Annotated in this window: 198 protein-coding genes, 9 tRNA genes, 6 rRNA genes, 1 pseudogene and 1 riboswitch (2 of these 215 only partly in view); of the genes and pseudogenes, 81 read left to right on the top strand and 133 right to left on the bottom strand. The window is 56.4% G+C overall.

Going from position 1 to position 230,686, the window contains the following annotated elements; genetic code table 11:
• The 5 genes from greB to feoC form a co-directional block, all read left to right on the top strand.
• Nucleotides 1-213: the final stretch of a transcription elongation factor GreB gene (gene greB / locus C3F35_RS13535; protein ID WP_032614824.1), read on the top strand. 261 nt of this gene lie to the left of the window's left edge; 213 of the gene's 474 nt are visible here — the last part of the coding sequence; its start codon lies off the left edge, out of view; the stop codon is at nucleotides 211-213.
• A 101-nt stretch (nucleotides 214-314) separates the two neighbouring features.
• Nucleotides 315-2,639: a Tex family protein gene (locus C3F35_RS13530; protein WP_059307046.1), complete on the top strand. Its 2,325-nt coding sequence runs from the start codon at nucleotides 315-317 to the stop codon at nucleotides 2,637-2,639.
• Nucleotides 2,640-2,925: 286 nt separating this feature from the next.
• Complete coding sequence (gene feoA, locus C3F35_RS13525; protein WP_032614828.1) at nucleotides 2,926-3,153, top strand: ferrous iron transporter A; 228 nt, start codon at nucleotides 2,926-2,928, stop codon at nucleotides 3,151-3,153.
• A gap of 30 nt (nucleotides 3,154-3,183) precedes the next feature.
• Nucleotides 3,184-5,502 (top strand): Fe(2+) transporter permease subunit FeoB, encoded by a 2,319-nt coding sequence (gene feoB, locus C3F35_RS13520; RefSeq protein WP_103793253.1) that lies wholly within the window; start codon nucleotides 3,184-3,186, stop codon nucleotides 5,500-5,502.
• An 8-nt stretch (nucleotides 5,503-5,510) separates the two neighbouring features.
• Nucleotides 5,511-5,747, top strand: coding sequence for a [Fe-S]-dependent transcriptional repressor FeoC (feoC, locus tag C3F35_RS13515; protein WP_059307044.1), 237 nt, complete (start codon nucleotides 5,511-5,513; stop codon nucleotides 5,745-5,747).
• 40 nt (nucleotides 5,748-5,787) lie between these two features.
• Here feoC and C3F35_RS13510 read toward each other — a convergent pair whose 3' ends face one another.
• Both C3F35_RS13510 and bioH read right to left on the bottom strand, forming a co-directional pair.
• A complete protein-coding gene (locus tag C3F35_RS13510) occupies nucleotides 5,788-6,057 on the bottom strand; it encodes a YdgH/BhsA/McbA-like domain containing protein (RefSeq protein ID WP_032614834.1) in 270 nt (89 codons plus the stop codon).
• A 112-nt stretch (nucleotides 6,058-6,169) separates the two neighbouring features.
• Nucleotides 6,170-6,943 carry a pimeloyl-ACP methyl ester esterase BioH gene (bioH, locus tag C3F35_RS13505; RefSeq protein ID WP_077226853.1) on the bottom strand — a complete coding sequence of 258 codons (774 nt, stop codon included), beginning with the start codon at nucleotides 6,941-6,943 and terminating at the stop codon, nucleotides 6,170-6,172.
• A 36-nt stretch (nucleotides 6,944-6,979) separates the two neighbouring features.
• Between bioH and gntX the strand changes: the two genes are divergently transcribed.
• The 3 genes from gntX to gntT all read left to right on the top strand — a co-directional run bounded on the left by gntX (nucleotide 6,980) and on the right by gntT (nucleotide 9,914).
• Nucleotides 6,980-7,663, top strand: coding sequence for a DNA utilization protein GntX (gene gntX, locus C3F35_RS13500; protein ID WP_077226852.1), 684 nt, complete (start codon nucleotides 6,980-6,982; stop codon nucleotides 7,661-7,663).
• Between the two features lie 58 nt (nucleotides 7,664-7,721).
• Complete coding sequence (gene nfuA / locus C3F35_RS13495; protein WP_032614840.1) at nucleotides 7,722-8,297, top strand: Fe-S biogenesis protein NfuA; 576 nt, start codon at nucleotides 7,722-7,724, stop codon at nucleotides 8,295-8,297.
• A gap of 300 nt (nucleotides 8,298-8,597) precedes the next feature.
• Nucleotides 8,598-9,914 carry a gluconate transporter gene (gntT, locus tag C3F35_RS13490; protein ID WP_032614841.1) on the top strand — a complete coding sequence of 439 codons (1,317 nt, stop codon included), beginning with the start codon at nucleotides 8,598-8,600 and terminating at the stop codon, nucleotides 9,912-9,914.
• Nucleotides 9,915-9,984: 70 nt separating this feature from the next.
• Here gntT and malQ read toward each other — a convergent pair whose 3' ends face one another.
• Nucleotides 9,985-12,069 carry a 4-alpha-glucanotransferase gene (malQ, locus tag C3F35_RS13485; RefSeq protein WP_059307041.1) on the bottom strand — a complete coding sequence of 695 codons (2,085 nt, stop codon included), beginning with the start codon at nucleotides 12,067-12,069 and terminating at the stop codon, nucleotides 9,985-9,987.
• Nucleotides 12,070-12,078: 9 nt separating this feature from the next.
• Entirely contained in the window at nucleotides 12,079-14,472 is a 2,394-nt protein-coding gene (gene malP / locus C3F35_RS13480) for a maltodextrin phosphorylase (RefSeq protein WP_032614855.1), read from the bottom strand.
• Nucleotides 14,473-15,053: 581 nt separating this feature from the next.
• Between malP and malT the strand changes: the two genes are divergently transcribed.
• Nucleotides 15,054-17,759 (top strand): HTH-type transcriptional regulator MalT, encoded by a 2,706-nt coding sequence (gene malT, locus C3F35_RS13475; RefSeq protein ID WP_032614857.1) that lies wholly within the window; start codon nucleotides 15,054-15,056, stop codon nucleotides 17,757-17,759.
• Between the two features lie 729 nt (nucleotides 17,760-18,488).
• On the opposite strand, the gene C3F35_RS13470 is transcribed toward malT, so the two are convergent.
• From C3F35_RS13470 to glpE, 3 genes are read right to left on the bottom strand one after another with little or no spacing between them, the layout of a single operon-like run.
• Entirely contained in the window at nucleotides 18,489-19,247 is a 759-nt protein-coding gene (locus C3F35_RS13470) for a DeoR/GlpR family transcriptional regulator (RefSeq protein WP_032614859.1), read from the bottom strand.
• A gap of 18 nt (nucleotides 19,248-19,265) precedes the next feature.
• On the bottom strand, nucleotides 19,266-20,096 hold the full coding sequence (glpG, locus tag C3F35_RS13465; protein WP_077227707.1) for a rhomboid family intramembrane serine protease GlpG: 831 nt from the start codon (nucleotides 20,094-20,096) through the stop codon (nucleotides 19,266-19,268).
• Nucleotides 20,097-20,140: 44 nt separating this feature from the next.
• Nucleotides 20,141-20,470: a thiosulfate sulfurtransferase GlpE gene (gene glpE, locus C3F35_RS13460; RefSeq protein WP_032614862.1), complete on the bottom strand. Its 330-nt coding sequence runs from the start codon at nucleotides 20,468-20,470 to the stop codon at nucleotides 20,141-20,143.
• 243 nt (nucleotides 20,471-20,713) lie between these two features.
• Here glpE and glpD point away from each other — a divergent pair, with 243 nt between their 5' ends.
• Nucleotides 20,714-22,222 carry a glycerol-3-phosphate dehydrogenase gene (gene glpD, locus C3F35_RS13455; RefSeq protein ID WP_103793254.1) on the top strand — a complete coding sequence of 503 codons (1,509 nt, stop codon included), beginning with the start codon at nucleotides 20,714-20,716 and terminating at the stop codon, nucleotides 22,220-22,222.
• Nucleotides 22,223-22,308: 86 nt separating this feature from the next.
• Here glpD and glgP read toward each other — a convergent pair whose 3' ends face one another.
• From glgP to asd, 6 genes are all read right to left on the bottom strand, one after another.
• A complete protein-coding gene (glgP, locus tag C3F35_RS13450; RefSeq protein WP_032614866.1) occupies nucleotides 22,309-24,756 on the bottom strand; it encodes a glycogen phosphorylase in 2,448 nt (815 codons plus the stop codon).
• A 19-nt stretch (nucleotides 24,757-24,775) separates the two neighbouring features.
• The gene (gene glgA / locus C3F35_RS13445; protein ID WP_032614868.1) at nucleotides 24,776-26,209 is read right to left on the bottom strand and encodes a glycogen synthase GlgA; all 1,434 of its coding nucleotides are present in this window, start codon (nucleotides 26,207-26,209) and stop codon (nucleotides 24,776-24,778) included.
• Nucleotides 26,209-27,504, bottom strand: a complete 1,296-nt coding sequence (gene glgC / locus C3F35_RS13440; RefSeq protein WP_103793255.1) for a glucose-1-phosphate adenylyltransferase — start codon at nucleotides 27,502-27,504, stop codon at nucleotides 26,209-26,211. The genes glgA and glgC overlap by 1 nt, the downstream gene beginning before the upstream one ends.
• 18 nt (nucleotides 27,505-27,522) lie before the next feature.
• Nucleotides 27,523-29,499 (bottom strand): glycogen debranching protein GlgX, encoded by a 1,977-nt coding sequence (glgX, locus tag C3F35_RS13435; RefSeq protein WP_103793256.1) that lies wholly within the window; start codon nucleotides 29,497-29,499, stop codon nucleotides 27,523-27,525.
• Complete coding sequence (glgB, locus tag C3F35_RS13430) at nucleotides 29,496-31,682, bottom strand: 1,4-alpha-glucan branching enzyme (RefSeq protein ID WP_059307036.1); 2,187 nt, start codon at nucleotides 31,680-31,682, stop codon at nucleotides 29,496-29,498. Before glgB ends, glgX begins: the two co-directional genes overlap by 4 nt.
• Nucleotides 31,683-31,931: 249 nt before the next feature.
• Entirely contained in the window at nucleotides 31,932-33,035 is a 1,104-nt protein-coding gene (gene asd, locus C3F35_RS13425) for an aspartate-semialdehyde dehydrogenase (protein WP_103793257.1), read from the bottom strand.
• Nucleotides 33,036-33,212: 177 nt separating this feature from the next.
• On the opposite strand from asd, the gene C3F35_RS13420 reads away from it, so the two are divergent.
• Nucleotides 33,213-33,806, top strand: coding sequence for a YhgN family NAAT transporter (locus C3F35_RS13420; RefSeq protein ID WP_032614883.1), 594 nt, complete (start codon nucleotides 33,213-33,215; stop codon nucleotides 33,804-33,806).
• A gap of 131 nt (nucleotides 33,807-33,937) precedes the next feature.
• On the opposite strand, the gene gntU is transcribed toward C3F35_RS13420, so the two are convergent.
• From gntU to C3F35_RS13395, 5 genes are all read right to left on the bottom strand, one after another.
• Nucleotides 33,938-35,278, bottom strand: coding sequence for a gluconate transporter (gene gntU, locus C3F35_RS13415; protein ID WP_103793258.1), 1,341 nt, complete (start codon nucleotides 35,276-35,278; stop codon nucleotides 33,938-33,940).
• Between the two features lie 3 nt (nucleotides 35,279-35,281).
• Nucleotides 35,282-35,809, bottom strand: a complete 528-nt coding sequence (gene gntK, locus C3F35_RS13410) for a gluconokinase (protein ID WP_032614887.1) — start codon at nucleotides 35,807-35,809, stop codon at nucleotides 35,282-35,284.
• 126 nt (nucleotides 35,810-35,935) lie between these two features.
• Complete coding sequence (gene gntR / locus C3F35_RS13405) at nucleotides 35,936-36,931, bottom strand: gluconate operon transcriptional repressor GntR (RefSeq protein WP_032614889.1); 996 nt, start codon at nucleotides 36,929-36,931, stop codon at nucleotides 35,936-35,938.
• A 100-nt stretch (nucleotides 36,932-37,031) separates the two neighbouring features.
• Entirely contained in the window at nucleotides 37,032-37,727 is a 696-nt protein-coding gene (locus C3F35_RS13400; RefSeq protein ID WP_032614891.1) for a pirin family protein, read from the bottom strand.
• A 123-nt stretch (nucleotides 37,728-37,850) separates the two neighbouring features.
• On the bottom strand, nucleotides 37,851-38,888 hold the full coding sequence (locus tag C3F35_RS13395; protein ID WP_103793259.1) for an oxidoreductase: 1,038 nt from the start codon (nucleotides 38,886-38,888) through the stop codon (nucleotides 37,851-37,853).
• 392 nt (nucleotides 38,889-39,280) lie between these two features.
• Here C3F35_RS13395 and yhhY point away from each other — a divergent pair, with 392 nt between their 5' ends.
• Nucleotides 39,281-39,790, top strand: coding sequence for an N-acetyltransferase (gene yhhY / locus C3F35_RS13385; protein ID WP_103793260.1), 510 nt, complete (start codon nucleotides 39,281-39,283; stop codon nucleotides 39,788-39,790).
• 398 nt (nucleotides 39,791-40,188) lie between these two features.
• Here the strand turns inward: yhhY and ggt are convergent, their stop codons facing one another.
• Complete coding sequence (ggt, locus tag C3F35_RS13380; RefSeq protein WP_072250908.1) at nucleotides 40,189-41,934, bottom strand: gamma-glutamyltransferase; 1,746 nt, start codon at nucleotides 41,932-41,934, stop codon at nucleotides 40,189-40,191.
• A gap of 122 nt (nucleotides 41,935-42,056) precedes the next feature.
• Here ggt and C3F35_RS13375 point away from each other — a divergent pair, with 122 nt between their 5' ends.
• Complete coding sequence (locus tag C3F35_RS13375) at nucleotides 42,057-42,434, top strand: DUF2756 family protein (RefSeq protein WP_103793261.1); 378 nt, start codon at nucleotides 42,057-42,059, stop codon at nucleotides 42,432-42,434.
• Here C3F35_RS13375 and ugpQ read toward each other — a convergent pair.
• The 10 genes from ugpQ to livK form a co-directional block, all read right to left on the bottom strand.
• On the bottom strand, nucleotides 42,431-43,171 hold the full coding sequence (gene ugpQ / locus C3F35_RS13370) for a glycerophosphodiester phosphodiesterase (RefSeq protein WP_032614900.1): 741 nt from the start codon (nucleotides 43,169-43,171) through the stop codon (nucleotides 42,431-42,433). The two genes, C3F35_RS13375 and ugpQ, sit on opposite strands and share 4 nt — an antisense overlap.
• Nucleotides 43,168-44,238 (bottom strand): sn-glycerol-3-phosphate import ATP-binding protein UgpC, encoded by a 1,071-nt coding sequence (locus tag C3F35_RS13365; protein WP_103793262.1) that lies wholly within the window; start codon nucleotides 44,236-44,238, stop codon nucleotides 43,168-43,170. The genes ugpQ and C3F35_RS13365 overlap by 4 nt, the downstream gene beginning before the upstream one ends.
• Nucleotide 44,239: 1 nt before the next feature.
• Nucleotides 44,240-45,085 carry a sn-glycerol-3-phosphate ABC transporter permease UgpE gene (gene ugpE / locus C3F35_RS13360; RefSeq protein WP_059307032.1) on the bottom strand — a complete coding sequence of 282 codons (846 nt, stop codon included), beginning with the start codon at nucleotides 45,083-45,085 and terminating at the stop codon, nucleotides 44,240-44,242.
• On the bottom strand, nucleotides 45,082-45,969 hold the full coding sequence (gene ugpA, locus C3F35_RS13355; RefSeq protein ID WP_032614907.1) for a sn-glycerol-3-phosphate ABC transporter permease UgpA: 888 nt from the start codon (nucleotides 45,967-45,969) through the stop codon (nucleotides 45,082-45,084). The genes ugpE and ugpA overlap by 4 nt, the downstream gene beginning before the upstream one ends.
• Before the next feature lie 582 nt (nucleotides 45,970-46,551).
• Entirely contained in the window at nucleotides 46,552-47,868 is a 1,317-nt protein-coding gene (ugpB, locus tag C3F35_RS13345) for a sn-glycerol-3-phosphate ABC transporter substrate-binding protein UgpB (RefSeq protein ID WP_059307031.1), read from the bottom strand.
• Nucleotides 47,869-48,294: 426 nt separating this feature from the next.
• Nucleotides 48,295-49,008, bottom strand: coding sequence for a high-affinity branched-chain amino acid ABC transporter ATP-binding protein LivF (livF, locus tag C3F35_RS13340; RefSeq protein WP_072250910.1), 714 nt, complete (start codon nucleotides 49,006-49,008; stop codon nucleotides 48,295-48,297).
• Nucleotide 49,009: 1 nt separating this feature from the next.
• Nucleotides 49,010-49,777: a high-affinity branched-chain amino acid ABC transporter ATP-binding protein LivG gene (gene livG, locus C3F35_RS13335; protein WP_032614920.1), complete on the bottom strand. Its 768-nt coding sequence runs from the start codon at nucleotides 49,775-49,777 to the stop codon at nucleotides 49,010-49,012.
• Nucleotides 49,774-51,051 (bottom strand): high-affinity branched-chain amino acid ABC transporter permease LivM, encoded by a 1,278-nt coding sequence (locus C3F35_RS13330; RefSeq protein ID WP_032614922.1) that lies wholly within the window; start codon nucleotides 51,049-51,051, stop codon nucleotides 49,774-49,776. The genes livG and C3F35_RS13330 overlap by 4 nt, the downstream gene beginning before the upstream one ends.
• Complete coding sequence (gene livH, locus C3F35_RS13325; RefSeq protein WP_032614924.1) at nucleotides 51,048-51,974, bottom strand: high-affinity branched-chain amino acid ABC transporter permease LivH; 927 nt, start codon at nucleotides 51,972-51,974, stop codon at nucleotides 51,048-51,050. Before livH ends, C3F35_RS13330 begins: the two co-directional genes overlap by 4 nt.
• A gap of 50 nt (nucleotides 51,975-52,024) precedes the next feature.
• Nucleotides 52,025-53,134, bottom strand: coding sequence for a high-affinity branched-chain amino acid ABC transporter substrate-binding protein LivK (gene livK / locus C3F35_RS13320; RefSeq protein WP_103793264.1), 1,110 nt, complete (start codon nucleotides 53,132-53,134; stop codon nucleotides 52,025-52,027).
• 424 nt (nucleotides 53,135-53,558) lie between these two features.
• Here livK and panM point away from each other — a divergent pair, with 424 nt between their 5' ends.
• The 3 genes from panM to C3F35_RS13300 all read left to right on the top strand — a co-directional run bounded on the left by panM (nucleotide 53,559) and on the right by C3F35_RS13300 (nucleotide 56,593).
• A complete protein-coding gene (panM, locus tag C3F35_RS13310; RefSeq protein WP_032614930.1) occupies nucleotides 53,559-53,942 on the top strand; it encodes an aspartate 1-decarboxylase autocleavage activator PanM in 384 nt (127 codons plus the stop codon).
• 88 nt (nucleotides 53,943-54,030) lie between these two features.
• Nucleotides 54,031-54,573, top strand: coding sequence for a LemA family protein (locus tag C3F35_RS13305; RefSeq protein WP_032614932.1), 543 nt, complete (start codon nucleotides 54,031-54,033; stop codon nucleotides 54,571-54,573).
• Nucleotides 54,574-54,577: 4 nt separating this feature from the next.
• Nucleotides 54,578-56,593: a DUF2207 domain-containing protein gene (locus tag C3F35_RS13300; RefSeq protein ID WP_032614934.1), complete on the top strand. Its 2,016-nt coding sequence runs from the start codon at nucleotides 54,578-54,580 to the stop codon at nucleotides 56,591-56,593.
• 36 nt (nucleotides 56,594-56,629) lie between these two features.
• On the opposite strand, the gene C3F35_RS13295 is transcribed toward C3F35_RS13300, so the two are convergent.
• The 5 genes from C3F35_RS13295 to ftsY form a co-directional block, all read right to left on the bottom strand.
• The gene (locus tag C3F35_RS13295) at nucleotides 56,630-57,730 is read right to left on the bottom strand and encodes a branched-chain amino acid ABC transporter substrate-binding protein (RefSeq protein ID WP_077227699.1); all 1,101 of its coding nucleotides are present in this window, start codon (nucleotides 57,728-57,730) and stop codon (nucleotides 56,630-56,632) included.
• 298 nt (nucleotides 57,731-58,028) lie between these two features.
• Nucleotides 58,029-58,886, bottom strand: a complete 858-nt coding sequence (gene rpoH, locus C3F35_RS13290; RefSeq protein WP_032614938.1) for an RNA polymerase sigma factor RpoH — start codon at nucleotides 58,884-58,886, stop codon at nucleotides 58,029-58,031.
• 254 nt (nucleotides 58,887-59,140) lie between these two features.
• Nucleotides 59,141-60,199, bottom strand: a complete 1,059-nt coding sequence (gene ftsX, locus C3F35_RS13285; protein WP_059307030.1) for a permease-like cell division protein FtsX — start codon at nucleotides 60,197-60,199, stop codon at nucleotides 59,141-59,143.
• Nucleotides 60,192-60,857 carry a cell division ATP-binding protein FtsE gene (gene ftsE / locus C3F35_RS13280; protein WP_032614942.1) on the bottom strand — a complete coding sequence of 222 codons (666 nt, stop codon included), beginning with the start codon at nucleotides 60,855-60,857 and terminating at the stop codon, nucleotides 60,192-60,194. Before ftsE ends, ftsX begins: the two co-directional genes overlap by 8 nt.
• Before the next feature lie 2 nt (nucleotides 60,858-60,859).
• Nucleotides 60,860-62,395, bottom strand: coding sequence for a signal recognition particle-docking protein FtsY (ftsY, locus tag C3F35_RS13275; protein WP_103793265.1), 1,536 nt, complete (start codon nucleotides 62,393-62,395; stop codon nucleotides 60,860-60,862).
• A gap of 136 nt (nucleotides 62,396-62,531) precedes the next feature.
• Between ftsY and rsmD the strand changes: the two genes are divergently transcribed.
• Both rsmD and C3F35_RS13265 read left to right on the top strand, forming a co-directional pair.
• A complete protein-coding gene (gene rsmD / locus C3F35_RS13270) occupies nucleotides 62,532-63,134 on the top strand; it encodes a 16S rRNA (guanine(966)-N(2))-methyltransferase (protein WP_032614946.1) in 603 nt (200 codons plus the stop codon).
• The gene (locus tag C3F35_RS13265; RefSeq protein WP_032614948.1) at nucleotides 63,118-63,399 is read left to right on the top strand and encodes a DUF1145 family protein; all 282 of its coding nucleotides are present in this window, start codon (nucleotides 63,118-63,120) and stop codon (nucleotides 63,397-63,399) included. The genes rsmD and C3F35_RS13265 overlap by 17 nt, the downstream gene beginning before the upstream one ends.
• A gap of 64 nt (nucleotides 63,400-63,463) precedes the next feature.
• On the opposite strand, the gene C3F35_RS13260 is transcribed toward C3F35_RS13265, so the two are convergent.
• The gene (locus tag C3F35_RS13260) at nucleotides 63,464-63,823 is read right to left on the bottom strand and encodes a DUF2500 domain-containing protein (RefSeq protein ID WP_103793266.1); all 360 of its coding nucleotides are present in this window, start codon (nucleotides 63,821-63,823) and stop codon (nucleotides 63,464-63,466) included.
• A gap of 128 nt (nucleotides 63,824-63,951) precedes the next feature.
• Between C3F35_RS13260 and C3F35_RS13255 the strand changes: the two genes are divergently transcribed.
• Together C3F35_RS13255 and zntA are read left to right on the top strand one after the other, a co-directional pair.
• On the top strand, nucleotides 63,952-64,578 hold the full coding sequence (locus C3F35_RS13255) for a lysoplasmalogenase (RefSeq protein ID WP_032614952.1): 627 nt from the start codon (nucleotides 63,952-63,954) through the stop codon (nucleotides 64,576-64,578).
• Between the two features lie 76 nt (nucleotides 64,579-64,654).
• Nucleotides 64,655-66,841, top strand: a complete 2,187-nt coding sequence (gene zntA, locus C3F35_RS13250; RefSeq protein ID WP_103793267.1) for a Zn(II)/Cd(II)/Pb(II) translocating P-type ATPase ZntA — start codon at nucleotides 64,655-64,657, stop codon at nucleotides 66,839-66,841.
• 89 nt (nucleotides 66,842-66,930) lie between these two features.
• Here the strand turns inward: zntA and C3F35_RS13245 are convergent, their stop codons facing one another.
• The 4 genes from C3F35_RS13245 to tusA all read right to left on the bottom strand — a co-directional run bounded on the left by C3F35_RS13245 (nucleotide 66,931) and on the right by tusA (nucleotide 70,282).
• A complete protein-coding gene (locus C3F35_RS13245) occupies nucleotides 66,931-68,217 on the bottom strand; it encodes a TRAP transporter large permease (RefSeq protein WP_103793268.1) in 1,287 nt (428 codons plus the stop codon).
• Nucleotides 68,218-68,227: 10 nt separating this feature from the next.
• The gene (locus C3F35_RS13240; RefSeq protein ID WP_059307025.1) at nucleotides 68,228-68,737 is read right to left on the bottom strand and encodes a TRAP transporter small permease; all 510 of its coding nucleotides are present in this window, start codon (nucleotides 68,735-68,737) and stop codon (nucleotides 68,228-68,230) included.
• Between the two features lie 12 nt (nucleotides 68,738-68,749).
• On the bottom strand, nucleotides 68,750-69,721 hold the full coding sequence (locus C3F35_RS13235; protein WP_032614960.1) for a TRAP transporter substrate-binding protein: 972 nt from the start codon (nucleotides 69,719-69,721) through the stop codon (nucleotides 68,750-68,752).
• Between the two features lie 318 nt (nucleotides 69,722-70,039).
• Nucleotides 70,040-70,282 carry a sulfurtransferase TusA gene (tusA, locus tag C3F35_RS13230; RefSeq protein WP_032614962.1) on the bottom strand — a complete coding sequence of 81 codons (243 nt, stop codon included), beginning with the start codon at nucleotides 70,280-70,282 and terminating at the stop codon, nucleotides 70,040-70,042.
• Between the two features lie 374 nt (nucleotides 70,283-70,656).
• On the opposite strand from tusA, the gene C3F35_RS13225 reads away from it, so the two are divergent.
• Both C3F35_RS13225 and C3F35_RS13220 read left to right on the top strand, forming a co-directional pair.
• Nucleotides 70,657-71,322 (top strand): 7-cyano-7-deazaguanine/7-aminomethyl-7-deazaguanine transporter, encoded by a 666-nt coding sequence (locus C3F35_RS13225; protein WP_032614964.1) that lies wholly within the window; start codon nucleotides 70,657-70,659, stop codon nucleotides 71,320-71,322.
• Nucleotides 71,323-71,394: 72 nt separating this feature from the next.
• Complete coding sequence (locus C3F35_RS13220) at nucleotides 71,395-71,952, top strand: DcrB family lipoprotein (protein WP_032614966.1); 558 nt, start codon at nucleotides 71,395-71,397, stop codon at nucleotides 71,950-71,952.
• A gap of 645 nt (nucleotides 71,953-72,597) precedes the next feature.
• On the opposite strand, the pseudogene C3F35_RS13215 reads toward C3F35_RS13220, so the two are convergent.
• Nucleotides 72,598-73,840: pseudogene (locus C3F35_RS13215) on the bottom strand (MFS transporter).
• Nucleotides 73,841-73,948: 108 nt separating this feature from the next.
• Here C3F35_RS13215 and C3F35_RS13210 point away from each other — a divergent pair.
• The 21 genes from C3F35_RS13210 to C3F35_RS13110 all read left to right on the top strand — a co-directional run bounded on the left by C3F35_RS13210 (nucleotide 73,949) and on the right by C3F35_RS13110 (nucleotide 91,946).
• Nucleotides 73,949-75,022 (top strand): AI-2E family transporter, encoded by a 1,074-nt coding sequence (locus C3F35_RS13210; RefSeq protein ID WP_051916081.1) that lies wholly within the window; start codon nucleotides 73,949-73,951, stop codon nucleotides 75,020-75,022.
• Between the two features lie 111 nt (nucleotides 75,023-75,133).
• Nucleotides 75,134-76,195 carry a methyltransferase gene (locus C3F35_RS13205; RefSeq protein ID WP_103793269.1) on the top strand — a complete coding sequence of 354 codons (1,062 nt, stop codon included), beginning with the start codon at nucleotides 75,134-75,136 and terminating at the stop codon, nucleotides 76,193-76,195.
• Nucleotides 76,196-76,254: 59 nt separating this feature from the next.
• The gene (locus C3F35_RS13200) at nucleotides 76,255-76,977 is read left to right on the top strand and encodes a beta-ketoacyl synthase chain length factor (RefSeq protein ID WP_103793270.1); all 723 of its coding nucleotides are present in this window, start codon (nucleotides 76,255-76,257) and stop codon (nucleotides 76,975-76,977) included.
• Nucleotides 76,974-77,789, top strand: a complete 816-nt coding sequence (locus tag C3F35_RS13195; RefSeq protein WP_103793271.1) for a lysophospholipid acyltransferase family protein — start codon at nucleotides 76,974-76,976, stop codon at nucleotides 77,787-77,789. The genes C3F35_RS13200 and C3F35_RS13195 overlap by 4 nt, the downstream gene beginning before the upstream one ends.
• Entirely contained in the window at nucleotides 77,770-78,027 is a 258-nt protein-coding gene (locus tag C3F35_RS13190) for a phosphopantetheine-binding protein (RefSeq protein WP_032614983.1), read from the top strand. The genes C3F35_RS13195 and C3F35_RS13190 overlap by 20 nt, the downstream gene beginning before the upstream one ends.
• Before the next feature lie 13 nt (nucleotides 78,028-78,040).
• Nucleotides 78,041-78,295: an acyl carrier protein gene (locus C3F35_RS13185; protein WP_059307021.1), complete on the top strand. Its 255-nt coding sequence runs from the start codon at nucleotides 78,041-78,043 to the stop codon at nucleotides 78,293-78,295.
• Nucleotides 78,296-78,301: 6 nt separating this feature from the next.
• The gene (locus C3F35_RS13180) at nucleotides 78,302-78,889 is read left to right on the top strand and encodes a hypothetical protein (RefSeq protein WP_032614988.1); all 588 of its coding nucleotides are present in this window, start codon (nucleotides 78,302-78,304) and stop codon (nucleotides 78,887-78,889) included.
• A complete protein-coding gene (locus tag C3F35_RS13175) occupies nucleotides 78,882-80,243 on the top strand; it encodes an AMP-binding protein (RefSeq protein ID WP_103793293.1) in 1,362 nt (453 codons plus the stop codon). Before C3F35_RS13180 ends, C3F35_RS13175 begins: the two co-directional genes overlap by 8 nt.
• On the top strand, nucleotides 80,230-80,583 hold the full coding sequence (locus tag C3F35_RS13170; RefSeq protein WP_103793272.1) for an ApeI family dehydratase: 354 nt from the start codon (nucleotides 80,230-80,232) through the stop codon (nucleotides 80,581-80,583). Before C3F35_RS13175 ends, C3F35_RS13170 begins: the two co-directional genes overlap by 14 nt.
• Entirely contained in the window at nucleotides 80,574-82,265 is a 1,692-nt protein-coding gene (locus C3F35_RS13165) for a glycosyltransferase family 2 protein (protein WP_103793273.1), read from the top strand. Before C3F35_RS13170 ends, C3F35_RS13165 begins: the two co-directional genes overlap by 10 nt.
• A gap of 3 nt (nucleotides 82,266-82,268) precedes the next feature.
• Entirely contained in the window at nucleotides 82,269-82,691 is a 423-nt protein-coding gene (locus C3F35_RS13160) for an acyl-CoA thioesterase (protein WP_103793274.1), read from the top strand.
• Entirely contained in the window at nucleotides 82,688-83,293 is a 606-nt protein-coding gene (locus C3F35_RS13155; protein ID WP_103793275.1) for an outer membrane lipoprotein carrier protein LolA, read from the top strand. The genes C3F35_RS13160 and C3F35_RS13155 overlap by 4 nt, the downstream gene beginning before the upstream one ends.
• Nucleotides 83,262-85,583, top strand: a complete 2,322-nt coding sequence (locus C3F35_RS13150; protein ID WP_103793276.1) for an MMPL family transporter — start codon at nucleotides 83,262-83,264, stop codon at nucleotides 85,581-85,583. The genes C3F35_RS13155 and C3F35_RS13150 overlap by 32 nt, the downstream gene beginning before the upstream one ends.
• Nucleotides 85,580-86,164 carry a DUF3261 domain-containing protein gene (locus C3F35_RS13145; RefSeq protein WP_103793277.1) on the top strand — a complete coding sequence of 195 codons (585 nt, stop codon included), beginning with the start codon at nucleotides 85,580-85,582 and terminating at the stop codon, nucleotides 86,162-86,164. The genes C3F35_RS13150 and C3F35_RS13145 overlap by 4 nt, the downstream gene beginning before the upstream one ends.
• Nucleotide 86,165: 1 nt before the next feature.
• Nucleotides 86,166-87,332, top strand: coding sequence for a beta-ketoacyl-[acyl-carrier-protein] synthase family protein (locus C3F35_RS13140; protein ID WP_103793278.1), 1,167 nt, complete (start codon nucleotides 86,166-86,168; stop codon nucleotides 87,330-87,332).
• Nucleotides 87,329-87,802 (top strand): ApeP family dehydratase, encoded by a 474-nt coding sequence (locus C3F35_RS13135; RefSeq protein WP_032615006.1) that lies wholly within the window; start codon nucleotides 87,329-87,331, stop codon nucleotides 87,800-87,802. Before C3F35_RS13140 ends, C3F35_RS13135 begins: the two co-directional genes overlap by 4 nt.
• Nucleotides 87,799-88,530 (top strand): 3-ketoacyl-ACP reductase FabG2, encoded by a 732-nt coding sequence (locus C3F35_RS13130; protein ID WP_032615008.1) that lies wholly within the window; start codon nucleotides 87,799-87,801, stop codon nucleotides 88,528-88,530. Before C3F35_RS13135 ends, C3F35_RS13130 begins: the two co-directional genes overlap by 4 nt.
• A complete protein-coding gene (locus C3F35_RS13125; protein ID WP_103793279.1) occupies nucleotides 88,527-89,756 on the top strand; it encodes a beta-ketoacyl-ACP synthase in 1,230 nt (409 codons plus the stop codon). Before C3F35_RS13130 ends, C3F35_RS13125 begins: the two co-directional genes overlap by 4 nt.
• A gap of 2 nt (nucleotides 89,757-89,758) precedes the next feature.
• A complete protein-coding gene (gene acpT, locus C3F35_RS13120) occupies nucleotides 89,759-90,340 on the top strand; it encodes a 4'-phosphopantetheinyl transferase AcpT (protein WP_103793280.1) in 582 nt (193 codons plus the stop codon).
• Between the two features lie 53 nt (nucleotides 90,341-90,393).
• Complete coding sequence (locus C3F35_RS13115) at nucleotides 90,394-91,188, top strand: SDR family NAD(P)-dependent oxidoreductase (RefSeq protein WP_032615014.1); 795 nt, start codon at nucleotides 90,394-90,396, stop codon at nucleotides 91,186-91,188.
• Between the two features lie 95 nt (nucleotides 91,189-91,283).
• Nucleotides 91,284-91,946 carry an HAD family hydrolase gene (locus C3F35_RS13110; RefSeq protein WP_072250917.1) on the top strand — a complete coding sequence of 221 codons (663 nt, stop codon included), beginning with the start codon at nucleotides 91,284-91,286 and terminating at the stop codon, nucleotides 91,944-91,946.
• A gap of 82 nt (nucleotides 91,947-92,028) precedes the next feature.
• On the opposite strand, the gene C3F35_RS13105 is transcribed toward C3F35_RS13110, so the two are convergent.
• Together C3F35_RS13105 and C3F35_RS13100 are read right to left on the bottom strand one after the other, a co-directional pair.
• On the bottom strand, nucleotides 92,029-93,054 hold the full coding sequence (locus C3F35_RS13105) for a TerC/Alx family metal homeostasis membrane protein (RefSeq protein WP_103793281.1): 1,026 nt from the start codon (nucleotides 93,052-93,054) through the stop codon (nucleotides 92,029-92,031).
• A gap of 176 nt (nucleotides 93,055-93,230) precedes the next feature.
• Nucleotides 93,231-94,427 (bottom strand): NAD(P)/FAD-dependent oxidoreductase, encoded by a 1,197-nt coding sequence (locus C3F35_RS13100; protein ID WP_103793282.1) that lies wholly within the window; start codon nucleotides 94,425-94,427, stop codon nucleotides 93,231-93,233.
• A gap of 230 nt (nucleotides 94,428-94,657) precedes the next feature.
• On the opposite strand from C3F35_RS13100, the gene pitA reads away from it, so the two are divergent.
• Together pitA and C3F35_RS13090 are read left to right on the top strand one after the other, a co-directional pair.
• Nucleotides 94,658-96,154: an inorganic phosphate transporter PitA gene (pitA, locus tag C3F35_RS13095; protein WP_032615020.1), complete on the top strand. Its 1,497-nt coding sequence runs from the start codon at nucleotides 94,658-94,660 to the stop codon at nucleotides 96,152-96,154.
• Between the two features lie 263 nt (nucleotides 96,155-96,417).
• The gene (locus C3F35_RS13090) at nucleotides 96,418-96,825 is read left to right on the top strand and encodes a hypothetical protein (protein WP_103793283.1); all 408 of its coding nucleotides are present in this window, start codon (nucleotides 96,418-96,420) and stop codon (nucleotides 96,823-96,825) included.
• 53 nt (nucleotides 96,826-96,878) lie between these two features.
• Here C3F35_RS13090 and uspB read toward each other — a convergent pair whose 3' ends face one another.
• Nucleotides 96,879-97,214 carry a universal stress protein UspB gene (uspB, locus tag C3F35_RS13085; protein WP_032615027.1) on the bottom strand — a complete coding sequence of 112 codons (336 nt, stop codon included), beginning with the start codon at nucleotides 97,212-97,214 and terminating at the stop codon, nucleotides 96,879-96,881.
• Nucleotides 97,215-97,496: 282 nt separating this feature from the next.
• Between uspB and uspA the strand changes: the two genes are divergently transcribed.
• Complete coding sequence (gene uspA, locus C3F35_RS13080; RefSeq protein ID WP_032615029.1) at nucleotides 97,497-97,934, top strand: universal stress protein UspA; 438 nt, start codon at nucleotides 97,497-97,499, stop codon at nucleotides 97,932-97,934.
• A gap of 81 nt (nucleotides 97,935-98,015) precedes the next feature.
• Here the strand turns inward: uspA and rsmJ are convergent, their stop codons facing one another.
• Together rsmJ and prlC are read right to left on the bottom strand one after the other, a co-directional pair.
• A complete protein-coding gene (gene rsmJ, locus C3F35_RS13075) occupies nucleotides 98,016-98,780 on the bottom strand; it encodes a 16S rRNA (guanine(1516)-N(2))-methyltransferase RsmJ (RefSeq protein ID WP_032615031.1) in 765 nt (254 codons plus the stop codon).
• Nucleotides 98,781-98,787: 7 nt separating this feature from the next.
• On the bottom strand, nucleotides 98,788-100,830 hold the full coding sequence (gene prlC / locus C3F35_RS13070) for an oligopeptidase A (protein ID WP_103793294.1): 2,043 nt from the start codon (nucleotides 100,828-100,830) through the stop codon (nucleotides 98,788-98,790).
• Between the two features lie 203 nt (nucleotides 100,831-101,033).
• Here prlC and C3F35_RS13065 point away from each other — a divergent pair, with 203 nt between their 5' ends.
• From C3F35_RS13065 to C3F35_RS13055, 3 genes are all read left to right on the top strand, one after another.
• Nucleotides 101,034-101,876, top strand: a complete 843-nt coding sequence (locus C3F35_RS13065; RefSeq protein WP_103793284.1) for a 23S rRNA (adenine(2030)-N(6))-methyltransferase RlmJ — start codon at nucleotides 101,034-101,036, stop codon at nucleotides 101,874-101,876.
• Nucleotides 101,877-101,946: 70 nt separating this feature from the next.
• A complete protein-coding gene (gorA, locus tag C3F35_RS13060) occupies nucleotides 101,947-103,299 on the top strand; it encodes a glutathione-disulfide reductase (RefSeq protein WP_032615035.1) in 1,353 nt (450 codons plus the stop codon).
• Between the two features lie 206 nt (nucleotides 103,300-103,505).
• Entirely contained in the window at nucleotides 103,506-103,775 is a 270-nt protein-coding gene (locus C3F35_RS13055) for a hypothetical protein (protein WP_051916084.1), read from the top strand.
• Between the two features lie 16 nt (nucleotides 103,776-103,791).
• Here the strand turns inward: C3F35_RS13055 and C3F35_RS13050 are convergent, their stop codons facing one another.
• Nucleotides 103,792-104,196, bottom strand: coding sequence for a hypothetical protein (locus C3F35_RS13050; protein ID WP_103793285.1), 405 nt, complete (start codon nucleotides 104,194-104,196; stop codon nucleotides 103,792-103,794).
• Between the two features lie 188 nt (nucleotides 104,197-104,384).
• On the opposite strand from C3F35_RS13050, the gene C3F35_RS13045 reads away from it, so the two are divergent.
• Nucleotides 104,385-105,101, top strand: a complete 717-nt coding sequence (locus C3F35_RS13045) for a hypothetical protein (RefSeq protein WP_103793286.1) — start codon at nucleotides 104,385-104,387, stop codon at nucleotides 105,099-105,101.
• A gap of 238 nt (nucleotides 105,102-105,339) precedes the next feature.
• Nucleotides 105,340-106,989 (top strand): alpha,alpha-trehalase, encoded by a 1,650-nt coding sequence (locus tag C3F35_RS13040; protein WP_032615038.1) that lies wholly within the window; start codon nucleotides 105,340-105,342, stop codon nucleotides 106,987-106,989.
• 12 nt (nucleotides 106,990-107,001) lie between these two features.
• Here the strand turns inward: C3F35_RS13040 and C3F35_RS13035 are convergent, their stop codons facing one another.
• Nucleotides 107,002-108,600 carry an STY4199 family HEPN domain-containing protein gene (locus C3F35_RS13035; protein ID WP_103793287.1) on the bottom strand — a complete coding sequence of 533 codons (1,599 nt, stop codon included), beginning with the start codon at nucleotides 108,598-108,600 and terminating at the stop codon, nucleotides 107,002-107,004.
• Nucleotides 108,601-108,753: 153 nt separating this feature from the next.
• On the opposite strand from C3F35_RS13035, the gene C3F35_RS13030 reads away from it, so the two are divergent.
• Nucleotides 108,754-109,281 carry a GNAT family N-acetyltransferase gene (locus C3F35_RS13030; protein ID WP_103793288.1) on the top strand — a complete coding sequence of 176 codons (528 nt, stop codon included), beginning with the start codon at nucleotides 108,754-108,756 and terminating at the stop codon, nucleotides 109,279-109,281.
• Nucleotides 109,282-109,313: 32 nt separating this feature from the next.
• Here the strand turns inward: C3F35_RS13030 and C3F35_RS13025 are convergent, their stop codons facing one another.
• Nucleotides 109,314-110,072 (bottom strand): SDR family NAD(P)-dependent oxidoreductase, encoded by a 759-nt coding sequence (locus C3F35_RS13025; protein ID WP_103793289.1) that lies wholly within the window; start codon nucleotides 110,070-110,072, stop codon nucleotides 109,314-109,316.
• Nucleotides 110,073-110,191: 119 nt separating this feature from the next.
• Here C3F35_RS13025 and C3F35_RS13020 point away from each other — a divergent pair, with 119 nt between their 5' ends.
• The 3 genes from C3F35_RS13020 (at nucleotide 110,192) to C3F35_RS13005 (ending at nucleotide 113,781) form a co-directional block, all read left to right on the top strand.
• Entirely contained in the window at nucleotides 110,192-111,091 is a 900-nt protein-coding gene (locus tag C3F35_RS13020; RefSeq protein ID WP_059307004.1) for a LysR family transcriptional regulator, read from the top strand.
• Nucleotides 111,092-111,142: 51 nt separating this feature from the next.
• The gene (yhjD, locus tag C3F35_RS13015) at nucleotides 111,143-112,186 is read left to right on the top strand and encodes an inner membrane protein YhjD (RefSeq protein WP_032615044.1); all 1,044 of its coding nucleotides are present in this window, start codon (nucleotides 111,143-111,145) and stop codon (nucleotides 112,184-112,186) included.
• A gap of 272 nt (nucleotides 112,187-112,458) precedes the next feature.
• Complete coding sequence (locus C3F35_RS13005) at nucleotides 112,459-113,781, top strand: MFS transporter (RefSeq protein WP_032615045.1); 1,323 nt, start codon at nucleotides 112,459-112,461, stop codon at nucleotides 113,779-113,781.
• 90 nt (nucleotides 113,782-113,871) lie between these two features.
• Here C3F35_RS13005 and C3F35_RS13000 read toward each other — a convergent pair whose 3' ends face one another.
• Nucleotides 113,872-115,914 (bottom strand): AsmA family protein, encoded by a 2,043-nt coding sequence (locus C3F35_RS13000; protein ID WP_059307003.1) that lies wholly within the window; start codon nucleotides 115,912-115,914, stop codon nucleotides 113,872-113,874.
• Between the two features lie 116 nt (nucleotides 115,915-116,030).
• A complete protein-coding gene (gene pdeH / locus C3F35_RS12995; RefSeq protein WP_032615048.1) occupies nucleotides 116,031-116,801 on the bottom strand; it encodes a cyclic-guanylate-specific phosphodiesterase in 771 nt (256 codons plus the stop codon).
• 231 nt (nucleotides 116,802-117,032) lie between these two features.
• Here pdeH and C3F35_RS12990 point away from each other — a divergent pair, with 231 nt between their 5' ends.
• The gene (locus C3F35_RS12990; RefSeq protein WP_032615049.1) at nucleotides 117,033-117,962 is read left to right on the top strand and encodes a sugar kinase; all 930 of its coding nucleotides are present in this window, start codon (nucleotides 117,033-117,035) and stop codon (nucleotides 117,960-117,962) included.
• Nucleotides 117,963-118,033: 71 nt separating this feature from the next.
• Here the strand turns inward: C3F35_RS12990 and C3F35_RS12985 are convergent, their stop codons facing one another.
• The 13 genes from C3F35_RS12985 to pepQ form a co-directional block, all read right to left on the bottom strand.
• On the bottom strand, nucleotides 118,034-119,461 hold the full coding sequence (locus C3F35_RS12985; protein WP_051916086.1) for a M16 family metallopeptidase: 1,428 nt from the start codon (nucleotides 119,459-119,461) through the stop codon (nucleotides 118,034-118,036).
• 225 nt (nucleotides 119,462-119,686) lie between these two features.
• Nucleotides 119,687-120,973: a C4-dicarboxylate transporter DctC gene (gene dctA, locus C3F35_RS12980; RefSeq protein WP_032615050.1), complete on the bottom strand. Its 1,287-nt coding sequence runs from the start codon at nucleotides 120,971-120,973 to the stop codon at nucleotides 119,687-119,689.
• Between the two features lie 158 nt (nucleotides 120,974-121,131).
• Nucleotides 121,132-123,138: a biofilm formation regulator HmsP gene (hmsP, locus tag C3F35_RS12975; RefSeq protein ID WP_233211675.1), complete on the bottom strand. Its 2,007-nt coding sequence runs from the start codon at nucleotides 123,136-123,138 to the stop codon at nucleotides 121,132-121,134.
• 195 nt (nucleotides 123,139-123,333) lie between these two features.
• Nucleotides 123,334-124,296: a bifunctional biotin--[acetyl-CoA-carboxylase] ligase/biotin operon repressor BirA gene (gene birA / locus C3F35_RS12970; RefSeq protein WP_032615053.1), complete on the bottom strand. Its 963-nt coding sequence runs from the start codon at nucleotides 124,294-124,296 to the stop codon at nucleotides 123,334-123,336.
• Nucleotides 124,293-125,321: a UDP-N-acetylmuramate dehydrogenase gene (gene murB, locus C3F35_RS12965; protein ID WP_103793292.1), complete on the bottom strand. Its 1,029-nt coding sequence runs from the start codon at nucleotides 125,319-125,321 to the stop codon at nucleotides 124,293-124,295. The genes birA and murB overlap by 4 nt, the downstream gene beginning before the upstream one ends.
• Nucleotides 125,322-125,668: 347 nt before the next feature.
• Nucleotides 125,669-125,784 (bottom strand): 5S ribosomal RNA (rrf, locus tag C3F35_RS12960).
• Nucleotides 125,785-125,877: 93 nt separating this feature from the next.
• A 23S ribosomal RNA gene (locus tag C3F35_RS12955) occupies nucleotides 125,878-128,784 on the bottom strand.
• A gap of 217 nt (nucleotides 128,785-129,001) precedes the next feature.
• Nucleotides 129,002-129,076, bottom strand: a tRNA-Glu gene (locus C3F35_RS12950).
• An 87-nt stretch (nucleotides 129,077-129,163) separates the two neighbouring features.
• Nucleotides 129,164-130,703: ribosomal RNA gene (locus tag C3F35_RS12945) — 16S ribosomal RNA — on the bottom strand.
• Together the 16S, 23S and 5S rRNA genes with 1 tRNA gene alongside form the textbook arrangement of a ribosomal RNA operon.
• 360 nt (nucleotides 130,704-131,063) lie before the next feature.
• A complete protein-coding gene (hemG, locus tag C3F35_RS12940) occupies nucleotides 131,064-131,606 on the bottom strand; it encodes a menaquinone-dependent protoporphyrinogen IX dehydrogenase (RefSeq protein ID WP_032615067.1) in 543 nt (180 codons plus the stop codon).
• A gap of 12 nt (nucleotides 131,607-131,618) precedes the next feature.
• Nucleotides 131,619-133,070: a Trk system potassium transporter TrkH gene (gene trkH, locus C3F35_RS12935; protein WP_032615069.1), complete on the bottom strand. Its 1,452-nt coding sequence runs from the start codon at nucleotides 133,068-133,070 to the stop codon at nucleotides 131,619-131,621.
• 40 nt (nucleotides 133,071-133,110) lie between these two features.
• On the bottom strand, nucleotides 133,111-133,725 hold the full coding sequence (locus C3F35_RS12930; protein ID WP_103793468.1) for an IMPACT family protein: 615 nt from the start codon (nucleotides 133,723-133,725) through the stop codon (nucleotides 133,111-133,113).
• Nucleotides 133,725-135,056: a Xaa-Pro dipeptidase gene (gene pepQ / locus C3F35_RS12925; RefSeq protein ID WP_103793467.1), complete on the bottom strand. Its 1,332-nt coding sequence runs from the start codon at nucleotides 135,054-135,056 to the stop codon at nucleotides 133,725-133,727. Before pepQ ends, C3F35_RS12930 begins: the two co-directional genes overlap by 1 nt.
• Nucleotides 135,057-135,243: 187 nt before the next feature.
• On the opposite strand from pepQ, the gene fadB reads away from it, so the two are divergent.
• The 3 genes from fadB (at nucleotide 135,244) to C3F35_RS12905 (ending at nucleotide 139,216) form a co-directional block, all read left to right on the top strand.
• Nucleotides 135,244-137,433, top strand: coding sequence for a fatty acid oxidation complex subunit alpha FadB (gene fadB / locus C3F35_RS12915; protein WP_103793466.1), 2,190 nt, complete (start codon nucleotides 135,244-135,246; stop codon nucleotides 137,431-137,433).
• Between the two features lie 9 nt (nucleotides 137,434-137,442).
• Nucleotides 137,443-138,606, top strand: a complete 1,164-nt coding sequence (gene fadA / locus C3F35_RS12910) for an acetyl-CoA C-acyltransferase FadA (protein ID WP_032615079.1) — start codon at nucleotides 137,443-137,445, stop codon at nucleotides 138,604-138,606.
• A gap of 244 nt (nucleotides 138,607-138,850) precedes the next feature.
• Nucleotides 138,851-139,216: a hypothetical protein gene (locus C3F35_RS12905; RefSeq protein WP_158658945.1), complete on the top strand. Its 366-nt coding sequence runs from the start codon at nucleotides 138,851-138,853 to the stop codon at nucleotides 139,214-139,216.
• Between the two features lie 16 nt (nucleotides 139,217-139,232).
• On the opposite strand, the gene fre is transcribed toward C3F35_RS12905, so the two are convergent.
• Both fre and ubiD read right to left on the bottom strand, forming a co-directional pair.
• Nucleotides 139,233-139,934 carry an NAD(P)H-flavin reductase gene (fre, locus tag C3F35_RS12900; protein WP_032615081.1) on the bottom strand — a complete coding sequence of 234 codons (702 nt, stop codon included), beginning with the start codon at nucleotides 139,932-139,934 and terminating at the stop codon, nucleotides 139,233-139,235.
• Between the two features lie 42 nt (nucleotides 139,935-139,976).
• Nucleotides 139,977-141,461, bottom strand: coding sequence for a 4-hydroxy-3-polyprenylbenzoate decarboxylase (ubiD, locus tag C3F35_RS12895; protein WP_072250904.1), 1,485 nt, complete (start codon nucleotides 141,459-141,461; stop codon nucleotides 139,977-139,979).
• Nucleotides 141,462-141,644: 183 nt separating this feature from the next.
• On the opposite strand from ubiD, the gene rfaH reads away from it, so the two are divergent.
• On the top strand, nucleotides 141,645-142,136 hold the full coding sequence (gene rfaH, locus C3F35_RS12890) for a transcription/translation regulatory transformer protein RfaH (protein ID WP_032615086.1): 492 nt from the start codon (nucleotides 141,645-141,647) through the stop codon (nucleotides 142,134-142,136).
• Here rfaH and tatD read toward each other — a convergent pair.
• From tatD to udp, 9 genes are all read right to left on the bottom strand, one after another.
• Nucleotides 142,133-142,915 carry a 3'-5' ssDNA/RNA exonuclease TatD gene (gene tatD, locus C3F35_RS12885; RefSeq protein ID WP_103793464.1) on the bottom strand — a complete coding sequence of 261 codons (783 nt, stop codon included), beginning with the start codon at nucleotides 142,913-142,915 and terminating at the stop codon, nucleotides 142,133-142,135. The genes rfaH and tatD overlap by 4 nt on opposite strands.
• Before the next feature lie 41 nt (nucleotides 142,916-142,956).
• A complete protein-coding gene (tatC, locus tag C3F35_RS12880) occupies nucleotides 142,957-143,718 on the bottom strand; it encodes a Sec-independent protein translocase subunit TatC (protein ID WP_103793463.1) in 762 nt (253 codons plus the stop codon).
• Nucleotides 143,719-143,720: 2 nt separating this feature from the next.
• Complete coding sequence (gene tatB / locus C3F35_RS12875) at nucleotides 143,721-144,248, bottom strand: Sec-independent protein translocase protein TatB (protein ID WP_077227580.1); 528 nt, start codon at nucleotides 144,246-144,248, stop codon at nucleotides 143,721-143,723.
• Between the two features lie 3 nt (nucleotides 144,249-144,251).
• Nucleotides 144,252-144,506, bottom strand: a complete 255-nt coding sequence (tatA, locus tag C3F35_RS12870) for a Sec-independent protein translocase subunit TatA (RefSeq protein WP_032615095.1) — start codon at nucleotides 144,504-144,506, stop codon at nucleotides 144,252-144,254.
• A gap of 76 nt (nucleotides 144,507-144,582) precedes the next feature.
• The gene (ubiB, locus tag C3F35_RS12865; RefSeq protein ID WP_059306995.1) at nucleotides 144,583-146,223 is read right to left on the bottom strand and encodes a ubiquinone biosynthesis regulatory protein kinase UbiB; all 1,641 of its coding nucleotides are present in this window, start codon (nucleotides 146,221-146,223) and stop codon (nucleotides 144,583-144,585) included.
• A complete protein-coding gene (gene ubiJ / locus C3F35_RS12860; protein ID WP_059306994.1) occupies nucleotides 146,220-146,825 on the bottom strand; it encodes a ubiquinone biosynthesis protein UbiJ in 606 nt (201 codons plus the stop codon). The genes ubiB and ubiJ overlap by 4 nt, the downstream gene beginning before the upstream one ends.
• 13 nt (nucleotides 146,826-146,838) lie before the next feature.
• Nucleotides 146,839-147,594: a bifunctional demethylmenaquinone methyltransferase/2-methoxy-6-polyprenyl-1,4-benzoquinol methylase UbiE gene (gene ubiE / locus C3F35_RS12855; protein ID WP_032615102.1), complete on the bottom strand. Its 756-nt coding sequence runs from the start codon at nucleotides 147,592-147,594 to the stop codon at nucleotides 146,839-146,841.
• A 137-nt stretch (nucleotides 147,595-147,731) separates the two neighbouring features.
• Nucleotides 147,732-149,108, bottom strand: a complete 1,377-nt coding sequence (rmuC, locus tag C3F35_RS12850; protein ID WP_051916088.1) for a DNA recombination protein RmuC — start codon at nucleotides 149,106-149,108, stop codon at nucleotides 147,732-147,734.
• Nucleotides 149,109-149,247: 139 nt separating this feature from the next.
• On the bottom strand, nucleotides 149,248-150,009 hold the full coding sequence (udp, locus tag C3F35_RS12845) for a uridine phosphorylase (protein ID WP_032615104.1): 762 nt from the start codon (nucleotides 150,007-150,009) through the stop codon (nucleotides 149,248-149,250).
• A gap of 251 nt (nucleotides 150,010-150,260) precedes the next feature.
• Here udp and C3F35_RS12840 point away from each other — a divergent pair, with 251 nt between their 5' ends.
• Nucleotides 150,261-151,064, top strand: a complete 804-nt coding sequence (locus C3F35_RS12840) for a dienelactone hydrolase family protein (protein ID WP_032615106.1) — start codon at nucleotides 150,261-150,263, stop codon at nucleotides 151,062-151,064.
• A gap of 123 nt (nucleotides 151,065-151,187) precedes the next feature.
• On the opposite strand, the gene metE is transcribed toward C3F35_RS12840, so the two are convergent.
• Nucleotides 151,188-153,452 carry a 5-methyltetrahydropteroyltriglutamate--homocysteine S-methyltransferase gene (gene metE, locus C3F35_RS12835; RefSeq protein WP_103793462.1) on the bottom strand — a complete coding sequence of 755 codons (2,265 nt, stop codon included), beginning with the start codon at nucleotides 153,450-153,452 and terminating at the stop codon, nucleotides 151,188-151,190.
• 236 nt (nucleotides 153,453-153,688) lie between these two features.
• Between metE and metR the strand changes: the two genes are divergently transcribed.
• The gene (gene metR / locus C3F35_RS12830; RefSeq protein WP_077227584.1) at nucleotides 153,689-154,642 is read left to right on the top strand and encodes an HTH-type transcriptional regulator MetR; all 954 of its coding nucleotides are present in this window, start codon (nucleotides 153,689-153,691) and stop codon (nucleotides 154,640-154,642) included.
• On the opposite strand, the gene C3F35_RS12825 is transcribed toward metR, so the two are convergent.
• From C3F35_RS12825 to pldB, 3 genes are all read right to left on the bottom strand, one after another.
• Entirely contained in the window at nucleotides 154,530-155,429 is a 900-nt protein-coding gene (locus C3F35_RS12825; RefSeq protein WP_032615113.1) for a carboxylate/amino acid/amine transporter, read from the bottom strand. The two genes, metR and C3F35_RS12825, sit on opposite strands and share 113 nt — an antisense overlap.
• Before the next feature lie 82 nt (nucleotides 155,430-155,511).
• Nucleotides 155,512-156,312: a sugar/pyridoxal phosphate phosphatase YigL gene (gene yigL / locus C3F35_RS12820; protein ID WP_032615115.1), complete on the bottom strand. Its 801-nt coding sequence runs from the start codon at nucleotides 156,310-156,312 to the stop codon at nucleotides 155,512-155,514.
• Nucleotides 156,313-156,337: 25 nt separating this feature from the next.
• Nucleotides 156,338-157,333 carry a lysophospholipase L2 gene (gene pldB / locus C3F35_RS12815; RefSeq protein ID WP_103793461.1) on the bottom strand — a complete coding sequence of 332 codons (996 nt, stop codon included), beginning with the start codon at nucleotides 157,331-157,333 and terminating at the stop codon, nucleotides 156,338-156,340.
• Between the two features lie 109 nt (nucleotides 157,334-157,442).
• On the opposite strand from pldB, the gene rhtB reads away from it, so the two are divergent.
• A complete protein-coding gene (gene rhtB / locus C3F35_RS12810; RefSeq protein ID WP_032615119.1) occupies nucleotides 157,443-158,063 on the top strand; it encodes a homoserine/homoserine lactone efflux protein in 621 nt (206 codons plus the stop codon).
• Nucleotides 158,064-158,112: 49 nt separating this feature from the next.
• Here rhtB and rhtC read toward each other — a convergent pair whose 3' ends face one another.
• From rhtC to pldA, 3 genes are all read right to left on the bottom strand, one after another.
• Nucleotides 158,113-158,733, bottom strand: coding sequence for a threonine export protein RhtC (gene rhtC / locus C3F35_RS12805; protein ID WP_103793460.1), 621 nt, complete (start codon nucleotides 158,731-158,733; stop codon nucleotides 158,113-158,115).
• A gap of 61 nt (nucleotides 158,734-158,794) precedes the next feature.
• A complete protein-coding gene (gene recQ / locus C3F35_RS12800; RefSeq protein ID WP_077227587.1) occupies nucleotides 158,795-160,624 on the bottom strand; it encodes an ATP-dependent DNA helicase RecQ in 1,830 nt (609 codons plus the stop codon).
• A gap of 91 nt (nucleotides 160,625-160,715) precedes the next feature.
• On the bottom strand, nucleotides 160,716-161,576 hold the full coding sequence (gene pldA / locus C3F35_RS12795; RefSeq protein ID WP_032615125.1) for a phospholipase A: 861 nt from the start codon (nucleotides 161,574-161,576) through the stop codon (nucleotides 160,716-160,718).
• A gap of 158 nt (nucleotides 161,577-161,734) precedes the next feature.
• Between pldA and yigI the strand changes: the two genes are divergently transcribed.
• Together yigI and rarD are read left to right on the top strand one after the other, a co-directional pair.
• Nucleotides 161,735-162,202, top strand: coding sequence for an acyl-CoA thioesterase YigI (gene yigI / locus C3F35_RS12790; RefSeq protein ID WP_032615127.1), 468 nt, complete (start codon nucleotides 161,735-161,737; stop codon nucleotides 162,200-162,202).
• Nucleotides 162,203-162,253: 51 nt separating this feature from the next.
• Nucleotides 162,254-163,147, top strand: coding sequence for an EamA family transporter RarD (gene rarD, locus C3F35_RS12785; protein WP_032615129.1), 894 nt, complete (start codon nucleotides 162,254-162,256; stop codon nucleotides 163,145-163,147).
• Nucleotides 163,148-163,218: 71 nt separating this feature from the next.
• Here the strand turns inward: rarD and corA are convergent, their stop codons facing one another.
• The 8 genes from corA to lptM all read right to left on the bottom strand — a co-directional run bounded on the left by corA (nucleotide 163,219) and on the right by lptM (nucleotide 170,173).
• A complete protein-coding gene (gene corA / locus C3F35_RS12780; protein WP_032615131.1) occupies nucleotides 163,219-164,169 on the bottom strand; it encodes a magnesium/cobalt transporter CorA in 951 nt (316 codons plus the stop codon).
• A gap of 148 nt (nucleotides 164,170-164,317) precedes the next feature.
• On the bottom strand, nucleotides 164,318-164,374 hold the full coding sequence (ysgD, locus tag C3F35_RS27060; RefSeq protein ID WP_212743980.1) for a YsgD/CorL family protein: 57 nt from the start codon (nucleotides 164,372-164,374) through the stop codon (nucleotides 164,318-164,320).
• 149 nt (nucleotides 164,375-164,523) lie between these two features.
• A complete protein-coding gene (gene uvrD, locus C3F35_RS12770; RefSeq protein ID WP_032615133.1) occupies nucleotides 164,524-166,686 on the bottom strand; it encodes a DNA helicase II in 2,163 nt (720 codons plus the stop codon).
• A gap of 107 nt (nucleotides 166,687-166,793) precedes the next feature.
• Nucleotides 166,794-167,510: a 5-amino-6-(5-phospho-D-ribitylamino)uracil phosphatase YigB gene (yigB, locus tag C3F35_RS12765; RefSeq protein WP_103793459.1), complete on the bottom strand. Its 717-nt coding sequence runs from the start codon at nucleotides 167,508-167,510 to the stop codon at nucleotides 166,794-166,796.
• On the bottom strand, nucleotides 167,510-168,412 hold the full coding sequence (xerC, locus tag C3F35_RS12760; protein ID WP_103793458.1) for a tyrosine recombinase XerC: 903 nt from the start codon (nucleotides 168,410-168,412) through the stop codon (nucleotides 167,510-167,512). Before xerC ends, yigB begins: the two co-directional genes overlap by 1 nt.
• Complete coding sequence (locus tag C3F35_RS12755) at nucleotides 168,409-169,116, bottom strand: DUF484 domain-containing protein (protein ID WP_032615138.1); 708 nt, start codon at nucleotides 169,114-169,116, stop codon at nucleotides 168,409-168,411. The genes xerC and C3F35_RS12755 overlap by 4 nt, the downstream gene beginning before the upstream one ends.
• The gene (gene dapF, locus C3F35_RS12750; protein WP_032615140.1) at nucleotides 169,113-169,937 is read right to left on the bottom strand and encodes a diaminopimelate epimerase; all 825 of its coding nucleotides are present in this window, start codon (nucleotides 169,935-169,937) and stop codon (nucleotides 169,113-169,115) included. Before dapF ends, C3F35_RS12755 begins: the two co-directional genes overlap by 4 nt.
• A 32-nt stretch (nucleotides 169,938-169,969) precedes the next feature.
• Nucleotides 169,970-170,173: an LPS translocon maturation chaperone LptM gene (gene lptM / locus C3F35_RS12745; protein WP_032615142.1), complete on the bottom strand. Its 204-nt coding sequence runs from the start codon at nucleotides 170,171-170,173 to the stop codon at nucleotides 169,970-169,972.
• A 139-nt stretch (nucleotides 170,174-170,312) separates the two neighbouring features.
• On the opposite strand from lptM, the gene cyaY reads away from it, so the two are divergent.
• Nucleotides 170,313-170,636, top strand: a complete 324-nt coding sequence (gene cyaY, locus C3F35_RS12740; protein ID WP_032615144.1) for an iron donor protein CyaY — start codon at nucleotides 170,313-170,315, stop codon at nucleotides 170,634-170,636.
• A 129-nt stretch (nucleotides 170,637-170,765) separates the two neighbouring features.
• Here the strand turns inward: cyaY and cyaA are convergent, their stop codons facing one another.
• Nucleotides 170,766-173,309: a class I adenylate cyclase gene (gene cyaA, locus C3F35_RS12735; protein ID WP_103793457.1), complete on the bottom strand. Its 2,544-nt coding sequence runs from the start codon at nucleotides 173,307-173,309 to the stop codon at nucleotides 170,766-170,768.
• 344 nt (nucleotides 173,310-173,653) lie between these two features.
• On the opposite strand from cyaA, the gene hemC reads away from it, so the two are divergent.
• From hemC to C3F35_RS12710, 5 genes are all read left to right on the top strand, one after another.
• On the top strand, nucleotides 173,654-174,595 hold the full coding sequence (hemC, locus tag C3F35_RS12730; RefSeq protein WP_103793456.1) for a hydroxymethylbilane synthase: 942 nt from the start codon (nucleotides 173,654-173,656) through the stop codon (nucleotides 174,593-174,595).
• Entirely contained in the window at nucleotides 174,592-175,332 is a 741-nt protein-coding gene (gene hemD / locus C3F35_RS12725; RefSeq protein WP_103793455.1) for a uroporphyrinogen-III synthase, read from the top strand. The genes hemC and hemD overlap by 4 nt, the downstream gene beginning before the upstream one ends.
• Nucleotides 175,333-175,353: 21 nt before the next feature.
• Nucleotides 175,354-176,529: a uroporphyrinogen-III C-methyltransferase gene (hemX, locus tag C3F35_RS12720; protein WP_103793454.1), complete on the top strand. Its 1,176-nt coding sequence runs from the start codon at nucleotides 175,354-175,356 to the stop codon at nucleotides 176,527-176,529.
• Between the two features lie 2 nt (nucleotides 176,530-176,531).
• Nucleotides 176,532-177,731: a protoheme IX biogenesis protein HemY gene (hemY, locus tag C3F35_RS12715; RefSeq protein ID WP_032615154.1), complete on the top strand. Its 1,200-nt coding sequence runs from the start codon at nucleotides 176,532-176,534 to the stop codon at nucleotides 177,729-177,731.
• Nucleotides 177,732-177,890: 159 nt separating this feature from the next.
• On the top strand, nucleotides 177,891-179,096 hold the full coding sequence (locus tag C3F35_RS12710) for an MFS transporter (protein ID WP_103793453.1): 1,206 nt from the start codon (nucleotides 177,891-177,893) through the stop codon (nucleotides 179,094-179,096).
• Nucleotides 179,097-179,491: 395 nt separating this feature from the next.
• Here C3F35_RS12710 and C3F35_RS26680 read toward each other — a convergent pair whose 3' ends face one another.
• From C3F35_RS26680 to trxA, 18 genes are all read right to left on the bottom strand, one after another.
• Nucleotides 179,492-179,689, bottom strand: coding sequence for a hypothetical protein (locus C3F35_RS26680; RefSeq protein WP_158251940.1), 198 nt, complete (start codon nucleotides 179,687-179,689; stop codon nucleotides 179,492-179,494).
• A 28-nt stretch (nucleotides 179,690-179,717) separates the two neighbouring features.
• Nucleotides 179,718-179,794 (bottom strand) — tRNA-Pro (locus C3F35_RS12705).
• A 43-nt stretch (nucleotides 179,795-179,837) separates the two neighbouring features.
• Nucleotides 179,838-179,923 (bottom strand) — tRNA-Leu (locus C3F35_RS12700).
• A 21-nt stretch (nucleotides 179,924-179,944) separates the two neighbouring features.
• Nucleotides 179,945-180,020 (bottom strand) — tRNA-His (locus C3F35_RS12695).
• A 72-nt stretch (nucleotides 180,021-180,092) separates the two neighbouring features.
• Nucleotides 180,093-180,169 (bottom strand) — tRNA-Arg (locus tag C3F35_RS12690).
• Between the two features lie 105 nt (nucleotides 180,170-180,274).
• On the bottom strand, nucleotides 180,275-181,657 hold the full coding sequence (thrP, locus tag C3F35_RS12685) for a bifunctional threonine/serine APC transporter ThrP (protein ID WP_032615159.1): 1,383 nt from the start codon (nucleotides 181,655-181,657) through the stop codon (nucleotides 180,275-180,277).
• Between the two features lie 267 nt (nucleotides 181,658-181,924).
• Complete coding sequence (gene wecG, locus C3F35_RS12680; protein WP_103793452.1) at nucleotides 181,925-182,665, bottom strand: lipopolysaccharide N-acetylmannosaminouronosyltransferase; 741 nt, start codon at nucleotides 182,663-182,665, stop codon at nucleotides 181,925-181,927.
• 12 nt (nucleotides 182,666-182,677) lie between these two features.
• The gene (gene wzyE, locus C3F35_RS12675) at nucleotides 182,678-184,030 is read right to left on the bottom strand and encodes an ECA oligosaccharide polymerase (RefSeq protein ID WP_103793451.1); all 1,353 of its coding nucleotides are present in this window, start codon (nucleotides 184,028-184,030) and stop codon (nucleotides 182,678-182,680) included.
• Nucleotides 184,027-185,106, bottom strand: coding sequence for a TDP-N-acetylfucosamine:lipid II N-acetylfucosaminyltransferase (locus C3F35_RS12670; RefSeq protein ID WP_077227594.1), 1,080 nt, complete (start codon nucleotides 185,104-185,106; stop codon nucleotides 184,027-184,029). Before C3F35_RS12670 ends, wzyE begins: the two co-directional genes overlap by 4 nt.
• Complete coding sequence (gene wzxE, locus C3F35_RS12665) at nucleotides 185,103-186,353, bottom strand: lipid III flippase WzxE (protein ID WP_032615169.1); 1,251 nt, start codon at nucleotides 186,351-186,353, stop codon at nucleotides 185,103-185,105. Before wzxE ends, C3F35_RS12670 begins: the two co-directional genes overlap by 4 nt.
• Before the next feature lies 1 nt (nucleotide 186,354).
• On the bottom strand, nucleotides 186,355-187,485 hold the full coding sequence (gene rffA, locus C3F35_RS12660; protein ID WP_032615171.1) for a dTDP-4-amino-4,6-dideoxygalactose transaminase: 1,131 nt from the start codon (nucleotides 187,483-187,485) through the stop codon (nucleotides 186,355-186,357).
• Nucleotides 187,486-187,489: 4 nt separating this feature from the next.
• Entirely contained in the window at nucleotides 187,490-188,167 is a 678-nt protein-coding gene (gene rffC, locus C3F35_RS12655; protein WP_103793450.1) for a dTDP-4-amino-4,6-dideoxy-D-galactose acyltransferase, read from the bottom strand.
• The gene (wecC, locus tag C3F35_RS12650; protein ID WP_032615174.1) at nucleotides 188,164-189,426 is read right to left on the bottom strand and encodes a UDP-N-acetyl-D-mannosamine dehydrogenase; all 1,263 of its coding nucleotides are present in this window, start codon (nucleotides 189,424-189,426) and stop codon (nucleotides 188,164-188,166) included. Before wecC ends, rffC begins: the two co-directional genes overlap by 4 nt.
• Nucleotides 189,423-190,553, bottom strand: coding sequence for a non-hydrolyzing UDP-N-acetylglucosamine 2-epimerase (gene wecB, locus C3F35_RS12645; RefSeq protein WP_103793449.1), 1,131 nt, complete (start codon nucleotides 190,551-190,553; stop codon nucleotides 189,423-189,425). The genes wecC and wecB overlap by 4 nt, the downstream gene beginning before the upstream one ends.
• 57 nt (nucleotides 190,554-190,610) lie before the next feature.
• Nucleotides 190,611-191,657, bottom strand: a complete 1,047-nt coding sequence (gene wzzE, locus C3F35_RS12640; protein WP_032615178.1) for an ECA polysaccharide chain length modulation protein — start codon at nucleotides 191,655-191,657, stop codon at nucleotides 190,611-190,613.
• 12 nt (nucleotides 191,658-191,669) lie between these two features.
• Nucleotides 191,670-192,773, bottom strand: coding sequence for a UDP-N-acetylglucosamine--undecaprenyl-phosphate N-acetylglucosaminephosphotransferase (gene wecA / locus C3F35_RS12635; protein WP_032615180.1), 1,104 nt, complete (start codon nucleotides 192,771-192,773; stop codon nucleotides 191,670-191,672).
• A 240-nt stretch (nucleotides 192,774-193,013) separates the two neighbouring features.
• On the bottom strand, nucleotides 193,014-194,273 hold the full coding sequence (gene rho / locus C3F35_RS12630) for a transcription termination factor Rho (protein WP_001054528.1): 1,260 nt from the start codon (nucleotides 194,271-194,273) through the stop codon (nucleotides 193,014-193,016).
• A 337-nt stretch (nucleotides 194,274-194,610) separates the two neighbouring features.
• On the bottom strand, nucleotides 194,611-194,940 hold the full coding sequence (gene trxA / locus C3F35_RS12620; protein WP_006179218.1) for a thioredoxin TrxA: 330 nt from the start codon (nucleotides 194,938-194,940) through the stop codon (nucleotides 194,611-194,613).
• Between the two features lie 144 nt (nucleotides 194,941-195,084).
• Here trxA and rhlB point away from each other — a divergent pair, with 144 nt between their 5' ends.
• Both rhlB and gppA read left to right on the top strand, forming a co-directional pair.
• Nucleotides 195,085-196,350: an ATP-dependent RNA helicase RhlB gene (gene rhlB / locus C3F35_RS12615; protein WP_032615184.1), complete on the top strand. Its 1,266-nt coding sequence runs from the start codon at nucleotides 195,085-195,087 to the stop codon at nucleotides 196,348-196,350.
• 5 nt (nucleotides 196,351-196,355) lie between these two features.
• Nucleotides 196,356-197,840, top strand: coding sequence for a guanosine-5'-triphosphate,3'-diphosphate diphosphatase (gene gppA / locus C3F35_RS12610; RefSeq protein ID WP_103793448.1), 1,485 nt, complete (start codon nucleotides 196,356-196,358; stop codon nucleotides 197,838-197,840).
• Nucleotides 197,841-197,885: 45 nt separating this feature from the next.
• Here the strand turns inward: gppA and rep are convergent, their stop codons facing one another.
• Nucleotides 197,886-199,907 (bottom strand): DNA helicase Rep, encoded by a 2,022-nt coding sequence (gene rep / locus C3F35_RS12605; RefSeq protein ID WP_077227600.1) that lies wholly within the window; start codon nucleotides 199,905-199,907, stop codon nucleotides 197,886-197,888.
• 112 nt (nucleotides 199,908-200,019) lie between these two features.
• Here rep and ppiC (C3F35_RS12600) point away from each other — a divergent pair, with 112 nt between their 5' ends.
• Together ppiC (C3F35_RS12600) and ppiC (C3F35_RS12595) are read left to right on the top strand one after the other, a co-directional pair.
• Nucleotides 200,020-200,301, top strand: coding sequence for a peptidylprolyl isomerase PpiC (ppiC, locus tag C3F35_RS12600; RefSeq protein ID WP_032615191.1), 282 nt, complete (start codon nucleotides 200,020-200,022; stop codon nucleotides 200,299-200,301).
• A gap of 49 nt (nucleotides 200,302-200,350) precedes the next feature.
• A complete protein-coding gene (gene ppiC / locus C3F35_RS12595; protein WP_032615193.1) occupies nucleotides 200,351-200,632 on the top strand; it encodes a peptidylprolyl isomerase PpiC in 282 nt (93 codons plus the stop codon).
• Nucleotides 200,633-200,744: 112 nt separating this feature from the next.
• Here the strand turns inward: ppiC (C3F35_RS12595) and ilvC are convergent, their stop codons facing one another.
• Nucleotides 200,745-202,220, bottom strand: a complete 1,476-nt coding sequence (gene ilvC, locus C3F35_RS12590) for a ketol-acid reductoisomerase (RefSeq protein WP_032615195.1) — start codon at nucleotides 202,218-202,220, stop codon at nucleotides 200,745-200,747.
• 152 nt (nucleotides 202,221-202,372) lie between these two features.
• Between ilvC and ilvY the strand changes: the two genes are divergently transcribed.
• On the top strand, nucleotides 202,373-203,263 hold the full coding sequence (gene ilvY, locus C3F35_RS12585; RefSeq protein ID WP_032615197.1) for an HTH-type transcriptional activator IlvY: 891 nt from the start codon (nucleotides 202,373-202,375) through the stop codon (nucleotides 203,261-203,263).
• Between the two features lie 27 nt (nucleotides 203,264-203,290).
• On the opposite strand, the gene ilvA is transcribed toward ilvY, so the two are convergent.
• The 7 genes from ilvA to ilvL all read right to left on the bottom strand — a co-directional run bounded on the left by ilvA (nucleotide 203,291) and on the right by ilvL (nucleotide 209,845).
• The gene (gene ilvA / locus C3F35_RS12580; RefSeq protein WP_103793469.1) at nucleotides 203,291-204,835 is read right to left on the bottom strand and encodes a threonine ammonia-lyase, biosynthetic; all 1,545 of its coding nucleotides are present in this window, start codon (nucleotides 204,833-204,835) and stop codon (nucleotides 203,291-203,293) included.
• 2 nt (nucleotides 204,836-204,837) lie between these two features.
• Nucleotides 204,838-206,688: a dihydroxy-acid dehydratase gene (gene ilvD / locus C3F35_RS12575; RefSeq protein ID WP_032615201.1), complete on the bottom strand. Its 1,851-nt coding sequence runs from the start codon at nucleotides 206,686-206,688 to the stop codon at nucleotides 204,838-204,840.
• A 60-nt stretch (nucleotides 206,689-206,748) separates the two neighbouring features.
• Nucleotides 206,749-207,678 (bottom strand): branched-chain-amino-acid transaminase, encoded by a 930-nt coding sequence (gene ilvE / locus C3F35_RS12570; RefSeq protein ID WP_032615204.1) that lies wholly within the window; start codon nucleotides 207,676-207,678, stop codon nucleotides 206,749-206,751.
• A 16-nt stretch (nucleotides 207,679-207,694) separates the two neighbouring features.
• On the bottom strand, nucleotides 207,695-207,964 hold the full coding sequence (gene ilvM / locus C3F35_RS12565; RefSeq protein ID WP_032615208.1) for an acetolactate synthase 2 small subunit: 270 nt from the start codon (nucleotides 207,962-207,964) through the stop codon (nucleotides 207,695-207,697).
• A complete protein-coding gene (gene ilvG / locus C3F35_RS12560; protein ID WP_103793447.1) occupies nucleotides 207,961-209,607 on the bottom strand; it encodes an acetolactate synthase 2 catalytic subunit in 1,647 nt (548 codons plus the stop codon). Before ilvG ends, ilvM begins: the two co-directional genes overlap by 4 nt.
• Before the next feature lie 2 nt (nucleotides 209,608-209,609).
• A complete protein-coding gene (ilvX, locus tag C3F35_RS26835) occupies nucleotides 209,610-209,660 on the bottom strand; it encodes a peptide IlvX (RefSeq protein WP_196221615.1) in 51 nt (16 codons plus the stop codon).
• A gap of 86 nt (nucleotides 209,661-209,746) precedes the next feature.
• Nucleotides 209,747-209,845, bottom strand: coding sequence for an ilv operon leader peptide (ilvL, locus tag C3F35_RS12555; RefSeq protein ID WP_023620831.1), 99 nt, complete (start codon nucleotides 209,843-209,845; stop codon nucleotides 209,747-209,749).
• Between the two features lie 341 nt (nucleotides 209,846-210,186).
• Between ilvL and C3F35_RS12550 the strand changes: the two genes are divergently transcribed.
• Nucleotides 210,187-211,707, top strand: a complete 1,521-nt coding sequence (locus tag C3F35_RS12550) for a YifB family Mg chelatase-like AAA ATPase (RefSeq protein WP_103793446.1) — start codon at nucleotides 210,187-210,189, stop codon at nucleotides 211,705-211,707.
• A 25-nt stretch (nucleotides 211,708-211,732) separates the two neighbouring features.
• Here the strand turns inward: C3F35_RS12550 and C3F35_RS12545 are convergent, their stop codons facing one another.
• Nucleotides 211,733-212,071, bottom strand: coding sequence for a DUF413 domain-containing protein (locus C3F35_RS12545; protein WP_032615215.1), 339 nt, complete (start codon nucleotides 212,069-212,071; stop codon nucleotides 211,733-211,735).
• Between the two features lie 118 nt (nucleotides 212,072-212,189).
• On the opposite strand from C3F35_RS12545, the gene hdfR reads away from it, so the two are divergent.
• Nucleotides 212,190-213,011, top strand: a complete 822-nt coding sequence (hdfR, locus tag C3F35_RS12540; protein ID WP_032615217.1) for an HTH-type transcriptional regulator HdfR — start codon at nucleotides 212,190-212,192, stop codon at nucleotides 213,009-213,011.
• Nucleotides 213,012-213,113: 102 nt separating this feature from the next.
• Here the strand turns inward: hdfR and C3F35_RS12535 are convergent.
• From C3F35_RS12535 to btuB, 9 genes are all read right to left on the bottom strand, one after another.
• Nucleotides 213,114-213,189, bottom strand: a tRNA-Trp gene (locus tag C3F35_RS12535).
• 50 nt (nucleotides 213,190-213,239) lie between these two features.
• Nucleotides 213,240-213,316, bottom strand: a tRNA-Asp gene (locus C3F35_RS12530).
• Between the two features lie 55 nt (nucleotides 213,317-213,371).
• A 5S ribosomal RNA gene (rrf, locus tag C3F35_RS12525) occupies nucleotides 213,372-213,487 on the bottom strand.
• Between the two features lie 92 nt (nucleotides 213,488-213,579).
• A 23S ribosomal RNA gene (locus tag C3F35_RS12520) occupies nucleotides 213,580-216,485 on the bottom strand.
• A gap of 194 nt (nucleotides 216,486-216,679) precedes the next feature.
• Nucleotides 216,680-216,755, bottom strand: a tRNA-Ala gene (locus tag C3F35_RS12515).
• A gap of 38 nt (nucleotides 216,756-216,793) precedes the next feature.
• Nucleotides 216,794-216,870: transfer RNA gene (locus C3F35_RS12510), tRNA-Ile, on the bottom strand.
• Nucleotides 216,871-216,941: 71 nt separating this feature from the next.
• Nucleotides 216,942-218,481, bottom strand: a 16S ribosomal RNA gene (locus C3F35_RS12505).
• Between the two features lie 381 nt (nucleotides 218,482-218,862).
• The gene (murI, locus tag C3F35_RS12495) at nucleotides 218,863-219,714 is read right to left on the bottom strand and encodes a glutamate racemase (protein ID WP_032615226.1); all 852 of its coding nucleotides are present in this window, start codon (nucleotides 219,712-219,714) and stop codon (nucleotides 218,863-218,865) included.
• On the bottom strand, nucleotides 219,659-221,512 hold the full coding sequence (gene btuB, locus C3F35_RS12490; protein ID WP_103793528.1) for a TonB-dependent vitamin B12 receptor BtuB: 1,854 nt from the start codon (nucleotides 221,510-221,512) through the stop codon (nucleotides 219,659-219,661). The genes murI and btuB overlap by 56 nt, the downstream gene beginning before the upstream one ends.
• A gap of 66 nt (nucleotides 221,513-221,578) precedes the next feature.
• Nucleotides 221,579-221,754, bottom strand: a riboswitch (cobalamin riboswitch).
• A 104-nt stretch (nucleotides 221,755-221,858) separates the two neighbouring features.
• On the opposite strand from btuB, the gene trmA reads away from it, so the two are divergent.
• Nucleotides 221,859-222,959, top strand: coding sequence for a tRNA (uridine(54)-C5)-methyltransferase TrmA (gene trmA / locus C3F35_RS12485; RefSeq protein ID WP_032615230.1), 1,101 nt, complete (start codon nucleotides 221,859-221,861; stop codon nucleotides 222,957-222,959).
• Between the two features lie 47 nt (nucleotides 222,960-223,006).
• On the opposite strand, the gene C3F35_RS12480 is transcribed toward trmA, so the two are convergent.
• Entirely contained in the window at nucleotides 223,007-223,366 is a 360-nt protein-coding gene (locus C3F35_RS12480) for a YijD family membrane protein (protein ID WP_032615232.1), read from the bottom strand.
• Nucleotides 223,367-223,376: 10 nt separating this feature from the next.
• Complete coding sequence (gene fabR / locus C3F35_RS12475; RefSeq protein WP_032615233.1) at nucleotides 223,377-224,015, bottom strand: HTH-type transcriptional repressor FabR; 639 nt, start codon at nucleotides 224,013-224,015, stop codon at nucleotides 223,377-223,379.
• 196 nt (nucleotides 224,016-224,211) lie between these two features.
• Here fabR and sthA point away from each other — a divergent pair, with 196 nt between their 5' ends.
• Entirely contained in the window at nucleotides 224,212-225,612 is a 1,401-nt protein-coding gene (gene sthA / locus C3F35_RS12470) for a Si-specific NAD(P)(+) transhydrogenase (RefSeq protein WP_032615234.1), read from the top strand.
• Here sthA and oxyR read toward each other — a convergent pair.
• From oxyR to argC, 4 genes are all read right to left on the bottom strand, one after another.
• Nucleotides 225,595-226,512 (bottom strand): DNA-binding transcriptional regulator OxyR, encoded by a 918-nt coding sequence (gene oxyR / locus C3F35_RS12465; protein ID WP_032615235.1) that lies wholly within the window; start codon nucleotides 226,510-226,512, stop codon nucleotides 225,595-225,597. The two genes, sthA and oxyR, sit on opposite strands and share 18 nt — an antisense overlap.
• A 319-nt stretch (nucleotides 226,513-226,831) precedes the next feature.
• Complete coding sequence (gene argH, locus C3F35_RS12460) at nucleotides 226,832-228,205, bottom strand: argininosuccinate lyase (RefSeq protein WP_077226917.1); 1,374 nt, start codon at nucleotides 228,203-228,205, stop codon at nucleotides 226,832-226,834.
• Between the two features lie 101 nt (nucleotides 228,206-228,306).
• Nucleotides 228,307-229,083 (bottom strand): acetylglutamate kinase, encoded by a 777-nt coding sequence (argB, locus tag C3F35_RS12455; protein WP_098946274.1) that lies wholly within the window; start codon nucleotides 229,081-229,083, stop codon nucleotides 228,307-228,309.
• 6 nt (nucleotides 229,084-229,089) lie between these two features.
• Complete coding sequence (gene argC / locus C3F35_RS12450; protein WP_103793527.1) at nucleotides 229,090-230,094, bottom strand: N-acetyl-gamma-glutamyl-phosphate reductase; 1,005 nt, start codon at nucleotides 230,092-230,094, stop codon at nucleotides 229,090-229,092.
• An 88-nt stretch (nucleotides 230,095-230,182) separates the two neighbouring features.
• On the opposite strand from argC, the gene argE reads away from it, so the two are divergent.
• Nucleotides 230,183-230,686 carry the start of an acetylornithine deacetylase gene (argE, locus tag C3F35_RS12445; protein ID WP_032615243.1) on the top strand. Its footprint extends 648 nt past the window's final position, so 504 of the gene's 1,152 nt are visible here — the first part of the coding sequence; it begins with the start codon at nucleotides 230,183-230,185; the stop codon falls past the right edge of the window.

The following is a 230,686-nucleotide window of genomic DNA, read 5'->3' as shown; positions in this document are numbered from 1 at the left end:
GGCGCGTGGGTGGAGATCGAAAACGACGATGGCGATCTCAAGCGCTTTCGTATCGTCGGCTACGATGAAATTTTTGGTCGTAAGGATTACATCTCCATCGACTCGCCAATGGCGCGGGCGCTGCTGAAAAAAGAGGTCGGCGATCTGGCCATCGTGCATACCCCAGCCGGGGAAGCGACCTGGTATGTGAATGCCATCGACTATGTGAAATAACCCGCAAGAACAATCCGAGAGCCTGGCGCGGCGGCTGGCATTTTGCCGCCTCAATCCGTATAACTATCCCCTGATTTTTCGACCCACAAGATGAAATAGCCATGATGAAAGATTCGCTCTGCCGCATTATTGCGGGTGAACTTCAGGCAAGGGCTGAACAGGTAGAAGCTGCCGTTCGCCTGCTTGATGAAGGGAACACCGTGCCGTTTATCGCACGTTATCGTAAGGAAGTGACTGGCGGTCTGGATGATACGCAGCTGCGTAACCTGGAAACCCGCCTTGGCTATCTGCGTGAACTGGAAGACAGGCGTCAGGCGATCCTGAAATCCATCAGTGAACAGGGGAAGCTGACCGACGATCTGGCAAAAGCCATCAACGGCACCCTGAATAAAACCGAGCTCGAAGACCTCTACCTGCCGTACAAACAAAAACGCCGCACCCGCGGACAGATCGCCATTGAAGCTGGCCTGGCGCCGCTGGCGGATCTGCTGTGGACGACGCCGTCCCACGACCCGGAAACCGAAGCCGCGAAATTTATCGATGCCGATAAAGGCGTGGCCGACACGAAAGCCGCCCTCGATGGCGCACGCTACATTCTGATGGAGCGCTTTGCCGAAGACGCCGCGCTGCTGGCAAAAGTCCGTGATTATCTGTGGAAGAACGCCCATATCGTCTCCACTGTAGTGGCGGGTAAAGAGGAAGAAGGGGCGAAATTCCGCGATTACTTCGATCATCATGAGCCGATCTCAACCACCCCTTCTCACCGCGCACTGGCAATGTTCCGTGGCCGCAATGAAGGTGTGTTGCAGCTTTCCCTGAATGCCGACCCGCAGTTCGACGAGCCGCCGAAAGAGAGCCACGGCGAGCAGATCATTATCGATCATCTCGGCCTGCGCCTGAACAATGCCCCGGCAGACAGCTGGCGCAAAGGGGTCGTGAGCTGGACGTGGCGTATCAAGGTGCTGATGCATCTTGAAACCGAACTGATGGGCACCGTGCGCGAGCGCGCCGAAGATGAAGCGATCAACGTCTTTGCCCGTAACCTGCACGATCTGCTGATGGCCGCTCCGGCGGGCCTGCGCGCCACAATGGGTCTCGATCCGGGCCTGCGTACCGGCGTGAAAGTGGCCGTGGTGGATGGCACCGGCAAGCTGGTCGCGACCGACACCATTTATCCGCATACCGGTCAGGCGGCAAAAGCCGCGGTGGCGGTGGCGGCACTGTGCGAGAAGCACAACGTCGAGCTGGTGGCGATCGGCAACGGCACCGCTTCACGTGAAACCGAGCGTTTCTTCCTCGACCTGCAAAAGCAGTTCCCGAAAGTGACGGCGCAAAAAGTGATTGTCAGCGAAGCGGGCGCGTCGGTGTACTCGGCGTCCGAGCTGGCCGCGCAGGAGTTCCCGGATCTGGACGTTTCCCTACGCGGGGCGGTCTCTATCGCCCGCCGTCTGCAGGATCCGCTGGCCGAGCTGGTGAAGATCGATCCGAAATCCATTGGCGTGGGCCAGTACCAGCATGACGTCAGCCAGACACAGCTGGCGCGCAAGCTGGATGCGGTGGTGGAAGACTGCGTAAACGCCGTCGGCGTTGACCTGAACACCGCTTCCGTCGCGCTGCTGACTCGCGTGGCGGGCTTAACCCGAATGATGGCGCAGAATATCGTCGCCTGGCGCGATGAAAACGGTCAGTTCCAGAATCGCCAGCAGCTGCTGAAGGTGAGCCGTCTCGGGCCGAAAGCGTTCGAACAGTGCGCGGGCTTCCTGCGTATCAACCACGGCGACAACCCGCTGGATGCCTCTACCGTTCACCCGGAAGCTTATCCAGTTGTCGAGCGTATTCTGGCTGCGACCCAGCAGGCATTGAAGACGCTGATGGGCAACAGCAGCGAACTGCGTAACCTGAAAGCGGTTGATTTCACCGACGAACAGTTTGGTGTGCCCACAGTAACCGACATCATCAAAGAGCTGGAGAAACCAGGCCGCGACCCGCGTCCAGAGTTTAAAACCGCGACCTTTGCCGATGGCGTTGAAACCATGAACGACCTGTTGCCGGGCATGGTGCTGGAAGGCGCAGTCACCAACGTCACTAACTTTGGTGCCTTTGTCGATATCGGCGTGCATCAGGATGGTCTGGTCCATATCTCCTCCCTGGCCGACAAGTTCGTGGAAGACCCACATACCGTGGTGAAAGCCGGTGATATCGTGAAGGTGAAAGTGCTGGAAGTGGATCTGCAGCGCAAGCGTATCGCCCTGACCATGCGTCTGGACGAGCAGCCTGGCGAGACCAACGCCCGTCGTGGCGGCGGTAACAGCGATGCGCGTCAGCAGCAGCGTCCTGCGGCGAAACCGCGCGGGCGTGAAGCACAGCCATCCGGTAACAGCGCGATGATGGATGCGCTGGCGGCAGCGATGGGTAAAAAACGCTAAATACCCTTTCCCTCACCCTGACCCTCTCCTTTTGAAAGAGGGCTGGGGTGAGGGGAAATTCCTCTCGATCGTTAATAACTACTATTAGCAGCAAATATAAAACCATTCATCATCAGTTTATTAACAAATACCCGTTTCACTTCTTCCGTAAATATTGAGCAAGGTCAATCAGCCCGCAAATTAATAGCCCTGGCTACATTCCGTCACATATTTCATATTGAAGACAGAAACCATTCTCATTACCATTGTGCCTGTTGATTATTTAACCGTTCGTTAAGCAGGCACTATGCAATTCACTCCAGCCAGCGCGTGGAAAATTACCGGCTTCACCCGCGAAATAAGCCCGGCCTATCGCCAAAAACTGCTCTCTTTAGGAATGCTCCCCGGCTCCTCTTTCCAGGTGGTGCGCGTTGCGCCTCTGGGCGATCCGGTGCATATCGAAACCCGACGTGTGAATCTGGTTCTGCGTAAGAAAGATCTCGCCTTAATAGAAATAGAAGCCCTGTCTCAATAACACGCCAGCTCCCGCAGCGAGTCGAATAGAATGAAAAAATTAACCATTGGCTTAATTGGTAATCCGAATTCCGGCAAGACCACGTTATTTAATCAGCTTACCGGCGCGCGTCAGCGAGTGGGTAACTGGGCGGGTGTCACGGTCGAACGTAAAGAAGGCCAGTTTGCGACAACTGATAATCAGGTCACCCTCGTCGATCTGCCCGGCACCTACTCATTAACTACCATTTCCTCTCAGACTTCGCTGGATGAGCAGATCGCCTGCCACTACATTCTGAGCGGTGACGCCGACCTGCTGATCAACGTAGTGGATGCCTCCAACCTTGAGCGAAACCTCTATCTGACGTTACAGCTGCTGGAGCTGGGTATCCCCTGCGTGGTGGCGCTGAACATGCTCGATATTGCGGAAAAGCAGCAGATCCGTATCGACGTCGATGCCCTCTCCGCCCGCCTGGGCTGCCCGGTGGTGCCGCTGGTCTCCACCCGCGCGCGCGGCATTGATGCGCTCAAGCTGGCGATTGACCGCCACAGCCGCAATACCGACGTGGAGCTGGTGCACTACGCCCAGCCGCTGTTGCGGGAAGCCGGGATCCTTGCTCAGGAGATGGCGCACAGCATGCCGTTCAAACAGCGTCACTGGCTCGGCCTGCAGATGCTGGAAGGCGATATCTACAGCCGCGCCTATGCCGGTAATGCCGCGCAGTATCTGGATGCCTCCCTTGCGCGGTTGAACGATGAACTGGACGACCCGGCCCTGCACATTGCCGATGCCCGCTATCAGAGCATCGCCGCCATTTGCGACGTAGCCAGCAACGCCCTCACCGCCGAGCCAAGCCGCTTTACCCGGGCGATGGACTCCGTGATCCTCAACCGTTTTCTCGGCCTGCCGGTGTTCCTGCTGGTGATGTACGTGATGTTCCTGCTCGCCATCAACATCGGCGGCGCACTGCAGCCGCTGTTTGATGTCGGATCCGTGGCAATCTTTATTCACGGCATTCAGTGGCTGGGCTACACCCTGCACCTGCCGGATTGGTTGACCATTTTCCTGGCCCAGGGGCTGGGCGGCGGGATCAACACCGTGCTGCCGCTGGTGCCACAAATCGGCATGATGTATCTGTTCCTCTCGTTCCTTGAGGACTCCGGCTACATGGCCCGCGCGGCCTTCGTCATGGATCGTCTGATGCAGGCCCTCGGTCTGCCGGGTAAATCGTTCGTGCCGCTGATTGTCGGCTTCGGCTGCAACGTGCCGTCAGTCATGGGTGCCCGCACCCTTGATGCGCCACGCGAACGTCTGATGACCATCATGATGGCGCCGTTTATGTCCTGCGGTGCCCGGCTGGCGATCTTCGCAGTGTTTGCCGCGGCCTTCTTCGGCCAGGAGGGGGCGCTGGCGGTCTTCTCACTGTATGTGCTGGGCATCGTGATGGCGATCCTCACCGGCCTGATGCTCAAACACACCATCATGCGCGGTGAAGCCACGCCGTTCGTCATGGAGCTGCCGGTCTACCACGTTCCACACCTGAAGAGCCTGCTGATCCAGACCTGGCAGCGGCTGAAAGGCTTTGTCCTGCGGGCAGGTAAAGTGATTGTGGTGGTCAGTATCTTCCTCAGCGCGCTGAACAGCTTTACGCTCAGCGGCCAGGCGGCGGATAACATTAATGACTCAGCGCTGGCCTCCGTCAGCCGGGTGATCACGCCGCTGTTCAAGCCGATTGGCGTCCATGAAGACAACTGGCAGGCCACCGTCGGGCTGTTTACCGGCGCGATGGCGAAGGAGGTGGTGGTCGGCACGCTGAACACCCTCTACACCGCAGAAAATATTCAGGAAGAGGAGTTTAACCCGGCAGATTTCCATCTCGGGGACGAACTGTTCAGCGCAGTGGATGACACCTGGCAGAGCCTGAAAGACACGTTCAGCCTGAGCGTCCTGGCGAACCCGATTGAAGCCAGCAAAGGCGACGGGGAGATGGGAACCGGTGCCATGGGCGTGATGAGCGAGAAGTTTGGCAGCGCCTCGGCGGCCTACAGCTACCTGATCTTCGTCCTGCTCTACATTCCGTGCATCTCGGTGATGGGGGCCATTGCCCGCGAGTCGAGCCGCGGCTGGATGGGATTCTCGGTTCTGTGGGGGCTGAATATCGCTTACTCGCTGGCAACGGTGTACTACCAGACGGTCAATTTTAGCCAGCATCCCCACTACAGCCTGATCTGTATCCTGGCGGTAGTGCTGTTTAACGTGGTGGTGATGGGCCTGTTGCGCCGGGCGCGCAGCCGCGTGGACGTCAACCTGCTGGCGAAAGGCAGAACCGCAGCGGCCTGCTGCGACAGCCCGGCCCGCGACTGTCATTAGGAGGCGGCATGGCATCGTTAATTGAGGTACGTGATTTACTGGCGTTGCAGGGAAGAATGGACGCTACCCAGCTCAGCCAAATCCTGCGCACGCCGCAGGCAATGATCGAGGCCATGCTTGAACGTCTGGAAGCGATGGGGAAAGCAAAGCGTATCCAGGAGGATGCCGACGGCTGCTTATCCGGCAGCTGTAAAAGCTGCCCCGAAGGAAAAGCCTGCCTCAGGGAGTGGTGGGCGCTGCGTTAATCGTCAGTAAAGCCGGGCAACTCTGCCCGGCTTTGTCTCATTATTTGAAGACTTCTGCGGTCGCGCGGATATCTTTCTGATCTTTGTTAGCGCTGGTGACGACATAGTACTTACCGCCCATCTCATCTGCTTTCTTGGAAAGCTCTTTTCTCGCATCCATCGGCGCGGTGGTATCAGAGGTAGAGATATCGCCAACTTTCGTCAAATTCATCTCTTTCACTTTATCTTTCTGGATTTCTTCTGCCGCCATCACGCCAAAAGAGAGTGATCCAATAACCAGAGAAGCAACAATACCTGTAACAAGTTTCATAGTCATGACTCCCAAAGAGGATTGTAGTTTTGATTATCGAAGGCGGGATAACCGCAACGATAAATTAAGTATTGTTGCGGTATGTCACTTTTTCCAGCGGGAATAAAAATAATCAGACTAAACGCTGACTTAAGGTCGTTATCGCCGCGCAAAACTCATTAGGGTGAGAGATAAAGGGCGCATGGGCTGCTTTGGCAACAATCAAGGCTTCGCTCTGCGGCCATTGCTCATCCAGCAACGGCACGATCTTGCGCGGTACCAGCCCGTCGAGATAACCATAAATACGCAGATGCGGCAGCGTCAGGGACGCCAGCGGCTCCCGCAGATCGGCCGTTTTGAGGATCTCCAGCCCACCATTCAGCACCTCAACCTCCGGCATCGGCAATGACAGCACCGTGCTCTTCAGCGTCCGGGCGTCCTGGCGTGCGGTTTCCGTTCCCATGGTCTGCAGGGCGAGGAAACGCTCCACCGTGCGCTGGAAATCGTTGCTTAACTGCTGCTGGAAACCGGCCAGCACCTCGGATTTGATCCCCGGCCACTCCGCCTGGGCGCTGAAACAGGGGGAGGACGCAACGGTGACCAGCGCCTGCACGCGCTCAGGGTGCGTCAGGGCGATCTGGCTTGCCACCAGCCCGCCCAGGCTCCAGCCCAGCCAGATCGCCTTATCAGGTGCCTGAGCCAGCACCTGCTCCGCCATATCGGCCAGCGGCATCGCGCCAAAATCACGGCTGCGGCCAAAGCCCGGCAGATCCACCAGGTGCAGCGTAAATTGCGAGGCCAGTTCCTCGCTGATGCAACGCCATACTTCCGCGTTCAGCCCCCATCCGTGCAGCAGCACAAGATGGCAATTTCCTGTCCCAACGGTCTGCCACCAAAGGTTATTCATCGATTACTGTTCTCTTTTTTCACAAGGAGGTTATCTATGCTAACAGTGCCCGGCTTGTGCTGGCTATGCCGGATGCCGCTTGCGCTCAGCCACTGGGGGATCTGTTCCGTATGCGAAAAGGGGATTGCGCGGCGTGCAGTGGGTTGCCCACAGTGTGGCTTACCGGCAATCCACCCTCGCCTGCCCTGCGGGCGCTGCCTGCGTAAACCACCGCCCTGGCAGGCGCTGGTGGCGGTGTGCGGCTATACGCCGCCCGTGAGTCAGCTGGTACATCAACTCAAGTTTTCGGGTCGCAGCCAGCTGGCAAAACCGCTGGCGAGGCTGCTACTGCTGGCGCTGCTGCATGCCCGGCGCAGCCGTGGGTTACCGGCCGTGGATATGCTGGTCTGTGTGCCGCTGTGGTCCCGGCGGCAATGGCGGCGCGGGTTTAACCAGAGCGATTTGCTCTGTCGTCCCCTGGCCCACTGGCTAAACTGCCGCTATGCGCCCGAGGCCCTTCGCCGGATCCGCGCCACCCCGGCGCAGCATCAGCTCAGCGCCAGAATGCGTAAACGTAACCTGGACCACGCTTTTGCGCTTGAATTACCGGTCACAGGACGCCATATCGCTGTGGTGGATGATGTCGTGACAACAGGCGCTACCGTCGCAGAACTCTCCCGCCTGCTTTTGCGAAGCGGCGCGGCGTCGGTTCAGGTATGGTGTCTGTGTCGAACCTTGTAGCGCCCTCAGGTTGGGCGTATTATAACCAGGTATTTTAGTCAACTATTAGGCCAATGCTATGATCCGTATTTCCGATGCTGCACAAGCGCACTTTGCCAAACTGCTGGCAAATCAGGAAGAAGGGACCCAGATCCGTGTATTCGTGATCAACCCGGGCACCCCGAATGCAGAATGCGGCGTCTCTTATTGCCCACCGGATGCTGTGGAAGCAACTGACACCGCCCTGAAATTTGAGCAACTCACCGCTTATGTCGATGAGCTGAGCGCCCCGTATCTGGAAGATGCGGAAATTGATTTTGTTACCGACCAGCTGGGTTCACAGTTAACCCTGAAAGCGCCAAACGCCAAAATGCGCAAAGTCACCGACGATGCCCCGCTGATGGAGCGCGTTGAGTACCTGCTGCAGTCCCAGATCAACCCGCAGCTGGCGGGCCACGGTGGTCGCGTCTCCCTGATGGAGATCACCGAAGACGGTCTGGCCATTCTGCAATTCGGCGGCGGCTGTAACGGCTGTTCCATGGTAGACGTTACCCTGAAAGAAGGGATCGAGAAGCAGCTGCTGAACGAGTTCCCGGAGCTGAAAGGCGTACGCGATCTCACCGAACACCAGCGCGGCGAACACTCCTACTACTGATTGCCCGTCTGCTTGCCCGGTGGCGCTACGCTTACCGGGCCTCTCCCCCGCTTTCCCCTCTCATAACATGACCTGCGTCTCATAATTCACATTTTGACCGCTGGGGTGATTCTCAACCCGCACATGTTACCCGTATCATTCCCGTGGGCACTTAAGCACCTTTACGTCGACCGACTACGCTTAATGATTTAGAAGGCGGCCTGTCTTAGTGCCATCAGTACGCTGTTCCCAGTTGGGGCAACATGAATATGTCGTTGAAACAATGACGTTACCCATAACAATTTTAAAGGCCAGAAAATCATGCCATTAGTCATCGTCGCTATCGGTGTCGTTCTGTTACTCCTCCTGATGATCCGTTTCAAAATGAACGGTTTTATCGCCCTTGTGCTGGTGGCCCTTGCCGTCGGCCTGATGCAAGGTATGCCGCTGGTAAAAGTAATCAGCTCCATTAAAGCGGGTGTGGGCGGTACGCTCGGTAGCCTCGCGCTGATCATGGGCTTCGGGGCCATGCTGGGCAAAATGCTGGCCGACTGCGGTGGCGCACAGCGCATCGCAACCACGCTGATTGCCAAATTTGGTAAGCAGCACATCCAGTGGGCGGTCGTTTTAACCGGCTTTACCGTAGGTTTTGCGCTGTTCTACGAAGTGGGCTTTGTGCTGATGCTGCCGCTGGTCTTCACCATCGCTGCCTCTGCCAGCATCCCGCTGCTGTATGTGGGCGTGCCAATGGCCGCTGCGCTGTCCGTGACGCACGGCTTCCTGCCGCCGCACCCTGGCCCGACCGCTATCGCCACCATCTTCCATGCTGATATGGGTAAAACCCTGCTGTTTGGTACTATCCTGGCGATCCCAACCGTTATTCTGGCCGGTCCGGTCTTTGCACGTTGCCTGAAAGGTATCGACAAGCCAATCCCGGAAGGTCTGTACAGCGCAAAAACCTTCACCGAAGCAGAAATGCCAAGCTTTGCCGTCAGCGTCTGGACCTCTCTGGTGCCGGTGGTGCTGATGGCCCTGCGTGCCGTCTGTGAAATGGTTCTGCCGAAAGGCCATCCGGTGCTCGGCGTGGCTGAGTTCCTCGGCGATCCGGTCATGGCGACGCTGATTGCGGTCCTGATTGCGCTGTTCACCTTCGGTCTGAACCGTGGCCGTTCCATGGATCAGATTAACGATACCCTGACCTCCTCGATCAAAATCATTGCCATGATGCTGCTGATCATCGGTGGTGGCGGTGCGTTCAAACAGGTTCTGGTTGATAGCGGCGTGGACAAGTACATCGCCTCCATGATGCATGACACCAACATCTCTCCAATCCTGATGGCGTGGTCTATCGCGGCGGTGCTGCGTATCGCCCTGGGTTCCGCAACCGTTGCGGCTATCACCGCAGGCGGCATCGTTGCCCCACTGATTGCCACCACAGGCGTCAGCCCTGAGCTGATGGTTATTGCAGTGGGTTCCGGTAGCGTGATCTTCTCTCACGTAAACGACCCGGGCTTCTGGTTGTTCAAGGAGTACTTCAACCTGACCATCGGTGAGACCATCAAATCCTGGTCGATGCTGGAAACCATCATCTCCGTCTGCGGGCTGATTGGGTGTCTGCTGTTGGGTATGGTTGTTTGATATAGCAATTACCGGGTGGCAGCTACGCTTACCCGGTAATAAAAAACCCGCCATCCGGCGGGTTTTTTTATTACTTCCTGGCTGCCGCTTTTCGCCGCTTATCCAGGTCTTTAATCAGCTTATTCACCCCGTCATCGGCAAACATCGCCTCAAGAGACGTAGACAGCTTGCGACGCCAGTTCTTGTACTGATAGCTGGTGCCCGGGATGTTAACCGGCTCCGGCATATCCAGCCAGTCTTCCGGCTGCAACCCCAACAGCGCGCTGTTGCTGTCGGCAATGTAACGTTGCAGACCGCGGTTCAGCGTTGGGGTCATCGACATCAACGACGCCTTGTGCCCGGTGCGTTTCGGCAGGCAACCGTGCTCGTGCAACGCATCCAGCAGCCCCTGCTTCGACAGCTCACGATCCTGATACAGCCCGCGCAGCATTACCTCGTCAGGGTATAGCCCCAGCGTCTTACCAAGGGTAAGGTCCCCGCTGTCCCACCAGCCACGAAGCGTAGGAAGGTCATGCGTCGTCGCGACTGCCATTGATTGTTCTGGATACGCCTCCGGCGCGCGGAAGTTCTTCTCAAGGTCGTTTTCAAAATAGAGCACTTTGTAAGAGTAAACGCCGCTGTCACGCAGCTTGCTGACGATTTCAACCGGAACGGTGCCGAGATCTTCCCCGATCACCATGCAGTTATGACGCTTACTTTCCAGCGCAAGGATGGAGAGTAAATCGTCTACCGGATAATGGACGTAGGCCCCGTGGTCGGCGGTCTCACCGTAAGGGATCCACCACAGGCGCAGGACCGACATCACGTGGTCGATACGCAGCGCGCCGCAGTTCTGCATGTTGGCGCGCAGCAGCTCGATAAACGGCTCATAGGCGCGGGCAGCGATCACGTGCGGGTCCATCGGCGGCAGACCCCAGTTCTGACCCAGCGGGCCAAGGATATCCGGTGGCGCGCCGACGGAGGCTTTCAGGCAGTAAAGCTCGCGATCGCACCAGGTCTCTGCCCCGCCCTCGGCGACACCCACCGCCAGGTCACGATACAGGCCAATCGGCATGTCGTAGCCCTGACTCTCCTGCCAGCAGGCGGCAAACTGACTGTAGGCCAGCCACTGCAGCCAGAGGTAGAAATCGACCTCGTCGGTGTGCTCTTCGCAAAACGCTTTTACCGCCGGGGAATCAACGGACTGGTACTGCTCGGGCCATACCGGCCAGCCCCAGCGCATTTCGTCCTCTTTCACCTGATATGCGTGCAGCGCATCAAAGGCCGCCTGCCAGTAAAGGCTCTCCCCTTCCCGGGCAACAAACTCCCGGAAGGCCGCCATCTGTTCGTCGTCACGCTTTGCAAAATCTTTCCACGCCATGCGCAGCGCAGCCATTTTCAGCGCGGTGACGGAAGCATAATCGACCCACTCGGCATCCCGGGCGCGTTGCAGCGTCTGCCGGGTAGTGTCCATCTTCCACCAGGCTTGCGCCTCGGCGCTGTTACGGAAATCCTCAACGGCGTTTACGTCGATATAAATCACGTTCAGCCAGCGACGGGATGACGGGCTGTACGGGCTGGCGCTCTCCGGGTTCGCCGGATAGAGGGCATGGATCGGGTTGAGGCCGATAAAGGCCCCACCGCGCTTGCCGACGTCGGTGAGCATCTTTTTCAGATCGCCGAAGTCGCCAATGCCCCAGTTCGCCTCAGAGCGCAGCGTATAGAGCTGCACGCAGGCACCCCACAGTTTCTTGCCCTCTTTCAGCGCCTGCGGCTCGTAGCAGCGTTTTGGCGCCACAATCACCCGGCAGTGCCAGCGGTGATCGTCCTGTGTCAGCGTCAGGGTGTGATAACCCTCCGGCAGTTTTGCCGGCAGGTTGAGATTTTTGCCGCCCGTCGCGTGGCCTTTATGCTGATGCCCCTCTTCGGTCGTCAGCAGCCAGCTAAAGTCGCCGCTGCCTTCAATCATCAGCGGCATTTTTTTGCCCGCGGTATAGACCATCACGTTCGGGACGGCGGTAACCGCCGCTTTCGCGACGGGTTTGGCTTTATGCATAGCATCCAGCAAACGCCTCTTGGTCTCAGCACCAATAGACTGCGGTTTACCATGAGCATTGATATAGCTGGGGCTGATCCCCGCCGCCAGGGCGGCATTATCGAGACGTTTACTTTCCATCGCGCTTCCTTAGCGTTTTGCCTGCCAGATACGGGCCTGGTAGTCGCGGATTGAACGGTCAGAGCTGAACATGCCGCAGCGCGCGGTGTTCAGAATGCACGCCCGGGTCCAGGCTTCCTGATCGCGATACAGCACATCGACCTGTTTCTGCGCTTCGACGTAGCCCGCAAAGTCGGCCATCAGCAGGTACGGATCGCCGCCCTGTTTGCCGATGCTGTGCAGCATCTGGTCGAACGCGTGCTTGTCCCCGTCGCTGTATTTGCCGCTCTCCAGCTCCTTCAGCACCGCATCCAGCAGCTTGTCTTTTTTACGCCATTTCACCGGGTCGTAACCTTTGGCTTTGATGGCTTTAACTTCTTCCACAGTATGGCCGAAGATAAAGATGTTCTCGTCGCCCACCTGCTCGGCAATCTCTACGTTGGCACCGTCCAGCGTCCCTACGGTCAGTGCACCGTTCAGGGCCAGCTTCATGTTGCCGGTACCGGATGCCTCTTTGCCCGCGGTAGAAATCTGCTCGGAAACATCCGCCGCCGGGATCATCAGCTCCGCCGCAGAGACGCAGTAATCCGGCAGGAAGACCACTTTCAGCTTGTCGCCCACTTTCGGATCGTTATTCACCGCGTCGGCCACTTTATTGATAGCGAAGATAATGTTTTTTGCCAGGTAATAACCCGGTGCAGCTTTGGCACCGAACAGGAACACGCGCGGCACACGGTCGGCCTGCGGGTTCTCGCGGATCTCTTTGTACAGCGCCAGAATATGCAGCAGGTTGAGGTGCTGACGTTTGTACTCGTGCAGGCGTTTAATCTGGATATCAAAAATCGCGTTCGGGTTGATCTCAATCCCGGTACGGGTTTTAACGAAGGCCGCCAGGCGCACTTTATTGTCCTGCTTGATGGTGCGGTACGTCTCGCGGAAGGCCGCATCGTCAGCCTGTTTTTCCAGGTTGATTAGCTGGTCGAGGTCGTTCGCCCACTCTTTATCCAGCGTCTTATCCAGCAGCTCAGCAAGCTGAGGGTTGCACTGTTTGATCCAGCGACGCGGCGTAATGCCGTTGGTGACGTTGTGGAACTTGTTCGGCCACAGCTGGTGATATTCCGGGAACAGATCTTTCACGACCAGGTCGGAGTGCAGCGCGGCCACGCCGTTCACCGCAAAACCGCTGACCACGCACAGGTTAGCCATGCGAACCTGCTTGTCGAACACCACAGCCAGTTTCGCCCACACCGCTTTATCGCCCGGCCAGGTTTTATCCACCAGCTTTTTGAAGCGGTTGTTGATCTCGTTGATCAGCTGCATATGGCGCGGCAGCAGGGTCTTAATCAGCTTCTCATCCCAGCACTCCAGCGCCTCTGGCATCAGGGTGTGGTTGGTGTAAGCGAAGGTCTTGCTGGTGATGGCCCAGGCGTCGTCCCAGCTCAGCTGATGCTCGTCAATCAGCACGCGCAGCAGTTCAGGGATGGCGATGGTCGGGTGGGTGTCATTCAGCTGGATCACTTCATAATCTGGCAGCTCCGCCAGCTTGCGGCCCGCCAGGTGGTGGCGACGCAGGATGTCGGCTACGGAACAGGCGCACTGGAAATACTGCTGCATCAGGCGCAGCTTTTTGCCCGCCAGATGGTTGTCGTTCGGGTAAAGCACTTTGGTCAGCTTGTCGGCGTCGATGCCCTGCTGCTCAGCGCGCAGGAAATCGCCGTCGTTGAATTTGGTCAGGTTAAACGGGTGAGCGTGCGTCGCCTGCCACAGGCGCAGCGGCTGCGCGACGCCGTTACGGTAGCCCAGCACCGGCAGATCCCAGGCCTGGCCGGTAATGGTAAAGCCCGGCTCCCACTGGCCCGCTTTCGTTACTTTACCGCCAATGCCAACCTGCACGTCCAGCGCTTCGTTGTGGCGGAACCACGGGTAGCTGCCGCGATGCCAGTCGTCCGGGGCTTCCATCTGCTGGCCGCCTGCGAAGGACTGGCGGAACAGGCCGTACTGATAGTTCAGGCCATAGCCGGTGGCCGACTGCCCCACCGTCGCCATTGAGTCAAGGAAACAGGCCGCCAGACGACCCAGACCGCCGTTGCCCAGCGCCGGATCGATCTCTTCTTCCAGCAGGTCGGTCAGGTTGATGTTATGCGTATTCAGGACATCGCTGACCTCCTGATACCAGCCGAGGTTCAGCAGGTTGTTGCCGGTCAGACGGCCAATCAGGAACTCCATGGAGATATAGTTAACGTGGCGCTGGCCTGCCACGGGTTTTACCGCGGGTTGGGCGCTCAGCAGCTCTGCGAGCGCTCCACTGACGGCCTGCCACCACTGGCGGGAGGTCATGTCTTCGGCGGCGTGTAAACCAAAACGCTGCCACTGACGCGTCAGGGCAGCCTGGAATTGAGCTTTGTTGAAAGTCGGCTGTGACATAGAGAATCTGCATCCTGTAGAGAGAAAATAAGGCGTTGGTGCTAGTGTGCCTGGCTCCTTACACCATTTCCTCCTCCTGCCGGGGATTAGACAGGGAGGAGTAGCAGGGATGAGCGGGAAAGTGTGATCGCCGCCACTTTATGCCGCGGTAGTGAGGGTATTAAGGGTGAGATTTTCGGGGAGAGACTCAAAAAAATGAAATGCGGTTTCGCCTGAAATATAGGCACCAAGCAATAATTACTTACCTGAAGTAATAACGTTCAGAATTTACTGCACACCAGCGCGTTATTTTACGCAAGTTACTCTTTCGGGACTTTATTAACTTTTCACACCATTTACGATTCTATATTCCTTTTTATGCTTAACCTTCTGAAACACGCCACCCCAGTATCCATGCGCTTTTGAGGCCATCGGAAAAGTTCCTTCCCCCCTGCATATATTTTTGTGACACAGTGCAAATTAAGGGACACAAAACCCGGACATAACTTGCAATAAAAAGGTTTCTGACCGAACTTATAAGGATTAATTACGAAGCGCAAAAAAAATAAAAATCTCGATTTCCACACAGTGAAGTGAAACCTATGTTGATTCCGTCCAAATTAAGTCGCCCGGTTCGTCTTGACCATACTGTGGTCCGCGAACGCTTGCTGGCGAAACTTTCCGGCGCGAACAATTTTCGACTGGCGCTGGTAACGAGTCCTGCAGGCTACGGCAAAACCACGCTCATTTCGCAATGGGCTTCCGGCAAGACCGATCTCGGCTGGTACTCCCTCGATGAGGGCGACAACCAGCAGGAGCGCTTTGCCAGTTATTTGATCGCCGCCATTCAGCAGGCGACCAACGGCCACTGTGTCACCAGCGAAGTGATGGTGCAAAAGCGCCAGTACGCCAGCCTCTCTTCCCTTTTTTCGCAACTGTTTATCGAGCTGGCCGAATGGCATCGTCCGCTCTACCTGGTCATTGATGACTACCATCTGATCACCAATCCGGTTATCCATGAGTCGATGCGCTTTTTCCTGCGCCACCAGCCGGAAAACCTGACCCTGGTGATCCTGTCGCGCAACCTGCCGCAGCTGGGCATTGCCAACCTGCGCGTGCGCGATCAGCTGCTGGAAGTGGGCAGCCAACAACTCTCCTTTACTCATCAGGAAGCGAAGCAGTTCTTTGACTGCCGCCTGAAATCCCCTATCGAGGTGGCTGAGAGCAGCCGCCTGTGCGACGACGTGGCAGGCTGGGCGACCGCCCTGCAACTGATTGCCCTGTCGGCGCGGCATAACAACAGCTCGACGCAGCAATCCGCCCGTCGTCTATCGGGGATTAATGCCAGCCATCTTTCCGATTATCTGGTGGATGAGGTACTCGACAGCGTTGACCAGTCCACCCGTCAGTTCCTGCTGAAAAGCTCCCTGCTGCGCTCGATGAACGATGCGCTGATCGTGCGCGTCACCGGCGAAGACAACGGCCAGATGCGCCTGGAAGAGATCGAACGCCAGGGGTTGTTCCTGCAACGTATGGACGACTCCGGGGAGTGGTTCAGCTACCACCCGCTGTTTGGCAGCTTCCTGCGCCAGCGCTGTCAGTGGGAGCTGGCAACCGAATTACCGGACATCCACCGCGCCGCCGCCGAGAGCTGGATGGCGCAGGGCTTCCCGAGCGAGGCCATCCACCACGCGCTGGCGGCGGGCGATGCCCATATGCTGCGCGATATTCTGCTCAATCACGCCTGGAGCCTGTTTAACCACAGCGAGCTGGCCCTGCTGGAGGAGTCGCTGCGCGCCCTGCCGTGGGATAGCCTGCTGGAAAACCCGCGTCTGGTGCTGCTGCAGGCATGGCTGATGCAGAGCCAGCATCGCTACAGCGAAGTGAACACCCTGCTGGCCCGCGCCGAGCAGGAGATGAAAGGCGAGATGGACGCCGCCCTGCACGGCGAATTCAACGCCCTGCGCGCGCAGGTGGCCATTAACGACGGCAACCCGGAAGAGGCCCAGCGCCTGGCCCTTGGCGCGCTGGAAGAGCTGCCGCTGGCGAACTTCTACAGCCGCATCGTCGCCACGTCGGTGCATGGTGAAGTCCTGCACTGTAAGGGCGACCTGACCCGCTCGCTGTCGCTGATGCAGCAGACCGAGCAGATGGCGCGCCGCCATGACGTCTGGCATTACGCCCTGTGGAGCCTGATCCAGCAGAGCGAAATTTTGTTTGCCCAGGGCTTCCTGCAGGCTGCCTGGGAGACCCAGGAGAAAGCCTTCACCCTGATCCGCGATCAGCACCTGGAACAGCTGCCGATGCACGAGTTCCTGCTGCGCATCCGCGCCCAGCTGCTGTGGGCATGGGCACGTCTGGACGAAGCCGAAACCACCGCCCGCCATGGTGTCGATGTGCTTTCTGCCTATCAGCCGCAGCAGCAGTTGCAGTGTCTGGGCCTGCTGGTGCAGTGCTCGCTGGCCCGCGGCGATCTGGATAACGCCCGCAACCACCTCAACCGTCTGGAGAACCTGCTCGGCAACGGCCAGTATCACAGCGACTGGGTATCCAACGCCGATAAAGTGCGGGTGATTTACTGGCAGATGACGGGCGACAAGAAATCGGCGGCCAACTGGCTGCGCCAGACGCCGAAGCCAGAGTTTGCCAATAACCACTTCCTGCAAAGCCAGTGGCGTAACATTGCCCGCGCGCAGATCCTGTTGGGCGAGTTCGAACCGGCCGAGATGGTGCTGGAAGAGTTGAATGAAAATGCCCGCAGCCTGCGTCTGATGAGCGATCTGAACCGCAACCTGCTGCTGCAAAACCAGCTTTACTGGCAGTCTGGCCGCAAAAATGACGCCCAGCGCGTACTGCTGGAAGCGCTGCAACTGGCGAACCGCACCGGGTTTATCAGCCACTTTGTGATTGAAGGCGAGACCATGGCGCAGCAGTTGCGCCAGTTGATTCAGCTCAATACCCTGCCGGAGCTGGACCAGCATCGCGCCCAGCGCATCCTGCGTGAGATTAACCAGCATCATCGCCACAAGTTCGCTCATTTCGATGAGACCTTTGTGGAGCGTCTGCTGACCCACCCGGAAGTGCCGGAACTGATCCGCACCAGCCCGCTCACCCAGCGTGAGTGGCAGGTGCTGGGGCTGATCTACTCAGGCTACAGCAACGAGCAGATTGCCGGTGAGCTGGCCGTGGCGGCCACCACCATCAAAACGCATATCCGAAATCTGTATCAGAAGCTGGGCGTCGCCCACCGCCAGGATGCGGTGCTGCATGCGCAGCAGCTGTTGAAGATGATGGGGTATGGGGTTTAAGGCTTTGTGCGGGTGATGCCGTAGCCCTGTCTTACAGAGGGCGCGTAAACACAAAAAACGGCAACCCGGGTTGTAATGTCAGTCAGTTAAATCCGGCGGATTGTTCCGTTCACCTCATGTTCAGTAGAACATGGCATTACACAACCCGTGAACGTGACAAGGGGGGCCGCCGGGCCCCCCTTGTCAATCCCCGCGGCCCCGCAATGAAACCGGTGCTTCGCACTGCGCTCACCTCCCGACCGGCTGCCTGCGGTCGGCTCAACTCGACATCCTGTCTCGATTCGCCTCTGGCCGCCATCCCTGGCGGCCAGCCCTTGTCATCCGGTCTCCGGTTCGCCGGTTTCAGCGGGGACTCAACACCCGTGCCACATTCAGGCGACTGAGAAGCGTGAGGGAGCGTGAATCCGGCTGAAAATCGACGAAGCGTTTCCGTAAGGCCGGGGCGAGGCGCAGGGACGCGCCGAGAGGGCATAGCCTGCAGGGATGCAGGCTGGTGCCCGACCCGAAAGCCTGAAGGAATAAGCTGAGTGCACCGCGAAGCGGCGATTTTCCTGGCCGGGAGCCGGGGTAGCCAGGGGGGAGGCGGCGAGCCCCCCTGGCACGTTCACCGCAGCGGAGGGGGCATAAAGCAGAGGTGCTGTAGTGAACGGAACAATCCACCAGGCTTAACTCACTAGCATTACAACCCAGGTTGCCGCTCTGCTTTTACCGCGCCATAAGGCAATGCCATCAGCACAGCTCTAACTGCAACTTATGATCACGAATCACCTTTAACACCCCTTCAGGCGGCATTACGTCGGTATAGATGGCATTCACCATGCTGATGCTACCCATATTCACCATCGCATTACGCCCAAACTTGGAGTGATCCACTACCAGCATGACGTGGCGCGAGTTCTCGATAATCGCCCGCTTGGTACGGACTTCGTGATAATCAAACTCCAGCAGTGAGCCATCGGTATCAATGCCACTGATGCCGAGGATGCCGAAGTCGAGGCGGAACTGGGAGATAAAGTCGAGCGTCGCTTCGCCAATAATGCCGCCGTCGCGGCTGCGCAACTCGCCGCCTGCCAGGATAATACGGAAATCCTCTTTCTGCATCAGGGTGGTGGCAACGTTCAGGTTGTTGGTGACGACGCGCAGGTTCTCATGGTTCAGCAGGGCATGGGCCACCGCTTCCGGCGTGGTGCCGATGTCGATAAACAGCGTCGCGCCGTTAGGGATCTGGCTCGCCACCTTGCGGGCGATACGCTCTTTTTCAGAGGTCTGCGTCGCCTTACGGTCATGCCAGGGCGTATTCACCGAGCTGGACGGCAGCGCCGCGCCGCCGTGGTGGCGCAGAATGCGGTTCTGATCGGCCAGATCGTTGAGGTCACGACGGATGGTCTGTGGGCTGACGGCAAACTGCTCCACCAGCTCTTCGGTACTGACGTATCCCTGCTTTTTCACCAGATCAATAATGGCGTCATGGCGTTGTGTTTGTTTCATCAGTGTTCCCTGCCAGAATTATGTTCGTTTTCGCGCATTTAGCGTATCGGCAAACGCCATCGCCAGCCCGACCGCCAGCCCGGCCACGTGTGCGCCGTTGGCAATCGCCATGCCAAACAGATCAAACCATCCGGCGATAATCCAGATTAATGCAAAGGTCATTAAACCGCGTTGCAGGTAGATACCGCTCTGCGGATCGCGCTCGCCGCGCAGCCAGACATAGCCCATCAGCGCGTAGACCACGCCGGAGAGGCCGCCAAACCACGGGCCGCCAAACTTATGCTGGATAAAGCCGCTGAGCAGCGCGCTGATCAGGGTGAGCACGATGAGCTTGCCGCTGCCGAGCCGCTTCTCCACCGCCCCGCCGAGATACCACCACCACAGCAGGTTAAAGAGGATATGCAGGAACGAGAAGTGCATCAGCGCATGGGTGAAGTAGCGCCAGAACTCGAACTCAACGGAGGCGTCATACGGCCAGGCCAGCAGCAGCATGATCTGCTGATCGCCCACCACACTCATTAGAATGAAGACCAGAATACAGGCCGCCATGAGTCCCAGGGTGAACGGCCCGGCGCGTTCGCGCACGGTCGCCAGAAAAGGAAAGCGTTGGTAGCGCAGCCCGCTGCCGGTATGGCCCGCCTGCCAGCTCGCCGCCAGATAGCGCGCATCACCGGGGTTTTCCAGAAAACGCGCCAGCTCGGCGTTGACCCGGGAAGCCTGGCTCTCATCGGCCAGCCAGACGTCGGTCTGGGTATGTTGTTGAATGGTGAGGATAACACCCTGCGTCGCCATGTAGTCGACGAACGCCTGGGCGACGCGCGGGTTGGTAAAAGAGGTAATCATCAGCATCGGCGGCAGTCGCTTATTCCACACAAAAGGGGACAGTATATACCCTAAATGCCCGCGTGCTCGACTTCTGCCGGGAAATGGCGGTGCCAGGCATCGAATCCACCGTCCACGCTGTAGACCGCTTCAAAGCCCTGCTGCAGCAGGTATTGCGCTGCGCCTTTGCTGCTATTGCCGTGATAGCACATCACCATCACCGGGGTCTCGAAATCGTTATCACGCATAAACTCACTCAGGGAAGCGTTGGTCAGGTGAAACGCGCCCGGCGTATGGCCCATCGCGAAGCTTTGCGGATCGCGAATATCCACCAGCACCGCCAGCCCCTGGTGCATCTTCTGGTGGGCTTCTTCTACGTTAATGCATTCAAATTGTTCCATGATGATCTCTGTTGTTTGTTCAGGTGCAGTGCAGCCTGTGCCCCTCGCCCCGTGGGAGAGCATTGGTAAGGCATCAGACCACACTATTTTACTGGGTAGTGTACGTCCTGGCGGCGGGTAAACGCCATTATGTTAGCTGTATCACTCAAAATTGTTTTTTTGATGTTACTAAAATCCATTTCCTTTGCTAATATGAGCGATATCGAACATTTTTGAGCTTTAACGAAAGTGCGTGAGGATACAATGGAAACCAAAGATCTGATTGTCATCGGTGGCGGAATCAACGGGGCGGGCATTGCGGCGGACGCTGCCGGCCGCGGATTATCTGTCCTGATGCTGGAAGCGCAGGATCTCGCCTGTGCCACCTCCTCCGCCAGCTCTAAGCTGATCCACGGTGGCCTGCGTTATCTGGAACACTACGAGTTCCGCCTGGTCAGTGAGGCGCTGGCCGAGCGTGAAGTGTTGCTGAAGATGGCTCCCCATATCGCTACGCCAATGCGTTTTCGTCTGCCACACCGCCCGCATCTGCGTCCGGCGTGGATGATTCGCATTGGTCTGTTTATGTACGATCACCTGGGTAAACGCACCAGTCTGCCTGCTTCTGCGGGTGTGCGTTTTGGCGCAGACTCGGTGCTTAAGCCTGAAATCGTGCGCGGATTCGAATATTCCGACTGCTGGGTGGACGATGCCCGCCTGGTGCTCGCTAACGCGCAAATGGTTGAACGCAAAGGCGGCGAGGTGAAAACCCGCACCCGCGCGATCTCCGCCCGTCGGAAAAATGGACTGTGGATCGTTGAGGCAGAAGACATCGATACCGGCGAACGTTTCAGCTGGCAGGCGCGCGGTCTGGTGAACGCTACCGGCCCATGGGTGAAGCAGTTCTTCGACCAGGGCATGCAACTGCCATCGCCTTATGGCATTCGCCTGATTAAAGGCAGCCATATCGTGGTGCCGCGGGTACATACCCAGAAGCAGGCCTATATCCTGCAAAATGAAGACAAGCGCATCGTGTTTGTGATCCCGTGGATGGATGAGTTCTCCATCATTGGCACCACGGACGTGGAGTACAAAGGCGATCCGAAAAAGGTCGAGATCGACGAGAGCGAAATCAGCTATCTGCTGAATGTGTATAACGCGCACTTCAAAAAGTCGCTGGTGCGTGACGATGTGGTCTGGAGCTACTCCGGGGTGCGTCCACTGTGCGATGACGAGTCTGATTCACCGCAGGCCATTACCCGTGATTACACCCTCGATATTCACGATGACCATGGCAAAGCGCCGCTGCTGTCGGTGTTTGGCGGCAAGCTCACCACCTATCGCAAGCTGGCAGAGCATGCGATGGAAAAACTGGCACCGTACTATAAAGGTATTGGCCCGGCGTGGACCAAAGGCGCGGTGCTGCCTGGCGGTGATATCGACGGTAACCGCGATGACTACGCGGCCAAACTGCGCCGTCGCTATCCGTTTATCAGCGAATCCATGGCCCGTCATTTTGCCCGTACCTACGGCAGCAACAGTGAGGTGATCCTGCGTGACGCGAAAGATCTTACCGATCTGGGCGAACATTTTGGTCACGAGTTTTACGAGGCGGAGTTACGTTATTTAGCCGACCACGAGTGGGTTCGCCGCGCCGACGATGCGCTGTGGCGTCGCACCAAAGAGGGGATGTGGCTGAATGCGGAGCAAGTGTCCCGCGTGGCGCAGTGGCTGGCCCAGCATACGGGAAAGCGGGAGCTGTCGCTGGCGTCGTGAATCATGCTAACGAGCAAGCGTAATGCCCTCCCCGTGTGAGAGAGGGCAAACACAAAAACGGCGACCCTGAGGGCGCCGTTTTGCTTTTACAGTTTCACCGGATCGATATGCCAGATGGTATCGGCATACTCTTTGATGGTGCGGTCGGATGAGAAATAGCCCATGTTGGCGATGTTATGCATCGCTTTAGTGGTCCACTCTTCCGGCTTGCGGTACAGCTCATCGACCCTATCCTGACAATCCACATAGCTGCGGTAGTCTGCCAGCACCTGGTAGTGGTCACCGAAGTTAATCAGCGAGTCCACCAGGTCGCGGTAGCGGCCAGGCTCATCCGGGTTGAAGACCCCGGTGGCGATCTGCGTCAGCACCTGGCGCAGCTCTTCATCCTGCTCGTAATAGTCACGCGGCGAGTAGCCTTTGGCGCGCAGCGCCTCGACCTCTTCCGTGGTGTTACCAAAGATGAAGATATTCTCTTCGCCCACGTGCTCCAGCATCTCGACATTTGCGCCATCCAGCGTGCCGATGGTCAGCGCGCCGTTCAGGGCAAACTTCATGTTACTGGTGCCGGACGCTTCGGTGCCCGCGGTGGAGATCTGCTCGGAGAGATCGGCCGCCGGAATGATCAGCTGGGCCAGACTCACGCTGTAGTTCGGGATAAAGACGACCTTCAGCTTGTCACCAATCTGCGGATCGTTGTTGATCACCTTCGCCACGTCGTTGATCAGGTGAATGATGTGCTTCGCCATGTAGTAGGCCGAGGCGGCCTTACCGGCAAAGATGTTCACTCGCGGTACCCAGTCGGCATCAGGTTCGGCCTTAATGCGGTTGTAGCGGGTGATCACGTGCAGCACGTTCATCAGCTGACGCTTGTACTCATGGATACGTTTGATCTGCACATCGAACAGCGCTTTCGGGTTGGCGACCACGTTCAGGTGAAGCGCCATCCACACCGCCAGCCTCTTTTTGTTCAGCAGCTTGGCATCACGCACCGCTTTGTTCACCGTCGGGAAATCGGCGTGCTGTTCAAGCTCGCTCAGCTGGCTTAAATCGGTACGCCAGTTGCGGCCAATATTCTCGTCGAGTACGTCGGAGAGCGGCTGGTTTGCCAGCGCCAGCCAGCGGCGCGGCGTGACCCCGTTGGTCACGTTGCAGAAACGCATCGGGAAGATCTTCGCAAAGTCGGCGAACAGCGACTGCACCATCAGGTTGGAGTGCAGCTCTGACACGCCATTGACCTTGTGGCTGATCACGACCGCCAGCCACGCCATGCGCACCCGGCGGCCATTGGATTCATCAATGATCGAGGTACGGCTCAGCAGGCCGGTGTCGTGCGGGTACTGCTCCTGCACGGTTTTCAGGAAGTAGTCGTTGATCTCAAAAATGATCTGCAGGTGGCGCGGCAGGATTTTGCCGAGCATGTCCACTGGCCATGTTTCCAGCGCTTCGCTCATCAACGTGTGGTTGGTGTAAGAGAAGACCTGGCAGGTCACCTCAAACGCCTCGTCCCAGCTGAACTTATGTTCGTCGATCAGCAGGCGCATCAGCTCCGGGATCGACAGCACCGGGTGGGTGTCGTTGAGGTGGATGGCGGTTTTTGCCGCCAGGTTAGCGTAGGTTTTATGCAGCTGGTAATGGCGGTTCAGGATATCCTGGATAGTCGCGGAGACCAGGAAGTACTCCTGACGCAGACGCAGCTCGCGCCCGGAATAAGTGGAGTCATCCGGGTACAACACACGGGAGACGTTCTCGGAGTGGTTTTTGTCTTCCACCGCCGCGAAGTAGTCGCCCTGATTGAATTTACCGAGGTTAATCTCGCTACTGGCCTGGGCATTCCACAGGCGCAGCGTGTTAGTCGCGTCGGTGTCGTAGCCGGGGATGATCTGGTCATAAGCCACGGCCAGGATCTCTTCGGTTTCGACCCAGCGGCTCTTTTTGCCTTCCTGCTGAATACGGCCGCCAAAGCGGACTTTATAGCGGGTGTTGTGGCGCTTGAACTCCCACGGGTTGCCGTACTCCAGCCAGTAGTCCGGGGACTCTTTCTGCCGTCCATCGACGATGTTCTGTTTAAACATGCCGTAATCGTAGCGAATACCGTAGCCACGTCCCGGCAGGGCGAGCGTTGCCAGCGAATCGAGGAAGCAGGCCGCCAGGCGGCCAAGACCGCCGTTACCTAAGCCGGGGTCGTTCTCTTCGTCAATCAGCTCTTCTAAATCCAGCCCCATCTCTTCCAGTGCGGTTTTTACGTCGTCATAGATACCCAGCGACAACAGCGCATTGGAGAGGGTGCGACCAATCAAAAACTCCATCGACAGATAGTAAACCTGACGGGTCTCCTGTGAGAGCTGGGCGCGGTTAGAGCGCAGCCAGCGTTCCACCAGCCGATCGCGCACGGCAAACAGTGTGGCGTTGAGCCATTCATGTTTGTTGGCAATCACCGGATCTTTGCCGATGGTGAACATCAGCTTGTAAGCGATGGAGTGCTTTAACGCCTCAATGCTTACCGTGGGAGACGCATAGGAAAAAGGTGCATTCATATCTCTGATTCCAGGATTGTTACATCAAGCGTTGATAAAGATCGCGGTAGGACTGCGCCGCAACTTGCCAGCTAAAATCCATGGCCATTGCCTGGCGCTGAACAAAACGCCACAACGATGGACGAGACCACAACACGAAGGCACGACGAATCGCACGCAATAACGACCAGGCATTACTGTCTTCAAAGACAAAACCGCTGGCGATGCCGTCTGCCAGATTCTCCAGCGAGGTGTCAGATACCGTATCCGCCAGCCCACCGGTACGACGCACCAGAGGCAACGTGCCGTACTTCAAGCCATACAGTTGGGTTAAACCGCATGGCTCAAAACGGCTTGGCACCAGGATAACGTCGGCACCCGCCATGATGCGGTGCGAAAACGCTTCGTGATAGCCAATCTGTACCCCAACCTGACCCGGATGTTCGGCGGCGGCGGCGAGGAAGCCCTCCTGCAATACCGGATCGCCTGCCCCCAGCAGCGCCAGCTGTCCACCCTGCTCCAGCAGGCCCGGCAGCGCTTCAAGCACCAAATCCAGCCCTTTCTGGCTGGTCAACCGGCTCACCACGGCGAACAGCGGCACCTTTTCGTTGACCTTCAGCCCCATGGCGATTTGCAGCTGACGTTTGTTCTCAGCCTTATCTTCCACGGAATCACGGTTGTAGCGCGCGGTCAGCAGCAGATCCGACTCCGGGCTCCAGATTTTTTCATCCACGCCGTTGAGAATGCCCGACAGTCGCCCTTCGCGCTGGCGTTGTGCGAGCAGCCCTTCCATGCCGTAGCCAAACTGCGGCTCGGTGATCTCCCGCGCGTAGGTCGGGCTGACGGCGGTGATGTGATCGGCGTAGTACAGCCCGGCCTTCAGGAACGAAATCTGCCCGTTAAACTCCAGCCCATGGATATTAAAGAACGACCATGGCAGTTCGATTTCATCCATGTGTTTGGCTAAATACAGTCCCTGATACGCCAGGTTGTGTACAGTAAAGACCGACTTCGCCGGATGGCCACGCGCTGCCAGATACGCCGGTGCCAGCCCGGCGTGCCAGTCGTGGGCATGCACCACGTCCGGGCGCCAGAACGGATCCAGGCCGGAGGCCATCTCCGCCCCGACCCAGCCGAGTAGCGCGAAACGCAGCACGTTATCGGTATAGGCAAACAGGTTAGTGTCGTGGTAAGGACTCCCTGGGCGGTCATACAGATGTGGGGCATCAATAAGATAGATGCCCACGCCGTTGTAATGACCAAAGAGTAATGTGATGCGCCCGGCAAAGGTTTCGCGGCGGCTGACGATCTGGGCGTCAGGGATGCCGCGACGAATATCGGGAAAAGCGGGTAACAGCACGCGAGTATCGACGCCACCGGCAATTTGCGCCGCCGGTAGCGCCCCAATCACATCCGCCAACCCGCCGGTTTTCAGCAGCGGGAACATCTCAGAACAAACGTGTAAAACCTGCATCATCGCTCCTGTTTGATCTGCAGTTTACGCAGCATTTCACGCGTAACCAGCACGATGCCTTCTTCTGAGCGGTAGAAACGGCGCGCGTCCTCTTCCGCGTTTTCTCCAATTACCATGCCTTCCGGGATGACGCAGGCACGGTCGATAACGCAACGACGCAGGCGGCACGAGCGGCCAACCCAGACGTCGGGTAATAATACTGACGAATCAATGTTGCAGAAGGAGTTCACCCGCACGCGCGGGAACAGCACCGATTGCACCACCACCGAGCCAGAGATGATGCACCCGCCAGAAACCAGCGAGTTCAGCGTCATGCCGTGGCTGCCAGAGCGGTCCTGGACAAATTTCGCTGGCGGCAGCGATTCCATATGGGTGCGGATCGGCCAGTTGTGGTCGTACATGTCCAGTTCGGGCGTCACTGATGCCAGATCGAGGTTCGCCTTCCAGTATGCCTCCAGGGTGCCGACATCGCGCCAGTAGGGTTCTGAATTAGGATCGGACTGCACGCAGGACAGTGGGAACGGATGTGCATAGGCCATGCCAGATTTGGTGATTTTCGGGATGATATCTTTGCCGAAGTCGTGGCTGGATTGCTCATCCTTGTCGTCTTCTTCCAGCAGCTGGTAAAGGTAATCTGCATCAAAGACATAGATCCCCATACTGGCCAGCGCTTTGGTGTCATCCCCCGGCATTGAAGGCGGGTTCGCCGGTTTTTCAACGAAATCGATCACTTTGTCGTTTTCATCTACCGCCATCACGCCAAAGGCCGTCGCCTCAGCAACGGGCACAGGCATACAGGCCACGGTGCAGCGCGCCCCTTTTTCGACGTGGTCGATGAGCATGCGCGAGTAGTCCTGCTTGTAGATGTGGTCCCCGGCGAGGATCACCACGTACTCGGCGTCGTAACGACGAATAATATCCAGGTTTTGTGTTACCGCATCGGCAGTCCCGCGATACCAGTTTTCGCCGTGCACGCGCTGTTGTGCAGGCAACAGGTCGACGAATTCGTTCATTTCCTCACTGAAGAACGACCAGCCGCGCTGGATATGCTGCACCAGCGTGTGAGACTGGTACTGAGTGATCACGCCAATACGGCGAATGCCTGAATTCAGGCAGTTTGACAGGGTAAAATCGATAATACGGAATTTCCCACCGAAGTGGACGGCGGGCTTGGCGCGCTTAATCGTTAAATCTTTTAATCGGGTACCGCGGCCACCAGCAAGAATCAGGGCAACAGACTTCAATGGCAGCTGACGCGCCAACATTAGAGGGTCGTTCTTATCTAACCTAACCATGATCAACTCCTTTTATTATCATCTCTGGAATACACATACACCGTGCGCAGGCCCATGCCAGGCAGTCATAACGACCGGATTATCCTCTCCGGCAAATGGGGGGATAGCCCGCCACTCCCCTTGGGGTAACGTAATTTCAACAACCTCATCTGTGGCGTTAAGCGTGATAAGCCAGCGATCCGATAGCAGGATTTGCAGGCACGGCACGCCGCTTTGCCACTCACGCGCTTCCAACGGTTGCGCCCTTTTATTCAGCCAGCAAACATTGCCGTCGCCCTCTTCCCACCATTCATTCAGGGTGAGGGCCGGGATCTGCTGACGCAGATGGATTAGCGCAGCGGTAAAGTCCACTAATCCACTGTTTGCCTGTTGCCAGTCCAGCCAGGTTAACGGGTTGTCCTGGCAATAGGCATTGTTGTTGCCGTGCTGGCTGTGGCCATGTTCATCGCCTGCCAGCAACATCGGCGTTCCTTGCGACAAAAGCAGCGTGGTGAGCAGTGCGTGCACGCTGGCGCGGCGCCGCTCAATCACATCCAGATTGCCACTTAATCCTTCTACACCATGGTTAAAGCTATGGTTATTGAAGGTACCGTCACGATTTTCTTCGCCATTGGCTTCATTGTGTTTCTGATTGAAACAAACGCAGTCACGCAGGGTAAAACCGTCGTGCGCCGTGACCAGGTTAATCGACGCAGAGGGCAGACGCCCGTTGCGCTTGAACAGATCGCTGGAAGCGGCAAAGCGCCCGGCAAACTGGCCGAGTGACATATCGCGGGCCAGCCAGAAGCGACGCGCGGTATCACGATAGTGGTCGTTCCACTCGGCAAACGGCGGCGGGAAATTTCCCACCTGATAGCCGCCAGGGCCGATGTCCCATGGCTCCGCGATCAGCTTCACCCCTGAGAGCAGCGGGCAGTTTTTAATGGCCTCAAACAGCGGTGCCTGCTGGCTGTATTCCGGCGTGCGTCCAATCACTGACGCCAGGTCAAAACGAAAGCCGTCTATGTGGAACGTTTCCACCCAGTATTTCAGGCATTCATACGCGTACTGCACCACCGCCGGGTGGCTAAGATTGAGGGTGTTACCACAGCCGGTCCAGTTGTGGTAATCGCCATCTTCCCTTAACCAATAATAGCTAGGGTTATCAATTCCGCGCAGGGAGAACGTTGGGCCTTCCAGATCCAGTTCAGCGCTGTGGTTAAGCACGATATCCAGAATGACCTCAATGCCCGCTTCGTGCAGCGCCTTCACCGCATCACGAAACTCATCCCGCGCCCGCTCAGGATCCGAGGCATAGCGCGGATCGAGGGCAAACATCGCCATCGGGTTGTAGCCCCAGTAGTTGCTAAGACCGAGGCGCTGCAGACGTGGCTCGGAGGCAAAATGTGCCACCGGTAATAACTCCAGGGCAGTGACACCGAGGTGCTTAAAGTAAGCAATCATCACCGGGTGTCCGAGCGCCCTGTAGGTGCCGCGGATCGCCTCGGGTATGCCAGGGTGCAGCCAGGTCAGCCCTTTAACGTGGGCTTCATAGATAACGGTTTTGCCCCAGGGGGTAGCAGGGGCCGTGTCCTCTTCCCAGTCGTAACGATCGTCGCTGACCACCACGCTTCTGGGTGCCACCGCCGCACTGTCGCGGTGATCGGGCGTGGCTTTGCCGGCATGCAGCAGCACATCATCGTTCAGCGTGCCCTCAACCTGATGCGCACAGGGGTCGAGCAGCAGCTTAGCCGGATTAAAGAACAGCCCTTTTGCCGGATCCCACGCACCATGCACCCGAAAGCCATAGTGTGTGCCGGGCCGGGCATGCTCAAGGTAGCCATGCCAGATATCGCCAGTACGGGCCACCAGATCGTAGCGGTGTTCAATGCCTTTACCGTCAAACACGCAGAGTTCAACCCGATCCGCATTCGCCGAAAAGAGGGTGAAGTTCACCCCTTTGCCGTCGTAGCTTGCACCGAGCGGTGCCGGGTTACCTGCAGCGAGTTGCGTCATTCCCCCTCCCGAACCAGCCAGATCGTAGAGAGCGGCGGCAGAGTGAGGCTCAGGGAGTTAGGTCGGCCATGGCTTTCGTGTTCATCGCTCTGTACCAGCCCGCCATTGCCCGCATTGCTGCCGTGGTAATGCATGGAGTCGGTATTGAGCACCTCGCGCCATTTGCCCGGCTGATTGATGCCGAAACGGTAGTGATGGCGTGTCACCGGGGTGAAGTTGCTGGCGACAATGATTTCGTTGCCCACCTTGTCACGACGGACAAAGATCAGCACCGAGCGTTCGTGGTCATCCACCACCAGCCACTCAAAGCCGTAATCATCAAAGTCCAGCTCGTGCAGGGCCTTGTGGTGACGATAGGTATGGTTAAGGTCGCGTACGAGACGCTGAACGCCGTGGTGCCAGTTGTCGCCCCCTTCCAGCAGGTTCCAGTCGAGGCTCGAATCGTGGTTCCACTCGCGGCCCTGGGCGAACTCGTTGCCCATGAACAGCAGTTTTTTGCCCGGGAAGGCGAACATCCAGCCGTAGTAGGCGCGCAGGTTGGCAAACTTCTGCCATGCGTCGCCCGGCATGCGGTCGAGAATCGATTTTTTGCCGTGAACCACTTCGTCATGGGAGAGCGGCAGGACAAAGTTTTCGGTGCCGTTGTAGAGCATACCGAAAGTCAGTTTGTTGTGGTGATACTGGCGATGCACCGGATCCAGCTTCATGTAATCCAGGGTGTCGTGCATCCAGCCGAGGTTCCACTTGTACCAGAAGCCGAGGCCGCCCATCGACGGTGGGCGAGAGACGCCCGGGAAGTCCGTGGACTCTTCCGCCATTGTCACCGCGCCCGGAGTCTGTTCCCCGAGAATGCGGTTGGTGTTGCGCAGGAACTCGATCGCTTCCAGGTTTTCCCGGCCACCGAATTCGTTAGGGATCCACTCCCCCTCTTTGCGGCTGTAGTCGCGGTAGATCATCGAGGCGACGGCATCCACACGCAGGGCATCAATACCGAAACGCTCGATCCAGTAGAGCGCGTTGCCCACCAGATAGTTGGTCACTTCCCGGCGGCCATAGTTGTAGATCAGGGTATTCCAGTCCTGATGGTAGCCTTCGCGCGGATCGCTGTGCTCATACAGGTTGGTGCCGTCAAATTCGGCCAGGCTAAAATCATCAGACGGGAAGTGACCTGGCACCCAGTCGAGGATCACGTTCAGCCCGGCGGCGTGTGCGGCATTGATAAAGTAGCGGAAGTCATCGCGGGTGCCGAAGCGGCGGGTCGGGGCATACATGCCGGTCGGCTGATAGCCCCAGCTGCCGTCAAACGGGTGTTCGTTAATCGGCAGCAGCTCCAGATGGGTAAAGCCCATCCATTTCACATACGGGATCAGCTGGTCGGCCAGCTCCCGGTAGCTGAGCCAGAAGTTGTTCTCGGTATGACGACGCCAGGAGCCAAGATGGACTTCATAAATGGAGATCGGCATATCGAACTCGTTGGCCCGGATACGCTCTTCGCTCTGGGCGACTTTCTCCGGCAGACCGCAAATCAGTGACGCGGTTTCCGGGCGCATTTGCGCTTCGAAAGCATACGGGTCGGCTTTGATACGCAGCTTGCCATGGGCATCAATCAGCTCGTATTTGTAGAGCTGGCCGTTGTGCGCGCCGGGGATAAACAGCTCCCAGATGCCGGTCTCACGACGCAGGCGCATCGGGTGGCGTCGGCCATCCCAGTAGTTGAACTGCCCCACCACTGACACACGACGGGCATTCGGCGCCCAGACGGTAAAGCGGGTGCCGGTAACGCCATCCATGGTGTCGGCATGGGCGCCGAGCGTTTCATAAGGGCGCAGGTGCGTACCTTCGGACAGCAGCCAGGCATCCATCTCCTGCAGCAGCGGACCAAAGCGATAGGGATCGTCGATCAGGTTCTGCTGACCATGCCAGATAACAGCGAGCTGATAACGGAAGACATTTTTGCGGCGGGCCATCACGCCAGCGAAGAAGCCGCGTGAATCAATACATTCGAGTTTACCGACCTTGCGCCCGGTTTTGGGTTCGATTACCCACACTTCAGTCGCGTCAGGTAGCAATGCACGGACTTCCAGTCCGGCTTCAGTGCGGTGCATGCCAAGTACAGAAAATGGATCCGCAAAGTGACCCGCAATAAGCGCATTAATCACGTCTCTATCAATACGAACGGACATGGTATTCATCCTGTTTTTCTAGTTGCCGCCCCTGTCGCGCAGCGGGTACGACCTTAATGTGACCTGAACGGAACAGCACCTTGTGCATCCTCTCTGTTCCATCCAACCTCCAGGCGGAATATGTGACATCCCGCATAAAGCATAGCCAACGCTTTATATGACTCCCGAAAAATAATGAATCATTTGCGTTTTCGTCCTTTAGTACGCAAAAAAAGGGGTGATAAATCACCCCTTAGTCTTAAGTATTTATTACGCCAGTTGACGTAGCATTCTGCGCAGCGGCTCAGCGGCGCCCCACAGAAGCTGGTCCCCGACGGTAAAGGCGGAAAGGTATTCCGGCCCCATATTTAGTTTACGCAGGCGTCCAACAGGGGTAGATAATGTGCCGGTGACCGCAGCCGGGGTCAGCTCGCGCATGGTGATGTCGCGATCGTTTGGCACCACTTTCGCCCACGGGTTGTGAGACGCGAGCAGTTCTTCCACTGTCGGAATAGACACATCTTTTTTCAGTTTAATGGTGAATGCCTGGCTGTGGCAGCGCAGTGCGCCGATGCGCACGCACAGGCCGTCAACCGGGATCACGGAAGAGGTACGCAGGATTTTGTTGGTCTCTGCCTGGCCTTTCCACTCTTCGCGGGTCTGGCCGTTATCCAGCTGTTTATCGATCCACGGGATCAGGCCACCGGCCAGCGGTACGCCGAAGTTGTCCACTGGCAGCTCGCCGCTGCGGGTCAGCTGAGTGACTTTACGCTCGATATCGAGAATCGCGGATGCCGGGTTCGCCAGCTCATCGGCAACGCTGTGATGCAACTGGCCCATCTGGGTCAGCAGCTCGCGCATATGGCGCGCACCGCCACCGGATGCCGCCTGATAGGTCGCAACAGATACCCACTCCACCATATCCTGGGCAAACAGGCCGCCCAGCGACATCAGCATCAGGCTGACCGTACAGTTACCGCCAACGAAGGTTTTTACGCCGTTGTTCAGGCCGTCGGTGATGACGTCCTGGTTAACCGGGTCGAGAATAATGATCGCGTCGTCTTTCATGCGCAGCGAAGAGGCCGCGTCAATCCAGTAGCCCTGCCAGCCGCTTTCACGAAGCTTTGGATAAATTTCGTTGGTATAATCGCCGCCCTGGCAGGTGACAATAATGTCCAGTGCCTTCAACGCTTCCAGATCAAACGCATCCTGCAACGTGCCTGTGGTACCCCCAAAGGACGGTGCAGCCTGGCCGAGCTGGGAAGTGGAGAAGAAGACCGGGCGGATAGCGTCGAAATCGCGCTCTTCAACCATGCGTTGCATGAGTACAGAGCCGACCATACCGCGCCAACCGATAAAACCAACGTTTTTCATAGCTTTTTTTTCCTGCAGAGGGTGTGTGCTGTTTATGCAAGCCAGTATTGAACTGGGATATGCTTCACATTACAAAATGCAGCCAAAGTCGCAAGCGAAATTAATCGATGATTGCCCGGCTATCAGAAAAAGCGCTAATCATCGAAGCAACCACACAAGTATCAGGGATAATTTACAATGAGTGAAATCATTTCCGCAGCGGTTTTATTGATCCTAATTATGGATCCACTCGGAAACCTGCCTATTTTTATGTCGGTGCTGAAGCACACCGAGCCGAAGCGCCGTCGGGCAATCATGATCCGCGAGCTGCTTATCGCCCTGCTGGTGATGTTTATCTTTCTGTTCGCTGGCGAGAAAATCCTCGCCTTCCTGAACTTGCGCGCTGAAACGGTCTCTATTTCCGGCGGGATTATTTTGTTCCTGATTGCCATCAAAATGATTTTCCCGAGCAGCGAAGGCAGCAGCAGCGGCCTGCCTGCGGGTGAAGAACCTTTTATTGTGCCGCTGGCTATTCCTCTGGTCGCCGGGCCGACGATCCTGGCGACGCTGATGTTGCTGTCGCATCAGTACCCGAATCAGATGAGCCATCTGGTGATCGCGCTGCTGATTGCCTGGGGCGGGACTTTTATTATCCTGCTGCAGTCGTCGCTGTTTTTACGCCTGCTGGGCGAGAAAGGGGTTAATGCCCTGGAGCGGCTGATGGGATTGATTCTGGTGATGATGGCGACCCAGATGTTCCTGGATGGGATTAGGGCGTGGATGAAGGGCTAGGTAAAAGCAAAAAGGCAACGTAAGTTGCCTTTTTAAGTTTTGTCGGTCGGGTGAGGCGAAGCCACCGCACGACAAACATACATACTCTGCGGCCTGATACCCTCTCCCACAGGGAGAGGGAGAAAAGAGCATCAGCTCAGCAGCGAAAACGCAATCATCCCGACAATCGCCCCGGTGGTGCCGAGGATGGTTTCCATCATCGTCCAGGTCTTCAGGGTTTGCGCTTCCGTCGCCCCGGAAAATTTACCGAACAGCCAGAAGCCTGCATCGTTAACGTGTGACACCACAATCGAACCACCTGCAATACAGATAGACAACGCAGCCATCTGCGCGCCGGAGTAATTCAGTTGCTCAATCACCGGCATCACCAGCCCCACGGCGGTTAAGCATGCCACGGTCGCAGAACCTTGAATGATACGCACCGCCGCCGCCAGCACAAAACAGGTGACGGCAATTGGCAAGCCCATCCCGGTCAGGGCACTGCCCAGCGCCGGGCCGACACCGGAATCTACCAGTACCTGCTTGAATACCCCGCCCGCACCGATCACCAGCAGAATAATGCCTGCCGGTTGCAGCGCGTGACCGCAGATCTCCATCACCCGGTCTTTCGCCATGCCCTGGCGCATCGCCAGGCCGTAAATGGCCACCAGGCACGCCACCAGGATCGCCGTGAACGGGTGGCCGATAAATTCAAACCATTCGTACGCCGTGGAGCCTTCAGGCACAAAGCGCGCGGCAATGGTTTTCAGCCCCACCAGCACCAGCGGCAGCAGGATCAGCGCGAGGCTGAAGCCGAACGACGGCATTTTGCTCTCGCCCAGATGCGGCTCGGTGATGTCGTCAGGAATATGAAGCTCAACGTAACGGCTGATGAAATTGCCCCATAGCGGACCGGCAATCAGCATTCCCGGTATCGCGGCGCACAGACCGATCAGGATCATCCAGCCGAAGTCAGCGTGCATCTGCGAGGCCAGCAGCATTGGCGCAGGCCCCGGCAGCAGGAACGCGGCAGCGGCTGCTACACCTGCAAACAGCGGAATAACCAGCTTCACGAGATTGGTGCCGGTATGGCGGGCCATGGAAAAGGCCACGCTAATCAGCAAGACGACCGCCACCTCAAAGAACAGCGGCAACGCACAGATCAGACCGGCCAGACCAATCGCATAGTGCGCCCGGCTGTGGCCGAAGGATTTCAGCATTTTGACGGCGATCTGATCGACCGCGCCGGTTTCATGCAGGATCTTGCCAAACATCGCGCCCAGCGCGACGACAATCGCCAGGAAGCCCAGCGTGCCTCCCATCCCCTTTTCCATGGTCGCGGCGATTTTGTCGAGCGGCATTCCAGAAAAGAGACCTGCACCAATAGAAACCACCATCAAGGCAACGAAGGCGTGCATGCGGGCCTTCATTACCAAAAACAGCAGCAACAGCACGGAGCCGACTGCTGTTAAAACAAGCGTTAACGTACTCAAAACTTACTGCCTTTTGTTAATGACCTCAATGGTGCTTGCAACAACACCGTCCAGTGGCTGATCGATATCGACCACCAGTACATCACTTTCATCCGCACCCGGTTCCTGCAAAGTTTCGAACTGCGTCACCAGCATCTGGGTCTTGAAGAAATGCCCTTTACGCGCTTTCAGACGGGTTTCGATCACGTCGAAATCGCCCTTCAGGTAGATGAAGGAGAGATTAGCGTTACCTTCACGCAGCTGGTCGCGGTAGGTCTTTTTCAACGCGGAGCAGACGATCAGGGACACTTTGTTGGTGCGCTGCATGGCAAACGCGGCATCATTCAGCGCCTGTAACCACGGCTTACGATCGTCATCGTTCAGCGGCTCACCAGAAGCCATCTTGTTGATATTGCTGCGCGGATGGAGAAAGTCGCCATCAAGAAACGCGGCATGGATTTGATGCGCCACTTCGCTGGCAACGGCAGATTTACCGCTACCGGAAACGCCCATCAGGACATAAACGTGGTGATCTGGATTAGTGGTGCTCAAGGTATGTCCCTCAGTGAATTGTTACGGGTAACAGTTATCGGTAACATTGTCCTGCCGGGGCTGACGAGAAGCAACATCCAAACGTGTGAGAAATGAATAAGTGTGAGCTAGTTCAAACTTGTCAGATTAAATCGATCCACCCGGTGACAATGTGAAACCTAAATCTAACATCTTAGGGGTCACCGTCTCACCACGAATGCGCGCCAGCAGGCGTTCTGCACCGATACGGCCCATGCGCTCACGCGGGGTGAGAACGCTCGCCAGACGCGGTTCCATGACCTGACCAATGTCGTGTCCGTGGAAACCGGCAATCGCCATATCACCTGGGATAGCAAGCCCCAGACGCTGGCATTCAAAGGCGGCGCCGACCGCGAGGTCATCGTTGGTACAGAAAATGCCATCAAGCTGCGGGTACTCGCGACGGGCCTGACGCATCAGCTCAATACCGGAGGTGTAGGAAGAGGACTGCTCGACCATCACACTGTAGGGCGTTAAGTTAGCGTCGAGCATCGCCTGCTCGTATCCCTTCTGTTTGATGATAGTACGTTCATCCAGACGTGCGCCAAGATAGGCAATATGACGATGACCGCGGGCGATGATGGCCGCCGTCATCTGCCTTGCGGCTTCAAAGTTATCGAACCCGACGGCGATATCGAGACAGGGAGACTGGCTGTCCATCAGCTCCACCACCGGAATACCCGCCACCTCGATCATCTTCAGCGTGCGCGCGGTATGGGTGCGTTCAGTCAGGATCAGGCCGTCAATGTTCCAGGAAAGCATGGACTCCAGACGTTCTTCTTCCAGTTCCGGTTTGTACCCGTAGTGCGCAAGCATGGTCTGATAGCCGAAGGCGTCGGTGACGCTTTCGATGCCGCGGAGCACTTCCGCGAAGACCTGGTTGGTTAAGGAGGGAAGCAGGACACCTACCGCACGGCTGGTCGCATTGGAGAGAATATCGGGTGCGCGGTTAGGGATATAACCCAGTTCATCGAGAGCAGCGGCAATCTTGCCACGTAAGGCCACGGAAACCTGTTCCGGGTTACGTAAAAAACGGCTGACCGTCATTTTAGTCACACCGACGCGATCGGCTACATCCTGAAGTACGGGTCTTTTCTTTTTCATCGTCCTGAGAGAAACCGGTAGTGATAGATTCCCTCAGTTTATCACGGACAAAGACCAACCTTCCCCTGTCATAAGGGAAGGCTGGACATTAATTTAAGATTTAGACCGGCGGCAGGTCGAACAGCAGAATTTCAGCGGCGCTGTCGGCATGCACAGAGATAGCCTGCTCATCCCAGATTGCCAGACCATCGCTGGTGGTCGCTTTGGTGCCGTTAATGGTCACGTCGCCTTTTACCACCTGAATCCACACTTTGCGGTTAGCGGCGATCTGATGCACAGACTGCTCGTCTTTCGCCAGCGCCCAGCGGTAAAGCTCCATGTCCTGATGCACTTTCAGCGAGCCGTCACGGGCATCCGGTGACAGTACCAGCTGTTTACCCTGCTCGGCGTCAAAACGACGTTGCTCGTAGCGCGGGGTGATGCCTTTTTCTTCTGGAATGATCCAGATCTGGTACAGACGCAGACGGTCGGTTTTGCTTGGGTTGTATTCGGAGTGACGCACCCCGGTACCCGCCGTCATAATCTGGAACTCACCCGCCGGAACCTGCTCTTTGTTACCCATGCTGTCCTGGTGCTCAACGGCGCCTTCCAGCACATAGGTCAGGATTTCCATGTCTTTATGCGGGTGGGTACCAAAACCCTGGCCTGCATCAATCACGTCATCGTTAATCACGCGCAGTGCCGAGAAACCCATAAAGTTCGGGTCATAATAATCGGCAAACGAGAAGCTATGCCATGAGTCCAGCCAACCATGATTTGCGTGACCGCGGTCGTTTGCTTTGCGTAAGAAGATCATTGTTTTTACCCTCAGTTCGTTTCGATGGAGTAAGTGTGGACGCAATCGACCTGGGATCATAGAGGGTGAAAATTGACTCCTCTGTTCAAAATATCTGAACAAGAACAAAGGAGTCGTTCAGGCTTATCTGGCAAGGGTTACTGTGGCAGGCGAGGTCTGTTCAAAGCCCCGTTCAAGGATTTCCAGGTTGGTCATCACTTCAATTTCCTTGACGTAATTAGGGGTACCTTTTGTCAGGGTCTCAAACAGCGCATCGTAGACGCGGCCGTAGTCGCCGACCTCCGGTTTGATCTCCTCTTTTACCGTTACGCCCGCGTCGTTAACGTACTCCAGCACGCCCACGGAATCATCCGCCGCAAACCCTGGCTCACCCGGCATGATGTTGGCCTTCAGGCTGGTCTCCTGCTGGTCGATGCCGTACTTGATGAACGAGCCTTTGGTGCCGTGAACAATGAATTTTGGGTAGTCGGTTTTCACCAGATGGCTGGTTTTGACGATGGCTTTCAGGTCACCGTAGAACAGCTGAGCTTCGAAGGTATCGTCCGGGTTGGCTTTATTGCGCAGGCTGCGGATGTCGTAGGCCACGTGATCCGGGCGGCCGAACAGGGAGATGATCTGATCCATGGTGTGGACGCCCAGGCCATAGAACGAGCCATCCTGCGGCAGGCCGGGTTTGGTCTCCGCCACCGGGCGGTAGTAATCGAAGTGGCTTTCGATCTCGACGATCTCGCCCAGCTTGCCGCTCTCAATGGCCTGTTTCGCGGTCAGGAAGCAGGTATCAAAGCGACGGTTCTGATACGGACTGACGGTCAGCCCTTTACTGCGTGCCAGTTCGAACAGCACTTTCGCTTCGGCCATCGTCGGGGTGAAGGGTTTTTCCACCAGCACGTTTTTCCCGGCTTCCAGGGCGCGTTTCGCGTACTCAAAATGGCTGTCGGCGTGGGTGCAGACGATCACCAGCTTGACCTCGGGGTCGTTCAGCACCTCGTCAAGATCGCTGGTGAAATGGATATGGGAGTACTGTGGGGCCTGCTCTTCCGGCTTCGGGTGGCGACGGAAGATGTGCGCGACATGCCAGCTGGCTTTACGGGTGAGAACATACGGAAGGTGATAGCGGGTCGTGCTCTTGCCAAATCCAATAAATGCGCAGTGTAGTGTCATGGCTCAGTCCTTTTGGAAGGTAATTGCGTCTTACCATAGCGCAATACCTCTGCCCGCGCATCGGCCGTCGGCGTCGCTCACGGCAGCACGCAGCAACCGGAGCGTACTTAGCGGGCGTGAGGATGGCGAGTACATCCGGGGGCAAAAGGGCAAGTAAGCCAGGCTGAAACAACACTCAAAAAAAAAGCCAGCAATCGCTGGCTAAAATAATACTGGAAGCAATGTGAGCAATGTCGTGCTTTCAGGTCCCCGTGTCGGTTCTCCCGAAGGCAGAGCAATAATAATCATTCTCATTCGCACTTGTCCACTCATTTTTTGCAAAAAATGCTGGTTGACTCACATTTCAAACTGACGGATGTTGGAAAGGAACCTAACTAACTGAGGAAAAAGGAATGAGTGAGATAGTGATACGCCATATCGAAGCCAGCGATGCAGAAGCGTTACGTGACATCATGTCGCATCCTGGGGTTTATCACGACACGCTACAAATTCCTCATCCCTCTATGGCCATGTGGCATGAACGCGTCGCGGTAAAACCGGGAAGACGGCATCTGGTGGCGTGCCTGGACGGGCGCGTCGTTGGACATATGGCGCTGGACATCATGGAAAACCCGCGCCGGAGCCACGTAGCTACCTTTGGCATCGGCGTGGCGGCAGATATGCAAGGGCGCGGCGTCGGAAGCAGGCTGATGACCGAGATGATCAACCTGTGCGACAACTGGCTGCGCGTTGAACGCATCGAGCTCACGGTTTTTGCGGATAACGCGGCCGCTGTCGCGCTGTATCAGCGTTTCGGGTTTGAAATCGAAGGAACCGGCAGGAAGTTTGCCCTGCGCAACGGCGAGTATGTCGATGCGTATTATATGGCGCGGATGAAGTCGTTAACCTTCCCCTCACCCTAACCCTCTCCCCATAGGGGAGAGGGGACTGTAAGGTGCGGTCTTTTGCCCCTCACCCTATGGGGAGAGCGGATTTTACGGTGCGGTCTTTTCCCTCGCCACTAAGGAGAGAAGGCATTGCACGGTGCGGTCTTTTCCCCTCGCCATAGGGAGAGAGCGGTTTGCACGGTGCGGTCTTTTCCCCTCGCCATAGGGAGAGAGCGGTTTGCACGGTGCGGTCTTTTCCCCTCGCCCTATGGGGAGAGCGGATTGCACGGTGCGGTCTTTTCCCCTCGCCCTATGGGGAGAGCGGATTGCACGGTGCGGTCTTTTCCCCTCGCCACTAAGGAGAGAAGGCATTTCACGGTGCGGTCTTTTCTCCCTCTCCCCTATGGGGAGAGGGCCGGGGTGAGGGGAAACCGTCAGTACCCCGCCGTTAAGTCATCCACCGAACGCGGATCCGATGCACCATACAGCGCACCATCCGGCCCGACCATAATGCTCTGGGTGCTGCCCATCGCCTCTTTCACCACCACTTTTTGCCCGCGCTGTTCCAGCAGTTTCAGCGTGTCCGGGCTAAAGCCCTTCTCCACGCGCAGCTCATCCGGCAGCCACTGGTGATGGAAGCGCGGCGCATTGGTCGCTTCTGCCACGTTCATCCCGTAATCGATGCTGTTGACGACCATCTGCAACACGGTGGTGATAATGCGGCTGCCGCCAGGGCTGCCGGTTACCAGCCAGGTTTTGCCATCTTTCACCACAATCGTCGGCGACATCGACGACAGCGGGCGCTTCTTCGGCCCGACGGCGTTGGCATCCCCGCCCACCAGCCCGTAGACGTTCGGCACGCCCGGCTTGGCAGAGAAGTCATCCATCTCGTTGTTGAGCAGAATGCCGCTGTTACCCGCCACAATCCCGGTGCCAAACGTGGTGTTGAGCGTGTAGGTCACCGCCACCGCGTTACCGTCTTTATCCACCACCGAGAAGTGGGTGGTCTGGTTGCTTTCATAGGGTGCCAGTTTGCCCGGGCGGATCTCGCTCGAAGGTTTGGCTTTGTTGATATCAATCTGATCGGCCAGGGTTTTGGCATAGGCTTTATTGGTCAGCGCCTGCCACGGCACCTTCACGAAATCCGGGTCGCCCAGATACTCTGAACGGTCGGCGTAGGCATATTTTTCCGCCTCGGCCATAACCTGCATCGTATCGGCACTGCCGAAACCAAATTTATGCATATCGAAGTTTTCGAGGATGTTGAGGATCTGCACGATGTGGATCCCCCCGGAGGACGGTGGCGGCATGGAGAAGACCTGATATCCGCGGTAGTCCCCGCTAATAGGGGTGCGCTCCACGGCTTTGTATTCAGCGAGATCGGCTTTGGTAATTAACCCGCCGTTCTTACTCATCTCTTCCACAATCTGGTCGGCAATCACCCCTTTATAGAAGGCATCCGGGCCATTTTCGGCAATCATCTCCAGGCTTTTGGCGAGGTTCGCCTGCACCAGCTTGTCGCCCTTCTTCAGCGGCTCGCCCTCCTTCCAGAAAATGGCTTTGCTGTTCTCATGGTTGGGGAGCACTTCGCTGCCGTAGGTTTTCAGATCGTCGGCCAGCGCGTCGTTCACCTCAAATCCGTCGCGCGCCAGCTTGATGGCGGGCTGCACCACTTTGTTCAGCGGCAGGGTGCCGTACTTATCCAGCGCCAGCGAGAAGCCCGCGACGGTGCCGGGTGTGCCGGTCGCCAGATGGGAGGTGAGGGATTTTTTGCTGTCAGCGTTGCCCTGATCGTCGAGGAACATGTCGCGCGTGGCCTGGGACGGTGCCATTTCGCGGAAATCGATCGCGGTCGTCACACCATCTTTGGTGCGCAGCATCATAAAGCCACCGCCGCCGAGGTTACCCGCCTGCGGGTGCGTCACCGCGAGCGCATAGCCGACGGCCACCGCCGCATCCACCGCGTTACCGCCCTGCTTGAGGATATCCACCCCGACCTGCGTGGCGAGGGCATCCACCGAAGAGACCATCCCCTTCTGCGCCCGCACGGGATGGAACACATCCTCTTCCACGCCGTAAGAGACCGGAGGGGCAGCAGGCGGATTCGCTGCCACGCAAAACGTACCGCCTGCCGTCAGGGCAGCAATCGCTACCCAGCGTAAAAACGTTGGTTTCATCATTGTTTTTCTCCAGGTACAGGGACTCATGCTCCCGCTTAAGCCTGGTTCATAACTCTTAAAAAATCATCGTAATGCGGAAGGCGAGGTAAACTTAAAGGAGGCCTCAGAAGGAGGGAGTATCAATGAAACGACTCATTCTTGTTGCGGCGTTAATGCCGTTTGCCGTGCTTGCGCAGCCCATCAACACCCTGAACAACCCTAACCAGCCGGGGTATCAAAACCCCAGCCAGCAGCGGATGCAAAATCAGATGATGATCCAGCAGCAGCAACAGACAGGGATGCTTAACCAGCAGCTGCAGACCCAGACACGCGTTCAGCAGCAGCATCTGCAAACGCAGATGAATAACGATACCCTGCGGGTTCAGCAGAGCCAGCCGGGGGGGCAGGTTCTGCCTAACACCAATGGCGGTATGTTGAGCGGCGTCGAGTCGTCGGGCGGCGTGCAGCAGCAACATATGCTGCCGCAGCGACAGAACGGCGATCTGCTTAATAACCCTTAAGGCTGAAAGTCCGGGCCTATCAGGGCAATTGCATCGGTACAGATGCAATCCACGCCCCAGCGCAGCAGCTCTGCTGCCCGCTGGGGCTGGTTAACGGTATAGACCAGGATATGCAGACCGGCGGCCTTAATCAGGTTTACCCGCGCCTCATCCAGCAGGCGGTGATTGAGGTGAATCGACACGCAGCCCAGCCGGGTGGTCAGCTCACGCCAGTCTTCACGCCACTCGTCCAGCAGTAAACCGCGCGGCAGCTCGGGGGCCGCAGCCTGCGCCGCCTCCAGCGCGTCGATCTCAAACGACGACAGCAGCGGTGCCGTCATCCCTTCCCATAATTCACGTGCGGCCAGCGCAATCACCTTGCCGGTCAGCGGCCCCGTACCGGTGGTCGGCTTGATCTCAATATTGGCCATCATCCCGTGCTGACGGCAGCGGTCTGCCACCTCGGCCAGCAGCGGCAGTGGCTCGCCTTTAAAGTCTTTGCCGAACCAGCTTCCGGCGTCCACCTTCAGCAGATCGCGCCACGGCAACTGTCCCGCCACGCCCCAGCCGTTGCTGGTGCGCTCGAGGTTGTCATCGTGTAGCAGGAAGATCTCTCCGTCCTGCGACAATTTGGCGTCGAACTCGATCATCGTGTGACCGTAGCGCGCACCAACGTCTATTGCCGCCAGGGTGTTTTCCGGTGCCAGTTTCCCGCCGCCACGGTGGGCGACGATGTGGGGATAAGGCCAGTTACTCATACACGTTGTCCTGTTTCACCATCGAATAGATGCAGATGATTTTCCGGCAGATGCAGCCACAACGTGCTGCCCGCTTGCGGGCGCTCCTGATGCGACATACGCACCACCAGCTTCTGCTCGCCCCAGCGTCCGTGCGCCAGATTGTCGGCACCCAGCATCTCGAGGGTGTCCATCACCAGCGGCACCCCGCCTTCCGACTGCGAGCTTAACGCAATATGTTCCGGGCGGATACCCAGCGTCATTTTGCGTCCGGCGTAACCGCGATAGAACCAGTTGATGGGCAGTGCCATACCGCTCTCCAGCTCAAAATGGGTGCCCGCCGTGCTGATGCGCCCTTCCAGCAGATTCATGGCCGGGCTGCCGATAAAGCTCGCCACAAAGCGGCTGGCCGGCTTTTCGTACACTTCCACCGGGGTGCCAATCTGCTCGGCGATACCTTTGTTCATCACCATCACCCGCTGGGCGAGGGTCATGGCTTCCACCTGATCGTGGGTGACGTACAGCGACGTGGTTTTCAGGCGACGGTGGAGATGCTGCAACTCAAGACGCATCTGCACACGCAGTTTTGCATCGAGGTTAGAGAGCGGCTCATCGAACAGGAACACCGCCGGGTCACGCACGATGGCACGGCCCATCGCCACACGCTGACGCTGGCCGCCTGAGAGTTCGCGCGGACGGCGTTTCAGCAGGCCGTCCAGCTCCAGAATTCGGGCCGCCTCTTTCACCCGCTCTTCGATGTGGCCTTTGCCCATGCCGCGGATTTTCAGCCCCCAGGCCATGTTCTCTTCCACGCTCATGTGCGGATAAAGCGCGTAGTTCTGGAACACCATCGCGATGCCGCGATCTTTTGGCTCCATCTCGGTGACACGCTGGCGGTCGATCCAGATATCCCCGGACGTCACACGCTCCAGCCCGGCGACCATCCGCAGCAGGGTCGATTTGCCGCAGCCCGACGGGCCGACCATCACGATAAATTCGCCGTCCGCCACGTCGAGCGTCAGCGGCTGAATCACCTGGGTTTTGCCATCCCAGCTTTTGGTTACTGCCTGAAGTTTTAAACCTGCCATCTTATTTCTCGCTATCGACCAGGCCGCGGACAAACGCGCGCTGCATGGCTAAAACAATGACTACGGGTGGGATAAGGGTGAGCAGCATCGCCGCCATCACCTGGTTCCAGAGGGTGGTGCCTTCGCCAGTGGCGATCATGCCTTTGATGCCCGCCACGGCGGTGCCGAGGTTGACGTCCTGGATAATCAGCAGCGGCCACAGGTACTGGTTCCAGCCGTAGATAAAGGTGATGACAAACAGCGCCGCCAGGTTGGTTTTCGATAGCGGCAGCACGATGTCACGGAAGAAGCGCATCGGCGAGGCACCGTCGATACGCGCCGCCTCAATCAACTCGTCCGGCAGGGTCATAAAGAACTGACGGAACAGGAAGGTGGCGGTAGCCGAGGCCATCAGCGGCAGGGTTAAGCCCGCATAGCTGTCGAGCATGCCGAGGTTGGCGATCACCTCCACCGTCGGGAAGATACGCACCTCCACCGGCAGCATCAGGGTGATAAAGATCATCCAGAAGAACAGGTTACGCAGCGGAAAGCGGAACCAGACGATGGCGAAGGCTGAAAGCATCGACACCGTGATTTTGCCCACCGTAATGCCGAACGCCATGATGAAGCTGTTGAGCATCATCAGCCAGAACGGGGCGCTGTTCGCCCCCACGCCCTGGGTCCAGATGGTCGCCATGTTCTCGAACAGATGGCCGCCGGGGATCAGCGTCATCGGGGTTTCAAATATGGCGTTGCGATCCAGCGTGGCGGCGACAAAGGCCACATACAGCGGGAACAGGATGACGACGATCCCCAGGATCAGCATGGTGTGGCTGAAAATCGTCAGCCCGCGACGGTTCTCAATCATTGGTAGCGCACCTTACTTTCGACATAGCGGAACTGCACCACCGTGAGGATGATGACGAGGAACATCAGCACCACCGACTGGGCGGCAGAGGCCGAGAGATCCAGACCGGCGAAACCTTCGCGGTAGATCTTATAGATAAGCGTTGTGGTGGCCTGCACCGGGCCGCCTGCGGTGGCCGCATCGATCACCGGGAAGGTGTCGAAGAAGGCGTACACCAGGTTGACCACTAACAGGAAGAAACTCACCGGCGCGATCAGCGGCAGCGCCAGCTTAAAGAAGCGGCGAACCGGGCCTGCGCCGTCAATCGCGGCGGCTTCCACCAGCGAGCGCGGGATGGATTGCAGGGCGGCGAAGAAGAACAGGAAGTTGTAGCTGATCTGCTTCCATACCGACGCGAACACCACCAGAAACATCGCCTGGCCGCTGTGCTGGGCGTGGTTCCAGTCATAGCCGAACTCGCCAAGGAAGTGGGTGATCAACCCGCGGCCAGGGTTAAAGAGGAAGATCCACAGTACGGCAGCGACCGCGGGGGCCACAGCGTAGGGCAGTAACATCAGGGTCTGGTACAGACGGCTGCCGCGCACCACGTAATCCACCAGCGCGGCGAAGAACAGCGAAGCGAGAAGGCCGCTGACGGTGACCAGGGTGCTGAATTTGATCGTCGTCCAGAAGGCGTCGATGTAATAGCTGTCGTGCCACAGGGCAGCGAAGTTATCCAGGCCGACAAACTGGCTGGATAGCCCAAACGGATCAACGCTTTGTACCGAATACCACAGCGCTTCGCCCGCAGGCCAGATAAAGAAGATTACGGTGATCACCAGTTGCGGCGCGACCAGCAAATAGGGTAGCCAGCGGGAGCGGAACACCGGACGGGATGAGGACATTGATATTCGATTCCTGAACAATGCCGGGTGGCGGCTACGCCTTACCCGGCCTACAAAACATACCCCTCACCCCGGCCCTCTCCCCAAAGGGGCGAGGGAGAAAAGACGGCTCCGTGCAGTCTTCTCTCTCCAAAGCCGCAAGGGAGAAAAGACGGCTCCGTGCAGTCCTCTCTCTCCGAAGCGGCGAAGGAGAAAAGACGGCTCCGTGCAGTCTTCTCTCTCCAAAGCGGCAAGGGAGAAAGACGGCTCCGTGCAGTCCCCTCTCTCCAAAGCGGCCAGGGAGAAAAGACGGCTCCGTGCAGTCCTCTCTCTCCGAAGCGGCGAGGGAGAAAAGACGGCTCCGTGCAGTCACCTCTCTCCGAAGCGGCAAGGGAGAAAAGACGGCTCCGTGCAGTCCCCTCTCTCCAAAGCGGCGAGGGAGAAAAGACGGCTCCGTGCAGTCCTCTCTCTCCAAAAGGGCAAGGGAGAAAAAGATGCCTCCGCACCGTCCCCTTTCCCCAAAAGGGCAAGGGAGAAAAGACAGCTCCCTACCGTCCCCTCTCCCCTCTGGGGAGAGGGTTAGGGTGAGGGGTAAGGTTTTAATTAAGACTTCGTCGACTGCTCAAAGCGGCGCAGCAGCTGGTTACCACGCTCTACTGCGGCATCCAGCGCCTGCTGTGGCGATTTTTTACCGGTCCACACGCTCTCCAGCTCTTCGTCCACAATGGTACGGATCTGCGGCATGTTGCCCAGGCGCAGGCCTTTGGTGTACGGCAATGGTGGCTTGTTCAGCATCTGACGCGTGGCGATATCCGCACCCGGATTCTTGTCATAGAAGCCCTGCTCGCGGGTCAGGTCATACGCGGCTTTGGTGATCGGCAGGTAGCCGGTCTTCTGGTGCCATTCGGCTGCGTTTTCTGGCTTCGCCAGGAAGTCGAGGAACTCTGCCACGCCTTTATAGGTCGTGTTGTCTTTGCCCTGCATTACCCACAGGCTGGCCCCGCCGATGATGGCGTTCTGCGGCGCGCCTTTCGAGTCGGCGTCGTACGGCATCATGCCCACCCCGTAGTTGAATTTGGCGTAGTGACGGATATCCGCCAGCGAGCCGGAAGAGGCGGTAGTAATCGCGCAATCGCCGTTGTAGAACTTCTCGGTGGATTCGTCTTTACGCCCGAAGTAGCTGAAATCGCCCTTCTTGTTCAACTCTTGCAGCAGAGCAATATGCTTCACCTGCTCTGGCTTGTTGAACTCCAGTACCGCGTTGGTGCCGTTGAAACCGTTATTTTCGGTGGCGACCGGCTGGCCGTGCCAGGCGCTGAAGTTCTCGATCTGGATCCAGCCCTGCCAGCCGCTGGCGTAGCCACACTTCATGCCTGCGGCTTTCAGTTTGGCCGTGTACGCCGCCAGATCCTGCCAGGTTTTCGGCGGCTGCTCCGGGTCTAAACCGGCTTTCTTGAAGGCGTCTTTGTTGTAGTACAGCACCGGGGTGGAGCTGTTAAACGGCTGAGAAAGCAGATGACCGGATTTGGAGTCGGTGTAGTAGCCGGAGACCGTTGGCACGAACTGGGATTCGTCGAAGTTAATGCCCGCGTCTTTAAACACTTCGTACACCGGCTTAATGGCTTTGGAGGCCATCATGGTGGCGGTGCCCACTTCGTAAACCTGTAACAGCGCCGGGGCGTTGCCGGTACGGAACGCGGCGATACCGGCGCTCAGGCTCTGCTCATAGTTACCTTTGTACACCGGCACAATTTTGTAATCCGGGTGGGTGTCGTTGAAACGCTGCGCCAGGGAGTCAACTTCTTTACCCAACTCCCCTTCCATGGAATGCCAGAACGGAATAGTGGTGACGGCCATTGCGTTAGTCGCAAAAGCCAGACCCATTGCCAGACCCAAAGCTGTGTGTCGTAACGATGTCATTGTCATCTCTCTTATTGTGCCGGATGCGCGATATCACGCGTTTTGTGCTCGCGAGGTAACATGACATGCTCGAATGACAGAAAAATAACCGTTTGTTTACAGTGATATGACAACAAGGCGTCAGGGGGATGATGGTTGTGTGAAGGGGTTGGATGCGGCCCGTTGCCCTCACCCCGGCCCCCTCCCACAGGGAGAGGGAGAAAACACTAAAAAGGCAACGTGCGTTGCCTTTTGCTTCTACCTTGTGCGGCCCGTTGCCCTCACCCCGGCCGTCTCCCACAGGGAGAGAGAGAAAACACTGAAAAGGCAACGTGCGTTGCCTTTTGCTTGTACCTTGTGCGGCCCGTTGCCCTCACCCCGGCCCTCTCCCACAGGGAGAGGGAGCAAACATTAAAAAAGGCAACTTACGTTGCCTTTTTGCTTTTACTATCCGCCGAGGTAAGCGCTTCTGACGGCTTCGTTCGCCAGCAGCGCGTCGCCGGTATCTTCCAGCACCACCCGGCCATTCTCCAGCACGTAGCCGCGATCCGCGAGCTTTAGCGCCTGGTTGGCGTTTTGCTCCACGAGGAAGATGGTCATCCCTTCGCTACGTAACTGCTCGATGGTGTCGAAGATCTGCTGAATGATAATGGGTGCCAGCCCGAGCGAAGGTTCGTCGAGCAGCAGCAGACGCGGCTGGCTCATCAGCGCGCGGCCGATCGCCAGCATCTGCTGTTCCCCGCCGGACATGGTGCCCGCCCGCTGAATACGACGCTCAAACAGGCGTGGGAACAGGTCATACACCCGTTTAATACGGGTCTGGAACTGTTCGCGCTCGGCAAAGAAGCCGCCCATCGCCAGGTTCTCTTCCACCGTCATACGTGAGAATACGCGACGCCCTTCCGGGACAATCGCCACGGCTTCACGCATGATTTTGGCGGTCTGCCAGTCGGTAATGTCTTTACCATCAAAGACGATACGCCCGCTGGTGGCGCGCGGGTCGCCACACAGGGTGCCCAGCAGCGTGGTTTTGCCCGCGCCGTTGGCACCAATCAGGGTCACAATCTCTCCCTGGTTGATGTGCAGGCTGACGTCGTGCAGGGCCTGGATCTTGCCGTAGTGGGCATTAACCTTGTCAAAAGATAACATCACTTTATCCATCTTATGCCTCACCCAGGTATGCGCGGATCACGTCCGGGTTGTTGCGAATCTCTTCCGGCGTACCGTTCGCCAGCGGCGTGCCCTGGTTCACCACGTAAATGCGGTCCGAAATGCCCATCACCAGCTTCATATCATGCTCAATCAGCAGGATAGTGGTGTCGTGATGGTTACGCAGCTCGACAATCAGCTCGTCCAGCTCTTTGGTCTCTTTCGGGTTGAGGCCCGCAGCCGGTTCGTCGAGCATCAGGATCTGCGGCTGCGTCACCATGCAGCGGATAATCTCCAGACGACGCTGGTCGCCGTAGGCCAGATTGCTGGCCTGACGGTTAGCGTGTTGCAGCAGGCCGATGCGGTCGAGCCAGGTGGCGGCGCGATCCAGCGCTTCATCCTGCGCCCGGCGGAAGGCCGGGGTTTTCAGCAGGCCGGAAAACAGCCCGGTTTTGAGCTGCTGATGCTGTGCCACCAGCAGGTTCTCAATCACCGTCATCTCACGGAACAGACGCACGTGCTGGAAGGTACGCACCACGCCCATGCGGGCAATCTGCTGGCCCGGCAGCCCTTCCAGATGTTTATCACCCAGCATAATGGTGCCGCCCGTCGGCTTATAGAAGCCGGTCAGACAGTTGAACACCGTGGTTTTACCCGCGCCGTTCGGGCCAATCAGGGAAACGATCTCTTTTTGATGCAGATCCAGCGACACGTTGTTGACCGCCAGCAGGCCGCCAAAACGCATCATCAGGCCGTTAACGGATAATAATGGCTGACTCATGCCTGCTCTCCTTTCGCTTGCCCGTTTTTCAGTTTCAGCTGTGGACGGGTCATCGGCAGCAAGCCCTGCGGACGCCAGATCATCATCAGTACCATCAAACCACCCAGCATCAGCATGCTGTACTCGTTAAAGTCACGCATCAGCTCGCGGGAGACCACCAGCAGGATAGCCGCGAGGATCACCGCGAACTGCGACCCCATCCCACCCAGCACCACAATCGCCAGCACGAAAGCAGATTCGGCGAAGGTGAAGGATTCCGGGCTGACGAAGCCCTGACGCGCGGCGAACAGCGTGCCAGCGAAACCGGCAAACGCGGCGCTGATGGTAAAGGCGGTCAGCTTGATGCGGGTCGGGTTCAGACCCAGGGAACGACAGGCGATCTCATCTTCACGCAGCGCTTCCCACGCACGGCCCAGCGGCATACGCAGCAGACGGTTAATCACGAACAGGGTGATGACCACCAGCAGCAGCGCCACCAGGTAGAGCCAAATCACGCGGTCGGACGGGTCGTACTTAATGCCAAAGAAGTTGCTGAAGGTATCCCAGCCGCCTTCACGTGCAGAACGGCTGAACTCCAGGCCGAAGAAGGTCGGTTTCGGGATCTGGCTGATACCGTTCGGACCACCGGTCACTTCGGTATTGTTAAGCAGCAGGATACGGACGATTTCGCCGAAGCCTAAGGTCACAATCGCCAGATAGTCGCCGCGCAGGCGCAGCACCGGGAAGCCGAGCAGGAAGCCCGCTGCGGCAGAGACCAGCCCCGCCAGCGGCAGACAGGTCCAGAAGCCGAGGCCGTAATAGTGGTTCAGCAGGGCAAAGGTGTAAGCGCCGATGGCGTAGAAACCGCCATAGCCCAGCACCAGCAGGCCAGACAGACCCACCACCACGTTCAGACCAAGACCGAGGATCACGTAAATCATGGTCAGGGTGGCGATATCCACCGTGCCGCGTGACACCATGAATGGCCATGCTACAGCAGCCACCAGCAGCGCCACGAGGAACAGCTTCTGTTTAACGGTGGAGCCGTCAATCGCAGGCAATACAAACTTCGGCCCGGAGACGCTTTTCAGTGTCTTCTGGAAAACAGGACGCAGCACCTGGAAGAAAAAGACCACCGCAGTGCCCACAAAGACCCACTGCCAGCGGATATCCGCCGCGGAATCCACAACCAGCTTAGTGCCGCTCAGCTCCAGCTGAACGCCCATGAAGACGCTCGCCAGCACGAAGAACATCGCTGCCGAGAGCAGCGCCATTGCAAAATGCATCGGTTTCATACTTTCTCTACCTCCGGACGACCCAAAATACCGGTAGGCATGACCAGCAGGACCAGAATCAGCAGGGCGAAGGAGACCACATCTTTATATTCGGTACTCAGGTAGGCAGAGGAGAGCGCTTCGGCCACGCCCAGGATCAGGCCGCCGATCATTGCACCCGGAATACTGCCGATACCGCCCAGAACGGCTGCGGTAAAGGCTTTCATCCCGGCCATAAAGCCGATGTACGGGTTAATTACGCCGTAGAACTGACCGAGCAATACCCCCGCTACCGCCGCCATCGCCGCCCCAATCACGAAGGTCAGAGCGATCACGCGGTCGGTGTTGATGCCGAGCAGGCTCGCCATTTTCAGGTCTTCCGCGCAGGCGCGGCAGGCGCGGCCCATACGGGAGTAACGGATGAAAAGGGTCAGCGCCAGCATGGCGACAAAGGTGACAATCCAGATCACCAGCTGCATGGTGGTAATCGACGCCGAGAAGTTCTCGCTCGCGCCAACAATCCACTGGCCGTTGAACAGGCTTGGCAGCGCCACGTCGCGTGACCCTTCGGTCAGGCTGACGTAGTTTTGCAGGAAAATGGACATACCGATTGCGGAGATCAGCGCGATCAGGCGCTTGGAGCTACGCACCGGGCGATAGGCCACCCGTTCGATACTCCAGCCATAGGCGCTGGCAATGATAATCGCCCCGACAAACCCGGCGGCCACCAGCAGCCAGCTGCTGTCGATCCCCATCATCATCAGCGCGGCGATAATCATAAAGGAGACATAACTGCCGATCATGTACACCTCGCCGTGGGCGAAGTTGATCATGCCGATAATGCCATACACCATCGTGTAGCCGATGGCGATCAGTGCGTAGGTGCTTCCCAGCGTGACGCCGTTAAACATCTGCTGCAAAAAATAGAGAAACTGCTCGGACATAAGATAACCTTTCTAGTCCCGCCCGGTCATGCCGGGCGGTGGGATAATGATTATTTGGCGACCGAGGATGAACCGTCGGCGTGCCACTTAAAGACACCAAACTCAAATCCCTTCAGATCGCCTTTCTCGTCCCAGTTCAGCGGCCCAATCACGGTGTTTGCCCCGTGTGCTTTTAAATCTTTAATCAGATCCTGCGGTGCTTTGCTGCCGGTACGATCCATGGCAGTCGCCAGAGATTGTACGGCGGCATAGGTGATCCAGACGTACGGACCGCTCGCGTCTTTCTTCTCCGCTTTCAGGGCGTCGACGATAGCAGCGTTAGCCGGATCCTGGTCATAGCGTTTTGGCATCGTCACCAGCATGCCCTCACCCGCGTCGCCGGCAATGTTCGACAGCGAGGCGTTACCTACCCCTTCCGGCCCCATAAACTGGGTTTTCAGACCGACAGCGCGTGCCTGACGCAGCATCTGGCCCATTTCCGGGTAGTAGCCACCGTAGTAAACGAAGTCGATGTTCTCTTTTTGCAGACGCGCCAGCAGCGCCGAGAAATCTTTCTCGCCTGCAGTGATGCCGTCAAAGAAGACCACGTTCGCGCCGCCTTTTTTCAGGCCATCCTGCACCGAACGGGCCAGCCCTTCGCCGTACTGCTGCTTATCGTGAATGATGGCGATACGCTGCGGCTTGACGCTGTCGATGATGTACTTCGCCGCCGTTGGTCCCTGAGAGGAGTCCAGACCGGCGGTACGCATGATGTACTGATAGCCGCGCTGGGTCAGCTCAGGGTTAGTGGCGCCTGGCGTAATCATCAGGATGCCTTCGTCTTCATAGATATCGGACGCAGGCTGTGTGGAGGAGGAGCAGAGATGGCCAATCACATACTGAATACCATCGTTAACAATTTTGTTGGCGACGGCGACGGCTTGTTTCGGGTCGCAGGCATCGTCATATTCCACGCCGACCAGTTTGTCGCCTTTAATACCGCCTTTGGCGTTGATGTCTTTAATGGCCTGGCGCGCGCCGTTGAACTCCATATCGCCCCACTGGGCAACAGGGCCGGACAGCGCACCAACAATGGCAACTTTAATATCGTCCGCCGCAGCGGTATGTGAGATCGCCAGTGCAACCATCCCCGCGACTAATGTTTTCGCGTTCATTCTCATCCAGGAATCCCCATTCGTGACGTGATGTATATATTTTGTTTTATTATGGTTAAAAAGCATTCTGTACTTTTATTAAACAACGCAACTTTTGCTATTGCCTTTAATGGTTTAGCGCAGTTTTTTACTAAAAACCAGACTAAAATCTCTATATTTCAGGCGATTAAGCAAAGATAATATTCTGAAAACAGACAGAGATAAACAAATAAAAGCGCGAGTTGCAGCATAAAATAACGGTACAAAGCGCCGAATAAAACGCTACCTTTTAGGTTAAAATTCTGGTTATTTTTCGATCCCTGCGTTTTAAGACTACGCAACGTAACGCTAAAAAAGTAATCAGCTAGAGAATGGGTTTAAAAAGTGGAAGCGTCTGACAGAATAAATTGAGTACACTGCCCGCACTCTTTTTGATTTGGACAAGCAGCTAATGAAACTGACCATCCACCGTCTGGAGAACTTTAGCGACCAGGATCACATCGACCTCAACAAGATCTGGCCGGAATATTCCCCCTCCTCACTTACCGTTGATGAAACACACCGTATTTATGCAGCGCGCTTTAACGAACGGCTATTAGGCGCGGTGCGGGTGACGCTGAGCGGTACGCAAGGCGCGCTGGACTCCCTGCGCGTGCGTGAAGTCACCCGCCGTCGCGGCGTGGGGCAGTATTTGATTGAAGAAGTGATACGCGATAACCCGAGCGTAACCTCGTGGTGGATGGCGGATGTCGGCGTGGAAGACCGGGGCGTGATGGCAGCCTTTATGCAGGCGCTGGGGTTTACGGCGCAGGAAAATGGCTGGGTAAAACAGTAATGCGCTAGCCCCCTGAGTTTACGCTACTCATAGCGTGAAGTATGATGCAGGAGTCTCTACAGGATCATGATGATCAGGAATTCAGCATATGGAAATGTATATAGCACTGGCGGCCATTGCCGCCATTCTCATCTGGGCGGTAATCACCTACAACCGCTTTATCTCCCTGCGTCGCTTTAAAGACGAAGCCTGGAGCGGCATTGCCGTTCAGCTCAAGCGCCGTCACGATCTGGCGCCCAACCTGTTAAGCCTGGCGAAACGCTACGCCCTGCACGAAAAATCGTTGCTGGAAGAGATAGCACGTCAGCGTAGCGATCTGACGGGCAATCCCCGTGAGATCGCCGATCGCGAGCGGCACTACGCTGGTATGCTGGGGCGGTTCTTCGCCGTGGCGGAAGCCTGGCCGGAACTGAAAGCCAGCGAAAATTTTATCGCCTTACAACAATCCGTTAGCGAAATAGAAGAGTCGCTCCAGCTGGCCCGCCGCTATTTCAACGGCACGGTGCGTGATTTTAATATCCTGGTGGAATCCTTTCCCAGCCTGCTACTGGCCCGTCTGTTTAATTTCAAAGCGCAAGAGTTCTTCGAACTTGATAATCCGGCAGAAGCCAAAGCGCCACAGATGGAGTGATATTATGTCCGTTCTGCCAGGGTGGAAGGTGCTGATTTCTGGATTGCTGCTGTTTTTTATTGCCGCTCTTGCACCTGATGGGATCGTCAGCGCCTCTCCTGCCGTCCCTCACAACCAGTCCCGTTTAGCGCCAGCTTATGAACATATTCTCTCTTTCCACGCCCGGGCGCGTTTTAACGCGGACGGCAGCATGGAGGTGCAGGAAAATATTGAGGTGCTGGCTCAGGGAAATGAGATCCGTCGCGGGATATTCCGCACGCTGCCGCTTTCCTGGAACCGACAGGACGGCAAAATTTTTCGCGTTGACTACAGGGTTAAATCGGTTTTACGCGATGGTATCAATGAACCCTACAGCATCGATGATGCAGAAAAATCAGTAACCATCCGTATTGGCAGCGGCGAACGGCTCCTGAAACCGGGTATCTATAACTATGAGATCCGCTATCAGGTCAGCAACCATTTCAGCCGCTTCCCGGAATGGGATGAACTGTACTGGAACGTGACGGGCAATGACTGGGCCTGGCCTGTTGACAAGGCCAGCTTTCACCTGGAGTTGCCGGACGGCAGTCATCTGAACGGGGACGGCAGGGACGCCAGGCTACGCTCCATTGACGTCTATACGGGTGTGGCAGGGGCAAAAGAACAGCACGCAGAGATACTGGCTAATGGCGATGTGCAGACCACACGTCCTCTCAGCCGTGGAGAGGGGCTGACCGTCGTCTATACGTGGCCCCGCGATATTCTGGCCAGCGCCCCTAAACCAGAAGCCTCCTTGCCACTGGTACATCTATTATTACCCACGCAGCAAACCAGCCTAATCTGGCTCCCGTTGCTGCTGATCGGTTATTACCTGTTGTGGTGGCGTAAGAACGTGACCGCCGCAGGGCTGACAATGCCACCGGTCGTGCCGCTCTATTCGCTGCCTGCTACCCTGTCGCCGGGCTATCTGCGCTTTATTACCCGGCGTCAATATGATGATGTCGCATTCAGCAGCGATATTCTTCAACTGGTAGCCAGACGGGGCGCAACCCTCACCAGCAGTCAGAACAAACCCGCCGACCCGTGGCATGCAGATAACGGGGCTGAGCAGTGGTTATCCCGATCGTTTGTTGAAGGAAACCCCCGGCTGGATGCCAACGATAAACAGCTACTGAGCATACTGTTTAGCGGTAAACGCAAGACTATTAATCTCAGCCAGGCCCATCAAAAGCTAATGCAAAACGCACTTAAGGAGTTAGAAAAACGGTGTGAGGCGCAGCGACCAGCACTATTTCGAAAATGGTGTAAACCCCTGTGTCATTGCATCGCTATCGCGATGCTGGTGCCGGTGGTATGTGGCGTCTGGTTTGATCCCGAAATAGCGCTGTACACCATTCCATCTCTGTTATTTTTGGCTGTGGGCCTTTCGCTGCTGACGTTTTTGCTGAAATGTTTGCTTAACCCGCTGAAGACCGGCCGCGACTGGTGGCCTAATACAGTGATTTTTGCTCTCTTAGGCTGTCCCGCCAACCTTATAGGAAGTTGGCTTTTTCTGTTCGGTGTCGAACCGGCCATCCGCCATCCTGCCGGCTACTCCGGCGCATTACTGACCGCGATCGTGCTCTGTCTATTCGTTGGCTGGAAAACACCCCGTTATACCCAACGCGGGCTAACGGATTTAGCTGTCGCCAAAGGGCTAAAACGCTATCTGAAAACAGCTGAAAAGCACCGCTTCGAGGTGCTTTATCCCCCTGAGCAGATGATCGCCCATTATGAAAATCTGCTGCCTGCTGCCCTGGCGCTCGACGTAGGTAAAACCTGGGCTAACACCTTTTCCACGTATCTGAGCAAGACCGGGGCCGCGTCAGAGGCCTTTTCCAGCGTCAGTTGGGGGAGCATTCATCATTTCAGCAAGGCATGTTATTCCAGCTCGGCAAATCCTCCCGTTCGCATCTCATTATCCGGTTCTAGCGGTTCTGGCTCTTCTGGTGGAGGATCGTCCGGTGGCGGTTCCGGAGGAGGCGGCGGCGGCGGATGGTAAAACGAAAATGCCCGGCGGTTCGCCGGGCATAATGCGTTATTTAGCGTCGGTCGCCGTGCCGTTAGCATGCCAGTCGAATACGCCGAACTCGAAGCCTTTCAGGTCACCCTTCTCATCCCATGACAGCGGCCCCATCACGGTCTCGACAGAGTTCGCTTTCAGCCAGGTGGCGATTTCAGCCGGTTCAGCTGACTGATTCAGGCCTGCTTGCAGGGTTTGCAGCGCGGCGTAGGTGGTCCACACGAATGCGCCGCTTGGATCTTGTTTCTTGGCTTTGATCGCATCCACGATCGGTTTGTTCGCAGGAACCTGATCGTAGTTCTTCGGTTTGGTCACCAGCAGGCCTTCCGCTGATTCACCGGCAATGTTAGACAGTGACACGTTCGCCACTCCTTCTGGCCCCATGAACTGAGTTTTCAGACCGGCTGCACGCGCCTGACGCAGGAGCTGACCCATCTCCGGGTGGTAGCCGCCGTAGTAGACGAAATCGATATTCTCTTTCTTCAGACGTGCCACCATGGTAGAGAAATCTTTCTCACCGGCGGTGATACCGTCGAAGAACACCACGTTAGCATTGGATTTTTTCAGGTTGTCCTGCACAGAACGCGCCAGACCTTCGCCGTACTGCTGCTTGTCATGAACAATGGCAATACGCTTTGGCTTCACTTTATCAACGATATATTTCGCTGCCGTTGGTCCCTGGTCAGAGTCCAGGCCAGTGGTACGCAACACCATTTTATAACCACGGGCGGTCAGTTCCGGCGCGGTGGCAGCAGGGGTGATCATCAGAATACCTTCGTCTTCGTAGATGTCAGACGCAGGCTGTGTGGAAGAGGAGCACAGGTGGCCGATAACGTATTTGATGCCGTCATTCACGACTTTGTTCGCTACCGCAACCGCTTGTTTCGGGTCGCAGGCATCATCATATTTTACGATTTGCAGCTTTTCGCCTTTGATGCCGCCTTTGGCATTAATATCGGCAACAGCTTGTTCTGCGCCAGTAAACTCCTGGTCGCCGTATTGCGCTACCGGACCGGACATTGCGCCAACCACGGCCACTTTGATGTCAGCCTGAGCCATGGTGCTGAACGCCAACGCGATACATCCTGCCAGTAAGGCTTTGCCCTTCATATTCATCCTGAGAATCCCCATTGTGATGGTTATTGTGTTTGTTGTGATGTTGTTTTATGGCGCTTTATTTCGATTATGCGTCTGCCGTGCGCGCCTTTTCAGCATACTCTGCTAAAACATACCCCATTTTTATCTATTTGGAATAGCTATTTTGAAATGTATATAAGGTATAGGAGGCTTTAACGAGTCAGCGCACAACACAATGGTAAGGGTTTGCCAGGAGGAGGGAATTCGCCATAAAGGGCGCTAAAAAAACAAAACCCCCGGATTCTCATCCAGGGGTTATCGGGTCACTTCGCGAGAATTACGCTTCGATAGCGGCGCGAAGTTTTTTCATGGCGTTTTTCTCAAGCTGACGCACACGTTCAGCGGAGACGCCGTAGCGGTCGGCCAGCTCCTGCAGGGTGGACTTGTTGTCTTCGTCCAGCCAGCGGGCACGGATAATATCCTGGCTACGCTCGTCAAGGCCTTCCATCGCGTAAGTCAGCTTGTTCGCAGCCTGCTCTTCCCAGTTATCGTCTTCAATGCCATCGGCAAAGTTGGACGACTTATCCTGGAGATACAGGACCGGAGCCATCGGCTGGCTGTCTGACGCATCGTCGTCAGAGGACATATCAAAAGTCATGTCCTGCGCGGCCATTCGGGATTCCATCTCGCGCACGTCTTTGCTGGAAACACCCAGTTCGCGGGCAACCATTTCCACTTCGTCCTGGTTAAACCAGCCCAGACGCTGCTTGGTTTTACGCAGGTTAAAGAACAGTTTGCGCTGTGCTTTAGTGGTTGCGACCTTCACGATACGCCAGTTACGCAGCACATATTCGTGGATTTCCGCTTTGATCCAGTGCACGGCGAAGGAGACCAGACGCACACCCACTTCCGGGTTGAAGCGACGCACCGCCTTCATCAGGCCGATGTTGCCTTCCTGAATCAGGTCAGCCTGCGGCAGGCCGTAGCCCGCATAGTTTCGAGCAACGTGAACAACAAAGCGCAGGTGAGACAGGATCAGCGTCTTAGCTGCTTCCAGATCGCCCTGGTAATGCAGCTTCTCAGCAAGCTCCTTTTCTTCCTCAGCCGTCAACATCGGCCAGGTGTTAGCGGCCCGGATGTAAGATTCCAGGTTACCAACAGGGGCTAAAGCTAAAGTTTGCATTTCTTTGGTCATTCATTCCTCTCAATCGATTCTTTCTGGCGGCGGTTTGTCCCCATCAGGCAACGAACATGCCAGAATTAATGAGCAACGAGAATATCATTCACTCTTTTATCAGACAGTGATTTTATCCACAAGTTCCGAGTGAAACTGTGAATAAATTACGCACAAAATGTGACACGGGGATGATTATGCGGGTAAGAGACAACAGGGGACTCTTTCCCTGCATAGCGATTCTCAATGCAGGGAAAGATTATACCAGAGATTTTTTAGTCAGGGGTAAAGTGACGTAAATGTTGCACGGTTGCTAACCATGCTGCAATCCAGCCGATCATGGAGCATACCAGTAGCAATAACAGGCATTCATCAAAGGCTAACCCACTGATATTAAACTTAGTTCCAAAAACCTGCGCTACATCGGTGACCGCTGCGGAAAGACGCATCACCAAAATTTCTGACAATATCAGTGAAAGAAATGCGCCGGAAAAACCGAGCAGTGCGCCGCCATAAAGGAACGGACGCAGGATAAAACCGTCGGTTGCGCCGATCAGCTTCTGCACGTTAATGGTGTCGCGACGGGCAAAGATGCTCAACCGCACGCTGTTGCCGATAACGAGGAACACCGCCGCGACCATCAGCACGCCAATCATCGCCGCCACGCGCCCGACCAGGCCGGTAAGCGCCGTCAGACGGGCAAACCAGCTATCGTCCATGCGCACCTCATCGATCCCGTTGATACGGGAGACGCGATCGCGCAGGGTGTTCAGCGATTCGGTGCCCTGGAAATCCAGTTTCGGGATCACCACCGCCACCGCAGGCAGGGGGTTCTCCTCCAGCATATCCAGCGCGCCGCCAAACCCGGACCAGTTACGGAATTCGCCTAACGCCTCATCCCGCGACAGGTAATTGACCTTCTCAACGCCCTGCTCGGCCTGTAGCTGCCCCACCACCTGCGCCGCCGCGTTATCATCGAGCGCTTTGTCGAGATAGACGGTGATCTGCGGGGATGGATAGTACTGCGACGCCGCCTGGTTAACGTTTTTGTAGACCATGTAACAGACGCTGGGCAGGGTCAGGGAGATGGCAATCACCATCACCGTCAGGAAGGTGGCAAGCGGTTTGCTTTTCAGATCCTGCAGCGCACCCTGGAAGGCGTACCGCACCTGCTCGTTAAACACATTGGTTTTGCGCGAGTTGGGTTTTGGCGCGGATTTGCTGCGCTTCGGCGCATTGCGGTTGCCGTCACCCGGGCCGCCCGCCGATTTACGAAAACGGTCGAGCTTGCTGCCAAACTGCCGCATCTGGTTTATTGCATCACGCTTATTCACCGAAGCCTCCGTGCAAATGACCGTCGCTCAACGTCAGCATGCGGTACGAACGACGGGAGATAAGCCCCATGTCGTGCGTCGCCATCAGTACCGTCACCCCAACGCGGTTAAACTCCTCAAACAGACGCAGGATCCCTTCGGAAAGGGCGTCGTCCAGGTTACCGGTAGGTTCATCCGCCAGCAGCACCGCTGGCTTGTTTACCACCGCGCGGGCAATGCCTACACGCTGCTGTTCACCGCCGGAGAGCTGGATAGGAAAGTTCTTCGCTTTGTCCAGCAGCCCGACCTTATCCAGCGCCGCCGACACGCGACGACGAATATCATCCCCGCTGGCACCCGCAATAATCAGCGGGATTGCCACGTTGTCGAATACCGTGCGGTCCATCAGCAGATGGTGATCCTGGAAAATCATGCCGATCTGCCGACGCAGAAACGGCACTTCGCGGTTTTTAAGACGGCTGATGTCGTGGCCGCTAAACCAGATTTTCCCGGCGCTGGGCCGTTCGATCCCACAGATAAGCTTGAGCAGGGTACTTTTCCCCGCGCCGGAGTGGCCGGTCAGGAATGCCATCTCGCCCGGCTGCAGATGGAAGTTAATCCCCTGCAGCGCTTGTCTCCCACCGAGATAGGCCTTGCTGACGTGTTCAAAGCGAATCATTGTTAATCCTCTCGGGCAAAAAGTGCCTCAATAAAGTCGCCCGATTTAAACGGACGTAAATCTTCGATACGTTCGCCAACACCGATGTAACGAATAGGGATCCCGAACTGATCCGCCACCGAGAAGATTACCCCGCCTTTCGCGGTGCCATCCAGCTTGGTCAGCGTAATGCCGGTCAGCCCTACCGCTTCATGGAACAGCTTCGCCTGACTGATGGCGTTCTGCCCGGTGCTGGCATCAATAGTCAGCATAATTTCATGCGGTGCATCTTCGTCCAGCTTTTTCATCACCCGGACGATCTTCTTCAGCTCTTCCATCAGGTGCGATTTATTCTGCAAACGCCCTGCGGTATCAGCAATCAGCACATCAACGTTACGCGCTTTGGCCGCCTGAATGGCGTCAAAGATCACAGAGGCAGAATCGGCCCCGGTATGCTGGGCAATCACCGGAATATTGTTCCGCTGGCCCCACACCTGCAACTGCTCTACGGCGGCGGCACGGAAGGTATCACCCGCGGCCAGCATCACCGATTTGCCCTGCTGTTCGAACTGACGCGCCAGCTTACCGATGGTGGTGGTTTTACCCACGCCGTTAACGCCAACCATCAGAATAACAAATGGCATTTTGCCTTCAATATTAAGTGGTTCGTCAACTTTTGCGAGAATTTCACCCATCTCTTCTTTCAGCAAACCATACAGCGCCTCGGCGTCGCGCAGCTGTTTACGGCTGGCGCTTTCCGTCAGGCTGGTGATGATTTTGCGGGTGGTTTCCACGCCAACGTCGGCAATCAGCAGCTGTTCTTCCAGCTCTTCAAAGAGATCATCGTCGATTTTCTTGCCGCGGAACAGACTGATAAATCCTGAACCTAGGTTCTCTTTGGTTTTGATCAGGCTGCGTTTCAGGCGCGCGAAGAAACCTTCTTTGGTCGGTTTTTCCTGCTCCTGGACAATCTCTTCGACCGGTTCGTCCTCTTCGGCTACCGGGACGACGACGACCACCTCTTCTGCCGCCGCGGCCGCCAGCGCCTGAGCTTCAAGCTCTTCATCGCTGATGGGTTCTTCAACCTCGGTCTCTGGCAGGTACTCTTCCGGGATCGCTTCCTCAATCTCGTTGAGGATCTCTTCCGGCAGGGGTAACTCTTCGTGTTCAACCGCCTGCGGTGGTTCCACCTCGGCGACCGGCTCAACACTCTCTTCCACTACCGCGGCGACCGGTTCTGGCTCTGGCTCTACGGCCACAGGCTCCGGCTCCACGGCCACAGGCTCCGGCTCCACCAGCTGCGGTTTTTCGCTTTCCTGGACCTGCTCAGTAACCTCAACCACCTCTTCAGCGAAGGCGTCAGTCTCTTCTTTGCTGTGGGCAGGCGTTTCTGCTTCTACGTCAGCGACGGTCTCAACAGGGGTTTCTGGCTGCGGCTGTTCAACAACCGCGGGCTGTTGTTCGGCGATCTGTTGTTCTTCGTTTTGCTGCTCAGTTTCCTGCTCTTTTTGACCAAAGCCCAGCCAGGAAAAGAAGCCACGTTTTTTCTCTTTTGCCATCTGCGACTACACCCCTCGCGGTTAATTACTGGCGCTATATACATGGAAGCTAAAAAAATGATGAAATAGTTTATCACTTAACTTAACGCACATCACCGCCTGCAAACGCAGGCCGTTGGTGTACCCGAGCAAAGATATGAAGAAACCCAACCGTGCCGCAGCGGGCCAGATACGCATTATCGGCGGCCAGTGGCGAGGCCGTAAACTGCCGGTCCCGGATAGCCCCGGCCTGCGCCCCACCACCGACCGCGTGCGCGAAACGCTGTTTAACTGGCTGGCACCTTCAATGGTAGATGCCCGTTGCCTGGACTGCTTCGCCGGAAGCGGCGCGCTTGGGCTTGAAGCCCTGTCGCGCTACGCCGCCAGCGCCACGCTGCTGGAGATGGATCGCAGCGTTTCCCAACAGCTTCAGCAAAACCTGGCCTCGCTGAAAGCGACCAATGCCAAAGTGGTCAATACTAACGCCCTCGCCTTCCTTGCGCAGGCAGGCACGCCGCACGATGTGGTGTTTGTCGATCCGCCGTTCCGTAAAGGGCTGCTTGAAGAGACGCTGACGCTGCTGGAAAACAACGGCTGGCTGGCAGAAGATGCGCTAATCTACGTCGAGAGTGAGGTAGAGAACGGTTTACCGCCGGTGCCCGCCCACTGGGATCTGCACCGGGAAAAAGTGGCCGGACAGGTCGCCTATCGTCTTTATCACCGTCAATCACAAGGAGAGACTGATGCCGGTACTGATTAATCTGGGCCGTTTGCTGATGATCGGGGTCTGGGCATTTTTGCTGCTCAACCTCGTTCACCCCTTCCCGCGGCCGATGAATATCTTCGTCAACGTGGCGCTGATTTTTACCTCGTTTATGCATGCCCTGCAGATGGTAATGCTGAAAAACGGTATGCCAAAAGACGGCCCGAAGATGACCGGCTGGCAGCAGCTGCGGGTATTCATTTTTGGGGTGTTTGAGCTGCTGGTGTGGATGAATAAGTTTAAGGCGCAGGCGAAGAAATAAGCCCTCACCCTAACCCTCTCCCATAGGGAGAGGGAACCGATCGAGCTTCCTCTCCAGGAGAAAATCACGGCGCGATCTTAAATCCCTCAAAATGCGATCCCTTGTAGCTCAACGTTCCTTTATCCCCCACCGTTAGCTGATGGTACTGCTTCTCGTCGAGGCGAAAAGTCATCTCCAGACCGCCGCTTTCCGGCTTAAAGCTCGCTTCATAGCGCATGGCGGTGCCCGCAGGCGTCACCTGCTGCTGTCGTGAACGACGATCGTTGAGCACTTTTTCCCGTTTATTGCTCACCACCACGCGCTTTTGCAGCAGCGGAGCGGCGTCGTTATCCGCCTTTTCCCGGCGCTGTTGCACAAAGCGGAACGAGGCGGCAATCACGATGATTGCCAGCACGATAATAAAAAAAAGCGGCATCTTGCTCATTGAACCATCCTATAAGACCAGGCTGAAATCAGAATAGCGTGCCGCGCTGTGCATTGCTATTGGCCCGTCTGCACCACTACACTGAAGTGAAACTGTTTATTCAACAATAACAGATACAGGGACTTAATATGCTTTGGTCATTTATCGCTGTCTGTTTCTCCGCATGGTTATATGTCGATGCGTCCTACCGTGGTCCAGCCTGGCAGCGCTGGGTGTTTAAACCCGTCACCTTGTTACTGCTCCTGCTGCTGGCCTGGCAGGCGCCAATGTTTAATGCTATCAGCTACCTGGTGCTCGCCGGGCTTTGCGCGTCACTGGCCGGTGATGCCCTGACCCTGCTGCCGCGTCAGCGTCTGCTGTATGCCGTAGGGGCATTTTTCTTATCGCACCTGCTCTATACCATCTACTTCGCCAGCCAGATGACGCTTTCGTTCTTCTGGCCGCTGCCGCTGGCGCTGCTGGTGATTGGTGCGCTGTTGATTGCGGTGATCTGGTCGCGTCTGGAGGAGCTGCGCTGGGCGGTGTGTACCTTTATCGCCATGACGCTGGTGATGGTCTGGCTGGCGGGCGAACTGTGGTTCTTCCGTCCGACGGCACCGGCTCTGTCGGCCTTCATCGGCGCCACGCTGTTGCTGCTGGGCAATATTGTCTGGCTGGGTAGCCACTATCGCCGCCGCTTCCGCGCCGATAACGCCATTGCCGCCGCGTGCTACTTCGCCGGGCACTTCCTGATTGTGCGTTCGCTGTATATTTAAATAGCGCTTGACTCTGGAGTCGACTCCAGAGTGTATGCTTCGGTTAATGAGAAAGTTATCATTACCGGAGAGTGCCATGTCGACTCCAGAAATACCCAAAAAAGTGCCGCAGTTTTCGGCGCTTAAGCTCGCCCCCCTTCCCGCTAAAGAGCCCTGCTGCGCGGCGGATTGCCGCTCTGTACAGGCCGAAACCGTACAGCCCGTCGAGGGCCACCGCCACAGCTGGGTGGTCAACGGCATGGACTGTGCGGCCTGCGCCCGCAAAGTCGAGACTGCCGTCAGGCAGGTGGCGGGCGTTCATCACGTTCAGGTTCTGTTTGCCACCGAAAAACTGCTGGTGAATGCGGACAGCAACGTCAGCGCCCAGGTCGAAGCGGCAGTCGTCAAGGCGGGCTATACGCTGCGCAATGAACATGCTCCGGTCGAAAAAACCTCGCTCCTGCGCGACAACCTGCCGCTCATCACTCTTGTTCTGTTGATGGGCGTAAGCTGGATCCTGACCCAGTTCAACCCTCCGCTCGGTAACCTTGCCTTTATCGCCACCACCCTGGTGGGGCTATGGCCGGTGGCCCGTCAGGCGCTGCGCCTGATGAAAAGCGGCAGCTGGTTCGCCATTGAAACGCTGATGAGCGTGGCCGCCATCGGGGCGCTGTTTATCGGTGCCACGGCAGAAGCGGCGATGGTTCTGCTGCTGTTTTTAATTGGCGAACAGCTCGAGGGCTGGGCGGCAAGCCGGGCGCGTAAAGGCGTCAGCGCGCTGATGGCGCTAAAGCCCGAAACCGCCATTCAGGTGATACAGGGCGAGCGCAAAACCGTACCCATCGCCGCGCTGCGCCCGGGGGATGTGATTGAGGTTGCCGCCGGGGGACGCCTGCCCGCCGACGGGACGCTGCTCACTGCCACCGCCAGCTTTGATGAAAGCGCCCTGACCGGGGAATCTATTCCGGTCGATCGCGCGGCAGGTGAAAAAGTCCCTGCCGGGGCCACCAGCGTGGATCGTCTGGTGCAGCTGACCGTGCTGTCGGAACCGGGCGACAGCGCTATCGACCGGATCCTGAAGCTGATTGAAGAGGCAGAAGAGCGCCGCGCCCCGGTGGAGCGCTTTATCGACCGCTTCAGCCGCATCTATACCCCGGCAATTATGCTGGTTGCGCTGCTGGTGGCCGTGGTGCCGCCGCTGCTGTTCAGCGCGCCGTGGTCGGGCTGGATCTACAAAGGGCTGACCCTGCTGCTGATTGGTTGTCCGTGCGCACTGGTGATCTCCACCCCGGCGGCTATTACCTCCGGGCTGGCGGCGGCAGCCCGGCGGGGTGCGCTGATCAAAGGCGGCGCGGCGCTTGAGCAACTGGCGCAGGTGCAGCATGTGGCGTTCGACAAAACCGGCACCCTGACGGTCGGCAAGCCGCAGGTAACGGGTATTTTTCCATACCAGATCCACGAGCAGGACCTGCTCGCGCTGGCCGCCGCGGTTGAACAAGGCTCCACTCACCCACTGGCCCAGGCGATTGTGCGTGAAGCGCAGTCCCGCGGGCTGACGGTTCCGGCAGCTACCGCACAGCGGGCGCTGATGGGGTCGGGGATTGAAGCCGAGGTTGCAGGCAGCAAAGTGCTCATTTGCGCTGCGGATAAATTCCCTGCCCCGCATTTTGCGGCGCAACTCGCTACCCTGGAGCAGGCCGGGCAGACGGTGGTGATGGTTGTTCAGGATGGCGAGGCAAAAGGCCTGGTTGCGCTGCGTGATACCCTGCGGGACGACGCGAAAGAGGCTGTGCAGGCTCTGCATCAGCTCGGGGTCCAGGGGGTGATCCTGACCGGCGATAACCCGCGCGCGGCCGCCGCCATTGCCGATGAGCTGGCGCTGGATTTCCGGGCGGGGCTGCTGCCTGCCGATAAAGTGCAGGCGGTGTCAGCATTAAATGCGGAAACGCCGCTGGCGATGGTGGGAGACGGGATTAATGACGCCCCGGCAATGAAAGCGGCCACGATCGGTATCGCGATGGGCAGCGGCACCGACGTGGCACTCGAAACCGCCGATGCCGCACTTACCCACAACCGTCTGACCGGGCTGGCGCAGATGATAAGCCTCGCCCGCGCCACCCGGGCCAATATCCGGCAGAACATCGCCATTGCGCTGGGGTTGAAAGGGATTTTCCTGGTGACCACCCTGCTGGGTATGACGGGATTATGGCTGGCGGTGCTGGCGGATACCGGTGCGACGGTATTAGTGACGGCGAACGCGCTCAGGTTGTTACGTCGAAAATAAAAGCAAAACGGCAACCTGGTTGCCGTTTTTAGTGTTTGCACCCTCTCCCTGTGGGAGAGGGACGGGGTGAGGGCATCAGGCCGCACACATCACTGCATCCCTAACATTCGCGGCAACCATAGCGATATCGCCGGAATGTACGTCACCATCCCTAACACCACCAGCAGCATGCCGTAGAACGGCAGCATCTCCCGCACCACTGCCTCAATCTTCTGCTTGCTCACCGCACTGGCAACAAACAGCACCGATCCTACCGGCGGGGTAATCAGCCCGATCCCGAGGTTCACCATCATGATCATCCCGAAATGCACCGGATCGATACCCAGCGAATTGGTCACCGGCAGCAGCACCGGCGTCAGGATCAGGATGATCGGCGCCATGTCCATCAGGGTGCCAATCAGCAGCAGCATGATGTTGAGGTACATCAGAATGACGTACTTGTTGTCCGACAGCGAAGTGAAGAACTCAGTGATACGCATCGGCAGCTGCATGTAGGTCATCACCGCGCCAAATGCCGCTGCGAAGCCGATCAGAATCATCACGATGGTCACCGTCTTCACCGTGCGACACATCAGCTTCGGCAGTTCATTCCACTTGTAGTCGCGATAGATAAACATGGTGACAAAGAACGCCCACAGGCAGGCGACCGCGGCGGATTCCGTTGCGGTAAAGATCCCCGACAAAATGCCGCCAAGAATGATCACCACCGTCATCAGCCCCCACAGGGCATCGAAGAAGATCTTCAGCGCCTGTTTAAAAGGCACTCTTTCACCTTTTGGATACCCCCGCTTGCGCGCAAAGCACAGGCACAGCACCATCAGACTTAACCCAAGGATCAATCCCGGCAGCACACCCGCGATAAACAGCGTGGCAATCGACACCGTACCACCTGCCGCCAGGGAGTAGATCACCGAGTTATGGCTGGGCGGGATCAGAATCGCCTGCACCGAGCCGCTGGCGGTCACTGCCGCCGCGTATTCGCGCGGATAGCCCTTCTTCTCCATCTCCGGGATCATTACGGTCCCGATGGAAGCAGTATCCGCCACCGACGAGCCAGAAATGGCACCGAAAAAGGTCGAGGCGACGATATTCACCAGCGACAGTCCGCCGCGAATAAAGCCGACAAAGATATAGGCGAAGTTCACCAGCCGACGGGCAATTCCCCCCTCTGCCATGATCGCCCCTGCCAGGATAAAGAACGGGATCGCCAGTAGGGTAAATTTATTCACCCCGCTGGTAATTTGGATCATCAGCGCCTCCAGCGGCAGGTCAATCCATAGCGCCCCGGCCACCGCACTTAACCCGACGGCAAAGGCCACCGGCATCCCCAGCGCCAGTAGAATGGCGAGGGTGAATAACAAAACAAATGCATCCATTGTTCACCCCTTAACTGTGGTTGCCGATCAGCACGACCGGGCGATGTTCCTGAGAGCCAAACATCAGACGCTCAAGCACAAACAGGATTAACACCGCCGATCCGATCGGCAGCGGCAGATAACTTTCGCCGGAGGTCAGGATCGGGAACTCCGCCACCGGCTGCTCCCAGAGCTCAATGCACAGCAGGTAGCTGTACCAGAACATGATGCCCGAGATCGCCAGCATGAGCAGATCCACCATGCGCGCGCAGAACGTTTTCAGTGAGGCCGGCAATCTGTCAGTGAGCATATTCACCGCAATATGCGAGCCGGCGCGGTAGCTCACCGCCGCGCCGATAAAGGTAAAAGTCACCATGCAGATAATGGCAATCGGCTCCGGCCACGACTCACCGCGGTTAAGTACGTAGCGCGAAAAGATGCCAATCGGGATCACAATGGTCATCACCAGCAGCGACAGCCCGGCAATGGCCATCGCCAGCAGGTAGAGACGGTCCATCCACTTTAGATAAAGTTCGGACATAGAAACTCCGGGTTACTTAACGTCAGCGATGGCTTTCATCAGATCCTGATGCTTGTCGCCATACTGGGCACGCACCGGCTCTGTTGCTTTGATAAAGACCGCCTTGTCGATGTCGTGGAACTGCACGCCGCCGGCCTTCATTTTTTCCAGCGCCTGACTGTTATATTCCTGCCACAGTTTGCGCTGCTCCATCTGTGCTTCACGGGCCAGGGTCTTAATCTTTTCCTGCTCGTCGGCGCTCAGCTTGTCCCATTTCACTTTGGAGTAGAGCAGCATTTCCGGGGTGATAAAGTGGCCGCTCAGGGTGTAGTTTTTGGCGACCGGCATGTAGTTGTGGGCGATGAAGGTTGGCGGGTTGTTCTCGGCCCCGTCGATAACGCCGGTCTGCATGCCGCTGTACACTTCACTCACTCCCATTGCCACTGAGTTGGCTCCCATATCTTTCAGCGTGGCCAGCGCTACCGGGCTGCCCTGGACGCGGATTTTCATCCCTTTCAGATCTTCCGGTTTCACCACGGGGTTTTTGGTGATCAGATTACGGGTGCCGGAGTCCATCCAGCCGAGGAACACCAGCCGTGATTTCGGGTTGGCGGTGAGCTTCTCACCGATGGATTTACCGATATCGCCGTCGATCACTTTGTGCATGTGGTCTTCATCGCGGAAAACGTAGGGCAGCGTAAAGACTTCGATATCCGGCAGGATCGCCGCTACCGGGGCCATGGAGACGCGAATCATGTCGATGGCGCCCATCTGCGCCTGCTCAATCATCTGCTTTTCATCACCCAGCACGCCGCCGGGGAAGACTTTGATCTCCAGCTTGCCGTCGGTTTGTTGTTTGAGTTTTTCACCCATATGCTGCACCGCCACCACGTTCGGGTAGCCTTCAGGATGGACATCGGCGGCTTTAATGGTTTGCGCCGACACAGAGGCAGCAAAAGCAGACAGGCACAGAGCGGCCAGCAACGGCTTGAGGGTCGTTTTCATCGAGTCAACTCCAGGGTAGTGAGGTAAGTATCGGAACGTTGTTTTATTTTTGAACGTCTAAAAACTAGCCTATGGCCTGGAAAGTGAGGGTGAAGCGCCTCACAAAAAGCGCTAAATATTGAAATGGCGGTTCAAATTGGTGATGAAGGTCAAACGAAATGGCAACCCCAGGCTCGCGCAAGCATCAACATGCCGGGTGGCAGCTTCGCCAGGGTCAATGCAAAACGGCAACCTCAGGTTGCCGTTTCAGGATTTGCGCCCTCTCCCTGAAGGAGAGCGTTGGGATGAGGGCATCAGGTCGCACACCGCCCGGCAGGTTTAGCCCTTGCGTAACAGGTAACGGTACGGCAGCGCCCCGGTATCCTGCGCCAGCAGTTCATGTTCCATGAAGGTACAAAAACCGGGGATATCGCGGGTGGTCGCCGGATCGTCAGCAATGATCAGCAGGGTTTCGCCGGATTGCATATTGCGCACGGTTTTGCGCACCATCATGACGGGTTCCGGGCAGCGCAAACCCTGAGCATCAAGGGTGTGGTCCGGGTGGGTAAACAGATCGGTCATCGTGGTCTCGTCCAGATAAAAACGGCAGTAGTTTACGCCGCGTACAGAGCAAAGCAAACCAGGTTAACGATTGCGTGAAAATTAGCCATTGCAAAGCGGAGTGAAAGCAGTATCATGCGGCGGTTTTCCGACCCAGGCCCATCAACCGCTATTGTTGAAGCCAGTCAGGAGACGGACAGCGCACAGAAACCGAAGCGTACAGAGAGTACGTAAGGATTTACTCGCTTCGCTCGCCCTTTGGGCCGCTACAAGCGACGTTCAAAACGCCAACGCGTTTTGATGAGCACTGCCCGGATTCAGAATGGTGAATAAAATAGCCTGATAAGCCAGGTTCATATTGGGTTCCCTCACCCCAACGTTAAAAAGGTCACAATATGACGCAGTTCTCTCAATCGCAGCGCGTAAAAGCGTTGTTCTGGCTTTCCCTTTTTCATCTGCTGGTGATCACCTCCAGTAACTATCTGGTGCAGCTGCCAATCTCCATTTTTGGTTTTCATACCACCTGGGGCGCGTTCAGTTTCCCGTTTATCTTCCTTGCGACCGATCTCACCGTACGTATCTTTGGTGCCCCGCTGGCCCGACGCATTATTTTTGCCGTCATGCTCCCGGCGCTGTTTATTTCGTACGTGATCTCCTCCCTGTTCTATATGGGCAGCTGGCAGGGCTTTGAGGCGCTGACGCACTTCAACCTGTTCGTTGCGCGTATCGCTGCCGCCAGCTTTATGGCCTATGCGCTGGGGCAGATCCTCGATGTGCATGTGTTTAACCGTCTGCGGCAGAACCATCGCTGGTGGATGGCACCGACCGCCTCCACGCTGTTTGGCAACGTCAGCGATACCCTGGCCTTTTTCTTTATCGCTTTCTGGCGCAGCCCGGATGCCTTTATGGCGCAACACTGGATGGAAATCGCGCTCGTGGACTATGCCTTTAAGGTGCTTATCAGCCTGGTCTTCTTCCTGCCGATGTACGGCGTACTGCTGAATATGTTGCTGAAAAGATTCGCGGATAAATCTGAAATCTCAGCATTACAGGCTGGTTAAAGGTTCCCTTTAACAGTTGTGATAAGATGGATTGATGCGCCGTTATGGCCGTTTATCGAAAGGAAGAATTCAATGCGCAATCTGGTTAAATATGTCGGGATTGGCCTGCTGGTGATGGGGCTGGCAGCCTGTGATAACAGCGACACTAAAACGCCTGCTCAGGCTGCGTCTGCTGAAAGCAACGCGACGGGTCAACCGGTCAGCCTGATGGATGGCAAACTCAGCTTCTCTCTGCCGGCGGACATGACCGATCAGAGCGGCAAGCTGGGCACCCAGGCGAACAATATGCACGTCTATTCCGATGCCACCGGACAGAAAGCGGTGATTGTGATTGTCGGTGACGACACCAATGAAGATCTGGGTGTGCTGGCGAAACGTCTGGAAGATCAGCAGCGCAGCCGCGACCCGCAGTTGCAGGTAGTGACCAACAAAGCCATCGAGCTGAAAGACCACAAACTGCAGCAGCTGGACAGCATTATCTCTGCCAAAGGCCAGACCGCTTACTCTTCCGTTGTGCTGGGCAAAGTGGACAACAAGCTGCTGACCCTGCAGATCACGCTGCCTGCTGACGATCAGCAGAAAGCGCAAACTGCCGCAGAGAACATCATTAACACGCTCGTGATTCAGTAATCTGTCACGATGAAATGGCCTCCTCTGGAGTAATGCCAGTCAGTGAAACGACTCGGTATTTCTAAGGGACTGAAGTGGAAGGGTTCCGTTCACTAAAGCACCTCTGCTTTATGCCCCCTCCGCTGCGGTGAACGTGCCAGGGGGGCTCGCCGCCTCCCCCCTGGCTACCCCGGCTCCCGGCAAAGAAAATCGCCGCTTCGCGGTGCACTCAGCTTATTCCTTCAGGCTTTCGGGTCGGGCACCAGCCTGCATCCATGCAGGCTATGCCCTCTCGGCGCGTCCCTGCGCCTCGCCCCGGCCTTACGGAAACGCTTCGTCGATTTTCAGCCGGATTCACGCTCCCTCACGCTTCTCAGTCGTTTGAAAGGGGCACGGGTGTTGAGTCCCCGCTGAAACCGGCGAACCGGAGACCGGATGACAAGGGCTGGACGCCAGGGATGGCGGCCAGAGGCGAATCGAGACAGGATGTCGAGTTGAGCCGACCGCAGGCAGCCGGTCGGGAGGGGAGCGCAGTGCGAAGCACCGGTTTCATTGCGGGGCCGCGGGGATTGACAAGGGGGGCCCGGCGGCCCCCCTTGTCACGTTCACGGGTTGTGTAATGCCATGTTCTGCTGAACATGAGGTGAACGGAACAATCCGCCGGGCTTAACTGACTGGCATTACCTCCTCTGGAGGCCTTTTTTTTAGCCGCCACGTCAGCAGTAACGCCACCGCCACCAGCCCCGCAGCCGCCAGATAAATAACCGGCACCCCGGCCCACGCCATCACCAGCCCGGCCAGCGGCCCGGTGATCCCCAGTGACATATCCATAAATACCGTATAGGTCGCCAGCGCTGCACCCTGATTCTGCTGCGGCACCGCTTTCACCGCCACGACGCCCAGCGCCGGGAAGACCAGCGAGAACCCAGCCCCCGCGAGGAAGACCCCAATCCGCGCTACCCAGGGCGCATCGGCGATGCCGGTCAGCAGCAGGCCGATAATCTCCACGCCAAAGCAGATCATGGCCACGTTCAGCCCGCCCAACCGGTTAATGCCATTCGGGAACAGTAGTCGCGTTCCGACGAAGGCACAGCTGAACAAGGTCAACGCGAAGGCCGCGCCGTCCCAGCCCTTATCGGCATAAAACAACGTAATGAAGGTGGCGATCACCCCAAAGCCTGCCGAGCCGAGGGCCAGCGCCATACCGTAAGGCCAGACGCGCCCCAGCACCGCACGAAACGGCATCGGTTTGCCTTTGCTGGCTTTAACTTTCGGTCGCGGCAGAGCAAATAAAATCGCCAGCAGCGCCACCGCCATAATGGTCAGCGCCAGCCCGCTCAGGCCGGTGTAGCGGTAGCAGAGCACGCCGAGGGGAGCACCCATCGCCATCGCGCCGTAAGTGACAATCCCGTTCCAGGAGATCACCCGCCCGATATGCGACGCCCCCACGACCCCCACGCCCCACAGCGTGGAACCTGTTCCGGCGAGGCTTTGCCCGACGCCGAGGATCACCCGCCCAAAACAGAGCAGCGCCAGGCTCACTATCGGCCAGGCGCTGGTTAACCCGGCCAGGAAATAGCTCACTCCACTCAGGAAGCAGCCGCACAGCCCCAGCACCACAATGCTTTTCGGGCCAAACAGGTCGGCATAGCGCCCGGCATAGGGGCGGCTTAACAGCGTGGCGAAGTATTGCAAGCTGATCACCAGACCGGCCCAGAAGGCGCTAAATCCCATGACGTCATGGACATAGCCCGGCAGCACGGCCAGCGGCAGGCCGATGGTCAGGTAGCTGGCAAAGTTGAAAATAACGACGGAAACAATACGCAGGTTGAGGCGTAATCCACTCAGTGCCGGTTCGGCGGCAGGTTCGGGCATCAGGTTCACCAGAATTTTTACAACAGTGTTTCACTATTACCATGACAGGGGCTGAATTGCAGCAGCGACTTTAAGATTAAAGGCCTCAGCCGAAGCGCGATGCGCGCACTACACTTATGAGCATCTCATAAGAGGAAATATTATGTTAATCACGCCACCCGATAAAACGGGTCTTACGCAACCTGATAAAGCAGGCCTCCATATTTTGCTTAAAATGGCCTGTCTGGTGGTGATCCTTGCCGGTATCCACGCCGCCGCGGATATTCTCGTGCAGCTGCTGCTGGCACTCTTTTTCGCTATCGTCCTTAACCCCCTCGTCACCTGGTTTTTGCGCCGAGGGGTGAGTCGTCCCCTGGCCATCACCATTGTGGTGGTCGTGATGCTGATAGGCATGACGGCGCTGTTCGGGGTGCTGGCGGCCTCGCTCAATGAATTTGCCGCCACGCTGCCGAAATACAATAAAGAGCTGACGCGCAAACTTATCGATCTGCAGGAGATGTTCCCGTTCCTCAACCTGCACATCTCCCCGGAGCGAATGCTAAGACGGATGGACTCGGAAAAGGTAATGACCTTTGCCACCGCGCTAATGACCCAGCTTTCCGGGGCGATGGCCAGCGTCCTGCTGCTGGTGATGACGGTGGTCTTCATGCTGTTTGAAGTGCGCCACGTGCCCTACAAAATGCGTTTTGCCCTGAATAATCCGCAGATCCACATCGCCGGTCTGCACCGGGCGCTGAAGGGCGTCTCCCATTATCTGGCGCTGAAAACATTGTTAAGCCTGTGGACGGGTGCCATCGTCTGGCTGGGGCTGGCGCTGCTGGGCGTGCAGTTCGCCCTGATGTGGGGCGTGCTGGCCTTCCTGCTGAACTATGTGCCCAATATCGGCGCGGTGATCTCCGCCGTACCGCCGATGATCCAGGCGTTTCTGTTTAATGGCTTCTATGAGTGTGCCATGGTGGGGGCGTTGTTCCTGATCGTGCATATGGTGCTGGGCAATATCGTGGAACCACGGATGATGGGCCACCGGCTGGGAATGTCCACCCTGGTGGTGTTCCTGTCGTTGCTGGTCTGGGGCTGGTTACTTGGCCCGGTCGGGATGTTATTGTCTGTTCCGCTTACCAGCGTGTGTAAGATCTGGATGGAAACCACCAAGGGAGGCAGTAAGCTGGCGATCCTGCTCGGGCCGGGCCGACCCAAAAGCCGCCTGCCGGGATAACGGCATCACCCCGCCACCCCATTCAGCGAGCGCTGCGCGGTAAATTTTATACTCGTCGGGTCAGCCTGGCCCGACGCTCTCTGTTTCAACCGGCAAAAGGTTACGCATTTCATGTACGAAAAGGACACGCTCAGCGCGCTTGAGGCCATCACCGAAGCGCAACGTATCGCTTTTGCCCCGATGCTTTTTCAAACCGCCTTCTGTCTGCGTAACACTGGCGTGCTCGCCTGGCTGGATAAGCAGGGAGCGCATGGCGCTACTGTGGATGAGATCGTGGCAAACAGCACGCTCAGTGAATATGGCGCTGGGGTATTGCTGGATATGGGATTAAGCGGGCGCATAGTGACGCAACGGGAGGGGCGATACTATCTGGCCAAAATTGGGCATTATTTACTGCATGACAGCATGACCCGCATCAACATGGATTTCACCCAGGATGTTTGCTATCAGGGCCTGTTTCACCTTGCCGAGTCACTGAGCACGGAGAAACCGGCTGGCCTATCTGTCTTTGGCGAATGGCCAACCATTTATCCGGCACTGTCTGCGTTGCCTGAACAGGCGCAGCGAAGCTGGTTTGCTTTCGATCATTTCTATTCCGATGGCGCATTCGACGCCGCATTACCCCTTATATTCGCAAGCTCGCCGACAAAATTGTACGATGTCGGCGGCAATACGGGTAAATGGGCGCTACGCTGCTGCAGATACGATGAAAATATCACCGTGACGCTGCTCGATCTGCCGCAGCAAATTGCACTGGCCCGGGAAAATATTGCAAATGCAGGATTATCTCATCGTATTGCGTTCCATCCTGTCGATATGCTTAGCGACGCTGTTCTGCCGGGTGACGCTGATATCTGGTGGATGAGCCAGTTCCTGGACTGCTTCTCTCCCGATCAGATTGTTACCCTGTTGGGCAACGTGGCGAAGGTGATGAAGCCAGGCGCGCGCTTATGCATTCTGGAACCCTTCTGGGATGCGCAAAAATTCGAAGCGGCCTCCTTCAGCCTGAACGCAACCTCGCTCTATTTCACCTGTATGGCGAACGGCAACAGCCGTTTTTATAGCGTAGAGAAATTTTACCACTATCTGGAGAGAGCAGGATTCCGGGTAGAACAACGGCATGACAATCTCGGGGTGGGCCACACCTTATTGATTTGTCAGAAAAATGAATAATAACGCGGCCTGATTTTTGCTGCGTTATTGAAAGACGGATTGATCGCGGACGCGCGCAGATGAAATTTGCATTTAACATTCTCGACTGGCATGCCAGAGCGCCAGGGCTTAGCGATGCCGATCAGTGGCAGGCATGGTCGCAGGGTTTGCACGCCATCGATCCTGCTGCGCCGCAGGCCAAACTGACCGATCTGCCGATGATGACCGCCCGCCGCCTCAGTTCAGGCAGTAAGCTGGCGGTCGATTGCGGCCTGGCGATGGTGCGAAAACATGCCATTGATGCCGTGGTCTATACCAGCCGTCATGGCGAGCTGGAGCGTAACTATCGCCTCCTGCACGCGCTGGCGACCGGGCAGGATGTTTCCCCGACCGACTTTGCCATGTCGGTCCACAACTCTGCGGTGGGCAATCTGACTATCGCGGCGCGTCAGCCGATTGTTTCGTCATCTCTTTCCGCCGGAATGGATACTTTTCAGCAGGGCCTGTGCGAGGTGCTGAGCCTGCTGCATGCCGGATATACGCGCGTGTTACTGGTCGATTTTGATGGCACCCTGCCCGATTTTTACCGCTTCGCACTGCCGGCTCAGATGCCGACCTGGCCCTATGCCATGGCGCTGGTCATCGAAGCCGGTGACGCCCTGCGCTGCGAAACGGAATCCGTCCTGTGCCCGGATGAGCCATCGCTGCCGCAGAGCCTGCAGTTCCTGCGCCACTTCCTGCGTCACGATAATCAGTTTGCGGTGCCCGGCGAGCGCCTGCTGTGGCGGTGGACGCGTGCATGACAAGTCTCATGGCGACCCTCAACCGCGGCTGGCGAATGCTGATGACCGGCGCATGCTTCGTGCTGTTTGGCGTAGGCGGGCTGATGCTGTCGCTGGTGTGGTTCAACCTGTTGAACCTGTTCCAGCGCGACCGGGCGCGTCGTCGTCGTCTCGCCCGGCGCAGTATTGCCGCGAGCTTTCGGGCTTTTTTAACCGTCGCCCGTGCCCTGGGCGTGCTGGATTACCGCTTCGATAATCCCGACGTGCTGCACCATGAGCGCGGCTGTCTGGTAGTGGCGAACCATCCGACACTTATCGACTACGTGCTGATTGCGTCGGTGATGCCAGAAACCGACTGTCTGGTTAAAAGCGCTCTGCTGCGTAACCCCTTTGTCAGCGGGGCGATCCGCGCGGCGGATTACCTGATCAACAGCGAAGCTGACACCCTGCTAAGCGCCTGTCAGCAGCGGCTGGCGCAGGGTGATACGCTACTGATTTTCCCGGAAGGCACGCGCACGCAGGTGGGAAAAGCCATCAAGCTACAACGCGGCGCGGCCAATATTGCCGTGCGCTGCAACAGCGATCTGCGGGTGGTTATCATCCACTGCAGCGAGCATCTGCTCGATAAACAGAGCCGTTGGTATAACATACCGCCGAAAAAACCGTTCTTCACGGTCGATGTTCGTGAGCGAATAGGTATTGACGATTTTTACGATGCAGCAGTACAGGAACCGGCTCTGGCAGCAAGAGAACTTAACCGGCACCTGCAGCATCGCTTAACATCCGGTCTTCAATCTTTGTCAGGAATTAATGATGCAAGCGCTCTACCTTGAAATTAAAAATCTTATAATTACTACCCTGAATCTGGACGAATTGACCGCAGAGGATATCGATACGGATGCCGCGCTGTTTGGCGATGGGTTGGGCCTTGACTCGATCGATGCCCTTGAACTGGGCCTGGCGGTAAAAAACCAGTACGGCGTGGTGTTATCTGCCGAAAGCGAAGAGATGCGTCAGCATTTCTACTCCGTTGCCACTCTGGCCTCTTTTATCACAGCCCATCGCGCCTGAGACCGAATTTATCATGACTACAGAACACAAATCCGTTTATCAGGAAGTCACCACGCTCCTGATCACCCTGTTTGAGATTGAGCCGGAAGCCATTACCCCCGAGGCACGCCTGTATGAAGATCTGGAGCTGGACAGCATCGATGCCGTCGATATGGTTGTTCATCTGCAGAAGAAAACGGGTGCCCGGATCAAACCGGAAACCTTCAAGTCTGTACGTACCGTTCAGGACGTAGTGGATGCGGTAGAAAAACTCCTGCGCGAAGCGTAAGACACCATGCGTGGCGGACGGTCATTTCCGGCGATCCCCCTGTTGACGGGGTTGATGCTGGTCGCATGGCCCTTTCTGATTGGCTTCGGGCTGATGCATAACAGCCTGCACTGGCTGCTGCCGCTACTGGCGGTCCTGCTGCTGTTGCGCTTTCGTCAGGCGCGGCATAACGCCGGGCCAATGCGCTATGCCGTGCAAACCGTTGCGCTGGCGGGTATCGCCCTGTGTACCGCAAGTTACCTGCTGAAAGCGCATCAGTGGCTGCTGTTCTATCCGGTGGTGGTGAATCTGGTGATGCTGGCCGTCTTTGGCGGATCGCTGTGGACGACAATGCCCATCGTTGAACGGCTGGCCCGGCTGCGCGAACCGAACTTACCCCCTTCAGGGGTGCGCTATACCCGCGTGGTCACCCGGGTATGGTGCGGCTTTTTCATTTTGAACGGCGGCATTGCGCTGTTCACCGCGTTACGGGGCGATATGCGGCTCTGGACGCTGTGGAACGGCATGATCGCCTATATCCTGATGGGCGCGTTGATGGCGACCGAATGGCTGGTGCGCCAGCGACGGATAAAAAAAGAGCAGCATGATGCGTAACCCTCTTCCTTTGAGCCAGTGGCTGAATGCTCCCCGCCCGGACGACACGCCCGTCGCCTGGTCAGGCGATCGCTGCTGGACGCTGGGGCAGTTACGCGACGACGTTAGCGGGCTGATGGCCATTTTACAGCAGCAGGAAGGCGATCGCTGGGCGCTCTGTTTTGAGAGCAGTTATCTGTTTATCGTCGCCCTGCTGGCAACGCTGCATGCGGGCAAAACCCCGGTGCTGCCGGGCCACAGCCGCGAATCGCTGCTGGAAGAGCAGCAGAAGCTGTTCAACGGTGTGCTGAGCGACAGGACGCTGAACGTCCGGGGCCGCCTGATCATCGTCAGCTCGGCCCGTCGTAGCGCCACCCCGTTCACGCCGCTGCCGGCCATTGATGACACCCGCATTATCGAGCTGTTCACCTCCGGCTCCACCGGCAAGCCTGAACGTATTATCAAGCATATCGCCCAGCTCGATCGGGAGGCCAGGCTGCTGGCTGAACGGTTTGGCGAGCGCCTCACCGGTTGCTGCGTGGTGGCCTCTGTGGTGCCACAGCACCTGTACGGCCTGACGTTTCGTATCCTGCTGCCCCTGTCGCTGGGGCTGCCGCTGCATGCGGAGATGCTGACCTATGCCGAGCAACTGGCGGCGCTGGATCACACTAAGCGTTATCTGTTTATCAGCAGCCCGGCGTTCCTGAAACGGCTTGATACCCGGCTCGCCCCGCCCCCCGTCGCCATGCTGATCTCCGCCGGTGGCGTGCTGGCGTGGGAGTCGGCGTGCGCGACCCATCGCTGGCTGGGGCTGTGGCCGGATGAAATTTATGGCAGCAGCGAAACCGGCGTTCTCGCCTGGCGTCATCGTCAGGCGGACGCGCGCCTCTGGCAGCCCTTCCCGGGCGTGAAAATTAGCCGCGTTGATGACGCCTTTCACGTCACCTCCCCCCTGATCCGCGCGCCTGAAGGTCTGCTGCTCGACGATATCCTGCACATTGAGGATAACGGTCAGTTCAGTATCGTCGGTCGCCGGGGCCGGGTGGTGAAAATCGAAGACAAACGTATCTCGCTGACTGAAATTGAGCAGCGGCTGCTGGCGCTGGAGGGCATATGCGAAGCGGCGGCATTGCCGGTCAGGCGGGACGGACGCCAGACGATTGGCGTGCTGCTGGTGCTGAGTGACGCCGGGCGTCAGCAGCTCTGCCAGCGTGGGCGTAAAGCGCAGGTTCTGGCCTGGCGACGCGCCCTGCAACCGTGGCTAGAACCCGTCGCCATTCCCCGTCACTGGCGCATTGTTGATGAAATGCCGGTGAACAGTATGAACAAGCGTGTCTATGCGCAGTTACAGGAATTATTTCATGAAAATCCATGAAATCGAGCGCCATCAGGCACAACCGCAGCAGCTGGAGATTGTCCTGCATCTGGATCCGGCCCTGTTCTGGTTCCAGGGCCATTTTGCCGTCCAGCCCCTGCTGCCCGGCATCACCCAGCTCGACTGGGTGATGCACTACGCCACCACGCTGCTGGTGCCAGACTATCGCTTTCACAGTATTCAGAACGTTAAATTCCAGGCGCCGCTGCTCCCTGATGCCACGGTGACCCTCACTCTCGACTGGGATGCCGGGCGCGAGATGCTCACTTTTCGCTATCAGCGTCACGACGGCGAACAACGCCACACCGCCAGCACCGGGAAGATTCGCCTGTGTCGCTAACCTTCCGCCCCTGCATCCTGATCCCCTGCTACAACCACGGGGCAATGATGGCGAACGTGCTGACGCGCCTGGCACCGTTTCAGCTGCCGATTATTGTGGTCGACGATGGCAGCGACGCCAGTACCCGGCAGACGCTGGACCAGCTGGCTACTGACAATGCCCATGTCACCCTGGTGCGGCTGACGCACAACGCCGGTAAAGGCGCGGCGGTGATCCGCGGGCTGAAAGTGTGCGCCGGGGCGGGGTATACCCATGCGGTGCAGGTGGATGCCGATGGACAGCATGCGATTGAGGATATTCCGCAGCTGCTGGCGCTGGCAGAACGCCACCCCCAGGCGTTGATCTCCGGCCAGCCGATTTACGACGACTCTATCCCCCGCTCGCGCCGGTATGGCCGCTGGGTCACCCATGTCTGGGTGTGGATCGAAACTCTGTCGTTGCAGCTTAAAGACAGCATGTGCGGCTTTCGCGTCTACCCGGTCGCGCCCACGCTGCAACTGGTAAACCGCGTGTCGCTCGGCAAGCGGATGGATTTTGATACGGAAGTGATGGTGCGCCTCTACTGGCAGGGCCACAACAGCTATTTTCTGCCCACCCGGGTGACCTATCCGCAGGATGGCATTTCCCATTTCGATGCCCTGAAAGACAACCTGCTGATCTCCTGGATGCACACCCGGCTGTTTTTCGGCATGTTACCGCGCATCCCCTCGCTGCTGTTTCGCCGCCGCAGCCAGCACTGGGCGCAGCAGCAGGAAGTGAAAGGTCTCCTCGGTATGCGCCTGATGCTGCGGGTCTGGCAGCTGCTCGGACGCAGAGCCTTTACCGTTCTGCTGTGGCCGGTGGTTGCCGTGTACTGGCTTACGGCGCGTCCGGCGCGGCAGGCATCGCAGCAGTGGATCGCCCGCGTCAGTGAGGTGCTGGCGCAGCGCCAGCAGCCAAAACCTGCGCGCCTGAACAGCTTTTTCCACTTCCTGCGTTTTGGCAATGCGATGCTGGATAAAGTCGCCAGCTGGCGCGGCGAGCTCCGGCTGGATCGGGACGTGATCTTCGCTCCCGGCGCGCGGGAAAAACTGGATCTTACCGTGCCGCAGGGCAAGCTGCTGCTGGCCTCCCATCTGGGTGATGTGGAGGCGTGTCGCGCCATGGCGCAACAGAAAGGCGGTAAAACCATTAATGCGCTGGTGTTCACCGATAACGCCCAGCGGTTTAAACAGATTATGCAGGAGATGGCGCCGCAGGCCGGTCTGAACCTGATCCCGGTCACAAGTATCGGCCCTGACACCGCTATCCTCCTGAAAGAGAAGATAGATCGCGGGGAGTGGGTGGCGATCGTCGGGGATCGGATCGCCGTCGATCCGCAGCGCGGCGGCAGCTGGCGCGTGGTATGGAGCGACTTTATGGGTCAGCCTGCGCCTTTCCCCCAGGGGCCATTTATTCTCGCCTCGCTGATGCGCTGCCCGGTGATGCTGATCTTCGCCCTGCGCCAGCAGGAGAAGTTGCATATCCACTGCGAAGAGTTTGCCGATCCGCTGCTGTTACCCCGTGGCGAGCGCCAGCAGGCGTTACAACAGACCGTCGATCGTTACGCGCAGCGGCTGGAACATTACGCGCTACAAGCGCCGCTCGACTGGTTCAATTTTTTCGATTTCTGGCGTCTGCCGGATACTAAAGAGAAGGAGTAAAGGGTGCTGACCGATCCCCGCTTTACGACCGAAGTAGAGCTGACTGTGCCGTTTCACGACGTCGATATGATGGGCGTGGTCTGGCACGGCAACTACTTCCGCTATTTTGAGATTGCCCGCGAGGCCCTGCTCAACCAGTTTGATTATGGCTATCGCCAGATGAAGGCATCTGGCTATCTCTGGCCGGTGGTGGATACCCGGGTGAAATACCGCGATGTCCTGACCTTTGAGCAACGGATCCGCGTCCAGGCCCATATCGAAGAGTATGAAAACCGCCTGCGTATCGCCTATCAGATTTTTGACGCCACCAGCGGCAAACGTACCACCACCGGCTACACCATTCAGGTGGCCGTGGAAGAAAAAAGCCGCGAGTTGTGTTTTGTCAGCCCGGCGATCCTGTTTGAGCGCATGGGAGTGACGCCATGAAGTGGTTACCGCTGTTTGCCCTGCTGATCGGTCCGTGGGCCAACGCCGTCACGCTGGACGCGTTACAGCAGCGCTTTACCGAACAGCCAGTGGTGCGCGCCCACTTTGAGCAGACCCGCACCATTAAGGATCTGCCTCAGTCGCTGCGATCCAACGGCGAGATGCTGATCGCGCGCGACAACGGCCTGTTGTGGGACCAAAAAGCGCCCTTCCCGATGACGCTGCTGCTGGATGACAAACGGATGATGCAAATCATCAATGGCCAGCCGCCGCAGATCATCACCGCCGATAATAATCCACAGATGTTCCAGTTCAACCACCTGCTGCGCGCCCTGTTCCAGGCCGATCGCAAGGTGCTGGAGGAGAATTTCCGCATCGACTTTAAAGACCTCGGCAACGATCGCTGGTCGCTGGTGCTGACGCCCACCACCACGCCGCTGGATAAGATTTTCGCCTCGCTGGAGTTGGGTGGCGCGACCTTTCTTGAATCTATTGTGCTGAACGACAAACAGGGTGACCGGACGGTTATCGCCCTCTCCCGCCACCAACTGACCCCCGCCAGCCTGACCGATGCCGAACGCCAACGCTTTGCCGCACCGTAACACCCGCCGTCCGGCGTTGGTGTGGGCGGTGGTATGCCTGGCGCTGCTGGGCATGTTGCTGGCGCTGTTGCCCGGAGCGCGGCTGAACAGCAGCGTACTGGCGATGTTGCCCAAACAGAGCCTCGGGGCCATCCCCCCGGCGCTGAACGACGGCTTTATCGAACGGCTTGACCGCCAGCTGGTGTGGCTGGTCAGCCCAGGAAAACACCCCGATCCGCAGGTGGCGCAGCAGTGGCTGAGCCTGCTGCAAGCCTCAGGCTCCCTGCACGAGGTAAAAGGGCCGATGGATGCCGCCGGGCAGAAGGCCTGGGGAGAATTTTTCTGGCAGCACCGCAACGGCCTGATTGACCCTGCCACCCGCGCGCGCCTGCAAAGCGGTGGCGAGGCGCAGGCCCAGTGGATCCTGTCCCAGCTTTACTCCGCCTTTTCTGGCGTCAGCGGCAAAGAGCTGCAAAACGATCCGCTGATGCTGATGCGCGGCTCGCAGCTGGCGCTGGCGCAAAACAGCCAGAAGCTGCGGCTGATGGACGGCTGGCTGGTGACCAGAGACGATGCCGGCAATTACTGGTATCTGCTGCACGGCGAACTGGCCGGTTCGTCGTTTGATATGCAGCAAACCCACCAGCTGGTGACCCGGCTCCATGACCTGGAAAATCAGCTCAAAACAGGTTATCCCCATGCGCAGCTGCTGTCGCGCGGCACCGTGTTTTACAGCGACTACGCCAGCCAGCAGGCGAAACGGGATATTTCGACCCTCGGCGTCGCCACTATTCTGGGGGTGATCCTGCTGATTGTGGCGGTGTTCCGCTCCCTGCGTCCGCTGCTGCTGTGCCTCGTCTCCATCGCCATGGGCGCGCTGGCGGGCACCGTCGCCACCCTGTTGCTGTTTGGCGAGCTGCATCTGATGACGCTGGTGATGAGCATGAGCATTATCGGCATTTCAGCGGATTACACGCTTTACTACCTGACCGAGCGGATGGTTCACGGCGGGCAGAACTCCCCCTGGCAGAGCCTGGCGAAAGTGCGTAACGCGCTGCTGCTGGCGCTGCTCACCACGGTGGTGGCGTATCTCATTATGATGCTGGCCCCGTTCCCGGGCATTCGCCAGATGGCGGTGTTTGCCGCCGCAGGATTGAGCGCCGCCTGCCTGACGGTGATCTTCTGGCACCCATGGCTGTGCCGCGGCTTACCGGTGCGCCCGGTTCCGGCCAGTGTGCCGATGCTGCGCTGGCTGTCGGCCTGGCGCAATGACAGGCGTGTGTCGGTGGGGCTGCCGGTAGTGCTGGCCCTGACGGCCCTGGCTGGCCTCACCACGCTGCGGGTGGATGACGATATCGCCCAGTTGCAGGCTCTGCCGCAGGATATTCTGGCCCAGGAAAAAACCATCACCGCCCTGACCGGCCAGGGTGTCGATCAGAAATGGTTTGTGGTGCATGGCGCGTCGGCCCAGCAGACGCTGGAGCGGCTGGAAGCCTTCACTCCCGCGCTGGCCCAGGCGCAGCAGGCGGGTGACCTGAAATCCTGGCGCACCCTGCCGCTGAACTCGCTGGCGCGGCAGGAAAGCGACCTGGATTTGCTGAAAAAGGCGGCCCCGGCAGTGACGAAGGTTCTGCAAAACGCCGGGCTGACCACGGTGTCGCCGGATCTGAATGCCATGTCAGTGGAGGTGGAAGCCTGGCTTGCCAGCCCCGCCAGTGAAGGTTGGCGCCTGCTGTGGCTGACGTTGCCCGACGGCGAAAGCGGCGTGCTGGTGCCGGTGGATGGCGTGAAAAACAGCCTGGCCCTGCGCGTACTGGCGGATAAACATCCGGGCGTGGTCTGGGTGGATCGCAAGGCGAGTTTCGACAGCCTGTTTGCCCTCTACCGCACCGTGCTTACCGTTCTGCTGGCTGTCGCTCTGGCCGTGATCGCCTGTGGCGCGATGCTGCGCCTCGGCTGGCGTAAGGGGCTGATTACCCTGGTGCCCTCGCTGCTGTCGCTGGGCTGTGGCCTGGCAGCCCTGTCGGCCACGGGCCATCCGGTTAACCTGTTCTCGCTGCTGGCGCTGGTACTGGTGCTCGGCATTGGTATCAACTACACGCTATTCTTCAACAACCCGCGTGGTACGCCGTTGACCTCCATGCTGGCCATCACCCTGGCGATGATGACCACCCTGTTGACCCTCGGTATGCTGGTGTTCAGCGCCACGCAGGCGATCAGCAGTTTCGGAATTGTGCTGGTCAGCGGTATTTTCACCGCCTTCCTGCTGGCACCGCTGGCGATGCCGGCTAAAAAAGAGAGAAAACGATGATCACCCCTTTTTACCGCGCCGCCGCCCTGATCGGCGCGCTGCTGCTGGCTGGCTGTAGCCACACCACGCAAAACAGTGACGCGACGCGCCCGCAGGCCTGGTTACAGCCGGGCACCCGGGTGACGCTGCCGCCGCCGGGCATCACCCCGGCGCTGTCGTCGCAGCAGTTGCTGACCGGCCGCTTTAACGGCACAACCCAGTCGCTGCTGGTGATGCTGAATGCCGATGCGCAGAAGGTGACGCTCGCCGGGCTGTCATCGGTCGGCATTCGACTGTTCCTCGCCACCTACGATGCCACGGGCATCCATACTGAACAGTCTATTTTCGTCCCGCAGCTGCCTCCGGCCAGCCAGGTGCTGGCGGATGTGATGCTCAGCCACTGGCCGATCGACGCCTGGCTGCCGCAGTTGCCGAAGGGCTGGACGCTGCGGGATCGCGGCGACCGACGCGAGCTGCGCAATGCTGACGGCGCGCTGGTGACGGAGATCGTCTACCTGCAACGCAAGGGCAAACGCCAGCCAATCAGCATTGAACAACAGGCGTTCCACTACCACATCACCATTCAATATCTGGATGACTGAGATGATTTATATTTCTGCCGTTGGCCTGATCAATGCCCTGGGCAACGCGCCCGATGAGATAGCCGCTAACCTGACGCGCGGCGTGGCCCCGGGCATGCGTCTGCGCAGCGGCTGGCTGCAGGGCCAGGATGCGGTGCTGGGCGGCGTCGATGGCGAGCTGCCTGCCATCCCGGATAGCGCGGCCCTGCATCGCTCGCGGAATAATCAGCTTCTGCTGGCGGCGCTGGCGCAGATCCAGCCTGTGGTCGATGAAGCCATTGCCCGTTATGGCCGCGACCGGGTGGCGGTGGTCATGGGCACCAGCACCTCGGGCCTGGACGAGGGCGACGAGCATGTGCGCCTGTCGATGAACGGCGAAACCAGCGTTAACTGGCGGTACGCGCAGCAGGAGCTGGGCGATCCGTCGCGCTTTCTGGCCAACTGGCTGAATCTGGATGGCCCGGCCTATACCCTCTCTACCGCCTGCTCCTCCAGCGCGCGGGCGATTATCAGCGGGCGTCGGCTGATTGAGGCCGGGCTGGTGGATATCGCCCTGGTCGGCGGCGCAGATACGCTGAGCCGGATGCCGGTGAATGGCTTTAGCAGCCTCGAATCACTCTCCACTAGCCTGTGCGAGCCGTTTGGCCGCGACCGGCGGGGGATCACCATTGGCGAAGCGGCGGCACTGATGGTGCTGACCCGCGAGCCGCAGCCGGTGGCGCTGCTGGGAACTGGCGAGTCGAGCGATGCGTACCATATTTCTGCCCCACACCCTCAGGGCGAAGGAGCCATCAACGCCATTAATCAGGCGCTGAACGCCGCGGGATTGAAACCGGAGGATGTGGGTTACATCAACCTGCACGGTACGGCGACGCCGCTTAATGACCAGATTGAGTCGCAGGTGGTGCATGACCTGTTTGGTGAGGCCGTGCCCTGCAGCTCAACCAAACACCTGACCGGCCACACGCTGGGTGCCGCAGGGATCACCGAAGCCGCACTAAGCTGGCTGATCCTGACCCACGATCTGCCGCTGCCCGCCCAGGATTTCAGCCGCTATGCGCCCGATCCTACCCTCGCCGCCTGCGGTGTGCTGCATAAGCCCACCGCGCTGAAAAAAGCGGTGATCCTGTCCAATTCCTTCGCCTTTGGCGGCAATAACGCCAGCATCCTGCTGGGGAGAGTGTCATGAGTTATTTATCCCCCACCGACTACCTGCCTCACGATGCGCCTATGCTGCTGCTGGCGTCAGTAGAGAGTGTGACCGACGAGTCTGCCGTCTGCCGCGTCACGGTCAATTCACAGGGCGTGCTGGCGCCGTTCCTGAACGCCGCGGGCGATCTGCCGGGATGGTATGCCCTTGAACTGATGGCCCAGACGGTTGGCGTCTGGTCAGGCTGGCATCGCCAGCAGCAGGGGCAGGAAAACCTGTCGCTCGGCATGGTACTCGGGGCGCGGGAGTTGGTGTGTGCGGCAGGGATCTTCCCGGCCAACAGCGACTTAACGGTCACCGTCACCCTGCTGATGCAGGATGAACGCTTTAGCAGCTTCGAGTGTGCGATCACTGCCGATAACGCCACGCTGGCAACCGGGCGGGTGAATACCTTCCAGCCCGGCAAAGAGGAATTAGCATCACTTTTTAAGCAGGGGGTAAGTCAATGAGTCGTTCCGTTCTGGTCACCGGCGCCAGCAAAGGCATTGGCCGGGCCATCGCCCTAAAACTGGCCGCTGACGGATTTACGCTCGGGGTGCACTACCACCGCGACGCCGCAGGAGCACAGGACACCCTGAACGCCATCCAACAGGCGGGCGGCAACGGGCGTTTGCTCTCGTTTGACGTGGGTAACCGCGCCCAGTGCCGCGAGGTGCTGGAGCAGGATATGGAAGTGAACGGCCCCTGGTATGGCGTGGTCAGTAACGCCGGGATCGCACGGGATGGTGCCTTTCCGGCGCTCAGTGAAGAGGACTGGGACAGCGTGATCCACACCAATCTCGACAGCTTTTACAACGTTATTCACCCCTGCATCATGCCGATGATTGGCACTCGCAAGGGCGGCCGCATTATCACCCTGTCATCCGTTTCCGGGGTGATGGGCAACCGGGGCCAGGTGAACTATAGCGCGGCCAAGGCAGGCATTATCGGTGCCACCAAAGCGCTGGCGATTGAGCTGGCAAAGCGCAACATCACCGTCAACTGCATTGCACCTGGGCTGATTGATACCGGCATGATCGAGATGGAAGAGGCCGCGCTGAAAGAGGCCATGGCCATCATCCCCATGAAAAGAATGGGTCAGGCAGACGAGGTGGCCGGGCTGGCCAGCTATCTGATGTCGGATATTGCGGGGTATGTGACACGTCAGGTCATTTCCATTAATGGAGGAATGCTATGACGCGCCGCGTGGTGATTACCGGTATGGGCGGCGTCACCGCCTTCGGTGAAGACTGGCAGTCGGTTTCTGCCCGCTTACTGCAGTATAAAAACGCGGTACGTAAGATGCCGGAGTGGACGGTCTATGAGGGGCTACACACCCTGCTGGGCGCGCCGATCGACGATTTTACTCTGCCGGATCACTATACCCGCAAGCGTATCCGCGCCATGGGCCGCGTGTCGTTGTTGTCGACTCGCGCCACCGAACTGGCATTGACGCAGGCGGGGCTGATTGACGATCCGGTTCTGACCCAGGGCGAAACCGGCATTGCCTATGGCTCGTCCACTGGCAGCACCGGGCCGGTCAGCGAGTTTGCCACCATGCTCACCGAGAAACACACCAACAACATCACTGGCACGACTTATGTGCAGATGATGCCGCACACCACGGCAGTAAATACCGGTCTGTTCTTCGGGCTGCGTGGCCGGGTGATCCCGACGTCCAGCGCCTGCACGTCCGGCAGCCAGGCGATTGGCTATGCGTGGGAAGCGATTCGCCACGGCTATCAGACGGTGATGGTGGCGGGCGGCGCAGAGGAGCTGTGCCCGTCAGAAGCGGCGGTGTTCGATACCCTGTTCGCCACCAGCCAGCGTAACGACGCCCCGGAGGCCACGCCGTCACCCTTCGATATCCAGCGCGACGGGCTGGTAATCGGCGAAGGGGCCGGGACGTTGATCCTGGAGGAGCTGGAACATGCGAAGGCGCGCGGGGCGACGATTTACGGGGAAATTGTCGGCTTCGCCACCAACTGCGACGCAGCGCATATCACCCAGCCGCAGCGGGAGACGATGCAGATCTGTATGGAGAAGTCGCTGAAAATAGCCGGGCTAAAACCGCAGGACATAGGCTACATTTCGGCGCACGGCACCGCCACCGACCGGGGTGATATTGCCGAAAGCCAGGCCACCGCCGCGGTGTTTGGCGACAGCGTTCCCATCTCATCACTGAAGAGCTATTTCGGCCATACGCTGGGTGCCTGCGGTGCGCTGGAGGCATGGATGAGCCTGGAGATGATGCGCGAGGGGTGGTTCGTGCCGACCATCAATTTAAGACAACCGGATGAGCAATGCGGCGCATTAGATTATATTATGGGAAAAGTCCGTCATATTGACTGCGAATATCTACAAAGCAACAACTTCGCGTTCGGCGGCATTAATACTTCTCTTATCATTAAACGCTGGGCGTGACTATGTACCAGTTCCTGCTGGGAAAAATTTCTACCCTCAGCGCTGACCCTCTGGCGTCAGCGCTGGCCGAACAGGCGCCCCAGGGCGCGCGCCGCCTCCCCTGGCTGGCCGGGCGAACCCTGCTCACCCGGGCGTTATCGCCCGCCCCGGTGCCGGAAATCATCTTCGGAGAGCAGGGAAAACCGGCCTTCGTCGATGGGTATCCGTACTGGTTTAACCTGAGCCACAGCGGAGATGATATTGCCCTGCTGTTAAGCGATGAGGGCGAAGTGGGCTGCGACATCGAAGTGATCCGCCCCCGGGATAACTGGCAAGCGCTGGCCAATGCCGTCTTTAGCCTCGCAGAGCATGCGGAGCTGGAACGGGAGGAGCCAGAGGCCAAACTGGCAGCCTTCTGGCGCATCTGGACACGCAAGGAAGCGATTGTTAAACAGCGCGGCGGCAGCGCCTGGCAGATTGTCAGCGTCGACAGCACTTTTACTTCTGCACTGAGCGTCAGCCACGTCCAGCACGGCTCGCTGAGCCTTGCAGTCTGTACCCCCACCCCCTTCACCCTGCGCCACGACGCGCTTCAGGTGCTGTAACGCATAACTGCTACGCTTAATGGTCTGACTTTGCTAACAACATGGAGCAGACCATGAAAATCGATCTTACCGGGAAAGTGGCGTTAGTGACCGCCTCAACGGGCGGTATTGGCTTCGCCATCGCCAGAGGACTGGCGGAAAGCGGCGCTGAAGTGATTGTTAACGGACGCAGCATCGACTCGGTCAACCGGGGAATTCAAAAGCTCCAGCAGGTGATACCCGGCGTGAAGGTGCGGGCGGCGATTGCCGATCTCAGCACCGCTGATGGCGTGGATGCCCTGCTGAAGGTTGCCTCTGGCGTCGATATCCTCGTGAATAACGCCGGGATTTACGGACCAAAGGATTTTTACGCTACCGATGACGAGACCTGGAATAACTACTGGCAAACCAACGTGATGTCCGGGGTGCGGCTGTCGCGCGCCCTGTTGCCTGGCATGGTGCAAAAAGGCTGGGGCCGGGTGGTGTTTATCTCCTCGGAGTCGGCCTGCAATATTCCGGCAGACATGATCCACTATGGGGTAACCAAAACAGCCCAACTGTCGCTGGCGCGCGGGCTGGCAAAATTTGCCGCGGGTAGCGGCGTCACCGTAAACAGCGTTTTGCCAGGCCCGACAATGTCGGACGGCTTTGCAGAGATGATGAAAGACGAGCAGGAGAAAACCGGCAAATCGCTGGAGTCGCTGGCGAAAGAGTTCGTTATGGCTAACCGCCCAAGTTCGGTCATTCAGCGGGCCGCCACGGTGGAAGAGGTGGCGAATATGGTGGTCTATGTCTGTTCGCAGCAGGCGTCTGCTACCTCCGGCGCGGCGCTGCGCGTCGATGGCGGCGTGGTGGACGATATTATCTAGCCATGCCGATGACCGCCCGCCTGCAGGCGGGTGGCATCTGACGCTAAAGCAGGTAAACTGATGGACAGAATATGTATTTAAGCTAAGACCCGGTTATGACCAATATGATTGCCGATGAGGCAGTAGCAAAATCCAGCGTACTTTCGGTGTTCGACTTCGACGGCACGCTGACGCATCACGACAGCTTTATCCCTTTCTTACGCTTTGCGTTCGGTAAACGCTACTTTGCCGGACGGCTGGTACGGATGGCCTTGCCCACCCTGCACTGCGTGCGCCGTAAGCTGACCCGTGATGAGCTGAAAGAGGTGCTGATCAGAACCTTTCTGACCGGCGTGGATGAGCACTGGCTGCGTCAGCAGGCAGAGCTGTTCTGCGAGAAATACTGGGACAAACTGATGCGCCCGCAGGGCGTGTTGGCGGTGGCTGCGGAAGTGAACTCCGGTGCAGAGGTGACGATCTGTTCGGCATCGCCGGCGCTGGTATTGCAGCCCTGGGCTGACAAGCTCGGCATTAAGCTTATCGGCACCCAGCTGGAAGTGAAAAACGGCAAACTGACCGGGCGGATCACCGGCCATAACTGTCGCTGTGCGCAGAAAGTGGCCCGACTGGAGCATGTATACGGCAGCCTGACCAACTACCATGTGCGCGCCTGGGGTGATACCCGCGGCGATCACGAGCTGCTGGCTGCGGCGCAGGATCCGCACTGGCGGCATTTCCACCCGCCTCGCGCGCGCCGCAATTCGCCCCTTAAGCCGTAGAATAAACCGGGTGGCGACTTCGCCTTACCCGGTTTATGAAGGGTGCAGGCCCGGCCAGCGCAGCGCCGCCGGGCAATACTTCTCAGGCTTCCCGTTTCCCCGGGAACAGCAGGCTCGCCACAATCCCCGCCGCCAGCACGCCCAGCACCACTAACAGACTCGCGGTGGCACCAATGCCATAGCCGTGATGCCAGAAGTGATCCGTGGCGTTCAGTCCGAGCTTGAAGGCCACAAAGAACAGCAGCGCGATCACCGCTTTCTCCAGATGCACCAGATACTGCTTCAACGCCTCCAGCACGAAATAGAGAGTACGCAGGCCGAGGATCGCAAACATCATGGCGCTGTAGATAATCAGCGGCTCGCGACTGACGGCGATGATCGCCGGCACCGAGTCAAAGGCGAACATCACGTCTGACAGTTCCACCACCGCCACGCAGAGCAGTAGCGGTGTGGCATAGCGCTTCGCCTTCTTCACCCGCCCCACCATCACATTCTGGTTTTCCGGTTTGGCAAGCTCGGCATCGACCTCTTTCTGGCTCAGCAGGAAAGCATTGCCGGTGATTTTCGGCCAGATGGGATAGAAGCGTTTAACCGCGCGATAGGCCAGATGCTGGGAGTAATCCTCGATCTCGTCCTGCTCTTCGCCGCGCTTAAGCATCATCACCGCCGTCCAGGCCACAATCAGGGCAAAGACCACCTCGACGTATGGCCCGAGGCTCAGCAGGCTGGTGCCGATGGCAACGAAGATCCCACGGAAGACGATAGCGCCAATCACCCCCCAGTAGAGCACCCGGTGACGATACTGATCCGGCACGCCGAACCAGGCGAAGATCGCCATCATCACGAACAGGTTATCGACGGAGAGCACCTCTTCCAGCGCGTAACCGGTGAGGAACAGGCTCGCCACTTCGGCACCGTGATGAACGTACAGGAACCCGGCGAACGCCATCGCCATCATCACCCAGAAGATTGACCAGAGCGAGGCGCTTTTCAGTGAAATGGGTTTGTCATGCCGATGCATAAAGAGGTCGATAAACATCGCCCCCACCGCCATGACCACGAATACAACAACGGTTTCCGTCGGGAAACCGAGATGAGCAGATGACATACACAACCCTTTTTGAAGACAAAATACAAACCATGCAGACTGGCAGAGCCAGTAAAGAAAAAGGGGGGACCGTTAACAGCCTTCTCCCCTTAAGAAGTAAACCGGCGCAGGATTTCCCTGCGCCGGATGGACTATTTTAACGCACATTTACGCGGTTCAGCATGCCCGGTCAGTTTTTATTCTTTGGCCGCCAGCGCCTCTGCGCAGGCCCATGCGCTGGCCCACGCCCACTGGAAATTGTAGCCGCCCAGCCAGCCGGTCACGTCTACCACCTCACCAATAAAATAGAGCCCCGGCACGTGGCGGGCCTCCATGGTGCGCGAGGAGAGTTCGTTGGTGTCGACGCCGCCAAGGGTCACTTCCGCGGTGCGATACCCTTCGGTGCCGTTCGGCTGCACGCGCCAGGCGGTTAAGGTCTCAACCAGCGCCTGCTGGTCCCGGCTGTTGAGCTGCTTCAGCGACACATCGGGAATTTGTCCCAGCAGTTGCAGGCACTCCACCAGCCGCTTCGGCAGCTGCATGGCTAAGGTGTTTTTCAGGCTCTGGTTAGGGTGTGCCGCGCGCTGTTCATCAAGGAAGCTCGCCAGATCGCAGTCCGGTACTAAATTGATGGTGACGAACTCCCCCGGCTGCCAGTAGCTGGAAATTTGCAGTACCGCCGGGCCGGAAAGACCACGGTGGGTGAAGAGCAGGTTCTCACGGAATACGGTGCCGTCTTCAGCAATGATGACCGAAGGCACCGAGACGCCGGAGAGGGTTTGCAGTTGCTCCAGCAAAGGCTTATGCAGGGTGAAGGGCACCAGACCAGCACGGGTCGGGAGGACCTTCAGGCCAAACTGTTCGGCAATTTTATAGCCAAACGGCGACGCGCCCAGCCCTGGCATTGAAAGCCCGCCGCTGGCAATCACCAGCTTTTCCGCACTTACCGTTTCGCCATTCAGCTGCAGGGTGTAGCCCGCGTCATCGCGTGCCACTTCCAGGACTTCGCTGCGCAGACGCAAGGTAACCTGACCTTTTTCGCACTCTGCCACCAGCATATCGACGATCTGTTGCGCCGAATCGTCGCAAAACAGCTGGCCCAGGGTTTTCTCATGCCAGGCGATACCGTGCTTACCGACCAGGTCAATAAAGTCCCACTGGGTGTAGCGGGCAAGAGCAGATTTGCAAAAATGACGGTTCTGGCTCAAATAGGCCGCGGGTTCGATATAAAGATTAGTAAAATTGCAGCGACCCCCGCCAGACATCAGGATCTTACGCCCAGGTTTTTTTCCGTTATCGAGAAGCAGAACCCGGCGCCCTGCCTGTCCAGCCATCGCCGCACAGAATAAACCCGCCGCACCTGCGCCGATAATGATGGCATCATACTTTTCCACGTCTCGATCCTCCTGGTTTTGAGGGCGCGAATTGTAAAGTTTCCTCAAGAAGCGTGCCAGAGCAAATATGCGCGATCTCGTTCATTTAATTGAAATTTAAAAAATAATTCTTTTGTTGCTACGCTTATGTCAGTAGGCAAATCAAAAAAAGTCTATATTTCACTTTGCCCGTTGCGCATTTGTCCTGGATAATGCGCCGCGTTCATGTCCTCAAGATGGCGTAACGTCCTATGCTACATTTGTTTGCCGGCCTGGATTTCCATACCGGGCTTTTACTCTTGCTTGCTCTGGCCTTTGTATTGTTCTACGAAGCGATTAACGGCTTCCATGACACTGCGAACGCAGTCGCAACCGTTATCTACACTCGTGCTTTACGATCGCAAGTTGCGGTTGTGATGGCCGCGGTGTTTAACTTCTTTGGTGTTCTTCTGGGAGGTCTGAGCGTAGCCTACGCCATTGTGCATATGCTGCCAACGGATCTGCTACTCAATGTCAGTTCCGGCCATGGCCTCGCCATGGTGTTCTCGTTGCTGTTTGCTGCAATTATCTGGAACCTCGGTACCTGGTATTTCGGCCTGCCAGCATCCAGTTCTCACACGCTGATCGGCGCTATCATCGGTATTGGTTTAACCAATGCGCTGATGACCGGTACGTCTGTGGTGGACGCGCTGAATATTCCTAAAGTTCTGGGGATCTTCGGTTCACTGATTATTTCTCCGATTGTCGGTCTGGTTGTAGCAGGGGGTTTGATTTTCCTGCTGCGTCGTTACTGGAGCGGCACCAAAAAACGTGCCCGTATCCACCTGACGCCAGCCGAGCGTGAAAAGAAAGACGGTAAGAAAAAGCCGCCATTCTGGACGCGTATTGCCCTGATCATCTCTGCTATCGGCGTGGCCTTCTCTCATGGCGCGAACGACGGCCAGAAAGGGATTGGTCTGGTCATGCTGGTTCTGATCGGCGTGGCACCTGCGGGCTTCGTGGTGAATATGAATGCTACCGGTTACGAAATTACCCGTACCCGCGATGCAATCAACAACGTCGAAACCTATTTCCAGCAGCGTCCTGATCTGCTGAAAAAAGCCACCGGCGTTGATCAGCTGATCCCTTCTCCAGAAGCAGGCGCGACTGAACCGGCGCAGTTCCACTGCCATCCGGCCAATGCGATCAACGCACTGGAGCGGGCGAAAGGCATGCTGACCGATGTCGAAAGCTACGAAAAGCTCACACCTGAGCAGCGTGGCCAGATGCGTCGCATCATGCTGTGCATCTCTGACGTGACCGAGAAAGTATCCAAACTGCCTGAAGTTTCTGCTGACGACCAACGTCTGCTGAAGAAACTGAAAGTCGATATGCTGAATACCATCGAGTACGCACCGATCTGGATCATCATGGCGGTCGCACTGGCGCTGGGTCTGGGTACGATGATTGGCTGGCGTCGTGTGGCAACCACCATCGGCGAGAAGATCGGTAAGAAAGGCATGACCTATGCCCAGGGGATGTCTGCTCAGATGACGGCAGCCGTCTCTATCGGTCTGGCCAGCTACACCGGTATGCCGGTATCCACTACCCACGTTCTCTCCTCCTCCGTGGCGGGTACCATGCTGGTTGATGGCGGTGGTCTGCAACGCAAAACCGTCACCAGCATTCTGATGGCCTGGGTGTTTACCCTACCAGCTTCCATTCTGCTGTCTGGCGGTCTGTACTGGATCTCCCTGCAATTCTTGTAATCGCAGGCAGATAACGCGAAAAGCGGGTCAGGTCACTGGCCCGCTTTTTTTTGCCTGCAATTTGAGCCTCTACCATTGTAAGCATCAGGAAAGTCTGAACATTTTTTGTTCATCGCGTTTACAGGGGAGTGAGTATTCTACCGGGTGCGATTCATTATCATGCCATGGAGAATGTATGGCTTCTGGCCCAATCATCATCGCTAACAATATGCGCGAAGCGCGTCGACAAGGAATGTCGCGCAATATCAGGGAAGGAAGAAAATATGCCATTCAGAACGGCTATTAAATGGCTCCACCGGGCCGCCACGCTGGCGCTATTTATTGTGGTTATCGGTTTTGTATGGCTGGACTCCGCGCCAGATCCGCGAAAGGATGACGAGCTACAGCGGAGTTACAAATTATCTGACAGCCTTTGGCTCTATATGACCGTTAACGATAAAGGGGGCGCAACGGTACCTGTGCTCTACCGTTACTATCTCTCCAGGGAGATACCCGGGCAAAGCAGGGACATCATACGGGAACTCGCGACACGGACGCCTGTACTGGAGGGAACAGGTACTATCACAGATGCCAGGATAGGCATCAACGGCGAGGTCAGCATCTCCTACAGCGGGAAGGTATTCTCCGTGCAGAAAGATATCTCTAACCTTCGGTTTACGGTTTCACCCTGATGGGTGGCAAAAGGAAGGCGAGCTATACCGCCTTCCTTTGCGCTCAATCGCGCTCAATGCCAGATGAGGAGAGCAATCATACTCACCACCACCAGGCCGCACAGCGCGCTGGTCAGGATGAACTGACGGCGCAGGCGCTCACAGCGGCGGATAAACTCATCGTCATGATGATCGCGATAACGCTGGGCGTAGATATACCACACCAGGCGCATCTGTTTGCTGGGCTGCCCATGCGAGGTGAAGAAGCCTCCACCGTCGACATATTGATAAAGCAACGGATCGCAGCCACGAAGTACCACTAATAGCGCGCGTAAGGACGAGAAATAACGCGCCATATTCACGATGCAAACCACACATAACGCCCAAAATAATGCGACGGTGCTAATCATACTTCCTCCCCGGCGTCCGCCCACGAAGCAATGCTTCGGGACTACCGCACCCATGCCCTGACAGACGGTTCAGTGAAAGAGAGACTAAAAGCCGATCGGCTTCACATTTTAATATCCGAACGGCTTATTCAATAGTGTAGGAGATCCCCTAATTTTTTTGCCACAAGGTTAATCGTTATCAACACCAATGCTTGAAAATTTTGCTCAACTGGGCCGTAATGAAGGCAGGTAGACGACTGCTACACGCATTGGTCATCGATAACTTATGGAAGGAGTAACACTATGGCTTATAAACATATTCTTATCGCGGTTGACCTCTCCCCGGAGAGCAAGGTGCTGGTTGATAAAGCGGTATCCATGGCACGTCCTTACAATGCGAAAGTTTCATTAATTCACGTGGACGTTAATTACTCCGATCTCTATACCGGCCTGATTGACGTGAATCTGGGCGATATGCAGAAGCGTATCTCCGAAGAGACTCACCAGGCGCTGACCGAACTCTCCACCAACGCGGGCTATCCAATCACCGAAACCCTGAGCGGCAGCGGCGATCTGGGCCAGGTGCTGGTCGATGCGATTAAGAAATACGATATGGATCTGGTGGTGTGCGGTCATCATCAGGACTTCTGGAGCAAGCTGATGTCATCCGCGCGTCAGCTGATTAATACTGTGCATGTGGATATGTTGATTGTGCCGCTGCGCGACGAAGACGACGAGTAATGCAGAATTGCCGGGCGGCGCTGCGCTTGCCCGGCCTGAGGTTTGTGCCCTCTCCTTATGGGAGAGGGTCCGGTTGAGGCATCAGACCGCCTCTTCCTCCGGCGTGCCGGAATAGATATCGAAACGGTGCCCTTTGGTCACCACCGCATTGGTCGTCGCGACTTCTGCCAGCGGCGGCGCATAATCAGGACGTTTCACCACTACCCGCTTCGTTGCCAGCCGTCGGGCAGGCTCCAGCAGACCATCTGCGTCCAAATCCGGCCCCACCAGCGACTGAAACACGCGCATCTCTTTCTTCACCAGGGCGCTTTTCTGCTTATGCGGGAACATCGGGTCGAGATAGACCACCTGTGGACGCGGCGTGATATCCGTCAGTGCCGTCAGGCTCGACGCGTGGATCAGCTGTAAACGCTCCTGCAACCAGCCGCCGATTTCCGGGTCGGCATAGCCGCGGGCCAGACCATCATCCAGCAGGGCGGCAACCACCGGATTGCGCTCCAGCATTCGTACCCGGCAGCCCACCGACGCCAGCACAAAGGCATCGCGTCCTAGCCCGGCGGTGGCATCCACCACGTCCGGCAGATAGCTGCCTTTGATGCCGACCGCTTTAGCGACCGCTTCACCGCGCCCGCCGCCAAACTTACGCCGGTGCGCCATCGCCCCGCCGACAAAATCAACAAAAATGCCGCCGAGTTTAGGTTCGTCGCACTTGCGCAGCTCCAGATGGTCCGGGGTCATCACCAGCGCCATCAGGTTATCCGCATCATGCTCCAGTCCCCAGCGGGCGGCAAGAACAGATAAGGCGCCGTCTCCGGCGCCTGTTTCATCTACTAAGCGAATCTTCACGAATCCACTAACCCTTGATCCCGTAATGCTCCAGCATCGCGTCCAGCTGCGGCTCGCGGCCACGGAAGCGTTTGAACAGCTCCATTGGCTCTTCGGAACCGCCGCGGGTCAGGATGTTATCGAGGAAAGACTGGCCGGTTTCGCGATTGAAAATGCCCTCTTCTTCGAAACGGGAGTACGCGTCTGCCGCCAGCACATCGGCCCACAGGTAGCTGTAGTAACCCGCCGCATAACCGCCGGCAAAGATATGGCTGAACGCGTGCGGGAAGCGACCCCAGGCCGGGCCTGGAATAAGGGCAACCTGCTTTTTGATCTCCGCCAGGGTTTCGAGGACCTTCGCCCCCTGCTCCGGGCTGAACTCGGCATGCAGACGGAAATCGAACAGGCCGAACTCCAGCTGGCGCAGGATAAACATCGCCGCCTGGTAGTTTTTCGCTTCAAGCATCTTATCCAGCAGCGCTTTTGGCAGCGGCTCGCCGGTCTCGTAGTGGCCGGAGATAAACGCCAGCGCGTCCGGCTCCCAACACCAGTTTTCCATAAACTGGCTCGGCAGTTCGACCGCATCCCACGGCACGCCGCTGATACCCGCCACGCCTGCCGCTTCGATACGGGTCAGCATATGGTGCAGACCGTGACCGAACTCGTGGAACAGGGTGATCACTTCGTCATGGGTAAAGAGCGCAGGTTTGCCGTTTACCGGACGGTTAAAGTTACAGGTCAGGTATGCCACCGGCTTTTGCAGCGAGCCGTCGGCTTTACGCATCTGGCCTACACAGTCGTCCATCCATGCCCCACCGCGTTTGTTTTCACGGGCATAGAGATCCAGATAGAAGCTGCCGCGCAGCTCATTTTTGTCGTCGTACAGCTCGAAGAAACGCACGTCGTCGTGCCACACTTCCACGTCGTGGCGCTCTTTGGCAGTAATGCCATAGATGCGTTTCACCACTTCGAACAGGCCGTTAACGGCTTTGTTTTCCGGGAAGTACGGGCGCAGCTGCTCATCGCTGATGCTGTAAAGATGCTGCTTCTGTTTCTCGCTGTAGTACGCGATATCCCATGGCTGCAGCTCATCAACGCCGAACTCTGCTTTTGCAAAGGCGCGCAGCTGGGCCAGCTCTTTCTCACCCTGAGGACGGGCGCGTTTGGCCAGATCGGTTAAGAAATCCAGCACCTGCTGTGGATTTTCGGCCATTTTGGTGGCGAGGGATTTATCCGCATAGCTGTCAAAGCCCAGCAACTGTGCCAGCTCGTGACGCAGGGCGAGGATTTCGGCCATCACCGGGGTGTTGTCCCATTTACCGGCATTCGGACCTTGATCGGAGGCGCGGGTGCTGTAGGCGCGATACATCTCTTCGCGCAGGGCCTGGTTGTCGCAGTAGGTCATCACCGGCAGATAGCTCGGGATATCGAGAGTCAACAGGTAGCCTTCCTGCTCTTTCGCCTCGGCCTGAGCTTTGGCTGCCGCCAGAGCACTCTCCGGCATACCTGCCAGATCCGCTTCGTCGGTAATCAGCTTCGTCCAGCCCATGGTGGCATCCAGCACGTTGTTGCTGTACTGATTCCCCAGCTCGGACAGGCGCGTTGCGATTTCACCGTAGCGCTGCTGTTTGTCTTTCGCAAGGCCAATGCCCGACAGTTCAAAATCACGCAGGGCGTTATCGACAGCCTTTTTCTGCGCGATGTCCAGCGTCGCATAGTTATCGCCATCACGCAGGTCGCGGTACGCTTTGTACAGCCCCTCGTGCTGCCCAACCCAGGTACTGTATTCCGACAGCAGCGGCAGGGTTTGTTCGTAGGCTTCACGCAGTTCCGGGCTGTTTTTCACTGAGTTCAGGTGGCTGACCGGGGAGAAGATGCGGCCAAGCACATCATCCACTTCCGCCAGCGGCTGACACAGGTTTTCCCAGGTATAAGGAACGCCCTGCGCAACCACGCTCTCGACGGCGGTACGGCAATCGTCCAGTGCTTTGGTGACAGCGGGGACAACATGTTCAGGCAGAATAGAGGAAAACGGTGGCAACGAAAAAGGCGTCAGTAATGGGTTGGTCATAAGCACTGTCCTGTTAAATGAGTGAATGAAGCGCGCATCCTGCGCGAGCATATTGTTTCCAGGATGGGGTTAAGTGTAGTGAATTTCAATGGCTGAGGTGACAGAAAAACGCCCGGCGGCGCTGCGCTTTCCGGGCTTGCGGGTAATCTGTGCCTTTCTGCTGTAAACTGTGGCCAATCGCCATTATCGGAACACATTTACCCATGCTCAGTTATCGCCACAGCTTTCACGCGGGCAACCACGCCGACGTTCTTAAACATACCGTTCAGAGCCTGATTATCGAGGCGCTCAAAGAGAAAGATAAGCCGTTTCTCTACCTGGACACCCATGCTGGCGCGGGCCGCTATCAGCTGAGCGGTGCACACGCCGAGCGCACCGGGGAATACCTCGAGGGCATCGCCCGTGTCTGGCAGCAGGACGACCTGCCAGCCGAGCTTGACCCCTACATCAGCGTGATTAACCACTTCAACCGTGGCGGCCAGCTACGTTACTACCCTGGTTCTCCACTGATTGCCCGTCAGCTGCTGCGCGAGCAGGACAGCATTCAACTGACTGAACTGCACCCGAGCGACTACCCGCTGCTGCGTTCTGAATTCCAGAAAGACAGCCGCGCACGCGTGGAAAAATCGGACGGCTACCAGCAGCTTAAAGCGAAGCTCCCGCCGGTATCCCGTCGCGGCCTGGTACTGATCGACCCGCCGTATGAGATCAAAAGCGACTATCAGGCGGTTGTCGCGGGCATTCACGAAGGGTACAAACGCTTTGCCACGGGCACCTATGCTCTGTGGTATCCGGTGGTGCTGCGTTCGCAAATCAAACGCATGATCAAAGATCTGGAAGCAACCGGCATCCGTAAGATCCTGCAAATTGAACTGGCCGTACGCCCGGACAGCGACCAGCGCGGCATGACCGCCTCCGGTATGATTGTGATTAACCCACCGTGGAAGCTGGAAGCGCAGATGAACAACGTTCTGCCGTGGCTGCATAAAACGTTGGTGCCAGCCGGTACTGGCCATGCCACCGTCAGTTGGATCGTGCCTGAGTAATCGCAGTCATCGATGGAAACTATTGATTTCAGGTATACAATCGCGGCAATTAACGATTAAGGATAAGACCATGACTAAGCATTATGATTACATCGCGATCGGCGGCGGCAGCGGCGGCATCGCCTCGATTAACCGTGCGGCCATGTATGGCCAGAAGTGCGCATTGATTGAAGCAAAAGACCTCGGCGGCACCTGCGTCAACGTCGGTTGTGTACCGAAAAAAGTGATGTGGCATGCAGCGCAGATCCGTGAGGCCATCCATCTCTATGGCCCGGATTATGGTTTTGACACCACTATCAATAACTTCGACTGGGATCGCCTGATCGCCAGCCGCACTGCGTATATTGACCGAATCCACACCTCCTACGACAACGTGCTGGGTAAGAACAATGTCGATGTGATCCGTGGCTTCGCCCGTTTTGTTGATGCGAAAACCATTGAAGTGAATGGCGAGACGATCACTGCGGATCATATCCTGATCGCGACCGGCGGTCGTCCGAGCCATCCGGCGATCCCGGGTGCGGAATACGGTATCGACTCCGACGGTTTCTTTGAGCTGCCTGCCCTGCCGAAACGCGTTGCCGTTGTGGGCGCGGGTTATATCGCTGTAGAACTCGCTGGCGTGATTAACGGCCTGGGCGCGGAAGCGCATCTGTTTGTGCGTAAACACGCCCCGCTGCGCAGCTTTGACCCGCTGATCGTCGATACGCTGGTCGAAGTGATGAACGCTGAAGGCCCACATCTGCATACGGAAGCCATTCCGAAAGCGGTCGTGAAGAACGCCGACGGCAGCCTGACCCTGGAGCTGGAAGATGGTCGCAGCCAGACCGTGGATTGCCTGATCTGGGCCATTGGTCGTGAACCCGCAAACGACAACTTCAACCTGTCCGTTACTGGCGTCGAAACCAATGAGAAGGGCTATATCGTTGTCGATAAGTTCCAGAACACCAGCGTGCCGGGCATTTATGCCGTGGGCGATAACACCGGTGCCGTTGAGCTGACCCCAGTGGCGGTGGCCGCAGGTCGTCGTCTCTCCGAACGTCTGTTTAACAACAAGCCGGACGAGCATCTGGACTACAGCAATATCCCGACCGTGGTCTTCAGCCACCCGCCAATCGGCACCGTCGGTTTAACCGAACCGCAGGCGCGCGAGCAGTATGGCGACGATCAGGTGAAGGTATATAAATCTGCCTTCACCGCCATGTATACCGCCGTCACCGCTCACCGCCAGCCGTGCCGCATGAAGTTAGTCTGCGTCGGCCCGGAAGAGAAGATTGTCGGCATTCACGGTATTGGCTTCGGTATGGATGAGATCCTGCAGGGCTTCGCCGTGGCGCTGAAAATGGGTGCCACCAAGAAAGACTTTGATAACACCGTGGCGATCCACCCAACCGCGGCAGAAGAGTTTGTGACCATGCGTTAATACGCCTTGCCACTCGCGATTTTGCGCTTATAAAGACCGGTCCTCAGTGGCCGGTTTTTTTATGTTTCATTGCCAGAAATCTCGCGGCTGCTGGCCACGCTGTACAAACGGTAACAAAATTCCCCAGAAACGACGGCAGGCCTGGCTAATCTTAATAAGTGTTAAGCGCTTACCTGGATCGATTAATTAAGATTAGAGAATAGACAATGCAAGTGAAGATCAACGCAAAAAGCCTAGCGAAATTCCATCTCATACTTGCCCTTGTCTGGGCGATGTTAACCATACCTACGCTCCTGTGGTGGAAAAACAGTATCCTCTGGGTCTCGCTGATGAGTATTTATGCCATCGTGGTTTCGCACCTGGCGGCCTATAGCGCGGCCCATGCGGAAAAAGCGGCCAACAATGCCCTGAATCAAAGCGAAGAGACCAAGCAAAAAACCGAGAAAATAGCTGCCGATCCACACCAGGCGCACTGATGATGCCTGGCCGGTGTCAGGCAAACACAATCTGCCCGACGCCGGTACACGCTTCAAAAATAAACATTCTGCGCGGCATATCTAACAGCCGCATTCCCGCCACCTGACAACGCCGTAAGCGGATCGGCTGCTTAACCACGCTATTCGAGAAAAAGACATTCCGCATATCGCAATTGTCGAAAACAAGCCCATCGATATAACAACGGTTAATCAATAAACTGCTGAACTGAATATTACGGAATACACTTAGCTTCAGATTACAGCGGAATATAATGGCTTTGTTCTCTCCTTCACAAATATCCAGCCGCGTAAAATGGCGGCTTTCCAGCAGCCCCTGCAGTTCTGTTATAGTGGATTTATCGTCAGCTGGCTCTGCAAAAGAAAAAGGCGTAACACCCTGACGCTTCGCGTTAAGGTTCATCAGGATTCCTGTTTGAAGTTGTCATCGGAAGCGATGACGACGGCGTGGAATGCCTTAATGACTTATTTGCGCGTAGCAAAACAATATCGATTTTGGACACTTATTTGCAGAGTTGGCCGACGAAATAAAAGTTCGAAGACACAGCGTTATTAATCAAAAATATAATTAATTTCACTTAGGCGATATTTATGTCAAAAAGCAATAACAAAAACGCTATTCTGGTTCTGGAATCCCCGTGGAAACTGGACGATCACGATGCTCACCGCTCGTCGGTATTGCCGTTTGTGCAGGGGATCGCAAAGATGCATGGTAATACCGAGGTTTACTGCCTGAACTTCTACAATAAAAGCAGCTTTGATTTAGCGCTGGAGTGCCTGTGTCGGCAGAAGTTTGACAACACTATCGTTTATGTTGCGGCGCATGGCAGCAAAACCCATATTGGGGATGTTTCTCTGAAGCATATTCTCAACAGAATTAATGAAAATTCCCGCAAATTTAACATCAAGGGATTAATGCTGGGTTCCTGCTTTGCAGGAAGCAAAACTCATCTGCTGGAGGCCCTCACCGAGGACAGCAAGCTGACGTGGTGCGCGGCATACTCTTCATCCTGCTACTGGCTGCCGGGGACAATGCTTGACTGCGCGCTTATTCATAGCGCCCTCAACATTCAGGACGCGGCGTATAAAACGCATGAAGAGATGCAGGAGGCCTTTGCTGAAGCCGTTGCGCCTTTCGCCCCAAATGGCATCATCGGTACTGACAGTGAAGATCAATTCGTAGCGCTGTCCGACTCATTGCAAATCGTGATTCAGCCAGAAGGGAGAGGTTTCCGCGCCCGTCTCTCATCCGAAGACATTTTTGAACGCGCTGAAAACCATCGCTATAGTGAAGAAGGCGCCTTCTGATTCATACTCTGTTGCAAAGCGAATGATCCGAATTTTAGATCGTCGACAAACTGCTGGATTGGCTGTTTATTTCCTGTAATAACAGCAACATGCCACCAGCAGTGGCCGTTTTTCGCTGGCGGAAAAGTGTGATCTACCGCACATATACCTCTTCACAGACCGAAGCGAATGTCTAAGCTTAGTAGGTAACCGGATAAAAACAGACCCGAGACAACGCTAACTGGAGGTCCTGACCACCATGTTCAACCAGACATTACGCACTGTAGAGACCGTAGAGTTCGATATAGAACAAGAACTTCTCTACGAAATCGATCCCTGCGAGTTAAAACTGGATGAAATGCTCGAGGCGGAGCCGGAACCTGAAATGATTGAAGGGCTGCCCGCATCTGATGCGCTCACCCCTGCCGATCGCTACCTTGAACTCTTTGAGCACGTGCAGTCGACACGACTGTTTGCTGACAGCAAAACCTTCCCTGACTGCGCACCAAAGATGGATCCGCTGGATATTCTCATCCGCTACCGTAAGGTGAGACGTCACCGGGACTTCGACCTGCGCGAGTTTGTCGAAAGACACTTCTGGCTGCCGGAAGTCCTGTCGAGCGAGTATGTGTCCGATCCTTCCCTCTCGCTGAAGGAACATATCGACAACCTGTGGCCGGTGCTGACCCGCGAGCCGCAGGATCACATCCCCTGGTCATCGCTGCTGGCGCTGCCGCAGGCCTATATTGTGCCCGGCGGGCGATTCAGCGAAACTTACTACTGGGACTCCTATTTCACCATGCTGGGGCTGGCCGAGAGCGGACGCCACGACATGCTCAAATGCATGGCGGATAACTTTGCGTGGATGATCGAACGCTATGGCCATATTCCTAACGGCAACCGTACCTACTATCTGAGCCGCTCCCAGCCGCCTGTGTTTGCCCTGATGGTTGAGCTGTTTGAAGAGGACGGCGTGCGCGGGGCCAAGCGCTATCTGGATCACCTGAAAATGGAGTATGCCTTCTGGATGGACGGCGCCGAGTCGCTGCTGCTCAACCAGGCTTATCGCAGCGCGGTGCGCATGCCGGACGGCTCTCTGCTCAACCGCTACTGGGATGACCGTGATACCCCGCGGGACGAATCCTGGATAGAGGACGTCGAGACCGCGCGTCACTCTGGTCGTCCACCCAACGAGGTTTATCGTGATCTACGCGCCGGGGCCGCCTCAGGCTGGGACTACTCCTCGCGCTGGCTGCGGGATCCGAGCCGGCTGGCGAGTATTCGCACCACCCAGTTTATCCCTATCGATCTTAACGCCTTCCTGTTTAAGCTGGAGAGCGCTATCGCCAATATCTCGGCCTCGAAGGGTGACAAAGAGACGGCAGAGATCTTCCGTCAGAAGGCAAGCGATCGCCGCGCGGCGGTCAACCGCTATTTGTGGGATGACGAAAACGGCTGTTATCGCGATTACGACTGGCGTCGTGAGGAGCTGGCGCTCTTCTCTGCCGCCAGCATCGTGCCGCTGTATGTCGGTATGGCTACCCATGAGCAGGCGGAACGCCTGTCGGATGCGGTAAAAGCTCGCCTGCTGACGCCGGGTGGTATTCTGGCTACCGAATATGAAACCGGCGAGCAGTGGGATAGACCCAACGGCTGGGCGCCCTTGCAGTGGATGGCGATCCAGGGCTTCAAGCAATACGGAAATGACTCCCTGGGGGACGAAATCGCCTGGAGCTGGCTGCAGACGGTTAACCATTTCTACAAGACGCACTACAAGCTGATTGAGAAGTACCACATCGCCAGCAGCCAGCCTCGTGAAGGGGGCGGGGGTGAGTATCCCCTGCAGGATGGTTTTGGCTGGACAAACGGCGTGGTACGCCGCCTGATCGGCCTGTACGGGGAGCCGTAGCTCCCCGTTCTGTCAGCGGATCACGTCATAAATCGCTGTCTGGATCGCCTGCCATTTTTTGGTGCTCTCGTTCGGCTGCGCCTCTGCCCGCCGCGTCGCCTGCTCCATCTCGCGCCGCTGGCGTTCAACCACCGCCGGTACGGAACAAAATGCCTGGAGATAGTCTTTACGCAGGCTCGTTAGCGTTTCGCCTGTTGCCATCACATGGCCGAGGTTGGTAATAAACCGCCGACAGGGCTTCTCCTGGGTCATTTGCAGGCGATAGCGCATCAGCACATCCAGCACCTCGCGGTGATTGGCGGAGAGCGCATACTCCGTCCAGGAGAGTTTCCAGTCCATCCCCGCTTTCAGGAACAGTAACGCCACCCGGGTGTCGTTGCGGTCTATCGCCGAACGGAAGTTACTCTCATCCCAGGTCACTCCCATCCGCGTCAGCGTTTCACGTGAGGAAGGAGTCTCGCGCATCTCTTCCGCCACCGCCGTCTTCACGGGCGGCGGTGTGTTGGCCGCCTGCGTCGGGGCGCTGCTCTCAATAAGAAGCCAGGCACCCATCATCATAATCCCCATCACCATGACCCCCACCGCGCCCCACAGCACGACCGAGATTAAGTAATCGCGCTGCTCCGGCGTGCGCGCAGGGCGACGGTTCGGTTTATCGATGGTGTCACGCACCTCAAAAATGTCGTCGCCCGTGGCGTTGTTTTTTATCCGTGCGTTCTCCCAGAAGCTTTCCAGCTCATTAACGCTTTCGGCCATCAGTCCCGCCGGGTTCACGGCGGTGCGGCCCTCATTAAATGCGCGCTGAACAGGGGTGGCGATCTGGGTGTAGTAATTATCCAGAAGCAGGATTTGTGTGGAGGTGAGCGGCTGTTGGGCAATAATTTTATTGCGGATCAGCCGGATATCATCGAGGAAGGTCTGTAGCGTTTTACGCGGCTCCACCATCAGCGTCAGCAGAGACGGATCGCTGAACAACGACGAGTAGGAGCGAGAGTACTCTTTTTTATCCACCAGCATCAGGGCCAGCTCGCTGAACATCATGCCGCCGAGGGCGTCGTTACGTTCACCCTGCTGCATCCAGTTGCGCACCCGATCGGCGTTGAACAGCGTTTTCAGGTGGTTATTCAGGCGTGTCGGATCCGGCCACGCCTGCATAATAAGCCCTTTAATCATTAGCTCCAGCGTGCGCACCTGCATTTGCGCGTGCTGCTGTCGGGACTCATCACTGGGCCCCATGTCCGTGCTGTAGGTCAGCAGCGGCTGCTGCAGACGCAAATGCTCAAGCGCCGTCACAAAGCGCGTCGCGGCGATAAGCTGATTATCGCTCACGTCCTGCCCGCTCTCATATTGCGGCACGCGCTGCTGTAATAGCCGCAGTTGCAGGGTGAACTGCGACAGCTCCGCATCATTCAGGTTAAGCTGCTTAGCCACCCTCGCCCAGCCCCCCAGCGCCAGCCTGGCGGAGTCGAGCTGCTCAAGGAACCAACGGGGATCTTTGCCTTCGGCAACGCGCACCTTTAACAGGAGCAGGATCTCCACCGAGGCCTGACGAATAATTCCCAGACAGCGTTCAAACTGCTCGCGGATCACATGCGATTTACTGAGGGTCATCATATTCCTTTATAGGCTGCGCACCCAGGCAGAGGCAGCTGTCGGAGAGTGGTTGTTATTTCAAGTGGTTATACCAGATTAAACATACCCGATAATGGGTACTATTTCAGTGATAATGTTAAAATCATTTACAAAAGCTCGTGGAGATCTGGTATGCCCGTATTACATACCCCGCGTTTGACCTGCTCCCCTGTGCAGGAAGAAGACTGGCCCTTTTTTCTCTCGCTTCAGCAGCACCCCGATGTGATGCGCTTCGTGGCCGAAGCCCGCCCGGAGGAGGCCATTCGCGAAGCCTTTACCGCGCGTCTGCCCGCCTGGACGCCGGGCAGCGACCACTGGCTGTGCCTGGTGGTACGCGATAACCTCAGCCAGATGCCGCTCGGGGTCACCGGGTATATTCATCATGATGATGATTGCGCCGAAGTGGGCTTCTTATTTGCCCCCCAGGCCCAGGGAAAAGGCTACGGCTTTGAGTCCTTGCAGGCAGTGTGCGATTACGCCTTCGGCCAGGGAGGCATACGCCGCTTAACCGCCACGGTGACGGCGGGCAACATGGCCTCGAAACGCCTGCTGGAAAAAGTGGGGTTTGTGCTGGAAGGGGAACTGCGCGAAAGCTACTGGCTGGCAGGCCAATGGCACAACGACTGGCTGTTTGGGCTGTTAAAGCACGAGTACCGCTAAGCGTGCCGCGGGGATCCCTCCCCGGCGACGCTTTACAGGAACATGCCCCCGGAAACTTCAATCCGCTGTGCGTTCATCCAGCCCAGCTCATCGCTGAGCAGGGCCGCAATCGCATCGCCGATGTCGTCCGGCAAGCCGACGCGCCCCAGCGCCGTCTGCAAGGCAATCTGCTGGTTAATCTCCTTGTTATCGCGCACGCGCCCGCCGCCAAAATCGGTTTCAATGGCACCCGGGGCAATAATATTGGCGGTGATCCCGCGCGCGCCCAGCTCTTTCGCCTGGTAGCGGGTAAGTACCTCCATCGCCCCTTTCATCGCCGCGTAGGTGCTGGAGCCAGGCAGGGCAAACCGCGCCAGGCCGGAGGAGACATTCAGGATCCGCCCGCCGTTATTCATCAGCGGTAACAGGCGCTGGGTCAGGAAGAAGGGGCCTTTGAAATGGATGTTCATGACCTCATCAAATTGCGCTTCGGTGGTCTCAACATAGGGGGCATATAAACCGACGCCTGCGTTGTTCAACAAATAATCGAAGCTGCTGCGTTGCCATACTTCATGCAGCTTTTCTTCCACTTGTCTGGCAAAAGCATCGAAATGGGTAACATCCCCGACGTTCAACTGTAATGCCGCCGCTTTTACCCCTTTTTGCTCAATTTCGCGTACAACATCGAGCGCTTCCTGCTGACTGCTGTTCCAGGTCAGAAGGATCCCGACACCTTTGTCTGCCAGCTTCAGCGCCGCGTTTTTACCTAGCCCGCGGCTACCGCCAGTCACTAATGCAATACGTTCAGTCATAAGAAACCTCATTTCGGCTGTAGTGGTGATTGAGAAAGAGCTTATTAGGTGATAGAAAATCAATAAAGGTAGCTAACAACGCTTCACTGTTTCACTGCTAACAACAATGAGCGCTTCCTATGGATAAAATTCAGGCAATGCAGTTGTTCATTCGCGTCGCTGAACTGGAGAGTTTTTCCCGCGCAGCAGACTCTATGGGCCTTCCTAAAGGTAGTGTATCCCGTCAGATCCAGGCCCTGGAGAACGGGCTGGGCACCCAGCTATTGCACCGCACCACAAGGCGCGTCAGCCTCACACAGGATGGGATGGTCTATTACGAGCGAGCCAAAGATCTGCTGGCTAACATGGATGAACTGGATGGTCTTTTTTTGCACGACCCTGCCAGCGTCAGCGGAAGGATCAGGGTGGATATGCCTACGGGCGTTGCGCGAAATTTAGTCATCCCCCGCCTGCCGCTATTTTTACAACAGTATCCTGGCATTGAACTGGAACTGAGCAGCAGCGATCGGCTGGTGGATGTGGTTCGGGAAGGGTTTGACTGCGTGGTACGCGTCGGCACTCTGAAAGATTCCGGCTTAATTGCCCGCCCGCTCGGCAGGTTGTCGGTCGTCAACTGCGCCAGCCCGGATTATCTGTCGCGTTTTGGCTACCCCGACGGGCTGGATGATTTAGCCTCGCATGCCGTGGTGCACTATGCGACGCATCTCGGCACCCGGCCCCAGGGGTTCGAATATTACGACGGCGAATCGACCCACTGGGTCAAGACCGGTGGCGTGCTGACGGTCAACAGCACCGAGACCTACCACGCCTCTGCCATCGCCGGGCTGGGGATTATTCAGGTTCCGCGGGTGGGCGTGCGTGACGCGCTGCGCGCTAAAAAGCTGCTGGAGATCCTGCCGCAGTACCGCGCCAGACCGATGCCGGTGTCGCTTATCTATCCCCACCGCCGTAACCTCTCCCGCCGGGTACATCTGTTTATGGCCTGGCTCACGGACATCATGAAAGCCTACGTTGACTGAGCGCAGGCTATAATTTTAAGGACCTCCCGCTAATCAATAAGGAAAGTGCGCGTGACGCCGGAAAATAGTGAGCAACGCCCCACCCATGATCTGGACTTCGAGCCGATTAAAAAACTGGAAACCAGTCCACCCCAGCCGCCGGCTGAACCTAAAATCACCTCCATACGTAAAACGGGGAGCCTGCTGGACAAGGCGAAGGACGCCTTCCAGCTGATTCAGCAGCAGCCGATGATTGCCCACCTGCTGCGTGCCACCGAGCGGTTCAACGACCGGCTCGGCAATCAGTTTGGCGCGGCGATCACCTACTTCTCATTTTTATCGATGATCCCGATCCTGATGCTCTCCTTTGCCGCAGCGGGCTTCTTTCTGGTCTCCAACCCGACGCTGCTGCAGGATATCTTCAATAAAATTTTGCAGAACGTCAGCGATCCGACGCTGGCCACCACCCTGAAAAGCACTATCCGTACCGCCGTCGAGCAGCGTACCACCGTGGGGATTGTCGGGCTTTTCGTGGCGCTTTACTCCGGCATTAACTGGATGGGCAACCTGCGTGAAGCAATCCGCGCCCAGTCGCGCGATGTCTGGGAGCGCAAGCCGCAGGATGAGGAGAAATTCTGGATTAAATATTTGCGCGACTTCGTTTCGCTGATTGGCCTGCTGGTGGCGCTGGTTATCACCCTCTCTATCACCTCCGCGGCAGGCTCGGCGCAGCAGATGATTATCTCCGCGCTCTATCTCGACACCATCGAGTGGCTGAAACCCGTCTGGCATCTGGTAGGGTTAGGTATTTCGATGCTGGCTAACTACCTGCTTTTCTTCTGGATTTTCTGGCGACTGCCGCGCCACAGGCCACGCCGCAAGGCGCTGATCCGCGGCACCTTTATTGCCGCTATCGGTTTTGAGGTGATTAAAATCGTGATGACCTACACGCTGCCGTCCCTCGTCTCCTCGCCGTCTGGGGCGGCATTCGGCTCTGTGCTGGGGCTGATGGCTTTCTTCTACTTCTTCGCCAGACTGACGCTGTTCTGTGCGGCATGGATCGCCACCGCCGAGTACCCGGATGACCGGAGAATGCCCGGTAAAACACACCGTTAAGCACCCTATCGGGCTGGATAAGAATGCAATATTTCAGCCCGATTCATCATTTCAGCATATAAATCCAGCCTGTAACTTTTATTTAACCAGAAACCAGTTTTATCCTCTAAGTATTAATTTCTGTGAAGCATTTCATAGATGTGATTTTCCTGGTCTGAATATTATTCGCTTTTTGCTTCTTTTTTCGCCTGTGGCTGCGTTTGTTACAGATTGAAATGTCGCTTTTGCTGTGCGTAATATGGCCTTTCGTTCGCCAAAAATAAGAAAAGATTATGCAAGCCACAGCCACAACACTCAATTCAGAGCAGGAAAACGCCCCGGTTAACTCGCGCAATAAAGTCGTCGTCGCATCGCTGATTGGCACCGCCATCGAATTCTTCGACTTCTATATTTACGCTACCGCTGCGGTCATCGTCTTCCCGCATATTTTCTTCCCGCAGGGCGACCCGACGGCTGCCACGCTGCAATCGCTGGCAACCTTTGCTATCGCCTTTATCGCACGCCCTATTGGTTCGGCACTGTTCGGCCACTTCGGGGATCGTGTCGGGCGCAAGGTGACGCTGGTCGCCTCGCTCCTGACCATGGGCATCTCCACCGTCGCCATCGGCCTGCTGCCGACCTATGAAACCATCGGTATTCTGGCTCCGCTGCTGCTGGCGCTGGCCCGTTTTGGTCAGGGTCTGGGTCTGGGCGGTGAATGGGGCGGCGCGGCATTGCTGGCGACCGAGAATGCTCCCCCGCGCAAGCGCGCGCTGTATGGCTCCTTCCCACAGCTGGGCGCGCCAATTGGCTTCTTCTTTGCCAACGGCACCTTCCTGCTGCTCTCCTGGCTGCTGACCGACGAGCAGTTCATGACCTGGGGCTGGCGTATTCCGTTTATCTTCTCGGCTGTGCTGGTGCTGATCGGCCTGTATGTGCGTGTCTCCCTGCATGAGACCCCGGTGTTCGCCAAAGTGGCCGCCGCGAAGAAACAGGTAAAAATCCCGCTTGGCACCCTGCTGACCAAACACGTTCGCGTGACGGTGCTGGGCACTTTCATCATGCTGGCGACCTATACGCTGTTCTACATCATGACCGTCTACTCCATGACCTTCAGCACCACGCCAGCGCCGGTGGGCCTGGGTCTGCCGCGTAACGAAGTGCTGTGGATGCTGATGATGGCGGTGATTGGCTTTGGCGTGATGGTGCCGATTGCCGGGCTGCTGGCTGACCGCTTTGGTCGTCGCCCGAGCATGATCGTCATCACCTCACTGATTATTCTTTTTGCGCTGTTCGTCTTCCCGCCGCTGCTCGGTTCCGGTAATCCGGCACTGGTGATGGCGTATCTGCTGATTGGTCTGAGCCTGATGGGGCTGACGTTCGGCCCAATGGGCGCGCTGCTGCCAGAGCTGTTCCCGACGGAAGTGCGTTACACCGGAGCGTCATTCTCCTATAACGTCTCCTCGATTCTGGGCGCCTCTGTGGCACCCTATATTGCCACCTGGCTGCAGGCGAATTACGGTCTGGCTTATGTTGGATTCTATCTCGCGGCAATGGCGGCACTGACGCTGATTGCCCTGCTGCTGACCCACGAAACCCGCCATCAGTCCCTTTAATGTGAAAATGCCGGGCGGCGGTTACGCCTTACCCGGCATTGATTCAATCCCAGGCCCGGCAAGCATCGCGCCGCCGGGTTCTATCCCGCACTATTTCTTCATCTGCGACAGAATGACCTGACACTGATTGGCCTGCCCTTCGGACGGGGAGATAAGCGCCAACAGGGCTGCCGCTGGCGTCACCAGTGTTGCCAGTGCCGCCGCCACCGCACCGCGTGCAATCAACGGCCCCGGTTTCACCCCAGCCTGCGGATCCTTGAATGGACCACGCACATACAGCGGTGAACGCAGGGTAACAATGCGAATCCCTTTACTTTCTGGGTTGATGGTCAGATCCAGCTGCTCCGAAGCCATACTGGCCGTGCCGGTAACGTTGATAACGGCATTTTCAGTATCAAAGGCAAAGATCCGCGGACGGGCGACGCCATTTACCAGCTCGATATTGGCCGCCGCACAGTTGACCCGCACCTCATCGTCACCAAAAATCTGCCCAACCAGGAAGTTGCCGACGTTAAGCCCCAGAATCTCCATCAGGTTGCGGCTGACCAGTCCATCGTTCATCAGCAGCTTCAGGTTACCGTTACCGTTGCCCAGCAGGGCCGCGACTGAGTTACCCACGCCGCGGATGGTGGCATCGCCGTTCATCTCCCCGAGGGTTTTCTGCATCAGCTCCACATCGGGCATCAGCTCTTTAAGCTTCAGCCGCCGGGCCTGGATCTCCGCCTGGCCGTGCATCGGCTTCTTATCCCCTTCCAGCCTGATGTTGGACGAGATCGTCCCGCCCGCCATGCCAAATTTCAGCGGCTTCAGCTGCAGGTCGGCATTTTTAAGAATGATATGGGTCGAGAGATCGCTCAACGGCAGGCTGCTGCCATGCTCGATTCTGCGTCCCTTGAAGCGGACATCCGCATCCATCACGTCCCATTTGTCCGTTTCAAAGCGGTCGTTAGGCAGCACTTTCCCTGACGGCGGCGCCTCTTTTCTGACTTTCTGCGCCTTAGTGCCTTTACCGGAGTCTACGCCAATCAGCGGCCCCAGATCGGCCAGACGCAGCTGACGTGACTCCAGGTCGCCTTCCAGCTTCGGCCGTGGTTTGCCGGTGCTGTAGGTCAGCGAGCCATGAATATCGCTGTCACCGATCCGGCCCTTGAAGTCACGGTAATCATAGACGGACGATTTTTCAGGATCGATTTTCGCCACCAGATGACCATCGGTTTCAAACGGTGGTGTATCCGGGAGCAGTACCCCGGTCAGTTCGTACAGCTCGCCCAGCGAATCCCCGGAGAACTTGAGGCGCAGATCGACCCCACCCATTTTCATGGGATCGCTCACCGTGCCGACAAAGGCCACCCGGGTGTTGCCGGAGCGGAAATCTGCCTGTACCGGGAACGGTGTGCCGTCGCCACGTAGCGCCAGCATGCCGCCAATTTTTCCGCTCCCTGTCAGAGGCTGTTCGTTGTAGCGCCCCTCGGCTTTCAGTCCAAAGACGTAATCGCCTGGCTTGCCCTTCTCATCTTTGCCTTTCTCGCCAGTGACTTCGCTGAAAGGCAGCGCTTTACCCAGCGGATCAACGAAGATCTCGAGATCGGCTTTGCTCACCGCATCGTCAATGGCGATACGCCCGCGATCAAAAAGAATGTTGTCGAGGCGGAACGACCAGGATGAGGGCTGCGCGGCGGCATCTTTGTCTTCGCTTTTGGCGAAATCAAAAGTCCAGTTGTTGGTTTTTTCCGACAGGCGGATGAGCCGGGCATCGGGTTTCTGGAGTTTGATCCATGGCAGATAGACGGTTTTTGTGAGCAGTGCCAGCGGGGCCAGGGTGGCTTCGACGCGCGGCAGATGTACCATCGTCACGGCAGGGATATCGGGCGGATTGCCGAGAATCACGTCGTCGGCATGAACATGCGGCCAGGGTATCCAGCTACGCCAGCCCGTTTCGTCTTTCTGACGTTCCCATACCACACCCAGATCGCCGCGAATGGCAAATGGGCGGTTGAGTTCAGTCGAGACTTTCTGGTTGATGGTCGGTTTGAGGCGGTTCCAGTCAAATGTCGCGATCACGACAATGAGCACCACAATCAGCAACAAGAAGACCCCCCCGGACCAGGTGATAATCTTCGCTGTTTTTGTCATCCCATAATTCCTTTTTTACCTTGCCAGTCATGAATATAGTTTAGACGAGGAAAAAAGGAGCGGCAGCGTCCGGTAATAACGCGTTAACCACGCGCTATTATGGGAAGCAGCCGGGGTTACAGGGTGATGATAACGTTGTCGAGCGTCTCCATTGGCACCGGGCGGGAGAGGAAATAGCCCTGCGCGGCGGCGGCAGGTGAGTTTTGCACATCGCGCCACTCTTCCAGCGTCTCAACGCCTTCGACGATCACGCCCTGACAGTAGCGGTTCATCAGCTGCAGCAGCAGGGTAAACAGGTTGCGACCTTCCGGGGTCTGACGCAGCATAATGAACAGATCCCGCGCCACTTTAATGTAGTCGTAACGCACTTCGCTCAGGGCAGAGAAGTTCGCCATGCCGGTGCCAAAATCGTCCAGCCACAGAGGACCAAATTCGCACATGCTGGCAAACGAAGAGTCCTGCGGCAGACGTACATGCTCCACCAGCTCAAAGCGCAGCCACGGCAGATTCTGGATCAGCTTCTGCAGGCTCTCGTCCTGACGCAACGCCAGCAGGGTTGGGCCATCGACGTTGACCGAGGCCAGAATGCTGTTCTCGTCAAAGAAGTCCTGTTTTGCCGCCAGCATGCTGAGCTGCTCTTCGAGGATATCCAGACGGTGGCGCACGGGCAGTTGCGCAAAATAGCGATCCGGGGCGATCCGCTGTGTCGGGTTTGACGGATGGGTCACGACGGTCAGGATCTCGATCGCCATCAGTTTACCGTCGGTGCGGTAAATGGGCTGAAAAGTATAAGCACGCTCGCATTGCAGCCAGTAGCGATGCTCCTGTAAGTTCTCAATACTTGCCTCAGGGATGCTCAGCAGCTGGATGTCCTGCCTTAACTTCATTTCAGATATCCTGTTGAATGGGGAGAGCCTGTCGGGACTGGTCAAAGGATTATCGGCCCCGGATAAGAGAACTTTATGTTCGGTTGTGGACGAAAATGAAAATCTGAGATCTGAAACTCACCCAAAACTTGTCCGGGTTCAAAAAAATAATGGAACGTCGTTTTAATACAGTTGACCACTCCCGACTGCCAGCGCAAACTAACGCCAATTTCACTATTTGGGTTCATGACTATGTCCAGGAAAATTGCCGTGATCGGCGAATGTATGATCGAACTGTCCCAGAAAGGCGCGGAAGTGAACCGTGGCTTTGGTGGCGATACGTTAAACACCTCGGTGTATATTGCCCGTCAGGTTGATGCTGACGCGCTGGCAGTTAACTACGTGACTGCCCTGGGCACAGACAATTTCAGCCAGCAGATGCTGGACGCCTGGCAGAGTGAAAACGTGGATATCTCACTGACTCAGCGGATGGAAAACCGCCTGCCGGGTCTCTATTACATTGAGACCGACAGCACCGGCGAGCGTACCTTCTACTACTGGCGTAACGAGGCCGCCGCTAAATTCTGGCTGGAGAGCGACAGCGCTGCCCATATCTGCGAAACGCTGGCCCACTTTGACTATCTCTATCTGAGCGGCATTAGCCTGGCGATCCTTAGCCCTGAAAGCCGTGAAAAACTCTTCTCCCTGCTGCGCGAATGCCGCGCTAACGGCGGGAAAGTGATTTTCGATAACAACTACCGTCCACGTCTGTGGGCCAGCCGCGAAGAGACACAGCAGGTCTATACCCGGATGCTGGAATGCACCGATATCGCCTTCCTGACTCTCGACGACGAAGATGCCCTGTGGGGCGAAAAGCCGGTTGATGAGGTGATTGCCCGTACTCAGGCGGCGGGTGTATCTGAAGTGGTCATTAAGCGCGGAGCAGACTCTTGCCTGGTGGCTGTTGCCGGTGAAGCGACTGTTGAGGTGCCTGCAGTGAAGCTGGCAAAAGAGAAAGTGATTGATACTACCGCGGCGGGTGACTCCTTCAGCGCCGGGTATCTGGCGGTTCGTCTGACGGGTGGTACGCCGGAAGCGGCAGCGCAACGCGGCCATCTGACCGCCAGCACGGTGATTCAGTATCGCGGCGCGATCATCCCGCGGGAAGCGATGCCACAATAACTGCGGTCTGGTGCCCTCTCACACAGGGAGAGGGAGCATAAAAAAAGGCAACTTACGTTGCCTTTTTGCTTTTATTGCGCTGGCGCCATAATCCCATTCCAGGTCGCCTGTAGATCCTTCATGTCGTATTCCGGCTCGCCTTTTGGCTGCATCAGAATCAGCGACATATCCTGAGAAAGCTGCTGACGCAGATCCTGGCTCAGCATCTCCGCAGTCAGGCTGTTAAGGAAGTCCTGACGTAGCTTCTGATACTGCTCCGGTGCGATATCCACCACCTGGTTTTGCAGGGAGCGAATACGCTGGCTGATCAGAATATCGGTGTCAGTACGGGCATAAGTGGCGAACAGTTTTTGCAGCTCAAGGTTTTTCTGCGCCACCAGCGCGTTGAACTCTTCTTCGCTCAGGCCGTTATCGCGTACCTTCGCCAGCTCTTTAGCGACCAACGCCATATTGGCGTTCAGCTTGTCGCCCGGCGACTCTACGTTAATGGCGCACTGGGCGCGCTGGAACAGCACCCGGCAATCAAAGCCGAGACCGATGTCCTTGACGTTGCTCTTACTCAGGCTTTGTTGAACATGCCAGAACAGCGCCTCACGGGCTAAATCGGCACGCCAGTAGCGCAGCAGCGCAGCAGATTCACGAATCGGCTGCCACGGGCTGTCCCACATAATAGAAAGTCGGTCCTGGCGCACGGCATCGGTCATGATGCTGACCGGCTCTGCGCGCAGCGGCGACAGGGTGGGGACTGGCGCAGGGGTGCTGCGTTTGCCCTTCAGCTCGCCAAAGGTTTTGCTAATCTGTTCAATCACCGCGCGGCTATCAACGTTGCCGACCACAATCAGGGTCATGGCGTCCGGGGTGTACCAGTTCTGGTAGAACGATTTCACCTGCTCAATATCAACCGGTTGTTTCAGCGGCTCCGCCGGATCGTGGCCCAGCAGCGCAGAGCCTTTCAGTCGATAGCGCCACCAGCCCTCTTTGGTATCTGCCGGCCATGTCGCCACCATATCGCTGTTGCTCAGGGCGTAATTCACCGTTTCAGGCGTAATCGAAACCTTACCGGCCGTATCCGACAGCCAGGTTAATGCCTCTTTGAGCAGATCGTTACGGTTGTTTGGCAGGCTGAGGTTAAACATGGTGTAGTCATAGGAGACGACGGCTGGCGGCAAAGGGCGCTTAGGATCGATACCCTGTTGCCACAATGAACGGACCTGTACGGCCTGCAGGCTTCCGCTTTGGGTCAGCGCCAGACGGGGAAGAAAATGGCTGAAACCGCTCTGTTGCGTACTTTCGGTCAGGGAGCCGGTATTGACGGAAAGGCGGATTTCAATGCGGTCGCTGGGGCGTTGGGGGGTGGCTAAAACCTGCCACTGAAAACCGTTCGCCAGCGTACCCTGTTGCCAGGCCGGGTCAGGCTGGAGCGCGTCAGCCTGCACATAACTGGCTGCTGCCATCATGAGCAAACCGCCGGTTAAGAGTCGAATTTTTGTGCCCTGCATGTGAACCCCTGATCAACATTCCTGGTTACAAAGAGTGCCACACGCCCTGTCGCACTCTAAAGATAATGTTCAAAACACTCCGATTAGACCGCGCGTGAAGCGAAACGTCACGGCAAGAAGTGAAATATACCCGAAATAAATCTTATCCAATTATGACAAGTATTCAGGGCCATTATGCGCAGGAGCCCGCACCCCGACAAGGGAATGCGGGCCTGAGGGAAGATTTTAGGAGGACAAACCCTGTGTTTTGCCGTCTGGCGCACGATTATTCAGCGTATCGTCAAGTTTTTTATGGTCCAGCTCTTTCACCCACTTCGCCACCACGATTGTCGCCACGCCGTTACCCACCAGGTTAGTCAGGGCGCGCGCTTCGGACATAAAGCGGTCAATACCGAGGATCAGTGCCAGTCCGGCTACCGGCAGGTGCCCTACCGCAGAGATTGTTGCCGCCAGCACGATAAAGCCACTGCCCGTCACCCCTGCCGCCCCTTTCGAGGAGAGCAGTAACACCACCAGCAGCGTGATCTGATGGAAGATATCCATATGGCTGTTCGTGGCCTGCGCGATAAAGACCGCCGCCATGGTCAGATAGATCGAGGTGCCATCAAGGTTAAAGGAGTAGCCGGTGGGGATAACCAGCCCCACAACCGATTTACGGCAGCCCAGCTTTTCCATCTTGTCGAGCATGCGCGGCAGCGCCGATTCGGACGAGGAGGTCCCCAGCACGATCAGCAGCTCTTCGCGGATATAGCGGATGAACTTAAAGATGCTGAAGCCCGTCGCGCGGGCAATGCTGCCCAGCACCACCACCACAAACAGGATACAGGTGATATAGAAGCAGATAATCAGCTGGCCGAGCTGCACCAGGGTGCCGACGCCATATTTGCCAATGGTAAAGGCCATCGCCCCAAAGGCCCCGATCGGTGCCAGGCGCATAATCATATTGATAATGCCGAAGATGACCTGAGAGAAGCTTTCAATCACGTTGAAAATCAGCTGACCTTTGCTGCCGAGACGATGCAGGGCAAAGCCAAACATCACGGCGAACAGCAGCACTTGCAGAATGTTACCGCTGGCGAAGGCGCCAATTACGCTGCCGGGGATCACATCCAGCAGGAAGGCGACCACGCCCTGGTCCTTCGCCTGATCGGCGTAGACCGCCACCGCTTTTGCATCCAGCGTGGAAGGATCAACGTTCATGCCTGCGCCCGGCTGCACCACATTCACAATCACCAGGCCAATGATCAGCGCGAGGGTGCTGACCACTTCAAAATAGAGAAGCGCCACCGCACCCGTGCGGCCTACGGCTTTCATGCTTTCCATGCCTGCAATACCGGTCACGACGGTACAGAAAATAACCGGAGCGATGACCATCTTAATCAGCTTAACGAAGGCATCGCCAAGCGGTTTCATTTGAGCGCCTAATTCAGGGTAGTAATGGCCAAGCAGAATGCCGATGGCGATAGCGGTTAAGACCTGAAAATAAAGACTTCTGAAGAGAGAGGTTTTCATAAGATGTCCTTGGGAAGAAAAACCGCAGGTAGTGTAGGGTTACTGCTCACCTGCGGCCTTAAAATAGCACCCAATAATCAGGACAAATAGAAGCTCATACTGAATTTGAAACACAAATGTTAAGAAATTTGAGCTGGCTCGCACAAACCAGCAACAATTCAGTCATTAGTGTGATGGTCATTCTGGCGAAGATAACGGCTTTCAAAAATATCGTGCGGTACGGCTTTTGCAAAAAGATACCCTTGTCCGCACTCAACCCCGGCATTTGCCAGCCAGCTCCGCTGGGCTTCGGTTTCAATACCCTCAGCGATGATTTCCAGCTTCAGGCTGTGCGCCATCTGGATAATCGCCTCAACCATGCTGCTGTCGTCAGGCAGGCCGTCGACGAAGGCCTTGTCGATTTTCAGCACATCTACCGGCAGGGCCTTCATATGCTGCAGTTGACGCAGCCCGGCATACCCCATGCCGAAATCATCCAGCGCAATGCGCACCCCGGCATTACGCAACGGGCGGAGTATCGCCACGGCTTCGTTAGGATCGTCGATCCGGCGGCTTTCGGTGACTTCCAGAATCAGCGTATCGGGCTGGATACGGTAGCGCTTAATAAGCTCCAGCAGTTCCGGGACCATGTTCGGGTGCATCAACTGCAGCGCCGACAGGTTAACCGACAGCGGCATCATCACCCCCCGCGACTGCCAGGCAGACAGCACGCGGCAGGACTCTTCCAGTACCCATTGGCCTACCGTCACCATCAGGCCGCAGTTCTCAATCCGGTCGATCAGCCCTTCCGGCAACTCCCAGCTACCATCCGCCTGACGCATCCGCAGTAGCGCCTCAGCACTCTTCACCTTGCCTGTATGCAGCTCGACCTGCGGCTGCAGCCAGATAGCAAAATGGTTGTGGTCCAGCGCGGTCAGGATATCGTTCTCTTCTGACAGTCTCTGCTGCGCCTTTTCCATCTGCTCGGGTTCGAAGAACTGGATCTGATTCTTACCCTTCTGCCGGGCAGTGAACGCGGCGGAGAAGGCCCGGCGGAAGAGCTGTTCGGCGGTCAGGTTGACATTAAACATGGCGATGCCAATGCTGGCGCTCGGGCGCAGCTGGATCCCCTGGACCGGCAACCGTTCATTCATAACAGTGAGCACTTGCTGACCCAACGTAATGGCGTGCCACGGCTCTTTGACGCCATTGGCGATAATGACAAAGTCATAGGCGCTTACCTGGGTCAGCACCATCGGCGGCGAAAGCACGGATTTGAGCTTTTCGACCAGCGTCAGCAGCACCATTTCCCGCTGGCTCTCTTTTAGCACCCCTGCGGTGTCCTGTAAGGTCTCGCAGGCCACTACCATCAGCGCGAAGGTCTGCTGGCGTTTCACCGCCTGCTCCAGTAGCGCCATCAGAAACGCCTTGTTGGGCAGATCCGAAACCGCGAAGCGGGTGGCATTGTGGTTGAGTTCTTCGTGCTGGCGCATCATGCGCTGCTGGTTCAGGTTATAGCTGCGTATCAGCATGCCGATTTCGTCGTCATGGTGCAGACGCGGTACGGGTAACTGATGCCCCACCTGTTGCTGCGGCGAAAGGGTATCCAGCTCGCGGGCAATCTTGCGCAGCGGATGGACGATCAACCTGTTGATGCACCAGGTCAGCGCCACGGTCAGCATCAGCGTCAACAATAAGTAAGTGGTTACCAACGTTGAGACCCAACTGATCACGAATTTGTACATTCGCCAGGAGTCAGATTGCAGTACCAAATAAGCCAGCGGCTGTGGGTTCGCCGGACGTTGCAGGGAATAGACCGGCAGGGAGATTTGTACCGGCATCTCAAACAGACGCTTGACCATCACCGGCACCGGACGCTCCGGGATGAAGTTCATGCGCAGCGCCTGGAACTGATTGGGCAGCACGACATCCGCCTGGCTGACAACGCCTGCCGGCTTGATGCTCTTAATGATGGATTCTGCCTGGGGAATGTCGCCCTTCAGAATGGCGGCAGAAAGTGGCTCCCGGATAGAGCGAGCAATGCTTTCGAGCTGCGTAGCCGTGTTATAGCGATTCTGCTGAATGGCATGAAACAGCAGAATGACGCAAAAGACGAAAACAAACACCATGGTGACGGCTGTTACCATCGCCATTTGTTTGATAGTTAAAGAGCGGCTGACACGCAAAATGAATCTCCAGAAACGCGAAACGCAGGTTAATCAACTGTTACCCCGCTGCTTTCAGAGTATACCTTATCGTGATGTGTTTAAGAGAGTGTAACCAACCGTTTAGGGATTATTCTGGTTCCCGCTCCGTATAGAGTATGGAGCGGTTGCTCAGGGTGGTTACAGCCCGAATGACAAGGGCTGTGGCCTGACACCTTATTCGGCGCTGCGCAGTGATATTTCGCCGCCAACCCAGGGTTTGATGATTCCCTCTTGCTCCAGCAACAGTGCGCCTTGCTCGTTAATACCGCGCGAGATGCCGTAGATCTCTTTATCACCAATGATTAACTTTACCGGACGATGTACAAAATTATCCAGCTTCTCCCAGCGAGGCAGGAAGGGTGCGAGTCCCTCCTGTTCGAAGGTTTTCAGCGAGTGACGCAGTTCGTTAATAACCTGCACCGCCAGGACGTTACGATCGATGGCGATCCCCGCTTGTTGCAGATTGATCCAGCCCTGGTTGATGTCCTCCGCCTGCACGTTACGCATCATCAGGTTGATCCCGGCACCCAACACGATCTGCGCCGCATCGCCGGTTTTACCTGTCAGTTCAACCAGAATACCAGCAAGTTTGCGATCCTTTAGATAGAGATCGTTTGGCCATTTTACTCGTACGTCATCGGCACCAAGGGATTGCAGCACCTCGGCCAGTACAATTCCAATCACCAGGCTAAGACCAATGGCAGCAGCCGGACCTTGTTCCAGACGCCAGTACATGGACAGGTAAAGGTTAGCGCCAAAAGGCGAAAACCATTTCCGTCCCCGGCGTCCACGTCCGGCATGCTGGTACTCAGCCACGCAGCTATCGCCAGACTTCAGTTCGGGAAGCCTGTCGAGCAGATACTGGTTGGTAGAGTCAATCACCGGCAGCACGGCAACGCTGTTATCGGCGATCTGGCCGTGGATAAAGGTTTCGTCCAGCAGTTGAACCGGCTCTGGCAGGCTGTAGCCTTTACCCGGTACGGTAAAGACATCCACGCCCCAGTCACGCAGGGTCTGAATGTGTTTGTTAATGGCGGCGCGGCTCATTCCCAGCCGTTCACCAAGCTGTTCACCGGAATGAAAATCGCCGTCGGCCAGAATGGCGATCAGCTTCAGGGGGACGGTATGATCTTTCATGTAATGGTCTCTACTGCGTTCACTTCGCCATGATGCCCGATAAAGCGCACTTCCGGCTCCAGCCAGACGTCAAACTTCTCGCCCACACGTTGGCGCACCTGATGAGCCAGCTGCACGACATCATCGCTGGTCGCATTGTTTTCGTTAATGAGTACCAGCGCCTGTTGGCGATGCACGGCCGCGCCGCCACAGGTGGTGCCCTTAAGCTGACACTGATCGATCAACCAGCCAGCGGCCAATTTGACGCTGCCATCCGCCTGTGGATAGTGGGGGGCATGTGGCCACTGAGCCAGCAAAGTTTGCGCTTTTTCGGCGCTAATCACCGGGTTTTTAAAGAAGCTTCCGGCATTACCGTTCACTTTTGGATCGGGCAGTTTGCTCATTCGCATCTGGCAAACTGCCGCAAAAATCTCTTTTGCAGTCACGGTAGCGGGATCCAGACGGGTTAAATCACCGTAAGAGAGGACCGGCTGCCAGTTTTTTGTCAGGCGCAGACCGACCGCGACGATGACATATTTGTCCTGATATTCATGCTTGAAAATGCTGTCGCGATAGCCGAAACGGCACTCATCAGCTTGTAAACGACGCGTTTCACCGGTCGCCAGCTCGATGCAGTCCACATATTCACAGACATTTTTGAGTTCGATGCCATAAGCACCGATATTCTGAATAGGGGATGAACCGGCGCAGCCAGGGATCAGGGCAAGGTTTTCCAGCCCCGGCATGTTGTGTTCGAGAGTGAATTGCACCAGATCGTGCCAGTTTTCTCCGGCACCCACGTGCAGTCGCCAGCATTCCTGCGTCTCTTCAACCGCAATACCGCGGATACGGTTAACGATCACCGTGCCGGAATAGTCTTCCAGAAAGAGAACGTTACTGCCCTCGCCCAGAATAAGAACAGGTTGGTGGTGTTGCGTTGCATGATTCCATGCGGCCAGCAGCTGCTGCGCATCGTCGGCTCGCACGATCTGTCGGGCATTTCGGTCAATACCGAAGGTATTCCAGGGCTTAAGGGAGTGATTCATAGACGCTATCCAGATGCAAAAACCGGGATAGTTTACCCCATTGGGTGATCTTTGTCGGCTGGAATTGCCGGGCGGCACAGCGTGACCTGCGGGCCGGGTAAGGCGGAGCCGCCATCCGGCTGGGTTCAGGGTTTGAGGGTTTGAGGGTTTGAGGGTTTGAGGGTTTGAGGGTTTGAGGGTTTGAGGGTTTGAGGGTTTGAGGGTTTGAGGGTTTGAGGGTTTGAGGGTTTGAGGGTTTCAGGGTTTCAGGGTTTCAGGGTTTCAGGGTTTCAGGGTTTCAGGGCCTGAGGGTTTCGTGCAGACGACAAAAAACCCCGTACCTTGCGGTACGGGGTTTCCGATTTGATGCCTGGCAGTTCCCTACTCTCGCATGGGGAGACCCCACACTACCATCGGCGCTACGGCGTTTCACTTCTGAGTTCGGCATGGGGTCAGGTGGGACCACCGCGCTACAGCCGCCAGGCAAATTCTGTTTCCGGGCCGCCTCGCGGGCCACCCGGTTAATCCGGTATCAGCTGAAAATTGTCTCAGTCACCGAAAACAGCTTCGGCGTTGTAAGGTTAAGCCTCACGGTTCATTAGTATCGGTTAGCTCAACGCATCGCTGCGCTTACACACCCGACCTATCAACGTCGTCGTCTTCAACGTTCCTTCAGGAGCCTTAAAGGCTCAGGGAGAACTCATCTCGGGGCAAGTTTCGTGCTTAGATGCTTTCAGCACTTATCTTTTCCGCATTTAGCTACCGGGCAGTGCCATTGGCATGACAACCCGAACACCAGTGATGCGTCCACTCCGGTCCTCTCGTACTAGGAGCAGCCCCCCTCAATTCTCCAGCGCCCACGGCAGATAGGGACCGAACTGTCTCACGACGTTCTAAACCCAGCTCGCGTACCACTTTAAACGGCGAACAGCCGTACCCTTGGGACCTACTTCAGCCCCAGGATGTGATGAGCCGACATCGAGGTGCCAAACACCGCCGTCGATATGAACTCTTGGGCGGTATCAGCCTGTTATCCCCGGAGTACCTTTTATCCGTTGAGCGATGGCCCTTCCATACAGAACCACCGGATCACTATGACCTGCTTTCGCACCTGCTCGAGCCGTCACTCTCGCAGTCAAGCTAGCTTATGCCATTGCACTAACCTCCTGATGTCCGACCAGGATTAGCTAACCTTCGTGCTCCTCCGTTACTCTTTAGGAGGAGACCGCCCCAGTCAAACTACCCACCAGACACTGTCCGCAACCCGGATTACGGGCCCACGTTAGAACACCAGCCATTAAAGGGTGGTATTTCAAGGATGGCTCCACGCAGACTGGCGTCCACGCTTCAAAGCCTCCCACCTATCCTACACATCAAGGACCAGTGTTCAGTGTCAAGCTATAGTAAAGGTTCACGGGGTCTTTCCGTCTTGCCGCGGGTACACTGCATCTTCACAGCGATTTCAATTTCACTGAGTCTCGGGTGGAGACAGCCTGGCCATCATTACGCCATTCGTGCAGGTCGGAACTTACCCGACAAGGAATTTCGCTACCTTAGGACCGTTATAGTTACGGCCGCCGTTTACCGGGGCTTCGATCAAGAGCTTCGCGTTGCCGCTAACCCCATCAATTAACCTTCCGGCACCGGGCAGGCGTCACACCGTATACGTCCACTTTCGTGTTTGCACAGTGCTGTGTTTTTAATAAACAGTTGCAGCCAGCTGGTATCTTCGACTGATTTCAGCTCCACCCGCAGGGGCTTCACCTACATATCAGCGTGCCTTCTCCCGAAGTTACGGCACCATTTTGCCTAGTTCCTTCACCCGAGTTCTCTCAAGCGCCTTGGTATTCTCTACCTGACCACCTGTGTCGGTTTGGGGTACGATTTGATGTTACCTGATGCTTAGAGGCTTTTCCTGGAAGCAGGGCATTTGTTACTTCAGCACCGTAGTGCCTCGTCATCACACCTCAGCGTTAATAAGGTACCGGATTTACCTGGAACCTCCGCCTACATGCTTAAACCGGGACAACCGTCGCCCGGCCAACATAGCCTTCTCCGTCCCCCCTTCGCAGTAACACCGAGTACAGGAATATTAACCTGTTTCCCATCGACTACGCCTTTCGGCCTCGCCTTAGGGGTCGACTCACCCTGCCCCGATTAACGTTGGACAGGAACCCTTGGTCTTCCGGCGAGCGGGCTTTTCACCCGCTTTATCGTTACTTATGTCAGCATTCGCACTTCTGATACCTCCAGCAACCCTCACAGGTCACCTTCGACGGCTTACAGAACGCTCCCCTACCCAACAACACCTAAGTGTCGCTGCCGCAGCTTCGGTGCATGGTTTAGCCCCGTTACATCTTCCGCGCAGGCCGACTCGACCAGTGAGCTATTACGCTTTCTTTAAATGATGGCTGCTTCTAAGCCAACATCCTGGCTGTCTGTGCCTTCCCACATCGTTTCCCACTTAACCATGACTTTGGGACCTTAGCTGGCGGTCTGGGTTGTTTCCCTCTTCACGACGGACGTTAGCACCCGCCGTGTGTCTCCCGTGATAACATTCTCCGGTATTCGCAGTTTGCATCGGGTTGGTAAGCCGGGATGGCCCCCTAGCCGAAACAGTGCTCTACCCCCGGAGATGAATTCACGAGGCGCTACCTAAATAGCTTTCGGGGAGAACCAGCTATCTCCCGGTTTGATTGGCCTTTCACCCCCAGCCACAGGTCATCCGCTAATTTTTCAACATTAGTCGGTTCGGTCCTCCAGTTAGTGTTACCCAACCTTCAACCTGCCCATGGCTAGATCACCGGGTTTCGGGTCTATACCCTGCAACTTAACGCCCAGTTAAGACTCGGTTTCCCTTCGGCTCCCCTATACGGTTAACCTTGCTACAGAATATAAGTCGCTGACCCATTATACAAAAGGTACGCAGTCACACCACGAAGGTGCTCCCACTGCTTGTACGTACACGGTTTCAGGTTCTATTTCACTCCCCTCGCCGGGGTTCTTTTCGCCTTTCCCTCACGGTACTGGTTCACTATCGGTCAGTCAGGAGTATTTAGCCTTGGAGGATGGTCCCCCCATATTCAGACAGGATACCACGTGTCCCGCCCTACTCTTCGAGTTCACAGCATATGCATCTTCGTGTACGGGAGTATCACCCTGTACCCTGCGACTTTCCAGACGCTTCCACTGACACACATGCTGATTCAGACTCTGGGCTGCTCCCCGTTCGCTCGCCGCTACTGGGGGAATCTCGGTTGATTTCTTTTCCTCAGTGTACTTAGATGTTTCAGTTCCCCTGGTTCGCTTCGTTAAGCTATGTATTCACTTAACGATAGTGTGACGAGTCACACTGGGTTTCCCCATTCGGAAATCGCCGGTTATAACGGTTCATATCACCTTACCGGCGCTTATCGCAGATTAGCACGTCCTTCATCGCCTCTGACTGCCTAGGCATCCACCGTGTACGCTTGGTCGCTTAACCTCACAACCCGAAGCTGTTTCACTTCTGATTGCGAAATCTGAGACCCGACCACACCTTCATCTGCTCTTATTACGGATAACAGACACAGTGCGTCGTTTCAATTTTCAGCTTGATCCAGATTTTTAAAGAGCAAATATCTCAAACATGACTCACTATTTTCATAGTTAATCAGCTTTGAGATACTGATTGGTTGTGCCTTTCACTCACACCCAGCAAGTGGCGTCCCCTAGGGGATTCGAACCCCTGTTGCCGCCGTGAAAGGGCGGAGTCCTAACCGCTAGACGAAGGGGACACGATGTGTCACGACTTCGCAGCCGTCTTGCTCGTTACTTTTCATCAGACAATCTGTGTGGACACTACAAAGGCAGGTTCTTTAAGGTAAGGAGGTGATCCAACCGCAGGTTCCCCTACGGTTACCTTGTTACGACTTCACCCCAGTCATGAATCACAAAGTGGTAAGCGCCCTCCCGAAGGTTAAGCTACCTACTTCTTTTGCAACCCACTCCCATGGTGTGACGGGCGGTGTGTACAAGGCCCGGGAACGTATTCACCGTAGCATTCTGATCTACGATTACTAGCGATTCCGACTTCATGGAGTCGAGTTGCAGACTCCAATCCGGACTACGACGCACTTTATGAGGTCCGCTTGCTCTCGCGAGGTCGCTTCTCTTTGTATGCGCCATTGTAGCACGTGTGTAGCCCTACTCGTAAGGGCCATGATGACTTGACGTCATCCCCACCTTCCTCCAGTTTATCACTGGCAGTCTCCTTTGAGTTCCCGGCCTAGCCGCTGGCAACAAAGGATAAGGGTTGCGCTCGTTGCGGGACTTAACCCAACATTTCACAACACGAGCTGACGACAGCCATGCAGCACCTGTCTCAGAGTTCCCGAAGGCACCAAAGCATCTCTGCTAAGTTCTCTGGATGTCAAGAGTAGGTAAGGTTCTTCGCGTTGCATCGAATTAAACCACATGCTCCACCGCTTGTGCGGGCCCCCGTCAATTCATTTGAGTTTTAACCTTGCGGCCGTACTCCCCAGGCGGTCGACTTAACGCGTTAGCTCCGGAAGCCACTCCTCAAGGGAACAACCTCCAAGTCGACATCGTTTACGGCGTGGACTACCAGGGTATCTAATCCTGTTTGCTCCCCACGCTTTCGCACCTGAGCGTCAGTCTTTGTCCAGGGGGCCGCCTTCGCCACCGGTATTCCTCCAGATCTCTACGCATTTCACCGCTACACCTGGAATTCTACCCCCCTCTACAAGACTCTAGCCTGCCAGTTTCGAATGCAGTTCCCAGGTTGAGCCCGGGGATTTCACATCCGACTTGACAGACCGCCTGCGTGCGCTTTACGCCCAGTAATTCCGATTAACGCTTGCACCCTCCGTATTACCGCGGCTGCTGGCACGGAGTTAGCCGGTGCTTCTTCTGCGGGTAACGTCAATTGCCGTGGTTATTAACCACAACACCTTCCTCCCCGCTGAAAGTACTTTACAACCCGAAGGCCTTCTTCATACACGCGGCATGGCTGCATCAGGCTTGCGCCCATTGTGCAATATTCCCCACTGCTGCCTCCCGTAGGAGTCTGGACCGTGTCTCAGTTCCAGTGTGGCTGGTCATCCTCTCAGACCAGCTAGGGATCGTCGCCTAGGTGAGCCATTACCCCACCTACTAGCTAATCCCATCTGGGCACATCTGATGGCAAGAGGCCCGAAGGTCCCCCTCTTTGGTCTTGCGACATTATGCGGTATTAGCTACCGTTTCCAGTAGTTATCCCCCTCCATCAGGCAGTTTCCCAGACATTACTCACCCGTCCGCCACTCGTCACCCGAGAGCAAGCTCTCTGTGCTACCGTTCGACTTGCATGTGTTAGGCCTGCCGCCAGCGTTCAATCTGAGCCATGATCAAACTCTTCAATTTAAGTTTGATGCTCGTGAATTAAACTTCGTAATGAATTACGTATGTTCACTCAGAGACTTGGTATTCATTTTTCGTCCGAGGACGTTAAGAATCCATGTCACTTTGAGTGCCCACACAGATTGTCTGATAAATTGTTAAAGAGCAGTGCAACGCGGCTTTCGCTCACCGTTGCGAGGTGGCGTATATTACGCTTTCCTCTTTCAGAGTCAAGCGATTATTTCACGCTTTTCTCTGCTGACCCGGCGGCTTGTTTGCCGTTGTTCCGTGTCAGTGGAGGCGCATTATAGGGAGTTCTTCGGCGGTGACAAGCATAAATCTCAAAAAGTTTTCCGTTCGCTCACTTTTCGCGCTTTACGTTTATTAAAGCCGCGAATTGCGGGTTAATTGCGCAATTTCACGGGCAAAACTGGCGACCTGGGACCAGTCGGTATAGACCACTTCTTTACGCGTATCGGTTTCGCCGCCGGTCATCTTCATAATAAGACGGATCATAAAGCGGTCGTACCAGCGATAATGTGGGTAACGCAGCGCACCGGCAAAGACGGCACAGGCCGCTGGCTTCCAGGGCGAGTTCAGCAAAAACTTACGGGTGTAGCTGTTGGTCTGCGGTGTGCGCTTTTCTGCTTTACGTGCCACCAGGTTTACGGAGTAGAACGCCCCCGGCAGGCTGTTCAGCGTAGCCACATGCTTTTTCACAAAGCGATCCACCGCCGGATGGAAATGACCGTAGCGAATCGAGGCCCCGATGACCACGCGGTCATACTCCTGCCACGCAATCTCATCGGTACGGTTCAGGTTGATGACATCGGAATAGATGCCCTGCTCTTTTAACTCAGAAGCCAGAAAAGCGGCAATCTCGCGCGTTTGTCCGTCACGGGTTGAAAATAGAATTAATGTTTTCATAAATGGCTCCCTTTATTCGCGCCAGAAAGTTGGCGTAAAGAGGACCAACAGCGTAAAGACCTCAAGACGCCCGAACAGCATGTTGGCAATCAGGATCCACTTCGCGGTCGGATTCATGCTGGCAAAGTTATCTGCGACTACGCCGAGGCCCGGTCCCAGGTTATTCAGTGTGGCCACAACAGAAGCGAACGCCGAGAAGTCATCCACACCCGTTGCGATAATCGCCAGCATGCTGACGATAAAGACCAGCGCGTAAGCGGAGAAGAAGCCCCACACCGCTTCAAGAATACGTTCTGGCAGCGCGCGGTTACCCAGCTTAATGCTATAGACCGCATTCGGGTGCACCAGACGTTTAAGTTCGCGGTTGCCCTGCTTAAACAGCAGCAGGATGCGGATCACTTTTAGCCCGCCCCCCGTCGAGCCGGCACAGCCGCCGATAAACGCTGAACAGAGTAGCAGGACCGGCAGGAAAAGCGGCCAGCGCGCAATGCTGTCGGTGGTGAAGCCTGCCGTCGTCGCCATCGACACCACCTGGAAGAAGGCCTGGTTCACCGTGGTAACCGCCGAGGCATAGACATCGTGCAGCCAAAGCACCAGGGTACAAATCACCACCAGCGTCAGCTGTACGCCGATAAACATGCGGAATTCGGGATCGCGCCAGTAGACCTTCAGGTTACGACCGCTAAGTAAAGAGAAGTGCAGACCATAGTTACAGCCGGAGATCAGCAGGAAGACCGCAATGATGGTGTTGATCGTTGGGCTGTCAAAATAGCCGATACTGGCATCATGGGTGGAGAAGCCACCAATCGCGATGGTGGCAAAGCTATGGCCAATAGCATCAAAGGCTGGCATTCCGGCAAACCACAGCGCCAGCGCACAGGCAACGGTCAGCAGCACATAGATGAGCCATAAGGTTTTGGCCGTCTCGGCGATACGCGGGCGCATCTTATTATCTTTCAGCGGCCCCGGCATCTCTGCCCGGTACAGCTGCATCCCCCCGACGCCCAGAATTGGCAGGATCGCCACGGCTAATACGATGATCCCCATCCCGCCGAACCATTGCAGCATCTGGCGATAAAAGAGGATGGCGTGGGGGAGCGAGTCCAGCCCCACCAGCGTGGTAGCACCGGTGGTGGTCAACCCGGAGAAGGATTCAAAGAACGCATCGGTGATGGTCAGGTTGGGCTGTTCAGAAAAGATAAAGGGCAATGCCCCCACGCTGCCCAGCACGGTCCAGAACAGCACCACGATCAGGAAGCCTTCGCGGGATTTCAGCTCCCCTTTCTCACGACGGTTCGGCCACCATAATAAGGAGCCAATCATCAGCGCGACGAAAAAGGTCTGTGTAAAGGCCCGGCCCGCACCATCCCGATAAATAAGCGCCACCAGTCCGGGGAGGATCATCGTCCCGGAGAAAAGTATGACCAGCAATCCAACGATTCGGGTTATGGCACGAAAATGCATCTCTGCCGCTTCCTTTGGTATTCAAAAAGTAAGGTGGGGATTATTCTTCAATCGGCCGTAATTGCAACGAACCACGACTAAAATCAGCCAGTTTTGCTGAGAATGCCGGAAGCGACGCCTGAGGTAGCGCCACACGCAATTGCACCGTCGCCTGGTAATCACTGTGCACAATCAGACCCTGATACAGCTTCAGCAACGACTCGATGCCGGATAACTGGGCGTAATCGCACAATAAAGTATATTCGGTAAGTGGCGTTTTGCGGATCGTTGACAGGTGATTAAGCGCCTGCTGAACACCGCCGCCATAGGCCTTAACCAGCCCGCCCGTTCCCAATAATACGCCGCCGTAGTAACGCACCACGACGGCGGTGATTTCACCCACGCCATTGCCCATTAACTGAGAGAGCATCGGTTTACCCGCCGTGCCCGCCGGTTCACCATCATCCGAGAACCCCAGCTTCTGCGAATCATCAGGCGGCCCGGCGACCCACGCCACGCAGTGGTGACGTGCATCAGGATGCTCTGCCCGTACTGACTCAACAAAGGCTTTTGCCGCTTCCACGCCGTCGGTATGTGCCAACAGCGTGATGAAACGGCTTTTTTTGATCTCTTCCGCAAAGGTGACCGGCGCTGCCGGTATGAGCCAGCTGTCCATTACGCCAGCTTCAGGTCTCGCGTCATGTTTTCAGTACCGTTTTCGTGGATCACCACGTTATCTTCGATACGGATGCCGCCAAACGGCTTCAGCGCCTCAATCTTCTGCCAGTTGAAGTGCTTGCTGAACTGCCCTTCGCGCCACGGCGCCAGCAGAGACTCAATGAAGTAAATACCCGGCTCGATGGTCAGCACCATACGCGGTTGCAGGAGACGGGTGCAGCGCAGGTAAGGATATTTGGACGGCGCGGCCAGATGCGTACCGGTGTCATCCTGCATAAAGCCCGCAGTATCGTGAACCTGCAGACCCAGAGGATGGCCAATACCGTGCGGCATAAACGGCCCGGTCAGGTCGTTTTCCACCATTGCCTCTTCGCTCATATCGCTGACGATCTGATGCTTACGCAGCAGCTTCGCGATGCGCTGATGGAACTGGATGTGGTAATCCACGTAGCTCACACCGGCCTTCATGGTGGCGATCAGGGCCAGTTGCTCTTCATTCACATCTTTGATCAGCTGGGCGAACTCGGTATCGCTGTTCGCGGCCCAGGTGCGGGTCAGGTCGGCGGCGTAGCCGTTGTACTCCGCGCCAGCATCCAGCAGGAAACTGCGCATTTCGGACGGCGCCCGGTGATCGAGTTTGGTGTAGTGCAACACTGCCGCGTGCTCATTCAGCGCCACAATGTTGCTGTACGGCACGTCGGTATCACGATGGCCGGTGGCCGTCAGGTAGGCCAGGTTAATGTCGAACTCACTCATCCCGGACAGGAAGGCTTCGTGCGCCGCACGATGGCCATTGACCGCGGTTTTTTGCGCTTCGCGCATACACGCCAGCTCATAATCGGTCTTGTAGGAACGGTAGTAGTGCAGATAGTCGATAACGCCTTTCGGGTTAATGTTATCCGCTGTGATGTCCAGACCGCGCGCACGTTCTGGCACTGGGCCAATATAGGCCATATTGCCGCGGGTAGCAGGTAACTGGCTACCAATGCCATCTGCTTTCGGCAGGGCAATCACCTCAACTTCTTCGGTCCAGAAAGAGGTCGGCAACGGTTCCACGTTGTGCCAGTAATCCACCGGCAGGTAAAACCACAGTTTTGGCTTGTTCACGCCATCCACCAGCAACCAGCAATTGGGAACCTGGGTTACCGGCACCCAGGCTTTAAATTGCGGGTTCACCTTGAAGGGATAAGCGTGATCGTCGAGAAAGACATTAAACAGCTCGCCGGAGTGGATGAGTAAGGCATCCAGCTTAAAGCGAGCCAGTACGTCGCGGGTACGTTCCTGTAACGTAACAATGTGATTTTTATACAGCGCGGCCAGTGAGTCCATCGTTCTTCCTTTTGTTTTGACCTCAAGTATCCGCATCTTAGCACACCTCAGAAAGGCTGCGTGATCTCCGCCGAGCGTGATCAGACCTACAATTATTTAATGAGTAATTTGCATTTCATTAACACAAAACCCACACTCCGATTCATCTGGTATGACCAGATCCAATTGCTGGATTCAGGAGACCGACATGCTCTACAAAGGCGACACCCTGTACGTAGACTGGCTGGAAGGTGGCATTGCCGAACTGGTGTTCGACGCCCCCGGCTCAGTGAATAAACTGGACACCGCAACCGTGGCCAGTCTTGGCCATGCGCTGGACGTTCTGGAAAAAGAGGCCGACTTAAAAGGTCTGTTGCTGCGTTCTGAGAAAGCGGCATTTATCGTCGGCGCAGACATCACCGAATTCCTCTCGCTGTTCCTGGTGCCACAAGAGCAACTGAGCCAGTGGCTGCATTTTGCCAACAGCGTCTTTAACCGTCTGGAAGATCTTCCGGTCCCGACTATCTCTGCGGTCAACGGCTATGCACTGGGCGGCGGCTGCGAATGCGTGCTGGCGACCGATTACCGTCTGGCCACCCCGGATCTGCGTATCGGCCTGCCTGAAACCAAACTGGGCATTATGCCGGGCTTTGGCGGCTCGGTCCGTTTGCCGCGCCTGCTGGGTGCCGACAGCGCCCTGGAGATTATTGCTGCCGGTAAAGATGTCGGTGCCGATCAGGCGTTAAAACTCGGTCTGGTGGATGGCGTCGTTAAGCCTGAAAAACTGCATGAAGGTGCGCTCGCCATTCTGCGCCAGGCGATCAACGGCGACCTCGACTGGAAAGCAAAACGCCAGCCGAAACTGGAGCCGCTGCACTTAAGTAAAATTGAAGCCACCATGAGTTTCACGATTGCCAAAGGCATGGTGATGCAAACCGCGGGTAAACACTACCCTGCGCCGATTACCGCAGTGAAAACCATCGAATCTGCGGCACGCCTGGGCCGTGACGACGCACTGAAATTAGAAAACCAAAGTTTCGTCCCCCTGGCACATACCAACGAAGCCCGCGCGCTGGTCGGTATTTTCCTCAACGATCAGTTCGTGAAGGGCAAAGCGAAGCAGCTCACCAAAAATGTCGAGACGCCAAAACAGGCGGCGGTACTGGGCGCAGGCATTATGGGCGGCGGCATCGCTTACCAGTCGGCCTGGAAAGGCGTGCCGGTGGTCATGAAAGATATCAACGAGAAGTCGCTGACCCTGGGCATGACTGAAGCGGCCAAGCTGCTGAACAAACAGCTCGAACGCGGCAAGATCGACGGTCTGAAGCTCTCCGGGGTGATCTCTACTATCCACCCGACGCTGGAATACAGCGGTTTCGATCGTGTGGATGTGGTGGTCGAAGCGGTAGTCGAAAACCCGAAGGTGAAAAAAGCCGTACTGGCAGAGACAGAAGACAAGGTGCGCCCGGATACCGTGCTGGCGTCCAACACTTCCACCATTCCAATCAGCGAACTGGCCAGTGTCCTGAAGCGCCCGGAAAACTTCTGCGGAATGCACTTCTTTAACCCGGTGCATCGCATGCCGCTGGTTGAAGTCATTCGCGGCGAGAAAACGTCTGACGAAACCCTCGCCAAAGTGGTGGCCTGGGCCAGCAAGATGGGCAAAACCCCGATTGTGGTGAACGACTGCCCGGGCTTCTTTGTCAACCGCGTGCTGTTCCCGTACTTTGCCGGGTTTAGCCAGCTGCTGCGCGACGGGGCTGATTTCCGCAAGATCGACAAAGTGATGGAAAAACAGTTTGGCTGGCCAATGGGTCCGGCCTATCTGCTGGACGTGGTCGGTATTGATACTGCGCATCACGCGCAGGCGGTGATGGCGGCCGGCTTCCCGGAGCGGATGCAGAAAGATTACCGCGATGCGATCGACGCTCTGTTCGAATCGAACCGCTACGGTCAGAAAAACGGCCTCGGCTTCTGGCGTTATAAAGAAGACAGCAAAGGCAAACCGAAGAAAGAAGAAGACGCAGCAGTGGACAGCCTGCTGGCTGAAGTCAGCCAGGCGAAGCGCGATTTCAGCGACGAAGAGATTATCGCCCGCATGATGATCCCAATGGTCAACGAAGTGGTGCGCTGTCTCGAAGAGGGCATTATCGCCAGCCCTGCGGAAGCCGATATGGCGCTGGTGTACGGCCTGGGCTTCCCTCCGTTCCACGGCGGCGCGTTCCGCTGGCTGGATACGCTGGGCAGCGCCCGCTATCTGGATATGACGCAGCAGTATGAACATCTCGGCGCGCTGTATCACGCCCCGGAAGGTCTGCGTACCAAAGCGCATCATAACGAAGCGTACTATCCCCCGGTGGAGCCTGCCCGTCCGGTTGGCGCACTGAAAACGGCTTAAGGAGTCACAATGGAACAGGTTGTCATTGTCGATGCAATTCGCACCCCGATGGGCCGTTCGAAGGGCGGCGCATTTCGTAACGTGCGCGCGGAAGATCTCTCCGCACATTTAATGCGTAGCCTGCTGGCGCGCAACCCGGCGCTGGAAGCTACCGCGCTGGACGACATCTACTGGGGCTGCGTTCAGCAGACCCTGGAGCAGGGTTTTAACATCGCCCGTAACGCGGCGTTGCTGGCGGAAATTCCCCATTCCGTACCGGCAGTCACCGTTAACCGCCTGTGCGGTTCATCGATGCAGGCCCTGCATGACGCAGCACGCATGATCATGACCGGCGATGCCCAGGTCTGCATGATTGGCGGCGTGGAGCACATGGGCCACGTGCCGATGAGCCACGGCGTCGATTTCCACCCCGGCATGAGCCGCACCGTGGCGAAAGCCGCGGGCATGATGGGGCTAACGGCAGAGATGCTTTCCCGCCTGCACGGCATCAGCCGCGAAATGCAGGACAGCTTTGCCGCCCGCTCACACGCCCGCGCCTGGGCTGCAACGCAGTCCGGTGCCTTCAAAAATGAAATTCTGCCGACCGGCGGTCACGACGCCGACGGTGTACTGAAGCAGTTCTACTTCGACGAAGTGATCCGCCCGGAGACGACAGTTGAAGCCCTTTCGACGCTGAGACCGGCCTTTGATCCGGTGACCGGCACCGTGACGGCGGGTAGCTCTTCCGCCCTGTCCGATGGTGCTGCGGCGATGCTGGTGATGAGCGAAAGCCGTGCCCGCGAGCTGGGCCTGACGCCGCGCGCGCGCATCCGCTCAATGGCGGTGGTGGGTTGCGATCCGTCAATCATGGGTTACGGCCCGGTGCCCGCCTCAAAGCTGGCGCTGAAAAAAGCCGGGCTGTCCACCAGCGATATCGACGTCTTCGAGATGAACGAAGCCTTTGCCGCGCAGATCCTGCCGTGCATTAAGGATCTGGGGCTGATGGATCAGATCGACGAGAAGATTAACCTCAACGGCGGCGCCATTGCGCTGGGCCACCCGCTGGGCTGTTCCGGGGCGCGGATCAGCACCACGCTGATTAACCTGATGGAACGTAAAGACGCTCAGTTTGGTCTGGCGACCATGTGTATCGGCCTGGGTCAGGGGATCGCGACGGTATTTGAGAGGGTGTAAATCAGGAAAGGTATCTCACAGCCAATGGCGCCAGAACAAGGCGGCAAGCGAACAAATCACGATGAGCTTACAGAAGTAAGTGATTCGGGTGAGCGAGCGCAGCCAACGCACTTATGGCGTCATTGGCGAAGAGAAAAAGGTTTAGTTGCCGTTTTCCCGCCTGTCAGGAGCGGGTTTTTTTTATTCTTATTGATGTATTCTGGAGCCGCGCATTCAATGACGAATGCCTTACCATTTAAGGAAGATGATGATGAAAAAAAGCGTACCTGCGCTCGGCCTGGCCCTGCTTTTCTGCGTATCACACGCGTTATCCCACGCCTCTGCCCAACAGCCTGTCGCTGACGATCGTCTGACGGCGAATCAATGCCTGAGCGAAATCCGGGCCCTGTACAAAGCGAACCCGGAAGTGTCGGTATTACTGGAAGATGTGCATGTGAAGGACGATACCGTTACGCTTGACCGCTACGATGAAGATATCGGCAGTCAGCACATTGCCTCAGAGCTAAAAGCCACCGTCCAGCGCCGCGATCGGGTTGTCGGGCAGATCCTGTGCCTGCTCGACGGGGATAAAATTCTCTACAAAACCTTCTTTAACACCGAAGAGCAATAAGCCGTGCGGCGGCGCGTCAGATAAACGCAAACGCGTCGCCAAACAGACGATCTTCACGCGCCCCACGTTCATTGCAGAACAGGTCCCGGGCAATTTTTGCCATTTCGAAACGACCGGCAATATAGATGTCATGATTCACCAGCGTACCGTGATCCTGCAGTACCGCCGTTAACACAGTGCCGCTGCGACCACGCCAGCCCTCTTCCGGCTGCTCAACCACCGGCTCAACACGAAGGTTCGGATGAGTAACGCTCAGCGCTTCCAGCTCAGAGAGATCGTAAAGGTGCTTCGCCTCACGGCCACCCCAGTAAATGGTGATGTCCCGGTCCGGGTTACGCGCCAGCGCCGTCAGCAGAATGGAACGCACGTAGGAAAAACCGGTGCCGCCTGCAATCAGGATTAACGGACGATCTTCGTCATCGCGTAGCCAGGCTTCGCCATGAGGAATATCAATCTCAATCACGTTCTCTTTCAGAATGCGATCCATTACCGCCATCGCATACAGATTCAGCTCTGACGCCCCAATGTGCAGCTCGATAAACTCTTGCTCGTCCGGCGTTGAGGCCATTGAGAAAGGACGCTTATCCCGCTCATCCATCACCACCATTAAATACTGGCCAGCGCGGAAGGAGAACGCCGATTCAGGTACTAAACGGACGCGATATACGGTGTCGGTGATAGCGTCTACCGAAGTCACTTTACAGCTTAAGGTTGTCATTCGCTCTCTCTGTCGGCAAGTCTATAGGGCATAACGGCGCCGTCAGGCGTCTTTACCGTTATTCATTATGGCCAGTTCATCCCAGATCGCGTCAACTCTCGCAGTCACCTCAGGATCCTTTTTGATCGGACGACCCCATTCACGTTGGGTTTCGCCGGGCCATTTATTGGTGGCATCCAGTCCCATTTTTGAGCCAAGCCCGGAAACCGGCGAGGCAAAATCCAGATAATCAATGGGCGTGTTTTCAACTAACACGGTATCGCGTGCCGGATCCATACGGGTGGTAATGGCCCAGATCACGTCATTCCAGTCGCGGGCGTTAACGTCATCATCGCAAACGATCACAAACTTGGTATACATAAACTGACGCAAGAAAGACCATACGCCCATCATCACCCGTTTAGCGTGACCGGCATACTGCTTCTTAATGGTTACCACCGCCAGGCGATAGGAGCACCCTTCCGGCGGCAGATAGAAATCAACAATTTCCGGGAACTGCTTTTGCAGGATCGGCACAAAAACTTCGTTCAGCGCCACGCCCAGTACCGCGGGTTCATCCGGTGGACGCCCCGTATAGGTGGAGTGGTAAATGGCATCTTCACGCTGGGTAATGTGCGTCACGGTAAACACCGGGAAGCTGTCAATTTCGTTGTAATAACCGGTGTGGTCGCCATACGGCCCTTCCGGCGCCATTTCACCCGCTTCGATGTAGCCTTCGAGCACGATTTCCGCGCTGGCGGGCACTTCCAGATCGTTAGATACGCACTTCACCACTTCGGTTTTGGTGCCGCGTAGCAGCCCGGCAAAGGCGTATTCCGACAGGGTGTCTGGCACTGGCGTAACAGCACCGAGAATGGTGGCCGGGTCGGCGCCCAGCGCCACGGCGACCGGGAAGCGTTCGCCCGGATGGGCCGCGCACCACTCCTGGAAATCAAGCGCGCCGCCGCGATGCGACAGCCAGCGCATAATCAATTTATTCTTACCAATCAACTGCTGACGGTAGATGCCGAGGTTCTGCCGCTCTTTATGCGGACCGCGCGTCACGGTCAGGCCCCAGGTAATGAGCGGGGCGGCATCTTCGGGCCAGCACTGCATGATTGGGATACGCGTCAGATCGACCGCATCGCCTTCCACAATCTTCTGCTGGCAGGGCGCGCCGCGCAGGCGTTTGGTCGGCATGTTCAGGACTTGCTTAAACTGCGGCAGCTTATCAAAGAGATCGCGAAATCCTTTTGGCGGCTCAGGCTCTTTTAAAAAGGCCAGCAGCTTGCCCACTTCACGCAACGCGCTGACATCCTCCTGCCCCATCCCCATCGCCACACGTTTTGGTGTGCCAAACAGGTTGCAGAGCACCGGCATGGTATAGCCTTTCGGGTTTTCAAACAGAAGCGCTGGCCCACCCGCGCGGAGCGTGCGGTCGGCAATTTCTGTCATTTCCAGGTAAGGATCGACAGGAAGGGTGATGCGTTTCAGTTCGCCCTGCTTTTCCAGCAGTTCCAGGAAGTCGCGTAGATCGTTGTATTTCATGCAGTTAGTCAAGCTCTCTCTGTAAGCATTTTATTATACGGCGTAAGACTGCCTGATGCTGTAGTTTTGTTAAATAAGCGTGAAGATTCAAGGCTTCTTCTGCGTACGGCCATTATAATCACCTTAGCGATCCCGCCAGGGTTTTGATATGCTTGCCGGTATAGCAAGTGGAAAAGAGTCATTATGCAGGCCTGGTATTTACTGTATTGCAAGCGTGGGCAACTTCAGCGTGCTCAGGAACATCTGGAACGCCAGGCAGTGAACTGTCTGACGCCTGTGATCACGCTGGAAAAAATTGTCCGTGGTAAACGCACCACCGTCAGTGAACCGCTGTTCCCGAACTACCTGTTTGTTGAATTCGACCCCGAAGTGATCCACACCACCACCATCAGTGCGACGCGCGGTGTCAGCCACTTTGTGCGCTTTGGCGCGCACCCGGCGACGGTGCCCGCTTCTGTGATCCACCAGCTCTCGGTCTACAAACAACCTGAAGACATTACCGATCCCGATACTCCCTTCTCCGGCGACGATGTAGTGATCACCGAAGGGGCGTTTGAAGGGCTGGTAGCGATTTTCGCTGAGCCGGACGGTGAAGCCCGCTCCATGCTGCTGCTGAACTTACTGAATAAAGAAGTGAAGCAGAGCATCAAAAATACCAGCTTCCGCAAAGTTTAAAATTCGACGCCAAACAGACGACGTACGTTGTCATCCGTCTGCGTAGCCAGCCACTGCGCCTCTTCGTCACGCCAGTGGGCGACCCGTTCAATGATATGTCCCAGATAAGCCGGTTCATTGCGTCGTGAGGCCGGTTTTGGACGGAGATCGCGTGGCAGCAGGTACGGCGCGTCGGTCTCCACTAACAGGCGATCGGCAGGTATCACCGGCAGTAACTCGCGCAGTTCCAGTCCCCGTCGTTCATCGCACACCCAGCCAGTGATCCCCAGATACAAACCGCGCTCCAGACAGGCTATCGCCTCCTCCCGCGTGCCGGTAAAACAGTGCAGCACTGCCCCAGGCAGTTTATCCAGCCAGGGTTCCAGCAACGCCAGAAAACGCTCGTGGGCATCACGGCAGTGCATAAACACCGGCATGTTCAGCTCCGCGGCTAACGCCAACTGGGCGCTAAAGGCATGTTCCTGCTCGGCAGGGGTAGAAAAGTTGCGGTTAAAGTCGAGACCACATTCCCCGATAGCCACCACCTCAGGACATGCGGCTAAGGCCCGGAGTGCGTCGGCACTTTCCGCCGTCCACTGGCTGCTGTCGTGCGGATGGACGCCCGCCGTTGACCAGCAGCGGTCGTAGCGCTGCGCCAGCTGCTGCGCCTGCTCGCTTTCGTGCAGGTTGGTACCCGTCAGCAGCAATCCGTTTACCCCGGCGGCGACAGCCCTGGCCACCACCTCGTCACGATCCTGGGCAAACTGCGGGCTGGTCAGGTTCAGACCGATATCAAACATACAGGCTCCCATATGACAACCGCCCTGGCGGGCGGTTGATGTTACTCTTTTGTCTCTTCGGACTCTTCGTCGTGATCTTCACGTCGCTTGCCGGTATAGAAGCGCGAGAAGAAGATGCCAACTTCAAACAGGCAATACATCGGGATCGCCAGCAGAGTTTGCGAGAAGACATCCGGCGGTGTTAATAGCATGCCTACGACAAACGCGCCCACCAGAATATAGGGCCGTTTTTTCCGTAAGTCGTCCGGAGTAGTGATCCCCATCCAGCAGAGCAACACAATGGCAACCGGCACCTCAAAGGCCACGCCGAAGGCCATAAACAGCGCCATCACGAAGCTCAGATAACTGGCAATATCAGTCGAGACCTGGACTCCTACCGGCGCGGTATTTGCCAGGAAGCCAAACGCCAGCGGAAAGACCACGAAATAGGCAAAGGCCATGCCGATATAAAACAGCAGCGAACTGGAGACCAGCAGCGGGATCACCAGACGGCGTTCATGCTTATACAGCGCAGGGGCAATAAAGGCCCAGACCTGGTAGAGGATCACTGGCGCAGAAGCAATCAGCGACACCCAGAAAGTGAGCTTGATCGGCGTGAAGAAGGGCGAAGCCACGTCGGTGGCGATCATGGTTGCCCCGAGCGGCATCTGCTTGATCAGGGGTGCAGAGACCAGCTGATAGATGTCGTTGGCAAAATAGACCAGGCATAAAAAAATGAGGCAAACCGCAATAATGCAGTTCAGCAGGCGTTTACGCAGCTCGATCAGGTGCGTAATCAGCGGTTGAGTTTCATCTACTGCCATGTTTACGATTTATCACTCGACGAGGGGGACGCGTCAGCAACGGGTGCAGGCTTTTTCTCTGCGGGCGCTGGCGTCGGTTCTTGTTTGGGGATCACCGGCTCGGCTGGCGACTGTTCGGGCGCAGCAGCCTGGTGCTCAGCAGTGGCAGGCGTCACGCCTTCATGTTGCGCTTCGTTATCTTTGACCAGCGGGTTGCGAATGGTATTGGCTTCGTCGCTCGCTTTTTCCGGATCGTTGACACTGTAGGAGCGCTTCATGGATTCCGCCGCTTCGCGCAGTTCGTCCATCGAGGCTTTCAGTTCCGGCGACAGGTTATCCATGCTCGCCTTTTCAACTTTTTTCAGGCTGTCCTGAAACTCCTGCAGCTTAAGCTCCTGGGCCAGCTCATTTTGCACCGTTGTCGCCAACGATCGTAGCGCACGTACCCAGCCTGCAACCGTTTTTACTGCCACAGGCAGACGTTGTGGCCCCAGAACAATGAGGCCAATCACGAAGACCAGCAGCAGTTCACTAAAACCTATATCGAACACGAATTACACCTGCTCGTTATCGTGGCGTTTAGCATTTTCCTTTTTAGCATCGTCTTGTTTATCAGCGATAGATTTAGCAGTGAAATCCGCATCCTGGCTGGATTTATCCTGCTTCTCGTCATCATCTTTGATCGCTTTCTTGAAGCCTTTGATGGATGCACCGAGATCGGAACCGATAGAACCAAGTTTTTTGGTACCGAACAGCAGCACGACGATGACGGCAATGATCAACAATTGCCAAATACTGATACCACCCATACATCTTCCCCAGTTGTAGACGATTAATTAATCAGGCCGCATTATACGTTATGCGGCCCTGCTATAGCGACGCAATTCAGCGCGTTTTACGCCATCCGGCTAACCAGACAACCACGCCACCCGCCATCAACCAGGCGGGCATAAGTTCCCACTCAGGACGATTGATCAGCAGCAGCGTGCCACTTAACAACAGTGTCGCCCCAATGCCAAACAGATACCGGGACTGCCCCTGACGCACATGGTTGGTTTGCAACTCGCGGGCAATTTTATCCACGCTGTGCTGCAAGTTTTTGCTCTGACGCAAACTGTCATACACCAGTTCAGGAATTTCGGGCATTTTTTCAATCCAGAAGGGTGCTTTCTCTTTCAGGGAGCGCACCAGCGCGGGAAGACCAACCTGATCTTTGATCCACGACTCCAGGAAAGGTTTTGCCGTTTTCCATAAGTCTAACTGAGGATAGAGCTGCCGCCCCACCCCTTCAACGTAAAGTAATGTTTTCTGAAGTAAAACTAACTGCGGTTGCACTTCCATATTGAAGCGGCGTGCGGTATTGAACAGGTTCAACAGCACATGACCGAACGAGATCTCTGCCAGCGGCTTCTCAAAGATGGGTTCACAGACCGTACGAATGGCGAACTCAAACTCTTCAACATTGGTATCCAGCGGAACCCAGCCGGAATCAACGTGCAACTCGGCGACTTTGCGATAGTCCCGGTTAAAGAAGGCGATAAAGTTCTCGGCCAGGTAGCGTTTATCTTCTTTATTCAGCGAGCCGACAATACCGCAGTCGATGCCGATGTACTGCGGATCTTCGGGGTGCTCGTAGCTGACGAAGATATTGCCCGGGTGCATGTCAGCGTGAAAGAAGCTGTCGCGGAACACCTGGGTAAAGAAGACCTGCACGCCACGTTCGGCCAGCAGCTTCATGTTGGTGCCCTGCTTTTCCAGGGTCGCAACGTCCGAGACCGGGATCCCGTAGATGCGCTCCATCACCATCATGTCCTGGCTGCAATAGTCGGAATAGACTTCCGGCACATACAGCATCGGGCTGTTTTCAAAGTTGCGGCGCAGCTGAATGGCGTTCGCCGATTCACGCAGCAGGTTCAGCTCATCAATCAGCGTTTTTTCATATTCGCGTACCACTTCCAGCGGGCGCAGACGGCGGCCGTCAGGCAGCAGACGCGGCACCCAGCGGGCCAGGCGATAGATGAGTTTCATGTCGGCTTTGATGATTGGCAGAATATCCGGGCGGATCACCTTAATGACCACCTCTTTGCCATTCTCTTTCAGCTTTGCGGTATGAACCTGAGCAATAGAGGCCGAAGCCAGCGGCTTGATGTCAAAATCATCAAACCAGGTCTCAACCGGGAGATCGCCCATCGCCTTTTCGATCTGCTGTTTCGCCAGCTTGCCTTCGAACGGGGCGACTTTATCCTGCAGCAGCGCCAGCTGATCGGCAATCATTGGCGGGAACAGGTCACGGCGGGTGGAGAGCATCTGGCCGAACTTGATCCAGACCGGTCCCAGCTCCTGAAGAGCCAACCGCAGTCTTTCACCAAGCAGTTTGTCCTGATGGCGATTAGGCATCCAGAATAGCGTTCGTCGCCAGATACGCAGCGGCATTGTGATACGCATTCTGGGGATAAGTTCGTCCAGACCGTAGCTCAAAAAGGTGCGGATGATAAAGTAGAGGCGCCGAATTTCACCAGGCGTCATTTGCCCTCCAGTTTTTCAAGCCGTTTTGTCAGTGCATCGACCGAACGCTCAACGGCTGCGGTCTCTTCTGCGAACCATGCTGCTTCCAGCGGGCCTGGCGCCATGCGCCACTCCTCGGTAAGCACTTCTCCGGCGTAGCGCTGCTGGCGCTGAAAACCCTTTTTCAGCAACGAGGCACCGCCGCGCAGTACTTTACTGATCCCTTCAGCGGCAATATCGCCTGTCCAGGGAGCCAGCAATTCTGCCGGGTCAAACTCGGCCAGGTCAGCCAGGGAGACAAAGTTTTGCACCACCTGGAGATCGCCCTGAACCTCCAGCTCGCCGCTACGGATCAGGGCGGTAAGCTGCTGGCGATCGCGCAGTTTGGGTAACGTGCTCATGTGGGTAATGACGGAGCAATCGGCCTCGCCTTCCCACTCGCCGAGCACGTCGAGCTGACGCTCGCTGAATACCAGCACCAGCGGGGTCGAAAACTCTTTTAATACCACCCGCAGCACTTTGCCGTTCAGACGCTGACGCGCCGTTTTCAGCGCAGGAGACCGATAAAGAAACGTATTCAGTACGTTTTCCACACCGGCTGTGATCAAGGGTTTAAACGGCATTCGCCACCTCCACTCAGAACTTATAACCGCGATGTAGCGCGACAACGCCTGCCGTCATGTTGAAGTAGTCAACATTGTCAAAGCCTGCATCCTGCATCATGGCTTTTAAGGTGTCCTGATTTGGGTGCATACGGATGGATTCAGCCAGGTAACGATAGCTGTCTGCATCGTTGGCCACCATTTCGCCAATACGTGGCAGGATGTGGAACGAATAGGCGTCGTACGCTTTGCTCAGCGGCTCAATAATTGGTTTTGAGAATTCCAGCACCAGCAGGCGTCCACCCGGTTTCAGCACGCGGTACATGGAACGCAGCGCCTTCTCTTTATCGGTGACGTTACGCAGACCGAAAGAGATAGTGATGCAGTCAAAGGTGTTATCCGGGAAAGGCAGCGCTTCAGCGTTCGCCTGGACATATTCAACGTTGCCGACCACGCCAATATTGCGCAGTTTCTCACGGCCCATTTTCAACATGGAGTCGTTGATATCAGCCAGCACAACACGGCCCGTTTCGCCCACCAGACGCGAGAATTTCGCTGTCAGGTCGCCGGTGCCGCCAGCCAGATCCAGCACGGTTTGCCCACGACGCACGCCGCTACAATCAATAGTGAAGCGCTTCCACAAGCGATGAATGCCGAATGACATCAGGTCATTCATTACATCGTACTTCGCCGCCACGGAATGGAAAACGTGGGCCACCATGTCAGCTTTCTGCGCTTTAGCGACAGTCTGAAAGCCAAAGTGCGTTGTGTCTTGTGAATCTTCAACCATCTTAGAGCCTGCTTATCAGTCAAATGTTTGAGAAGTGTAACAGATTGGGCGCATTTGCCCTACGTTTCAACCACCCCAGGAATAACGTTCCAGGGGGCTGCCGACGCCTGTTTGCCTGCTAAGGTATTGTTTATATTTTAAACGGGACTATCACTGCGCAGCCGGTACTCTTCATCCTGAGACGTGGCCTGTTCGACCATTTCAGGATTAATCTCGCGTTTTACCTCTACGCCAAGGCTGCGGAACGATTCGGCCTGGGCCAGCAGGTTGCCGCGCCCGGAGGCCAGTTTTTTCATCGCCTGGCGATAGTTATCCTGAGCGCGATCCAGGCTCTGCCCGACCGATGACATATCATCGACGAACAGGCGCATTTTGTCATACAGGCGGCTGGCGCGATCGGCAATCTGTTGGGCATTGCGGCTCTGGTGCTCGTAGCGCCACAGGTTAGCAATGGTGCGCAGCGCCACCAGCAACGTGGTAGGGCTGACCAGCATAATGTTGTTTTTCAGCGCTTCAGAGATCAGCTCCGGCTGGCGGTCCAGCGCCACCAGGAAGGCCGGTTCAACCGGGATGAACATCAGCACGTAGTCAAGCGAACGCAGGCCAGGCAGTTGCTGATAATCTTTGCGCCCCAGCAGACGAATGTGGTTACGCACAGAGGCGATATGTTCCTGCAACGCCGACTCGCGGGTGTAGTCATCTTCGGCGTTGAAGTACCGCTCATAGGCTACCAGGGTCATTTTGGCATCGATGACCACGTCCTTTTCTTGCGGCAGACGAACAATGACGTCGGGCTGCATTCGCGCACGGGTCTCGGTTTCAATGCTGACCTGAGTTTGATATTCATGGCCCTCGCGCAGACCAGAGGCCTCCAGCACGCGGGTTAGAACCACTTCACCCCAGTTGCCCTGGGTTTTATTGTCGCCTTTCAGCGCCCGGGTGAGGTTGATCGCCTCCTGCGCCATCTGGGCATTCAGTTGCTGGAGATTACGGATTTCATGAGCCAGCGTGTGGCGCTCCCGCGCCTCCTGACCAAAGCTGTCCTGGACCTGGCGACGAAAGCCGTCCAGCTGTTCGCGCAGGGGCGTTAGCAGGCCGTTCAGGCTCTGACGATTTTGTTCATCGACGCGGCGGTTACTCTGCTCAAAGATACGGTTGGCGAGATTTTCGAACTGCTCACTCAGGCGCTGCTCGCTGTTGATCATCTGGCGGATTTTGTCTTCCGCATGCAGCTGGGTGGACTCCAGACGGGTAGTGACTTCGCGCAGGTCGGCTTCCAGCGAGGTATTGATATCCCGCAAATTACGCAGTTCGTTATTGAGTAACTCGCATTCATCGCGCCAGTGCCCGCTCTGCGCCGTTTGTTGTTTTAGCGCACTTAAGTCGGCCACCATCTCTTCGCGTTCGGCAAGCTGCTCGGCTTTTTGCTGCGCATGCTGGTAGCTGGCGAGCAACCAGCCTACGCCGACGCTGACCAGCGCAATAACGGCATAAAAAAGGACAGAAATATCCACGACGCCCCCTGCATCAAGGTATGACCCGCACAAAATAGAATTGTGCTGTATAAACGTCCAGTTTGAAAAGGGTTTTCTGCGAGGCGCTACGCAAAGAAAAAGGCCGAACAGGTCGGCCTTTGGCAGAGAAAAGGGGAAATTACAGCAGGCGACGGGCCGCTTCTACCACGATTTTCACCGCGTGGCTTTCGGTCTGCTTCATGGTCTCAGCGTTCGGGATCTCTTGCTGGGTACGGTTAACGATCACACCCGCAACCATACCGGCACGCAGGCCCTGGCTTGCACACATGGTCAGCAGCGTGGCTGATTCCATTTCATAGTTCATAACGCCCATAGACTGCCACTCTTCCATCGAACCTTTGAAGCGGTTAACGACGCGACCGGAGAAGGTGTCGTAGCGCTCCTGGCCCGGATAGAAGGTATCAGAGGAGGCGGTGACACCAATGTGAGTCGTCGCGCCAACGGATTTTGCGGCTTCCACCAGCGCGGTGGTGCACTCGAAATCGGCCACAGCCGGGAATTCCATTGGAGCAAAGTGCAGGCTCGCACCATCCAGACGAACGGACGCCGTGGTCACCAGGACATCGCCAACGTTGATATGCGGCTGGATCGCACCGGTCGTGCCGATACGCAGGAAAGTACGAATGCCCAGCTGTGCCAGCTCTTCAACAGCAATAGAGGTAGACGGGCCACCGATACCGGTAGAGCACACGATCACCGCTTTGCCGTCCAGCTCTGCCCGCCAGGTCGTAAATTCGCGATGGGCTGCCAGCTTAACCGGCTTATCCATCAGCGCGGCGATCTTTTCCACACGCTCAGGATCGCCAGGGACGATAGCGAGCGTAGCCCCTTGTAAATCGTTTTTAGTGAGGCCGAGATGAAAAACATCAGACTTAGACATAGAAAACTCCTCTGGGGGTCAGTTTGTCAGCAGAAGCAAAACGGTACTTTACCGAAGGATCCGGCTCAGTTTCGTGACGGACATCACCATGAATAAAATTGATTGCAGTTAATTACCATGAAATAGTGATTAACATCACATTAACGACTTATATCGTTATCTGTTGCACAAAAGATAGCCTGTTTCGGGCACTGTGGATTGTTAACCTGCGGACTATATTTACTTTTGCGCTAATTGGTACGGAGAATGCCATGACTGGAAAATCTGGATTTGCCCCTGCTGCAGACTTGCAAGCCTCAACCGTTGTCACTACGCCCGACGAAGCCATTACCGCCGGGGAGACCTCCATTCCGACCCAGGGCGATAATATGCCCGCTTATCATGCCCGGCCTAAAAATGCGCAAGGGGCATTGCCGATCGTCATTGTGGTTCAGGAAATTTTCGGCGTGCATGAGCACATTCGCGATATCTGCCGTCGCCTGGCGCTGGAAGGCTATCTGGCCATCGCGCCTGAACTCTATTTCCGTCAGGGTGACCCGAACGATTACAGCGACATTCCCACCCTGTACAGCAATCTGGTCACTAAAGTACCGGATGCACAGGTGCTGGCGGATCTTGACCACGTTGCCAACTGGGCGGCGCGCAATGGTGGCGATGCCCACCGTCTGCTGGCGACCGGCTTCTGCTGGGGCGGACGTATCAGTTGGCTGTATGCCGCGCACAACCCCCAGCTAAAAGCTGCCGTGGCCTGGTATGGCAAGCTGGTGGGCGAGAAGACGTTGAATTCACCGAAGCATCCGGTCGATATCGCCACCGATTTGAACGCACCGGTGCTTGGACTCTATGGGGCAGAAGATACCGGTATCCCGCTTGATACCGTGGAGACCATGCGCCAGGCCCTGCGCGCGGCAAACGCCACGGCGGAGATTGTGGTCTACCCGGAAGCCGGGCATGCGTTTAATGCTGACTATCGTCCGAGCTATCATGCCGAATCAGCCAAAGATGGCTGGGCACGGATGCTGGCGTGGTTTGCGCAGTATGGCAATAAGAAGTAACCACAGGACCGGTAAAGACAATCCATTGCCGGGTAGCATCTTGCTTTACCCGGCCCTACAGCTGAACAGCTCTGTGGTTTTGTAGGCCCGGTAAGCGTAGCGCCGCCGGGCAAACTGCCGATGTTATGACGCCTGACGCAAATTCTGCGCAGCTTTCACCATATTTGCCAGCGCGGCCCGGGTTTCCGGCCAGCCGCGGGTTTTGAGGCCGCAATCCGGGTTAACCCACAGGCGCTCTGCCGGAATACGCTGCGCCGCTTTCTGCAACAGGGCTTCAATCCACTCCACACTCGGGACGTTCGGGGAGTGAATGTCGTATACCCCCGGCCCGATTTCGTTCGGGTAGTCGAACTCTTCAAATGACTCCAGCAACTCCATATCGGAACGCGAGGTCTCAATGGTAATCACGTCGGCATCCAGTGCAGCGATGGAGTCCATGATGTCGTTGAACTCGCAGTAACACATGTGAGTGTGGATCTGGGTGTCATCTTTCGCTACCGCGGCGTTGATGCGGAAAGCTTCCACACCCCACTGAAGGTAGGCATCCCAGTCACTGCGGCGCAGCGGCAGACCTTCGCGTAGCGCCGGTTCGTCGATCTGGATGATGCCGATCCCTGCGGCTTCCAGATCGGCTACTTCGTCACGCAGCGCCAGGGCAATCTGTTTGGCGATGGTTTCACGGGTGACATCTTCACGCGGGAAGGACCAGCACAAAATCGTCACCGGACCTGTCAGCATACCTTTTACTGGCTTGTCGGTCAGGGATTGGGCGAATTTTGCCCATTCCACGGTGATCGCCTCAGGACGGCTGACATCGCCGATCACCACAGGCGGTTTCACGCAGCGGGAGCCGTAGCTCTGCACCCAGCCATTTTGCGTAAAGACGAACCCGTCGAGGTGTTCACCGAAATACTCCACCATGTCATTACGCTCGGCTTCACCATGGACCAGCACGTCCAGCCCCAGGCGCTCCTGCTCCACAATCGCCTGCTTAATGTGTTCGGCGATACCTGTGCGGTAGTTGCCCGCATCAAGGTTGCCCTTTTTGAAGTCCAGACGCAGGCCGCGGATCTCGGTAGTCTGCGGGAAGGAGCCGATGGTAGTGGTCGGCCAGGCTGGCAGGTTGAAGCGCGCGCGCTGGGCTTCGGCACGAACCTCATACGGACTCTGGCGTTGGCTGTCCTGAGCCGTGATGGCCGCCAGACGTTTTTCCACGGCGGCATTGTGCACGCGCGTCGAGTGGCGACGGGCCTGAATCGGGGCGCTCCATTCAGTGATCGCCGCCGTGTCGCCCGTATTCAATGCATCGCGCAGCAGGGCCAGCTCTTCACATTTTTGCAGAGCGAAGGCAAACCAGCTTTTCACTTCTGCATCCAGCCGTGTTTCAACGCTCAGGTCGATTGGGCTGTGTAACAATGAACACGAGGAAGCTACCCACAGATCACGTTTACCGACAATGCCTTTAATCTGTGCATATTTTTCTGTCAGATCGGCACGCCAGACGTTACGACCGTTCACCAGTCCTGCCGAGAGCAGCCAGTCGGACGGCAGACGATGGTGCAGTTCAGTCACCTCATCTTTGCCGTGAACCAGATCCACATGGAGTCCCTGCACTGGCAGCGCGGTAATGGTGTCGAGGTTTGGCGTGACACCCTCGAAATAGGTGGTCAACAGCAGCTTAACCTGGCCCGCAAGCGCATCGTACGCCGGTTTGAAGGCCTCCAGCCACGCCTGCGGCAGCTCCAGTACCAGTGCAGGTTCGTCAATCTGCACCCACTCAATACCGCGTTTCGCCAGTTCAGCCAGGAACTGTTGATACACCGGCAGGATGTCGTTCAGCAGGCTCAGGCGGTCAAAATGCTCGCCCTTCACTTTGCCCAGCCACAGATACGTTACCGGCCCCAGCAGCACGGGTTTGATCTTGTGGCCCAGCGCCAGGGCTTCGTCCACTTCGTCCAGCAACTGGGTCCAGGTCAGTTTGAACTGCTGACCTTTGACGAACTCTGGCACCATGTAGTGGTAGTTCGTGTTAAACCATTTGGTCATTTCCGCCGCTGCCGCTGGCTCACCCGTCGGGGCGCGGCCACGGCCAATACGGAACAGGGTGTCGATATCTACCGATCCATCGTTGTTCTGATGACGAGCCGGCACGTTGCCAAGCAGCAGGCTGGTGGTCAGAACATGGTCGTACCAGGCGAAATCGCCCACCGGCAGCAGGTCAATACCGGCCTGCTTCTGCTGGTTCCAGTGACGGGCGCGCAGCTCGCGGCCTACCGCCAGCAGTTCTTCACGGGTGGTGTTACCTGCCCAGTAACTTTCTTGTGCTTTTTTCAGTTCGCGACGAAGGCCGACGCGCGGGAAACCGAGAGTATGGTTAATGATTGTCATGTTTTCTTCCTCTAATTAATTGTAAATCCTTTGGATTTTCAATTCAGGGAAGGCGGTAAGTTTGCTCATCTCCCGGCGCTGACATAAGTCAGTGACCGGAGTGAGGAAACGCAGCCAACGCACCATAAATTTAAAAGACGAAGGATTTTAGCCGTCCAGATGTTTACACATCCATAATTGGCGGTTACTGTATATTCCTCAAGCGCAAATTGTTCATGGCGAAGTGAAGGACTTTCATGATCGAGATAAAACACCTGAAAACGCTACAAGCGTTGCGGAACTGCGGGTCCCTCGCGGCGGCGGCGGCCACGCTGCACCAGACACAATCCGCTCTTTCTCACCAGTTCAGCGATCTGGAACAACGCCTTGGCTTCCGTCTGTTTGTGCGTAAAAGTCAGCCGCTACGCTTCACCCCCCAGGGGGAGATCCTGCTGCAGCTGGCTAATCAGGTGTTACCGCAAATCGCCAGCGCGCTACAGGCTTGCCATGAGCCGCAACAGACTAAACTGCGCATTGCCATTGAGTGTCACAGCTGTATTCAGTGGCTGACCCCCGCGCTTGAGAACTTCCGCCAGAAGTGGCCGCAGGTGGAAATGGACTTTAAATCCGGCGTGACTTTTGACCCGCAGCCGTCCCTTGTTCAGGGCGAGCTGGATCTGGTGATGACCTCGGACATTCTGCCGCGCAGCGGCCTGCACTATTCGCCAATGTTTGATTTTGAGGTGCGTCTGGTGCTGGCCCCGGATCATCCGCTGGCCGCGAAAACACGCATCACGCCGGAAGATCTGGCCACGGAAACGCTGCTGATCTACCCGGTGCAGCGCAGTCGTCTGGATATCTGGCGTCACTTCCTGCAGCCCGCAGGCATTAGCCCGCAGCTGAAAAGCGTGGATAACACCCTGCTGCTGATTCAGATGGTGGCGGCCAGAATGGGTATCGCGGCGCTGCCGCACTGGGTAGTGGAGAGTTTTGAACGCCAGGGTCTGGTGGTGACCAAAACCCTGGGCGAGGGATTGTGGAGCCGGTTGTACTCCGCGGTACGCGATGGCGAGCAGCGTCAACCGGTTACCGAGGCCTTTATTCGCTCAGCGCGGAATCACGCCTGCGATCATCTGCCGTTTGTGCGGAGCGCGGAGCGACCCAACGGCGATGCACCCACAGTGAAGCCAGGATCACCGTTCCCCCAATAATGAAGCTTGGCCAGTGCGGTTGTTCCTGCCAGATGGCGAGGTTCACCAGCAGGCCTGCCGGGACATGCACGTTGTTCATGATCCCCAGCGTCCCGGCGTCCACCTGCGTGGCGCCGTAGTTCCACATAAAGTAACCCAGCCCGGATGCCACAACCCCCAGCCAGATCAGCACGCTCCACTGCAGCGTGGTCGTCGGCAACTTCTGCGGATTCCCCAGCATGAACCATGCCGCAACCGCCACGATAGCCGCCCCCATGTAGAACCAGGCAAAGGCGTTATGCTGCGGCATCGGCCGGGTTTCCATCAGGCGTTTATAGCCCACCATGCCGATCGCGAAGCTGATGTTGGCAAGCTGGACGAACATCAGCCCGGTCCAAAAGTGATCGCTCACTTTGTCGTAGCGAATAATCGCGGCCCCCACCACCGCCAGTGCCGCGCTCAGCAGGTAGCCCCAGCGCAAACGGCGCTTGCTCAGCAGATCGTAAATCAGGGTGATATAGAGCGGTGTCAGCACGGTAAACAGCAGGAATTCCGATACCGACAGGTAGACGTACGCCCGAAAGCTGAACAGGTACATAATGCCAAGCTGCATCGCGCCTACCAGCATATACAGCAGAATGGTTTTCAGCGTTTGCCCACGTGTACGCAGGAACGGCAGGAACACCAGCGCCGCCAGCCCGACGCGCATCAGCACCGAGAAGTAGCTATCGACGTGTCCGGCAAGGTATTCGCCGATCAGGCTAAAGGAGAAGGCCCACAGGATAGTGGTGATGATGAGTAGCGCCACAATGCTTGTCTCTTTAAAAGATGGACAGGCATTGTAGCGAACTCTTTGGTTGACAACTGAACGCTAAACAACCAAATGAAGATTATTCAAGGAACAACTTACGCAGGTATTTTGGCACTGCGTTGTCGCCGTTGGTACCGATCACTTCCAGCTCCGGGTGCAGGTCTTTCAGACGCTGATGGGCGTTTTCCATGATGCAGCCTTTACCCGCCATGGAGAGCATTTCGGCGTCGTTCATACCGTCGCCAAAGGCGATGCAATCCTGCAGGTTAAAGCCCAGACGTTTAGCTACCGCTTCCAGAGCATGACCTTTAGAGACGCCACCCGCCATCACTTCCAGACAGGTAAGCGTGGAGAAGCTGACGTTAACCCGATCGCCCCAGCGGGCATTGATCGCCTGCTCCAGCGGCAACAGCGCTTCGTGAGTTTCGGTGGTGAAGAACACTTTGCTGATGCCTTCTGGCTCCAGCAGGCCGGGTTCGTACAGCGAGTAGTTGAAGACCGCCTCTTTGAAGAACCGCATCTCGTCCGGGCGGTGGCGGTTCATAAACCATTCATCGTCGCGATAGACGTTGGTGATGATATCGGGGTTGTTATGCATGATACCGAACAGATCGGTGGCGATATCGCGATCGAGGTTATGGGTAAAGATCAGATTCCCGTCCAGATCGTGCACGCGGGCACCGTTGGAGGTGATCATATAGGATTTGATCTCCAGATTATCGCGGATCTGCCCCACATCAACGTGGTGGCGACCGGTGGCGAAGACAAAGTTCACGCCACGGGCAGTCAGGAGTTTTAAGGTCTCTTTCGCGTAAGGCGATAAGGTGTGGTCGGGAGAGAGCAGCGTGCCATCTAAATCAGACGCGACAACCTGGTACATAGGAAAATTTAACCTCTGGTGAATATCAGTTATGCCTGCCGAAAAAGTCGACGATGGCGTGGAGTGCGACTGAGCGCATGGCGTCCTTTTCAAAAAGGATCTCATGGTACGCGCCGTTTATGACCAGCGGTTTATCCCCTTCGCAAGGGTGACCGGCTGCGGCTCGCAGTTCACAAAAGCGGTCGTGCATGCGGTTATCCACTACCCGCTCCTCTTCTGCCTGAAGGATAAGCGTGGGCGTGTTGTCCTGACCGGCATTCGCCAGTACCTCTTCCCCTGCCAGAATCCCTTCGCGAACCCAGTGGTAAGTTGGCCCGCCGACGCGTAAACGCGGTTCATCGGCATAAAAGCGCAGGTTGCGGCGATAACGCTGCCGACTGTGAGTTAACACGTTAATGGCAAACGGCAGTGCGCGCCAGCGCCCGGTGCCGATGGCATAGCCTTCCCGAATGCGCTGATGGCCCTCAGCCCAGTCGAGAATATGGCGTACCATCCAGTCCGGGAAGCGCATGACAATGCCAAACATCGGGGCGCTCAGGGCAATGGCATTACACTGGTGCTGCGGGTGGCGCTGTAAAAACAGCGTGGCGATTGCACCCCCCATTGAGTGCGCCAGGATAAACCGTTTTCGCCACGGACCGGGCTGCACTTCCTGTTGCCAGAAGGCGGCAAAATCATCGACGTAATCACTGAACTGACTCACATGACCGCGGTGCGTGTCGGACAACATTCGCCCGGAGCGTCCCTGACCGCGATGATCGATAATCAGCACGTCATAACCCAGCCGGAAGAGATCGTAGGCCAGCTCGGCATACTTGACGTAACTTTCGATTCGCCCGGGGCAGATGACTATCACCGAATCATGGGCTTCGGCCTGAAAACGAACAAAGCGCACAGGAACATCATCGACGCCTGCGAAACCGCCTTCCTCGCGCTGGCGCCAGAAATCGGTCAACGGCCCCATGGAGAAAGCAGCGAAAGCCTTTTCTCGCGTTTCCCAGTCCTTATTCTGCTGAAACATCGGGTTTACACCCCTGTAAGCCAAGGAATATCGTTTTTTCGTGACAGGTCGTAAAATGTCGCAACATTAGCGTATTGTGGCATAAAAATAGACGATTCGGGAGCTTCAAATGACCTTCGAGTGGTGGTTCGCCTACCTGCTGACATCCATCATCCTCAGCCTTTCCCCGGGTTCCGGGGCCATTAACACCATGACCACCGCCATGAACCACGGCTATCGCGGCGCCGCCGCGTCTATTGCCGGATTGCAGACCGGGCTGGCCATTCATATCGTGCTGGTCGGCATAGGACTCGGAACGCTCTTCTCCCGTTCGGTCTTGGCTTTCGAAGTGCTGAAATGGGCCGGTGCGGCCTATCTTATCTGGCTGGGGATCCAGCAGTGGCGCGCCGCAGGTGCATTGGATCTGAATACGCTTGCTCAGACCCAGAGCCGGGGCCGCCTGTTTAAGCGTGCGGTATTTGTAAACCTGACCAACCCGAAAAGCATCGTCTTCCTGGCCGCCCTGTTTCCGCAATTTATCGTGCCGCATCAGCCCCAGATCATGCAGTACGTGGTGCTCGGTGTAACCACCATTGTGGTCGATATTATTGTGATGATTGGCTATGCGACACTGGCAACCCGGATTGCAACATGGATTAAAGGGCCTCGTCAGATGAAGGCCCTGAATAAAGTGTTCGGTTCGCTGTTTATGCTGGTGGGTGCGCTGCTGGCGTCAGCGAGGCATGCTTAATCACGTTGCCGGATGGCGCTGATCCGGCCTGTGATTAACGTTACCGTCCTTATCGGGACAGGATCAGGTGAATACCGAAGCCGGCGAATAACGCGCCGGCAAAGCCATCAATCCACTTCGCCAGACGTTGATAACCGCGACGCATCGACGGGAGCGCAAACAGGCTCGCCACGACCGTAAACCAGGCGAAGGTTTCCAGCACGATCAACAGGAAAATGCCCCAGCGCGCACCAGCCCCGACGTCTTCACCCACAAACAGTGAAAATACTGAACCGAAATAGATAATCGCTTTGGGATTCGCGAGATTAGTCAGCAACCCTTTCACAAAGCTACGCCCACTGGCGGCCAGCTCCATTTTTGGCTCAGGCGCCTCGCTACCCTCTTTCTTAAATGCCCCGCGCAGCATCTGGTAGCCCATCCAGCACAGATACAGACCGCCGCCCACCATAATGATGTTATGCAGCCAGGCCATTTTATCGAGGATCAGGTTCAGGCCCAGCAGCGCCAGCGCTGCCCAGACCATTACGCCAAGGGTAATGCCCAGCACGCCCATCATCGCCTCTTTACGGGAGCGGCTTACCGCCGTTTGTGAGACGAAGAAAAAGTCAGGGCCAGGGCTCATCAGCGCCACGATGTGCACCAGCGCCACGGTCAGAAACAGGGTTAACATAATTAACTCGCGGGGAAATAGTTCAGGGAGTCATCATCCTGGCACTTTTTTGCCAGACTGACTACTCCTCATCATCGCCATCCGTATGGGAACGAATCAGCGCCATAAATTCTTTCCCAAAACGCTCTAGCTTACGTGTACCAACGCCGTTGACGCTGAGCATTTCGCTGGCGCTGAGCGGCATCTGCTCGGCCATCTCAATCAGCGTCGCATCGTTAAACACCACATACGGCGGGATATTCTCTTCATCCGCGATAGCCTTGCGCAGCTTACGCAGTTTGGCGAACAGCTTGCGATCGTAGTTGCCGCCGTAGGATTTCTGCATCACCCGCGGTTTCAGCGCCACCACGCGCGGCACGGCCAGTTGCAACTCCACGACGCCACGCAGCACCGGGCGGGCAGCTTCGGTGAGTTGCAGCGCAGAGTGCTGGGCAATGTTCTGGGTCGCAAAGCCCAGGTGGATCAGCTGACGGATGACGCTGACCCAGTGCTCATGGCTCTGATCTCGTCCAATGCCGTACACCGGCAGCTTGTCGTGACCCATCTCGCGGATGCGCTGATTGTTGGCGCCGCGCAGCACTTCCACCACATAGCCCATACCAAAGCGTTGGTTGACGCGGCCAATGGTGGAGAGCGCCTTACGCGCGTCCATTAGCCCGTCATACTGCTTCGGCGGATCGAGACAGATATCGCAGTTACCGCACGACTCCTGGCGACCTTCGCCAAAATAGTTCAGCAGTACCAGACGGCGGCAGGTTTGCGCTTCAGCAAACGCGCCCATCGCGTTGAGCTTGTGGCGCTCGATATCCTGCAGCGCCCCGGCAGGTTTCTCTTCGAGGCAGCGACGCAGCCAGGCCATGTCAGCCGGATCGTAGAACAGCATCGCCTCTGCGGGCAGGCCATCACGCCCGGCGCGGCCCGTCTCCTGATAGTAGGATTCAATATTGCGCGGAATGTCGAAATGCACCACAAAGCGCACGTTCGGCTTGTTGATACCCATCCCAAAGGCGACGGTCGCCACCACGATTTGCAAATCGTCGCGCTGGAACTTCTCCTGCACTTCGGCGCGAACGTGGTTTTCCAGCCCGGCATGATAGGCCGCGGCGCTGAAGCCCCGGCTCTGCAGCCGCGCAGCGGTGTCTTCCACCTTCGCCCGGCTGTTGCAATAGATGATGCCCGACTTGCCGCGCTGCTCCTGGACATAGCGCAACAGCTGATCCAGCGGCTTGAACTTTTCCATCAGCATGTAGCGGATGTTTGGACGGTCGAAGCTGCTGACCTGGATCAGCGGATCGTTAAGGCCCAGCAGCCGCACAATATCGTGCCGGGTGGTATCGTCGGCGGTGGCGGTAAGCGCCATAAACGGCAGCTCAGGGAAGCGCTGGCGCAGCTGGCCGAGCGCGGCATATTCCGGGCGGAAATCATGGCCCCACTGGGAAATACAGTGCGCTTCATCCACTGCCAGCAGCACCGGATTCCAGTGCGCCAGATGCTCAAGGAAGTTATCCAGCATCAGGCGTTCCGGGGCGATATACAGCAGACGCACCTGCCCGGTACGGCACCCGGCCATCACTTCCTGCTGTTGCTCGCGGGTTTGGGTGGAGTTGAGACAGGCCGCCGCCACGCCATTCGCCAGCAGTTGGTCAACCTGATCTTTCATCAGCGAGATCAGCGGTGACACCACCACCGTCAGGCCGTTCAGTACCAGCGCGGGAACCTGATAGCACAACGATTTCCCGCCGCCGGTCGGCATTACCACCAGACAGTCACGGCCCGCGAGGGCGGTGTTAATGATGGTTTCCTGGCCCGGGCGGAACTGCTGGTAGCCAAAGGTTTCATGCAAAACCTGTTTAGCCAGCAACTCCTGATTTACGACTTCCGCCTGCACCACATCAACCCCATTTGCCTGAAATAAAAACAGGCGCTATTTTCAGCGCCTGCGAGAGAAACTTCAACGTTTAAGACAAAAACATTCGAGAGGGCTAGAAAAGATCGTTCAGCATCACGCCCACGCCGACGCGGGTCTGGTTGAAGTTGTAGTCGATAAGCGATTCGCCGTAGCCGCTGTAGATCTGGGTGTAGAAACGAACATGCTTAGTCAGCGGATAGCTGACGCCCATCTCCGCGCCGCCGTAGCCGGTGTTCCAGTTGTACTGACCCTTCACGCTAAGCACCGCTTCGCCCAGCTGATAGCCCACCCGCAGCTGGTAGTAGCCCATGTATTTGGTGATATCCGGGTTATCGTCGGTATTGCCCACCACATACCAGGGTTTGACCTCCACCAGCCAGTTACCGTTCTGCGCCATCAGGCGGGTATAGAGACGGTTCCAGCTGCGCGACGTTGGGTCGGATCGGCCGTTAGACATGTGATTGTAGCCAAACTCCACGTCCCGCAGCGTCCAGCCCGCCAGCGAGTAATCGGTGGCGAAGCCGAGGAACAGCTGTGGCTCATAGTTGGTCTCACGAAACGGCGAAGATTCATCGCTGTTCGACAGCTGCCACCAGGATTTTTGCGTGTAGGAGCCACCCAGAATCGAGTTCGGCCCCAGAATGCCGCGCCATAGCGGGAAGGCAAGGCTCAGCTGAAACTTCACTTCATCTTTTTGCGAATCGTCAGCCCAGTCATAGGTGCGGATCGCCTCTTTATTGAGGTCGCTGGTGGCGGTGTAAATTAAATAGTTGCTGTCATAGGGGTAGAGCGTAAAAGGATTATCGTGCTCTTCCAATAAGTTAGCGATAATGCTGCCGCGCACGGCAGGCGCTTCCTGAGTTACCGCTTCCTGGGCGAATGCCATAGAGGGCAGCGTAACCGCCGCCAGGAACCCGGCCTGATATATCCGCATCGGTGATGCTCTCCTGCGAAATTGTTTTAATGAAGAATTATTTTGTTCCCTTTTAACATATTTAATTAATAGCCGCCTCACCTGCACTCTGAATCTGGAAATTCACATTGATGAGGCATAAAATCAACATCCTTTTAACAATAAGGATGTGACGTGCTATGTCTGCCACGCTAACTGCTGACCAGGCCCTGAAGCTGGTCGGTGAGATCTTCGTCTACCATATGCCGTTCAACCGTGCGCTGGGGCTGGAACTGGAGCGCTACGAGAAAGATTTTGCCCAACTGAGCTTTAGTAACCAGCCGATGATGGTGGGTAACTGGGCGCAAAGCATTCTCCATGGCGGGGTGATCGCCTCGGCCCTCGACGTTGCCGCCGGGCTGGTTTGCGTCGGCAGTACCCTGACCCGCCACGACACCATTAATGAAGACGAGCTGCGCCAGCGCCTGTCGCGGATGGGCACCATCGATCTGCGCGTCGATTATCTGCGTCCCGGCCGTGGGAATCGCTTTACCGCCAGCAGCAGCCTGCTGCGTGCGGGTAATAAAGTCGCGGTCGCGCGCGTGGAGCTGCACAACGAAGAGCAGGTTTATATCGCCAGCGCAACCGCCACTTATATGGTGGGTTGAGAAGGTAAAATCGGGTAAAATTGCGTTACTTTTTTGTAACGGATTTTCCTGATGGATGCTAAACAGACGCGGCAGGGTGTTCTACTCGCTCTTGCCGCCTATTTTATTTGGGGTATCGCGCCCGCCTACTTCAAGCTGATTCACTACGTTCCCGCTGACGAAATTCTTACCCACCGTGTGATCTGGTCGTTTTTCTTTATGGTGGCGCTGATGAGCGTAAGCCGTCAGTGGTCAGGGGTGAAAACGCTCCTGCAAACGCCGAAGAAAATTTTCCTGCTGGCGCTTTCTGCCGTGTTGATTGGCGGCAACTGGCTGCTGTTTATCTGGTCGGTCAACAACCATCACATGCTGGAAGCGAGTCTCGGCTACTTCATTAACCCGCTGGTGAATATCGTGCTGGGGATGCTGTTCCTCGGGGAGCGCTTCCGTCGGATGCAGTGGCTGGCGGTGATCCTCGCCCTCTGCGGCGTTTTGGTTCAGCTGTGGACCTTTGGCTCACTGCCGATCATTGCGCTGGGGCTGGCGTTTAGCTTCGCCTTCTATGGCCTGGTACGCAAGAAAATCGCCGTGGAAGCACAAACCGGGATGCTGTTCGAAACCCTGTGGCTGCTGCCAGTGGCTGCGATTTACCTGTTCGGCATTGCCGACAGCAGCACCAGCCATATGGGCAGTAATCCGTGGACGCTGAACGTGATGCTGATGGCGGCCGGTGTCGTTACCACCATCCCGCTGCTGTGCTTTACCGGAGCGGCAACACGTCTGCGCCTGTCGACGCTGGGTTTCTTCCAGTACATCGGTCCGACGCTGATGTTCCTGCTGGCGGTGCTGTTCTACGGCGAAGTGCCGGGTGCGGATAAGATGGTGACGTTTGGGTTTATCTGGGTGGCACTGGCGATTTTCGTCGCGGATGCGATTTATACCCAGCGCCGAAAAACGCGTCTGTAATCCTCTCGGGCCATGTCAGAGAATGGACAGGGAATGGCCGGGTAAGGCGTAATCGCCACCCGGCATAACACTTAAAGCCAGTTACGGCGCTTGAAGTAGAGATAAGGCGCCAGCCCGGCGAGTACCATAAAGACAATCGCGCCCGGATAACCAAAGCTCCATTTCAGCTCCGGCATAAACTCAAAGTTCATCCCGTAGCTGGAGGCCACCAGCGTAGGCGGCAGGAACACGACCGAGACCACCGAGAAGATCTTGATGATGCGGTTCTGCTCGATGTTGATAAAGCCCATCGCCGCCTGCATCAGGAAGTTAACTTTCTGGAACAGGGATTCGTTGTGCGGCAGCAGGGATTCGATATCGCGCAGGATCTCACGCGCCTGCTCCAGCTGGCCGCCCGGCAAACGCGCCTTACGCACCAGGAAGTTCAGCGCACGCTGCGTATCCATCAGACACAGACGCACCTTCCAGCCGATATCTTCCAGCTCTGCCAGGGTCGAAAGCGCTTCGTCGTACTCATCGCCCTGATGGCCTTCCATGATCACCCGGCTCAGCTCTTCCAGATCGCTGTAGATGTTCTCAATTTCATCTGCCAGCTGTTCGATTTTGGTTTCAAACAGGTCAAGCAGCAGCTCATAGGCATTGCCGTCCACCATCGCCTGGCTACGGGCACGCATGCGGTAGAGACGAAATGCAGGCAGTTCACGCTCACGCAGGGTAAACAGGCGGCCATCGCGAATGGTAAATGCGACGGTGGAGTTACCGGCGTGATCTTCCGCATCTTCGAAGAAGAAAAAGGAGTGGATGTGCAGACCGTCTTCGTCTTCGAAGAAACGGGCCGACGCCTCGATGTCTTCCAGTTCCGGGCGGGTGGCCAGGCTTTGTCCTAGCTCAGATTGTACGCGCAGGCGTTCGTCGTCGTCCGGCTCGACCAGATCCACCCAAACGGCATCAATGAGGGGTTGTGACTCTTCAGCTTCAAGCCGAATCAGTCGGTTCTTTTCCAGTTGAAATGCGCTCAGCATGACCGGGACTCCCAATGCAATAAATATCGGACAGTTCGGTGGGCACACAGAAACAAATTGGGTTTCAGACCATTAAACAGCCTGACTCAGCGCGACGGGAATAACTGTCGCTGACAACCACTAAGGGCATCAGCGTGAGGAGATAGCCTTAGGAGTTGTTCCTGGATGACAGGGAATTGAGCCAGTATCTACTGGGTGTGTCCAAGGCGAATGTCCTCTTAGCGTAATCGTGCGCGCATGTTACGCCAGCAGTCACAGCGGCGTCAACACGCAACGGAACGCTGAAGAACTTAAAATGCCCTTCAACGTTTAAGCCTGGCAGCTTATTAAAAAATAGTGATATTTTTCGGAAAGTTACACTGCTTCCAGCCGGGCGTAAGCGGCCACCAGCCATTTGATCCCCTGTCCCTGGAACGCCACCTGCAGACGGCTGTGCTCCCCGCTGCCTTCCAGATTCACAATCGTGCCCTCACCAAATTTGGCGTGGCGCACACGCTGGCCGAGCTTGAATCCGCTGTCGTTTTCAGCAATCGGCGCACCCAGGCGCTGATGGCTAACCGGACGGCTGATGCTGGCCCGCAGACGGACCTCTTCCACGCACTCTTCAGGCAGTTCACCGACAAAACGCGACGGCCGATGGTAAACCTCTTTGCCGTACAGACGACGGGTTTCCGCATAGGTCAGGGTCAGCTTTTGCATTGCGCGGGTCACGCCCACATAGGCCAGGCGGCGCTCCTCTTCGAGACGCCCGCCCTCATCCAGCGACATCTGGCTCGGGAACATCCCCTCTTCCATGCCGACGATAAACACCTGCGGGAACTCCAGCCCTTTGGCCGAATGCAGGGTCATCAGCTGAACCGCGTCCTGCCAGGTATCCGCCTGCCCTTCGCCTGCTTCCAGCGCAGCATGGGACAGGAATGCCTGCAGCGGCATCAGATCTTCGTCTTCTTCGTTGTAGCTGAACTGGCGCGTGGCCGTCACCAGCTCCTCTAAGTTCTCGATACGGGTCTGGCCCTTCTCGCCCTTCTCCTGCTCGTACATCATGCGCAGGCCGGAGTCTTTGATCACCCGGTCGGTCTGAACGTGCAGCGGCATATCGGCAGTTTCATGTGCCAGGGCTTCGATCAGCTCCAGGAAGCGTTGCAGTGCGCTGGCCGCACGTCCGGCAAGAGCCTTCTCCTGCAGCAGCTCGCGACACGCCTGCCACAGGGTCAGCTGGCGATCGCGGGAGGTCTGACGCACCACGTCCAGGGTGCGATCGCCAATGCCGCGCGTTGGGGTGTTAACCACGCGCTCAAAGGCCGCGTCATCGTTACGGTTGGCAATCAGGCGCAGATAAGAGAGCGCGTCTTTAATTTCCTGACGCTCAAAGAAGCGCATCCCGCCATAGATGCGGTACGGCATGCTGGCCTGCAACAGCGCCTCTTCCAGCACACGCGACTGGGCGTTGCTGCGATAGAGAATGGCGCATTTCTCCAGCGCGCCGCCGTTGTCCTGCCAGGTTTTGATCCGGTTAACCACGAAGCGGGCTTCGTCCAGCTCGTTAAACGCGCAGTAAAGCGAGATAGGCTCGCCGTCGATGCCCTCGGTCCAGAGCTTTTTACCCAGACGCCCATTGTTGTTTTCAATCAGGGCGTTGGCCGCGCTCAGAATGTTGTTGGTAGAGCGGTAGTTCTGCTCGAGGCGGATGGTCTCTGCGCCAGGGAAGTCCTTAAGGAAACGCTGGATGTTCTCCACCTGCGCGCCGCGCCAGCCGTAGATCGACTGATCATCGTCACCGACGATCATCACCTTGCTGGAGTCGCCCGCCAGCAGGCGGATCCACGCGTACTGAATGTTGTTAGTATCCTGGAATTCGTCCACCAGGATGTTGGTGAAGCGTTCGCGGTAGTGCTGCAGGATGTGCGGCTTGTTGAGCCACAGCTCGTGGGCGCGCAGCAGCAGCTCGGCGAAATCCACCAGCCCGGCGCGATCGCAGGCTTCCTGATAGGCCTGATAAACCTTCTGCCAGGTCTGTTCAATGGGGTTGCCAAAACTCTGGATATGATGTGGACGCAGCCCTTCGTCTTTTTGGCTGTTGATGTACCACATGGCCTGGCGCGGCGGCCACTGTTTCTCGTCGAGGTTCATGGCCTTGATCAGGCGCTTAAGCAGGCGCAGCTGATCTTCGCTGTCGAGGATCTGAAAGTCCTGAGGCAGATTGGCGTCCAGATGGTGCGCACGCAGCAGACGGTGTGCCAGCCCGTGGAAGGTGCCGACCCACATGCCGCCCTGGCTGGTGCCCATCAGCTGGGCGATACGGTGGCGCATCTCTGCCGCCGCTTTGTTGGTGAAGGTCACCGCCATAATGGAGTACGGCGAGCAGTTCTCCACGCTTTGCAGCCAGGCGATACGGTGTACCAGCACACGTGTCTTACCACTGCCCGCCCCTGCCAGCACCAGCATATTGGTGCGCGTCGCGGCAACCGCGTCACGCTGTTTGTCATTAAGGCTGTCGAGCAGGTAAGAAACGTCCATTGGCACCGTCACGTAGTAATCAGGAACACTGCAAAGCGCCCGGTGGCGCTTTGCTTACCGGGCCTACGACTGCAAAACCCTGGTAATTTATACAATATTACTGGTGATTATATCAGCGTGGTGAGGGATGCCAACCGTGAAATTTCGATGTGGGGCAGCAGGCGGCTGTCAGGGGTCTGCATCAGATCGGTATTTTCCGGCTTGATCCAGCAGGCCTGCATCCCGCAGCGGATCGCGCCTGCGACGTCGGTGGTCAGGTCATCGCCCACGTGCAGGATCTCTCCCAGCGGCAGACCGAGCTTCTCCGCCGCCAGATGATACATATCGTTGAACGGCTTGGAGCGTCCGTGCGGGCCTGCGCGCAGCACAAACTCGAAATAGTCACCCAGGCCGAACAGCTCCGGCTGGGCGTTGCCGTTGGTGATGGCCACCAGTGGCCACTTCTCTGCCAGTTTCGTCAGCGTGTCATGGGTCTCCTGGGGCACGTCGATGCGGCTGCGCCATTGGGCAAAGTGGGCCATTGACGCTTCTGCGCCAAGCGCGGCTTCTGCGGCGGTCAGGCCGGCATTCAGCATCGCCTGCTCCACGGCACGACGACGCCACTCAGTTACGTCGTGATAGATTTCCGGCTCGGTTTGTCGTAACGCCTGGCGTAAACGGTGGAACTCTTTGTTTTCCAACGTTTTTAACGCCGGATGGTAGTTTTGCACAAACGCCAGCGCTTCCTGCTCGGTACGCAGGATCACCTCGCGGTTGTCGTAAAGGGTGTCATCAAGGTCGAACGTCAGTGCTGAGATGTGGCCTAATGGACGATAAAAACGCATTATTTCCCCCGTTTGGCGCGTGGATGCGCCGCGTCGTACACCGAGGCAAGGTGTTGAAAATCAAGATGGGTATAGATTTGGGTGGTGGACAAATTGGCGTGGCCCAGCAACTCCTGCACCCCACGCAGATCGCCGCTGGATTCCAGCATGTGGGTAGCGAATGAGTGGCGCAGTTTATGCGGATGGACATGGCTGTTCAGCCCCTGCTTGATCCCCCACTCGGCAAAGCGTTTTTGCACGTTTCGCGCCGAGATACGCTTCCCAAGCTTCGAGAGGAACAGGGCATCATCTTCGGTGCCAAACAGGCCGCGCAGATCGAGCCAGTGTTCTATCCACGCCACGGCGTTACGGCCAATGGGCAGGCGGCGCTCTTTGCTGCCTTTGCCCATCACCCAGACTTCGCCGGTATCCAGATCGAGATGGTTGATATCGAGGTTCACCAGCTCGGAAAGACGTAATCCCGCGCCGTACATCACCTCCAGCATCGCCCGATCGCGTACCGCCAGCGGATCGTTCAGATCGATATCCAGCAGGCGGTTAACGTCATCGACATCGATATTTTTTGGCAGGTGGCGCGGCGCTTTTGGCGCGGCGATGCCTTTAGCCGGGTTGGCATTCAGCTCACCCTGGCTCACCATCCAGTCGAAGAAGCTGCGCAGGGCAGACAGACGCAGCGCAAGGCTGGCAGGGCCAAGCCCTTTACGGCGACTGCGCACGGCAAAGGCACGCACCGAGGCGGCATCACACTGCTGCCAGCTGGTCAGGCCCATCTCGTCAGCCAACTGCATGATGGCATCAAGCTGGCGCTGATAGTTGAGCAAGGTGATCGGGCTAAGCTGACGTTCAACGCCCAGATAGCGCAGAAAACGCGTAACGGCAGGGGCCAGCAGCGCATCGGTCATACGCGTTCAATCCAGCGTTCCAGCAGCTCGGGCAGCATCTGCGCGATCTCCTGGATTAGCTGCGTCCCTTGTCCCTGCTGATAGTGCTGCGGATCGCGGCTGGTAAACAAGATCACCCCGAGATCGCCATCGCGTCCCATCAGCGACATTGCCACCGAACCAATCGCTTTGGCTTCCGGCAGGACAACCAGCAGTTCCGGGCCATTCAGCGGCCCAAGATAATGGTTCTCACACCCCATGCGCTGAATGCGCACCGGCTCAAAGGCCTGACGGTTCAACGCCAGATGGGTAAAGCCGGAAGGGGCGCCAATGCGCCAACGATCCGGGAACAGGCGCAGGGTTGCCCCGGCCAGACCCAGCTCGCGTGCCCAGCGATGCAAACGGAGCAGAAATTCGTCCAGGCTGCTGGCGGAGGCCAGTCGCGATTGCAGGTGCAACAGGCGGTAGAACAGGCCTTCATTACTGGTAGCCTGCTCCATCAGCAGCGAAATGTTCTCTTCAAGGTGGTTGATATGATTGCGCGCGCGGGCCATATGCCATTCGACCAGCGAGACCGTTCCGCGCACGGGATGCGGTACGCGCATCTCTTCAACCACACGGGCATTGCGAATGAAAAACTCAGGATGGCGCAGCAGATAATCAACAACCGCCCGGTCGTCCATCTCCGTCAGCGTTTCCTGCAGTTCTTCTCCTGGTTGTTTCATAGATGGATAAACCCGTCGTAAACTTGTGTCGCCGGGCCAGTCATATAGAGCGGCTGACCCGGGCCTTTCCAGGCGATATCAAGACGGCCGCCTGGTAAATCCACGCGAACCTCTTCCGCCAGTAATCCCTGCGCAATCCCCACCGCGACGGCCGCACAGGCTCCGCTGCCGCACGCCTGTGTTTCGCCCGCCCCGCGTTCAAAGACGCGCAGACGGATGTGATCGCGCGTGATGACCTGCATAAATCCAATATTGGCGCGCTCAGGAAAGCGTTCATGGCTTTCCAGCACCGGACCGAGCGTCTCAACGGGCGCGGTCGCGACATCATCAACCTGAATCACGCAGTGCGGGTTCCCCATCGAGACCACGCCGCACAAGACTGTCTGTTCTGCGACGCGCATGATATAGGTCTTTTCCGCTTTGTTGGCGCGGAACGGCACCTGCGACGGCTCGAAGTTCGGCTCGCCCATGTTGACCCGCACCAGTTCGTCGTCGGTGACGCTCAGAACCATCCGCCCATTGGCGGTGCTGACGCGAATATCGCGCTTGTTGGTCAGCCCTTTCAGCCGGACAAAGCGGGCAAAACAGCGCGCGCCGTTGCCACACTGGGAGACTTCACTGCCGTCAGCATTAAAAATGCGATAGTGAAAATCGAGATCGGGATCGTAAGGCGGTTCAACCACCAGCAGCTGATCAAAGCCTACGCCGAGGTGCCGATCGGCCAGACGGCGGATCAGCTCCGGCGAAAAGAAGACATTCTGCGTTACCGCGTCGACGACCATAAAATCATTGCCAAGGCCATGCATTTTAGAGAACTGCATCATTTACTCCATTGCGCGGTTCGCAACGCGCGTCAGTAGTTAACCTGGCTTGGGCCGCCATTGCCGCCGCGATCGTTACGATCTGGCATGGTGGTTTGCACAGGGCTATCCACTTTTTTGGTCGGTGGCGGCGCGGTTTTATCTGCTGGTGGGAAATAGAGCGGCCCTTTCAGACCACAGCCACTCAGGCTAAACAGTGCGAGGAGAACGGCAAGCGTTCCAAAAACGTTTTTCATTATCAGGTTGCCTGTAAGTTCATGCTTTCTGTTTTCTATCATCGCAGGAGAAGGCGCAAAAGCAAGAGTTTGCCGCTAACCTGCAACCGGAATTATTTAGCGTTATACTGCCGCCATCACGAAAAACAGGAACAGAACCATGAATGACAGTGAATTCCATCGCCTTGCCGATAACCTGTGGCAAACCATCGAAGAACGTATTGACGACTGGGATGGCGACAGCGACATCGATTGTGAAATCAACGGCGGCGTGCTGACCTTAAGCTTCGAAAACGGCAGTAAAATTATTATTAACCGTCAGGAACCGCTGCACCAGGTGTGGCTGGCCACCAAACAGGGCGGCTACCATTTTGATCTGAAAGGCGACGAGTGGATTTGCGACCGCAGCGGCGAAGCATTCTGGGATCTGCTGGAGCAGGCTGCGACCGCACAGTCGGGCGAAGAGGTTAGCTTCCGCGGCTAATAACAAAAAGCGTCTCTTCAGGAGACGCTTTTTGGGGTTTGCCTCTTCTCCCTGTGCGAGAAGGTTGAGGCGAGGCCATCAGGCCGCCCCCAGGCCGGATAAGTTAAGCGCACTCGGCTTCTTAGCGGCTCAGGAGAAATACTGCTGCAACAGCGGGGCGTTCGCATCCTGATTGGCCGGTGCGGCTGCAATCACCTGCGTGCGGAATGGGATCACCTGCGCACGGCCATCGACCTTCACAATCTGGTAGAACTGCGGCAGGTTGAAGTTGATAAAACTTGAGCCGTAGGTGAAGCGGTCGTGTGAGGACGAGTAGAAGCGGCTGACGTCGCGCACCAGCTCCTCTTTGCTGCCTTCACAGTGGTGATACACTTCGGCGCGGTTGGTTTCATCAAGGATATAAATATTGAAACCGGCATCGTCGCCCGACTCTTCAAAGAAGAACTGAATAATCCCTTCGCTGGCAAAACCATCCACCACCTGCGGCAGCTTGACGTGGTTAGTCTCAACCTGGACCGACAGGCCATGCAGTTTGTTGTGCGAAATGGCACCGTAGAATTCGATAGCGTTTTCCAGCTTCTGCACCGAAACGTTCAGACGTTCAAAGAACAGACCCCAGGTTTGCCCGGAGACGCGCAGCGCTTTAAAGCGACCGGTTTCATGACGGGTACTGGAGAGACGCAGGTCGATACATTCGGAGACCAGCTGCTGCACGCGGGTACGGATCAGGCCGCGCAGATGCTGGCTGTAGCAGAACACCTCGACGCTGTCCGGTGGCGCCGCATCCTGGTGCATCTTGCCGAGAATGGTTTTCAGCGCTTCGATCATCGCCTGCTCGCCGTTGAAGTGCAGGGTACGCACCTCATTCCACGAGTTGCGGTACAGCAGATCAACGCTGCCCACCAGGCAGTTTTGCTGCTCGCCAAAGCTGAACACGTCCAGCTTACGGAAATCAAAATGCACCACCTGATTGCGGAACGCCGCCGTCGGGTCGTATTCCAGGTTGACGATAATCGCCAGATGGCGAATTTCGCACGGACTGTAGAGTGCTTTTGGCGTCGGCGCAGGCAGACGCAGCGGGAAGTGGTGCGACACATCGGCCACCATTTCCTGCAGTTTAGCGAGATCGACAATCTCGTTGCCTTTAATAAACAGGCGGGTACGTGATGTCAGCAGGCCATTAAACCAGGCCCAGGCCACCAGCTTGTTCAGGTAGCGGTTATATTCCAGCGGCTGATGGCTGATGATCGAGTCCATGCTTGGCGCACGGTTATACAGATACCACCCGGTACGGTTCGCACGTCCCGGCGGCACATAGATAAAGGTCAGGTTCGGTTCAGACAGGTCTGGCGAAATCTGCGGGTTCACCAACGTCACTTTACCCGGCAGCGCTTCAAATGCAGCATACAGTTTACGGGTCAGAACACCGATATCCTGCGGGCTGGCAGAAACGCTGAGGTTATTACGACGGGCAAAGCGGATCAGATTACGGTAGCTCTGCATCATGGCATCGAGCAGTTCATTGTGTGCTTCTCGCACCTGGTCGATTTTCCAGTTGGCGCGGTTATCAAGCATCGACAGACGCTCTTCGTCCCATCCCCACTCTTTAACTAACTGGCTAACCACTTCACGACGCCAGCCGACGCATGCCCGTTCACGGCTGAGCTTCTCACAGACTTTGAGATAGAAACATCGACGGACCAGATCCAGACGGGTCGGATCGTCAATGGCTTTCAGATATTCGGTAACGCGCTCAAGCATCATGCAGTAGGCATCAAGACCGAAAGAGACGATCTCGCCATCATGCAGACGCTGTTTAATGTCTTTCGCCAGCAGACGCGGCGTCGGGTATTCCCACGAATAGGCTTCAAGCAGCAGAGTTTTCAGCACTGCTTTGTACGGGGAATCGATACTTTTATACAGCTGCCACAGGCTCGCGCCGAAATACTCTTCAGCAGACAGCGAGCTTAAGCCGCCCAGATCCAACCACTCGTTTGGCGTCAGGACGCCCTGGGCGTAGAGCTTCATGACGTAATCGTCGTAATGCTCTTCTTCGTCGCACGGCACCATACTCCAGAGAATACGTTTCCCGGCCAGGCGTACGGCGGTACGGTAGAACTCATCCAGCAATAAGATGTGCTGCGTCGAGCCGCAGTCTTCACCACCCAGACTGCCGCTTTCATTATGGCGGAAACGGTTTTCATCAATCAGGAAGAAGCTTACTTCCACACCGAGCGATGCTGCCCAGCTCTCCAGCAGGCTGCATTTACGCTGCAACAGCTGGCGCTCGTCATTATCGAGCCAGGATTGATGGCAGACCCAGATATCCAGATCCGAAGAACAGCTTTGTCCTACTGAAGAGGTGCTGCCCATGGTGTAGACGCCAGTGATAGGCAGTTCCCCTTTTGGGGACTCCTGCGGCGGCATGCCACGGTAGAGCTCCAGCTCTTTAAGGTAGTGTTCTTGGGTTTCATCAGGCGTGAAAAGGCAGATGCCCTTGGGAACGTTACCGTCGAGGTAACCCGGCATCAGTGGGTGGTGATAGTGCAACAATGTCGGCAGAAGACTGTAAACCTGCTGGAAAGCAGGACCCATTGCAGCAAGCGCGCGATCGACACGCAGTTGGTTGATGGCATCCAGTCTCTGTTTCAGAGTCTCAATATAGAGGTACAAGACGTATCGCCTGATGTTCAGAAAGCGCTAATCTTCAACAAGACCGAGGATTACGCGTTCACAGTATTTCGAAAGTAACCGTCACCCTTTTTCGCCCTTATCTTTATGGTCTCGGAGACGAAAAAATGGTCTAAAACGTGATCAATTTAACACCTTGCCGATTGACCGTAAAGAAAGATGCGCTACATACAAGTGTAGCACCCTTCTGTACGTGTAAATTCCTGAATACGGCAGAAGGCAACGTCTATGGCTGCCCTGTCCTGAACCCCTCAACGTCCGTAAACCTGACAGTCCCAAGACAACAATGTTAGGATGGTCAGTAGATGATTAAGACGGTAACAAGCATGTTAGACAATGTTTTAAGAATTGCCACACGCCAAAGCCCCCTTGCGCTATGGCAGGCACATTATGTTAAGCAGCGCCTCGAAGCCTGCCATGCTGACCTGCGTGTTGAGCTGGTGCCTATGGTCACGCGTGGCGATGTCATTCTTGATACCCCGCTGGCGAAAGTGGGCGGTAAAGGCCTGTTCGTGAAAGAGCTGGAGCTGGCACTGCTTGAGGGGCGCGCCGATATCGCGGTTCACTCCATGAAAGACGTCCCGGTCGATTTTCCGCAGGGATTGGGCCTGGTGACCATTTGCGAGCGCGAAGATCCGCGCGACGCCTTTGTTTCAAACCGCTATGACTCACTGGATGCCCTGCCACAGGGCAGCATTGTTGGCACGTCAAGTTTACGCCGCCAGTGCCAGCTGGCCGAGTCCCGCCCGGATCTGGTTATCCGCTCGCTGCGCGGTAACGTCGGCACCCGTCTCGGCAAGCTGGATAACGGTGAGTACGACGCCATCATTCTGGCGGTTGCCGGCCTGAAACGCCTGGATCTGGAATCGCGTATTAAGTTGGCATTATCCCCGGAGCAGTCTCTCCCGGCCGTAGGCCAGGGCGCAGTGGGCATTGAGTGTCGACTCGACGATCAACGCACTCATGCGCTGCTTGCACCGCTCAATCATGATGAGACCGCGATTCGCGTCAAGGCGGAGCGCGCCATGAATACCCGCCTGGAAGGGGGATGTCAGGTGCCGATTGGCAGCTATGCTGAATTAAAAGATGGCGAACTGTGGTTGCGTGCCCTCGTTGGCGCGCCGGACGGTTCGCAAATGGTGCGCGGCGAACGCCGTGGTAACCCTCAGGATGCAGAACAGCTGGGTATTTCGCTGGCAGAAGAGCTGCTGAATAACGGTGCCCGTGAAATTCTCGCGGACGTCTATAATGGAGAACCCCCGGCATGAGTATTCTCGTCACCCGCCCTTCTCCCGCAGGAGATCAGTTAGTGAGCCGTCTGCGCACACTGGGGCAGGTGGCGTGGAGCTTTCCGCTGATTGAGTTTTCCCCGGGTCGGGAGCTTCCCCTGCTCACCAGCCATCTTGCCTCACTGCAGGCCGGTGACATGCTGTTTGCCCTGTCGCAGCATGCGGTGGAGTTTGCCCACGCCCGGCTGCAACAGGAAGGCCAGCGCTGGCCGGATGCGCCAGGCTATTTTGCCATCGGCAGAACCACCGCCCTGGCACTGCATACTGAAAGTGGTAAAGACATTCGCTATCCGCTGGATCGGGAAATCAGCGAAGTGTTGCTACAATTACATGAATTACAAAACGTTGTGGGGAAGCGCGCCCTGATTTTGCGCGGCAACGGTGGACGAGAACTGCTGGGCGACACGCTGCGTGAACGCGGAGCAGAAGTGACATTTTGTGAATGTTATCAACGTTGTAATAAACACTATGACGGTGCGGAAGAGGCGATGCGCTGGCAATCTCGCGGCGTCACCACCCTGGTGGTGACCAGCGGCGAAATGCTGCAACACCTCTGGTCGCTGATCCCACAATGGTATCGTGAAAACTGGTTACTCCGCTGTCGGCTTCTGGTCGTCAGTGAGCGTCTGGCGAACCTCGCCCGGGAACTGGGCTGGCAAGATATTCGGATCGCTGATAACGCCGACAACGATGCGCTGCTGCGCGCATTACAATAACTCTCATAATGGGAAGCCATAATGACGGAACACGAAAAATCCTCCGCCGTGGTTGAAGAGACCAACGAGACTGTGGACACCACGCCACAGCCAGAAACGACAGAGAAAAAACATGGCAGCAATAAAACCAGTCTGGCGTTAAGCGCGATTGCTATCGCCATTGCGCTGGCCGCAGGCATCGGCCTGTACGGTCTGGTGAAAAAACAAGCCACTAACCAGACCGCCACCAGCGATGCGTTGGTTACTCAGGTTACCGCTCTGCAGCAGGCACAGCAGACGCAGAAAGCCGAGCTGGATGCGGTGATCAAACAGCAGGCAGCCCAACTGGCCGACGCGAACCGTCAGCAGGCTGAACTGACGAAGCAACTGGATGAGATGCAGCAAAAAGTGGCGACCATCTCCGGCACCGATGCCAAAACCTGGCTGCTGGCGCAGGCTGATTTCCTGGTCAAACTGGCTGGACGTAAGCTGTGGAGCGATCAGGACGTCACCACCGCCGCCGCGCTGCTGAAAAGCGCCGACGCCAGCCTGGGCGACATGAACGACCCGAGCCTGATCACTGCCCGTCGCGCCCTTACCGAAGATATCGCCAGCCTGGCGACCGTCTCGCAGGTGGATTACGACGGCATCATTCTGAAAGTGAACCAGCTGTCGAACCAGATCGACAACCTGCGTCTGGCAGACAATAACGACGACGACTCCCCGATGGATTCCGACAGCGGCGAACTCTCCAGCTCGCTGAGCGAATGGCGCATCAACCTGCAAAAAAGCTGGCAGAACTTTATGGACAGCTTTATCACCGTCCGCCGCCGCGACGAGACTGCCGTGCCGCTGTTAGCCCCGAATCAGGACGTCTATCTGCGTGAAAACCTGCGTTCACGTCTGCTGGTGGCCGCCCAGGCGGTTCCTCGCCATCAGGAAGAGACCTATAAGCAGGCGCTGGATAACGTCTCAACCTGGGTGCGCGCGTACTATGATACCGACGATGCTACCACCACGGCCTTCCTCGAAGATGTGGACAAGCTGAGCCAACAGAACATCACCATGAACGTCCCGGATAAGCTGGCGAGCCAGCCGATTCTGGAGAAGCTGATGCAGACGCGCGTGCGCAACCTGCTGGCACAGCCTGGCGTGGCCGCAGAGCAAGAAGCCCCCACTTCCGCTCCGGCTCCTGACAGCGCGCCGCAAGGAGAGTAATTATGTTAAAAGTCTTATTACTCTTCGCACTGTTGATCGCCGGGATCGTGCTAGGTCCTATGCTGGCTGGTCATCAGGGTTACGTGCTGATCCAGACCGATAACTACAATATCGAAACCAGCGTTACCGGGCTGGTGATCATTCTGATCCTGGCGATGGTGGCGTTTCTGGCGATCGAATGGATCCTGCGCCGCATCTTCCGTACCGGAGCGCATACCCGTAGCTGGTTCGTTGGCCGTAAGCGCCGCCGCGCCCGCAAGCAGACCGAACAGGCGCTGCTCAAACTGGCCGAAGGCGACTATCAGCAGGTTGAGAAGCTGATGTCGAAGAACGCCGATCACGCGGAACAGCCGGTGGTCAATTACCTGCTGGCTGCCGAAGCCGCCCAGCAGCGCGGCGACGAAGTGCGGGCCAATCAGCATCTGGAGCGCGCCTCCGAACTGGCCGAAAACGACCCGATCCCGGTGGAGATCACCCGGGTGCGCCTGCAGCTGGCGCGTAACGAAAATCATGCCGCCCGACACGGCGTCGATCGTCTGCTGGAGATCGCCCCGCGTCATCCTGAGGTACTGCGTCTGGCAGAGCAGGCTTATATCCGCACCGGCGCCTGGGGTTCGCTGCTGGACATCATCCCGTCGATGGCAAAAGCCGACGTGGGTGACGATGAACAGCGCGACAACCTGCAACGTCAGGCCTGGATCGGTCTTATGGACCAGGCGCGTGCCGATCAGGGCAGCGATGGCCTGAAGACCTGGTGGAAAAATCAGAGCCGCAAAACGCGCCAGCAGGTGCCGCTGCAGGTGGCAATGGCGGAGCACCTCATCGAGTGTGACGATCACGATACCGCGCAGAGCATTATCGTTGATGGCCTGAAGCGTCAGTATGACGATCGGCTGGTGATGGTGATCCCGCGTCTGAAAACCAATAACCCGGAGCAGATCGAGAAAATGCTTCGCCAGCAGATCAAAACCGTGGGCGATCGACCGTTGCTGTGGAGCACCCTTGGTCAGTCGCTGGCAAAACATGGCGAATGGAAAGAGGCTAGCCTCGCCTTCCGCGCGGCGTTAAAACAGCGCCCGGATGCTTTCGACTACGCCTGGCTGGCGGATACGCTGGACAAGCTGCATTTGCCAGAGGAAGCCGCCGCGATGCGTCGCGATGGCCTACTGCTGACGTTGCAGAACAATCCCCCGCAGCAATAATTTTACAGGAGGCCTGACGGCCTCCTTTTTTATTTGCTACATTCTTTGCATCATCTTCATGAGACCGCCTTCACCAATGTAACGACCTCCTTTCATTAAACATTTTTCCTGCACACGCCTTTGCGGCGTGGACTCAACTGTTTTTGAAAGGATCGTTTCATGAACACGCTTTTATCTGCGCTTTTTCGCGCGCTCCGCAGCCATCGCTGGCTGCGTCTGCTGGCCTGCGCTTTTCTGTTTACCTCTGTGGGGAATGGCTTAACCCAGGTGATGGTCTTTGGCCTGCTGCTGGACTGGCATGCCCCTGCCTCGTTACTGACTCTGGCATACCTGTTTGCCACGCTACCCGGATTTCTGGGCAGCCTCGTCGGGGAGAAGCTCTGTATGCGCTTTTCGCCCATCCGCCTGCTGATCCTCACCGAGTGGCTGGGTCTGCTCGCCCTGCTGTTTCCTCTGCTTGGCATTCAGTTTCACAGCATGGTGGCGCTGCTGGCGGTTCAGTCCACCGAGGCCTTCCTGGCTGGCATGAGCTGGCCCGCGTTGACTCTGCTATTCCGGCAAGGATTGTCGGAAGCCGAGCTGCCTGCGGCAACATGCCTGGAGACGGTGATTTTTGCTTCGCAGGTGCTGCTAGGGACCGGGCTGGGTATGGTGCTGTTCCATCATCTGCCTGCCCTGGCACTGTTGGGGATTGATGCGCTCACGTTTATTGGCTCTCTGATGATGCTAATCCTCGCTGGCAACGCCTTGCCCTCCCTGGCGCCAGAGCAGGCAGCGGAAACCGAAAGACCAATGGCGGTGCGCTGGCAGGCGCTGGCCCCGCGGCAAAAACGCAGCCTGTTACTACTCCCCGTTCTGGCGGCCGTCGGTTCGCCCGCTATGGCGCTGCTGCCTGCCCTGGCGCAGCACATCGAACCGGATGATGCCGCCGGGCTGGCCCTGCCGCTGCTCTTTGCCCGCAGCATGGGACAGCTGTGCGGCCCGCTGCTGCTAAACAGAGAGAGTTTGTCCCGCTACGCCGGACAAAATCGCCTACTGCTGACCTGCCTTGGCCTCTTTCTCCTCGCCTACGGGACAATCCCGCTGTTATCGGTGACGCTGGCACTGGGGGTGGTGTTCATCGCCCATCTGGCCTCGAACATCGTTTTTGCGGCAGGCACATTTAGCTTGCTGAGCAGCTTTCAGGCCAGCCAGGTCTCCTCTGCCAGCGGCAAAGCATGGCGATGGCAAACCGCCAGCGCATCACTTTTTACCTGTATTACGGCGCTGGCCGCTGACGTGCTGGGGCCGCTACAGGCATTGTATGGCGTCTCGGGCTGTGCGCTGCTGATGGTGGTGGGGATCCTGACGCGCTACTGCAAATAAGACATAAAAAAACGCCTGCTAAAAAGCAGGCGTTAAACAGGTCTGTTCGACAACTTGTGGTGCTTCACTCAACGTTATGCCCATGGTGTTTGATGAGGCCGAAGCGACATCTGTCAGTGGACGATAAGCACCGTAAATGGCTCTGCATCATTCCGGGGTTTATGAGGCCCTAAAGCGAACATAAGAGATGGAATGAGCATCTACACGTATATTATTGCATGCAACATGCCAAAGTTGCACAGGGAAGTTGTCCGATCTCCAACTTTTTAAGATAAAAGGAAATTATGGCATTCGGGCAGGCATTGGGCGGCAAAATGCATCAGGATGACGGACAAAGTGTCTCCTGAGAACGACATCGCGGCACTTAAAGAGATATATCTTTATTTTTCAGGTGGTTAAGTGTCACTTATTCGCGACAGGCTGGAGTGTGGCTGTCGGCAATAAGCAACAGCAACAGCAACAGCAACAGCAACAGCAACAGCAACAGCAACAAGGACAGTAGCAGGTACAGAAATAAGGCCAGAAGCAGAAGCAGAAGCAGAAGCAGAAGCAGAAGCAGAAATAGGAGCAGAATCAGGAATAGCAGAAAACAAAAAACCCCGCCGAAGCGGGGTTCAAAATTGGTCGGCGAGAGAGGATTCGAACCTCCGACCCACTGGTCCCAAACCAGTTGCGCTACCAAGCTGCGCTACTCGCCGTTGTACTGCTTTTTGAATTTTTAGTTCAATTCATTAAAAGTCGTGGTGCGAGGGGGGGGACTCGAACCCCCACATCCTAAGGACACTAACACCTGAAGCTAGCGCGTCTACCAATTCCGCCACCTTCGCAATTCACAACTCTTTAAATAATGGGGTGGCTAATGGGATTCGAACCCACGACAACTGGAATCACAATCCAGGGCTCTACCAACTGAGCTATAGCCACCACGACTTAATTCTTTACTTCCACGCGGTTCTGCCTACTTAACAGACCACCGCAGCTCCAGCACCGGGTAAATGGTGCGCCCGACAGGATTCGAACCTGAGACCTCTGCCTCCGGAGGGCAGCGCTCTATCCAGCTGAGCTACGGGCGCTTAGCGCCGTTGCGGGGCTGGATATTACGGAGGTCTCGCTCTGCTGTCTAGTGCTTTTTTAAAATAAATGCGCGTTTGATTACAGTTTGCGCATTTTGCCGCATATTACTGCGTTTTTGTCCTTTCGACGTGCCGACCCAAGCCAAAAAGCTTATATCCCAGGCTCACGGCAGCGATAAATATCATCCCGACATACAGTGACATGCGGGTATCTTCGTTGAAGTACATGCCGACCAGGACGCAGATCAGGAATGCCATCGTCAGATAGTTCGTCCACGGGAACAAAATGGAGCGGAACGGATGGCTGGCGATCGCTTTTTTATGTGCCTGACGGAAACGCAGCTGGCTAATCAGGATCACAAACCATGGCACCATACCTGGCAGAACGCTGGCGCTGTACACATAGACAAAGACACGCTGCGGGTTCGGAATGATGTAGTTCAGGCAGGACCCCACCAGCAGAATGGCAATCGAGATAGCCACACCCGCCACTGGCACGCCGGCGCGGGAGACTTTCCCCACCACCGCAGGAAGCTGACGGTTCTTCGCCAGGGCATAAAGCATACGCCCGCAGCTATACATACCGCTGTTACAGCCGGACAGCGCCGCCGTCAGTACCACAAAGTTGATGATGCCTGCCGCCGCGGTAATACCGATTTTGGCAAAGGTCAGCACAAACGGGCTGCCGGTGGTGCCAATCTCATTCCACGGGAAGATGGTGACAATGACAAAAATCGCGCCCACGTAGAAAATCAGAATACGCCACAGCACTTTGCCAACCGCGCTACGCAGGGTCACCTGCGGGTTTTTGGCTTCGCCTGCGGTGATACCGATAAGCTCCACACCCTGATAGGACGCTACCACGATACAGAGCGCCGTCAGGAAGCCCTTCCAGCCGCCAGCAAAGAACCCGCCGTGCTCGGTCAGGTTACTAAAGCCAATCGCCTGCCCACCGTTGCCCAGGCCAAAGAAGATGACCCCTACCCCGATAACGATCATCACGATGATGGTGGTGACTTTAATCATCGCGAACCAGAATTCGATTTCGCCGTACAGACGCACAGCCGCAAGGTTAGCCAGCGCCACCAGCCCCACGGCGATCAGGGCGGGTATCCATTGCGCCATCTCCGGGAACCAGAACTGCACGTAGACCCCGATAGCGGTAATCTCCGATATCCCTACCGCCATCCACATAAACCAGTACGACCAGGCCGTGAGATAGCCAAAGAATGGACTCATATAGCGGTGCGCGTAGACGGCGAATGAACCGGCAACCGGTTCAAGGAACAGCATCTCGCCCATTGAGCGCATGATAAAGAAGACGAACAGTCCGGCGACAATATATGCCAGCAGAACCGACGGCCCTGCCCATTTCAGGGTACTGGCAGACCCCATAAACAGGCCCACACCAATCGTCCCGCCCAGGGCGATAAGTTCTATATGACGAGCTTCCAGCCCACGCTGAAGCTCCGGTTTTTTCTCTGCCATAAATCCTCGGTTGTGCTTGCGACTCTCCCGGCCTGAGCCGGTTATTGTTATAGGTACAGATGTGCTATCACGGGCTGTGCGTTATGGACCGTTTATGTTAACGGTTGATGCAAAAACAGCCTGGTACAGTAATGAGGGGAGGAATGGTTTCTTAAATTTTGTGAAATGGCAAACGATGCGTTAAAAAAATGAATGTATTGCACAGAAAAGCAGCAGGTTTGCTGGCAGGTTGCAGCGCGAACAACAGATCGCGCTGCAAATAAGCTCTTAAAGCCGACCGGAATGGTGCCAGGCGAGATAACGCAGCAGACGCAACTGACGGCGGATGCGGCTGGGCTGTGATAACAAGCGGTACAGCCACTCCAGGCCGAGGTTCTGCCAGGCCTTTGGCGCCCGCTTCACATGGCCGGTGAAGACGTCATAGGTGCCGCCAACGCCCATATAGAGCGCGTCCGGGTGTACCTGACGGCAGTCGCGCATCAGGATCTCCTGGCGCGGGGAACCCATCGCCACGGTGACAATCTTCGCCCCGCTGTCACGAATGCGGGTAAACAGCGCCTGCTGCTCATCTGCGTTGAAATAACCGTTCTGGCTACCGACGATATTCACCTGCCATTGGGCACGTAGCTTCTGCTCGGTTTGCGCCAGAATCTCCGGTTTGCCGCCGATAAGGAAGACCGGCGTACCGTCTGCCCCCGCCCGCGCCATCAGCGCTTCCCAGAGGTCGGCTCCTGCCACACGGGAGACATTCGCATCCGGGTATTTCTTGCGTACCGAACGCACCACGCTGATCCCGTCAGCATATTTAAATTCTGCCGCCTCAATCAGTTCCCGGACCTGAGCGTTATCCTCAATGGTAAGCATTTTTTCTGCATTGATGGCCACCAGCGTGCCGGTCCTTATCTCGTTTCCCGCGCAGAGATAGTCCAGGGCATGTTGCATATCACGCCAGCCGATCAGCTTCAGGCCCCGCAGGTCATACTGCGGCGCAGAGATATTGTCAGTCATTATTATCCTTACTCAGACTCGCGAAAGCGTCCTGCCGCTTGCCGGTTCACGCTTGCGCACTAACCCGGCGGTGTCGAACAACCAGTACAGCAGCTTCGCCATCAGCAGACAGGCGCCAAAAACCATCATGAAAAAGACCACGCGCGAGACGAATGAATCCAACCCCTCTCGCGCCAGCACGATCATATTGAAAATGGCACCGAAACAGAAACTATGCAAAATCGCTGCCTTATAGCGATTGGTCTCCTGATTGCCCAGCGTATAGAGCCAGTCGAACCATTTGATAATCAGCCCAACGGCGATCGCCCCCGGCAGGATGAACCAGCCGCCGCCCATCACCACCAGCGAGCCGATCAGCGTCGGTGAAATCGCCAGCCCGGAGTGGTTGTTCAGAACCTCCCAGGTAAAGTAGTTGGCGGTGTTCAGGACCACGCCCGGCCTGTCCGGCCATAGCCAGGTGGGGATAAAGACATAAAAATCGCGCACGATGGGCGCCAGCCCCTGGAAGTCGATTTTGTCGTAGTTTTGCAGCAGCAGAGCGAGGTTTTCCCACGGCGAGAAAGTGTCGCGGGTAAGATACAGGAAGGTGTAAAACGCCTCATCGCCGCTGACGTCCATGCCATAGCGCTTCAGCGCCAGCCAGAACATACCCACAATTCCCATCACGCCCGCAGCAGCCAGCATCCACAATGAGATCCAGCCGCGAATGATGCCGATAAACAGGAAGATGGCGAAGGCAATGATGATGTTCGCGCGCGTACCGCCGACAATCATGTAGGTCAGCAGGCCAAAGGCCACGGTACTGACGAGGAAAAACAGCCACGCCCGTGCGTCCTGGCGCAGGAAATAGATGACCAGCATCGCCGGAATGAAGAAGTAGAAGAAGCGCTTAAGCGCCACCCCGGAGACTTCACTGGAGAAGATCTGGCTGTAGGAGTGCAGCTTAAACAGCAAAAAGCCGTTATGCATGAAGAAGATACCGACGGTGACAAGCGCAATCCCCATCAACATCACCCAGGTCAGGTGGGTCTCAACCCGGTTCATGGTAAATAGCGGCCGTCGCTCAACGTCAGGGCGGACGGGCCTTAGCCGCGTCTTATAGGCGACGTAGTACACCCCATAGAAGCAGGTGGCCGACAGCAGCGCCTGCATCAGGATCTCCGGCGGCACAACGGCCACATCGAAGCGGAACACCAGCATGCTGGTGAGCGGGAAGCCAAAGTAAAAGGTAAGCAGAAATAGCAGCGAGAAGAAGACGTTGAAGTTAAAGCGCACCCGCCGGAACTCGAACCAGGTCAGGGTGGCGATAAACAGCGCGCTCAGAAGCCAGATGACCAACAGTCCGCTAAATTGCAACTGGCTCATGCTTTCTCCCCTGAGGCGATCCGCAGCGCCTGGTGCCACGGCGTGAGGTAGTTCGGGCTGAAGAAGTCGATGGCGTTTTTGTCCACCTGTGTCAGCTGTCGCTGTGCTTCACGCACGATCTCTTCGTTAAGATCATCAGTGGTGAACAGCACCGGAATGTGCTGCTCCGCCATATCCTGCCAGAACGGGTTGTCGCGATTAAGCACACAGGGCACGCCCGCCTGGATCAGCAGACACAGCGTACCAATCCCCTGCTGGCGCGCGAAGATGAAGTAGCCCAGATCGCACTGGCGCAGCAAGGTGAGATAGTCGTCAAAGGCCAGCTTATCGCTGAGGATCTGCAGGTTATCCGGGCTGAACAGCGCCAGCCCGCTCTGACGGACTTCATCAATATACGCCGCGTTATTAGCAGGATAGCCCATGGGCACAATCACGTTAACCGTATCGCCAAATTGCTGATGCACCGCCTTCAGGGCCGCAATATGCTCATTACTGCGATCCCCGGAGTTACCGACCAGAATCGTCAGCTTGCCCTCGCGTTTCACGTCCCTGGCTAAACCGTTCAGCGCGGGGTCCATGCGGGTAGGAAAATAGAGCAACTCCCCGCGAACATTCGGATGACGTTGGGCGAAATAGTTCAGATCGCCGCGGGTGGCAAAAATACACCCTACGCGCCCCTGAGCCATGCGGCGCAGCGGGTAGAACAGACGGAACTTCCAGCCCTGGGACACTTCATACAGGTCGGCACCCCAGATATGCCAGTTGAACTGCGCAGGCTTGATGCCCCCGCTCAGCAGCGCCAGCCAGAGGCCGGTATTGAACTGCCCGTGGAAAAAGAAGCGCTGCTGGCGGTTCGCTTTTGCTCTGGCGATCACCGCTTTGGCAAGCGAAGCTTTGTCTGGCCAGAAGGTGAGGTTCAGTGCCGGGCAGGCGGCGCTCAGGCCGGTATCGTTACCCACCACCATAAATTCGCGCGCCAGGGCGCTGCCGGGTGCCAGCTCATCATTAAAGAACCGCAGTACGGTCTGGTTATGGTGTGGGATATCCGATCCCAGGACGTGAATCAGTGCAGTCATGCGCGTTTATGCCAAAGTAAAAAGACGCCGCAACAGGCAGCAAAATAGACAATGTAGGTAGCCATATAGGCCTGGGCCGCCCCCAATGCGCCGTGCGTCGGGATAAGCCAGTGCGAGAACGCCGTCAGCAACGTGAACTGGCTGATTTCCGCGAGAATATAGAGCCGCAGCGACGCTTTGGCGATCACCAGATAACCAAAGACGTAAGCGCCTACTTTCAGTACATCGCCCACCAGCTGCCAGGCGAACAGATCGCGCATCGCGGTAAATTTGTCCGAGAACAGCAGCCAGATGGCGACATCACGCAGCAGCCAGACGGTAAAGCTGGCCGCCGCCACCGCCGGTAAAACGAAGCGCAGGGAACGGAGGATTTCGCGGGTGATCTCCTGTCGGGCGGTGAGCCTTGAGAGCGTTGGTAACAGGTAGACGCTAAAGGAGGCGGTAATAAACTGCAGGTAGGCGTCCGAGATGCTGCTGACCCCTTGCCAAATCCCCACCTCATCCCAGCTGTAGTGTGCTGCCAGCAGGTTTCGCATCATCACATAAGCCACCGGCAGGGTGACGGAGGTGATCAGCGCCATCAGGGTAAATTTGCCCAGTTGTCCCGCGAGGAGCGTGTCCCATTTTGGCTTGAGGTAGTGCAGCGGAATCGTGCCTCTGCGCATCAGCATTCCCGCCGCCGGTATCACCACCAGCGCAGGCACCAGCGCCAGCCCCAGCAGTGCGCCTTCATAGCCGCCGAGACGGTAGCAGGCGTAATAGGCAATCACCCCAATCACGCTGCCGACGATCAGCGCCAGCGCATTGCCAGCGGCATCGCGAAAGCCCTTCATCAGCGCCAGCAGCAGGTTTGCCCAGGCGATGCCCATCTGCACCAATGCGACCAGCCGCACCAGGCCCTGATAGCCGGTGTGACCAAACAGCCCCTGACTGATGGGGGCGGCGGCCAGTAAAAAGATAATCGCCAGCAGAGTGGAAAAGCCCAGCACCATCGCGGATGAGGTTCCGACCACCGTGCGTAATTGCGCTTTATCATCATGATATTGCGCGACATATTTGGTGACGCCGTTGAAGATGCCCGCCCCGGCCAGCACGCCCAGCACGGTGACGAGCTGACGGAAGTTACCCGCCTGCCCGACGCCCGCCGGACCAAATGAGACGGCCAGTAGTTTGACGACCAGCAGTCCCGCGCCGATCTTGACGAGTGTGGACGCGGCGGTCCACACCGATGCTTTCGCCAGAGACATATCAGCCGAAATAACTCAGAAGGGTATTAATGACCGTGCGCTGGTTGACCGCAGCGAGGTTGTAGAACAGCGGTAAGCGGAGTAACCGCTCACTTTCTTTAGTGGTGAAACGGTCTTCGCCAACGAACTGGCCAAAGGCTTCCCCTGCCGGGCTGGAGTGCAGCGGAATGTAGTGGAACACCGCCAGGATCTCAGCCTCTTTCAGGTACGCGATAAGCTCGCCGCGATCGTCGTTATCCCGCAGCTTGATGTAGAACATATGCGCGTTATGCACGCACTCTGCCGGGATGGTCGGCAGCTCGATACGACCTTTGCGCGCCAACGGGGCCAACGCATCGTAATAGGTCTGCCACAGGGCCAGACGCTGCTGGTTAATGCGATCTGCCGCTTCCAGTTGCGCCCACAGGTACGCCGCCTGTAGATCCGCCATCAGGTAGCTGGAGCCGATATCACGCCAGGTGTATTTATCCACCTGCCCGCGGAAGAACTGGCTACGGTTGGTGCCTTTCTCGCGGATGATCTCCGCGCGCTCCACCAGGGCGCGATCGTTAATCAGGGTCGCGCCGCCTTCACCGCCTGCGGTGTAGTTTTTGGTTTCGTGGAAGCTAAAGCAGCCAATATGACCAATAGTGCCCAGGGCGCGGCCTTTATAGGTAGACATCACCCCCTGCGCGGCATCTTCCACCACATACAGGTTGTGTTTTTTGGCGATCGCCATGATGGTGTCCATCTCGCACGCCACACCGGCATAGTGTACCGGCACAATGGCGCGAGTTTTATCGGTGATGGCCGCTTCAATCAGCGTCTCGTCGATGTTCATGGTATCCGGGCGGATATCCACAAAGACGATTTTCGCCCCGCGCAGCACGAAGGCGTTAGCGGTCGAGACGAAGGTGTAGCTTGGCATAATCACTTCATCGCCAGGACCGATATCCAGCAGCAGGGCTGCCATCTCCAGTGAGGCGGTGCAGGACGGCGTCAGCAGGACCTTCGCGCTTTGAAAACGCTGCTCCATCCACTGCTGGCAGCGGCGCGTATAGCCGCCATCGCCACAGAGTTTGCCGCTGCCCATCGCAGACTGCATGTAATCGAGTTCGGTGCCCACCACAGGAGGCGCATTAAATGGGATCATCTTGTCACCTGTATAGCCAGTAAGCGGCCGTTTCGATGTTGCCGCCGCTTGCGATATAACGTTTAAGCGCGGCGGTGTTGCCCATCTGGGTCGCCACCCGCAAAGTAGAAAGCTGCTGTTGTTGGGACCAGCACAGCGCCGCCTGCATTAACTGCTCGCCCATGCCGCGCCCGGCCAGCAGGCCGATACGCGCGTCGGTGTCATTCAGTTTACGCAGGGAGACAAATCCCTTGATGGTGTTATCCGGCGCACGAAACACCAGGCAGAGATGGTCGAAGCTGCCTTTGACCGCATTTTCGATCCACTGGGCATAGAAGCGGCCGCTGTCGTCCGGGGCGTACCAGGGCGCGCGGAACCGGCTCTGCGCAAAAGCCTGCGCGGCCAGCTGGCGCAGCGCCGGAATATCCTGCTCTGTCGCGATTTCCGCTCCTGGGCAGGCGTGCTGCGTCACGTTGATCGCGAGATCGACTTCACCCTCGACCAGCCTGAAACCCTGCTGCTGAAGCGCATCCAGCCAGTCGGCGCGGGTGGCCGGAATTTTGGCCTGCAGACGTTGCCAGGCGGCTAAATCATCGGCCGCCAGTAACGGGGCGTCTTCAGACAGGCGCACAATGGCCGTGGGCAGGGCAAAGAACTGACTTTCCCAGTCCAGCGGTTGTAACGCACCACGCAGCTGACTCAACGCCAGACGCCTTTGGTATCAACGATAAACTCCTGACGAACGGCATCGCCCGGAATCGCTTTAAACGCATTGTGATCCACCAGCAGTACCAGCACGTCGGCGGTAGCCAGGGCATCCTCTACAGATGTCAGAGTGCAATGACCGGCCAGCTTTTTCGGCAGCTCATGAATATTGGGTTCAACTACCTGCGTTTCGCCGCTGTGCCAGTCGGCAATCATCTCAGCAATTTCCATCGCCGGGCTTTCGCGCAGATCGTCAATGTTCGGCTTAAAGGCAAGACCAAAACAGGCGATAGTCACTTCGTTTGCCCGCTTGCCGCTCTGCGTCAGGTAATCAGCCACCGTGGCTTTCACCTGGTTCAGTACCCAGTGTGGTTTGCTGTCGTTCACTTCACGAGCCGTACGGATCAGACGCGCCTGCTGTGGGTTCTGCGCCACGATAAACCACGGGTCAACCGCGATGCAGTGGCCGCCTACACCCGGGCCAGGTTGCAGGATATTGACGCGCGGATGGCGGTTCGCCAGGCGGATCAATTCCCAGACGTTAATCCCCTGATCGGCACAAATGAGCGACAATTCGTTAGCAAACGCGATGTTGACGTCACGGAAGCTGTTTTCCGTCAGCTTGCACATCTCGGCGGTACGGGAGTTGGTCACGACGCACTCGCCTTCCAGGAAGATGTTATACAGCTCGCTGGCACGGGCAGAACAGACCGGCGTCATGCCACCAATCACACGGTCGTTTTTAATCAGCTCGACCATCACCTGTCCTGGCAGCACACGCTCCGGGCAGTAGGCGACGTTAATATCAGCCTGCTCGCCCGCCTGCTGCGGGAAGGTGAGATCCGGGCGCGCTTCGGCCAGCCACTGTGCCATCTGCTCGGTGGCGCCCACCGGAGAGGTTGACTCCAGGATCACCAGCGCGCCTTTTTTCAGCACCGGGGCAATGGATTTTGCAGCCGCTTCGACATACACCATATCCGGCTCATGCTCGCCTTTGAACGGCGTAGGCACGGCAATCAGATAGGCATCGGCGGGCACCGGTGTGGTGCTTGCCTTCAGGTATCCTCCCTCAACGGCGGTTTTTACCACCTTGTCGAGATCAGGCTCCACAATGTGGATTTCACCCTTGTTGATGGTGGCAACCGCATGCTGGTTGATATCCACACCCACTACCTGTTTTTGACGGGAGGCGAATGCCGCCGCCGTTGGCAGCCCAATGTAGCCAAGCCCAATGACAGAAATGGTCGTAAAACTCATAGCGATACCCGATTGTGTTTGAGTGCGTACAAAATACGGTCACAGGCCTGGCCATCACCATACGGATTATGGGCGCGGCTCATGGCCTGATACTCCTTATCGTCGTGCAGCAGGCGCGTCACCTCTTCCACGATGGCGCGCGAATCGGTGCCCACCAGCCGTACCGTTCCGGCTTTAACCGCTTCCGGGCGTTCGGTGGTTTCACGCATCACCAGCACCGGTTTGCCCAGGGAAGGCGCCTCTTCCTGAATGCCGCCAGAGTCCGTCAGGATCAGCCAGGCGTGATTCATCAGCCAGACGAAAGGCAGATAGTCCTGCGGCTCAATAAGGATGACGTTTTCGACATGGCCCAGGATACGGTTGACCGGCTCACTGACGTTCGGGTTCAGGTGCACCGGATAGACAATCTGCACATCTTCATTCTTGGCGGCGATTTCTGCCAGCGCATGGCAGATTTGCTCGAAGCCCTGACCAAAACTTTCCCGACGGTGGCCGGTGACCAGGATCATCTTTTTGCCATTGGCCAGGAACGGATACCGCTCGGCCAGTTCCCCACGCAGGGTGTCGCTGGCCAGTACCCGATCGCGCACCCAGATAAGGGCGTCGATCACCGTGTTGCCGGTGACAAAAATATGCTGGTCGTTAACGTTCTCGCGCAGCAGGTTCTGACGGGAGTTCTCCGTCGGCGCGAAGTGATACATCGCCAGATGCCCGGTCAGGGTACGGTTTGCCTCTTCAGGCCATGGGGAAGAGAGATCGCCGGTACGCAATCCGGCTTCGACATGCCCCACCGGAATACGCTGATAGAACGCCGCCAGGCTGGTGGCGATAGTGGTGGTGGTATCGCCGTGCACCAGCACGACATCAGGCATGAACGACTCCAGAATAGGTTTTAACCCTTCCAGAATACGACAGGTAATTTCAGTTAATCCTTGCCCCGGCTTCATAATATTGAGGTCGTAATCGGGAACAATAGAAAAGAGGTTAAGGACCTGATCCAACATCTCCCGATGCTGGGCGGTAACGCAAACTTTCGCCTCGAAATAAGGGTCGTTTGCCAGCGCGTGTACCAGAGGCGCCATCTTGATGGCTTCCGGCCTCGTACCAAAGACGGTTAGTACTTTCACATCGATTCTCTTCGATTAGGCGATGAAGGCCACAGGCCTTCATCGTAGATGGCGTTCTTAATTTTTGCGACGACGGGTTAATGCCACGCCAGCGCCAATCAAAGCACCCACAATCCCCCACATAATCATCAGGAATGCGCGACGTGGACTATCGCGTTTTACAGGTTCTTCAGGAGTTCGCAAATAACGATAGGTCTGAAAACGTGGATCCAGTGTCGGACCGACGTTGAGGGTTGTTAGCATGGCGCGGTTTTGGTCGTAGTCGAGGTCTACATCTGGCCCCACGGCTTGCAGGTTTTCCAGACGTGCCTGCAGCATCGGGCGACCCAGCAGGAACATTTCAGAGTCCGGCAGTTCGTCTGCGGGTACGTCAGTTTCGCTGCGGGAGATGTTGCTCTTCTCCGCAATCTTCAGCGCCTGTTCAATATTATGAACCCGGCGGTTGAAGATCGCTTTCGCGACCTCTTCCTGACGTTTGACCTGCGCTTTCATCTGTACGGTACGCGCCGCCCAGGCCCCTTTCAGCTCATCATTCAGATGACTTGCCGCACGCTGGCTGGCGAAAGCAACGTACTGGCGCAGCAGGTTATTAGCATCCGGCGCGGTTTCCGCGATCAGTTTGACGCTGTCGTTGATGTTGCGCAGCGGATCGCCCGCCATAAACTGGATATTGTTGATCAGCTCATCCAGCAGGGCGGCATCCGCCTTGCTGTTACCCACCATACGCTGTTTGAAATAGTCGGTCTGGTTCCAGAAATCACGACGTGTATCCCAGGAAGCCAGCTGCATGATGAACTCTTTGTACGATTCGTCCATCACTGACGGCTGGTCGGCGGAGGCGGGATTCGCTTTCACATCCAGGTTACGCAAAAACTGTTGCTGGGAGTAGAACCCTCCCAGCATGTTCACCGTCGGACGGTCAGTAATCGCCGTCGCGCTCCACTCTTGTCTGGCGAAAAAAGTATAAGCCAGGGCGATAAGTGCAAAGCCCAGCGCAATTCCTGCAATCCAAAACTTGCCCGCCCATAACACGCGGAACAAGCCACGAACATCCAGCTCATTCTCAGTTACCACTGATTTTGCTCCCGCCAACGGTTGAGTCATTACAGTCCCGATTTACTTGGTTAAAGTTGGGTTATTGCCATTATTTCGACGCATACGGCGTTTCACGCGTTTAATAAATCGCGCCACTTTCCATGCGCGCTTAATACAATAGCCGTACAGGAAAAATGCTAGCAAGAATAATACCAACATTACCCATTCAGGAATGAAATGAGCATACTCTGCGGCGACACCAATACCTGCCAACAGCGCAGCGGCCAGCGTAATTAAGACAAAGGCCTGACGTGAGGTGAAGCCGGCGCGCATAATGAGATGGTGAATATGTTGACGGTCTGGCGAGAACGGACTCATCCCTTTACGCAGGCGACGGTACATGATCGCCACCATATCCATCAGCGGAATGGCAATAATCCACAGCGCCGTCACCGGGCTGATCGGGTGGGTGTTCCCCTGGGTAGTTTCCAGCAGGATCCAGATGACGGTAAAACCAATCAGCGTACTCCCGGCATCGCCCATAAAGACTTTATAGCGACGCCCTAGCACGCCCAGGTTCAGGCAGATATAAGGCAGAATGGCGGCAATCATCGCAAAACACCACATCGACAGGCTGTATTGTCCGTCGAACCACAGGATGATGCCGATCGCGGCAAACGACACGCTGGAGAGACCACCCAACAGACCGTCAATGCCATCCACCATGTTAAAGGCGTTAATCGCCGCCCACACCGCAAACAGCGTCAGGAAGTAGCCGAACGGCCCTAACACCATCTCCCAGGTCCCGAAGATGTAGCCGAGGCTGCTGAGATAGAGTTTGCCGACAACCATCATGATGACGCCGATAGCCGCCTGAACCGCAGCGCGGAATTTCACGCTGATATCAAACCTGTCGTCCAGCGCCCCCACCAGTACCAGCACACCGGCACACGACAAATAGAGCGCCGCATGCGGGATATAGTAATCCGCAATACTGAAGGTGAAGCAGATGCCCGCATAAACAGAGATTCCGCCAACCAGCGGAATCAAGCCTTGATGGCGTTTACGATAATTGGGCTTATCCACCAAACCGACTCTTTTTGCCGCCTTACGGGCGAGAAATAAAAAGCAGGTGGTGAAAAGAAAAATACTGATTAGCTCAGTCACCGCGGTGAGTAGATTCACTATGGATACTCTCAACAAATGTTAATCCCGGAAGTATAACCTTGAAGGCTCGGCTTCAGAAGGAAAAAGCAGGCCTCGCCCAAGTCCCTTTGTTTATTTTTCAAACAATTAATTTTCTGCTTTGACGAACATTCCGATTTTCGTCTCTCGCAGAATAATTCTACAGCGCACTGTAACAGCGTATAAGTCAGAAAAGAAAAACGCCACGTAAAAACGTGGCGTTTCGGCGGTTTATTTACTTTACGAGCGCTTCATCATATCGAAGAAATCGTCGTTAGTTTTGGTCATCGCCAGTTTGTTAATGAGGAATTCCATTGCGTCGATTTCACCCATTGGATGGATAATTTTGCGCAGGATCCACATTTTCTGCAGCTCTTCCTGAGTGGTGAGCAGCTCTTCTTTACGGGTACCGGAACGGTTGTAGTCGATCGCCGGGAAGACACGTTTTTCTGCAATCTTACGAGACAGGTGCAGTTCCATGTTGCCTGTACCTTTAAACTCTTCGTAGATAACTTCATCCATCTTCGAGCCGGTATCGATCAGCGCCGTTGCGATGATGGTCAGGCTACCGCCCTCTTCCACGTTACGCGCAGCACCGAAGAAACGCTTCGGACGGTGCAGGGCGTTGGCATCCACACCACCGGTCAGCACTTTACCGGAAGCCGGAACCACGGTGTTGTAAGCACGCGCCAGACGGGTGATAGAGTCGAGCAGGATGATAACGTCTTTTTTATGCTCAACCAGACGCTTCGCCTTCTCGATAACCATTTCCGCAACCTGAACGTGGCGGGATGCTGGTTCGTCGAAGGTAGAAGCCACAACTTCACCTTTCACCAGACGCTGCATCTCGGTTACTTCTTCTGGACGTTCGTCAATCAGCAGCACCATCAGCACACAGTCTGGGTGGTTGTAAGCGATGCTCTGCGCGATATTCTGCAGCAGCATGGTTTTACCCGCTTTTGGCGGTGCCACAATCAGACCACGCTGGCCACGACCAATCGGAGACGCCAGATCCAGAACGCGAGCGGTTAAGTCTTCGGTAGAACCGTTACCACGCTCCATGCGCAGACGCGAGTTCGCGTGCAGCGGCGTTAAGTTTTCAAACAGGATCTTATTGCGCGAGTTTTCTGGTTTGTCGTAGTTAACTTCGTTAACTTTCAACAGCGCAAAGTAGCGTTCACCCTCTTTAGGAGGACGAATCTTACCTGAAATGGTGTCACCAGTGCGGAGGTTGAAACGGCGGATTTGGCTGGGGGAAACGTAGATATCATCAGGACCGGCGAGGTAGGAGCTGTCTGCAGAGCGGAGGAAACCAAATCCGTCCTGCAATATCTCCAGCACACCGTCGCCAAAGATATCTTCGCCACTCTTTGCGTGCTGCTTCAGGATGGCAAAAATGATGTCCTGCTTGCGCATACGAGCCTGGTTTTCCAGTCCCATATTTTCGCCGAGAGTGATCAGCTCAGAAACCGGCGTATTCTTTAATTCGGTAAGATTCATAATGGTGTGGGTTCTTAAACTCGGGGTGATACTCGAACTTAATTTGTGAATGGTATGGCAGGGTCATCCATGCCTGTTAGCGGCCATCGACTCATGTCTGTTCGCTGTCTGGTCACAGGGAAAGCACAGAACTGAAACGACAAGACGGATTGAGTGACAAGCCCGGAATCTATCCACTTCACGCACTGTTTAAAGGAAACAACGGGAAGTATCGGGTAAAACAAGATTCAAACAACAAGGTATGTTTAAAACGAAGTCATAGGTAACTTAGCATGACTCAAGCCGGGCGTCCAGAGATCCAAACAATTTAGAAACTCTGGACGCTCAGACGAGAACCTTACGCCAGGTTGGCGTCCAGGAACTCTTTCAGCTGACCTTTGGACAGTGCGCCCACTTTGGTCGCCGCAACTTCACCGTTTTTGAACAGCAGCAGAGTTGGGATGCCGCGGATGCCGTATTTCGGCGCGGTGCCCGGGTTCTGGTCGATGTTCAGTTTAGCAACGGTCAGTTTGCCCTGATATTCGTCAGCGATCTCATCCAGAATCGGGGCGATCATTTTGCAAGGACCGCACCATTCAGCCCAGAAATCGACGAGGATCAGCCCGTCAGCTTTTAGTACGTCCGTGTCAAAACTGTCGTCAGTCAGGTGAATAATTTTATCGCTCATATATAACTCCACAGGAATAAGCCTGGCGCGTTGATCTCGCTTCCATCAACGACCTGTTGATGTAGCATTAACCAACTAAAGGTTGACTTTATTTCACCGGATACGCTTTCGTAAAGCAATAGTAAGCTGATATTCTACCACACTATGAGCAAAACACATTTAACAGAACAGAAGTTTTCCGACTTCGCCCTGCACCCAAAAGTCATCGAAGCCCTTGAAAATAAAGGGTTTCATAACTGCACGCCTATTCAGGCTCTCGCCCTCCCGCTAACGCTGGCAGGTCGCGATGTTGCAGGGCAGGCGCAAACCGGTACTGGCAAAACGATGGCGTTTTTAACGTCAACGTTTCATTATTTACTTTCTCACCCGGCAATTGCTGACCGCAAAGTTAACCAGCCGCGCGCGCTGATTATGGCCCCGACGCGAGAACTGGCGGTACAGATCCACGCTGACGCAGAGCCACTGGCACAGTCCACCGGCCTGAAACTCGGCCTGGCCTACGGCGGTGACGGTTATGACAAACAGCTGAAAGTGCTGGAAAGCGGCGTCGATATTCTGATCGGCACCACCGGCCGTCTGATTGATTACGCTAAACAGAACCACATCAACCTCAGCGCTATCCAGGTTGTGGTGCTGGATGAAGCCGATCGCATGTACGATCTCGGCTTTATTAAAGATATCCGCTGGCTGTTCCGTCGCATGCCTGCCGCTAACCAGCGTCTGAACATGCTGTTCTCGGCAACGCTGTCGTATCGCGTCCGTGAGCTGGCGTTCGAACAGATGAACAACGCCGAATACGTCGAAGTGGAACCGGAACAGAAAACCGGCCACCGTATTAAAGAAGAACTCTTCTATCCGTCGAACGAAGAAAAGATGCGTTTACTGCAAACGCTGATCGAAGAAGAGTGGCCAGATCGCGCTATCGTGTTCGCCAACACCAAACACCGCTGTGAAGATATCTGGGGCCACCTGGCTGCGGATGGACATCGTGTAGGTCTGTTGACCGGCGACGTCGCGCAGAAAAAACGCCTGCGCATCCTTGAAGAATTTACCCGTGGCGACCTGGATATTCTGGTGGCGACGGACGTGGCTGCACGCGGCCTGCACATCCCGGCAGTGACCCATGTCTTTAACTACGACCTGCCGGATGATTGCGAAGATTACGTTCACCGTATCGGTCGTACCGGTCGTGCGGGCGCCAGCGGTCACTCTATCAGCCTCGCCTGTGAAGAGTACGCTCTGAACCTGCCAGCGATTGAGACCTATATCGGTCACTCGATTCCGCAGAGTAAATACAACCCGGAAGCGCTATTAAGCGAACTGCCGCCAGCGAAGCGCCTGACGCGCGCCCGTTCCGGCAATGGCCCGCGCCGTAACAGCGCACCGCGTAACCGTCGTCGTTCAGGCTAAAAACTATGCTCCGGTCCACCTCGCTCTATGCAGCTATTGATTTAGGTTCGAATAGTTTTCATATGCTGGTTGTACGCGAGGTGGCGGGAAGTATACAGACGCTAACGCGTATTAAGCGCAAGGTCCGTCTCGCGGCGGGCCTGAGTGCGGATAATCATCTCTCTCCTGAAGCCATGGAGCGCGGCTGGCAATGCCTGCGTCTCTTTGCCGAACGTCTGCAGGACATTCCTCCTCAGCAAATCCGTGTCGTTGCTACCGCAACCCTGCGTCTGGCAGTGAATGCCGGTGAGTTTATTGCCGCCGCGCAGGCGATCCTCGGCTGCCCGGTGCAGGTGATCAGCGGCGAAGAAGAAGCCCGCCTGATTTATCAGGGCGTGGCGCACACCACGGGCGGGGACGAACGTCGTCTGGTGGTGGATATCGGCGGCGCAAGCACCGAACTGGTCACAGGTATCGGTGCCCAGGCCACCTCTCTGAACAGTTTATCAATGGGCTGTGTCACCTGGCTTGAGCGCTACTTTAGCGATCGCAACCTGGCGCAAGAGAACTTCGATGAGGCAGAAAAAGCTGCCCGCGAGGTGCTGCGCCCGGTGGCGGATGAGCTGCGTTATCACGGCTGGAAGGTCTGCGTTGGCGCGTCCGGTACCGTCCAGGCGCTACAGGAAATCATGATGGCGCAGGGGATGGATGAGCGCATCACGCTGGCGAAACTGCAGCAGTTAAAGCAGCGCGCAATCCACTGTGGCCGTCTTGAAGAGCTGGAAATTGAAGGGCTGACTCTTGAGCGCGCCCTGGTTTTCCCCAGCGGGCTGGCGATCCTGATTGCCATCTTCACCGAACTGAATATTCAATGCATGACCCTTGCGGGCGGTGCGTTAAGGGAAGGGCTGGTCTACGGCATGCTGCATTTGGCCGTCGATCAGAATATTTGTAACCATACGCTGCGCAATATTCAGCGCCGGTTTATGGTGGATATCGAACAGGCGCATCGGGTTGCGAACCTGGCGGTCAGTTTCCTCGATCAGGTCGATAACGAGTGGCATCTGGAGCCGGTCAGCCGCGAACTGCTGGTTAGCGCATGCCAGTTGCACGAAATCGGCCTGAGCGTTGATTTCAAACAGGCGCCGCTGCACGCCGCCTACCTGGTACGCAATCTCGATCTGCCCGGCTATACTCCGGCGCAGAAAAAACTGTTAGCCACGCTGCTGTTGAACCAGACCAATCCCGTCGATCTCTCTTCGCTCCACCAGCAAAATGCGGTACCACCGCGCGTCGCGGAACATCTCTGCCGCCTGCTGCGTCTGGCGATCCTCTTTGCCAGCCGTCGGCGTGACGACTTGCTGCCCGCCATCACCCTGACGGCGGAAGGCGAAAAGCTGACGTTGAACCTGCCGGAAAAGTGGCTGGATAATCATCCGCTGGGGGCAGAAATGCTGGTGCAGGAGTGCCAGTGGCAAAGCTATGTGCACTGGATACTTGACGCGCAATAACCCTGATGACATGCCCGGCAGCGCTACGCTTACCGGGCCTGTTAACTAACGATTTTTTGCTTTCTCCATCATCGCGCGAATATTGGCGATACTGGCTTGGCCTTTATGCATCCGCTCTTCAGCAGTAATCACTTTGCGTTCTTGCTCCCAAAGCACATCATCCTGAGGTAATTCCAGCAGGAAGCGGCTCGGCTCCGGGCGCACCAGTTCCCCGTACTGACGGCGCTCTTTACACAGCGTAAAGGTCAGCTCTTTTTGCGCTCGCGTAATGCCCACATACGCCAGACGGCGCTCTTCGTCGACGTTATCTTCATCGATACTGCTCTGATGCGGCAGAATGCCCTCTTCCATGCCCACCAGATAGACATAGGGGAACTCCAGCCCTTTCGAGGCATGCAGGGTCATCAGCTGCACCTGATCCGCTTCCTCTTCGCTTTCGCCGCGCTCCATCATGTCACGCAGGGTAAAACGGGTGACGACCTGGGTCAGGGTCATTGGCTCGTCGATGTCGGACCCTTCCAGCATCTCGGTCATCCAGCTAAAAAGCTGGTTGACGTTCTTCATCCGCATCTCTGCCGCTTTCGGGCTGGCGGAGGTTTCATACAGCCAGGATTCATAGTCGATGCCGCGGATCAGATCGCGCACCGCTGCGATCGGCTCTCGCTCGCTCAACTGCTGGATCTCGCGCAGCCAATGGGTAAAGCGGGTCAGTGATTCATAGCCACGCCCGGTTAAGGTATGGCTCAGACCCATATCGAAACTGGCAGTCAGCAGGCTCTTATTACGGGTCATCGCCCACTCGCCCAGTTTTTGCAGCGTTGCCGGGCCTATCTCCCGCTTCGGCGTATTCACGATGCGCAGAAACGCGCTGTCGTCATCCGGGTTAGTCAGCACGCGGAGGTAGGCGAGCAGATCTTTGATCTCTGGGCGCGAGAAGAACGAGGTACCGCCGGAGATTTTGTACGGAATGCGGTTTTGCATCAGCATCTTTTCAAAGACGCGCGACTGGTGATTCCCGCGATAAAGAATGGCGTAATCTTTATAGTTGGTCTTATTCACAAAGTGATGAGCAATCAGCTCACCCGCCACGCGTTCAGCTTCGTGATCTTCGTTATTGGCGCTCAGCACTTTAAGTTCAGTGCCATAACCCAACTCAGAAAAGAGGCGTTTTTCAAAGACGTGCGGGTTATTGGCGATCAGGATGTTTGCCGCCTTCAGAATACGGCCGGATGAGCGGTAGTTCTGCTCCAGCTTGATCACCTGTAGTGCCGGGAAATCTTTGCTCAGCAGGACCAGGTTTTGCGGACGGGCACCGCGCCAGGAGTAGATCGACTGATCGTCATCGCCTACCACGGTAAAACGCGCGCGCTGCCCGACCAGCAACTTCACCAGCTCGTACTGGCTGGTGTTGGTGTCCTGATACTCATCCACCAGCAGATAGCGGATCTTGTTCTGCCAGCGTTCGCGCACCTCTTCATTGCGCTGCAGCAGCAGCGTAGGCAGCAGGATCAGATCGTCGAAATCGAGCACGTTACAGGCTTTCAGATGATCGTTATACAGGCTATAGCAGTGGGCGAAGATCCGATCCCGCTCGCCTTTGGCACTTGCCGCGGCCTGTTCGGGGTTCATCAGATCGTTTTTCCAGTTGGAGATCGTAGAGATCAACTGCTGCAGCACCGTTTTGTCGTCTTCGATTAGCCCTTCGGTAAGCTCTTTCAGCAACGCCACCTGGTCGGTATCGTCGAAAAGGGAAAAGTTCGACTTCATGCCCAACGCCGCATATTCGCGCTTAATGATATCCAGCCCCAGGGTATGGAAGGTGGAGATCATCAGGCCGCGCGCCTCTTTACGCCCCAACGTCTGCCCGACACGCTCTTTCATCTCGCGCGCCGCTTTGTTGGTAAAGGTCACCGCCGCGATATGGCGTGCCTGATAGCCGCAGCCGCGGATCAGGTGGGCGATCTTGTTCGTGATGACGCGGGTTTTACCGGAACCCGCCCCTGCCAGCACCAGGCATGGTCCAGTAACGAATTCGACCGCTTGTTGTTGTCCAGGGTTTAAACGCATGGGAATATTGCTCAATCTTCGAACGGGGTGGGGATTGTAGCAGAAAGCCGGGCGCAGATTTACCGGCGAATGATAAAGTGAAGAAAACGCGATCAACCCCGAGAGCAGAACCATGAAAAAGAGCGCAGCGGCCCTGCACATTCTGGTAAAAGAAGAAAAACTGGCGCAGGAGATCCTCGCCAAACTGGCGCGCGGCATTAGCTTTGATCACCTGGCAAAACGCTATTCAAAATGCCCGTCCGGGCGTAACGGTGGCGATTTAGGTGAGTTTAAGCAGGGTGCGATGGTCGGCCCCTTCGATCAGGCGGTCTTCAGTTGCCCGCTACTCAAGCCTTACGGCCCGGTGAAAACCAAATTTGGCTACCATATCATTAAGGTGCTGTACCGCAGCTAACGCGTGGTATATTGCGCCCCGATTTAACTCAACCCTTCAAGGCACGATCATGGCTAAAACAGCGGCAGCAATGCACATCCTGGTAAAAGAAGAGAAACTGGCTCTGGAGCTTCTGGAGCAGATCAAGAACGGCGGCGACTTCGAGAAGCTGGCGAAAAAGCACTCCACCTGCCCATCAGGTAAAAAAGGCGGCCACTTAGGTGAATTCCGTCAGGGCCAGATGGTTCCGGCGTTCGATAAAGTGGTGTTCTCTTGCCCGGTGCTGGAGCCAACCGGCCCGCTGCACACCCAGTTCGGTTACCACATCATTAAAGTGCTGTACCGTAACTAATAAAAAGCCCGGAGTTTGAACTCCGGGCTTTTTTTCGGGTGGCAGCTACGCCTTACCCGGACTGTGACTTTTTTGCAGGCCGGGTAAGCAAAATGCCACCCGACATGCGCTTTTAGCCTGCTACCGCGATGCGTTTCATGTCGGTCATGTAGCCACGCAGCTTCTGGCCTACTTTCTCGATTTCGTGGCTGCGAATCGCTTCATTCACGTCACGCAGTTGGGCGTTATCTACCGCGCCTTCGGTAATCGCTTTGCCCAGGTCGCCGGTCTGCAGCGTGGTCATGAACTCTTTCAGCAGCGGTACGCATGCGTAAGAGAACAGGTAGTTACCGTACTCCGCGGTATCCGAAATCACCACGTTCATTTCGTACAAACGCTTACGGGCAATGGTGTTCGCGATCAGCGGCAGCTCGTGCAGTGATTCGTAGTAAGCAGACTCTTCGATGATGCCGGAATCAACCATGGTTTCGAAGGCCAGCTCAACGCCTGCTTTCACCATCGCAATCATCAGAACGCCTTTATCGAAGTACTCCTGCTCGCTGATTTTGCCGTCGAACTGCGCAGCGGTTTCGAACGCGGTTTTGCCAGTCTCTTCACGCCAGGTCAGCAGGTTTTTGTCGTCGTTCGCCCAGTCAGCCATCATGCCGGAAGAGAACTCACCGGAGATGATGTCGTCCATGTGTTTCTGGAACAGCGGTGCCATGATGGTTTTCAGCTGCTCAGACAGCGCGAACGCACGCAGTTTTGCCGGGTTAGAGAGGCGATCCATCATCAGGGTGATACCGCCCTGCTTCAGCGCTTCGGTGATGGTTTCCCAGCCGAACTGAATCAGTTTCTCAGCGTATGCCGGGTCGGTGCCTTCTTCTACCAGCTTGTCGAAGCACAGCAGAGAGCCGGCCTGCAACATACCGCACAGAATGGTCTGCTCGCCCATCAGGTCAGATTTTACTTCCGCAACGAAAGAAGATTCCAGAACGCCCGCACGGTGGCCACCGGTAGCCGCTGCCCATGCTTTGGCAATCGCCATGCCTTCGCCTTTCGGATCGTTTTCCGGGTGAACCGCGATCAGCGTTGGTACACCGAAACCACGTTTGTACTCTTCACGCACTTCAGTACCTGGGCACTTAGGCGCTACCATGACCACGGTGATGTCTTTACGGATCTGCTCGCCCACTTCAACGATATTGAAGCCGTGGGAGTAGCCCAGCGCTGCGCCGTCTTTCATCAGCGGCTGTACGGAACGTACAACGTCAGAGTGCTGTTTGTCTGGCGTCAGGTTAACCACCAGATCCGCCTGCGGGATCAGCTCTTCGTAGGTGCCTACTTTGAAGCCGTTTTCGGTCGCTTTACGCCATGAAGCGCGCTTCTCAGCAATGGCTTCTTTACGCAGGGCGTAGGAGATATCCAGACCGGAGTCACGCATGTTCAGGCCCTGGTTCAGACCCTGTGCGCCACAGCCGACGATGACCACTTTTTTACCCTGAAGGTAGCTCGCGCCATCAGCAAATTCATCGCGCGCCATGAAGCGGCATTTGCCCAACTGCGCCAACTGCTGGCGCAAGTTCAGTGTATTAAAGTAGTTAGCCATGGGTGATACCTCGTGATGTTGTGTGTCTTATTGTTCGGTTCGCTTTTCAGCGAGAATGTACCCACATTACAACAGGAAATTTATTGCGGAAATTGATATATTCACAACGTCATGTTGCAATTTCTGCAATGTAAAAACGGGGAGTGGAATCAGTGGATTTACGCGATCTGAAATTGTTCCTGCATCTGGCGGAAAGCCGTCACTTTGGCCGCAGCGCACGCGCCATGCACGTCAGTCCCTCCACGCTTTCCCGCCAGATCCAGCGCCTGGAAGAGGATCTTGGCCAGCCGCTGTTTGTGCGCGACAACCGCACGGTGACGCTTACCGAAGCCGGAGAAGAGCTGCGCACGTTCGCCCAGCAAACCTTGTTGCAGTATCAGCAGTTGCGCCACACCATCGACCAGCAAGGGCCATCGCTTTCCGGTGAACTTCATATTTTTTGTTCCGTTACCGCCGCCTACAGCCACCTGCCGCCTATTCTCGATCGCTTCCGCGCCGAACATCCGTCGGTAGAGATCAAACTCACCACCGGTGATGCCGCCGACGCGATGGAAAAAGTGGTCACAGGCGAAGCGGATTTGGCCATTGCCGGGAAACCGGAAACCCTGCCGGGCGCAGTGGCGTTTTCGATGCTGGAAAATCTGGCGGTGGTGCTTATTGCCCCGGCGCTGCCTTGTCCGGTGCGCAATCAGGTCTCGGTGGAAAAACCAGACTGGTCAACGGTGCCCTTTATCATGGCCGACCAGGGACCGGTACGCCGCCGCATCGAGCTGTGGTTTCGTCGGCAGAAAATCAGTAATCCCTCGATTTACGCGACGGTGGGCGGGCATGAGGCGATGGTCTCGATGGTGGCGCTCGGCTGCGGCGTGGCGCTGCTGCCGGAAGTGGTGCTGGAGAACAGCCCGGAACCGGTGCGCAATCGCGTGATGATTTTAGAGCGCAGCGACGAGAAAACGCCGTTCGAGCTTGGCGTGTGCGCACAAAAAAAGCGGCTGCATGAGCCGCTTATTGATGCGTTCTGGAACATTCTGCCCAACCACTAGCCGGAGCCTTATCCGGCTACGAGCCGTTTACCCTGCCAGGAAGAACCTGAACGCCGGGTTATGGGTCTCGTCATGGCAGTCGTAACCCAGTTCGTTGAGGCGCGTTTCGAAATCCGGTTCATGCTCACCCAGTTCGAACGCCGCCAGCACGCGGCCATAATCGGTGCCGTGGCTGCGGTAATGGAACAGGGAGATGTTCCAGTGCGTGCCCAGCGTATGCAAAAACTTCAGCAATGCACCCGGTGATTCCGGGAACTCGAAGCTGAACAAACGCTCCTGTAACGGTTTCGACGGACGCCCGCCTACCATGTAGCGAACGTGCAGCTTCGCCATCTCGTCATCAGAGAGATCTACTACGCTGTAACCGCCTTCATGCAGCAAGGAGAGGATCTCCTTTCGCTCGTCCAGACCGCGGCTTAAGCGCACCCCGACAAAAATGCAGGCGTCTTTGGCATCGGCAAAGCGGTAGTTGAACTCCGTCACCGAACGACCACCCAACAGCTGGCAGAACTTCAGGAAGCTGCCCTTCTCTTCCGGGATGGTCACCGCCAGCAACGCTTCACGCTGCTCCCCCAGCTCGCAACGCTCGGAAACGTAGCGCAGACCGTGGAAATTAACGTTCGCGCCAGAGAGCACGTGGGCCAGACGCTCGCCGCGAATGTTGTGCTGCGCGATGTATTTCTTCATCCCCGCCAGCGCCAACGCACCGGATGGCTCTGCCACCGCGCGCACATCCTCGAAGAGGTCCTTCATCGCCGCGCAGATAGCGTCGCTATCAACGGTGATGATGTCGTCGAGATACTCCTGGCAGACGCGGAAGGTTTCATCCCCGATGCGTTTCACCGCCACGCCTTCGGCAAACAGCCCGACGCACGGGAGATCCACCGGATGACCGGCATCCAGCGCCGCCTTCAGGCAGGCAGAGTCTTCCGCTTCCACGGCAATGACTTTGATCTGCGGCATCAGCTGTTTGATCAGCACTGCGACCCCTGCCGCCAGCCCGCCACCACCGACCGGGACAAACACCCGATCGAGATGGGCATCCTGCTGCAGCAGCTCCAGCGCCAGCGTGCCCTGGCCAGCAATCACCATCGGATGATCGAAGGGCGGCACCCAGGTAAAGCCCTGCTGCTGCGCCAGATCGATGGCTTTGGCTTTCGCTTCGTCAAAATTGGCACCGTGGAGCAGCACTTCGCCGCCAAATCCGCGCACCGCATCGACTTTAATATCTGCCGTTGCTACTGGCATGACGATCAGGGCTTTCAGCCCCAGTCGCGCAGCAGAGAACGCCACGCCCTGGGCATGGTTGCCTGCGGACGCCGTGATCACACCACGCGCTTTTTGCTCGTCGGTCAACCCGGCCATCATCGCGTAGGCACCGCGCAGTTTGAAGCTGTGTACCGGTTGACGGTCTTCACGCTTCACCAGAATGACGTTATCCAGCCGCGAAGAGAGCTTGTCCATTTTTTGCAGCGGGGTAACCTGCACCGCTTCATAGACCGGCGCACGCAGCACCGCCCGGAGATATTCTGCCCCCTCAGGGGCAGACGATAAAGGTTGGGATTCGGCCATCATTAGCCCCCGAGTTTGGATTTATCGCGCACCGCGCCTTTATCTGCACTGGTGGCAAGGGTAGCGTAAGCACGCAGGGCGAAGGAGACTTCGCGCTGACGATCTTTCGGCGTCCAGGCTTTGTCCCCACGCGCGTCCTGTGCTTCACGGCGGGCAGCAATTTCCTGAGGGCTCAGTTTCAGCTGAATACCACGATTCGGAATGTCGATTTCGATCAGATCGCCATCTTCGATGATCGCGATGTTACCGCCGCTGGCCGCTTCCGGCGAAACGTGACCGATTGAGAGACCGGATGTCCCCCCTGAGAAACGACCGTCGGTGATCAGCGCACAGGCTTTACCGAGACCCATAGATTTAAGGAAGGTCGTTGGGTAGAGCATCTCCTGCATCCCCGGCCCGCCTTTCGGTCCTTCGTAGCGGATCACCACGACATCGCCAGCGACAACTTTGCCGCCGAGGATCGCTTCCACCGCATCATCCTGACTTTCGTAGACTTTTGCCGGACCGGTGAATTTCAGGATGCTGTCGTCCACGCCTGCCGTTTTAACGATACAGCCGTTTTCCGCGAAATTACCGTAAAGCACCGCCAGGCCGCCATCTTTGCTGTAGGCATTTTCCAGCGAGCGAATGCAGCCTTCCGCGCGATCGTCATCCAGGGTATCCCAGCGACAGTCCTGGGAGAACGCCTGCGTGGTACGGATACCTGCCGGGCCGGCGCGGAACATTTTTTTGACGGACTCGTCTTTGGTCAGCATCACGTCGTACTGATCCAGCGTTTGCGGCAGCGTCAGACCGAGCACGTTTTTCACGTCACGGTTCATCAGCCCTGCGCGATCTAACTCCCCGAGGATCCCCAGCACGCCACCCGCACGGTGAACATCTTCCATGTGGTATTTCTGTGTGCTCGGCGCAACTTTACACAGCTGCGGCACTTTGCGGGACAGCTGGTCGATGTCGGTCATGGTGAAATCAATTTCTGCTTCCTGGGCCGCGGCCAGCAGGTGCAGAACGGTATTGGTGGAACCGCCCATGGCGATATCCAGAGTCATGGCATTTTCAAACGCCGCTTTGCTGGCGATATTGCGCGGCAGCGCGCTGGCATCGTCCTGCTCGTAGTAGCGTTTGGTCAGCTCAACAATGCGTTTACCGGCGTTAAGGAACAGCTCTTTGCGATCGGCGTGGGTCGCCAGCAGCGAGCCGTTACCCGGCTGAGACAGACCCAGCGCTTCGGTCAGACAGTTCATTGAGTTCGCAGTGAACATACCGGAACAGGAGCCGCAGGTCGGACACGCCGAACGCTCAACTTGCTCGCTCTGCTCGTCGGAGACTTTCGGGTCAGCACCCTGAATCATCGCGTCAACCAGGTCGAGCTTGATGATCTTGTCGGACAGTTTGGTTTTACCCGCTTCCATCGGACCGCCGGAGACGAAGATCACCGGGATGTTCAGGCGCAGGGAGGCCATCAGCATCCCAGGGGTGATTTTGTCGCAGTTGGAGATGCAGACCATCGCATCGGCACAGTGGGCGTTAACCATGTACTCCACCGAGTCGGCAATCAGCTCGCGCGACGGCAGTGAATAAAGCATGCCCCCGTGCCCCATTGCGATCCCGTCATCCACGGCGATGGTATTGAACTCTTTCGCCACGCCGCCAGAGGCTTCAATCTGCTCGGCAACCAGCTTCCCGAGATCGCGCAGGTGCACGTGACCCGGTACAAATTGGGTGAAAGAGTTGACCACGGCGATAATCGGTTTGCCGAAATCGGCGTCGGTCATTCCGGTGGCGCGCCACAGCGCGCGGGCGCCCGCCATATTGCGGCCGTGAGTGGTAGTGGCGGAACGGTACTTAGGCATGCGTTATTTACTCCCGTCTATCTGGTAAATGGGACGGTGCGTGCCGTCCCATATTTATGCTTATTGATTAACCTGATCCAACCAACCCCATTTATCTTCGGTTTCACCGGTAAAGAGGCCAAAGAATGCTTCCTGGATACGTTTGGTCACCGGACCACGGCGGCCTTCGCCCACCTGGATGCCGTCAACGCTGCGCACTGGCGTGATCTCTGCCGCGGTACCGGACATAAAGATTTCATCGGCCAGGTACAGCGATTCACGGGACAGAACCTGCTCGCGCACTTCGATGCCCAGATCCTGCGCCAGCTTGATGATGGCGTCACGGGTGATGCCCGGCAGGGCTGAGGAGGTAAACGGCGGCGTGAACAGAATGCCATCTTTCACTTCGAACAGGTTCTCACCTGCACCTTCAGAGATATAGCCGTTCACATCCAGGGCAATACCTTCCTGATAGCCGTGGCGACGGGCTTCGCTGCCAACCAGCAGGGAAGAGAGGTAGTTACCGCCCGCTTTTGCTGCGGTCGGGATGGTATTTGGTGCCACACGGTTCCAGGAGGAAACCATCGCGTCGATCCCCTGCTCCAGCGCTTCTGCGCCGAGGTAGGCTCCCCACGGGAACGCGGCGATGATCACATCAGTGGTGTAACCGGCTGGCGGGTTGACGCCCATACCCACATCGCCCACAAATACCAGAGGACGAATATAGGCGCTGGTCAGGTTGTTTTTGCGCAGGACGGCGCGGCAAGCTTCCATCAGCTCATCCACGCTCTGGGAAACCGGGAAACGATAAATTTTGGCTGAATCACGCAGACGCTGCATGTGTTCGCGATGACGGAACACAACCGGACCTTTGTGTGAGTCGTAGCAACGGATGCCTTCAAAAACAGACGTACCGTAGTGAAGCGCGTGGGACATCACGTGGACTTTAGCGTCCTCCCAGCGAATCATCTCACCATTGGACCAAATGAAATCAGCTTTTTTCGTCGTCATTTTTCTTCCTTTGCGCTCAGGCGCGAATTTGTTGTGTTTGTGATGTAGCGGCACGCTGCTGGATATCGACCCGGGCGACGTCGACCAGTTTGCTCAACTGGCTAAACAGTAATTCGACGGGGCGCTGGCTGGCAACGGTCAATTCGATATTTATGTTTTGCGCGTCGGTGGCGGTTTCCATGTTCATCGAACATATCTGGAACCCACGATGGCGCACCACGCGTAATACACGTTCTAACGTTTCCGGGTTGAAGCGAGCCTGCACGGCGACCTGATGTTGCATCATGATAATTTCTCCAGCATTTGTGAGTTACTGGCGCCGGGCGGCACCAACGGCCAGACATTCTCAAGTTCGTCGATTGAGACATGAAGCAGGTAAGGCCCCTTGCTTGACAGCATTTCATCAAGTGCCGCTTCAACCTGGTCTTTACGGGTGATGTGCTGGCCAGGAATGCCGAAGGCGCTGGCCAGAACGAGGAAATCGGGGTTATCGGTCAGGGTGGTTTCGCTGTAACGCTCCTGGAAAAAGAGCTGCTGCCACTGGCGCACCATGCCTAAACGTTGGTTATCCAGCAGTACGATCTTCACCGGCAGTTGCTTGCGCTTGATGGTGCCCAACTCCTGCACGTTCATCATGAAGGAGCCATCACCAGAGACACAGATCACCGTATCGTCCGGGCGCGCCACCTGGGCACCTACCGCGGCTGGTAAACCGAAGCCCATCGTGCCTAAGCCGCTTGAAGTGATGAAGTTTTCCGGGCGCGTGTAAGTCATGTGCTGCGCTGACCACATCTGATGCTGGCCCACGTCGGTGGTCACAACACTGTTGGCCGGTTTGCGATCCGACAGCTGCTTGAGCAGCAACGGCGCGAAGATCGCGTCGCCAGGATGGTCGTAACGCCAGGCGTGTTCGCGGCGCATTTCTGCCGCATGCTGCCGCCACGCATCGATCGCTAAAGGCTGTTGTAACGCAGGTAACAGTGCGTTGAGATCGCCCTGCAAGGCCACGTGTGCCTGGCGGAGTTTATTCATCTCTGCCGGGTCGATATCCATATGAATGACTTTGGCATTCGGTGCGAAGGTATTCAGCTTGCCGGTTACGCGATCATCAAAACGCGCACCCACGGCGATCAGCAGGTCACACTCCTGCACGGCGAGGTTGGCGGCTTTCGTGCCGTGCATCCCCAGCATGCCAAGATAGTACGGGTAATCGGCATCCACCGCGCCCAGCCCTTTTAACGTGCAGGCAGCGGGCATCCGGGTAGTGGCAATAAATTCGCGCAGGGCCGGAACCGCTTGCGCCATCCCTACTCCGCCACCTACATAGAGGATCGGCTTTTGCGCATGGGCCAGCATCTGGCTGGCCTCGCTGACTTCCGCAAATGGAAACGCATCATCATTCTCAACGGTGGAGAAGTGCGGCTCCAGATCCCCTAACGCAACCTGGATATCTTTCGGGATATCAACCAGCACCGGGCCTGGACGGCCTGAGTTTGCCACCTCAAAGGCTTCCGCCATGACGCGCGGCAGCTCTTCCAGGGATTGCACGAGGAAGCTGTGTTTTGTGCAAGCCAGTGACAAACCGAGAACGTCCACTTCCTGGAAAGCATCGGTGCCGATGAAAGGGGAAGCGACCTGGCCGGTGATGGCCACCACGGGAACAGAATCAAGCAGTGCATCAGCCAGACCGGTGATCAGGTTGGTTGCGCCCGGGCCGGAGGTCGCCATGCAGACGCCGGTTTTCCCGGTTGCACGCGCATAGCCAATGGCCGCCATCGCTGCACCCTGCTCGTGTCGGCACAACAGATGTTCCACGCCGCCGTCATACAAAGCATCGTAAATCGGCATAATTGCGCCGCCCGGGTAACCGAAGATGGTATCGACTCCCTGCGCTCGCAACGCATGTACTACCCACTGTGCGCCATTCATAGTTACTTCCCCGTCGTAAATCGAGAGAAACAGAATTTTGTGCTACTACTCATGTTCTGCTCCTCGCTTATGTTTTAAGGTCATAAAAAAACCCCCGGACCTTTCGGTGCGGGGGTCTTAGTTCGTTAAGGCTTGATTATTAAGCCTTTCCTCGTCCAAGTGCAGCCCCGCACGGTGGGATAATAATCACCACCACGCTAATCACGACCAGGCTAATCACTAGTAGAAGGGCTGTCATTTTCTGTTCTTTTTGCATCTTGTTCGAAGGAATACCTAAAGAGTTATCACAGATATCGAACCGAACACAACATTTTTTTATAATCCACTTTCTTATTTCGCTAATAATTTAGATAAATATCATTGTTTTTTATGACAAAAATAGAAAATGAATTAATTTCACTTTTTTGTGCGCAGGAGAGGCGAGAAGAAATGCTTATTACAATCTGCGAGCAGGCTTCCATGTCGATGAAAAGATTACAATTTCGTAAAAATATTCAGGAACAGGCCGTGTAAAAACGCCCTTTGCCGGTAAAAATCATCCCGTCACCGTGACATAGTGCCGCTTCAAGGAGGGTCTTTATGTCACTGTCGGTTGTTTATACCCGCGCTGCGTTAGGCGTCAAAGCGCCGCTGATTTCCGTTGAGGTTCACCTCAGTAATGGCCTGCCGGGCTTAACCCTGGTCGGCCTGCCAGAAACCACCGTCAAGGAAGCCAGAGACCGGGTACGCAGCGCAATCATCAATAGCGGTTATACCTTTCCGGCCAAAAAGATCACCATCAACCTGGCGCCTGCCGATTTACCCAAGGAAGGCGGGCGATATGATTTACCTATCGCCATTGCGCTTCTCGCTGCCTCTGAGCAGCTCTCCTGTTCCAGACTGAGCACATACGAGTTCGTGGGTGAGCTGGCGCTTACAGGCGCATTAAGAGGGGTTCCCGGCGCAATATCGGGTGCCCTGGCGGCCATTCAGGCTGGCAGAGAGATTATTGTCGCCAATGATAATGCTGCCGAAGTTAGCCTTATTGAACAAAAAGGCTGTCTGGTGGCCGGGCATTTGCAGGAGGTATGCGCCTTTCTTGAAGGCCGACACGAGCTGGCTGCGCCCGTTCAGGAGCCATTCGCGATAGAAAAGAGCGACCGGGACATCAGAGATATCATCGGTCAGGAACAAGGTAAACGGGCGCTGGAGATCACTGCTGCTGGCGCGCACAATCTGCTGCTGATTGGTCCCCCAGGCACCGGTAAAACCATGCTCGCGAGCCGACTCGATGGCCTGCTCCCGCCACTCAGCAACCATGAAGCGCTGGAGAGTGCGGCAATCCTGAGTCTGGTTAACGCCTCATCGATGTATAAGCAGTGGCGTCAGCGCCCTTTTCGCGCACCGCACCACAGCGCCTCGCTCGTGGCCATGGTGGGCGGGGGCGCGATTCCCGTGCCGGGTGAGATCTCGCTGGCGCATAACGGCATTCTCTTTCTGGACGAGTTACCTGAGTTTGAAAGACGTGTACTGGATGCCTTACGCGAGCCTATCGAATCCGGGCAGATAAATATCTCCCGCACCCGCGCAAAGATCAGTTATCCCGCTCGCTTTCAGCTTATCGCCGCCATGAATCCCAGCCCAACGGGGCACTATCAAGGCAACCATAATCGCTGTTCGCCAGAGCAGACGCTTCGCTATCTGGGACGCTTATCGGGACCATTTTTGGATCGCTTCGATTTATCGCTTGAGATCCCGCTACCGCCGCCAGGGTTATTAAGCCAGACGCATACCAAAGGAGAATCCAGCATCACCGTGCGAAACAGAGTGATTGCTGCGCAGGAGCGACAGCGGGTACGACAACATAAACTCAATGCTCACCTGGATAATGCGGAGATACGCAGGTATTGCTTACTTGCGGCAGAAGACGCCCTGTGGCTGGAAGAGACCCTTACCCGGTTTGGCCTGTCGGTGCGTGCCTGGCAGCGGCTGTTGAAGGTGGCCCGTACAATTGCCGATCTGGAAGAGAGTGAACAGATTGAACGCAGGCACCTGCAGGAAGCCCTGAGCTATCGCGCTATCGATCGCTTGCTGCTGCACCTGCAAAAGATGCTGAGATGAAAAAAGGGGCCGTAGCCCCTTTTTCTTAATCGTCTGACTCGGTGTAGTCTTCTGCACCTTCCATCTGTGGTTTACCACCAGACAGAGTATGGAACCGTTTTGGACGCTTGATACGGCCCATATACTTGATCCATACGCGCTCCGCTTCCGTTACCGGCTCACGCTCGCCACGGCAGACGGCTACAAACGATTTTTCGTCTTCAGTGGTGGGTTCACGTTTTCCCAAATCCAGTTCATTGAAGGCATAACCGTGGCGCTCAAGCAGTTGTGCTTCTTTGATGGTGAAATCACCATGGCGAGAAAATCCGCGTGGATAATTTTTATTGTCGAAAAAACGATTAGTCGTCGTAAAGCTTTCCGCCATCCTACACGCTCCTATATCTTTGGCCGAGCTATTTATGGCGCGGAGTATTAGTTACGCTTGACAGAGCGTCCAACAAAACATTTAAATCATAACGACAAATTATTTTGCGGAGAAAACCGTGGATACGGAATTGCTAAAAACTTTCCTCGAAGTGAGCAGAACTCGCCACTTTGGGCGCGCCGCAGAAGCGCTTTATCTGACTCAGTCGGCGGTGAGCTTTCGTATTCGTCAGCTTGAAAATCAGCTAGGGGTGAACCTTTTCACTCGTCATCGCAACAACATTCGCTTAACGCCCGCAGGTGAAAAACTTCTGCCCTATGCAGAGACTCTGATGAACACCTGGCAGGCCGCGCGTAAAGAAGTAGCTCATACCTCAAAGCATAATGAGTTTTCTATTGGTGCCAGCGCCTCTTTGTGGGAATGCATGCTAAGCCCCTGGCTTAGCCGTTTGTATCGCTCTTATGGGCAGCTACAATTCGAGGCGCGCATTGCGCAGCGGCAGTCGCTGGTAAAGCAGTTACATGAACGACAACTGGATCTGCTGATCACCACCGAAGCACCGAAAATGGATGAATTTAGCAGCCAGATCCTCGGGCAATTTACCCTGGGGCTTTATGCGGCTGAACCTTCAGCCATGAAGAGCGACCTGAATTATCTGCGACTCGAGTGGGGACCTGATTTCCAGCCGCATGAGGCGGGTTTGATTGCCATTGATGATGTGCCGGTCCTGACCACCAGTTCCGCTGAGATAGCCTGCCAGCAACTGGCATCGCTAAAAGGCTGCACCTGGTTACCACAGCGCTGGGCGAGTCAGAAATCCGGCCTGTATACGGTGACGGATTCAGTCCTGCTCCAGAGGCCGCTGTATGCCATCTGGCTACAGAACAGTGACAAGCAAGGGCAAATTAAAGATCTGCTTAAAATCAATGTGATGGATTAAGAGAAATGTTGCAGGGACGCAACGCAAAGAGGTTAAAAAAGGGAAGTTGGGCTTTCTTAGACGCAAAAAAAAATCCTTTGCCGAAGCAAAGGATCCTTTATATGGCAGGGGCGGAGAGACTCGAACTCGCGACACCCGGTTTTGGAGACCGGTGCTCTACCAACTGAGCTACGCCCCTAAATTTCTTACCACTAAGCCTGCTAATAAAGCAGGCTTAGTTTAAATAGGTGGCGGAACGGACGGGACTCGAACCCGCGACCCCCTGCGTGACAGGCAGGTATTCTAACCGACTGAACTACCGCTCCACCGAATACTTCTGTAACCACCGGGTTACTGCCCCGGTTCACTACGTAATTTGATGCCTGGCAGTTCCCTACTCTCGCATGGGGAGACCCCACACTACCATCGGCGCTACGGCGTTTCACTTCTGAGTTCGGCATGGGGTCAGGTGGGACCACCGCGCTACAGCCGCCAGGCAAATTCTGTTTCCGGGCCGCCTCGCGGGCCACCCGGTTAATCTGGTTCAGCTGAAAATTGTCTCAGTCACCGAAAACAGCTTCGGCGTTGTAAGGTTAAGCCTCACGGTTCATTAGTATCGGTTAGCTCAACGCATCGCTGCGCTTACACACCCGACCTATCAACGTCGTCGTCTTCAACGTTCCTTCAGGAGCCTTAAAGGCTCAGGGAGAACTCATCTCGGGGCAAGTTTCGTGCTTAGATGCTTTCAGCACTTATCTTTTCCGCATTTAGCTACCGGGCAGTGCCATTGGCATGACAACCCGAACACCAGTGATGCGTCCACTCCGGTCCTCTCGTACTAGGAGCAGCCCCCCTCAATTCTCCAGCGCCCACGGCAGATAGGGACCGAACTGTCTCACGACGTTCTAAACCCAGCTCGCGTACCACTTTAAACGGCGAACAGCCGTACCCTTGGGACCTACTTCAGCCCCAGGATGTGATGAGCCGACATCGAGGTGCCAAACACCGCCGTCGATATGAACTCTTGGGCGGTATCAGCCTGTTATCCCCGGAGTACCTTTTATCCGTTGAGCGATGGCCCTTCCATACAGAACCACCGGATCACTATGACCTGCTTTCGCACCTGCTCGAGCCGTCACTCTCGCAGTCAAGCTAGCTTATGCCATTGCACTAACCTCCTGATGTCCGACCAGGATTAGCTAACCTTCGTGCTCCTCCGTTACTCTTTAGGAGGAGACCGCCCCAGTCAAACTACCCACCAGACACTGTCCGCAACCCGGATTACGGGCCCACGTTAGAACACCAGCCATTAAAGGGTGGTATTTCAAGGATGGCTCCACGCAGACTGGCGTCCACGCTTCAAAGCCTCCCACCTATCCTACACATCAAGGACCAGTGTTCAGTGTCAAGCTATAGTAAAGGTTCACGGGGTCTTTCCGTCTTGCCGCGGGTACACTGCATCTTCACAGCGATTTCAATTTCACTGAGTCTCGGGTGGAGACAGCCTGGCCATCATTACGCCATTCGTGCAGGTCGGAACTTACCCGACAAGGAATTTCGCTACCTTAGGACCGTTATAGTTACGGCCGCCGTTTACCGGGGCTTCGATCAAGAGCTTCGCGTTGCCGCTAACCCCATCAATTAACCTTCCGGCACCGGGCAGGCGTCACACCGTATACGTCCACTTTCGTGTTTGCACAGTGCTGTGTTTTTAATAAACAGTTGCAGCCAGCTGGTATCTTCGACTGATTTCAGCTCCACCCGCAGGGGCTTCACCTACATATCAGCGTGCCTTCTCCCGAAGTTACGGCACCATTTTGCCTAGTTCCTTCACCCGAGTTCTCTCAAGCGCCTTGGTATTCTCTACCTGACCACCTGTGTCGGTTTGGGGTACGATTTGATGTTACCTGATGCTTAGAGGCTTTTCCTGGAAGCAGGGCATTTGTTGCTTCAGCACCGTAGTGCCTCGTCATCACACCTCAGCGTTAAAAGGTACCGGATTTACCTGGAACCTCCGCCTACATGCTTAAACCGGGACAACCGTCGCCCGGCCAACATAGCCTTCTCCGTCCCCCCTTCGCAGTAACACCGAGTACAGGAATATTAACCTGTTTCCCATCGACTACGCCTTTCGGCCTCGCCTTAGGGGTCGACTCACCCTGCCCCGATTAACGTTGGACAGGAACCCTTGGTCTTCCGGCGAGCGGGCTTTTCACCCGCTTTATCGTTACTTATGTCAGCATTCGCACTTCTGATACCTCCAGCAACCCTCACAGGTCACCTTCGACGGCTTACAGAACGCTCCCCTACCCAACAACACCTAAGTGTCGCTGCCGCAGCTTCGGTGCATGGTTTAGCCCCGTTACATCTTCCGCGCAGGCCGACTCGACCAGTGAGCTATTACGCTTTCTTTAAATGATGGCTGCTTCTAAGCCAACATCCTGGCTGTCTGTGCCTTCCCACATCGTTTCCCACTTAACCATGACTTTGGGACCTTAGCTGGCGGTCTGGGTTGTTTCCCTCTTCACGACGGACGTTAGCACCCGCCGTGTGTCTCCCGTGATAACATTCTCCGGTATTCGCAGTTTGCATCGGGTTGGTAAGCCGGGATGGCCCCCTAGCCGAAACAGTGCTCTACCCCCGGAGATGAATTCACGAGGCGCTACCTAAATAGCTTTCGGGGAGAACCAGCTATCTCCCGGTTTGATTGGCCTTTCACCCCCAGCCACAGGTCATCCGCTAATTTTTCAACATTAGTCGGTTCGGTCCTCCAGTTAGTGTTACCCAACCTTCAACCTGCCCATGGCTAGATCACCGGGTTTCGGGTCTATACCCTGCAACTTAACGCCCAGTTAAGACTCGGTTTCCCTTCGGCTCCCCTATACGGTTAACCTTGCTACAGAATATAAGTCGCTGACCCATTATACAAAAGGTACGCAGTCACACCACGAAGGTGCTCCCACTGCTTGTACGTACACGGTTTCAGGTTCTTTTTCACTCCCCTCGCCGGGGTTCTTTTCGCCTTTCCCTCACGGTACTGGTTCACTATCGGTCAGTCAGGAGTATTTAGCCTTGGAGGATGGTCCCCCCATATTCAGACAGGATACCACGTGTCCCGCCCTACTCTTCGAGTTCACAGCATATGCATCTTCGTGTACGGGAGTATCACCCTGTACCCTGCGACTTTCCAGACGCTTCCACTGACACACATGCTGATTCAGACTCTGGGCTGCTCCCCGTTCGCTCGCCGCTACTGGGGGAATCTCGGTTGATTTCTTTTCCTCAGGGTACTTAGATGTTTCAGTTCCCCTGGTTCGCTTCGTTAAGCTATGTATTCACTTAACGATAGTGTGACGAGTCACACTGGGTTTCCCCATTCGGAAATCGCCGGTTATAACGGTTCATATCACCTTACCGGCGCTTATCGCAGATTAGCACGTCCTTCATCGCCTCTGACTGCCTAGGCATCCACCGTGTACGCTTGGTCGCTTAACCTCACAACCCGAAGCTGTTTCACTTCATGATTGCGAAATCTGAGACCCGACCACACCTTCATCTGCTCTTATTACGGAGAACAGACACAGTGCGTCGTTTCAATTTTCAGCTTGATCCAGATTTTTAAAGAGCAAAACTTCGCAGCGCACCTTCTCAGGTACACTCTGAAGTTTTCTTGTTGTCGCAGTAAAAGATGGTGGAGCTATGCGGGATCGAACCGCAGACCTCCTGCGTGCAAGGCAGGCGCTCTCCCAGCTGAGCTATAGCCCCATCGTAGTTAAATCTCTTCAAATTTGCGTTTGCAAATTTGGTAGGCCTGAGTGGACTTGAACCACCGACCTCACCCTTATCAGGGGTGCGCTCTAACCACCTGAGCTACAAGCCTGCAGAGATTTTTTACTGCTTACTTTTCATCAGACAATCTGTGTGAGCACTGCAAAGGCAGGTTCTTTAAGGTAAGGAGGTGATCCAACCGCAGGTTCCCCTACGGTTACCTTGTTACGACTTCACCCCAGTCATGAATCACAAAGTGGTAAGCGCCCTCCCGAAGGTTAAGCTACCTACTTCTTTTGCAACCCACTCCCATGGTGTGACGGGCGGTGTGTACAAGGCCCGGGAACGTATTCACCGTAGCATTCTGATCTACGATTACTAGCGATTCCGACTTCATGGAGTCGAGTTGCAGACTCCAATCCGGACTACGACGCACTTTATGAGGTCCGCTTGCTCTCGCGAGGTCGCTTCTCTTTGTATGCGCCATTGTAGCACGTGTGTAGCCCTACTCGTAAGGGCCATGATGACTTGACGTCATCCCCACCTTCCTCCAGTTTATCACTGGCAGTCTCCTTTGAGTTCCCGGCCTAACCGCTGGCAACAAAGGATAAGGGTTGCGCTCGTTGCGGGACTTAACCCAACATTTCACAACACGAGCTGACGACAGCCATGCAGCACCTGTCTCAGAGTTCCCGAAGGCACCAAAGCATCTCTGCTAAGTTCTCTGGATGTCAAGAGTAGGTAAGGTTCTTCGCGTTGCATCGAATTAAACCACATGCTCCACCGCTTGTGCGGGCCCCCGTCAATTCATTTGAGTTTTAACCTTGCGGCCGTACTCCCCAGGCGGTCGACTTAACGCGTTAGCTCCGGAAGCCACTCCTCAAGGGAACAACCTCCAAGTCGACATCGTTTACGGCGTGGACTACCAGGGTATCTAATCCTGTTTGCTCCCCACGCTTTCGCACCTGAGCGTCAGTCTTTGTCCAGGGGGCCGCCTTCGCCACCGGTATTCCTCCAGATCTCTACGCATTTCACCGCTACACCTGGAATTCTACCCCCCTCTACAAGACTCTAGCCTGCCAGTTTCGAATGCAGTTCCCAGGTTGAGCCCGGGGATTTCACATCCGACTTGACAGACCGCCTGCGTGCGCTTTACGCCCAGTAATTCCGATTAACGCTTGCACCCTCCGTATTACCGCGGCTGCTGGCACGGAGTTAGCCGGTGCTTCTTCTGCGGGTAACGTCAATTGCTGCGGTTATTAACCGCAACACCTTCCTCCCCGCTGAAAGTACTTTACAACCCGAAGGCCTTCTTCATACACGCGGCATGGCTGCATCAGGCTTGCGCCCATTGTGCAATATTCCCCACTGCTGCCTCCCGTAGGAGTCTGGACCGTGTCTCAGTTCCAGTGTGGCTGGTCATCCTCTCAGACCAGCTAGGGATCGTCGCCTAGGTGAGCCGTTACCCCACCTACTAGCTAATCCCATCTGGGCACATCTGATGGCAAGAGGCCCGAAGGTCCCCCTCTTTGGTCTTGCGACGTTATGCGGTATTAGCTACCGTTTCCAGTAGTTATCCCCCTCCATCAGGCAGTTTCCCAGACATTACTCACCCGTCCGCCACTCGTCACCCGAGAGCAAGCTCTCTGTGCTACCGTTCGACTTGCATGTGTTAGGCCTGCCGCCAGCGTTCAATCTGAGCCATGATCAAACTCTTCAATTTAAGTTTGATGCTCGTGAATTAAACTTCGTAATGAATTACGTATGTTCACTCAGAGACTTGGTATTCATTTATTGTCTTTCGACATTAAGAATCCATGTCACTTTGAGTGCCCACACAGATTGTCTGATAAATTGTTAAAGAGCAGTGCAACGCGGCTTTCGCTCACCGTTGCGAGGTCCCGTATATTACGTTTTCCTCATTCAGAGTCAAGCGATTATTTTTGCTTTTCTCTGCCGGCGTTCATCTCTGAAGCCTGCTGTCACGGCGGTTTGTAATCCGTTGTTCCGTGTCAGTGGAGGCGCATTATAGGGAGTTCTTCGGCAGTGACAAGAGCTAATTTAAAAAAATCTTTCAACCGTCTTTTTTTTGCTCAAAAACGTGCTACAGCGCTAGTTTTTCGAGCGTTTCGAAGCCGTAACGATGTAAAACGGGTAAAAGTTGCTCAGTCTCAGCGGTCAATGCCATGCAATAAGCAATATTCGCGTCGGTAGATTTCGCATCTGGCGCTTCATGTTCAAGCAGCCATGCGGTGCGACGGGCAATAGCTGCCCCTGAGTCTACCAGTCGGGTACCTTCCGGCAGTACGGCAAGCAGCTCGTCCTGCAATAAAGGGAAATGCGTGCAGCCGAGTACAACCGTATCTGGCGGCTCCTTCATACGCAGCCACGGGCGCAGAACGCGGCGCAACTCTTCCAGTGATACCGGTTGGCCGTGCAGTTTTGCTTCGGCCATCTCCACCAGCTCGGCTGAACCTAGCATCGCGATCTGACATTCATTGGCAAAACGTTCGATCAGCTCGCGGGTATAAGGACGCTTAACCGTCCCGCGTGTTGCCAGTAGCCCCACCACGCCATTCGCCGTCAGGCGTGCCGCAGGTTTAATCGCCGGCACCACGCCGACAACCGGGAACGGGAATTTTTCGCGTAAGGCTGGAAGGGAAACCGTACTCGCCGTATTACAGGCAATCACCGCCAGAGCGAGAGGGTAATGCTGTTGTACAGCAGTGACGATTTCAATGACGCGCTCGACAATAAAGTCTTCGCTCTTTTCCCCATACGGAAAAGCCACGTTATCGAATGCATAGATGTAATGAAGATCCGGCAGTAAATGCCGAATCTCATCATAGACTGAAAGCCCACCGACACCGGAGTCAAACACCAGTACGGTGGGACGTGGGTCAGAAGGTGTAGCTGCCAGACAAGGTGTATTCCCGTCCTGCAGTTTCGTAGCCATAAACTGTCTCGTAGTCTTTATCGAACAGGTTGGCGATTTTACCACGAACTGTAAGGTGAGAGGTGACAGGATATGAAACTGCGAGATCCCACAAACTGACCCCACCCATTTTCACGCGCTCTGAGGTGAACGTATCAGGATTGTACGCCACGTCATAACGGGTGCCCAGGTAACGGTAGGCCAGATTCCAGTCGAGATCCCACACCTGGGTATCCAACTGGTACTTCACCTGCTGCTTAGAACGGCGGGCCAGCACCTCGTTGGTTTTGGCATTGCGCGGGTCAACATAGTCATAAGAGATCTGATGTCCCACTGGACCGGTATCAAACTGCGCCGTAGCTTCGATACCTTTAATGCGCGCTTTATCGACGTTGTAGTAGCGGAACGTACGCGGGTCGCTGCTAATCAGGTTGTCGATATCGTTACGATAAGCTGATACGCGCCAGGTGACCGGGCCGGTCAGCCCCTCGAAACCACCTTCCCACTGCTTGCTCTCTTCCGGCTTCAGGTCCGGGTTGCCATAGCTCGCACTGTGGATCTGGCTCATGGTCGGCGCTTTATAGGCCGTACCGTAGGAACCGATGATCCGGTAACCGTCGATAAACTCCCATCCGGCGCTGGTCTGCCAGGTGCTATGGTTACCAAAGTTAGAGTTATCATCATTACGCGCCGCGGCTTCCAGGGTGACGCTATCAAACTGCTGCATGGCAGACAGGAATACCCCGGTGTTGCGCTGCGTGTAGCCTTGATCCAGATAACCTGTTCCCGCCTCGGTTTTTTGTTTCTGCCAGTCCAGACCCGCGCCGATATTGCCGTGGCCAACCGTCACGGTGTTCAGCCATTGAGCGGTGTACTGCTTAACGTCATCCGTGGTGGCAGAAGAAGCATAACGGCCTTTGCTCGGATCATAGTTCTGGTCTTTACTGCGACCATACCCGCCCACCAGTTGAGTCTGGTAGATCCCCTGGTTATAGCGCAATCCGGTATCCCAGTTCTGGCTATACAGCTGGCGCGTGTCCGGCAGGCCATCGACCATAAAGTTAGCATCATAATGCTCATAGCCGTCATACGCCGTGCGGTTGTCATAACCCAGTCCCCGCACGAAACCGCTCAGGTTATCGCTGATCTGCTGCTCAACCGAGCCAAACAGCGACTTACTCATAAAGCCGTCACGATCGGGCTGGCGTGGCGCATCCGCCGCATCGATATCAAAGCCGCGGGTGTAGGTGTAGTTGCCGCCCAGGGTGATCTTGGTTTTATCCAGCACCTGCTGGAAGGAGCCATCGTAAGATTGATACCCTTTAGAGCCGACGCCGGCAGTGATTTCAGCGCCTGGCTTGTCCCGGCCGGTGATGATGTTAATCACGCCGCCAATGGCATCCGAGCCATAGAGGGCCGAACGCGGGCCGCGAATGTATTCGACACGTTGAATGAGTGAAACGGGGATTTGGCTGAGATCCGGTGAGTTACTGATGCCGGCGTTATTCAGTGGAATGCCGTCGATCAATATCAGCACATGACGGGATTCCGTTCCGCGAATAAAGGTAGAAGAGTTGGCACCCATGCCGCCGCTTTGGGCAATATCCACACCCGGTAAGCGTGACATGATTTCAACGACGCTTTTTGCCTGCCAGCGTTCAATATCTTCCCGGGTCACAACGGAGCTAGGGGCCAGAACGGTGTTAGCAGGTTGAGCAACACGGTTAGCCGTTACGACCAGCGCGTCTGCGCCAGATTGCGCCCAGCCCGAAAATGCCGTGACGGAAAGCGCCGTCAACAGCGATACTTTTTTTATCATTGTAAAAGCATCCACAGTATAAGAAGGATGCCGCAGGCCTCACCCATAGCACGCGATGATGAAACCAAATGCGACGTAATTCCGGCAGGTCTTCGGGCTAGGTGGCTTTATAAGGATGAAGACTTCCCATTTTCACAGTGTCTATAGCTCTCATCCCGCCAGTCTTTACCGCTGCGCGTCAGCTCCAGATTTGCACTGGATTCCCTTTTCACTCTCAAGAGACCGGAAACATAATGCTACATTTAGACACGTATAGATGTCCAGACTGCTGTTAACCATTAAGGCTGGACATCCCCTGTACAATCCCTACAATCCCCGCGTAATTCATCATCAATCAGGAAGCATCATGACCCCCGAACACCTCCCGACAGAACAGTACGACGCGCAACTGGCAGAGAAAGTCGTCCGTCTGCAAAGTATGATGACGCCTTTTGCTGCGCCTGCGCCTGAGGTGTTCCGCTCCCCGGTCAGTCACTACCGTATGCGTGCCGAATTCCGCATCTGGCATGACGGCGACGACCTTTATCACATCATCTTCGATCAGCAGACCAAAAGCCGTATCCGCGTGGACAGTTTCCCGGCGGCCAGCGAGCTGATTAACCAGTTGATGACCCTGATGATGGATGGCGTGCGTAATAATCCGCTGCTGCGCCATAAGCTGTTCCAGATTGACTACCTCACCACCCAAAGCAATCAGGCCATCGTCTCGCTGCTGTACCATAAAGCGCTGAATGACGAATGGCGCCAGGCCGCAGAAGCCCTGCGTGATGCACTGCGTGCGCAGAACATCAACGTGCATCTGATTGGCCGTGCGACAAAAACCAAAATCATGTTGGATCAGGATTTCATCGACGAGCGTCTGCCGGTGGCGGGCAAAGAGATGATTTATCGCCAAGTGGAGAACAGCTTTACTCAGCCGAACGCGGCGATGAACGTGCAGATGCTGGAGTGGGCACTGCATGCCACTGAAGGTTCAACCGGCGATCTGCTGGAGCTGTACTGCGGTAACGGTAACTTCTCGCTGGCGCTGGCGCGTAACTTCAATCGCGTTCTGGCTACCGAAATTGCCAAACCGTCGGTCGCTTCCGCCCAGTACAACATCGCGGCTAACCACATTGATAATGTGCAGATCATTCGGATGTCGGCGGAAGAATTTACTCAGGCGATGAACGGCGTGCGGGAGTTTAACCGTCTGCAGGGGATTGATCTGAAGAGCTACCAGTGTGAGACGATTTTCGTCGATCCACCGCGCAGTGGGCTGGACAGCGAAACCGAGAAGATGGTGCAGGCGTACCCGCGTATTCTGTATATCTCCTGTAACCCGGAAACCTTATGCAAGAACCTGGAAACATTAAGCCAGACGCACAAGGTTGAACGTCTGGCATTGTTCGATCAGTTCCCGTATACGCACCATATGGAGTGCGGTGTGTTACTGACGGCCCGGTAAATCGTAATGCCGGGTGGCGCAGCGCTTACCCGGCCTACAAACACATCTTACTCTGGCAGCTGCTGTTTACGATTGCGCATTTTAAAGCCGATCCAGAACACCAGCGCTACCGACAGCACCGCAGGCAGGAAGTTAGAGCCAATGTCCGGGTACTCTGCACGCACCACGGTGCTATACAGCAGGACGCCCAGCACAAAGAACGCCGCCGACAATGCCGGTAACCCCACCGGCATGGTGCGATTCTGATAACGCTGATGCAGACAGTACACCGTCAGCACCAGAGAGATCATCGGGAAAACCGAAAACGGCACAATAGAGCTAAAAATCGCTGCAAACGTACCGTTAATGGATAAGCCAGCGATCAATGCCAGCAACAATGTTCCTTTATCCTGTCCTGTCTGTTTCATTACTCACCTTTCACTCATCGGATTGATGCGCCAGTTTTTCTTGTTCACGGCGATACCAGTAATAAGCCCCTTTAGAGATCATCCGCAGTTGCAATACCAGTCGCTCTTCGAGTTGTTTGCGTTGTTCAACGCTCACATCCAGTGCTTCGGCGCCCGCACTGAAGACTATTGTCACCATCGCCTCGGCCTGCGCTTCAGTGAAGGCGCGCGGCATATGGTTTTCGAGTTCAAGATAGTCGGCAAGTTCCGCAATAAAATGCTGAATCTCACGCGCCACGGCGGCACGAAACGCGGCCGACGTACCAGAGCGTTCCCGCAACAGTAAACGAAACGCGTTGGGATTGTTGCCGATAAACTCCATAAAGGTGGAAACGGAGGTGCGGATCACGCTGCCTCCTTTAGCTATACGCTGACGCGCCTGGCGCATCAGCTGGCGGAGCATCAGCCCGCTTTCATCCACCATGGTCAGACCCAGTTCATCTACGTCACGGAAATGACGATAGAAAGAGGTAGGCGCAATCCCGGCTTCGCGTGCGACTTCGCGCAGGCTCAGACTGGCAAAACTTCGCTCGGCACTCAGTTGACTGAATGCCGCTTCTACCAGCGAACGCCGGGTTTTCTCTTTTTGTTGTGCTCTTACGCCCATCACGATAGTTGAATCCTTCCAAAGGCCCGCTGGCACTATACCAGAGAATAAAATTAATCGGTTTACCTGGCTTACAGAATGACGCTTTCCATGTTGTTTGTGCTCCACCACGCGAAAAGAGCACAACGATAATTGGGTTATCCCGTCAATGATGTTACTATTCTGTTGCTTTTATGTATAAGAACAGGTAAGCCTTACCATGTCACATTCCTACGATTACGACGCAATAGTTATTGGTTCCGGCCCTGGCGGCGAAGGCGCTGCTATGGGACTGGTTAAGCAAGGAGCCAGAGTCGCGGTTATTGAGCGCTACCATAATGTTGGCGGCGGTTGCACCCACTGGGGCACCATCCCTTCTAAAGCCCTCCGCCACGCTGTCAGCCGCATTATTGAATTCAACCAGAACCCTCTTTACAGCGATCACTCCCGCCTTCTCCGTTCATCATTTGCCGATATCCTGAACCACGCTGATACCGTTATTAATCAGCAGACCCGTATGCGTCAGGGCTTTTATGAACGTAATCATTGCGAAATTCTGCAGGGTAACGCCCATTTCGTGGATGAACATACGCTGGCGCTGGAGTGTCATGACGGTTCCGTCGAGACCATCACCGCCGAGAAGTTTGTGATCGCCTGCGGCTCACGCCCGTACCGTCCGGCAGATGTGGATTTCTCCCATCCGCGCGTCTACGACAGCGACTCCATTCTGAGCCTGCACCATGAGCCGCGCCACGTACTGATTTACGGTGCCGGGGTGATCGGCTGTGAATATGCTTCCATCTTCCGCGGCATGAACGTCAAAGTTGACCTGATAAACACCCGCGACCGCCTGCTGGCGTTTCTCGATCAGGAGATGTCCGACTCGCTCTCGTACCACTTCTGGAACAGCGGCGTGGTGATTCGTCATAACGAAGAGTATGAGAAGATCGAAGGCTGCGATGATGGCGTAATTATGCACCTGAAGTCCGGCAAAAAGCTGAAAGCCGACTGCCTGCTCTACGCTAACGGTCGTACCGGTAATACCGATTCGCTGGCGCTGGAAAACATCGGCCTGACCACTGACAGCCGCGGGCTGCTCAAGGTCAACAGCATGTATCAGACCGCCCTGCCGCATATCTATGCTGTAGGTGACGTCATTGGTTATCCAAGCCTGGCGTCGGCCGCTTATGACCAGGGGCGCATTGCCGCTCAGGCGCTGGTGAAAGGTGAAGCGACGGCGCATCTGATTGAAGATATCCCGACCGGCATTTACACCATTCCTGAGATCAGCTCAGTCGGGAAAACCGAACAGCAGCTGACGGCCATGAAGGTGCCTTACGAGGTGGGTCGCGCCCAGTTTAAACATCTGGCGCGGGCGCAAATCGTCGGGATGAGTGTGGGTACGCTGAAGATCCTGTTCCATCGCGAGACGAAAGAGATCCTCGGCATTCACTGCTTCGGTGAACGTGCGGCGGAAATCATTCACATCGGCCAGGCGATCATGGAGCAAAAAGGTGGCGGTAACACCATCGAGTATTTTGTTAACACCACCTTTAACTACCCGACCATGGCAGAAGCCTATCGGGTTGCGGCGCTGAACGGCTTAAACCGCCTGTTTTAACGCACTGTCGAAACGGCCATCCATCGAACTGCGGATGGCCTCTGCCAGCTGCTCATAGCGGCTGCGCAGCGGCGACCCTGGACGATAGACCAGGCCAATAGTACGACGCGGCTCCGGCTTGATGCACGGCAGATAAACCACCCCGTCACGGCGACGCTCTGGCGGAACGGACAGCGCTGGCAGCAGCGTAATACCACTCCCCGCCGCCACCATGTTACGCAGCGTTTCCAGACTGGTTGCGCGGAAGTGGGTATCTTCATCGGCACCCGCTTCAAAACAGAAGCCCATCGCCTGATCGCGCAGACAGTGACCATCTTCCAGCATCAGCAGCTTTTCACCGGCCAGATCGGCCATCGGTACGCGATCGCGGTTCGCCCACGGGTGATCCTCATAGATCGCCAGCATCATCGGTTCATCAAACAGCGGGACTTCGATAAAGGATTCACTCTCTTTGACCAGCGCGAGGATCGCGCAGTCGAGTTTGCCGCTATCTAACTGCGCCAGCAGCTGATGCGTTTGCGCTTCATGCAGGTACATTTCGAGTTTTGGGAAAGTCTGATGCAGCATCGGAATAATTTGCGGCAGCAGGTATGGGCCAACGGTAGGGATCAGGCCAATATGCAGCGGGCCGGACATCGTCTCCCCCTGCTGGCTTGCCATTTCCTTGAGCACTTTGACCTCGCGCAGCACGGTGCGCGCCTGATCCACCAGCAGAAGACCTGCCTGGGTGAACAGAACCTTACGACTGGTGCGCTCCAGCAGCATCACACCAAGTTCGTCTTCCAGCTTACGGATCTGACCGCTAAGCGTAGGCTGACTGACGTGGCAGGAATCTGCCGCGCGGCGAAAATGGCGGTGTTCAGCTAATGCAACCAGGTATTCAAGATCACGAATATTCATTATTCATCCTCCGTCGCCACGATAGTTCATGGCGATAGATAGCATAGCAATGAACGATTATCCCTATCAAGCGTTCTGTTGAATAATGCATCACAGAGACGAAGCGGCACTGATTACCCTTGAAGTCCTGCCCGTCTAACGAGTTTTTCTCAAAGCTCGAACAACTAAAGCCAACGTGAACTTTTGCGGACCCCGTGGTCCGCTTTTTTTTTGCGTTAAAAAACGGGATAAAAGCAAAATGGCAACCGAAGTTGCCATTTTAGGGTGTGCTCTCTCGAACTAAAGGAAAGAGCCGGGGTGGAGCACCAGCCCGCACGCATTAAAGCAGACGGTTTTTTGCATCCGCAATGGCCTGCGCCACCTGCTGCGGCGACACGCCGCCTTTTGCCGCACGCTTATCCAGGCACGACTGCAGCGCCAGGATAGGGTAAACATCATCGCCAATCACGTTGCTGAATTTCTGCAGGTCAGCCAGGGACAAGTCTTCCAGCGGCTTGCCCTGACGAATGGCTTCTACCACCGCTTCGCCCACAATATGGTGCGCTTCACGGAACGGCACGCCTTTGGCGACCAGGTAATCCGCCAGCTCGGTGGAGTTGGCATAGCCCTGCTGAGCCGCTTCCTGGCAACGCGGACGTTTCACCTGAATGCCGTCCAGCACCAGCGCCGCCATATGCAGACAGTCCAGCCAAGTGTCGAGCGCGTCGAACAGCCCTTCTTTGTCTTCCTGCATATCTTTGTTGTACGCCAGCGGCAGCCCTTTCAGGGTCATCATCATGCCGGTCAGTGCACCCTGCACGCGGCCACACTTGCCGCGGATCAGCTCCAGCGCATCCGGGTTTTTCTTCTGCGGCATCAGGGAAGAGCCGGAGGTCACACGATCGGACAGCTCCACAAAACCGGCTTCGCCAGAGTTGAAGAAGATCAGGTCTTCGGCGAAGCGCGACAGATGCACCATACCGATTGACGCATTTGAGAGCAGCTCCAGCACATGGTCACGGTCGGAGACGCTGTCCAGGCTGTTGCGGGTGGCAGAAGCAAAGCCCAGCCAGCCGGCCAGCTGCTCACGGTCGATTTCATACGCCGTACCGGCCAATGCGCCGCTGCCCAGCGGGCTAACGTCCAGACGCTTTAAGGCATCCTGCAGACGACTCTCATCACGCGCCAGCATCTCAACGTAGGCCAGCGACCAGTGAGCAAAGGTGACAGGCTGCGCACGCTGCAGGTGGGTATACCCTGGCATCACCGCGTCCTGGTTGTTTTGCGCGGTTTCCACCAGCGCGCTCTGCAGTTGACGGTTCGCCGCCAGCAGTTCCACCACGGTATCTTTACACCACAGCTTCAGGTCGGTCGCCACCTGGTCATTACGGCTCCGGCCGGTGTGCAGCTTTTTACCTAGCTGGCCGACTTTGTCGATCAGTTTGCCTTCCACCCAACTGTGAATATCTTCGGCATCGCTCTCGAGGATTTGCTGCGGGTTCAGACGCACCTCTTCCAGCAGGTTGTTCAGCGCCTCTTCCAGCTGCAGCTGTTCGTCTGCGGTCAGCACGCCAACGGTGACCAGCGCTTTGGACCAGGCCACAGAGCCGACAATATCCTGCTCGGCCAGGCGGTAGTCGAAGCGCAAAGAGTCGTTGAACTGTTTGAACCGTTGATCCGCTGCCTGTGTAAAACGCCCACCCCAAAGTGCCATAACATGCTTCCTTTATTCGTTAGTTCTGCCGGGTGGCGCTACGCTTACCCGACCTACGGTCTTGTCGGCCCGGCAAGCAGAGTGCCGCCAGGCATTAAATATTAAGCCAGAATACGGGTACCAATCGGCGTGCCGTTGAACAGGGCTGGCAGTTGCTCGGCGTGACGCCAGGAGGCGATATCCACCGGGCGGCCAAGCGTGCGCGCGGCATCCAGCGCCGCATTCACTTTCACAATCATGCCGTCGGTAATAATGCCCTGGGCGATCAGCTGCTCAGCCTTCGCCGCAGTCATTTCCGCAATGCGCTGGCCTTTGCCGTCCAGAATACCGCTCACGTCAGAGAGGAGGATCAGGTCGGCGCCCAGCGTCGCCGCCAGAGCGGTAGCCGCCTGGTCTGCATTGACGTTCATCAGCTCGCCCTCTTCGGTCACACCGATAGAGCTGACCACTGGCAGGAATCCCCCTTCCAGCAGGGTATTAATCAGCTTAGGCGAACCCGGCTGCGCCAGGCCTACATGCCCCAGCTCTTCGTCAAGCTGGGTCACTTTTACGCTGTCGCCATCGCCGAGATAAAGGCCCACGGAGGCGATATGGTGTTTCTTCGCCCAGGCCAGCAGCGTTTTGTTGGCAGTGCCCGCCAGCGCGCCGGTAATGATGTCGATCTGGTCGGCAGGCGTGACACGCAGGCCATTCTTCTTTTTCACCGGCAGGTTAAGGCCTTTCATTAACTCATCAACCACACAGCCGCCGCCGTGGACAATCACCAGCGGGCGTTGATGGGATTCGCGATAGTTAACCAGCGCGGTAAACAGACGCTCCAGCGCCTCTTCGCTGTCCAGCAGCACACCACCAAGCTTGATAATTAATGGATTCATCATCACACCTTAAATAAGAGACTGCGTTTCAGCATAGCCAAAACGAATATTTGCGCACTGAACAGCCTGGGCGGCTGCACCTTTCAGCAAGTTATCTTCTGCGGCCACCACAATCAGGTGTTCACCCTGCACGGCAAAACCGATATCGCAGAACGGCAGGCCGACCACATTTTTCAGCGCCGGCACGCCTTTGTCATACAGACGTACCAGCGGTTTATTCGCATACGCCTGCGCGAAAGCTTTGCCTACCTGCTCTTTGGTCACGCCCGGTTTCAGGCGGCAGGTGATGGTTTCGAGGATCCCGCGCGGGAAGTTGCCCAGGTGCGGAGTGAAAATGACCTCCGCCCCCAGATGGGTGGTGATTTCCGGATGATGACGATGATTTAACACGCCATACGGCTGCAGGCTCACTTCACAGAAGCTGTTGGAGATAGCCGCTTTGCGCCCTGCTCCGCTCACGCCGCTGGTGGCGTTGATCACTGGCCACTGGTTGAGATCCAGCAGGTCTGCATCGATCAACGGCTTCAGGGAGAGTTGCGCCGCCGTCGGGTAGCAACCCGGCACGGCAATCAGGTTCGCTTCTTTCAGCGCATCTGCGTTCCACTCCGCCAGACCATATACCGCTTGTTCAAGCAGATCCGGGTGCTGATGGGTGAAACCATAGTATTTTTCATAGAACGCGGGGTCGTTCACACGGAACGCACCGGAGAGATCGAATACCACGCAGCCGGCCGCCAGAAACTGTGGCGCCAGGTCGTGGCTAACTTCGTGGGCGGTGGCTAAAAACACCACGTCCACGCCGTCGGTAAACACGCTGATATCCGACATTGGCTGCAACGGCAGATCGACAATCCCTTTAAGTTGCGGATGTAAATCGGAAATTAACTTTCCTGCATCATTGCTTTGCGCTGAGACAGTCAAAGCGGTTATGGTCATATGAGGATGGCGATTCACGTAGCTTACAAGCTCTGCGCCCGCATAACCGCTAGCGCCTACAATCAGCGTATTCAACATCGGGTTCCTTTATGCTCAACGTTAATGTATTTTTATTCACATTTATTGCATGAATATTGATACTATCACGACCTAAGGTGTGTCAACAATGAAAATGAATTTACCGCCATTTATCGAGATCTACCGCGCCCTGATTGCCACGCCGTCCATCAGCGCAACGGAAGAAGCGCTGGATCAGAGTAATGAGACTTTAATCAATCTGCTGGCGGGGTGGTTCAGCGATCTCGGGTTTAAAGTGGAAGTTCAGCCCGTCCCGGGAACCCGTAATAAATTTAACCTGCTCGCGAGCACCGGGCAGGGTGCGGGCGGTCTGCTGCTGGCGGGACATACCGATACCGTACCGTTTGACGATGGCCGCTGGACGCGCGATCCCTTCACCCTGACCGAGCACGACAACAAGCTCTACGGGCTGGGCACCGCCGACATGAAAGGCTTCTTCGCCTTTATCCTCGACGCGCTGCGTGACGTGGACGTGAAAACGCTGAAAAAGCCGCTCTATATTCTGGCAACCGCCGATGAAGAGACCAGCATGGCAGGCGCGCGCTACTTCTCTGAAAACACCGCAATTCGCCCGGATTGCGCCATTATCGGC

It is taken from the genome of Leclercia sp. LSNIH3 (assembly GCF_002935105.1).
Classification (GTDB): Bacteria; Pseudomonadota; Gammaproteobacteria; order Enterobacterales; family Enterobacteriaceae; genus Enterobacter; species Enterobacter adecarboxylatus.
This window is presented reverse-complemented; position numbering and strand designations above follow the sequence as displayed.

Excerpts from the sequence above, each read along its gene's own strand:
- C3F35_RS13530 (WP_059307046.1), top strand. The coding sequence starts at position 315 with ATGATGAAAGATTCGCTCTGCCGCATTATTGCGGGTGAACTTCAGGCA.
- feoA (WP_032614828.1), top strand. The coding sequence starts at position 2,926 with ATGCAATTCACTCCAGCCAGCGCGTGGAAAATTACCGGCTTCACCCGC.
- feoB (WP_103793253.1), top strand. The coding sequence starts at position 3,184 with ATGAAAAAATTAACCATTGGCTTAATTGGTAATCCGAATTCCGGCAAG.
- feoC (WP_059307044.1), top strand. The coding sequence starts at position 5,511 with ATGGCATCGTTAATTGAGGTACGTGATTTACTGGCGTTGCAGGGAAGA.
- C3F35_RS13510 (WP_032614834.1), bottom strand. The coding sequence starts at position 6,057 with ATGAAACTTGTTACAGGTATTGTTGCTTCTCTGGTTATTGGATCACTC.
- bioH (WP_077226853.1), bottom strand. The coding sequence starts at position 6,943 with ATGAATAACCTTTGGTGGCAGACCGTTGGGACAGGAAATTGCCATCTT.
- gntX (WP_077226852.1), top strand. The coding sequence starts at position 6,980 with ATGCTAACAGTGCCCGGCTTGTGCTGGCTATGCCGGATGCCGCTTGCG.
- nfuA (WP_032614840.1), top strand. The coding sequence starts at position 7,722 with ATGATCCGTATTTCCGATGCTGCACAAGCGCACTTTGCCAAACTGCTG.
- gntT (WP_032614841.1), top strand. The coding sequence starts at position 8,598 with ATGCCATTAGTCATCGTCGCTATCGGTGTCGTTCTGTTACTCCTCCTG.
- malQ (WP_059307041.1), bottom strand. The coding sequence starts at position 12,069 with ATGGAAAGTAAACGTCTCGATAATGCCGCCCTGGCGGCGGGGATCAGC.
- malP (WP_032614855.1), bottom strand. The coding sequence starts at position 14,472 with ATGTCACAGCCGACTTTCAACAAAGCTCAATTCCAGGCTGCCCTGACG.
- malT (WP_032614857.1), top strand. The coding sequence starts at position 15,054 with ATGTTGATTCCGTCCAAATTAAGTCGCCCGGTTCGTCTTGACCATACT.
- C3F35_RS13470 (WP_032614859.1), bottom strand. The coding sequence starts at position 19,247 with ATGAAACAAACACAACGCCATGACGCCATTATTGATCTGGTGAAAAAG.
- glpG (WP_077227707.1), bottom strand. The coding sequence starts at position 20,096 with ATGCTGATGATTACCTCTTTTACCAACCCGCGCGTCGCCCAGGCGTTC.
- glpE (WP_032614862.1), bottom strand. The coding sequence starts at position 20,470 with ATGGAACAATTTGAATGCATTAACGTAGAAGAAGCCCACCAGAAGATG.
- glpD (WP_103793254.1), top strand. The coding sequence starts at position 20,714 with ATGGAAACCAAAGATCTGATTGTCATCGGTGGCGGAATCAACGGGGCG.
- glgP (WP_032614866.1), bottom strand. The coding sequence starts at position 24,756 with ATGAATGCACCTTTTTCCTATGCGTCTCCCACGGTAAGCATTGAGGCG.
- glgA (WP_032614868.1), bottom strand. The coding sequence starts at position 26,209 with ATGCAGGTTTTACACGTTTGTTCTGAGATGTTCCCGCTGCTGAAAACC.
- glgC (WP_103793255.1), bottom strand. The coding sequence starts at position 27,504 with ATGGTTAGGTTAGATAAGAACGACCCTCTAATGTTGGCGCGTCAGCTG.
- glgX (WP_103793256.1), bottom strand. The coding sequence starts at position 29,499 with ATGACGCAACTCGCTGCAGGTAACCCGGCACCGCTCGGTGCAAGCTAC.
- glgB (WP_059307036.1), bottom strand. The coding sequence starts at position 31,682 with ATGTCCGTTCGTATTGATAGAGACGTGATTAATGCGCTTATTGCGGGT.
- asd (WP_103793257.1), bottom strand. The coding sequence starts at position 33,035 with ATGAAAAACGTTGGTTTTATCGGTTGGCGCGGTATGGTCGGCTCTGTA.
- C3F35_RS13420 (WP_032614883.1), top strand. The coding sequence starts at position 33,213 with ATGAGTGAAATCATTTCCGCAGCGGTTTTATTGATCCTAATTATGGAT.
- gntR (WP_032614889.1), bottom strand. The coding sequence starts at position 36,931 with ATGAAAAAGAAAAGACCCGTACTTCAGGATGTAGCCGATCGCGTCGGT.
- C3F35_RS13400 (WP_032614891.1), bottom strand. The coding sequence starts at position 37,727 with ATGATCTTCTTACGCAAAGCAAACGACCGCGGTCACGCAAATCATGGT.
- C3F35_RS13395 (WP_103793259.1), bottom strand. The coding sequence starts at position 38,888 with ATGACACTACACTGCGCATTTATTGGATTTGGCAAGAGCACGACCCGC.
- yhhY (WP_103793260.1), top strand. The coding sequence starts at position 39,281 with ATGAGTGAGATAGTGATACGCCATATCGAAGCCAGCGATGCAGAAGCG.
- ggt (WP_072250908.1), bottom strand. The coding sequence starts at position 41,934 with ATGATGAAACCAACGTTTTTACGCTGGGTAGCGATTGCTGCCCTGACG.
- C3F35_RS13375 (WP_103793261.1), top strand. The coding sequence starts at position 42,057 with ATGAAACGACTCATTCTTGTTGCGGCGTTAATGCCGTTTGCCGTGCTT.
- ugpQ (WP_032614900.1), bottom strand. The coding sequence starts at position 43,171 with ATGAGTAACTGGCCTTATCCCCACATCGTCGCCCACCGTGGCGGCGGG.
- C3F35_RS13365 (WP_103793262.1), bottom strand. The coding sequence starts at position 44,238 with ATGGCAGGTTTAAAACTTCAGGCAGTAACCAAAAGCTGGGATGGCAAA.
- ugpE (WP_059307032.1), bottom strand. The coding sequence starts at position 45,085 with ATGATTGAGAACCGTCGCGGGCTGACGATTTTCAGCCACACCATGCTG.
- ugpA (WP_032614907.1), bottom strand. The coding sequence starts at position 45,969 with ATGTCCTCATCCCGTCCGGTGTTCCGCTCCCGCTGGCTACCCTATTTG.
- ugpB (WP_059307031.1), bottom strand. The coding sequence starts at position 47,868 with ATGACATCGTTACGACACACAGCTTTGGGTCTGGCAATGGGTCTGGCT.
- livF (WP_072250910.1), bottom strand. The coding sequence starts at position 49,008 with ATGGATAAAGTGATGTTATCTTTTGACAAGGTTAATGCCCACTACGGC.
- livG (WP_032614920.1), bottom strand. The coding sequence starts at position 49,777 with ATGAGTCAGCCATTATTATCCGTTAACGGCCTGATGATGCGTTTTGGC.
- C3F35_RS13330 (WP_032614922.1), bottom strand. The coding sequence starts at position 51,051 with ATGAAACCGATGCATTTTGCAATGGCGCTGCTCTCGGCAGCGATGTTC.
- livH (WP_032614924.1), bottom strand. The coding sequence starts at position 51,974 with ATGTCCGAGCAGTTTCTCTATTTTTTGCAGCAGATGTTTAACGGCGTC.
- livK (WP_103793264.1), bottom strand. The coding sequence starts at position 53,134 with ATGAGAATGAACGCGAAAACATTAGTCGCGGGGATGGTTGCACTGGCG.
- panM (WP_032614930.1), top strand. The coding sequence starts at position 53,559 with ATGAAACTGACCATCCACCGTCTGGAGAACTTTAGCGACCAGGATCAC.
- C3F35_RS13305 (WP_032614932.1), top strand. The coding sequence starts at position 54,031 with ATGGAAATGTATATAGCACTGGCGGCCATTGCCGCCATTCTCATCTGG.
- C3F35_RS13300 (WP_032614934.1), top strand. The coding sequence starts at position 54,578 with ATGTCCGTTCTGCCAGGGTGGAAGGTGCTGATTTCTGGATTGCTGCTG.
- C3F35_RS13295 (WP_077227699.1), bottom strand. The coding sequence starts at position 57,730 with ATGAATATGAAGGGCAAAGCCTTACTGGCAGGATGTATCGCGTTGGCG.
- rpoH (WP_032614938.1), bottom strand. The coding sequence starts at position 58,886 with ATGACCAAAGAAATGCAAACTTTAGCTTTAGCCCCTGTTGGTAACCTG.
- ftsE (WP_032614942.1), bottom strand. The coding sequence starts at position 60,857 with ATGATTCGCTTTGAACACGTCAGCAAGGCCTATCTCGGTGGGAGACAA.
- ftsY (WP_103793265.1), bottom strand. The coding sequence starts at position 62,395 with ATGGCAAAAGAGAAAAAACGTGGCTTCTTTTCCTGGCTGGGCTTTGGT.
- rsmD (WP_032614946.1), top strand. The coding sequence starts at position 62,532 with ATGAAGAAACCCAACCGTGCCGCAGCGGGCCAGATACGCATTATCGGC.
- C3F35_RS13265 (WP_032614948.1), top strand. The coding sequence starts at position 63,118 with ATGCCGGTACTGATTAATCTGGGCCGTTTGCTGATGATCGGGGTCTGG.
- C3F35_RS13260 (WP_103793266.1), bottom strand. The coding sequence starts at position 63,823 with ATGAGCAAGATGCCGCTTTTTTTTATTATCGTGCTGGCAATCATCGTG.
- C3F35_RS13255 (WP_032614952.1), top strand. The coding sequence starts at position 63,952 with ATGCTTTGGTCATTTATCGCTGTCTGTTTCTCCGCATGGTTATATGTC.
- zntA (WP_103793267.1), top strand. The coding sequence starts at position 64,655 with ATGTCGACTCCAGAAATACCCAAAAAAGTGCCGCAGTTTTCGGCGCTT.
- C3F35_RS13245 (WP_103793268.1), bottom strand. The coding sequence starts at position 68,217 with ATGGATGCATTTGTTTTGTTATTCACCCTCGCCATTCTACTGGCGCTG.
- C3F35_RS13240 (WP_059307025.1), bottom strand. The coding sequence starts at position 68,737 with ATGTCCGAACTTTATCTAAAGTGGATGGACCGTCTCTACCTGCTGGCG.
- C3F35_RS13235 (WP_032614960.1), bottom strand. The coding sequence starts at position 69,721 with ATGAAAACGACCCTCAAGCCGTTGCTGGCCGCTCTGTGCCTGTCTGCT.
- tusA (WP_032614962.1), bottom strand. The coding sequence starts at position 70,282 with ATGACCGATCTGTTTACCCACCCGGACCACACCCTTGATGCTCAGGGT.
- C3F35_RS13225 (WP_032614964.1), top strand. The coding sequence starts at position 70,657 with ATGACGCAGTTCTCTCAATCGCAGCGCGTAAAAGCGTTGTTCTGGCTT.
- C3F35_RS13220 (WP_032614966.1), top strand. The coding sequence starts at position 71,395 with ATGCGCAATCTGGTTAAATATGTCGGGATTGGCCTGCTGGTGATGGGG.
- C3F35_RS13210 (WP_051916081.1), top strand. The coding sequence starts at position 73,949 with ATGTTAATCACGCCACCCGATAAAACGGGTCTTACGCAACCTGATAAA.
- C3F35_RS13205 (WP_103793269.1), top strand. The coding sequence starts at position 75,134 with ATGTACGAAAAGGACACGCTCAGCGCGCTTGAGGCCATCACCGAAGCG.
- C3F35_RS13200 (WP_103793270.1), top strand. The coding sequence starts at position 76,255 with ATGAAATTTGCATTTAACATTCTCGACTGGCATGCCAGAGCGCCAGGG.
- C3F35_RS13195 (WP_103793271.1), top strand. The coding sequence starts at position 76,974 with ATGACAAGTCTCATGGCGACCCTCAACCGCGGCTGGCGAATGCTGATG.
- C3F35_RS13190 (WP_032614983.1), top strand. The coding sequence starts at position 77,770 with ATGCAAGCGCTCTACCTTGAAATTAAAAATCTTATAATTACTACCCTG.
- C3F35_RS13185 (WP_059307021.1), top strand. The coding sequence starts at position 78,041 with ATGACTACAGAACACAAATCCGTTTATCAGGAAGTCACCACGCTCCTG.
- C3F35_RS13180 (WP_032614988.1), top strand. The coding sequence starts at position 78,302 with ATGCGTGGCGGACGGTCATTTCCGGCGATCCCCCTGTTGACGGGGTTG.
- C3F35_RS13175 (WP_103793293.1), top strand. The coding sequence starts at position 78,882 with ATGCGTAACCCTCTTCCTTTGAGCCAGTGGCTGAATGCTCCCCGCCCG.
- C3F35_RS13170 (WP_103793272.1), top strand. The coding sequence starts at position 80,230 with ATGAAAATCCATGAAATCGAGCGCCATCAGGCACAACCGCAGCAGCTG.
- C3F35_RS13155 (WP_103793275.1), top strand. The coding sequence starts at position 82,688 with ATGAAGTGGTTACCGCTGTTTGCCCTGCTGATCGGTCCGTGGGCCAAC.
- C3F35_RS13150 (WP_103793276.1), top strand. The coding sequence starts at position 83,262 with ATGCCGAACGCCAACGCTTTGCCGCACCGTAACACCCGCCGTCCGGCG.
- C3F35_RS13145 (WP_103793277.1), top strand. The coding sequence starts at position 85,580 with ATGATCACCCCTTTTTACCGCGCCGCCGCCCTGATCGGCGCGCTGCTG.
- C3F35_RS13140 (WP_103793278.1), top strand. The coding sequence starts at position 86,166 with ATGATTTATATTTCTGCCGTTGGCCTGATCAATGCCCTGGGCAACGCG.
- C3F35_RS13135 (WP_032615006.1), top strand. The coding sequence starts at position 87,329 with ATGAGTTATTTATCCCCCACCGACTACCTGCCTCACGATGCGCCTATG.
- C3F35_RS13130 (WP_032615008.1), top strand. The coding sequence starts at position 87,799 with ATGAGTCGTTCCGTTCTGGTCACCGGCGCCAGCAAAGGCATTGGCCGG.
- C3F35_RS13125 (WP_103793279.1), top strand. The coding sequence starts at position 88,527 with ATGACGCGCCGCGTGGTGATTACCGGTATGGGCGGCGTCACCGCCTTC.
- acpT (WP_103793280.1), top strand. The coding sequence starts at position 89,759 with ATGTACCAGTTCCTGCTGGGAAAAATTTCTACCCTCAGCGCTGACCCT.
- C3F35_RS13115 (WP_032615014.1), top strand. The coding sequence starts at position 90,394 with ATGAAAATCGATCTTACCGGGAAAGTGGCGTTAGTGACCGCCTCAACG.
- C3F35_RS13110 (WP_072250917.1), top strand. The coding sequence starts at position 91,284 with ATGACCAATATGATTGCCGATGAGGCAGTAGCAAAATCCAGCGTACTT.
- C3F35_RS13105 (WP_103793281.1), bottom strand. The coding sequence starts at position 93,054 with ATGTCATCTGCTCATCTCGGTTTCCCGACGGAAACCGTTGTTGTATTC.
- pitA (WP_032615020.1), top strand. The coding sequence starts at position 94,658 with ATGCTACATTTGTTTGCCGGCCTGGATTTCCATACCGGGCTTTTACTC.
- C3F35_RS13090 (WP_103793283.1), top strand. The coding sequence starts at position 96,418 with ATGCCATTCAGAACGGCTATTAAATGGCTCCACCGGGCCGCCACGCTG.
- uspB (WP_032615027.1), bottom strand. The coding sequence starts at position 97,214 with ATGATTAGCACCGTCGCATTATTTTGGGCGTTATGTGTGGTTTGCATC.
- uspA (WP_032615029.1), top strand. The coding sequence starts at position 97,497 with ATGGCTTATAAACATATTCTTATCGCGGTTGACCTCTCCCCGGAGAGC.
- prlC (WP_103793294.1), bottom strand. The coding sequence starts at position 100,830 with ATGACCAACCCATTACTGACGCCTTTTTCGTTGCCACCGTTTTCCTCT.
- C3F35_RS13065 (WP_103793284.1), top strand. The coding sequence starts at position 101,034 with ATGCTCAGTTATCGCCACAGCTTTCACGCGGGCAACCACGCCGACGTT.
- gorA (WP_032615035.1), top strand. The coding sequence starts at position 101,947 with ATGACTAAGCATTATGATTACATCGCGATCGGCGGCGGCAGCGGCGGC.
- C3F35_RS13055 (WP_051916084.1), top strand. The coding sequence starts at position 103,506 with ATGCAAGTGAAGATCAACGCAAAAAGCCTAGCGAAATTCCATCTCATA.
- C3F35_RS13050 (WP_103793285.1), bottom strand. The coding sequence starts at position 104,196 with ATGAACCTTAACGCGAAGCGTCAGGGTGTTACGCCTTTTTCTTTTGCA.
- C3F35_RS13045 (WP_103793286.1), top strand. The coding sequence starts at position 104,385 with ATGTCAAAAAGCAATAACAAAAACGCTATTCTGGTTCTGGAATCCCCG.
- C3F35_RS13040 (WP_032615038.1), top strand. The coding sequence starts at position 105,340 with ATGTTCAACCAGACATTACGCACTGTAGAGACCGTAGAGTTCGATATA.
- C3F35_RS13035 (WP_103793287.1), bottom strand. The coding sequence starts at position 108,600 with ATGACCCTCAGTAAATCGCATGTGATCCGCGAGCAGTTTGAACGCTGT.
- C3F35_RS13030 (WP_103793288.1), top strand. The coding sequence starts at position 108,754 with ATGCCCGTATTACATACCCCGCGTTTGACCTGCTCCCCTGTGCAGGAA.
- C3F35_RS13025 (WP_103793289.1), bottom strand. The coding sequence starts at position 110,072 with ATGACTGAACGTATTGCATTAGTGACTGGCGGTAGCCGCGGGCTAGGT.
- C3F35_RS13020 (WP_059307004.1), top strand. The coding sequence starts at position 110,192 with ATGGATAAAATTCAGGCAATGCAGTTGTTCATTCGCGTCGCTGAACTG.
- C3F35_RS13005 (WP_032615045.1), top strand. The coding sequence starts at position 112,459 with ATGCAAGCCACAGCCACAACACTCAATTCAGAGCAGGAAAACGCCCCG.
- C3F35_RS13000 (WP_059307003.1), bottom strand. The coding sequence starts at position 115,914 with ATGACAAAAACAGCGAAGATTATCACCTGGTCCGGGGGGGTCTTCTTG.
- pdeH (WP_032615048.1), bottom strand. The coding sequence starts at position 116,801 with ATGAAGTTAAGGCAGGACATCCAGCTGCTGAGCATCCCTGAGGCAAGT.
- C3F35_RS12990 (WP_032615049.1), top strand. The coding sequence starts at position 117,033 with ATGTCCAGGAAAATTGCCGTGATCGGCGAATGTATGATCGAACTGTCC.
- C3F35_RS12985 (WP_051916086.1), bottom strand. The coding sequence starts at position 119,461 with ATGCAGGGCACAAAAATTCGACTCTTAACCGGCGGTTTGCTCATGATG.
- dctA (WP_032615050.1), bottom strand. The coding sequence starts at position 120,973 with ATGAAAACCTCTCTCTTCAGAAGTCTTTATTTTCAGGTCTTAACCGCT.
- birA (WP_032615053.1), bottom strand. The coding sequence starts at position 124,296 with ATGAAAGATCATACCGTCCCCCTGAAGCTGATCGCCATTCTGGCCGAC.
- murB (WP_103793292.1), bottom strand. The coding sequence starts at position 125,321 with ATGAATCACTCCCTTAAGCCCTGGAATACCTTCGGTATTGACCGAAAT.
- hemG (WP_032615067.1), bottom strand. The coding sequence starts at position 131,606 with ATGAAAACATTAATTCTATTTTCAACCCGTGACGGACAAACGCGCGAG.
- trkH (WP_032615069.1), bottom strand. The coding sequence starts at position 133,070 with ATGCATTTTCGTGCCATAACCCGAATCGTTGGATTGCTGGTCATACTT.
- C3F35_RS12930 (WP_103793468.1), bottom strand. The coding sequence starts at position 133,725 with ATGGACAGCTGGCTCATACCGGCAGCGCCGGTCACCTTTGCGGAAGAG.
- pepQ (WP_103793467.1), bottom strand. The coding sequence starts at position 135,056 with ATGGACTCACTGGCCGCGCTGTATAAAAATCACATTGTTACGTTACAG.
- fadB (WP_103793466.1), top strand. The coding sequence starts at position 135,244 with ATGCTCTACAAAGGCGACACCCTGTACGTAGACTGGCTGGAAGGTGGC.
- fadA (WP_032615079.1), top strand. The coding sequence starts at position 137,443 with ATGGAACAGGTTGTCATTGTCGATGCAATTCGCACCCCGATGGGCCGT.
- C3F35_RS12905 (WP_158658945.1), top strand. The coding sequence starts at position 138,851 with ATGATGATGAAAAAAAGCGTACCTGCGCTCGGCCTGGCCCTGCTTTTC.
- fre (WP_032615081.1), bottom strand. The coding sequence starts at position 139,934 with ATGACAACCTTAAGCTGTAAAGTGACTTCGGTAGACGCTATCACCGAC.
- ubiD (WP_072250904.1), bottom strand. The coding sequence starts at position 141,461 with ATGAAATACAACGATCTACGCGACTTCCTGGAACTGCTGGAAAAGCAG.
- rfaH (WP_032615086.1), top strand. The coding sequence starts at position 141,645 with ATGCAGGCCTGGTATTTACTGTATTGCAAGCGTGGGCAACTTCAGCGT.
- tatD (WP_103793464.1), bottom strand. The coding sequence starts at position 142,915 with ATGTTTGATATCGGTCTGAACCTGACCAGCCCGCAGTTTGCCCAGGAT.
- tatC (WP_103793463.1), bottom strand. The coding sequence starts at position 143,718 with ATGGCAGTAGATGAAACTCAACCGCTGATTACGCACCTGATCGAGCTG.
- tatA (WP_032615095.1), bottom strand. The coding sequence starts at position 144,506 with ATGGGTGGTATCAGTATTTGGCAATTGTTGATCATTGCCGTCATCGTC.
- ubiB (WP_059306995.1), bottom strand. The coding sequence starts at position 146,223 with ATGACGCCTGGTGAAATTCGGCGCCTCTACTTTATCATCCGCACCTTT.
- ubiJ (WP_059306994.1), bottom strand. The coding sequence starts at position 146,825 with ATGCCGTTTAAACCCTTGATCACAGCCGGTGTGGAAAACGTACTGAAT.
- ubiE (WP_032615102.1), bottom strand. The coding sequence starts at position 147,594 with ATGGTTGAAGATTCACAAGACACAACGCACTTTGGCTTTCAGACTGTC.
- udp (WP_032615104.1), bottom strand. The coding sequence starts at position 150,009 with ATGTCTAAGTCTGATGTTTTTCATCTCGGCCTCACTAAAAACGATTTA.
- C3F35_RS12840 (WP_032615106.1), top strand. The coding sequence starts at position 150,261 with ATGACTGGAAAATCTGGATTTGCCCCTGCTGCAGACTTGCAAGCCTCA.
- metE (WP_103793462.1), bottom strand. The coding sequence starts at position 153,452 with ATGACAATCATTAACCATACTCTCGGTTTCCCGCGCGTCGGCCTTCGT.
- metR (WP_077227584.1), top strand. The coding sequence starts at position 153,689 with ATGATCGAGATAAAACACCTGAAAACGCTACAAGCGTTGCGGAACTGC.
- yigL (WP_032615115.1), bottom strand. The coding sequence starts at position 156,312 with ATGTACCAGGTTGTCGCGTCTGATTTAGATGGCACGCTGCTCTCTCCC.
- pldB (WP_103793461.1), bottom strand. The coding sequence starts at position 157,333 with ATGTTTCAGCAGAATAAGGACTGGGAAACGCGAGAAAAGGCTTTCGCT.
- rhtB (WP_032615119.1), top strand. The coding sequence starts at position 157,443 with ATGACCTTCGAGTGGTGGTTCGCCTACCTGCTGACATCCATCATCCTC.
- rhtC (WP_103793460.1), bottom strand. The coding sequence starts at position 158,733 with ATGTTAACCCTGTTTCTGACCGTGGCGCTGGTGCACATCGTGGCGCTG.
- pldA (WP_032615125.1), bottom strand. The coding sequence starts at position 161,576 with ATGCGGATATATCAGGCCGGGTTCCTGGCGGCGGTTACGCTGCCCTCT.
- yigI (WP_032615127.1), top strand. The coding sequence starts at position 161,735 with ATGTCTGCCACGCTAACTGCTGACCAGGCCCTGAAGCTGGTCGGTGAG.
- rarD (WP_032615129.1), top strand. The coding sequence starts at position 162,254 with ATGGATGCTAAACAGACGCGGCAGGGTGTTCTACTCGCTCTTGCCGCC.
- corA (WP_032615131.1), bottom strand. The coding sequence starts at position 164,169 with ATGCTGAGCGCATTTCAACTGGAAAAGAACCGACTGATTCGGCTTGAA.
- uvrD (WP_032615133.1), bottom strand. The coding sequence starts at position 166,686 with ATGGACGTTTCTTACCTGCTCGACAGCCTTAATGACAAACAGCGTGAC.
- yigB (WP_103793459.1), bottom strand. The coding sequence starts at position 167,510 with ATGCGTTTTTATCGTCCATTAGGCCACATCTCAGCACTGACGTTCGAC.
- xerC (WP_103793458.1), bottom strand. The coding sequence starts at position 168,412 with ATGACCGATGCGCTGCTGGCCCCTGCCGTTACGCGTTTTCTGCGCTAT.
- C3F35_RS12755 (WP_032615138.1), bottom strand. The coding sequence starts at position 169,116 with ATGAAACAACCAGGAGAAGAACTGCAGGAAACGCTGACGGAGATGGAC.
- dapF (WP_032615140.1), bottom strand. The coding sequence starts at position 169,937 with ATGCAGTTCTCTAAAATGCATGGCCTTGGCAATGATTTTATGGTCGTC.
- lptM (WP_032615142.1), bottom strand. The coding sequence starts at position 170,173 with ATGAAAAACGTTTTTGGAACGCTTGCCGTTCTCCTCGCACTGTTTAGC.
- cyaY (WP_032615144.1), top strand. The coding sequence starts at position 170,313 with ATGAATGACAGTGAATTCCATCGCCTTGCCGATAACCTGTGGCAAACC.
- hemC (WP_103793456.1), top strand. The coding sequence starts at position 173,654 with ATGTTAGACAATGTTTTAAGAATTGCCACACGCCAAAGCCCCCTTGCG.
- hemD (WP_103793455.1), top strand. The coding sequence starts at position 174,592 with ATGAGTATTCTCGTCACCCGCCCTTCTCCCGCAGGAGATCAGTTAGTG.
- hemX (WP_103793454.1), top strand. The coding sequence starts at position 175,354 with ATGACGGAACACGAAAAATCCTCCGCCGTGGTTGAAGAGACCAACGAG.
- hemY (WP_032615154.1), top strand. The coding sequence starts at position 176,532 with ATGTTAAAAGTCTTATTACTCTTCGCACTGTTGATCGCCGGGATCGTG.
- C3F35_RS12710 (WP_103793453.1), top strand. The coding sequence starts at position 177,891 with ATGAACACGCTTTTATCTGCGCTTTTTCGCGCGCTCCGCAGCCATCGC.
- thrP (WP_032615159.1), bottom strand. The coding sequence starts at position 181,657 with ATGGCAGAGAAAAAACCGGAGCTTCAGCGTGGGCTGGAAGCTCGTCAT.
- wecG (WP_103793452.1), bottom strand. The coding sequence starts at position 182,665 with ATGACTGACAATATCTCTGCGCCGCAGTATGACCTGCGGGGCCTGAAG.
- wzyE (WP_103793451.1), bottom strand. The coding sequence starts at position 184,030 with ATGAGCCAGTTGCAATTTAGCGGACTGTTGGTCATCTGGCTTCTGAGC.
- C3F35_RS12670 (WP_077227594.1), bottom strand. The coding sequence starts at position 185,106 with ATGACTGCACTGATTCACGTCCTGGGATCGGATATCCCACACCATAAC.
- wzxE (WP_032615169.1), bottom strand. The coding sequence starts at position 186,353 with ATGTCTCTGGCGAAAGCATCGGTGTGGACCGCCGCGTCCACACTCGTC.
- rffA (WP_032615171.1), bottom strand. The coding sequence starts at position 187,485 with ATGATCCCATTTAATGCGCCTCCTGTGGTGGGCACCGAACTCGATTAC.
- wecC (WP_032615174.1), bottom strand. The coding sequence starts at position 189,426 with ATGAGTTTTACGACCATTTCTGTCATTGGGCTTGGCTACATTGGGCTG.
- wzzE (WP_032615178.1), bottom strand. The coding sequence starts at position 191,657 with ATGACTCAACCGTTGGCGGGAGCAAAATCAGTGGTAACTGAGAATGAG.
- rho (WP_001054528.1), bottom strand. The coding sequence starts at position 194,273 with ATGAATCTTACCGAATTAAAGAATACGCCGGTTTCTGAGCTGATCACT.
- trxA (WP_006179218.1), bottom strand. The coding sequence starts at position 194,940 with ATGAGCGATAAAATTATTCACCTGACTGACGACAGTTTTGACACGGAC.
- rhlB (WP_032615184.1), top strand. The coding sequence starts at position 195,085 with ATGAGCAAAACACATTTAACAGAACAGAAGTTTTCCGACTTCGCCCTG.
- gppA (WP_103793448.1), top strand. The coding sequence starts at position 196,356 with ATGCTCCGGTCCACCTCGCTCTATGCAGCTATTGATTTAGGTTCGAAT.
- rep (WP_077227600.1), bottom strand. The coding sequence starts at position 199,907 with ATGCGTTTAAACCCTGGACAACAACAAGCGGTCGAATTCGTTACTGGA.
- ppiC (WP_032615191.1), top strand. The coding sequence starts at position 200,020 with ATGAAAAAGAGCGCAGCGGCCCTGCACATTCTGGTAAAAGAAGAAAAA.
- ppiC (WP_032615193.1), top strand. The coding sequence starts at position 200,351 with ATGGCTAAAACAGCGGCAGCAATGCACATCCTGGTAAAAGAAGAGAAA.
- ilvC (WP_032615195.1), bottom strand. The coding sequence starts at position 202,220 with ATGGCTAACTACTTTAATACACTGAACTTGCGCCAGCAGTTGGCGCAG.
- ilvA (WP_103793469.1), bottom strand. The coding sequence starts at position 204,835 with ATGGCCGAATCCCAACCTTTATCGTCTGCCCCTGAGGGGGCAGAATAT.
- ilvD (WP_032615201.1), bottom strand. The coding sequence starts at position 206,688 with ATGCCTAAGTACCGTTCCGCCACTACCACTCACGGCCGCAATATGGCG.
- ilvE (WP_032615204.1), bottom strand. The coding sequence starts at position 207,678 with ATGACGACGAAAAAAGCTGATTTCATTTGGTCCAATGGTGAGATGATT.
- ilvM (WP_032615208.1), bottom strand. The coding sequence starts at position 207,964 with ATGATGCAACATCAGGTCGCCGTGCAGGCTCGCTTCAACCCGGAAACG.
- ilvG (WP_103793447.1), bottom strand. The coding sequence starts at position 209,607 with ATGAATGGCGCACAGTGGGTAGTACATGCGTTGCGAGCGCAGGGAGTC.
- ilvL (WP_023620831.1), bottom strand. The coding sequence starts at position 209,845 with ATGACAGCCCTTCTACTAGTGATTAGCCTGGTCGTGATTAGCGTGGTG.
- C3F35_RS12550 (WP_103793446.1), top strand. The coding sequence starts at position 210,187 with ATGTCACTGTCGGTTGTTTATACCCGCGCTGCGTTAGGCGTCAAAGCG.
- C3F35_RS12545 (WP_032615215.1), bottom strand. The coding sequence starts at position 212,071 with ATGGCGGAAAGCTTTACGACGACTAATCGTTTTTTCGACAATAAAAAT.
- murI (WP_032615226.1), bottom strand. The coding sequence starts at position 219,714 with ATGGCTACGAAACTGCAGGACGGGAATACACCTTGTCTGGCAGCTACA.
- btuB (WP_103793528.1), bottom strand. The coding sequence starts at position 221,512 with ATGATAAAAAAAGTATCGCTGTTGACGGCGCTTTCCGTCACGGCATTT.
- trmA (WP_032615230.1), top strand. The coding sequence starts at position 221,859 with ATGACCCCCGAACACCTCCCGACAGAACAGTACGACGCGCAACTGGCA.
- C3F35_RS12480 (WP_032615232.1), bottom strand. The coding sequence starts at position 223,366 with ATGAAACAGACAGGACAGGATAAAGGAACATTGTTGCTGGCATTGATC.
- sthA (WP_032615234.1), top strand. The coding sequence starts at position 224,212 with ATGTCACATTCCTACGATTACGACGCAATAGTTATTGGTTCCGGCCCT.
- oxyR (WP_032615235.1), bottom strand. The coding sequence starts at position 226,512 with ATGAATATTCGTGATCTTGAATACCTGGTTGCATTAGCTGAACACCGC.
- argH (WP_077226917.1), bottom strand. The coding sequence starts at position 228,205 with ATGGCACTTTGGGGTGGGCGTTTTACACAGGCAGCGGATCAACGGTTC.
- argB (WP_098946274.1), bottom strand. The coding sequence starts at position 229,083 with ATGATGAATCCATTAATTATCAAGCTTGGTGGTGTGCTGCTGGACAGC.
- argC (WP_103793527.1), bottom strand. The coding sequence starts at position 230,094 with ATGTTGAATACGCTGATTGTAGGCGCTAGCGGTTATGCGGGCGCAGAG.